General features: G+C 66.0%; 155 protein-coding genes, 1 pseudogene and 1 riboswitch. Of the genes and pseudogenes, 58 read left to right on the top strand and 98 right to left on the bottom strand.

Going from position 1 to position 168982, the window contains the following annotated elements; translation table 11 throughout:
• Positions 1–111 precede the first annotated feature (111 nt).
• A complete protein-coding gene (locus E6C48_RS19065; RefSeq protein WP_136359763.1) occupies positions 112–312 on the bottom strand; it encodes a hypothetical protein in 201 nt (66 codons plus the stop codon).
• A 105-nt stretch (positions 313–417) separates the two neighbouring features.
• Between E6C48_RS19065 and E6C48_RS19060 the strand changes: the two genes are divergently transcribed.
• Entirely contained in the window at positions 418–1089 is a 672-nt protein-coding gene (locus E6C48_RS19060) for a TetR/AcrR family transcriptional regulator (protein WP_168734582.1), read from the top strand.
• Positions 1089–2669 (top strand): gamma-glutamyltransferase family protein, encoded by a 1581-nt coding sequence (locus E6C48_RS19055; RefSeq protein ID WP_136359761.1) that lies wholly within the window; start codon positions 1089–1091, stop codon positions 2667–2669. The genes E6C48_RS19060 and E6C48_RS19055 overlap by 1 nt, the downstream gene beginning before the upstream one ends.
• Before the next feature lie 169 nt (positions 2670–2838).
• Here the strand turns inward: E6C48_RS19055 and E6C48_RS19050 are convergent, their stop codons facing one another.
• The 3 genes from E6C48_RS19050 to E6C48_RS19040 form a co-directional block, all read right to left on the bottom strand.
• Entirely contained in the window at positions 2839–3924 is a 1086-nt protein-coding gene (locus E6C48_RS19050; RefSeq protein ID WP_230978867.1) for an amino acid ABC transporter permease, read from the bottom strand.
• A 2-nt stretch (positions 3925–3926) separates the two neighbouring features.
• Positions 3927–5075 (bottom strand): amino acid ABC transporter permease, encoded by a 1149-nt coding sequence (locus E6C48_RS19045; RefSeq protein ID WP_136359760.1) that lies wholly within the window; start codon positions 5073–5075, stop codon positions 3927–3929.
• A 70-nt stretch (positions 5076–5145) separates the two neighbouring features.
• The gene (locus E6C48_RS19040; RefSeq protein ID WP_136359759.1) at positions 5146–6174 is read right to left on the bottom strand and encodes an amino acid ABC transporter substrate-binding protein; all 1029 of its coding nucleotides are present in this window, start codon (positions 6172–6174) and stop codon (positions 5146–5148) included.
• A gap of 197 nt (positions 6175–6371) precedes the next feature.
• On the opposite strand from E6C48_RS19040, the gene E6C48_RS19035 reads away from it, so the two are divergent.
• On the top strand, positions 6372–7082 hold the full coding sequence (locus E6C48_RS19035; RefSeq protein ID WP_230978866.1) for a GntR family transcriptional regulator: 711 nt from the start codon (positions 6372–6374) through the stop codon (positions 7080–7082).
• A gap of 24 nt (positions 7083–7106) precedes the next feature.
• On the opposite strand, the gene E6C48_RS19030 is transcribed toward E6C48_RS19035, so the two are convergent.
• Together E6C48_RS19030 and E6C48_RS19025 are read right to left on the bottom strand one after the other, a co-directional pair.
• Positions 7107–7847: an aspartate/glutamate racemase family protein gene (locus E6C48_RS19030; protein ID WP_136359757.1), complete on the bottom strand. Its 741-nt coding sequence runs from the start codon at positions 7845–7847 to the stop codon at positions 7107–7109.
• An 11-nt stretch (positions 7848–7858) separates the two neighbouring features.
• On the bottom strand, positions 7859–8497 hold the full coding sequence (locus E6C48_RS19025) for a flavin reductase family protein (RefSeq protein WP_136359756.1): 639 nt from the start codon (positions 8495–8497) through the stop codon (positions 7859–7861).
• A 139-nt stretch (positions 8498–8636) separates the two neighbouring features.
• Here E6C48_RS19025 and E6C48_RS19020 point away from each other — a divergent pair, with 139 nt between their 5' ends.
• Positions 8637–9323, top strand: a complete 687-nt coding sequence (locus E6C48_RS19020; RefSeq protein WP_136359755.1) for a GntR family transcriptional regulator — start codon at positions 8637–8639, stop codon at positions 9321–9323.
• A gap of 3 nt (positions 9324–9326) precedes the next feature.
• On the opposite strand, the gene E6C48_RS19015 is transcribed toward E6C48_RS19020, so the two are convergent.
• The 8 genes from E6C48_RS19015 to E6C48_RS18980 form a co-directional block, all read right to left on the bottom strand.
• A complete protein-coding gene (locus E6C48_RS19015; RefSeq protein ID WP_136359754.1) occupies positions 9327–10313 on the bottom strand; it encodes an ABC transporter ATP-binding protein in 987 nt (328 codons plus the stop codon).
• Complete coding sequence (locus tag E6C48_RS19010) at positions 10313–11299, bottom strand: ABC transporter ATP-binding protein (protein WP_136359753.1); 987 nt, start codon at positions 11297–11299, stop codon at positions 10313–10315. Before E6C48_RS19010 ends, E6C48_RS19015 begins: the two co-directional genes overlap by 1 nt.
• Positions 11292–12788, bottom strand: coding sequence for an amidohydrolase family protein (locus tag E6C48_RS19005; RefSeq protein ID WP_136359752.1), 1497 nt, complete (start codon positions 12786–12788; stop codon positions 11292–11294). The genes E6C48_RS19010 and E6C48_RS19005 overlap by 8 nt, the downstream gene beginning before the upstream one ends.
• Entirely contained in the window at positions 12785–13978 is a 1194-nt protein-coding gene (locus E6C48_RS19000) for an amidohydrolase family protein (RefSeq protein ID WP_136359751.1), read from the bottom strand. Before E6C48_RS19000 ends, E6C48_RS19005 begins: the two co-directional genes overlap by 4 nt.
• A gap of 7 nt (positions 13979–13985) precedes the next feature.
• Complete coding sequence (locus tag E6C48_RS18995; protein ID WP_136359750.1) at positions 13986–14945, bottom strand: ABC transporter permease; 960 nt, start codon at positions 14943–14945, stop codon at positions 13986–13988.
• Positions 14946–14960: 15 nt separating this feature from the next.
• Positions 14961–15926: an ABC transporter permease gene (locus E6C48_RS18990; protein ID WP_136359749.1), complete on the bottom strand. Its 966-nt coding sequence runs from the start codon at positions 15924–15926 to the stop codon at positions 14961–14963.
• A gap of 57 nt (positions 15927–15983) precedes the next feature.
• Complete coding sequence (locus E6C48_RS18985; RefSeq protein ID WP_136359748.1) at positions 15984–17543, bottom strand: ABC transporter substrate-binding protein; 1560 nt, start codon at positions 17541–17543, stop codon at positions 15984–15986.
• A 294-nt stretch (positions 17544–17837) separates the two neighbouring features.
• Positions 17838–19313, bottom strand: a complete 1476-nt coding sequence (locus E6C48_RS18980) for an amidohydrolase family protein (protein ID WP_136359747.1) — start codon at positions 19311–19313, stop codon at positions 17838–17840.
• 159 nt (positions 19314–19472) lie between these two features.
• Between E6C48_RS18980 and E6C48_RS18975 the strand changes: the two genes are divergently transcribed.
• Positions 19473–21050 carry an ABC transporter substrate-binding protein gene (locus E6C48_RS18975; protein ID WP_136359746.1) on the top strand — a complete coding sequence of 526 codons (1578 nt, stop codon included), beginning with the start codon at positions 19473–19475 and terminating at the stop codon, positions 21048–21050.
• A 130-nt stretch (positions 21051–21180) separates the two neighbouring features.
• Positions 21181–22665, top strand: a complete 1485-nt coding sequence (locus tag E6C48_RS18970; RefSeq protein WP_136359745.1) for an amidohydrolase family protein — start codon at positions 21181–21183, stop codon at positions 22663–22665.
• A 143-nt stretch (positions 22666–22808) separates the two neighbouring features.
• On the opposite strand, the gene E6C48_RS18965 is transcribed toward E6C48_RS18970, so the two are convergent.
• The 4 genes from E6C48_RS18965 to E6C48_RS18950 all read right to left on the bottom strand — a co-directional run bounded on the left by E6C48_RS18965 (position 22809) and on the right by E6C48_RS18950 (position 26158).
• The gene (locus E6C48_RS18965; protein WP_136359744.1) at positions 22809–23720 is read right to left on the bottom strand and encodes an energy transducer TonB family protein; all 912 of its coding nucleotides are present in this window, start codon (positions 23718–23720) and stop codon (positions 22809–22811) included.
• Complete coding sequence (exbD, locus tag E6C48_RS18960) at positions 23717–24160, bottom strand: TonB system transport protein ExbD (RefSeq protein ID WP_136359743.1); 444 nt, start codon at positions 24158–24160, stop codon at positions 23717–23719. Before exbD ends, E6C48_RS18965 begins: the two co-directional genes overlap by 4 nt.
• Before the next feature lie 11 nt (positions 24161–24171).
• The gene (exbB, locus tag E6C48_RS18955; RefSeq protein WP_136359742.1) at positions 24172–25074 is read right to left on the bottom strand and encodes a tonB-system energizer ExbB; all 903 of its coding nucleotides are present in this window, start codon (positions 25072–25074) and stop codon (positions 24172–24174) included.
• A 103-nt stretch (positions 25075–25177) separates the two neighbouring features.
• On the bottom strand, positions 25178–26158 hold the full coding sequence (locus tag E6C48_RS18950; RefSeq protein ID WP_136359741.1) for a helix-turn-helix transcriptional regulator: 981 nt from the start codon (positions 26156–26158) through the stop codon (positions 25178–25180).
• Between the two features lie 211 nt (positions 26159–26369).
• Between E6C48_RS18950 and E6C48_RS18945 the strand changes: the two genes are divergently transcribed.
• The 5 genes from E6C48_RS18945 (at position 26370) to E6C48_RS18930 (ending at position 32578) form a co-directional block, all read left to right on the top strand.
• Positions 26370–28520: a TonB-dependent siderophore receptor gene (locus E6C48_RS18945; RefSeq protein WP_230978865.1), complete on the top strand. Its 2151-nt coding sequence runs from the start codon at positions 26370–26372 to the stop codon at positions 28518–28520.
• A gap of 65 nt (positions 28521–28585) precedes the next feature.
• Entirely contained in the window at positions 28586–29671 is a 1086-nt protein-coding gene (locus tag E6C48_RS22730; protein ID WP_206086532.1) for an ABC transporter substrate-binding protein, read from the top strand.
• On the top strand, positions 29668–30738 hold the full coding sequence (locus E6C48_RS22725) for a FecCD family ABC transporter permease (RefSeq protein WP_230978864.1): 1071 nt from the start codon (positions 29668–29670) through the stop codon (positions 30736–30738). The genes E6C48_RS22730 and E6C48_RS22725 overlap by 4 nt, the downstream gene beginning before the upstream one ends.
• The gene (locus E6C48_RS18935) at positions 30735–31538 is read left to right on the top strand and encodes an ABC transporter ATP-binding protein (RefSeq protein ID WP_136359739.1); all 804 of its coding nucleotides are present in this window, start codon (positions 30735–30737) and stop codon (positions 31536–31538) included. Before E6C48_RS22725 ends, E6C48_RS18935 begins: the two co-directional genes overlap by 4 nt.
• Positions 31535–32578, top strand: a complete 1044-nt coding sequence (locus E6C48_RS18930; RefSeq protein WP_136359738.1) for a siderophore-interacting protein — start codon at positions 31535–31537, stop codon at positions 32576–32578. The genes E6C48_RS18935 and E6C48_RS18930 overlap by 4 nt, the downstream gene beginning before the upstream one ends.
• Before the next feature lie 16 nt (positions 32579–32594).
• Here the strand turns inward: E6C48_RS18930 and E6C48_RS18925 are convergent, their stop codons facing one another.
• Genes E6C48_RS18925 through E6C48_RS18910 form a run of 4 tightly spaced genes read right to left on the bottom strand, consistent with a single transcriptional unit; the run spans position 32595 to position 37163 of the window.
• On the bottom strand, positions 32595–33374 hold the full coding sequence (locus tag E6C48_RS18925; protein ID WP_136359737.1) for an ABC transporter ATP-binding protein: 780 nt from the start codon (positions 33372–33374) through the stop codon (positions 32595–32597).
• The gene (locus E6C48_RS18920; RefSeq protein WP_136359736.1) at positions 33371–34372 is read right to left on the bottom strand and encodes a FecCD family ABC transporter permease; all 1002 of its coding nucleotides are present in this window, start codon (positions 34370–34372) and stop codon (positions 33371–33373) included. Before E6C48_RS18920 ends, E6C48_RS18925 begins: the two co-directional genes overlap by 4 nt.
• Positions 34369–35235, bottom strand: coding sequence for an ABC transporter substrate-binding protein (locus E6C48_RS18915; protein WP_230978863.1), 867 nt, complete (start codon positions 35233–35235; stop codon positions 34369–34371). The genes E6C48_RS18920 and E6C48_RS18915 overlap by 4 nt, the downstream gene beginning before the upstream one ends.
• A gap of 50 nt (positions 35236–35285) precedes the next feature.
• Positions 35286–37163 (bottom strand): TonB-dependent receptor domain-containing protein, encoded by a 1878-nt coding sequence (locus tag E6C48_RS18910; protein ID WP_230978862.1) that lies wholly within the window; start codon positions 37161–37163, stop codon positions 35286–35288.
• Positions 37164–37333: 170 nt separating this feature from the next.
• Positions 37334–37540, bottom strand: a riboswitch (cobalamin riboswitch).
• A 155-nt stretch (positions 37541–37695) separates the two neighbouring features.
• Here E6C48_RS18910 and E6C48_RS18905 point away from each other — a divergent pair.
• Positions 37696–38367: an adenosylcobinamide amidohydrolase gene (locus tag E6C48_RS18905; protein WP_136359734.1), complete on the top strand. Its 672-nt coding sequence runs from the start codon at positions 37696–37698 to the stop codon at positions 38365–38367.
• Positions 38368–38390: 23 nt separating this feature from the next.
• On the opposite strand, the gene E6C48_RS18900 is transcribed toward E6C48_RS18905, so the two are convergent.
• The 3 genes from E6C48_RS18900 to E6C48_RS18890 form a co-directional block, all read right to left on the bottom strand.
• Positions 38391–38696, bottom strand: coding sequence for a methyltransferase family protein (locus E6C48_RS18900; RefSeq protein ID WP_269142580.1), 306 nt, complete (start codon positions 38694–38696; stop codon positions 38391–38393).
• 206 nt (positions 38697–38902) lie between these two features.
• On the bottom strand, positions 38903–40072 hold the full coding sequence (locus tag E6C48_RS18895) for a pyridoxal-phosphate-dependent aminotransferase family protein (RefSeq protein WP_136359732.1): 1170 nt from the start codon (positions 40070–40072) through the stop codon (positions 38903–38905).
• 501 nt (positions 40073–40573) lie between these two features.
• On the bottom strand, positions 40574–41524 hold the full coding sequence (locus tag E6C48_RS18890; protein ID WP_136359731.1) for an MBL fold metallo-hydrolase: 951 nt from the start codon (positions 41522–41524) through the stop codon (positions 40574–40576).
• A gap of 207 nt (positions 41525–41731) precedes the next feature.
• On the opposite strand from E6C48_RS18890, the gene E6C48_RS18885 reads away from it, so the two are divergent.
• From E6C48_RS18885 to E6C48_RS18870, 4 genes are all read left to right on the top strand, one after another.
• Positions 41732–42274 (top strand): TRAP transporter small permease subunit, encoded by a 543-nt coding sequence (locus tag E6C48_RS18885; protein WP_136359730.1) that lies wholly within the window; start codon positions 41732–41734, stop codon positions 42272–42274.
• Positions 42274–43746 (top strand): TRAP transporter large permease, encoded by a 1473-nt coding sequence (locus tag E6C48_RS18880; protein WP_136359729.1) that lies wholly within the window; start codon positions 42274–42276, stop codon positions 43744–43746. Before E6C48_RS18885 ends, E6C48_RS18880 begins: the two co-directional genes overlap by 1 nt.
• A gap of 25 nt (positions 43747–43771) precedes the next feature.
• A complete protein-coding gene (locus E6C48_RS18875; protein ID WP_136359728.1) occupies positions 43772–44518 on the top strand; it encodes an SDR family NAD(P)-dependent oxidoreductase in 747 nt (248 codons plus the stop codon).
• 109 nt (positions 44519–44627) lie between these two features.
• Complete coding sequence (locus tag E6C48_RS18870) at positions 44628–45494, top strand: IclR family transcriptional regulator (RefSeq protein ID WP_136359727.1); 867 nt, start codon at positions 44628–44630, stop codon at positions 45492–45494.
• Between the two features lie 198 nt (positions 45495–45692).
• Here the strand turns inward: E6C48_RS18870 and E6C48_RS18865 are convergent, their stop codons facing one another.
• The 5 genes from E6C48_RS18865 to E6C48_RS18845 all read right to left on the bottom strand — a co-directional run bounded on the left by E6C48_RS18865 (position 45693) and on the right by E6C48_RS18845 (position 50267).
• Complete coding sequence (locus tag E6C48_RS18865; protein ID WP_136359726.1) at positions 45693–46178, bottom strand: carboxymuconolactone decarboxylase family protein; 486 nt, start codon at positions 46176–46178, stop codon at positions 45693–45695.
• Positions 46179–46204: 26 nt separating this feature from the next.
• Positions 46205–46966, bottom strand: a complete 762-nt coding sequence (locus E6C48_RS18860) for an SDR family NAD(P)-dependent oxidoreductase (protein ID WP_136359725.1) — start codon at positions 46964–46966, stop codon at positions 46205–46207.
• A 24-nt stretch (positions 46967–46990) separates the two neighbouring features.
• Positions 46991–48691, bottom strand: coding sequence for an FAD-dependent oxidoreductase (locus E6C48_RS18855; protein WP_136359775.1), 1701 nt, complete (start codon positions 48689–48691; stop codon positions 46991–46993).
• Positions 48692–48818: 127 nt separating this feature from the next.
• Entirely contained in the window at positions 48819–49541 is a 723-nt protein-coding gene (locus tag E6C48_RS18850; RefSeq protein WP_136359724.1) for a glutathione S-transferase N-terminal domain-containing protein, read from the bottom strand.
• Between the two features lie 36 nt (positions 49542–49577).
• On the bottom strand, positions 49578–50267 hold the full coding sequence (locus tag E6C48_RS18845; protein ID WP_136359723.1) for an EthD domain-containing protein: 690 nt from the start codon (positions 50265–50267) through the stop codon (positions 49578–49580).
• Between the two features lie 113 nt (positions 50268–50380).
• Between E6C48_RS18845 and E6C48_RS18840 the strand changes: the two genes are divergently transcribed.
• Positions 50381–51172, top strand: a complete 792-nt coding sequence (locus E6C48_RS18840; protein ID WP_136359722.1) for a hypothetical protein — start codon at positions 50381–50383, stop codon at positions 51170–51172.
• A gap of 79 nt (positions 51173–51251) precedes the next feature.
• Here the strand turns inward: E6C48_RS18840 and E6C48_RS18835 are convergent, their stop codons facing one another.
• From E6C48_RS18835 to E6C48_RS18815, 5 genes are all read right to left on the bottom strand, one after another.
• Positions 51252–52304 (bottom strand): TRAP transporter substrate-binding protein, encoded by a 1053-nt coding sequence (locus E6C48_RS18835; RefSeq protein ID WP_136359721.1) that lies wholly within the window; start codon positions 52302–52304, stop codon positions 51252–51254.
• Between the two features lie 75 nt (positions 52305–52379).
• Positions 52380–53558 (bottom strand): NADH:flavin oxidoreductase/NADH oxidase, encoded by a 1179-nt coding sequence (locus tag E6C48_RS18830; protein ID WP_136359720.1) that lies wholly within the window; start codon positions 53556–53558, stop codon positions 52380–52382.
• A gap of 38 nt (positions 53559–53596) precedes the next feature.
• Positions 53597–54403 carry a sugar phosphate isomerase/epimerase family protein gene (locus E6C48_RS18825; protein WP_136359719.1) on the bottom strand — a complete coding sequence of 269 codons (807 nt, stop codon included), beginning with the start codon at positions 54401–54403 and terminating at the stop codon, positions 53597–53599.
• 158 nt (positions 54404–54561) lie between these two features.
• Positions 54562–55320, bottom strand: a complete 759-nt coding sequence (locus E6C48_RS18820; protein ID WP_136359718.1) for a sulfite exporter TauE/SafE family protein — start codon at positions 55318–55320, stop codon at positions 54562–54564.
• Between the two features lie 220 nt (positions 55321–55540).
• Positions 55541–56572 (bottom strand): LacI family DNA-binding transcriptional regulator, encoded by a 1032-nt coding sequence (locus tag E6C48_RS18815; protein ID WP_136359717.1) that lies wholly within the window; start codon positions 56570–56572, stop codon positions 55541–55543.
• A gap of 166 nt (positions 56573–56738) precedes the next feature.
• On the opposite strand from E6C48_RS18815, the gene E6C48_RS18810 reads away from it, so the two are divergent.
• From E6C48_RS18810 to E6C48_RS18800, 3 genes are all read left to right on the top strand, one after another.
• Complete coding sequence (locus tag E6C48_RS18810; protein WP_136359716.1) at positions 56739–57854, top strand: fatty acid desaturase family protein; 1116 nt, start codon at positions 56739–56741, stop codon at positions 57852–57854.
• A gap of 71 nt (positions 57855–57925) precedes the next feature.
• Complete coding sequence (locus E6C48_RS18805) at positions 57926–58240, top strand: MocE family 2Fe-2S type ferredoxin (RefSeq protein WP_136359715.1); 315 nt, start codon at positions 57926–57928, stop codon at positions 58238–58240.
• Between the two features lie 62 nt (positions 58241–58302).
• Positions 58303–59532, top strand: a complete 1230-nt coding sequence (locus E6C48_RS18800; RefSeq protein WP_136359714.1) for an NAD(P)/FAD-dependent oxidoreductase — start codon at positions 58303–58305, stop codon at positions 59530–59532.
• Between the two features lie 11 nt (positions 59533–59543).
• Here E6C48_RS18800 and E6C48_RS18795 read toward each other — a convergent pair whose 3' ends face one another.
• The 8 genes from E6C48_RS18795 to E6C48_RS18760 form a co-directional block, all read right to left on the bottom strand.
• Positions 59544–60533 (bottom strand): ABC transporter permease, encoded by a 990-nt coding sequence (locus E6C48_RS18795; RefSeq protein ID WP_230978861.1) that lies wholly within the window; start codon positions 60531–60533, stop codon positions 59544–59546.
• Complete coding sequence (locus E6C48_RS18790; protein ID WP_136359713.1) at positions 60530–61504, bottom strand: ABC transporter permease; 975 nt, start codon at positions 61502–61504, stop codon at positions 60530–60532. The genes E6C48_RS18795 and E6C48_RS18790 overlap by 4 nt, the downstream gene beginning before the upstream one ends.
• Positions 61501–63036 (bottom strand): sugar ABC transporter ATP-binding protein, encoded by a 1536-nt coding sequence (locus E6C48_RS18785; protein WP_136359773.1) that lies wholly within the window; start codon positions 63034–63036, stop codon positions 61501–61503. The genes E6C48_RS18790 and E6C48_RS18785 overlap by 4 nt, the downstream gene beginning before the upstream one ends.
• 81 nt (positions 63037–63117) lie before the next feature.
• The gene (locus E6C48_RS18780; RefSeq protein WP_136359712.1) at positions 63118–64158 is read right to left on the bottom strand and encodes an ABC transporter substrate-binding protein; all 1041 of its coding nucleotides are present in this window, start codon (positions 64156–64158) and stop codon (positions 63118–63120) included.
• 50 nt (positions 64159–64208) lie between these two features.
• Positions 64209–65123, bottom strand: a complete 915-nt coding sequence (locus E6C48_RS18775; protein WP_136359711.1) for a sugar phosphate isomerase/epimerase family protein — start codon at positions 65121–65123, stop codon at positions 64209–64211.
• A 16-nt stretch (positions 65124–65139) separates the two neighbouring features.
• On the bottom strand, positions 65140–66684 hold the full coding sequence (locus tag E6C48_RS18770) for a mannitol dehydrogenase family protein (RefSeq protein ID WP_136359710.1): 1545 nt from the start codon (positions 66682–66684) through the stop codon (positions 65140–65142).
• Entirely contained in the window at positions 66681–67463 is a 783-nt protein-coding gene (locus E6C48_RS18765) for an SDR family oxidoreductase (RefSeq protein WP_136359709.1), read from the bottom strand. Before E6C48_RS18765 ends, E6C48_RS18770 begins: the two co-directional genes overlap by 4 nt.
• Before the next feature lie 58 nt (positions 67464–67521).
• The gene (locus E6C48_RS18760; protein ID WP_136359708.1) at positions 67522–68439 is read right to left on the bottom strand and encodes a MurR/RpiR family transcriptional regulator; all 918 of its coding nucleotides are present in this window, start codon (positions 68437–68439) and stop codon (positions 67522–67524) included.
• Between the two features lie 203 nt (positions 68440–68642).
• On the opposite strand from E6C48_RS18760, the gene E6C48_RS18755 reads away from it, so the two are divergent.
• Complete coding sequence (locus tag E6C48_RS18755; protein ID WP_136359707.1) at positions 68643–69818, top strand: Gfo/Idh/MocA family protein; 1176 nt, start codon at positions 68643–68645, stop codon at positions 69816–69818.
• Positions 69819–69821: 3 nt separating this feature from the next.
• On the opposite strand, the gene E6C48_RS18750 is transcribed toward E6C48_RS18755, so the two are convergent.
• The 8 genes from E6C48_RS18750 to E6C48_RS18715 form a co-directional block, all read right to left on the bottom strand.
• Positions 69822–70619, bottom strand: coding sequence for a 3-methyl-2-oxobutanoate hydroxymethyltransferase (locus E6C48_RS18750; protein ID WP_136359706.1), 798 nt, complete (start codon positions 70617–70619; stop codon positions 69822–69824).
• Between the two features lie 31 nt (positions 70620–70650).
• On the bottom strand, positions 70651–71751 hold the full coding sequence (locus E6C48_RS18745; protein WP_136359705.1) for a fatty acid desaturase family protein: 1101 nt from the start codon (positions 71749–71751) through the stop codon (positions 70651–70653).
• The gene (locus E6C48_RS18740) at positions 71748–72926 is read right to left on the bottom strand and encodes an aldose 1-epimerase family protein (protein ID WP_136359704.1); all 1179 of its coding nucleotides are present in this window, start codon (positions 72924–72926) and stop codon (positions 71748–71750) included. Before E6C48_RS18740 ends, E6C48_RS18745 begins: the two co-directional genes overlap by 4 nt.
• Positions 72927–72971: 45 nt before the next feature.
• Positions 72972–73748, bottom strand: coding sequence for an ATP-binding cassette domain-containing protein (locus E6C48_RS18735; RefSeq protein ID WP_136359703.1), 777 nt, complete (start codon positions 73746–73748; stop codon positions 72972–72974).
• Between the two features lie 4 nt (positions 73749–73752).
• Positions 73753–74721, bottom strand: a complete 969-nt coding sequence (locus tag E6C48_RS18730; RefSeq protein ID WP_136359702.1) for an ABC transporter permease — start codon at positions 74719–74721, stop codon at positions 73753–73755.
• A gap of 103 nt (positions 74722–74824) precedes the next feature.
• Positions 74825–75757 (bottom strand): substrate-binding domain-containing protein, encoded by a 933-nt coding sequence (locus tag E6C48_RS18725; protein WP_136359701.1) that lies wholly within the window; start codon positions 75755–75757, stop codon positions 74825–74827.
• A gap of 59 nt (positions 75758–75816) precedes the next feature.
• Entirely contained in the window at positions 75817–76731 is a 915-nt protein-coding gene (locus E6C48_RS18720) for a sugar phosphate isomerase/epimerase family protein (RefSeq protein WP_136359700.1), read from the bottom strand.
• Positions 76732–76796: 65 nt separating this feature from the next.
• A complete protein-coding gene (locus tag E6C48_RS18715; RefSeq protein WP_136359772.1) occupies positions 76797–77888 on the bottom strand; it encodes a Gfo/Idh/MocA family protein in 1092 nt (363 codons plus the stop codon).
• Positions 77889–78291: 403 nt separating this feature from the next.
• Here E6C48_RS18715 and E6C48_RS18710 point away from each other — a divergent pair, with 403 nt between their 5' ends.
• Complete coding sequence (locus E6C48_RS18710) at positions 78292–79317, top strand: LacI family DNA-binding transcriptional regulator (RefSeq protein WP_136359699.1); 1026 nt, start codon at positions 78292–78294, stop codon at positions 79315–79317.
• A 12-nt stretch (positions 79318–79329) separates the two neighbouring features.
• Here E6C48_RS18710 and E6C48_RS18705 read toward each other — a convergent pair whose 3' ends face one another.
• The gene (locus E6C48_RS18705) at positions 79330–80373 is read right to left on the bottom strand and encodes a hydroxyacid dehydrogenase (RefSeq protein ID WP_136359698.1); all 1044 of its coding nucleotides are present in this window, start codon (positions 80371–80373) and stop codon (positions 79330–79332) included.
• A 192-nt stretch (positions 80374–80565) separates the two neighbouring features.
• On the opposite strand from E6C48_RS18705, the gene E6C48_RS18700 reads away from it, so the two are divergent.
• Together E6C48_RS18700 and E6C48_RS18695 are read left to right on the top strand one after the other, a co-directional pair.
• A complete protein-coding gene (locus tag E6C48_RS18700; protein ID WP_136359697.1) occupies positions 80566–80955 on the top strand; it encodes a hypothetical protein in 390 nt (129 codons plus the stop codon).
• A gap of 5 nt (positions 80956–80960) precedes the next feature.
• Positions 80961–81209, top strand: coding sequence for a hypothetical protein (locus E6C48_RS18695; protein ID WP_136359696.1), 249 nt, complete (start codon positions 80961–80963; stop codon positions 81207–81209).
• A gap of 96 nt (positions 81210–81305) precedes the next feature.
• Here the strand turns inward: E6C48_RS18695 and E6C48_RS18690 are convergent, their stop codons facing one another.
• The 5 genes from E6C48_RS18690 to E6C48_RS18670 are packed head-to-tail and all read right to left on the bottom strand — an operon-like array spanning position 81306 to position 86014.
• On the bottom strand, positions 81306–82592 hold the full coding sequence (locus E6C48_RS18690) for an NAD(P)/FAD-dependent oxidoreductase (RefSeq protein WP_136359695.1): 1287 nt from the start codon (positions 82590–82592) through the stop codon (positions 81306–81308).
• A complete protein-coding gene (locus tag E6C48_RS18685) occupies positions 82589–83551 on the bottom strand; it encodes a branched-chain amino acid ABC transporter permease (protein ID WP_168734581.1) in 963 nt (320 codons plus the stop codon). The genes E6C48_RS18690 and E6C48_RS18685 overlap by 4 nt, the downstream gene beginning before the upstream one ends.
• Entirely contained in the window at positions 83548–84456 is a 909-nt protein-coding gene (locus E6C48_RS18680) for a branched-chain amino acid ABC transporter permease (RefSeq protein WP_136359694.1), read from the bottom strand. Before E6C48_RS18680 ends, E6C48_RS18685 begins: the two co-directional genes overlap by 4 nt.
• Positions 84453–85199 (bottom strand): ABC transporter ATP-binding protein, encoded by a 747-nt coding sequence (locus E6C48_RS18675; protein ID WP_136359693.1) that lies wholly within the window; start codon positions 85197–85199, stop codon positions 84453–84455. Before E6C48_RS18675 ends, E6C48_RS18680 begins: the two co-directional genes overlap by 4 nt.
• Complete coding sequence (locus E6C48_RS18670) at positions 85196–86014, bottom strand: ABC transporter ATP-binding protein (protein WP_136359692.1); 819 nt, start codon at positions 86012–86014, stop codon at positions 85196–85198. Before E6C48_RS18670 ends, E6C48_RS18675 begins: the two co-directional genes overlap by 4 nt.
• A 110-nt stretch (positions 86015–86124) precedes the next feature.
• On the opposite strand from E6C48_RS18670, the gene E6C48_RS18665 reads away from it, so the two are divergent.
• From E6C48_RS18665 to E6C48_RS18635, 7 genes are all read left to right on the top strand, one after another.
• Complete coding sequence (locus E6C48_RS18665) at positions 86125–86862, top strand: GntR family transcriptional regulator (RefSeq protein ID WP_136359691.1); 738 nt, start codon at positions 86125–86127, stop codon at positions 86860–86862.
• Positions 86859–87347 (top strand): DUF3830 family protein, encoded by a 489-nt coding sequence (locus tag E6C48_RS18660; RefSeq protein WP_136359690.1) that lies wholly within the window; start codon positions 86859–86861, stop codon positions 87345–87347. Before E6C48_RS18665 ends, E6C48_RS18660 begins: the two co-directional genes overlap by 4 nt.
• Positions 87348–87349: 2 nt before the next feature.
• Entirely contained in the window at positions 87350–87706 is a 357-nt protein-coding gene (locus tag E6C48_RS18655) for a TIGR04076 family protein (protein ID WP_136359689.1), read from the top strand.
• 1 nt (position 87707) lies between these two features.
• Positions 87708–88760: an aldo/keto reductase gene (locus E6C48_RS18650; RefSeq protein ID WP_136359688.1), complete on the top strand. Its 1053-nt coding sequence runs from the start codon at positions 87708–87710 to the stop codon at positions 88758–88760.
• Positions 88757–89185 (top strand): DUF4440 domain-containing protein, encoded by a 429-nt coding sequence (locus E6C48_RS18645; RefSeq protein WP_136359687.1) that lies wholly within the window; start codon positions 88757–88759, stop codon positions 89183–89185. Before E6C48_RS18650 ends, E6C48_RS18645 begins: the two co-directional genes overlap by 4 nt.
• Positions 89186–89231: 46 nt before the next feature.
• Entirely contained in the window at positions 89232–90494 is a 1263-nt protein-coding gene (locus E6C48_RS18640; protein ID WP_136359686.1) for an ABC transporter substrate-binding protein, read from the top strand.
• An 80-nt stretch (positions 90495–90574) separates the two neighbouring features.
• Positions 90575–91744, top strand: coding sequence for a pyridoxal phosphate-dependent aminotransferase (locus E6C48_RS18635; protein WP_136359685.1), 1170 nt, complete (start codon positions 90575–90577; stop codon positions 91742–91744).
• A 74-nt stretch (positions 91745–91818) separates the two neighbouring features.
• Here the strand turns inward: E6C48_RS18635 and E6C48_RS18630 are convergent, their stop codons facing one another.
• The 7 genes from E6C48_RS18630 to E6C48_RS18600 form a co-directional block, all read right to left on the bottom strand.
• On the bottom strand, positions 91819–93321 hold the full coding sequence (locus E6C48_RS18630; protein WP_136359684.1) for a M81 family metallopeptidase: 1503 nt from the start codon (positions 93319–93321) through the stop codon (positions 91819–91821).
• A 21-nt stretch (positions 93322–93342) separates the two neighbouring features.
• Complete coding sequence (locus tag E6C48_RS18625) at positions 93343–94293, bottom strand: ABC transporter ATP-binding protein (RefSeq protein WP_136359683.1); 951 nt, start codon at positions 94291–94293, stop codon at positions 93343–93345.
• Positions 94290–95207, bottom strand: coding sequence for an ABC transporter ATP-binding protein (locus tag E6C48_RS18620; protein WP_136359682.1), 918 nt, complete (start codon positions 95205–95207; stop codon positions 94290–94292). The genes E6C48_RS18625 and E6C48_RS18620 overlap by 4 nt, the downstream gene beginning before the upstream one ends.
• Complete coding sequence (locus E6C48_RS18615) at positions 95204–96025, bottom strand: ABC transporter permease (RefSeq protein WP_136359681.1); 822 nt, start codon at positions 96023–96025, stop codon at positions 95204–95206. The genes E6C48_RS18620 and E6C48_RS18615 overlap by 4 nt, the downstream gene beginning before the upstream one ends.
• Positions 96026–96028: 3 nt before the next feature.
• Positions 96029–96964, bottom strand: coding sequence for an ABC transporter permease (locus tag E6C48_RS18610; protein ID WP_136359680.1), 936 nt, complete (start codon positions 96962–96964; stop codon positions 96029–96031).
• 78 nt (positions 96965–97042) lie between these two features.
• Positions 97043–98635 carry an ABC transporter substrate-binding protein gene (locus tag E6C48_RS18605; RefSeq protein WP_136359679.1) on the bottom strand — a complete coding sequence of 531 codons (1593 nt, stop codon included), beginning with the start codon at positions 98633–98635 and terminating at the stop codon, positions 97043–97045.
• Positions 98636–98698: 63 nt separating this feature from the next.
• The gene (locus tag E6C48_RS18600; protein WP_136359678.1) at positions 98699–100324 is read right to left on the bottom strand and encodes an amidohydrolase; all 1626 of its coding nucleotides are present in this window, start codon (positions 100322–100324) and stop codon (positions 98699–98701) included.
• 307 nt (positions 100325–100631) lie between these two features.
• Here E6C48_RS18600 and E6C48_RS18595 point away from each other — a divergent pair, with 307 nt between their 5' ends.
• Positions 100632–101588 carry a LysR family transcriptional regulator gene (locus E6C48_RS18595; protein WP_136359677.1) on the top strand — a complete coding sequence of 319 codons (957 nt, stop codon included), beginning with the start codon at positions 100632–100634 and terminating at the stop codon, positions 101586–101588.
• A 50-nt stretch (positions 101589–101638) separates the two neighbouring features.
• Here E6C48_RS18595 and E6C48_RS18590 read toward each other — a convergent pair whose 3' ends face one another.
• Positions 101639–103036 (bottom strand): MFS transporter, encoded by a 1398-nt coding sequence (locus E6C48_RS18590; protein WP_136359676.1) that lies wholly within the window; start codon positions 103034–103036, stop codon positions 101639–101641.
• A 91-nt stretch (positions 103037–103127) separates the two neighbouring features.
• Here E6C48_RS18590 and E6C48_RS18585 point away from each other — a divergent pair, with 91 nt between their 5' ends.
• Positions 103128–104024: a LysR family transcriptional regulator gene (locus tag E6C48_RS18585; protein WP_136359675.1), complete on the top strand. Its 897-nt coding sequence runs from the start codon at positions 103128–103130 to the stop codon at positions 104022–104024.
• 132 nt (positions 104025–104156) lie between these two features.
• On the opposite strand, the gene E6C48_RS18580 is transcribed toward E6C48_RS18585, so the two are convergent.
• From E6C48_RS18580 to E6C48_RS18545, 8 genes are all read right to left on the bottom strand, one after another.
• Positions 104157–105602, bottom strand: coding sequence for a serine hydrolase domain-containing protein (locus E6C48_RS18580; RefSeq protein WP_168734580.1), 1446 nt, complete (start codon positions 105600–105602; stop codon positions 104157–104159).
• A gap of 221 nt (positions 105603–105823) precedes the next feature.
• Complete coding sequence (locus E6C48_RS18575; protein ID WP_407941022.1) at positions 105824–106822, bottom strand: ABC transporter ATP-binding protein; 999 nt, start codon at positions 106820–106822, stop codon at positions 105824–105826.
• Positions 106819–107778 carry an ABC transporter ATP-binding protein gene (locus E6C48_RS18570; protein WP_136359673.1) on the bottom strand — a complete coding sequence of 320 codons (960 nt, stop codon included), beginning with the start codon at positions 107776–107778 and terminating at the stop codon, positions 106819–106821. Before E6C48_RS18570 ends, E6C48_RS18575 begins: the two co-directional genes overlap by 4 nt.
• Positions 107775–108746, bottom strand: coding sequence for an ABC transporter permease (locus E6C48_RS18565; RefSeq protein WP_136359672.1), 972 nt, complete (start codon positions 108744–108746; stop codon positions 107775–107777). Before E6C48_RS18565 ends, E6C48_RS18570 begins: the two co-directional genes overlap by 4 nt.
• Positions 108746–109762 carry an ABC transporter permease gene (locus tag E6C48_RS18560; RefSeq protein WP_136359671.1) on the bottom strand — a complete coding sequence of 339 codons (1017 nt, stop codon included), beginning with the start codon at positions 109760–109762 and terminating at the stop codon, positions 108746–108748. Before E6C48_RS18560 ends, E6C48_RS18565 begins: the two co-directional genes overlap by 1 nt.
• Positions 109763–109784: 22 nt before the next feature.
• Positions 109785–111446: an ABC transporter substrate-binding protein gene (locus tag E6C48_RS18555; RefSeq protein WP_136359670.1), complete on the bottom strand. Its 1662-nt coding sequence runs from the start codon at positions 111444–111446 to the stop codon at positions 109785–109787.
• A gap of 13 nt (positions 111447–111459) precedes the next feature.
• Positions 111460–112362 (bottom strand): proline iminopeptidase-family hydrolase, encoded by a 903-nt coding sequence (locus E6C48_RS18550; protein ID WP_136359669.1) that lies wholly within the window; start codon positions 112360–112362, stop codon positions 111460–111462.
• Between the two features lie 64 nt (positions 112363–112426).
• A complete protein-coding gene (locus E6C48_RS18545) occupies positions 112427–113944 on the bottom strand; it encodes a leucyl aminopeptidase (RefSeq protein ID WP_136359668.1) in 1518 nt (505 codons plus the stop codon).
• Between the two features lie 94 nt (positions 113945–114038).
• Here E6C48_RS18545 and E6C48_RS18540 point away from each other — a divergent pair, with 94 nt between their 5' ends.
• Together E6C48_RS18540 and E6C48_RS18530 are read left to right on the top strand one after the other, a co-directional pair.
• Positions 114039–115010 carry a LysR substrate-binding domain-containing protein gene (locus tag E6C48_RS18540; RefSeq protein ID WP_230978858.1) on the top strand — a complete coding sequence of 324 codons (972 nt, stop codon included), beginning with the start codon at positions 114039–114041 and terminating at the stop codon, positions 115008–115010.
• 111 nt (positions 115011–115121) lie between these two features.
• Complete coding sequence (locus E6C48_RS18530) at positions 115122–116294, top strand: MFS transporter (protein ID WP_136359667.1); 1173 nt, start codon at positions 115122–115124, stop codon at positions 116292–116294.
• Positions 116295–116439: 145 nt separating this feature from the next.
• Here E6C48_RS18530 and E6C48_RS18525 read toward each other — a convergent pair whose 3' ends face one another.
• On the bottom strand, positions 116440–117657 hold the full coding sequence (locus E6C48_RS18525; protein WP_136359666.1) for an NAD(P)/FAD-dependent oxidoreductase: 1218 nt from the start codon (positions 117655–117657) through the stop codon (positions 116440–116442).
• A 29-nt stretch (positions 117658–117686) separates the two neighbouring features.
• The gene (locus E6C48_RS18520; RefSeq protein ID WP_136359665.1) at positions 117687–118451 is read right to left on the bottom strand and encodes an HpcH/HpaI aldolase family protein; all 765 of its coding nucleotides are present in this window, start codon (positions 118449–118451) and stop codon (positions 117687–117689) included.
• A gap of 169 nt (positions 118452–118620) precedes the next feature.
• On the opposite strand from E6C48_RS18520, the gene E6C48_RS18515 reads away from it, so the two are divergent.
• The 16 genes from E6C48_RS18515 to E6C48_RS18440 all read left to right on the top strand — a co-directional run bounded on the left by E6C48_RS18515 (position 118621) and on the right by E6C48_RS18440 (position 137377).
• Positions 118621–119433, top strand: coding sequence for a shikimate dehydrogenase family protein (locus tag E6C48_RS18515; protein ID WP_136359664.1), 813 nt, complete (start codon positions 118621–118623; stop codon positions 119431–119433).
• Positions 119426–120241: an SDR family NAD(P)-dependent oxidoreductase gene (locus E6C48_RS18510; RefSeq protein WP_136359663.1), complete on the top strand. Its 816-nt coding sequence runs from the start codon at positions 119426–119428 to the stop codon at positions 120239–120241. Before E6C48_RS18515 ends, E6C48_RS18510 begins: the two co-directional genes overlap by 8 nt.
• A 67-nt stretch (positions 120242–120308) precedes the next feature.
• A complete protein-coding gene (locus E6C48_RS18505; protein ID WP_136359662.1) occupies positions 120309–121100 on the top strand; it encodes a FadR/GntR family transcriptional regulator in 792 nt (263 codons plus the stop codon).
• Between the two features lie 274 nt (positions 121101–121374).
• Positions 121375–122088, top strand: a complete 714-nt coding sequence (locus E6C48_RS18500) for an SDR family oxidoreductase (RefSeq protein WP_136359661.1) — start codon at positions 121375–121377, stop codon at positions 122086–122088.
• Between the two features lie 12 nt (positions 122089–122100).
• Complete coding sequence (locus tag E6C48_RS18495; protein WP_136359660.1) at positions 122101–122850, top strand: SDR family NAD(P)-dependent oxidoreductase; 750 nt, start codon at positions 122101–122103, stop codon at positions 122848–122850.
• 63 nt (positions 122851–122913) lie between these two features.
• On the top strand, positions 122914–123864 hold the full coding sequence (locus tag E6C48_RS18490) for a LysR substrate-binding domain-containing protein (RefSeq protein ID WP_136359659.1): 951 nt from the start codon (positions 122914–122916) through the stop codon (positions 123862–123864).
• A 75-nt stretch (positions 123865–123939) separates the two neighbouring features.
• Positions 123940–124992 carry an amino acid ABC transporter substrate-binding protein gene (locus E6C48_RS18485; protein ID WP_230978857.1) on the top strand — a complete coding sequence of 351 codons (1053 nt, stop codon included), beginning with the start codon at positions 123940–123942 and terminating at the stop codon, positions 124990–124992.
• Between the two features lie 61 nt (positions 124993–125053).
• Positions 125054–126217 (top strand): ABC transporter permease subunit, encoded by a 1164-nt coding sequence (locus tag E6C48_RS18480; RefSeq protein ID WP_136359658.1) that lies wholly within the window; start codon positions 125054–125056, stop codon positions 126215–126217.
• 4 nt (positions 126218–126221) lie between these two features.
• Positions 126222–127310: an amino acid ABC transporter permease gene (locus E6C48_RS18475; RefSeq protein WP_230978856.1), complete on the top strand. Its 1089-nt coding sequence runs from the start codon at positions 126222–126224 to the stop codon at positions 127308–127310.
• A gap of 23 nt (positions 127311–127333) precedes the next feature.
• Complete coding sequence (locus E6C48_RS18470) at positions 127334–128758, top strand: FAD-binding oxidoreductase (protein ID WP_136359657.1); 1425 nt, start codon at positions 127334–127336, stop codon at positions 128756–128758.
• A gap of 123 nt (positions 128759–128881) precedes the next feature.
• Positions 128882–130978, top strand: coding sequence for a hydantoinase/oxoprolinase family protein (locus E6C48_RS18465; RefSeq protein ID WP_136359656.1), 2097 nt, complete (start codon positions 128882–128884; stop codon positions 130976–130978).
• On the top strand, positions 130975–132624 hold the full coding sequence (locus tag E6C48_RS18460) for a hydantoinase B/oxoprolinase family protein (RefSeq protein WP_230978855.1): 1650 nt from the start codon (positions 130975–130977) through the stop codon (positions 132622–132624). The genes E6C48_RS18465 and E6C48_RS18460 overlap by 4 nt, the downstream gene beginning before the upstream one ends.
• On the top strand, positions 132621–133841 hold the full coding sequence (locus E6C48_RS18455) for a pyridoxal phosphate-dependent aminotransferase (protein WP_136359655.1): 1221 nt from the start codon (positions 132621–132623) through the stop codon (positions 133839–133841). Before E6C48_RS18460 ends, E6C48_RS18455 begins: the two co-directional genes overlap by 4 nt.
• Positions 133838–134656 (top strand): NAD-dependent epimerase/dehydratase family protein, encoded by an 819-nt coding sequence (locus E6C48_RS18450; RefSeq protein ID WP_136359654.1) that lies wholly within the window; start codon positions 133838–133840, stop codon positions 134654–134656. Before E6C48_RS18455 ends, E6C48_RS18450 begins: the two co-directional genes overlap by 4 nt.
• A gap of 142 nt (positions 134657–134798) precedes the next feature.
• A complete protein-coding gene (locus E6C48_RS18445) occupies positions 134799–136205 on the top strand; it encodes an FAD-binding oxidoreductase (RefSeq protein WP_136359653.1) in 1407 nt (468 codons plus the stop codon).
• Positions 136202–137377: an alpha-hydroxy acid oxidase gene (locus tag E6C48_RS18440; protein WP_136359652.1), complete on the top strand. Its 1176-nt coding sequence runs from the start codon at positions 136202–136204 to the stop codon at positions 137375–137377. The genes E6C48_RS18445 and E6C48_RS18440 overlap by 4 nt, the downstream gene beginning before the upstream one ends.
• A 14-nt stretch (positions 137378–137391) precedes the next feature.
• Here the strand turns inward: E6C48_RS18440 and E6C48_RS18435 are convergent, their stop codons facing one another.
• The 9 genes from E6C48_RS18435 to E6C48_RS18395 form a co-directional block, all read right to left on the bottom strand.
• Positions 137392–138126, bottom strand: coding sequence for an ABC transporter ATP-binding protein (locus E6C48_RS18435; protein ID WP_136359651.1), 735 nt, complete (start codon positions 138124–138126; stop codon positions 137392–137394).
• Positions 138123–138857 (bottom strand): ABC transporter ATP-binding protein, encoded by a 735-nt coding sequence (locus tag E6C48_RS18430; protein ID WP_136359650.1) that lies wholly within the window; start codon positions 138855–138857, stop codon positions 138123–138125. The genes E6C48_RS18435 and E6C48_RS18430 overlap by 4 nt, the downstream gene beginning before the upstream one ends.
• Positions 138854–139801 (bottom strand): branched-chain amino acid ABC transporter permease, encoded by a 948-nt coding sequence (locus E6C48_RS18425; RefSeq protein ID WP_136359649.1) that lies wholly within the window; start codon positions 139799–139801, stop codon positions 138854–138856. Before E6C48_RS18425 ends, E6C48_RS18430 begins: the two co-directional genes overlap by 4 nt.
• Positions 139798–140661 (bottom strand): branched-chain amino acid ABC transporter permease, encoded by an 864-nt coding sequence (locus E6C48_RS18420; RefSeq protein ID WP_136359648.1) that lies wholly within the window; start codon positions 140659–140661, stop codon positions 139798–139800. Before E6C48_RS18420 ends, E6C48_RS18425 begins: the two co-directional genes overlap by 4 nt.
• A 122-nt stretch (positions 140662–140783) precedes the next feature.
• Entirely contained in the window at positions 140784–141974 is a 1191-nt protein-coding gene (locus tag E6C48_RS18415; RefSeq protein ID WP_407941023.1) for an amino acid ABC transporter substrate-binding protein, read from the bottom strand.
• Positions 141975–142196: 222 nt separating this feature from the next.
• Positions 142197–143006 (bottom strand): galactosyl transferase, encoded by an 810-nt coding sequence (locus E6C48_RS18410; protein ID WP_136359646.1) that lies wholly within the window; start codon positions 143004–143006, stop codon positions 142197–142199.
• 17 nt (positions 143007–143023) lie between these two features.
• Entirely contained in the window at positions 143024–144037 is a 1014-nt protein-coding gene (locus tag E6C48_RS18405) for a polysaccharide pyruvyl transferase family protein (RefSeq protein WP_136359645.1), read from the bottom strand.
• Positions 144038–144062: 25 nt separating this feature from the next.
• Positions 144063–145559: a lipopolysaccharide biosynthesis protein gene (locus E6C48_RS18400; protein WP_136359644.1), complete on the bottom strand. Its 1497-nt coding sequence runs from the start codon at positions 145557–145559 to the stop codon at positions 144063–144065.
• Positions 145560–145562: 3 nt separating this feature from the next.
• On the bottom strand, positions 145563–146747 hold the full coding sequence (locus E6C48_RS18395; RefSeq protein WP_136359643.1) for an acyltransferase family protein: 1185 nt from the start codon (positions 146745–146747) through the stop codon (positions 145563–145565).
• A gap of 59 nt (positions 146748–146806) precedes the next feature.
• Between E6C48_RS18395 and E6C48_RS18390 the strand changes: the two genes are divergently transcribed.
• The gene (locus tag E6C48_RS18390; RefSeq protein WP_230978854.1) at positions 146807–147583 is read left to right on the top strand and encodes a metallophosphoesterase; all 777 of its coding nucleotides are present in this window, start codon (positions 146807–146809) and stop codon (positions 147581–147583) included.
• A 23-nt stretch (positions 147584–147606) separates the two neighbouring features.
• On the opposite strand, the gene E6C48_RS18385 is transcribed toward E6C48_RS18390, so the two are convergent.
• The 8 genes from E6C48_RS18385 to E6C48_RS18350 all read right to left on the bottom strand — a co-directional run bounded on the left by E6C48_RS18385 (position 147607) and on the right by E6C48_RS18350 (position 156526).
• A complete protein-coding gene (locus tag E6C48_RS18385; RefSeq protein WP_230978853.1) occupies positions 147607–149928 on the bottom strand; it encodes a polysaccharide biosynthesis tyrosine autokinase in 2322 nt (773 codons plus the stop codon).
• A 136-nt stretch (positions 149929–150064) separates the two neighbouring features.
• A complete protein-coding gene (locus E6C48_RS18380; protein WP_136359641.1) occupies positions 150065–150961 on the bottom strand; it encodes a UTP--glucose-1-phosphate uridylyltransferase in 897 nt (298 codons plus the stop codon).
• Positions 150962–151005: 44 nt separating this feature from the next.
• The gene (locus tag E6C48_RS18375) at positions 151006–151965 is read right to left on the bottom strand and encodes a glycosyltransferase family 2 protein (protein ID WP_136359640.1); all 960 of its coding nucleotides are present in this window, start codon (positions 151963–151965) and stop codon (positions 151006–151008) included.
• Positions 151955–152935: a glycosyltransferase gene (locus tag E6C48_RS18370; RefSeq protein WP_136359639.1), complete on the bottom strand. Its 981-nt coding sequence runs from the start codon at positions 152933–152935 to the stop codon at positions 151955–151957. The genes E6C48_RS18375 and E6C48_RS18370 overlap by 11 nt, the downstream gene beginning before the upstream one ends.
• Positions 152932–153900, bottom strand: a complete 969-nt coding sequence (locus E6C48_RS18365) for a glycosyltransferase family 2 protein (protein WP_168734583.1) — start codon at positions 153898–153900, stop codon at positions 152932–152934. The genes E6C48_RS18370 and E6C48_RS18365 overlap by 4 nt, the downstream gene beginning before the upstream one ends.
• Before the next feature lie 71 nt (positions 153901–153971).
• Positions 153972–155147: a glycosyltransferase family 4 protein gene (locus E6C48_RS18360; RefSeq protein WP_136359637.1), complete on the bottom strand. Its 1176-nt coding sequence runs from the start codon at positions 155145–155147 to the stop codon at positions 153972–153974.
• 11 nt (positions 155148–155158) lie between these two features.
• Positions 155159–155980, bottom strand: coding sequence for an endo-1,3-1,4-beta-glycanase ExoK (gene exoK, locus E6C48_RS18355; protein ID WP_136359636.1), 822 nt, complete (start codon positions 155978–155980; stop codon positions 155159–155161).
• Between the two features lie 144 nt (positions 155981–156124).
• Entirely contained in the window at positions 156125–156526 is a 402-nt protein-coding gene (locus E6C48_RS18350) for a hypothetical protein (protein ID WP_136359635.1), read from the bottom strand.
• Positions 156527–156744: 218 nt separating this feature from the next.
• Here E6C48_RS18350 and E6C48_RS18345 point away from each other — a divergent pair, with 218 nt between their 5' ends.
• Complete coding sequence (locus E6C48_RS18345; RefSeq protein WP_136359634.1) at positions 156745–157701, top strand: glycosyltransferase family 2 protein; 957 nt, start codon at positions 156745–156747, stop codon at positions 157699–157701.
• Between the two features lie 9 nt (positions 157702–157710).
• The gene (locus E6C48_RS18340) at positions 157711–158664 is read left to right on the top strand and encodes a polysaccharide pyruvyl transferase family protein (protein ID WP_136359633.1); all 954 of its coding nucleotides are present in this window, start codon (positions 157711–157713) and stop codon (positions 158662–158664) included.
• On the opposite strand, the gene E6C48_RS18335 is transcribed toward E6C48_RS18340, so the two are convergent.
• Both E6C48_RS18335 and E6C48_RS18330 read right to left on the bottom strand, forming a co-directional pair.
• Positions 158655–159659, bottom strand: a complete 1005-nt coding sequence (locus tag E6C48_RS18335) for a glycosyltransferase family 2 protein (RefSeq protein WP_136359632.1) — start codon at positions 159657–159659, stop codon at positions 158655–158657. The two genes, E6C48_RS18340 and E6C48_RS18335, sit on opposite strands and share 10 nt — an antisense overlap.
• Positions 159660–159760: 101 nt before the next feature.
• Positions 159761–160015 carry an exopolysaccharide production repressor protein gene (locus E6C48_RS18330; protein WP_136359631.1) on the bottom strand — a complete coding sequence of 85 codons (255 nt, stop codon included), beginning with the start codon at positions 160013–160015 and terminating at the stop codon, positions 159761–159763.
• 602 nt (positions 160016–160617) lie between these two features.
• Here E6C48_RS18330 and E6C48_RS18325 point away from each other — a divergent pair.
• The 4 genes from E6C48_RS18325 (at position 160618) to E6C48_RS18310 (ending at position 164938) form a co-directional block, all read left to right on the top strand.
• Positions 160618–161295: a sugar transferase gene (locus E6C48_RS18325; protein WP_136359630.1), complete on the top strand. Its 678-nt coding sequence runs from the start codon at positions 160618–160620 to the stop codon at positions 161293–161295.
• A gap of 70 nt (positions 161296–161365) precedes the next feature.
• Positions 161366–162625, top strand: coding sequence for a polysaccharide biosynthesis/export family protein (locus tag E6C48_RS18320; protein ID WP_230978852.1), 1260 nt, complete (start codon positions 161366–161368; stop codon positions 162623–162625).
• A 49-nt stretch (positions 162626–162674) separates the two neighbouring features.
• Entirely contained in the window at positions 162675–163937 is a 1263-nt protein-coding gene (locus E6C48_RS18315) for an O-antigen ligase family protein (RefSeq protein ID WP_136359629.1), read from the top strand.
• Positions 163934–164938, top strand: coding sequence for an acyltransferase family protein (locus E6C48_RS18310; RefSeq protein ID WP_136359628.1), 1005 nt, complete (start codon positions 163934–163936; stop codon positions 164936–164938). Before E6C48_RS18315 ends, E6C48_RS18310 begins: the two co-directional genes overlap by 4 nt.
• A 7-nt stretch (positions 164939–164945) precedes the next feature.
• On the opposite strand, the gene E6C48_RS18305 is transcribed toward E6C48_RS18310, so the two are convergent.
• The 4 genes and pseudogenes from E6C48_RS18305 to E6C48_RS18290 form a co-directional block, all read right to left on the bottom strand.
• A complete protein-coding gene (locus E6C48_RS18305) occupies positions 164946–167006 on the bottom strand; it encodes a TRAP transporter permease (RefSeq protein WP_136359627.1) in 2061 nt (686 codons plus the stop codon).
• A gap of 86 nt (positions 167007–167092) precedes the next feature.
• A complete protein-coding gene (locus E6C48_RS18300) occupies positions 167093–168082 on the bottom strand; it encodes a TAXI family TRAP transporter solute-binding subunit (protein ID WP_136359626.1) in 990 nt (329 codons plus the stop codon).
• An 80-nt stretch (positions 168083–168162) separates the two neighbouring features.
• Positions 168163–168711: an NADPH-dependent FMN reductase gene (locus E6C48_RS18295; RefSeq protein ID WP_136359625.1), complete on the bottom strand. Its 549-nt coding sequence runs from the start codon at positions 168709–168711 to the stop codon at positions 168163–168165.
• 166 nt (positions 168712–168877) lie between these two features.
• A pseudogene (locus E6C48_RS18290) lies at positions 168878–168982 on the bottom strand (IS5/IS1182 family transposase); the annotation flags it as partial.

Here is a 168982-nt window from a genome sequence, read left to right as displayed (position 1 = left end):
CAGCACAGGCCGCAACGAGCAAGAAGGAGAAAGCCGCCCCTTGACCAAAACCTAAGACCCAAACCATACATGAAGGCGGGTCACTTCTCGGCGAAAATCCCGGGTCAGCTCTCAGCGGAAATCAACACCCGCCAACACGAACAAGTATCCATCCGACCGGGACGGAACTGCGAGCTTCAGGGTCGCAGCCTCGCCGAGTTCAATGTGCTCGGCCGTAAATTCCTTGACGCTGTCGTCCGTAATCGGCCTCAGCACCGCCTCGTCGGGCCGGCCCTGCCCGGAGTTGGAGGTCAGCGTTACATATCGGCCCATGCAAATTCTCCCGTCGACGCCACTTGACCGTGGCAGGTTGGCCTGACATTACAGATTGTATCTTGTGTGTCAAACGTTCGTTTCAATCACATGTTTGGAAATGTGATGCACCCAAACGAAGCAGGGCCGGATGCCCAGGATCGCCTCCTCGATGCGGCGGAAAGATTGTTTGCCGAGCATGGATTTCACGGCGTATCGCTCCGGACCATCACGACCGAGGCGGGCGTCAACCTCGCGGCCGCGAACTATTACTTCAGGTCGAAGGAAGGGCTGTTCCGCGCCGTGTTCGAGCGGCGGGTTGGTCCGGTCAACGCGGACCGGGAAGCCTTGTTGCAAGAGTTGATGGCGCGCTCGGCCGGCCGGCCGGCCGTCGGCGAGGTCCTGCGGGCATTCCTGGAACCTGCCTTCCGCGCCAGCACCTCGCCCGGCGCGGAGATGTTCCGGAAGCTGTCCGGCAGGTCCTCCGTGGACCCGTCTCCGGAAGTTCGGCGCATCGTCTACGAACTGTACGATCCGGTTTCGAGCCGGTTCGTCGATGCCTTCAAACGTGCCTGTCCCGACCTGTCGCGTGAGGACTTGTTTTGGCGACTTGCCTGCGTTTTCGGAGCGATGATGTATGTCCGCGCCGACAGCGGTCGGCTCCAGCGGCTGCTGGGCGACGATCTCAACATGTCCGATCCGGAAGCCGCGATCGCGCACCTCATTCCGTTCCTGACGGCAGGCATGGAAGTACCGCCGATCACGACCAGAGACGAAAACGAGGGGGAGAGCACCTGATGGCGAGGGATTTTCTGAAAGGGCGGTCTGCCGCATACGGCACCAATGCGATGATCGCGACGTCGCACCCGGACGCTTCGCTGACCGGTATCGAGGTGCTGCGGCGGGGCGGCAACGCGATCGACGCGGCCATTGCCGCGAGCGCGATGCTGTGCGTTGTCGAGCCCGCGATGACGGGCATCGGCGGCGACTGTTTCGCGATCGTCGCACGGCCGGGCGAAGAACCGATCGCCATCAACGGATCGGGATATTCCGCTGCCGGCGCATCCCTGGAAGCCGCCGGCAGGCACTCGCTGACCGCGATCACCGACAACGACCCGCTGGCGGTTACCATCCCCGGTGCGGTCGACGCCTGGTGCCGATTGCATGAAAGGTTCGGCAAGCTCGGGCTTGACGCGCTTATGGAGCCGGCCGCGAACCGAGCGCAGGACGGCTATGCCGTCGCCCCTCGCGTCGCGCATGATTGGGCACAGCACGCCGGCAGGCTGGCGCGCAACGCGGCCACAAGCGCCCGGTTCCTTCCGGGCGGGAAACCGCCGCGCTGCGGGGATACCCATCGGCAGCCCGAACTGGCGGACACGCTTCGGGAGATCGGCCGCAGGGGTAGGGCCGGCTTCTACGACGGCGCCGTCGCGGACGACATCATCGCTACGCTCACGGCGCTGGGAGGCCCGCAGAACCAAGACGATCTGGCCGCCCAGGCTGCCGATTTCGTCACACCGTTGTCAGGTCGGTTTGCCGGCTACGATCTCCTGGAATGTCCTCCCAACGGCCAGGGCGCCACTGCGCTTCTCATCCTCGCGGCTCTCGAGGACTGGGCTCCGTGGAAAGACGCAAAAGATCCGAAGCTGCGCGCGCATCTGTATATCCAGGCGACGAAACAGGCTTACCATCTGCGCAACCTGGGCATTACCGACCCCGAGGCGATGCGTATCAACATCGGAGAATTTCTCTCCGAAGGGTCGATCAAGGCCGTGCGTGACTATTGCCAGGCGCCCGCTCCGCAGGCGCTCGCGCAGATCGCGCCCTGGGAGACAGACACAATCTGCCTGTCCGTCGTCGATAAGGACGGGCTTGCGGTCTCGTTCATCAACTCGCTTTTCGTCCCCTTCGGCTCGACGATTCTGGCCCCTAAGAGCGGCGTGATGCTTCAATGCCGAGGCACCAGCTTCAATCTTGACAGCACGCATGTGAACTGCCTGGCGCCCCGCAAAAGGCCGATGCATACGATCATCCCTGGCATGCTGATGCAAAACAAGAAAGTGGTGATGCCATTCGGCGTCATGGGCGGACAATATCAGTCTGCGGGGCATGCAGCCTTGCTGATCGGCCTCCTTGAAGAAGGGTTGGACCTTCAGGCGGCAATCGATGCACCGCGAATGTTTGGCTATGGCGATCTGGTTCAAGTGGAGGCGAATGTCCCTCCCGAAGTCGTCAGCTACTTGACCGAGGCCGGGCACAAGGTCGAGACGGTCGCGACCCCTCTGGGCGGCGCCCAGGCTGTCTGGATCGACCATCAACGCGGTGTCCTGATCGGTGGCTCCGACCAGAGAAAAGACGGGCTGGCGTTGGGTTACTGAAGATTGTTCCCCTATGCCAGAATGAGGCCCTTGGCGATCGGCTCTTCGCCAGAATGGCAAAGGATGTTGACCAAGCCGGCATGACCGTGCGGTTGCGGCCTCTGCCATGGACGAAATCCGTCTCGTCATAGGCAACCACGTCTCGACATTGCACAGAACCTTTATGGTGCTAGTCCTGCGTCGTCCTGAAATGGCGTTCGAGGAAGCGGCTGTAGGCGCCCATCAGCGCGCTGAAGACGAAATAGACGGCGGCCGCGAAGAGGTAGCCTTCGAGCACGGCGATGCCCTGCCAGGCGGGATCGCGCATGGCCGAGCGCACCGTGTCGAGGAAATCGACGAGGCCGATGATCGTCACCAGCGTCGTGTCCTGGAAGAAGCCGATGAACAACGCGACCAGCGGCGGGATGACCTTCTTGATCGCCTGCGGCAGCACGATCTTGCGCATCACCAGCCAGTAGCCGAGGCCGAGCGCCGAGCCGGCCTCGGCCTGGCCTTTCGGCACGTCCTGCAAGCCGCCGCGCACGATCTCGGCGATATAGGCGGCGGCGAAAATGATGATGGCGACCTGCGCGCGCAGCAGTTTGCCGATGGTGACGCCGTCCGGCATGAACAGCGGCAGCATGACCGTCGCCATGAACAGGATGCTGATGAGCGGCACGCCGCGCACGACCTCGATGAAACCGATCGCCAGCATGCGGATCGCCGGCATGGCGGAAATGCGCGACAACGCCAGCCCGATGCCGAGCGGCAGGGCGATGGCCAGCCCGATGAAGGCCAGCATGAAGGAAAGCGGCAGGCCGCCCCATTGCGTCGTCGGCACGTAGGCGAGGCCGAACACGCCGCCGGCCATCAGGACGGCGAGCGCCGGCACCAGCACGAACGCCCAGGCGGCGAGCAGCGCCCTGCCCCACAGGCTCGGCGCCATAGACGCCAGCGCGCCGCCGAAAAACAGGAGAAGCGCCGCCAGCGGCCGCCACTGTTCCTCATAGGGATAGAAGCCGAACAGCATGTAGCGCAGCTTCGCCGTCAGGAACGGCCAGCAGGCGCCGGACGCCGCCTTGCACGTCTCCGGCGTGCCCTCGAAGGTGGCATGCAAGAAAAGCCAGCCGATCGCCTCTTTGGCGAGAAACAGAAGCGTCGCCACACAGACCAGCGTTATCGCGCTGTTGAGCGGTGTGCCGAACCAGGTGCGGGTCCAGCCGGACCTGCGCAGCGGCGGCGATTGCCGATCCATCGAGAGGGGAAGATCGGTCACGCTCAACGCTCCTTCAGCGCGACGCGCTGGTTGTACCAATTCATGACGAGCGAAATGGCAACCGACAGGCCGAGATAGACGGCCATGAAAATGGCGATGGTTTCCATCGCCTGTCCGGTCTGGTTCATCACCGTATTGGACACCATCACGAGGTCCGGATAGCCGATGGCGATAGCGAGCGAACTGTTCTTGAAGACGGTGAGATAGGTGTTGGTCAAAGGCGGCACCATCAGCCGCATGGCCTGCGGCAGCACCACCAGTCGCATGGTACGGCGGCGCGGCAGGCCGAGCGCGCTGGCGGCTTCCCACTGGCCCTTGCCGACCGCCTGGATGCCGGCGCGCACAATCTCGGCAACGGTGGCCGAGACGCTGAGCGCCAGCCCGAACAGCAGCGCGACGAATTCCGGCCGCACCTGCGCGCCGCCGGTGATGCGGAAGCGGCCGGCCTCGGGAATGTCCCAGGTAACGGCGAGCCCCCCCGCCAGCCAGACGGCGGCGAGCGGCAGGACGGCGACGGCCAGCGCGATCCATCCGCCGGCATTGACCCGGCCGGTGGCGAGGCGCCGCCTGAGCGAGACGCGCCTCACCGCGAACGCCATGCCAAGCCCGGCGACGAGCGCCGCCAGCGGCATTACCCAGCCACCATCGAGCGAGAAAGCCGGCAGCGCCAGCCCGCTGTTGGAAAGATAGACATGCGGCCCGATGGTCAGCGCCGAGCGCACCGGCGGCAGCACGTTGATGATGAGCGCGTACCAGAACAGCAGGTAGAGCAGCAGCGGCACGTTACGCAGCAATTCGATGTAGGACAGCATCAACCGCTGGAGCAGCGGATTGCGCGACATGCGCCCGATGCCGACGGCGAAGCCGACGACTGTTCCGAACAGCGCCGCCAGCAGCGACACTTTGACGGTATTGGCGATGCCGACCAGCAGCGCGCGGCCGACGCTGTCGGTCGGCTTGTAGTCTATGGCCGCTTCGCTGATGACGAAGCCGGCCTGCCTGGACAGATAGCCGAAGCCGGTGGCGATATCCTGCTTGGCGAGATTGGCGCTGGCGGTCGCGAACATCGACCAGGTGAGCGCGGCAACCGCCGCGATCGCCAGCACCTGATAGAAAACCGCGCGATAGCGCGCGTCATTGATCCATGCCATCGCGACACCGCCGCCGGAAGGATTTGACGAAGGCGGCCTGCGCACGTCAGGCGGGCGCAGGCCGGCGTCTTCAGCGGAACGGCGGAGCGTAGAGCAGGCCGCCCTTGTTCCACTGCGTGTTGGGGCCGCGCGTCATGCCGAGCTTGGTCTTTTCGCCGAGGTTGCGCTCGAACACCTCGCCGTAGTTGCCGACGGCCTTGACGACGTTGTAGCCCCACGCCTTGTCGAGCTTGAGCATCGGGCCAAGGTCGTCGGTGACGCCCAGCATGCGCTGCACCTCGGCGTCGTCGCTCTTCAGCTTCTCGTCGACATTGGCCTGGGTGATGCCTTTTTCTTCGGCCGCCATCAGCATCCACGCCGTCCAGGAAACGATGTCGCGCCAGTTGGAATCGTTCTGCCGAACGGCCGGCGCCAGCGGTTCCTTCGAGATGGTCTCCGGCAGCACGACATAGTCGTCGGGATTGTTGGCGACGGCGCGGATCGAGGCTAAGTCGGAACGGTCGGATGAGATCGCCTGGCAGCGACCGCTGTAGAAGGCGGCGCGGTTCTCGTCGGGGCTCTCGAACACCACCATCTCGAACTTCGCGCCCTGCGCGCCGAAGAAATCGGTGAGGTTCTGCGCCGTCGTGGTGCCGGGCAGCGTGCAGATCGCCGCGTCCTTCAGTTCCTTGGCGCTGGAAACGCCGAGGTCCTTCGGCACCATCAGGCCCTGGCCGTCGTAGAAGACGGCGGGGCCGAAATCGAGGCCGAGCGAGGCGTCGCGCGAGAAGGTCTGCGTCGTCTGCCTGGACAGCACGTCGATCTCGCCCGATTGCAGGGCCTGGAAGCGGGTGTTGATGTTGGTGGGCACGAAATCCACCTTGTCGCCGTCACCGAAGACGGCGGCCGCGACGGCGCGGCAGATGTCGGCGTCGAAGCCGCCCATGCGACCCTTGTCGTCGGGCGCGGCGAAGCCCGGCGTGGCCAGCGAAACGCCGCAAATCAGCTTGCCGCGCTGCTTGACCGTGTCCAGCGTATCGGCGTGGGAAACGGCCGGCGCCAGCGCGCCGAGCAGACCTAGTGCGCACGCAGCGCTTGCCGACAATAGGCTCTTGTTCATGAAGTTCCTCCCGTTTGAACCGTTGCGTGCGCCCTTCGTTCGCATTCTTTGGCTGTCACGAATGCACACATCTATTGTGTACAATAATGGCGTGCAGCCGGCAACACCGCCTTTTGAAAATTGTCTGCTATTGTGATTTCGAATGGGTGGCCAAGCCGATTCTCCAGTCCCGTGGCCAAGCAGCCGGAGCCGATGCCGTGGAGCCGAAACAGAGCCGCGCCGATCTCGTCTACAGCGCCCTGCGCGAAGCGATTCTCGAACAGGCGCTCCGGCCCGGAACCAAGCTTTCGGAAGACGTGATCGCCGAACAATTCGCCGTCAGCCGCACCAGCGTGCGCGCAGCACTTCAGCAATTGCGCGGCGACGGCCTGATCGAATTGCAGGCCAACAAGGGCGCGTCCGTATCGGAGCCGACGGCGGAGGATGCGCGCGACATCTTCGCGCTCAGGCGCATGCTCGAAGCGGAGGTCGTGCACCGGCTGGCAGGCCAACTCAACGAGCGGGATTGCGGCCGGCTTCGCGCCCATGTGGAGCAGGAAAAGCAGGCGCAGTCCGTCGGCGGGCCGGCGTCGATCCGGCTGGCCGGCGAGTTCCACATCCTGCTTGCGGAACTGACCGGCTCGCCGTCACTGACGCGCTTCGTGCGCGAAATCGTCTCGCGCGGCTCGCTGATCCTCGCCCGCTTCGCCCGCGACCATTCCTCCGAATGCGCCGTGGACGAGCACGAGCGCATCATCGCGGCCTTGCAGGCCGGCGACACCAGCGCGGCGGAGGAACTGATGCTGCGACACCTGGAAGCCGTTGCCGTAAGGGCCGACCTGCAAGCGCCGCCGACGCGCGGCGACACCGCCGATATCCTCAAGCGGTATGCCGAGCGGCGCGGACTGCTGGCGAGTGCCGGGCGCTGACGCGGCAACTTTTCGGCATCGTGCTTAGGCCGATCCGCGCACCATGTCCTTGTGGATCGCGACCGGGCTTTTCACTGTGGGAAAATCGTAGCCGCCCACCTTGGAGGTCGCATAGCCGGCGCCGACCAACGCTTCGGCGAACTTTACCGCCGCCGTCACGCCGTCGATGACCAGAATGCCGGTCGCCAGCGTCAGGCGCTCGCACAGCGCCGACATGCCGGCACAGCCGAGCACGATGGCTTCGGCGCGGTCTTCCTTCTTCGCCTTGGCGATCTCGGCCACCAGCAGGCGTTCCGAGCGCTCGGGGTCTTCCTCCAGGCCGAGGACCGGCAGGTCGATGGCGCGCACATTGCGGCAATGGCGCTCGGCACCGTAGGCGCTCACCAGTTCCTCGATGATGGGAATGGAGCGCGGCAAGGTGGTGACGACCGAAAACCGCCGGCTAACGGTCATGGCGACCTGGATGCCGGCCTGGCAGATGCCGATCACCGGCCCGCGCGCGATTTCGCGCGCTGCGTGCAGGCCCGGATCGTCGAAGCAGGCGATCACATAGGCATCGACGCCGTCGCGCTCGCCCTTGCGGATTTCGGCCAGCATGCCGGGAACCGACAGCGCCTCGTCGGCGGCGCCTTCGATGCTGACGGGCGTTTCCTGCGGGTTGACCGCGCTGACGCGCGTCGTCGGCTGCACCACGCGCAGCGCGCTTTCATGCGCCAGCGAGGTCATGGATGCGGTGGAATTGGGATTGATGAGAAGAATATGCACGGGCAAATCTTTCAACGCCGCCGGCTGGCGGGGGGATTGGCGAAATCGCTGATCGGCGGAGCCTTCAGGACGAGCTGGCGGTCGGAGGTGATGTAGTTGTCGGCGTGCAGGCGGGCGATCGGCTGGTAGACGTCTGGATTGACGTAGCGGCCCTCCGCGTCGAGGCAGTCGCGCCTGACGTGCATATTGACCACTTCGCCGAGCACCAGCACGCGGCGCGGATAGTCGATCAACCGCTCCACCCGGCACTCCATCGAGCAGGGCGCGTCGGCGACATAGCTGACGCCGATCTTGCTGCACGCCCCGGCTCGCAGCCCGGCCATCTTCAACTCGTCGATCTCGCTGCCGAAACCGAGCCCGCAAATGAGCATCTGCTGCGACAGTGCCATGTCCACCATGTTGACGACGAATTCGCCAGTGCGTCGGATATTGGCGACGGTGTCCTTCTCGTCGCCGTTCAGGCGCGGCTGGATGCCCAGCACCACGATCGGCGGATCGTGCGAGAAAACGTTGAAGAAGCTCATCGGCGCCGCATTGTCGTGGCCGGCGGCCGAGCGCGTCGTCACCAGCGCGATCGGGCGCGGGCCGACGAAGTTCGTCAGCAGCCGATACCGGCCTTCCGGCTCCAGCGCCGTGAAATCGAACTCCATGTGGCGGCTCCCGATACGATTTGATTTTATGTACAATAAACCTATATTATTGTCTACAATAATGCCCTCAAAATTGCGAGCGCTGCCGATTGACATTTATTTTCCCATGACGCTTGTCTGCATCACGGCGGAGACGGAAATGACCGAGCGAATCGAAATATCGACACAGCAGATCGTTGAGCGCGTCTGGCTCTCCATCGCCGAGCGGCGCCTGCGCCCCGGCGTCCAGCTCAAGGAAGAGCAGCTTGCCTCCATCTTCGACGTCAGCCGCGCGCGCGTGCGCCAGGCGCTGGTCGCCCTCGAGCGCGACGGGCTGGTGACGATCATCCCCAACCGCGGCGCCTTCGTGTGCCAGCCGTCGGTCGACGATGCCAAGGACGTCTTCCACGTGCGCCGCTGCGTCGAGCGCCGCGTCGTCGAGCGGCTTTGCGAGGCCAACACCAAGGCCGACCTCACCCGGCTGCGCAGCCATGTTGCCAAGGAGAGGCTCGCCAACGAGAAGGACATGACGACCGATATCATCAAGCTGTCGGGCGGCTTCCACCTTCTGCTCGCCGAAATCGTCGGCTCCGACTTCCTGTTCGGCACCATGCGCGACCTGATCGCGCGCACCTCGCTCATCACCGCCGTCTACCGCAACAACAACCGCTTCAACTGCGGGCCGGACGAGCACGCCGAGATCGTCGAAGCGATCGCCAAAGGCGACTCCGAAAAGGCGATCCGGCTGATGGAGCATCATTTGGAGCATGTGGAGTCCGAACTCGACCTCAACGAGATTCGCCGCCCCTCCAACGACCTCAGGGCAGCCCTGGCCTTCTCCGCCTGAGGATCAGGCCGGCACCGGCACGTCTTCCACAAGGTGACAGGCGACACGCGTGTTGCTGGAAAGCGTGCGCACCGCCGGAACCTCGGCCGAGCAGCGCGCCGTCGCCAGCGGGCAGCGCGGATGGAAGGTGCAGCCGGACGGCGGCTTGAGCGGGCTCGGCACTTCGCCCGGCACGACGACGCGGTCGCGGTTCGGCTCCTCGATGTTGGGGATCGTCTGCAACAGCAGCTGCGTATAGGGATGGCGCGGATCGGCGAAGATCGTCTCGGTGTCGCCTTCCTCGACGATGCGGCCGAGATACATGACCGCGATGCGGTCGGACATGTGGCGCACCACGCTCATGTCGTGGCTGATGAACAGGTAGGTCAGGCCGAATTCGTCCTGCAAGCGGCGCATCAGGTTCAGCACCTGCGCCTGCACGGAGACGTCGAGCGCCGAGGTCGGCTCGTCGCAGACGAGGAATTCCGGCTCGCTGGCGAGCGCCCGCGCGATGGAAATGCGTTGGCGCTGGCCACCGGAAAACTCGTGCGGGAATTTTTCCCCGTCGGACGGCGACAGGCCGACCGTCAGGAGCAGTTCCTCCACCCGGTCGCCGATTTCGGCGGCGGTCTTGCGCAGCTTCAGTTCACGCAACGGCTCGGCGATGATGTTCTTCACCCGCCAGCGCGGATTGAGCGAGGCATAAGGGTCCTGGAAAATCATCTGGGCGGACAGCGGCGCGCCGCTCCGGCCCGGTGCGAAGCGGATCTCGCCGCTGTCGGATTTATGCAGCCCGGTCACCAGCCGTGCCACCGTCGACTTGCCGCAGCCGCTCTCGCCGACGAGGCTGAGGCAGCCGCCGGCTGGAACGGCGAAGCTGATGTCGTTGACCGCTTGCAGGAGCTGGCGCGGCTTGCCCTCCATCACGCGGTTGAGCCAGGGTGCCGAGACATCGAAGGTCTTGACGAGATGCTCGACGGTCAGCGCCGGTTTCGTTTTGGTCGTGGTCATCAGGCGATCCCTCCCGCGTTCAGCCAGCACGCACTCATGCCGTGGCCGACCGGCGCGAGTTCGGGCCGCTCGCGCGTGCAGCGCGGCCCGGCCGACGTGCAGCGCGGATTGAAGGCGCAGCCCGGCGGAATGGCGTCCAGCCGCGGCATCGAGCCGTCGATCTGGTTGAGGCGTTCGACACGCGCGCCGAGCGTCGGGATCGAGGCCATCAGCCCGCGCGTATAGGGATGGGCGGGTGCGCGCAGCACCTGCTCGACCGGGCCGATCTCGATCAGCCGGCCGGCATACATCACCGCCACGCGGTCGGCCGCCTCGGCGATGACGCCCATGTCGTGCGTCACCAGCATGACGGCGGTCTGCTTTTCCTTGCACAGCTTGCGCAGCAGCGAAATGATCTGTGCCTGGATCGATACGTCCAGCGCCGTCGTCGGCTCGTCGGCGATGATGAGCTTGGGCGACGCGGCCAGCGCCAGCGCGATCACCACGCGCTGCCGCATGCCGCCGGAGAACTGGTGCGGATACTGGTCGACGCGCTCGCGCGGCGAGGGAATGCCGACATCCTGCAACAAGGCGACCGCCCGCTCCCTCGCCTCCGCCTTGCCGAGTCCGAGATGCTGGCGGATCGTTTCCTCCAGCTGCGCGCCGACCGTGAACAGCGGATTGAGCGAGGTCAGCGGATCCTGGAAGATGGCGCCGATCTCGCGGCCGCGGATTTTTTCCAGCGCGCGGTCGTCGAGATTGTCGATGCGCCGCCCGCCGAGACGGATTTCGCCTTCGGCGATGCGACCCGGATATTCGAGCAAGCCCTGGATCGCCAGCCCGGTCATCGACTTGCCGGCGCCCGATTCGCCGACGACGCCGAGGATCTCGCCCGGCCGGATATCCAGCGCGACGTCCGACAGCGCCGTCACCACGCCGCGCCGTCCGGGAAACTCGACCTTGAGGTTGCGGACCTGAAGGATCGGCTCGCTGGCTGTCTCACCCATGTGCGTCGTCCTCTATCGGATAGCTCGGCGGGAAGATTTCGGCCACCGGGGGATTGTCCCAGCTTCGCTCGGGATACTTGGCGATCAGGCGGTCGTACTGCGCCTGCGCCTGCCTGCGCGCGGCGGCCATGTCGATGCCGGCGACCTTGCCGGACAGCATGGCGACGCGGCCATCGACGAAGGTGGCGCGCGTGACCTTGCCCGAACCGCCGACAACCAGCGTGGTGATCGGGTCGATGGAGGGCGCCATCGCCACGTCGTCCAGCCCGAACACGGCGATGTCGGCGCGGGCGCCGGGCGCAAGCCGGCCGAGGTCGTCGCGGCCGAGCGCCCTCGCCCCGCCGAGCGTCGCGGCGTCGAACAGGTCGGCGCAGCGTATCCTGTCAGGCGCCCGGTCGTTGACGCGGCAGGCGATCAGCCCGACCAGCAGGTTCATCAGCATGTCGGGCGGCGTGGTGTCGGTTCCCATGGCGATGTTGATGCCGCGCTTGCGGCAGGCGGAGAAGGAATTGAGCGTACTGCCTCCACGCGCCGAAACCAGCGGGCAATGGACGATGGAGACGCCGTGTTCGGCATAGAGCCCGAGGTCTTCTTCGGTGGCGTTGGTGGCGTGCGGTGCGATCAGCCGGTCGCTCAGCAGCCCGGCGCGCGCCAGCCATACGGGTGCCGTGGAGCCATGCAGCTTGCGCACCGTATCGACTTCCATGCCGCCCTGCGCCATGTGCAGGCGGATCTTGCAGCCGAGGTCGCGGGCGGCGGCGTCCGTGCGCTCAAGCAGGCCGAGCGTCGAGGTTTCCACCCGATCGGGAACGAGCATGCCCCGCACCAGCCCGCCATGGCGGCCGTCCTGCCGTTCGATGAAGGCGATGGCGTCTGCGAGCCCGGCAAGGCCGCGCGCCTCGTCGAACACCGGCTCCATGCGGCCGGGCTCCTCCAGCACCATGCCGCCGGAGCGGTAGGCGGGGCTGAGGTAGACTCGAAGGCCGAGTTCGCCGGCCGCGTCGGCGGCGGCGTCGAATTCGGCGACCGTCTCGCCCCACTCGCGGTAGAACAGCGAGGCGATGGGCACCGCCGTTGTGATGCCGTTGAGCAGAAGCTGGCCGAAGGCGAACCGCTTCTGGAACGCCAGTTCGTCGGGCGAATACATTTCATACGGCCCGCGCTCGACATAGGAGCGCGGCCACACGCGGCCCTTGGCCCAGCCGGGATGATGGTCGATGCCGAGGATGGTGGTGTCGAGGTCCGACAGCGCGTCGAGGTCGATCAGGCCGGGGCTGACGAGCGCCTCGCCGAAGTCGACGCGGCGCGCCACCTCGCCTGAAAAGCCGTGGCCGACGAACAGGATTTCGCCGTTCTCGAACACCACCTCGCCGTTGCGCAGCAGCCGATGGGCGCCGTCCTTGTGGCCGAGCACCCAGCTCGCCGTCAAAAGCGTGCGCCCTTCGGGCCGGCGGCCCAGCGGCAGGGTATCGGGGCCGGTCGCGCTCATGGCATGTCCACCACGGCCTTGCCCTGTCGGGCGACGACGCGGCCGCCCTTGACCACCAGCGGGCGCGGCGCCACGTCGACGACGGCATGGGCCAGCGTCTCGCCGGTCAGAAGGGTGAAGTCGGCGTTGCAGCCTTCGGCGATGCCGTAGCCTTCGATGCGCATGACGTCGGCGCCGCCCTGCGAGACGACCGACAGCAGATGCGCCAGGTCGTTGTCGCTGCGCAGGCCGTTCTTCATGCCGATCACCTTGGCGCGGTCGAGCATGTCGGGCTGGCCCCACGGCCCCCAGGTGTCGCGGATACCGTCGCAGCCGCCTCCGACGCGGATGCCGGCTTCCTTGAGCCGCATGATCGACGGCACCGTGGCCGATGGCGCGCCGGTGGTGAGGATGGCGACGTCGAGGGCGGCAAGCTCCTCGATCAGCCGGCCGACCCTGAGATAGTCGTTCATGCCGAGCGCGAAGGCGTGGCTGATGGCGACCTTGCCCTGCATGCCGTTGGCGCGGATGCGCTCGAACATCAGTTCCATGGTGAAGGCGCCGAGGTCGCCGACCTCGTGCAGATGGATATCGATCGGCCGGCCGTGCTTCACCGCCAGCGCAAAGAGTGCGTCGAGCTGGCCCTTCGGGTCCCGGTCGATGCCGCAAGGGTCGATGCCGCCCAGCACCTCGCAGCCCTGCCGCAGCGCTTCATCGAGCAGTTCGACGGTACCCGGCATGACCATGACGCCCGACTGCGGGAAGGCGACGATCTCGATGTCGATGATGCCGGCGAGCTTTTCGCGCGTCTTCCACACGCCTTCGACCATGGACAGGCCGTGCGTGGTGTCGATGTCGACATGGCTGCGGATATGGCTGGCGCCGTGCGCCGCCAGGCCGATGGCGTGGCGCATGGACTGACGGTGCGGATCGATACCGATCTCGGTGCGATGCTCGCGCTCGAAATCGATGCGCCCGCGCAGCACCGCCGCCCGGTTGTTGACGTGCCAGGGCATGCCCCATGTCGTCTTGTCGAGATGGGTGTGCGCGTCGATCAGGCCGGGGATGGCGATGGCGCCGCCGCCGTCCTCCACCGCCATGCCGGGCTCCGGCTCGAAACGGCCGAGGCCGGCGATCTTGCCGTTCTTGACGAGGATGTCGCAGTTCGCGCCGGCCATCGGCCGGACGTTGCGGAGCAAAAGGCTGGTCACGCTTATTCTACCTCAGTTTCGGATTCAGGGCGTCGCGCAGCCAGTCGCCGAGCATGTTGACCGCGACGACGAGCAGGCAGAGCTGGATGACCGGGAACAGCACGATCCACCATGAACCGGAGAACAGGAACTGGTTGCCGATGCGGATCAGCGTTCCGAGCGAAGGCTGGCTGGGCGGCATGCCGATGCCCAGGAAGGAGAGCGTCGCTTCCGTCAGGATGGCCATGCCGAAATTGAGCGTGGCGGCGACGAGGATCGGCGTCAGCGTATTGGGCAGGATATGCTTGCCCATGATGCGCCGCGCCGGCACATGGATCAGCCTTGCCGCCTGCACATAGTCCTTGCCGGCCTCGACGATGGTCTGGGCGCGCACGATGCGCGCATATTGCACCCAGGCCGACAGGGCGATGGCCAGCACCAGCACCGCCGAAGCGCCGACCTCGCGCAAGTCCGGCGGCAGCATCTGCCGCACCACGGTGGAAACGAGGATGGCGACGAGGATAGTCGGGATCGATAGGGTGACGTCGCCGATGCGCATCAAAAGATTGTCGATGAAGCCGCCGAAATAGCCCGACACCAGGCCGGCGCTCATGCCGATGACCAGCGACAGCGCGACGGACGCGATGCCGATGACAATGGAGATGCGCGTACCGTAGAGAATGGCCGACAGCATGTCGCGCCCTTGCGTGTCCGTGCCGAGCAGGAACGGCCATTCGCCGTCGGCCTGCCACAGCGGCGGCAGCTCGGCCTTCCACATGTCGAGCTGCGCCCCGTCATAGGGGTTCTGCGGGGCGATCAGCGGCGCCAGCGCCGCCGTCAGGATCAACAGCGCCAGCAGCAGAGTGCTGACCATCGCCGTTTTGCTGTGCGTGAACGACCACCACAGGTCGCTGGCGCGGATACGCCTGAACAGGGACGGACGCGCAGGGCGGATTTTCTGCGGGGTTTCGGAGACTTCGGCGGTCATGGGCCAACCATCCTGTTAAGCGGTGCGCAGCCTGGGATCGATCACCGCGTAGGCGATGTCGACCAGCATGTTCAGCACGACGAACATGAAGGAGATGATGCACAGATACGCCGCCATCACCGGGATATCGATGAAGGTGACGGCCTGGATGAACAGCATGCCCATGCCCGGCCACTGGAACACCGTCTCGGTGATGATGGCGAAGGCGATCAGCGCGCCGACGTTCATGGCCGTCATCGTCACCACCGGCATCAGGCAGTTGCGCAGTGCGTGGCGGAAGTAGATGCGTGCGCGGGTGATGCCCCTCGCCCGCGCGAACTTCACGTAGTCGGAGCGCAGCACTTCCAGCATCTCGGCCCGTACCAGCCGCATGATGAGCGTGATCTGGTAGAGCGACAGCGAGACGGCGGGCAGGATCAGCGCCTGTCGGCCGGACGGTGTCAAAAGGCCCGTCGACCACCAGCCGATCTTGACCACGTCGCCGCGCCCGAAGGCCGGCAGCCAGCCGAAGATGACCGAAAACACCAGGATGAGCAGGATGCCGACGACGAAACTCGGCAACGAGACGCCGACGATGGACACGAACTGCAACCCCTCGGCATACCATCGCCCGCGCTGGATCGCCGTCAGCACGCCGAGCGGAATACCCACGACAAGCGAAATCAGCGTCGCCACCATGACCAGTTCGAACGTGGCCGGGAAACGCTGCCCGATCAGATGCAGCACGTCCTGGCCGTTGCGGTAGGAGATGCCGAAATCACCCTTGGCGGCGTTGACGACGAAACGCACATATTGTGTCGGCAGACTGTCATTGAGGCCGAGACGCTCGCGCATGGCGGCACGATCGGCCTGCGACGTCTGCTCGTTCGCCATCATCTCGACGGGGTCGCCCGCCATCTGAAAGATCAGGAAGGCCAGCATCGCGACGGCGAGCATCACGAAGACCGAGTTGATCAGGCGCCTGACGATGAAGACCAGCATGGGATGCTCCCAATTTCCGGCTGGTCCGGGCACCATGGCCCGGACCAGCCGTCGTTGCTACTCGGAAATATGCGTCAGCCAGCTACGAACTTTATTGTCCGGCAGTTGCGCGATCTTGTCGATCTTGTCCGACATCACCCAGGCCATCGGCTGCTGGTGCAGCGGCAGCATGATGATCTGGTCCTTGACCATGCCGAGCGCCTTGGTTTCGAGCGCCAGCCGCTTCGTCCGGTCCATCTCGGTCGAAGCCGCGACGATCAACTTGTCGATGTCGGGATAGCTCCAGCCGCCCCAGTTGAAGACGCCGGCATTGGCCGACCGCGTCTCGATCATCTGCACCAGGATGGAATAGGCATCGAGCATCGGCTCGGTCGCCCAGCCGATCAGGTAGACGTCGGCCTTGCCGCCGGTGCGCTTGGGCGCCTGCAGGGCGACCGGCGCGATGTCGAGCTGTGGCTTGAAACCGGCGCGGGTCAGCATGTTGACGATGCCCTGGCACAATTCCTCTTCGTTCACGTAGGCGTCGGTCGTGCACACCATGGTGAACGGCATGTCGGTGGCGCCGGCTTCCGCCAGAAGCTTCTTCGACAGGTCCGGATCGTAGGGGAGCGGCGTGTCGAGATCGGCCGAATATCCGGGAATCTCGGGCGCCACGATCTCGCCGGCGGTGCGCGACTTGCCACGCATGATGCGTTGCTGGATCAGCTTGTGGTCGAGTGCATGGGCGAAGGCCTGGCGCACGCGCAGGTCGTTGAACTTGTTGTCGTCGCCGTTGTTGAGCTTCGGCTTGCGGTTGAAGCCGATCATGATGGTGCGCAGGTCGGTGCGCTCCATCACCTTGAGGCCGGGCTGCGCCGCCAGCCGCGGCAGATCCTGCGAGGGCGCGTTGTCGGTGAAGTTGACCTCGCCCGACAGCAGCGCCGAGACGCGGGTTGCAGCCGAAACGATAGGCGTGAACTCGATGCGGTCGATGTTGGACTGCGACTTGTCCCACCAGTTCGGGTTCTTCACCAGCACGGTCTTGGAGTCGGGAACGCGGCTTTCGAGCATGAACGGACCAGTGCCGTTGGTGTGGTATGTCGCATAGCCCTCGATCTTGGCGCCGACGTCGGTCGGCTTTTCGCTGTCGTTGTCCTTCAGCCAGGTCGCGTCGAAGATGTGAATGTTGGTGAGGTCGTTGAGCAGCAGCGGATAGGGACCGGTCAGCTCGATATCGACCGTATAGTCGTCGACCTTGGTGGAGGATTTGTAGGCCGGCAGGTTGCCGCGCAGCGGCGAAACCGGGTCGCTCACCCGCTTCAGCGAGGCGAGCACGTCGTCGGCGTTGAAGTCGGCGCCGTTGTGGAACTTGACGTCCTTGCGCAGATGGAAACGCCACACCGTGTCCGACACCGTCTCCCACGACGTCGCCAGCGCCGGCTCGATCTGCAATTTGTCGTCGTAGCGGACCAGCCCTTCATAGACATGGTTCAGGAAAGCGAGCGTGAAACTGTCCCCGTACGAATAGGGGTCGAGCGAGAAAATGTCGTGCGAGGCGCCCCATTTGAGGGTCGCCGCATGGCCGGGAAGAACCAGGCTCAATGCCAGTGTGGCCGCCAGGCCGAGTTGTTTCAGCATTCGGTTAGCTCCGCTTCTGGAAGGTTCGCCTCCTTGCATGGAGGTCTCTTTCGGTTTGCCTGTATGGAATAGACGACCGGCGACAGCTTTCCGCTGCCGCGATCGGAACTCTCCTCGGGCCGAGGCGCAATCATCTGCCTGGTTCAAAGCGCCCTCGGTTTTCCTCCGGGAAAGCGCCGTTCGTGGACCAATGCCTCCGTCCAACTGTACCGATGATAGGCGCGGTCAAAATCAATGTCAACTAAATCGTAGACAATTTTTCCGGTATTTTGGCGGCAAAATCGGACTGCCGTGTCAAACAGCGGGCTGGACGGGTGGCACTACTTTCTCGCTGAAGGTCCGGTACAGCTGCCCCCAGCCCGGATCGTGCATGTGCGCCTGCAAGCCGGCCCGTTCGGCCAGCGCCAGGGCCTCGGCCTGCCCGAGTTCCAGCGCCTCGCCCATGTCGGCGGTCAGCACCGTGCCCGCCTCCATGAGGATGCGTCCGTCGACGATGACAGTGTCCACGTCGCTGCCCAGAACCTGATGGACAAGCCGGTGCACCGGCATCCAGTTCGGCATGAGGTGCGGCTTGCGCATGTCGACGATGGCGATGTCGGCCTTCTTGCCGACCTCCAGCGAGCCGATCTCGTGGTCCATGCCGATGGCGCGGGCGGCGTCGATGGTGATCATCTCGAACACCTTGCCGGGCGGCAGGTGGTAGCGGTCGTGGTTGTGCAGCAGGTGCTGCGTCGCCTGCGCGGTCCTGGCGATCTGGAACATGTCGAAATGGCGGCTGGGTGCGGCGCCGTCCGAGGTGATGGCGACCGGCACGCCCCTCGCCATCATCTGCAGGATCGGCGTCGAGCGGCCGGGCGGCGCGTGAGTGACGTAGGTGCCCGTCTCGGCCAGTATGTCGATCTCCTCATGCGAGATGCCCCAGCAATGCTGGAGGTGCACGTCCGGGCCGAGCAGCGCGTTTTCCTTGTCCTGGAAAGCCATGCGGATCTGGCCGGCAAAGGCGTCGGAGTGGATGCGAACGCCCCATTTGCGCGCCGTTTCGCGCACGCGGCGGGCCTGCATGCGGTCGTCCGCCGTCAGGTTGACGGCACAGTCCGGCGTCGAGGCGTTGGACGGCTCGACCGACGGCACGATGGTAAACGGCGTCAGAAACACCTTGATGCGCCCGTCCGCATTGCCGTTCACCGTCTCGATCACCGCCTCGGCGCCCTCGATCATCTCTTCGAAGGAAACCGAATGCCGCTCGGGACGGCCGCTGTCCCAACGCGTCACCGATTGCGGCCAGGGAAGGCCGGCCGGACCGACGCAGACGATTTCGCGCAAGCCGAGTTCCGCGTAGGCGCGAGCGTGGTTGATGGCGAAGACCGGATCGTCGCTGCGCGGCATGGAAGTGATGATGGAGGCCGCCGTCGTCACCCCGGCGCGCAGCCGCTCCAGGCCGGAGACGAGGCCGTCCGCATACCAGAATTCACGCGTCACATAGTGGCAGTACATCGGCGTGACGATGCGCATCCACAGCGCGTTGGTGTCGGCGGCGATACTGCGGATCAGCGAATGGCCGGCATGGCCGTGCGCGTCGATCAGACCCGGAATGATGAGCTTGCCACGGCAATCGACCACCTTCTTGCCGGCGTGACGGGGTGCCAGTTCAGCCGCCGTGCCGATGTCGACGATCCGGTCGCCGGCCGTCGCCAGCGCACCGTCCTCGATGATGCGGCGCGTCCCGTCGACGGTGACGATCGTTCCGTGAAGCAGGAGAAGTCCATCCATGGCTGATACCCTCGGTTGTGCAGCGGCAGGCGAATTCAATGTCGATGTTCGGCACCTTAAATGTCGACAATGTCGTTGACAATAGAAATGGCGGCTACCATAATCCCGCCGGAAAATGCACATCGGTCGCGCAGCGACATACGACATGAGGGAGAGAGCATGTCCCGCCTGAAGAAATTCATCACCTCGGCGCTGCTGGCTGCGGCCATCACGGTCCCCGCTTTCGGCTGGGCCAACGCGGCCACTTTGAAGTGGGGCAGCCGCGCCGACATCTATTCGCTCGACCCGGATTCGGTGGCGTCGACGTCGAACCTCGCCTTCCTCAATCACATCTACGAAGCGCTCGTGCGCTACGACAAGGATTTCAAGATCGAGCCCGCTTTGGCGACCAAGTGGGAGCTGATCGACGGCAAGCGCTGGCGCTTCACGCTGCGCAAGGGCGTCAAGTTCCATGACGGCAGCGACTTCACCGCCGACGACGTGGTCGCTTCGATGAAGCGCGTCACCGACCCGACCTCGCCGCTGCGCGGCAACATCCCCCTCTTCGTCGATTGCCAGAAGGTCGATGACTACACGGTCGATATCGGCGTTTCGGCGCCGACCGCGCTGTTCCTCAACGACATGACCAACATCTTCATGTTCAGCGGCAAGTGGCTGAAGGACCACGACAGCGAGAAGCCGACCGACGTCGCCACCAAGGTCGAAGGCTATGCCACCCTCCACACCAACGGCACCGGCCCGTTCAAGCTGGAAAGCCGCGTGCCGGACAGCAAGACCGTGCTGGTCGTCAACGACCAGTGGTGGGACACCAAGAAGCACAATCTCGACCGCATCGAATTCCTGCCGATCACCTCGGCTGCGACGCGCGTCGCAGCCCTTTTGTCGGGTGAAATCGACCTGATCGATTCCGCGCCGATCCAGGATCTTCCGCGCCTGCAATCTTCGCCCGGTATCGTCGTCAAGAACCGCACCGAGCTGCGCACTGTCTTCATCGGCTTCAACCGCCGCGACAAGCTGGAGGACGGCCGTCCCAGCCCGTTCAATGACATCCGCGTACGCCAGGCCTTCCGGGACACGATCGACCGCGACCTCATCAACAAGAAGGTGATGCGCGGGCTGGCGCGGCCCTCCGGCTCGCTGATCGCACCTGAAATCTCGGGCTACGCCAAGGACCTCGACACCTACGACAAGCCCAATCCGGAAGAGGCCAAGAAGCTGCTCGCCGAGGCCGGCCAGGAAAACCTCGCCTTCACCTACCTGTGCATGAACGACGAGAGCATCAACGAGGAAGACATCTGCTCGGGCATCGCCAACATGCTCAAGCGCGGCGGCTTCCAGCCGACCATCGACATCGGCCCGCGCGCCGTGCAGCAGCCGAAGCGCACCACCGGCAAGGCCGACGTCTTCAATCTCAGCTGGGCCAACGAGCCGACGCTCGACGCCTATTCTCTGCTGTCGCAGGTGCTGTCGACCCGCAACGGCGCCATGGGCGTCTCCAACTACGGCGGCTGGTCGGAGCCTGAACTCGACAAGCTGGTCCAGCAGGCGGCGCAGGAACCCGACACCGAAAAGCGCCTGGCGCTGGAAGCGGCGGCCCTGAAGATAGCGAAGGACAAGGTCATGCTCGTGCCGCTGCACCAGCAGCCGATCGCTTGGGCGATGCTCGACAAGATCAAGAGCGTCGACTTCCGCGCCGACAACAAGCCGCGTCACTGGCTGACGCAGATGGCCGAATAGCTTCGACGTTCCTCCCGAGCCTGGCGAAAGAGCGTTTCAGCGACCCTTGAAACGCTCTTTTGTCATTCGCCGGCCGATGCCGATACCCATGGCGGCGTCGGCCGGCTCTCTTTTCCCGTTCGGATGCGCCATGACCTCTGATCCTTCCCGCCACCTCGTCCTGGGAGAACGGCCGAAAGGGCCGACCCTGCTCAGCGCCGCATGGCTGCTCGCCCACCGCGACGGCACGCACCATCTGGTGCCGAACGGCGAACTGGTCATCGATGGTGGCGCGGTCGTCTACGCCGGCCCGCGCTTCGAAGGCGAGGTGGCGCGGTGCATCGACTTCGGCACGGCGCTCATCAGCCCCGGTCTGATCGACCTCGACGCGCTGTCCGATCTCGACACCTATCTTCTGGTGACGGACAACCAGCCGGGCTGGGCCAAGGGCCGCATCTGGCCGCGTTCCTATGTCGAGCGCGGGCCGTACGAAATGTACTCGCCGGACGAACTGGCCTTCCAGAAGCGTTTCGCCTTCGGCCTGCTGCTGCTCAACGGCATCACCACGGCAGCCCCCATCGCCTCGCTTTACTACCGCCAATGGGCCGAGACGGTCGCCGAATTCGACGCCGCCGCCGACGCAGCCGGCGATCTCGGCCTACGCGTTTTCTTAAGCCCCGCCTACCGCTCCGGCGGCATGGTGCTGGAGGAGCCCGGCCGCATGGAGCCGGTGTTCGACGAGGAGAAGGGCCTCCGCGGCCTCGCCGACGCCATCGCCTTCATCCAGCGCCGGCACGGAAGCCATGGCAGCCTCGTCAACGGCATGCTGGCGCCCGACCGCGTCGAGACCTGCACGCTGACACTGCTCCAGAGGACCATGGCCGCCGCCCGCGACCTCGACTGCCGGGCACGGCTGCACATGGCGCAGGGTGCGATGGAGCTGGACGTCATGCGCAAGCTGCATGGTGCGACCGGTCCGCGCTGGATGGCCGATCACGGCCTGCTGGGCGAAAGGCTGATTGCGCCGCACGGCACCTATGCGACGGCCGAGGACTTGCGGCTCTACGCCGACAACGGCGTGTCGCTGGCGCATTCGCCGCTCGTCTCGGCACGCATGGGCAGCGTGCTCAACTCCTTCGCCTCCTATCGTAAACTCGGCATCAATATCGGCATGGCGACCGACACCGCCCCACCCGACATGCTGATGAACCTGCTGGCGGGGCTGATCGCCTGCCGCATAGCGGAGAAGAAGTCGGACGCGGTGCGCTCGGCCGAGCTTTTCGATGCCGCCACGCTCGGCGGTGCCAAGGCGCTTGGCCGGACCGACCTCGGCCGGCTCGCCGCCGGCGCCCGCGCCGACATCGCCGTCTTCCGCCTCGACGATCCCTATCTCACGCCGAGCGTCGATCCCGTCACGACGCTGGTGGTGGGCGGCTCGGGCAAGGTCACGCAGGCGACCTTCGTCGACGGGCGACTCTCCATGCTGGACGGCAAGCTCGCCGGCCTCGATATCGTCAAGGCGCGCGAACAGGCGCAGGCCCAGTTCGAAGGTCTTGTGGCGAAATATCCGGACCGCAGCTGGCAACATCCACCGGTCGCCGAGCTTTTTTCGCCGAGCTACCCGCTCTGGAAATAGGCGGCCGATCTTCGGCGCGCGGGATCGCGGAAGTGACCCGATGATCCGTCAAGCGTGCTCGGCGGAAGGCCGGGCCGTAGCGGATGAGTCTGGCTTCTCCGGCGCCAGGCACCCCCCAAGAGCGAGGTTCGAACGGCAGCGGTTCAGCGGAAGCTCAACGGGATCGCGAAAGCGTGGCGCGAGCCGCCAAGGCCGGCGGGCGGGGCCGGGACGCGCGCCGAGCGGACCATGCGCAATGCCGCCTGATCCAGCCGCGCATCGCCGGACGAGCCGCTGACGCTGGCCGAGACGATCGCGCCTGACGAATTGACCACGAAGCTCACCCGGACGGTTCCGCGCATGCCGCGTACGGCACCCGCCCGTCGCGCGATGGCGGCACGCACCGCGCTGTTCCAGCGGGACGGATCGATGGTCGGTGCCCGCGATGCCGCGGAAGCCTGTGATGCGGGCGGCGTCGCCTTCCGCTTCGGCAGCTCGGCCTCCTTCGCCTTTTTGTCTGCGGTCTCGGCCTTCCTGCGCACGGGCTTCTTCTTCGACGGTTCGGCCTTCTCCTCGACCGGTCGTTCGGGGCGCGGTTGCGGCAAGGGTATGGCGACTTCCGGAGTCACCGCAGCAACGGTTTCCTCTTCCGCCAACTCCGGCTCCTCAGGTTCGGCGTTGGTGGTTTCCACAGGCTCGGGCTCGGCTTCATCGGTAACCGGCTGCACGGTTTCCGGCTGGGCCTGCTGCGCCGTTTCCGCCGGCGTCTCCACCGCCTGTTCCGGCTCCGGCTGGACGGCCTCGGCCGCTTCCATCGGCTCGATCGTTTCCGGCGGCTGTTCCTGCGCAAGCGCCTCGGACTGGACGGCCTCAGGCACCGAGACGGGAAGCGGCGCCAGGTCGATCTCCATCGCCTGCTCGAGCGCAGCGTGCTCCGGCACGGGGTCGAAGTCGCGCAGCAGGTAGGCGGAGGCCGCATGCGCGAAGAGAACGACCGCGCCCGCGCCCAGCCACAGGCCGGCGTCCTTGAAAAGGGAGCGCTTCGCCAGCGCGATCTCGGCGGGGTCAGCCGTCATGGGTTTACGGCATCCTCCGGCGGCCGGCTCTCGACGCCGACCAGCGCGACTTTGAGATAGCCGGCCCCGCGCAGCAGGTTCATGACCTCCATCAATTCCCCATACTGGACGGCCTTGTCGGCGCGCAGGAAGATGCGCGTTTCCTTGTCGGTGCCGGTGATCCTGTCGAGCGCCTGGGCAAAGCCCTGCCGCGGCAGGGTCTCGTTGCCGAGCGAAAGCGTGAGGTCGCTCTTCAAGGTCAGGAAGGCCGGCTTGTCGGGGCGCGGCGTGGCGGCCGCGGTCGAGGCCGGCAGGTCGACGTTGACATCGACGGTCGCCAGCGGCGCCGCCACCATGAAGATGATAAGAAGTACGAGCATGACGTCGATGAAGGGCGTCACGTTGATTTCGTGCGTCTCCTCCAGGTCGTCGCCGACGCTTTCGCGAATCCGTGCGGCCATTCCGGCTCTCCCTATTCGGCGGCCATGGAACGGGCCGGTACGGCGCGATAATCGAGATCGCGGCTGACCAGCCGCTCGACGCCGGCGGCAGCGTCGGCCAGCACCTGGCGGTAGCCGGCGATGGCGCGGGCGAAGGCGTTATAGATGACAACGGCCGGGATCGCCGCCACCAGCCCCAGCGCCGTCGCCAGCAGCGCCTCGGCGATGCCGGGCGCAACCACCGCCAGGTTCGTCGTCTGGGCTTCGGAAATGCCGATGAAGGCGTTCATGATACCCCAGACGGTGCCGAACAGGCCGACGAACGGCGCCGTTGATCCGATCGTCGCCAGAAGGCCGGTGCCACGCGTCATACGCCGCGTCGCCTGCGCCTCGATGCGCGAAAGCCGCGAGGCGACGCGCTCCTTCAGGCCGTCTCCGCCGGCGTGGTCGAGCACCGGCGCGGTCAGGTCGACTTCCTGCCGCGCGGCCTGGACGAACAGGCTTGCCGCACCGCCTCCCGTCGCCAGCGTCGCGCCCGCATCCTGCAGCGTCCGGGCGTGGACGATGCGGCTCACGGCGCGCTGCGTTCGCAACCGGGCGAAGAACAGTTCCAGCGTCTTGGCCAGCCACACCGTCCAGGTGACCAGGGAGGCGAAGGCGAGGCCGATCATCACCGCCTTGACGACGATGTCGGCGTTCATGAACATACCCCAGGGTGAAAGGTTGTGCGGCAGGAGCGCCGTGGGAACACTGCCCGCGCCGTTCCTGCCTGCCTGCCGCACGGTTTCGCTCTGGGTCGTTGTGGCTTGAGCCTGCGACACGGATGGGACCGCCGGCTCGACGACGGCGGGCGGATTCGGCGAAACCTCCTGTGCCGTCGCGATCACGGTCGTCAGAGCCAGAAAGGCCCATGCAAGGATGGCGGTAGATCTCATCGGCAACGTCCGTTCGCAAAATTTGTGGACAGATACACTCAACTAATACGCCCGTTCAATGGCGTATTTTTCAAGAAACGGCGCCCGACCGTGGCAAGCGGGTTCATGGTCTCGCCTTGCCGAGCACCTGCTTCGGCGTCGCCCCGAACTGCCGGCGAAACGCCGTGGCGAAGTTGGCCGCACTGGAATAGCCGGAGAGCGAGGCGGCTTCCTGGATGGTGCATTGACCAGCGCCGAGCATGTCCCTGGCGCGTTCCAACCGTGCGAGACGCATGTATTCGAAGACGCTCAGGCCGTGCGCCGAACGGAACAGGCGCTGCAGGCCGCTGGCGCTGACGCCGGCTTGCCGGGCCACGGCTTCGACGCTCGGCCATTCGCCTTCATGCGTCGCGATGAAGTCGCACGCCCGTGACAGGCGGACACGCTCGCGCGGCGCCAGCGTAGCACTTTTCCTCGGGAGGCCCTCGCCGCTCGAGGCCGCAAGGACTTCGGCGACGATCTCCACGGCCGCGCTTTCGGCATAAAGCTCGCCGATGCGTGATGAACGCGGACCCGGCAGAAAAAGCCTGTTGACGAGTTCAGCCGCGCGCGACGTTACCCGCCACGCATGGCTGGCAAGGTGATCGCTGGCGAAACTGACGGCAAGGCGCGGATCGTCGGCTCCCTCGAGACCGTCGCTTTCCAGCCATTCGGGCGTCACCGACACGACGAGATGCTTGATCCTCTGCCGACCGGGGGAACGGCGGCGAAAGCTCTCCGCCCGGACACTGGGTATGACGAGCGCGTCATGCAGCGTTCCGCTGCCGCGAAAGCGAAGATCGCGATCGCCGATGCGCACTTCGACGTCGCCTTCCAGGAAGAAGACACAGGATAAGCCCGCCTGCTGTGATGAAAGCGCGGTGAAGCCTTCGTCCTCGACGACATCGCTGCCATGGACGAAAAGACCATGACGCAGTTCCTTGTTCCAGAAGGTGCCGCGAAAAAGCGTTGCGTCCCCGTGCAGGGAAGGTCCGTCGACGCTCACGCCCGGCCGGCTCGCCAGATCTCCGACCCGCATGATCCGTTCCGGCTGTTGTTCCGTCATCACATCTTTCCCTTAACCGCCGGGGAAGCCAACGATCTGCTTCGCTCGCAAATCACTTTGACGCTTCTGCAAAGGCGAAGCCGTTGCCCGGCGGTCTATCGTCCGTTACGACCCCACTTAACATGACTTTAAATATCATGTTTAGTGGGGTGATATGAATTTTTCCCGTCTGAATGCCTGTCTCGCAGCGTCCGCCGCCAGTGCCGTTCTGTTGACCGCAGGCAGCCTGCACGCGCAGCAGCCATCGGAAACCGAGCTGCAACAGGTCGTCGTCGAATCGGCGAACGGAACCGATGCGGGCAAAGGCACCGGTACAGTCAAGGGCATCGTCGCCAAGAGGAGCAAATCCGCCTCGAAGACGGCGACGCCGCTGATCGAGACGCCGCAGGCGATGAATGTGGTGACGCGCGACCAGATGGACGCGCAGGGAGCGAACTCCGTCGCCGAGGCGCTGCGCTATACGCCGGGCTTGCAGGCGGATCCCAACGGCGCCGACATCCGCTATGACTGGCTCTACGTTCGCGGCTTCAATCTGTATTCGACGAACTGGCTGGACGGCCTCATCCTGCCGGGCGATCCCAGCAACTATGCGACGCCGTCGGTCAACAGCTATGCGCTCGATCGTGTCGAAGTCATCAAGGGGCCTGCTTCGGTTCTTTACGGGCGCTCGCTGCCCGGCGGTCTCGTCAACCTCGTCAGCAAGCGTCCGCAGGAAGAAACCCACCGCGAAGTTTCCCTGCAGACAAGCGCCTTCGGCGGCATCCAGGGTGCGATCGACATGACCGGCAAGCTGACCGAGGATGGGCAATTCCTCTACCGCTTCATCGGACTGGGCAAGAACCTCGACACGCAGATCGATCATGAGGTCGACCGGCAGATCATGCTGGCGCCGTCGATAAGCTGGGTGCCGACGGACGACACCACCTTCACTGTCTACGGCTACTATCAGCACGACAATCCGGTCTTCAGCCCGCGCTTCTATCCGGCGCGCGGCACGCTTTTGCCCAATCCCTACGGCCAGATCCCGCGCGACGTCTTCTTGGGCGATCCGGACTGGGGCGGGACCCGGCGCGATTTCTATGCGGTCGGCTACGAATTCGAGCATCGGTTCGACGAAACCTGGACCGTACGCCAGAACCTGCGCTACGCGGCGGCCGACCAGCACATGGACCTTGTTCTCGTCAATCCGGCCTTCGCCTATCCATTCCCTGGAACGCCAACCGGATCGCGTCTCGATCGCGTCACGGCCATCTCCGACGACGAGTTGACGGCCTTTACGGTCGACACCCAGGCCGAAGCCCATTTCGACACAGGAGATCTCAGCCACACGCTGCTGATGGGCATCGACTATGTGCGCGCGACTTCGGGCACCGAGTTCGGCAATACCGGACCGGGAACCTATGTCCCGCCCATCGACTACCTGAACCCCAGCTACGGGTTCGACTATCCGACGGCGCCAGTCACGCGCTCCGGCCTGCAACACCAGCAACAGGTCGGCGTCTATGCGCAGGACCAGATCCGCTACGGCAACTGGATCGGCACCTTCGGCCTGCGCTACGACCGGTCCGAAATCGACAGCCTGAACCGGTTGACCGATACGACGGTCAATACGGACGACGGCAAGCTGACCGGCCGCGCCGGCATCACCTATCTGTTCGATAACGGGCTGGCGCCCTATGTCAGCTATTCCACCGCATTCCTGCCGCTGCTCGGCTCGGATCGCCTGGGCAACCCGTTCGTGGCGCAGACCGCCGAGCAGTTCGAGGTCGGCGTCAAATACGAGCCTGTGCAAGGGCGCGGTATGATCGGCGTATCGCTGTTTTCCATGGATATCGCCAATGCGCTCACACCTGACCCCGCCGACAGCAAGTTCTCCGTCCAGACCGGCAAGCAGCGAGTGCAGGGCTTGGAGATCGAAGGCAAATACGAACTGACCCCTTCGATCGATATTCTGGCCTCCTATGCGTATACGCATTCCGAGGTTCTGGAGTCGAACAACAAGGCCGAGCTCGGCCGCGAGATGCTGCGCCTGCCGGAGCATCAGGGTTCGCTGTGGATTACCTATCGGCCCGATTTCGTGCCCGGTCTGTCGCTGGGCGCCGGCGTCAGGGCGCAGTCGTCCTACCAGACCGACAGTGCCTACAAGCCAGAACTGCGCATCCCTGCCCGCGCGCTCGTCGACATCGGCGCCGAATACGATTTCGGGGCGCTCGACAAGGACATGGAAGGAACCAAGCTGCGCGTCAACGTGACCAACCTGTTCGACGAGAAATACGTCTCGCACTGCCTCAACCTGACCGGCGGAAGCTGCAATTACGGCGCCGGCCGCGCGATCACGGCCAACCTGAAATACACATGGTGACTTGCGTTCGCAGTATAACGTCTCGGAGGCCCGGCGGTTTTCCGCCAGGCCTGCGGCTTTGCAGCATGACCATGCTTGTCGTGCTGGCCTTGCTTTCTCTCACGCTGACAACGCAGGCGACACCGGTGGAAATCACCGACGTCATGGGCCGCAAGGTGACGCTCGAAGCGCCGGCCCGGCGCATCGTCATGGGCGCGGGCCGACAGTTGCCGGTGCTGGGGCTTCTTCACCCGAAACCCGCCTCGCTGCTCGTCGCATGGCGCGGCGATTTCAAGCTCGATCCAGCCCAATACGGCGACTGGGCAAAGGCATTTCCGGAGATCGATGCTGTTCCCGTCATCGGTGGCAACGCGGCCGACGGCCTGCCCGTCGAAACCATCGTGACGCTGAAGCCGGATCTCGTGGTGCTCAGCCTCTACGACGCCGAGGCCGCGCCGACCAGGCGCTCGATGACCCTGCTGGAAGAACTCCATATCCCGGTGATCGTGGTGGATTTCTTTTCCCATCCGCTCGAAAATTCGCTGCCAAGCCTGAAGATACTCGGCCGGGCGATCGGCGCCGAGGCGCGTGCCGACGCCTTCGCCGCCTTTTACCAGAGTCATCTCGATCTGGTCCGCGACCGTCTGGCGAAGGCCAAGCCGAAGCCGCCGCGCGTTTTCATGCACGTCCATGCCGGCGGCATGCCCTGCTGCCCGACGCCGGGCCACGGCGTCTTCAACGACATGATCGAGCTGGCGGGAGCCAGGAACGTCGCGCTCGCGCATGTGCCCGGCCTCTATGGCGACGTCAGCCTGGAACGGCTGATCGCCGACGACCCGGATGTTTACGTCGCCACCGGCGGCGCGCACCTTGCCGCGCGCGGCGGGCTGGTGCTCGGTCCCGATGTTTCGCGGCACGACGCCGAGGCCTCGTTCGACAAGCTGCTTGCCAATCCGGGCCTGTCGCAGTTGACGGCGGTCCGGCAGGGGCGCGCCTTCGCCCTGTGGCATATGTTCAACGACACCCCCGCCCACATCGCCATGATCGAATTCCTGGCCAAGGCGTTCCACCCGGATCTTTTCGCCGACCTCGACCCGCAGGCGACGATCGACGCCATCAACCGCGACTTCCTGCCGGTGCCGATGACGGGCACCTATTGGGTCGAGCGGTGAGCGCGACCGTGCAATCCCTCGATCCCTCGGCGGCGGCTCTCCAGGCCTATGCGCGTCTGAAACGGCGCCGGCTGCTGTGGATCGCGCTCCTGGCACTGGCCACGGCCGCCTGCTTTCTCGTCGATCTCGGTTCCGGCCCGGCCGCCATACCGCCTCTCGATGCGCTGGGGTCCATGCTCGGTCTCAAGCAACTGACCGCCGCGCAGGAAGTGATCCTGTGGCAGCTGCGCCTGCCCGTCGCCCTTATCGCCGTTCTGGTCGGCGCGGCCCTCTCGCTGGCCGGCGCGGAGATGCAGACGGTGCTCGCCAACCCGCTCGCCGAGCCCTTCACGCTCGGTGTGTCGACGTCAGCCGCGCTCGGCGCTGCGCTGGCGATCGCCACAGGCCTCGGCTCCTCCTGGCTGCCGGGGTCGTGGCTCGTCGCCGGCAACGCCTTCGTCTTCGCCATGGGTTCGCTGCTGCTGGTGCAGCTTCTGGCGCGCCTCAGCGACGCAGGCGCCGAGACGATGGTGCTGCTCGGCATCGCGCTGGGCTTCACCGCCAGCGCACTTCTATGGCTGGTGCAGTTCGTCGCCTCCGCAGACGCGCTCCAGCAGATCGTCTTCTGGACCATGGGCTCGCTTGCCCGCGCCGACTGGACGGTGGTGCCGATCATGGCGGTCGTCCTGGTCGTCGTGGCGCCGTTTTCCCTGGCGTCCTCCTGGCGCTTGACCGCGCTGCGACTGGGCGAGGAGCGGGCCGTCAGCCTCGGCCTCGACCTGCGCCGCCTGCGTCTCCTGGCGCTGCTTCGCGCCAGCCTGCTGGCGGCCGCCAGCGTCGCCTTCGTCGGCGTGATCGGCTTCGTCGGGCTGGTGGCGCCGCACGTCGCCCGCATGATCGTCGGCGAGGATCATCGCTTCTTCCTGCCCGCCAGCCTGCTGACGGGCGCCCTGATGGTTTCGGCAGCCTCCATCGCCTCGAAGCTTGCGATACCCGGCATCACGCTGCCGATCGGCATCGTCACGGCATTGATCGGACTACCGGGCTTCGTCTGGCTCGTCCTTCGCCGCCACAGGCGAACGCCATGAGCGGGGGCATGGCTCTTCATGTCGACGGCCTGACCGTCGCCTACGGCACACGGCCGGTGGTGCGCGCCCTTACCCTGCCGCCGATATCGGCCGGAACCGTGACCGTGCTCGTCGGCCCCAACGGCGCCGGCAAGTCCACGGTTCTGAAGGCCCTCGCCCAGATCGTGCCGTCATCGGGAACGCTGAAATTCGGCGACGACGACTTGCGGCTGTTGTCGTCGAGAGACCGCGCGCGCGCCATCGGCTTCATGCCGCAGACGGTCCCGCCGGCCGCCGAGCTGGCCGTGATCGAAAGCGTCATCGTCTCCCTGCAGGCGGGATATGACAGCGCTGACGCGGAAAAGCGCGCCATCGCGGTCCTGCGTCGGGTCGGTATAGCCGAACTTGCGTTGCGACCGCTCGACCGCCTGTCCGGCGGTGAGCGGCAGCTCGTCAGCCTTGCCCAGACAATCGCACTGTCGCCGCCCCTGCTCTTTCTCGACGAACCCACCAGCGCGCTGGATCTGGCACGGCAATACGACGTGATGCGGCTCGTCCGGTCCTTCGCCGCGGAAGGCGCGGCCGTGGTTCTGGTCATGCACGACCTGACGCTTGCCGCGCACTGGGCCGACAGCGTCATCGTCCTCAATAACGGCAGGCTCCACAGCGCCGGCGTGCCGTCCGAGGCGATCACGGCCTCCATGCTGCAAGAGGTCTACGGCGCCTCGGCTTCCGTCGAGACGATCAGAGGCCGTCTCTTCGTCGTGCCGTCCGACCCAGGCGCTTCAGCCAATACAGATGAAAGAAAGAAGCAGTCATGATATCGGCGCAGGCAAAGATCAGGCTTGGCAATCCTTCGGCCGTCCTGACGGCTCTCCGCGATCATATGGTCGAGCACGACATCGATATTCATGATGTCGAAGACGTGGTCGTCGCACATATCCGCGCCGGCGAAGCAAGGCTGCACGCGGGCGACATCGAACTGTCCCTCGAAGCAAGGGCGCCGAGCCAGTCGCAGCTCGAGAACCTCGCCAGCTTCCTCGCCTCGCATGTCCTCGAATTCGCTCATCCGGAAAAGCCCGGTGTCGAATGGTCGGGCCTCCAGGCCGGCGCGCGGTTCTCCGACTTTCGTGAAATGGTGGTGACCCGCGTTGAAGACCTGACGCCGCATATGCGCAGGATATCGATGAAGGGCGAGGATCTCGACTGCTTCGACACGGACGAAGACCTGCATGTACGGCTGTTCTTCCCGCCGCCGGGCCAGGAACCGCTATGGCCGGTGCGCGGCGCCGACGGTCTGGTGCAGCCGGCGCCGGAGGAGCGCAAGCCGGCCGTGCGCAAATACACCATCCGCCGCATCGACACCGACGCCGGAACCCTCGACATAGACTTCGTGATTCACGAGGCGGCCGGGCCGGGCAGCGATTGGGCGAAGGGAGCCGCGCCCGGCATGCGCATCGGCATGGCTGGCCCCGGCGGCCGCAGCGCCAGGCAAGCCGACTGGATGCTGCTGGCAGGCGACGAAACCGCGCTGCCGGCGATAGCCCGTATCCTGGAAGGCCTGCCGGTGACGGCTGCAGGCATCGTCATTCTGGTCGCCGACAAGACCGCCGACGCGATCGCGCTGCGCCATCCGCCCGGCTTCCGGGTCGAGCGGCTGGACCGCCGGTCCGGCTCGGCCGATTTTACCTCCACCGTCCTGGCAATCGACATTCCCCGTGACCGCACGCGGTTCTGCTGGGCAGGCGCCGAATTCGATGAAATCCAGGCCATCCGCCGCCATTGGCGTGACACGGTCGGTCTTTCGTCCGGCGAGCAGCTGGCCGTTGCTTATTGGCGTGAAGGAAAGGCAGCCAGCTGAAGCGTGTCGCGATCTTTCAGGTTCGCTCTGAAAGATCGAGGGGGAGCACGATCATGCGGCCCTCGACTTCGCCGAAATAGGCCCTCACGCGATAGACCGACTGGAGGTTGTCGGCGGTCACGACAGCCTCCGGCGTCCCGTCTGCCACCACGCGCCCGCGGTCGAGGAGGATCAAGCGCGTGCAGCTTCGCGCCGCGAGGGCGAGGTCGTGCGTCGAGACGACGACGCTGCGCCCCTGCTCCGCAAGTGAGCGGAATGTCCGCATGAGGCTGATCTGGTGCGCCGGATCGAGGCCTGCGGCAGGCTCGTCGGCCAGCAGAAGCGGCGTTTCCTGCGCCAGCGCACGGGCGGCCAGCACGCGCGCCAGTTCGCCGCCCGAAAGCGCCGTCGCCTGGCGCTCACGATAGGCCTCGATGTCCATCATGCGCATGGCGGCATCGACGGCGGCGCGGTCGGCCGCCCGCAACGGCGACAGACGCGGCAGGTGCGGCAGCCGCCCCAGCGCCACCAGCGCCTCAACCGACATCGCCCAGGCGACGTCGCGGTTCTGCGCCACGAAGGCTACTTTCAAGGCACGCCGGGCTGCCGTCAGCACGCGCCCGTCCTCGCCGTCGAGAACGATGCCGCCGGTGGCCGGCGTCAGCCCCATGACGGCGCGCAGCAGCGTCGACTTACCCGCCCCGTTGGGCCCGATGAGGCCGACCAGTTCGCCCGGCCCGACGGCGAACGAGATGTCGTGCAGGACGGGCCTGCCGCCGAGCGCGGCCGAAAGATGCGCAACGGAGAGCAGCGTCATGCCACCTTCCTCCGCTCGCGCCAGACCAGCCAGAGGAAGAACGGCGCGCCGACGATGGCCGTCAGCACGCCGAGCTTCAGGTCGCGCTCCGGCGCGACGACGCGCACCAATATATCGGCGGCCAGAACCACCGAGGCGCCGCCCAGCGCGCTGGCTGGCAAAAGGCGCGACGGTCGCCCGCCTGTCAGCGGCCGCAAAAGATGCGGCACGACCAGCCCGACGAAGCCGATGGCGCCGGTGACCGCCGTCGCCGCTCCGACCGATGCGGCGGTGCCGAACACGGCGAGGAACTGCACACGGCGCATGTCGATGCCGAGGCTGGCGGCGGTATCGCCGCCCAGCGTCAGCGCGTCCAGCGCGCGACCGAGCGTCAGCAGCGCCGCCCAGCCAGCCAGCATGAAGGGCAGCGCCAGCCACACATGCGTCATCGACCGGTCGGTCAGCGAGCCGAGCATCCAGAACATGATCTCCAGCGCGGCGAAGGGATTGGGCGACAGGTTGAGCGCCAGCGAGGTCATGGCGCCGGCGAAGCTGGAGACGGCGACGCCGGCGAGGATCAGGGTCAGCACGCTGCCGCGCCGGCCGGCCATCGCCTGCACGACGACGACGGCGACCACGGACGCGGCCAGTGCCGCCAGCGGCAGCGCCAGCGGAAAAACCGTGCTCAGCCCCGTATAGATGGCAAGCACGGCGCCCAGCGATGCCGAAGCGCTGACGCCGATCAGCGCGGGTTCGGCCAACGGGTTGCGCAGATAGCCTTGCAGCACGGCGCCCGACAGGCCGAGCGTGCCGCCCACCATCAGGCCGAGCAGCGCGCGCGGCAGGCGGATTTCCCGCATGATGAGCGCGATGGCGTCGCGCCGCTCCGAAAACAGCGCCGACAGGCTGTCGAAAAAGCCGATGCCGGCCGGCCCGACCAGAAGCGACAGGCAAAACAGGATGAGCGTCGCCGCGCACAGAAGGCCCAGCGCCATATGGTAGCGGCGGGCATCCCTCATTTCGGAGCCGCCTTGCGGGCATCAGCGCCCTGCCACAACAGCCGCACCGCCTCGACGGTGAACGGCGCCCCGCAGATCGTGTAGCGCGAGGCGAGATCGACCGCGCCGCTCAGCGCCGCCTGCGCCCGGAAGGCCGGATGCTCGAACCCCTGCTGCGCCAGCGCCGGCGCCGAATAGTCCCGGTCGGCGGTGACGAGAAGGTCCGGATCGGACAGCACCAACAGTTCCAGCGGCAGGCGTTCCAGGCCGGCAAAACCGAACTTCGTCGCGATGTTGACCAACCCCGCCTTCGTCATCACGTCGTCGATCAGCGTGCCGCTGCCGGACGTATAATTGTTGGCGTAGTAGATCGCGGCGGTCATGTCGGCGTGGTCGCCGACCTTCACCGCCGCCAGCCGCCCATCGAGGTCGGCGATCAATTGCTCGGCGCGCTGCGGCTGGCCGAGCACGTCACCCATGCGCCTGAGGCTGGCCCGGATATCGTCAAAGGAATTTTCCGGGGCGAACTGCTCGACCCGGATTCCCAGCCGGCGCAGCAGGTCGACGGTCGCGCCGGTCGTATAGGTCCCGGCCAGCACCAGATCGGGTTGCATGAGGAAGATCTCCTCCGCCTGTCCGTGGTTGACCGCGTAGCGGCCGGCCTGCGGCGCCATCACCGAGGAGACGGGATCAGCGGCCAGGAAGGACACGGAATGCAACTGGCCGGGCGCCGCGACCAGCATCGCCATCTGGTCGGTGCACAGGTTCATCGAAACGACGCGCCGCGGCGCAGGTGCCGCCGTGGCCGGAAGCACAGGATGGGCGAATGCCGGCACCGCCGCCATCAGGGCGAACAGCGAGCGACCTTTCCTTGCTACCGGCATCGTCATCCTTTCAAGGCCGCGCCTGACGGCACGGCCCCGTTCATGGAGCGTCAGAACGTCCGCGTAAAGCTCAGGTCGAAAGATCGTCCCGGCGCGCGATAGCCGAGACTGGTCTGGTACTGCTCGTTGAAGATGTTCTCGACGGCGATTTTCAGCCGGGAATTGGCATCGATGGCGTAGAGCGCGGTGAAGTCGGCGGTGACGTAGTCCGGCAGCCTTTCATGCGTGAAATCGTAGATATAGCGGCTGGCGCCGTAGAGCACCCTGGCCGTCAGATCCAACTGCTCTGTCGGGCTGTAGGTGACTTCGGCCGTTGCCTTGAAGCGATCGGTGTTGACCAGATATTTGCCCGTATCGCGATCGATCGGCCGGCGCAGGTCGAGCGAGACCTTGCCGCTCCATTCGTCGGAGAAACGGTGCGAGAGCTCGGCCTCGAAGCCGGTGATCTTGGCGCGGCCCACATTGACGGGCGTGAAGTTCTGGTCGAGCGTGATCGCGTCGGTCAGCATCGTCTGGTAGAAGGCGACGTCCACCGTCGTGTCCACGCCCATCCGCCAGTTGAGGCCGGCTTCCCACGAGCGCGACTTCTCCGGCTTCAGGTTGGGATTCGACGCCGGCGGAAAGCCTGGGAACGACGGATAATAGAGGTCGTTGAAGGTCGGCGCCCTGTAGCCCGTCGCATAGGAGGATCGCAGGGTCAGGTCGGGCGTGATTTCATAGCTGGCGCCGATATTGTAGGTGGTCACGCCGCCGAACTGGCTGTTGTCGTCGTAGCGGATGCCGCTGTCGATGCGAAGCGCCTCGTATTCGGCCGAATACTGGCCGAATACCGACGAGACGGTGCGGGCGTTGACGTCGTAGTCGACGGTGGAATCTACCTTTTCTCGATAGGATTCGACGCCGCCGGTGACGACGTTCTTCACGCCGCCGGTGTCGAAACTCTTTTCGGTCGAGGCGAAGACGCCGTAGCGGCTCGTATCGAAGCGGCTGTCGCCCGGCTGATCCTTGCGGAAGTTCCTCTGATTGTCGATGCCGGAATAGAGCTCGACCATCGAGGACCAGTCCTCGGAATGGTCGATGCGGGTGCCGATCTTGCCGGTGAAGGTGGTGGTATACTGCTGGTTGTCGAGGGGAAAGGCGTTGTCGTAGCGGGTTCTGCCGCGCGCCACCAGGGCATCGCTATAGATGCGGCCCCAGTCGAAATCCCTGGCGATCGACATGTTCGCCGAACCTTGCAGAAAGCCGTTGTCGCCCGGCTCATGGATGCCCCACGGCGCGTCCGGCGTGGTGAAATCGTAGCCTTGCGTGCCGATGATGCTGGCGCCGGCCGAATAGGTCAGGCCGTCGGCCTTGCCCCGCACGTTGCCGGAAGCATAGCCGCCCCACGGATTCATGACACCGATCGTGGCGCTGCCGCAGACCTTGCGGTCGTCGCCGCAACCGCCACCCTGCTTGGTGATGATGTTGATGACGCCGCCGATGGCGTCGGAGCCGTATTGCGCCGAGTGCGCGCCCTTGGCGATCTCGATGCGCTCCACCGAATCCAGCGGGATGTTGAAGATGGAAGCGCCGCCCGACGTGGCGGACGCGATGCGTACGCCGTTGACCAGGATCAGCGTCTGGCTCGTCTTGGTTCCCCGCACCGAAACGCTGGCAATCGAACCCATGCCGCCGTTGGTGCTCACCGAAACGCCCGGATATGACCGGAGCAGGCTCGGCAAGTCCGGTGCGGCCGACTTCTTGATCTCGGCTTCATCGATGACCGTCACCGACGAAGTCGAACGCACCAGCGGACTCTCGCGCCGGAGCGGCGTGCTGATGTAGATGGGCTCGAGCAGCGTCGGCTCAGAGGTCGGGGCGTCCTGCGCCAGCGATTGCGTGGAAATGGCCGAAGACAGCGCCCCAGCCGCAATAAGAAATCTTCTCAAATCTGCCCCCAAACGGCTCAAAGGCACGACGGCATCGTGCCGGTTTCAAAAACCGCAAGTGGACCGGGATCAGGGACGTTACAGGACAACGCTCCGCCCGCCCGCATGCGGCAACACCAGACTGTGTCACCGCAACGGACGGCCGCGCCTGACCACCCCTCGTGGTCAAGCATGGGTGACTGGAACAGGCAGGTCTCCTGACTTCCGTGTCGTCGCCTCCCGCCGCCTTCCCGATTCGCCGAAGCGGACCAGTGGCATGTGGGTTGGAGGCTCTACGGTTACAGTTGCGGGGGCAGTCGCGGATTTGGCTGGTCGCCAGCCTCACCGCGTTCCCTTTTCATCCGTCTCGCGACGGAACCAGCTCCAGGGAAACCCTTACCGATCGAGGGAAGGCGCTGTCAACGGCGAACTCCCCGTCAGCTTCCGAACGCACCGATTCCCCTCTTCTCCTGTTCCGGCAAGGTTCAGAAAGGACAGACGCGATCGGTCTCAAGACTTGCCGGCGGAATCTCATCATGTGAGACATCGTCGGATGAAAGCCTTCTCGATCCGGTGCGACAGCCCAATCCTTGTAGCCGAATTCACGCGGCCTCACGCAATGCTGAGCTGGTCGCTCACCCGGCCGGGCTTCACCTCAGCCAACAGCGTCGCGTGGCTGCACGTCAGAGACGACGACCTGCCGCTCGGCCTCGACCCGGTCCAGTTCCTGAGGGACCGGATGTCGGCTGCGGGATTGGATGACGCGGTGCATCTCATGACCTCGCGCGATATCCGCAAACATCATGTCGCGGAAGCATCGGTCGGGCTCGCCGCCGCCACCTGCCTTGCCACGGTGGGGCTTGGCAATGCGGCGCGCGTCGGCTCGGCACCGGCGCTCCACGATCGCGCGGGAACGATTAACCTGCTCGTCCATGTCGACCGGCCGTTGTCGCAGGCGGCGTTCGTGGAAACGGTTTCGATCGCGGCGCAGGCTCGCACAGTCGCACTCGTTGAGCTGGAATGGAAACCACATGGCGAAGTCGTGACCGGCACCGGCACCGACTGCATCGTTGTCGCCGCACCTGCCGGGAATCCGGAAGAACAATTCGCAGGTTTGCACACCGACATTGGATCTGCTGTCGGGCGCGCCACTTACGATGCTATCACGTTCGGCGCAAAGGCGTGGATTGCCGAGCAGCCTCCTCTTGGTCTTGCCGAGAGATAAATCGTTGCATCCCTGACACCGGATCACCAGACGAACGGGATCAGCATTTTGGTGCGTGCCGCATAAACCGTGTATTGCTTGCCGTAGTGGTCAGCGAGGTGTCGATCGAGCGCCGGCGCATTGAAAAAGCCAAAGAAACAAAGCGTGTAGATCGGAATGAGGGCGGCCCAGACGGTGTGAGCGACAATTGCGTAAGCGCTGACCCAAAGGATATCGCCGAAAAAGTTGACGTGGCGCGACAGCGAGAAGAGCCCATTCACGTAGAGTTTTCCCTTGTTTTCGGGGTCCTTCTCGAATCTGTCGCGCGAATCCCGATCCGGTGTTGAGATAGCAGCCCGCGGCAGGCGACGAATGGCGTCCTCAGATGATCGACAATGGCGTCGCCATCGCGATTGCCATCGGGTCGAGAACTAGGCCAGAGAGCCAAAAGCGCATTCACGACAGCGATAGCTCCCCGACAGGATCGACACGAGGCCAGCGCCCCGACGACGGTCACGGAACCCGCCGGTGAACCATGCACCGAAACTGTTGCCGGTTATGACGGGACCGTATTGGCCAACACCGTCGATGCAGCGTCCAGGCCGCCCTTGCGATGCGGCACCTGGCAAAGCGAAAGCCCCATCTCGACACCGGCCAGCGCGGCCATCAACGTCAGGTCGTTGGCCTCTCCGAGATGCCCGATGCGGAAAACCCGGCCCGCGACCTTCCCAAGGCCTGCACCCAGAGACATGTTGCAACTGTCGAGAACCGCCTTCCGGAACCGGTCCGCATCGTGCCCCTCGGGCATGACGACGGCGGTCAGGACAGGCGAATGCTCCCGCTCGTCCTGGCATTGTATGTCGAGCCCCCAGCTGTGCACGGCCGCGCGGGCGGCCGCCGCCAGGCGCTTGTGGCGCGCGAAGACGGCTTGCAGTCCCTCCTCCTGCAGCATGGCCAAGGCTTCGCGCAAGCCATAGAGCATGTTGGTGGCGGGCGTATAGGGAAAGAAACCGGTGCTGTTGGGCCCGAGCATATCGTTCCAATCCCAATAGGAACGAGGCATGCGGCTTTCCCGCGATGCGGCGATCGCTTTCTGTGACACCGCGTTGAAGCCGAGCCCCGGCGGCAGCATGAGCCCCTTCTGCGAACAGCTCACGGTGACGTCGATCCCCCATTCCTCATGGCGCAGGTCCGCTGATCCGAGACCGGATATGGAATCGACCAGCAAGAGAGCCGGATGGCTGGCCGCATCCATGGCCTTGCGAATATCCGCTATCCGGCTGGTGGCGCCCGTCGAGGTCTCGTTGTGCACGACCATGACGGCCCTGATCGCGTGCGCCCGGTCCTCCGCCAGCACGGCCTCGATGCGTTCCGGCTCCGCGCCGCGGCGCCAGTCCCCGGGCAGGAATTCGACCTCTATTCCCCAGCGGCGCGCCATTTTGCACCATAGCGATGCGAAATGCCCCGTCTCGGCCATCAGCACCCGGTCGCCGGGAGAAAGCGTGTTGACGATCGCGGCTTCCCAGGCTCCGGTTCCGGAGCCTGGATAGATGATGACAGGCCCGGATGTCTGGAACACGGCTTTGCATCCCTCCAGAACCTCGTGGCCCAGTTTGCCGAAGTCCGGCCCGCGATGGTCCAGAACGGGCATGCCGATAGCCCGCAAGATGCGATCCGGAACCGGACTGGGTCCTGGAATCTGGAGGAAATGCCGTCCCTGGGCCATACGCTAACCTCCTGTCATCGATTGTCAGAAATACGTCCGAAACCGTGCCGGCACAGATCATGGAAGTGCTCCGGAGAGCCTGACACGATGTCGTCCAGCAACTCGTTGGCAGATGCTATGTCCTCGCCGTACAGGGCCGAGAACACGGCAACGCCGGCCTCGTGGAGCGGCAGCCGAACGCCGGCGAGACGCCCGAGGTGGCGTAGCACCAGCCGTCGTTGGGGTAGAGGATGACTGGACGCTAGCCATAAGCTTCGGGATCGATATCCGGCTCAAGCCGCCGCAACTCCTGCGCCGGCAGCATCTCGGTCGGATAGCCCAGGCCTGGAGTTGCCGGAACTTCTTCTCGGAACTGGTGCGGTCGGTTCCGCCGGCCTCAGCTTCCGCATCCTGCCACTGGACGATGCCAGGTCGCGGATAACCGCGCCTTCAATTCTCTCTGCAGGCAGCCTTTCAAATCGGCGAGCGGCGGTTTTCAGATCCAGGCCGCCGACGGTTGTTCTAACTGTTCAACTGCTCCCAGACCCGAAGGTCGCGCTCGGCGGTCCAGATGCGCGGCGTGTCGATCCCCAGCGCCTCGTCGTATGCGCGGGCGACGTTGAAGGGAAGGCAATGCTCGTAAATCGCATAGGTCGAGAACTTGGGATCGCACTCGGCCCGGCACGCATCCCAGGCTTGCTTGAGCGAACCGCCGCCTCGCGCTACCCGAGCGATCGGCTCGAAAGTCGAGCGAATGAAATCCTTGGTGTTATCGAGCGCCTCGCCGACCATGCGCGAACCCACCAGCGCATCGCCGCGACCGGGTACGATTGCATCCGGATTGAAGGCGCCGATGGCATCGATGGTCCCGGCCCAGTCGGAGAAATAGCCGTCGCCGCAATAGCAGGCGGAATGGTATTCGACGATGTCTCCGGTGAACATGACGTTCTGGTCGGGCACATGGGCGACGATATCGCCCGCCGTATGGGCGCGGCCGAGGTGCATCAGGTCGACGCGCCTCTTGCCGAGATAGATGCTCATCCGGCCCCCGAACGTCATCGTCGGCCATGTCAGGCCGGGAATGCTCTCATGGCCCCGGAAAAGACGGGGGAAGCGCTGGAATTCCGAATCCCAGTCCTCCTGGCCACGTTCCACGACCATCGACCGCGCGGTATCGGACATCACCACATGATCGGCCCGGTAAGCGGAAGCGCCCAAAACGCGCACGGCATGATAATGCGACAGCACCACGTAGCGGATGGGCTTGTCGGTAACGCCGCGGATCTTCTCGATAACCTTGCCGGCCAGCTGCGGCGTCGCCTGCGCATCGACGATCATCACCGCGTCGTCGCCGATGATGACGCCGGTATTGGGATCGCCCTCGGCGGTGAATGCCCAAAGGCCCTTCCCGACCTCGCTGAAGGAAATCGCCTTGTCCGTGGAATCGTTTTGCGAGGCAAATGCCTTTGACATTTCGTCCTGTTCTCCGTTCAACGCGTCTGGTGCCGCTTCGGTTGCCACTGCATCGCTTCTGCGAGTGGGGATGCAGTCAGAAGTGTTTCACCAATCGGCGACTATTGCAAAATAGCAAAATCATCTGTTATTAACGAATCCTGTGCCGATCGACAAGAGTGCATTCGCTTGTGGTTCCGGTCGCTTGTGGTCCTGGGGAGGAGAACCATGTCAACGCTAATGGCGCTCAGCCGTGCCATCGATACTTTGCTCGAGCGGCTTGGCCGCATCGGATCGCTCGCGCTTCTCGGGCTGATTGGCGTGGTCATCTTCGACGTGGTGACGCGGCGCTTCATGAACATCGGGTCGACCCAGTTGCAGGAGGGCGAGTGGCACCTGCACACCGTCCTCATCATGCTCTATCTCGGCCTCGCCTACGTGAAGAACGTCCACGTCCGCATCGACCTGGTGCGCGAGCGGCTGTCCGAACGCAAGCAGGCCTGGATCGAGCTTCTCGGCTGCCTGTTGCTCTTGATGCCGTTCTGCATCGTAGTCGGCTATCACGCCACCCACTTCGCCTGGACGTCCTATATCCGCCACGAAGTCTCGCAGTCCGTCGACGGCCTGCCCTACCGCTTCGCCATCAAGGCGATGCTGCCTCTCGGCATCTACCTGCTCGCCCTCGCAGGCATCAGCAGGATCATCGTGAGCTTGAACACCATCCTGTCTTCTGCCGGCAGCGATACCACCGCGAACGCAGGAGCGCGCTGATGGCCTTGTCCCTGGAATACCTGCCGCTGTTCATGTTCCTGGCGATGGCGATCCTGCTGTTTTCAGGCTTCCCGGTCGCCTTCGTTCTTGGCGGCGTCGGCATCGCCTTCGCCTTCACCGGTATCCTCACCGGAGTGCTGATCCCCATCCAGCTCTACACAATCACCACGCGCATGTGGGCGGGCGCGGCGGAAAACCTCGTCCTGACGACGATACCGCTGTTCGTTTTCATGGGCATCATGCTGGAGCGCAGCGGCGTCGCCAAAGACATGCTGAACAGCCTGCAACTGGTGCTGGGTCGCGTGCCCGGCGGCCTGGCGCTGGCGGTGACGCTGCTCGGCATCATCCTTGCGGCGGCCACCGGCATCGTTGGCGCCTCGGTCGTCATGATGAGTATGCTGGCATTGCCCGTCATGCTCGACCAACGCTATTCGGTCCGCCTGGCGACAGGCACCATCGCCTCGTCGGGAACGCTCGGCATCCTCATCCCGCCCTCCATCATGCTCATTGTCATTGCCGACCTCTTGTCGCGGTCGGTCGGGGTCATGTTCATGACCGCCTTCGTGCCCGGCCTGCTGCTCGGCGGCCTCTATCTCGCCTATATCCTGCTCATCTGCTTGTTCCGGCCGGACATGGCGCCACCTCCCAAACGTCTGCCGGGCACGGTCTCATGGAGCGGGCTTGCCGTCACGCTCGCGGTCGGGCTCGTTCCCGCCTTCGTGCTCATCTTCCTGGTGCTCGGCTCGATCATCTTCGGCTGGGCCACGCCCACCGAATCCGCCGGCGTCGGCGCCGCCGGCGCGATGTTACTGGCCTTCGTCATCAGGCCGCTGATCTACGCCGGCCTAAGCTTCACCCGCTTTGCCATTCCGAACTCCGCCGCGACAGAGACACGGGGCGGCTTGATGGCGCGGCTGGTAGCCGAAACGCGCGGCTGGTGGCCGACGCTGAAGGACGTGCTGCATCAGTCGGCCCTGACCACCGGCATGATCTTCATGATCATCCTGTGCGCCACCGTCTTCGCGCTGACATTCCGTCTGCTCGGCGGCGAGCACCTGGTCACCGACTACATCAAGCATCTCGGCCTTTCGCCCTGGCACCTTCTGATCATCGTCATGGGGCTGGTTTTCTTCCTCGGCTTCTTCTTCGAGTGGATCGAGATCACCCTGATCGTGCTGCCTGTCTTTGCACCGATCCTGCTTTCGCTCGATTTCGGCGATCACGTCGCCAAGGCCGACGTCGCCTACTGGTTCGCCATCCTGCTGGCGGTCAACCTGCAAACGTCCTTCCTGACGCCGCCCATGGGACCGTCCCTCTTTTACATGAAGGCGGTTTCTCCGCCGGGCGTGCGCATGCAGGACATCTACTGGGGCATCATTCCCTTCGTCCTGCTGCAGATCATCGGCCTCGGCCTGGTCATGGCCTTCCCGCAGATCGCGCTGTGGATGCCGCACATGCTTCTCGACAAATAAGCGCAAGACGCAGGGAGGATCGACAATGCTGGCCGACAGAATAGCCGTCGTGACGGGCGCCGGACAGGGAAACGGCGCGGCCATCGCCAAGGGGCTGGCCGCGGCAGGCGCCGGCGTGGTGGCGGTGGACGTCAACGCCGAGCCGGCATCGGCGACGGCCGAAGCGATCAGGCAGGCCGGGGGCCAGGCGTGGTGGTTCCAGCTCGACGTCACCGACGAGGCCGGCTGCCATGCCGTCGCCGGCGAAGTGGCGCGCGAGATCGGCGACGCCTCCATCGTCGTCAACAATGCCGGCATCTGTCCCCGTCACACGATCGACGACCCCGGGTTGCGGGCGATGTGGAACGCGGCCCTCGACGTGAACCTGACCGGCACGCTCAACGTCTCGCTGGCTTTCCTGCCCCAGTTGCGCAAGACGCGTGGCGCGATCGTCAACATCGCCTCGATAGCCTCCTTCCTGTCCACCTCGACCTCGGTCGGCTACACGGCGTCGAAGGCGGGCGTGCGGATGCTCACCCTCAACCTGGCGCAGGAACTCGCCAAGGACGGCATCCGCGTCAACGCCATCGCCCCCGGGGCCATGGCGACACCGATGACGGAGGCGACCCGCAACGATCCGGCGCGCTTGAAATCGTTTCTCGGACGCATCCCGCTCGGCCGCATGGGCGAGCCGGAGGAACTCGTGGGACCGGCGGTCTTCCTCGCTTCACCGATGTCGAGCTACGTGACCGGCACGGTATTGGTGGTCGACGGCGGCTACATGGCGCTGTGAGAGCCTGACGCCGAGCTTGAGGCAGGACGCCGCGTCGTCTATAGCGGGGCGGGAAAGTGGGCGGTGCGGCCGTATACGGCGCGTGCTCTATCAGCGGGTGCGGCACGCAATGACAATCAAGGGACGTGGCGTTCAATCAATCGAGGTCGGCGGCCGCATCCTGACCGCGCTGGCCGCCGAAGGCCATCCGATGATGCTGCGCGACCTCGCCCAGAAATCGGACCTGACGCCGGCCCAGGCGCACGCCTACCTGCTGTCGTTCCGCCGCCTCGGCCTGGTGGAACAGGACGATGCGGGCCGCTATCGGATCGGCCCCTTCGCGCTCAACCTCGGCATCGTGCGCATGTACAGTTTCGATCCGCTGAAGATCGCCACGCAGCACCTGTCGCAACTCTCCGAAGAAACCGGCATGATGGCGATGATCGTCGTTCTTGGCACGCGCGGCCCGACGGTGATCTATGTGGAGGAAGGCGCGAGCCAGCTGCATGTCAACGTCCGCGCCGGCACGCACTATTCGATGATGGGAACGGCAAGCGGTCGGGTCTTCGCTGCCTATCTGCCGCAGAAGATGGTACGCGACTATGTCGATTCCGAACTGAAGGAAGGCCCGTCCCAGTTCATGGTTGGAGCTCCGACGTCGATCCGACAGATCGAGGCGTCGAACGAAAATGTACGGGCAACGGGCTTCGCGACGACCGAAGGCGTTCCGGTTCCCGGCATTCACGCGGTGTCGGCGCCGGTATTCGACCACACCGGCCAGATCCAGCTCGTCATCACCCTCATCGGCCCGGCCGGGCGGCTTACCACGGCGACCGACGGCCCCTACGTCACCGCCACCCTCGCCTTCTGCGCCCGGATTTCGAGCAGCCTCGGCTACGACCCGAATGCCGAGCGGCCCGGCACGCCAGGCGCCTCGACCGGTCCCGGCCGGCAGCGCAGACAAGCCAGAACCGCGCAGCGTCCGACGACTGCCTAAAGCATTTTGCAGCCAGACGGAATCGCTGGCGCCGCACAAATGCGGCTAAACAAAGAGACAGATCGTTTCACCGTTTCCGGGAAACCGTGAAACGATCTAGAACCGGTCTGCCGCCCGTGACGGCAGGAACCAGACCTGAAGGTCCGGCCCCTGCCGACAGGCCTGAGAGGATTCTGGCGGCCGTTTTGGCCGGACGTTTCAGGACGCGGCGCGGGCAGCCTTTTCGATGCCGTTGCGGATCCAGTTGGTATACATGGTCTTCAGTTCCGGGGTGGCTGGCTCCAGCTTCATCACCGCGCCGATCATTTCGCTGGCAAACATGAAGGCGATCCACGCAGTCAGTTCGACGATCTCCTCGTCGCTGAAATGCGCCTGGAGCGCCTGCCAGTCATCTTCGCTCACCGCCGTCGGATCGGTCGCCACGGCCTTGCCGAACGCCACGGCTGCTGCCCAGCGCGGATCGTCGTAGCTGTCCTGCGGCGCGCCGAACGAAGCGCAGAACAGGCAACCGGAATGACGCGCCACCATGCGGCGCACCTCTTCCTTGAGCCCGGCATCGAGAACGCCGGTGAAGCGCATGGCTTCATCGAGGGCGTTCCACGGCTTGGCGATCTCGGGGCGCAGCGCGATGATCTGCCGGAAGGCGCTGCCGGGTACATTTGGCTTTCCCTGTATGCGGGGCATTGCTGTCACTCCTTTGATGGCGTTGGTCACATTGCGAGGAAGCCGCCGTCGACGGGGATCATGATCCCGTTGACATAGCTGGCCAGAGTATCGGAAGCGAGGAAGAGCGCCGCGCCGACGAGCTCGTCGGGCGCGCCCACGCGCCCCATCGGTATACGCTTGACCAGCATGTCCATCTTGGCCTGGTCCTTGCCGATCCACGGGTTCATCGGCGTGGTCATGGTGCCGGGGGCGATACCGTTGACGCGAATGCCGAAGGGCGCGAACTCTACGGCCATCTCCTTGGTCAGCAGAAGCACGCCGCCCTTGCTCGAAGCATAGGCCGCTCCTTTGGTGGCCAGGCCTACGAAAGATTGCAGCGAGCCGATGTTGATGACGGCGCCGCGCGTTCGCTTCAATTGCTCGAGGAAGACGACCGTCGCGTAGTAGGTGCCGGAAAGATTGATTTCGAGGATCCTGGGCCAAGCCTTGAGCGCCGCTTCGCCGTCGCTGTCGCCGCGAAAGATGACGCCGGCATTGTTGATCAGGATCGCCGCATCGCCCATTGCCGCCGCGCTTTCGGCGGCCACGCGCCGGCCTTGATCGAGGTCCGAGACATCCCAGGCGACGGCATGCGCACGCCGTCCCTCGGCGCGCACCAGTTCCGCCGTCTCCTCGGCATTGGCGCGGTCTATGTCCGCTGCGACCACGTCGGCCCCCCATTTCGCCAGGCCCACGGCCAGCGACCGGCCGTTGCCCTGCCCTGCTCCGGTTATGACGCAGAGCTTACCTTCCAGAAGCGGATACATGACGATCTCCGATGCGATGCGTGGTCAGGCTGCGGTATCGACGCCAGCGAGGCGGCGGCCGACGACGTAGCCGAAGGTGAGTGCGGGGCCGAGCGTGATGCCGCCGCCCGGATAGTTGCCACCCATGATGCTGGCGGCGTCGTTTCCAGCAGCGAACAGACCTGGAATGGGCCGGCCGCCGGCGTCGATGACCTGGTTGTCGGCATTGGTGCGGAGTCCGGCGAAGGTGCCGAGATCGCCTGGAACGACCTTGATGGCATAGAACGGTCCGGTCGCGATCGGACCGACGCACGGATTGGGCTTGTGGTCGGGATCGCCGAGATAGCGGTTGTAGGCATTGCCGCCACGGTTGAACTGCGGATCGTTTCCAGCGGCGGCATGGCTGTTGTATTCGCGCACCGTCGCTTCGAAGCTGGCGATGTCGATGCCCGCCTTCTGCGCCAATTCCCCTAGCGTGCGGCCTCTCAGCAGGTAGCCCGAGCGCAGGTTCGGTCCGATCGGCACCGGAAACGGCTTGACGAAGCCGAGGCCATAGCGCCGCAGCGTCGGATGATCGACGATCAGGAACGCGCAGCGCTCCGCCTCGCCCGCGGTCGCGCGCAGCATCGCTTGGACAAAGTCGTGATAGGAATTGGCCTCGTTGGTGAAGCGGGTGCCCTTGCGCGTCACGGCAATAACCCCGGGCTTGCCGCGATCGATGAAATGCGGGAACGGGCCCTTGCTGCCGTCACGGCGCGGTACCAGTGAAACCGGCACCCAGGCGGCCGGGTTCGGATAACCCTCGATCAGGCTGCCGCCGGCGCTTTCGCCGAGCCGCAGCCCGTCGCCGGTGTTGGTTTCGGGGGCCGGCGACCAGTGTTCCTTGCCGGTCGGCGCGTGACCGAAAAGCGCCTTGCGGCGGGCGACGTCCTGCGGAAAGCCGCCGCTTGCCAGCACCACGCCGCGCCGCGCCTCGACGCGGACCGGTTCGCCGTCCCTGACCACCACGGCACCCACGACCCCGCCGTCACTCTCCACCAGTTCCCGCGCCGGCGCCGAAGTCCAGATCGGAACGCCGAGATCGAAGGCAGACTTGGCCAGCCGGCCGATCAGCGCGTTGCCGTTGGTCAGGCGCATCGCGCGGCCATGCAGCGCAAGGTCGCGCAGGTATTTCGTGAACAGCACGCCGACATAGGCGGCCGACTTCACCGACCGCGTGACGTTGAAGAAATGCAGGAGTTCCTTACCCGAGCCGATCATCATCCCGAGGAAGGTTATCTCCTGCAGCGGCGGCCGCAGGCGGGCGATGTCCTTGCCTAGTTGCCTTCCGTCGAACGGTTCGGCGACGATAGGCCGACCGCCCGGCATCCCGCCCGGTGCATCGGGGTGATAGTCGGAGAAGGCAGGGCCGAGGACGAACTTCAACGCGGTGTTGCGCTCGAAGAAATCGACCATCCTGGGACCGTTCTCCAGGAAGGCGTCGATGCGCGCGGCGTCGAAATGGTTGCCGGTCTCATGCTGGAGATAGGTGCGCGCCTTGTCGAGGCTGTCGCTCACGCCTTCGCGCATGGCAAGCGGATTGCAAGGGATCCACGACCAGCCGCCCGAGCGCGCCGTGGTGCCGCCGAATACGTCCGCCTTCTCCACCACCAGGACGTCGAGCCCGTGATAACGAGCCGTCACCGCGGTCGCCAGCCCGCCGGCGCCCGAACCGATAACCAGCACATCGCAGACATGGGTACGCATCGTGCTCACCAGTCTCTCCCCCGTCTTCGATCGTTCACTGTGCATAATTCGTTATCTGCGAATTAGTTCGTTATTTGATAGAGACTAAACACACGAAGCGCAACCTGAATCTTGCCGCCAGCCGCCGTCAGCTTCGGCGGGCGTATTGTCCGCGGCCGAACACACGGTCGACCTCGTCGGTCGTGGCAGTTGCCAGCGTCGAGGGATGCCGGTCGATCACCTCCAGCGCCTTCTCTACCGCCGGTCGGGCCGCGATCTCATCGAACCAGCGCCAGAGGTTAGGGTGTTCGGCACTGCCGACGCCCATGAACGGATGCGTCTGGCCGAACAGGCGCGCCTCGGTCCGGAACCACGGAAAAGTCGCCATGTCGGCGATGGAATAGGCCTCGCCGCCAAGATAGCGCGACCGACCCAACCGATCGTCGACGAGCCTGTAGAGGCGGGCAGCCTCGGTCGTGTAGCGCGAGACGGCATAGGCATTGTCGGAGGCGAAACGGCAGAAGTGGTTGAACTGGCCGAGCATCGGCCCGAGCCCGGTGAGCTGGACCATCAGCCATTGCAGCGTGTCGTGGCGGGCGATCCCCTCGCGGGGCAGGAACCGGCCGGTCTTTTCGGCGAGGTAAATGAGGATCGCCCCGGATTCGAAGACCGTGTAGGGCCGCCCCTCAGGACCCTCGCCATCGACGATGACCGGTACCTTGGCGTTGGGGTTCAGGGCCAGGAATTCCGGCCTGAACTGTTCCCCTTTCCAGATATTGACCTGATGCGGGGTATAGGCCAGCCCCGTCTCCTCGAGCATCAGGTAGATCTTCTGCACGTTGGGGCTGACCATGGCGTAGAGGTCGATCATGATGTCCTCTCGGGCGCGGTCGTGGAGGCTCCACGCTCAGGCGATCTGCACGGTTTCGACGAAATAGGTAGTGATCTCGGCGATGAAGGAGTGGGCGTGTTCCTGCGTCCTGGCCACCAGGTCCGACTTGAACAGCGCCGCCACATCGTCCTTCGAGCGGAACCAGAACTCGACGATGCCGTCGACCGGCACGGCTTCATACGCGGCCGTCTCGGCCATCGCCGAATAGCGGTCGACCACGAGGTTCTGGGTATAGCCAAGCACGTTGGGCCAATGCCTGACGAACTCGGCGTGTCGTTCCTGCCACTCGCGCCGGAAGTCGGCGGAGGAGACATGCGGATGCCGCCTCAGGATCGACATGCGCTTGACGAAGGGACCGTCGCCGAGCGCCAGCGGGACGACGACGTTCTTCTCGCACACGACGAGGCGGATTTCGCCGAGGAACTTCGCGACGTCCTCGACGGTGGGGGCGAACTCCGGCGAGGCGATAGCCGCCTTCATCGCCCCGACGCTGTCGAACTGGAGCTCGGAGAACCCGTCGAGGTCCCAGCCGCCGCGCGGGTGATCGACGCCGAACTGGCGCGCGTCCTCGATACGATGCTGGTAATAGCTGCGCAGGCCCGGAAGTCTGGCCGCCAGCGGCCCGTGCGTGCCGCGCCAATGCGACAGGAATGCCTCGTCGTCGAGACCCGTCTTGCGCTTCACCAATCCGAAACGGCTGATCATTCCATCCTCCTCCCTATCGCCAATCCGCCTCGTCCGGCGAGGCTTACCAAAGGTGCACGTTAGACAGACAAAAACTTGGAATCAACGAATCGTTTCGTTTATAACATAAAATATTGCAAACCGGCGGCCATACGGGACATGCTGTCCTCCAACACCGCCGCCGCTTCGGAGGCTTCGGCATGACCATGCAGGCAAGAGGGTTTGTCGCCTTGTGGCACAACGTGCCGCCCGGCATCGACGAGGAATACAATCTCGTCCATACGCGCGAGCATGTGCCCGATTATGTGGCCAATGCCGCCGGGCGCGGCGGGATCGACTTCGGCCGCCGCTACGGCGAGGGAAAGGGCCAATTACCGGCTTACTTCATGTTCTATCCGGCGCGCGACATGACCGCATTCGCGAGGCTGGCGCAAAAACCCTGGCCGGAACATCCCGGCGGCTCGTCCGTATGGTTCAACGCCATCATCGACCAGTATCGCGATTCCTGGCGCAACAACTGCCGCTTGCTTGCGCAACGCGGCGGCGGAACCGGCGGCGCGGCGTGCAGCCTGATCATGCCGCTGAGCGAGGAAGTCGTAGCCGGCGCTCCGATTGTCGATGACGTCCTTGCCTGGCTGATCGGCCTGCCGCCCGTCGTCGCCGTGCATCTCGGCGTCACCGATCCCGACATCGCGCCGAACCGGCCCCCGCTAACCCGGCACGACACAGCCGTCGGGGTGATGGTCATCGAAGGCTTCAGCCGCCTCTTGCTCGCGCAACTGCTGCCCGAGATCCTGTCGCGGCTCGAGCAGTCAGGCATCGCGACGGAGAAGCCGCGCTACGGACTCTATCAACTTGCCTATGAATTGAGGGCAGAAGAACTGGACCAGGTGGAGCCGTTTCCCGGCAGCCCCAGGCGCTGGTGAAAAGACGGCGGCAGCGAATAGACAGGCCGCGAAGGCATGAGCCCGGCAGATACCTGCCGGGCTCAGGGCTGCTTGCGGATTACTTGACGTAGCCCAGTTCGCCCCAGAGCTTGTAGTCCTCGCGAAACTTGTTCAGCGAATCCATCGTCTCCTTGAACACCGGATTGGCGGCGCCCTCCTCCTCGGCTACCACTTTCCACTGTTCGCGCAGGGCATCCAGCACTGCCGGCGGCCAGGTCTTGAACTCGGTTCCCGCCTCCTTCATGCGCTTCAGCGCCGGCCCCTGCGCTGCCGATCCTTCGGCCAGCGTCTTGACCGTGGCTTCGCCGCATGTCGTCTCGATGGCGAACTGCTGTTCTGCCGTCATCTTCTTCCACGTATCAAGATTGATGTAGACGGCATTGATCGACGTCTGCTGATGCCAGCCCGGGAAGTAGGCGATCTTGGCGACCTGATAGAAGCCCATGGTTTCGTCTGCGGACGGGTTGGAGAATTCCGCGCCGTCGACGACTCCGCGTTCCAGCGCCGAATAGACGTCGCCGCCCGGAATGAGCTGTACGGAGGCGCCGAGTTTCGACAGAACCTTGCCGCCGAGGCCGAAATAGCGAAGCTTCATGCCGTTCAGATCGGCGACGCTGTTGATCTCCTTGCGGAACCAGCCCGCTGTTTCAGGCGGGTTCAGTGTGCACACGAAGCCCTTCATGTTGATACCGGCCAGGATGCGGTCGAAGATTTCGTAGCCGCCGCCATAACGCATCCAGGTGAGCATCTCCGTCTCGCCCGGCCCGAAGGGCACCGAGGTGAAGGCGCTGAGCGCCGGTTCGAGACCGGCGCCATAGCCCGGCGTACCATAGGCCATGTCGATCGCGCCCTGCGAAACGGCGTCGAAGAATTCCGTTCCCGGCACCAGCGCGCCCGGCTCGAAGACCTCGATGTCGAGAGTGCCGTTGGAGAGCTTCTCGATGCGCTCGGCGATCCACGGCACGATCGTTCCGATGACCGGGGTCTGCGTGGCGTGCGCGGCATGCATGCGCAGCTTCATGACCTCCTGGGCCGCGGCCGAGCCAACGAAGGCGAGTGTCGCGACAACCGCCGAGAGCGCGGTGGATTTCAGCAATCTGTCCAGTTTCATGTCTTCTCCTCCAGATATGTGTGCGTGGCGGATGGACCTCCGCCGGTTCCTCCTCCCGTCGAGCCTGCCGTCGGCTCAGCGGGCAGCCTTGAATTGTTCCAGTTGTCCTTCGTCCCGGATCTTGCGCATGATCGGCTCGCGCTTGGCCAGCCAGGCGGCATGGCGGAAGGACCAGGTGGAATGGTCTTCGGCATGGCCGAGCGCCAGCGCCGCCTCGTTCGCCCAATAGGGATTGCGCAACGCCTCGCGGCCGATGGCGATCAGATCCGCCTTTCCCTCGGCCAGAATCTGTTCGGCCTGGCGCGGATCGACGATCAGGCCGACGGCCTGGGTGGGAATACCGGCCTCGCGGCGCACCCGTTCGGCGAACGGCACCTGGAAGCCGAGCCCGCGCGGAATGGTCAGCGAGCGGGTTTCCTCCGTCAGCCCACCTGACGAACAGTCGATCACGTCGACGCCGACCTGCTTGAGGACCGAAGCCAGCACCACGGTGTCCCCAAGTCCCCAGCTTCCTTCCGCCCCGTCCAGGCACGAAAGCCGGATGAATAGCGGCTTGTCCTGTGGCCATGCCTGCCGAACCGCCTCGGCCGCCTCTATGACGAAGCGCATCCGGTTTTCGCGGCTGCCGCCGTAGGCGTCGGTGCGGCGGTTGGCGAGCGGCGACAGGAAACTCGCCGCCAGGTAGCCATGGCCGAAATGCAGTTCCACGACGTCGAAACCGGCCGTCGCGGCGCGGCGCGTCGCCGCCGCGAAGGCTTCGATCTCGGTGGCGATGTCCGCGAGCGTCATCTCCTCGGGAACCGACCATTGCTCGCCCGCCGCCAGCGCGCTCGGCCCCATGCGACGCCATGCGATGCCGGATTTGTCGAGTGTGTCGGCGGTGAGCGCCCGCCCGCCTTCCCATAGCGGTTCGGAAAACGCCTTCCGGCCAGGATGCGCCAGCTGGACGCCCATCATCGCGCCATTGGCATGGACGAAATCGACGATCGCTTTCAGGCCGGCGATGTGGTCGTCGTGCCAGAGGCCGAGGTCGGCGAACCCCACGCGGGCGTTGGACGAGACGGCCGTGCTTTCCGTAAACACCAGCCCCGCCCCGCCGAGGGCGAACTTGCCGTAATGCACCATATGCCAGGGCTGGGCGAAGCCATCCCTGGCGGCGTGCTGACACATCGGCGAAATGACGACGCGGTTCTTCAGCGTGACGGAGCGCAAGGTGAGCGGCTGGAATAGTTTGGGGGCGGACGAGATGGTCATGTCGGGCAGACGGGTCCTTGCGATTGGGAATGCCGGGCCTACGAACGGAAGCCGGCCTGTTTCAGTTTGGCGAGATCGCCGCGAAGGCGCGGCGTCGGGTCTTCGCCGTCCATCACTTCGTAGACGAGATCGCCGTCGTAACCGATCGCGTCGAGCGCCGCCGCGAAAGCAGGGAAATCGATGTCGCCGCGGCCGATCGAGGTATGCGCCCAGCGATCGCGCCAGCTATCGCTGATATGGACGAGCAGAAGCCTGTCCCTGACCGCCGCCACGCCGGCGGCCGGGTCCTCGAAGCCCAGCGTGTTGGTGCAATCGTAGCAGATGCCGAGATTGGGATGACCGATACGTTCGACGATGTCGAGCACGGCCTTGCCGGTGCTGAGCAGGTCGAACGGCAGCGTTTCGAGCGCCACCTTGATGCCGCCGCGCTGGCCATGATCGGCGAGCGCGGAAACTTCCGCGCATAGATAGTCGAGGGTCGTGTCGGCCGGCGCCGGCATCAGCGAATGGCGGCGGCCGAACGGCAGGACTAAGCAAGGGGCGCCGAGATCGGCTCCGATTTCCATGGCGCGCTTGAACTCGGCCATGGCGAGCCGGTGCAGCCCGGCATGAAGCGCCATCAGGTTCAGCTCCATGGTGAAGTTGACCGACGCGCAGCGCAGGCCGAGATCGCGCATCATTCGTTTGACGCGGCTGCGCTCATAGCTGCCGAACGACGCGGGATCGAGGTGCGGCGGATAAGGGAAAAACTCCACCGCCTCGATGCCGCAAGCAGCCAGTTGGGCGAGTGCCTCGTCGAGCGAGGCGATATGCCAATAGCCTGCGGTCGAAACGGCGATGGCCATGTCCGTGCGTCCTCCCCGGCCTGTCCTTCAAGTCAGGGGTGATAGCCACTCTGACAAGGATTCTTAATTAACGAACAAGTTCATCATGAACAAAAAACTGCAGCATGGCAAGCGAGGTTTTCCTCACCATGGATTTTGCGAGGGAAAGGCTTCCAAGGTCAGGCGAAAAAGAGGCCTTTAAGCCCGTCCCAACCGAGGCTCAGCCCTACCAGTCCGAGCAGGACATAGGCGATGAGATAGAAGCGCTCGGTATCCGTGCGCCGCACCAGCCGGATGCCCAGCCACGTCGAGAACAGCGCCAACGGCGCCAACAGAAACGACAGCTTCAGCGTCTCGGCGGAGAACTGGCCGAGCAGGGTGTAAGGCAGGACCTTCATCCAGTTGACGACGGCGAAGAACACCACGCTGGTGCCCACGAAAAGATCGCGCTCCAGCCTCTGCGGCATGACGTAGATCTGGAATGGCGGCGTTCCCGCGTGGGCGATCATGCTGGTGAAGCCCGACAGCGCGCCCCAGAACATTCCGGGCGCGACTTTGGCGGGTCGCTTCGAGCGGGCGACTGTCCGGCCGCGCAGGCCGAGCAGGGAGAAGCCGACGGAAATGACGCCGATGGCAAGCGCCACGGCGGCTTGCGGCAAATACGAGGCGAGGCTGTAGCCTAGCGCGATGCCCAGCACCGCACCGGGCAACAGGATGGCAAGATTGCGCCGGTCGACGGTGCGCCGATAGGAGACGACGCTGTAGGCATCCTGGATCAGCAGGATCGGCAGCATCACGGAAGCAGCCTGTACAGGTGGCATGACCAGCGCAAGGATCGGTGTCGAAACCATACCCACACCGGCGAAGCCGCCCTTCGAGAGCCCGGCAAAGAGCGTGGCCGCGATGACGGCGAAAAAGAAGAAAAAACTGTCCGTCATCCTGGCATCAATCGAGATTGGGCGATCGAAGGACGCATTCCCCCGCGACACCGCATCCCGGCAGCCATAGGGAGTCGTATCGGCACCGTCAACGCCACGTCCTCCCGGCTGGCTGTTCAGGCCGCGAACAGCCGGGAACCTGACAGCGCCTCGACACGCGGGATGAAGCCGTCGGCGCAGATGCCTATCGGCGGAGCCGGCTCTATCCGACGGCACCCCATCAGACACTCTCGGGCAGATAGACGCCGAACGGCACGAAGGTCTGTCCCTGCGCGCCCGTCGCGCCGTTTTCCAGCGCGTGCGCCATCAGGTCCACCAGTTCCGCGCAGAGCGGCCGAAGCGGCGTGTCGATCACCATGGTCAAAAGCCCTTCGGCAAGGGCGACGCGCCGGTCGGCGGTGATTTCGTTGCAGACCATCACCGGCTTGCGCGGCGGCCGCACCTCGCGCAGCGCCGAGATCCCGCCCTCCGCGCCGCCGCCGGCGATGTAGCAGCCGGCGAGGTCGCCATCCTGGCGCAAAAGCTGGACCAGCGCGTCGTGGGTGAGCTGGTACGATTCCTGATTGACCAGCGTCTCCATGACGGTGAAGTCCGGCGCATGCTCGCGGAAGAAGGCGCGGAAGCCGATCTCGCGCAATTCGTGGCCATGGAAGCGGTGGCTGCCGACGAACAGCGCCACCTTGCCCGGCCGCTTCGCGCCCGTGGCGATCATCCACGCGGCGGTGCGCCCGACCTTGAGGTTGTCGACGCCGACATAGCCTTCCCGCACGCCCGCGGCGAAGTCCGACAACAGGGCGAAGACGGGGACGCCCCGCCGCTTCAGTTCCTCCACCGCTCTCGACAGGATCGGATGGTCGGGGCTGACGACGGCGACCGCGCGCGACTTTGCCGCCAGTCGGCGCAGCCGCTCGACGATCTCGTCCAGCGAAAGCGTTTCCGTGAAGTCGATCGCCGCCGTGCCGCGAAAGCGCTGCGAGCGCGAAACGGCCTCCTCCAGTTCGGTAGCGAAGGCCCGGTAGAACGGATCGTCCGGCCTGAGCAGCAGAAAGCCCAGCCGCAGTTCCGGCAGGTCCCGGTGCAGGCGCCGGCCGATCAGGTCGGCGGCGTGGAAGCCGATTTCCGTCGCCGCCTCGTAGACGCGCCGGGTGGTGTCTTCGCGCACCGGCAGCCGACCGTTGAGGACGCGATCGACAGTGGCGACGCTGACGCCGGCAGCGCGGGCAAGATCGGCAATGGTCGGACGCTTCACCATAGGAACGGGTCTGCCGGTTTGTCGTGATTATGATAGATAATGATAGAATTCATTGCAATATGAATGATGGATATTGAGCAATTTGACGCCGCTTGCTACCTTAAGGGAAGCAATTTCATGCGGCCCGGCCATATGGCTCCAGCAGGGCACTGCAAGGGAGATGAAGATGGGCATAGCCGTCACCGATGCCTCCGTGCGACCAACCAGGCGCGACTACAGCCTGATCGGCCGCGACTCCCGGCTTGCCGTCGAGAACGGCTTGGCGGCGGCCGAGTGGTATCACACCGACGTGCCGCGCAAGCAGATGAAGGAGCTGATGAAGCGCTCCGACGGCCCGGCCATTCGCGACACCGTCATCTGGATCGCCGCCTTCATCGTGAGCGCCGCCGGCGGCATCTGGTTCTGGGGCACGTGGTGGTGCGTACCGTTCTTCTTCGTCTACGGCGTGCTCTATGGTTCCTCGTCGGACTCGCGCTGGCATGAATGCGGCCACGGCACCGCCTTCCGCACGCAGTGGATGAACGACGCCGTCTACCAGGTCGCCTGCTTCATGATCATGCGCAACCCGGTGACCTGGCGCTGGAGCCACACCCGCCACCACACCGACACCATCATCGTCGGCCGCGACCCCGAGATCGCCGTCATGCGCCCGCCCGACCTCGTGCGGCTGGTGCTGAATTTCGTCGGCGTCCTCGACGCCTGGCAGGCGACGGTCGACATGGTGCGCAACGCCGCCGGCGTCATCGGCGCCGAGGAAGCCACCTTCATCCCCGAATCCGAGCGGCCGAAGGCGATCCGCGTCGCCCGCGTCTGGATGGCCATCTACATCGCGACCGCAACCCTCGCGCTCGCCCTGCACTCATGGCTGCCGCTGATGCTGATCGGGCTGCCACGCCTCTACGGTGCCTGGCACATGGTGATGACCGGCCTGCTGCAACACGGCGGGCTGGCCGACAACGTCACCGATCACCGGCTGAACTGCCGCACGGTCTACATGAACCCGGTCAGCCGCTTCATCTACCTCAACATGAACTACCATGTGGAGCACCATATGTTCCCGATGGTGCCCTATCACGCGCTGCCGAAGCTGCACGACCTTATCAAGCACGACTTGCCGGCCCCCTGCCCTTCCATATGGGCCGGCTACAGGGAGATGATCCCGGCCTTCCTGCGCCAGCTTCGCTACGAGGACTACTACCTGCGGCGCGAGCTGCCGCCGACCGCGAAGCCCTATCGCGAGGAGCTTCACCAGGACGACCGCATGCCTGCGGCGGCGGAATAGGTTCTTCAGGACCGATAATAAAGGCGGCGCCTCCGTTACAACCCAGAGACACCACCCAGGGAGACGAGCAAGTGAGTGAATGGATCGAGGCCTGCGGCGCGGACGACGTCGACGAGGAGGACGTCATCCGCTTCGACCACGCGGGACATACCTTCGCCATCTACCGGTCGCCGGACGACGAATATTTCGCCACCGACGGCCTGTGCACGCATGAACAGGTCCATCTCTCCGGCGGGCTGGTGATAGACGACATCATCGAATGCCCGAAGCACAACGGCCGCTTCAACTACAAGACCGGCGAGGCCAAGGGCGCACCCGTCTGCGTCAACCTGAAGACCTATCCGGTGAAGGTCGAGGGCGGCAAGGTGCTGATCCAGGTCGGATAGGAGCAATTCCAGGAAAAGTGGGAACCGGTTTTCCGTCCGGAATTGCGAGACAGGATAGATCCATGAACGGGGGGATGGTCATCATCGGCGCCGGAGAGTGCGGCGGGCGCGCGGCGCTGGCGCTGCGCGACCTCGGCTATGCCGGGCCGGTGACGCTGATCGGCGACGAGCCTCACCTGCCCTACGAACGCCCGCCGCTGTCGAAGGACGCGATGGTGGCGGATGCCCCGGCGGTCAAGGCGATCGCCGGCGAGGCCGACCTCGCGGATAAAGCCATCACCCATCTGCGCCCGGTTACGGTCGCGTCGGTGGACAGGGCAGCCAAGCTGGTGAAACTGGCCGATGGCAGCGAGCTTGCCTACGAGAAACTTCTGTTCGCGACCGGCTCCACGCCGCGCAAGCTGCCGATGCCGGGGCTCGGCAGGCGCTGCGTCTATCTCAGGACGTTCGACGACGCGCTGGCGATCCGCCGACACCTCAGGCCGCAAAGCCGCATCGCCGTTGTCGGCGGCGGCTTCATCGGGCTGGAATTGGCCGCCTCGGCACGGCGACTGGGCGCCGACGTCGCCGTTATCGAGGCGCAGCCGCGTATCCTCATGCGCGGCGTGCCGGCCGAGATCGCGGCTGTCGTCCATGCGGCGCATGAGGCGCACGGCGCGAAGATTCTATGCGGCGCCGGTATCGCGGCGATCGACGACGACGGCCAAAAGGTGCAGCTGACCTTGGCTGACGGCCGCGTGATCGACGCCGATCTCGCCGTGATCGGCATCGGCGCGGAGCCCAACACCAGGCTGGCCGAGGCGGCGGGGCTGAGGATCGAGAACGGCATCGCTGTCGACGCCATGCTGCACACCGCCGATCCGGCGATCTTCGCCGCCGGCGATTGCTGCTCCTTTCCTCTCGCCGTCTATGGTGGGCGGCGTGTGCGACTGGAGGCCTGGCGCAACGCACAGGAGCAAGGCGCGCTTGCCGCCAGGAACATGCTCGGCCACGAGGAGCCGGTTTCCGCCGTGCCATGGTTCTGGTCGGATCAGTACGAGCTGACCATGCAGATCGCAGGGCTTTCCGACGAGGCGAACAGCAGTATCCGGCGCGACATTGGCGAAAACGCCTTCATCCTGTTCCATCTCGCCGGCGACGGACGCCTCGTCGCGGCGAGCGGCATCGGCCCCGACACCGCCGTGGCGCGCGATATCCGGCTGGCCGAAATGCTGATCGCCAAGGGCGCGCGGCTCGCCCCCGCCGCCCTCGCCTCGCCCGAGGTCAAGCTGAAGAGGCTGCTCGCCGGTTGAGCGTGCAGGCGTCAGCGATCCTCGGTGATGCGCAGGTAGACGGCGGTGACGAGCAGGATGATGGCGCCGAACAGGACGCGGCGCGCGCCCTCCGGCATTTGCAAAATCGTCAGCAGGGTGGTGAGCACCGTCAGGATCAGCGCGCCGACGATGGTGCCGGTATAGCCGCCGCGCCCGCCGAAGATCGACGTGCCGCCGACGACGGCGGCCGCCACCGAAGGCAGAAGCAGCGGCTCGGCCAGCGACAGCGACGAGGGCGCCCGAATCAGGCCGACATAGAGCAGGCCGGCGACGCCCGCCAGCAGCGACGAGAAGACGTAGAGCGCCAGGATGACCTGCCAGTAATGCGCGCCGGACAGCCGGGCAGCCTTCTCGTTGTCGCCGAGAGCATAGAGCAGCCTGCCGAAGCCGGTGCGCTTCTGGATGAACAGGATCAACGCCGCGACCGGGATGAACAGCGCCAGCGCATTGGGAATGCCCCATGTCACACCCGTTCCCAGCCAGGTGAACAGGTCGGGGATGCGCGTGCCGGTGGCGATGACGGTGCGCTGGTAGACCTGCAGGCAGCCGGCGCCGATCAGGCTGGTGCCGAGCGTCATGATCAGGGGATGGACGCGGAAGACGCCGGCGCCGATGCCGTTGGCGATGCCGATCAGCAAGGCCGGCAGCAGCGCCAGCAGAACCGCCACGGGCGCGCCGTGCGCCGCCGCCTGCGAGGCCATGATGAAGGCGGCCATCGTGGCCACGGTGCTGACCGACAGGTCGATGCCGCCCGTCAGCATCGTCATGGTCTGCGAGCCGGCAAGCAGTGCCAGGGGAATGGAGAACTTGACCGTATTGGCCAGCCAGCGCTCGTTGACGATGCCGGGCCGCAGGATCTGCAGCACGATCACCAGCGCGATCAGGAGGATGATGAGGGGCACCAGCGGCTGGTCGCTCATGAAGCGCTTGACGCGGCGCCCGAGCGACACCTGCGGCGTGGGTGAAGTGACGCTGCTCATGGCCGGCGCTCCCGCATGGCGAGGAAGGCGCCGAGCATGACGACGGCCACCATGACGGTTCCTTCCACGATCGATGTCACGTTGGGGTCGATGGCGAGCAGGGTGAGATCCGTGCGCATGAGCCTGAGGATGAACACCGCCACGATCGGCCCGACGAGCCCGCCCTTGCCGCCCCCAAGGGTAACGCCGCCCAGCACCACCGCCGCCACACTGGCCAGCAGGTAGGGGCCGGGGATGGGGGCGCCGATGCCGGTACTCATGGTCAGCGACAGCCCGCCCATGGCGCCGAAAAGGCCGCCGATGGCATAGGCGGCGATACGGGTGCGCGCCACCGACACGCCGCTTCGGAAGGCAGCCAGTTCGCTCGAGCCGATGGCGTAGATCGACAGGCCGAGCGCCGAGCGCTTCAACGGAATCCAGACGAGACCGAGGCACACGAGCAACACGACCAGCGCCTTCGGTATCCAGGCGGTGACGCTTTCGGGAATGCCGGGGATAGCGACGGTGCCGACGATGGACGCTTTCAGCCATTCGGCCGCCGCACCGCCCGGCGCCTCGAGCACCATCAGCGCCGCCCCTTGCAGGATGAACAGCGTCGCCAGCGTCACCACGATGTCGGGCACGCGCGTCACCACGATCAGTAGCCCGTTCAGCGCGCCGACCAGGAAGCCGACCGCCAGTACGAAGGGCACCACGAACAGCGCATATTCCTCGCTGGCGCTGTTCATCATCGACGCGGCGATGACGCTGGTCAGCGCCATCAGCGAGGCGACCGACAGGTCGATGCCGCCGGCTATGACGACGACGGTCTGCGCCGCGACGGCGAAGGCGTAGGGCAGCGCCGCACGGGCGAGAGAGCCGAAGTCACCCGAGCCGTAGCCGGGCTGGATGATCCTGGTCAGGATAAAAAGGACGACGAGCAGGGCGAAGAGACCGCTGACCCAGCTTTGACGGCGGATAAAGGAAGTCACGGCGCACCCGCCCCTTTCTGCGCGGCGTCGGCGAGAATGCCGACATCCGCCGCCGCCCCGCGCGGCAGACCGTAGGATGCCCGCGTCAACGCCGCTTCGTCGGCGATCTCCACGGGCAATATATCGACCACCCGGCCGCTGAAGATGACGATCGCCCGGTCGCAGACACGCCGCACCTCCTCCAGTTCCGACGTGTAGAAGAGGATCGACTTGCCCTGCCCGGCGAGTTCCCTCAGCAGCTTGTAGATTTCCTGCTTGGTGCCGACGTCGATGCCCCGCGTCGGATCGAAGCACAGGATGGTGCGGGCGTCCGCCGCGACCCAGCGCGCGATCGTCACCTTCTGCTGGTTGCCGCCGGATAGCCGCTGCACCTCGCCCTGGGCGCGCGTATCGATCTGCAACCGTTCGATGGCTTTGGAGACGGCGCCACGCTCGCGTTGCGAGCCGATCGGCCCCCAGTTGCGCAGCCGCGCGCTGAACGGCAGGGCGATGTTCTCACGCACCGAACGCTGCATCAGGAGCGCCTCGGCGCGGTCGCCGGGCACGTAGGCGATGCCGGCTTGAATCGCGTCGGCCGGATGGCCGAACCGGACCGCCCGGCCATCCACTTCGATGGTTCCGCCGGCGGGCCGGATCGACCCGGCAAGGGCGCCGAACAATTCGTCCTGCCCCTGCCCTTCCAGCGCCACGACACCCGCGACCTCGCCGTTGGAGAGGTCGAAGGAAACGTCGTTGAGCTTGGTGCCGATGCTGAGGTTGCGCACGCTGAGGCGCGGCTTTTCTCCCGGCTGACGGGCTGCGACTTGCGACGCCGAGACCGGGCGGCTCCTGTCGACGCGAGCGCCCAGCATCAGCTCGACGATCTTCTCCTCGACGCCCGGTTCGATGTCGACGACGCCGACCGTCTCGCCGTCGCGCAGCACGGTGGCGCGGTCGCACAGGGCGGAAATCTCGACGAAACGGTGCGAGATGAAGATGACCGAACGGCCGGCTGCGGCCTGGCGGCGCACCACGTCGAGCACCCTTTCGGCGAGGTTGGCCGGCAGCGCCGCCGTCATTTCGTCGAGCAAAAGCACATCGGGTTGCACCGCCAGCGCCCGGGCAAGGTCCAGCACGCGCAGGATCGCCAGCGGAACGTCGCGCGCCAAGTCATCAAGGTCCAGGTCGGGCACACCGAGTTCGCGCACCCAGTTGCGGAACGGCTCGACGGGCGTGCGCGTCAGCCTGAGATTGGAGACGATATCGAGATCGGGGATGAGTGCCGGTTCCTGGTAGACCGGCACCAGACCGGCGCGCCGCGCCTGCGCGGGAGAGCGCACGTCGAGCGGCTTGCCGCGTATGAGGATATCGCCCGCGCTCGGACGAACCGCGCCGGTGAGGATCTTCACCAGCGTCGATTTTCCCGCGCCGTTGGCCCCCATAAGCGCATGGACTTCGCCCGGCAAGACGGAGAGGGAAGCGTTGCGCAAGGCGGCAACGGCTCCATAATTCTTGGCGACACCGGTGGCATCGAGGACGGGCTGGGTGGTCACGATCTGCTCAGCCATTGTTATGATGGATGCGGGGTGACGGGAAACCCGTCACCCCGCCCGCTTCCCGGATGGATAAGACGATCAGTCGGCAGGCCCCTTGCAGGCCACGATCTGTTCCTTGGTGTAGGTGGTCCAGTCCGGGATCGAGATCGAGACCGGCCATTCCGGATTGAGCGACGGATCGGCGGCGGCCTTCAGCTTGGCCTTGCCTTCGTCGGTGGTGTTGTCCCAGATCTGCGGCTCGACGAGCACGGTCTGGTCGGCCGGCTTCTTGCCGTCGAGGATCTGCAGCGCCAGCGTCACGCCGGCGCCGCCGATCGAACCCGGATTGGTGACGGCCGCGCCCTGCAGGCCTTCGACCGAACTGAGCTGGCCGACGAAGCCGGCATTGTCGGCGCCGACGACCGGAACCAGCGGCGTCTGCGATTCCTGCAAGGCGTCGACGATGACGTTGTCGATGCCCGACGTCCAGATGCCGTTGAACGGCGTGCCGGTAGCGATGAAGTCGAGGATCTGCTGCTTGGCCTGGTCCTGCTGCCAGCCGGTGTAGACCTCGTGCACGACCTTCACGTCCGGGAACTCGGCCAGCGCCTTCTTGAAGCCCTTGTCGCGGTCGCTGTCGGCGGAAGCGCCGGCGGCGCCGCGCATGTAGACCACGTCGCCCTTGCCGCCCATCTGCGTGAACAGCCACTTGGCGCCGAGATAGCCGTATTCCTCCTGGTTGTTGGAGATGACGTAGGCCGACGGCTCCGTCACGCCCTGGTCGACGGCGACGACGACGATGCCCTTGTCGGTGGCTTCCTTCAGCGCGGCATTGACGCCGGACGGATCGGACGGGTTGACGACGATGGCGTCGACGCCGGCGCTGATGAGATTGCGGATGTCTTCCAGTTGCCCGGCCGCGTCGGTGTTGCGGTGGGCGATGTTGAGCTTGGTGACCTTGCCGGAAGCGAGCGCCTCGGCCTTCATCGCGCACACCATCTCCTCGCGCCAGCCGTTGCCCTGCACGGTGTTGGAGATGCCGATCGTGTAGCTGTCCTTCGCCATGGATCCGACAGCCGACGCCATCAGCGCCGTGCCGGCCAGCAGCGACAGCCAGCCCAAGGATTTCACAATACGCATTTTATGTCCTTTCCTCCGCTTGGATATCTGTTGGATTGTTGTTGTTACCGTCACTTGACGAAGGGCCGCAGCACGTCGCGGGCGAGAAGGAACCCGCGCTTGACCGCCTCGTCGCTTCCCTCGAACCGCCTGTCCTCATGCTCGATGACGACGGGGCCGTCATAGCCTGCGCGATACAGGCCCGAGAAGATCGTGTTCCAGTTCACGTCGCCCAGGCCCGGCATGCGCGGCACCTGCCAGCCCATGCCTGCCGACATGATGCCGCGTTCATAGAGGCCGTCGCGGTCGATCATCAGGTCCTTCGCGTGGACGTGCAGCATATGCGCGCCGAACTCGGCGATGAAGCGCGCCTGGTCGATCATCTGCCAGACCAGGTGCGAAGGATCGAAATTCATGCCGACGGCACCGTCCCATGTCTCGATGATGCGGCGCCAGATGTAGGGCGAATAGGCGATGTTGTGGCCGCCCGGCCATTCGTCGTGGCTGAAGATCATCGGGCAGTTCTCGAAGGCGAGCCGCACGCCATGGTCGCCCGCATGGGCGATGATGGCGGGCCAAACCTTCAGCGCTTCCTGCCAGTTGTCGTCGACGGTCTTTTGCGCATCGCCGCCGCAGAAGGTGTTGACGACGCCGACGCCCATCAGGCCGGCCGCCTCGATCACCTTCTTCAGATGCGCGATCACCGTGGCGCGATGGTCGGCGTCCGGATGCAGCGGATTCGGATAGTAGCCGAGCGCCGACACCGCCTGCCCCTTTTCGCCGAGCGCAGCGACGATCTCGCCCGCCTCGGCCTTCGACAGCGCTGCCACGTCGATGTGGCTGGTGCCGGCATAGCGGCGGCTCGGACCGGCCGACTTCGGCCAGCAGGCGATCTCCAGCGCCTCGAAGCCGACCGAACCCGCCCACGCCGCGACCTCGGTCAGCGGCGTATCCGGAAACGGCGCGGTCAGTATCCCAAGCTTCATGTCCTTCTCCCGGTTCCTACGATAGTGGCTTTCGCGACGATTTTGAAAGGCTTGAATCGTCTTCGGCCAGCCGCCGCAGGCAGCCGAGCGGGTCTGTCCCCAGAAACCCTTGCAGGAGGGCCGCTACTTTCGCCCGGAAAGCATGGTCAGCCGCCAGCGCGGGATCGAAAATCGTGTCGATGGACAGGATTTCGCCGGCAAGGGCTGCGGCATCGTCGCCGATGCCGTCGGCGATCGCCGCGATGCGGCCGGCATAGGGATCCGCCACCGGCCACTGGCGGCCGAATCGCGCCGACGCCCGCGCCAGATAGGCCATCCAGGCGGCGACGGGAGCGGCGAGCAAGGTGACGTCCTGCCCGCGGCCGAGCCGCTCGCGGATGGGATTGAGCACACGCTGGACGATCTTCTGCGAACCGTCGGTGGCGATCTGGTGGTTGCGGTGACGGATCGCGGTGTTGCGCAGCCGCGCCAGGCTCTGCTCGACATAGGCCGCCGCGTCGATGCCCGGCACCGGCCGCAGGGTCGGCAAGGTTTCCTCCATCAGCATGCGCCGTACGAAGCCGACCAGCAGCGGATCGGCCATGTCGTCGCATGTATGCTCGTAGCCGGTGAGCACCCCGAGATAGGAAAGCGTCGACTGGGCACCGTTGAGCACCCGCATCTTCAGATGCTCGAACGGCTCGACATCGCTGACGAGTGTCGCGCCGGCAAGGTCCCATTGCGGCATCGGCCCGGCAAAGCGGTTTTCGATGACCCATTGGCGGAACGGCTCGCCGACGGCGACGGCTTCGTCGCGATAGCCGAACTCGCGCTCGACCTGGTCGCGGTCGGCGTCGGTGACGGCTGGCGCGATGCGGTCGACCATGGCGGAGGGAAAAGCGGCGTTGGCGTCGATCCATTTGAGCAGCGCATGGCCGCGGCGCTCGGCCAGCGTGCGCACCACCGTGCCGAGAAGGACGCCGTTGGCGGGAATGTTGTCGCAGGAGAGCAGCGTCAGCGACCGCCCGTGCGAGGCCATGCGTAGCTCCAGCGCCCGCACCAGCAGGCCCGGCAGGCTGCGCGGGCTTTGCGGATGCGCGAGATCGTGCGCGATATCGGGATGGCCGAGGTCGAGCGCGCCGGTGGACGGGCGGTGGCAATAGCCTTTTTCCGTCACCGTCATCGTGACGGCATGGATGTCGGGACGCGCCAGCACGGCGAGCGCCGGCGCGCTGTCCTGAACGCTGTCGACCACAGCACAGATACTGCCGACGACGCGCGCCTCCATCCGGTCGCCCTCGCGGATCAGGCGCGTGTAGAGGCCGCCCTGACGGCCGAGCGTTTCGGCAAGCGCCGGCGGTCGGACGTTGACGCCGATCGAGCCCCACGGCCCGAACCGCGCCTCCAGCAGGTCCTCGGTATATTCGGCCTGATGGCCGCGGTGAAACGCGCCGACGCCGATATGCGCCATGCCGGGCTTCAGCTTCGAGCGGTCGTAGGCGGGACGGCGGACCACCGGCGGCAGCCGGTCGAGCAGAGATGGACCAAGCCTGCCGGCCTGTTCGGGGGGCATGGCGCTCATCGGCCCGACCCCGCCACCCATTGCTCCTGATCGACGATCGAGCCGGTCATCGGCCCACCGGCATCGCTGGCGAGGAAGACGGCGAGGTTAGCGACGTCCTGCACCGACAGCAGCCGCCCGAAGGGCTGCGCCGCATTGGCTTTCTCCAGCCAGCCCTCGCCCTGCCCCAGCGTCTCGGCCTGCATGGCCCGTTCGCCCGGCGTGTCTGTCCAGCCGACATTGATGCCGTTGACGCGGATGCGGTCGAAGCGGTGAGCATTGGCGGCGTTGCGCGTGAGCAGGGCTAGTGCTGCCTTGGTGGCGGAATAGACGGCGAGGTCCGGCGCCCCGCAATGGGTGTTGACCGACAGGATGTTGACGATCGCGCCGCCCTGCCCTCGCTCGCGCATCGCCCGGATGGCGCCCTGCATCAGGAAGAACGGAGCCCGCGCGTTGACGCTGAACAGCCGGTCCCACAAGGCGGGGTCCGCGTCGAGGAAGGACGCCCGGTCGGTGAGCGCGGCGACATTGACCAGCACATCGATGCGGTCGAAGCTCTCCAGACACTTTTCGACGAGCAGCGGCGGCAAAGCGGGATCGGCGAGATCGCCGGCGACGAAACGGGCCGGCGTGCCGAGGGAGCCTATTTCGGCGGCCACGGCTTCGCCGCGCGCAGCGTCGCGTCCTGTCAGAAGCAGGCCGGAAGAGCCCGAGCGCGCCAGCGTTTCGGCGATGGCACGGCCGATGCCCTGCGTCGCGCCGGTAACCAGCGCCACCTTGCCGTCAACCCGCGCTTTCACCGCCCCTCTCGGAACTGGGTTTCTATTTTTCTCAATATGGAACGACATTTCCCGACCGTCAATCGACGGCTTCGGATTCGCTGTGCCTGTAGGCGGCAACGCCATGGACCAGCGCCATGCCGACGGCGAGCGTCGCCGCCAGCGAGCGGAAGCCGGCGAAATCGGATTCGACGACCTCGATCCACACGTCCGAGAGGGTCACCAGCGGACTGAAGGTGCTGTCGGTGATGGAGGCGATACGGGCGTCGCGCTCGCGTGCCGATGCGACGAGGTCGGGCGTGATCGAATTGTACGGGCTGAAGCTGACGGCGAGCACCCCATCCGTCGGCTGCGCGCAATTGATCTGGTCGAAGGCGGTCGATCCGACATTGTCGACCAGCACGTTGCGTATGCCCTGCTGTGACAAAGCGAGCGAGACATAGGCGGTGACGGGGAAGGCGCGCTTGCTGCCGACGACATAGATGAGGTCCGCCCCGGCGAGGAGTTCGATCATCCGCCGGAATCCGGCGGCGTCGAAACCTTCGCCGACGCGACCGAGCGAGGCCTGCGAGGCCGCGACCAATCCGTTGATGAAATGCAGGTTTTCGTCGCCGTCCGCCGATCCCTCGCCGTGCAGTCGGTCCCTCGGCCACGAGCCCTTCATGTGCTGCTTGAACAGGTCCTGGAAATCGGAAAAGCCCGCATAGCCGAAGATCTGGGCGAAGCGCACGAGCGTCGAGGGCTGAACGCCGGCCTGTTCCGCCACCTGGCTGATCGTGCCCAGCGCGACGTTGCCCGGATGCTGCCACAGGAAGATCGCCACCTGACGCAGTCGCTTGGGAAAATGGATGGTACCGGAGGATAGCACCGCGCGCAGGTCCTCATAGGTTTTCGGCTTGGTGTAGCCGAGTGCGGTGCGGTTCGGCTTGCCGCCGCTCTTGCCACCAGCCGTTCGCGCCGGCCGGATGTCGGAAGTCGCGGGCTTGCGCGGCGGCATCGGCGTCAGCCCTCTATGTGCCGTGCGGTGTCGAAGGCGAATGCCGGCATGATCTTCCTCCCCGTAGGCCGCGCCTGCAGGCCTCCGTCTGCGACCGATGTCGGTGCCGATGATAGGACCATTTCATAATTTGAAAAATAGAAATTCACTTCGAAAACCGCCACCGCCCGTGTATTCCTTCCTGAAACGCAGGGAGAGACGCGATGGTCTACGCGACGGCTGACGGAACGGGCAATGAGCGGCTGAGGGTCGGCATGGTCGGCGGCGGCCAGGGTGCCTTCATCGGCGCCGTTCACCGCTACGCCATGCGGCTTGACGATCGCATCGCGCTGGTGGCCGGCGCGCTCTCCTCCGACCCGGCCAATGCGGCGGCCTCGGCCGCCGAACTCGGCATCGCGCCGAACCGCGCCTATGCCGACTACCGTGAGATGGCGCGCGTCGAGGCGGCACGGCCCGACGGCATCGAGGCCGTCGTCATCGTCACGCCCAACCACCTGCATGCGCCGGTCGCCACCGCCTTCCTCGAAGCCGGCATCGACGTTATCTGCGACAAGCCGCTTTCGACCACTGTAGCGGACGCCGAGGCGTTGGTGGCGTTGACGGCGCGGCTGAAACGCAAGTTCGTCGTCACGCTCAACAACACCGGCTATGCAATGGTACGGCAGGCGCGCGAGATGGTCGCCGCCGGCGCGCTCGGGCGGCTGGTGTCGATCCATGGCTCCTACATCCAGGACTGGCTGACGAAACCGATCGACGCGGAGGGCCAGAAGCAGGCCGAATGGCGCACCGATCCGGCGCGCGCCGGCCAGTCCGCCGTTCTGGCCGATATCGGCGTGCATGCCTTCAACCTCGCCTGCTTCATCTCCGGCCGCGACGCCGAGGCGGTGGCGGCCGATCTCTTCACCGCCGTTCCCGGCCGCCGACTCGACGACAACGCCCATGTGCTGGTGCGCTGGAGCGGCGGCGCGCGTGGCACGATCCTCGCCAGCCAGACCTCGCCCGGCCACGACAACGACCTGTCGGTGCGCGTCTACGGCGACAAGGCCGGGCTGGAATGGCGCGGCACGAGGCCGGAGGAATTGCGCTTCACGCCCTATGGCGAGGAGCCGCGCACCATCACGCGCGGCGGCGCCGGTTCCTTCGGCGAAAGCCGGCGCGTCTCGCGCATGCCGGCGGCGCACCCGGAAGGCTACATCGAGGCCTTCGCCAACCTTTACCGCGACGCCGCTGCCCTCATCGGCGCCCATCGCCGTGGACAGGAAATCGACGACGCCCATCCCGCACTGGTGCCGAACGTCGAGGACGGCGCGCGCGGCGTCAGGTTCGTGGCCGCTGCCGTCGGCTCGCAAGCGAAAGACGGGGCCTGGACAAATCTATAAGGGTCAGGAACCGAGCCGGTCGAGGAAGGCTTTCAGCTCGTCCGGCGGCATGCGCACGATGTGCTTTTCTTCCGGATAGGCCCAGCTCTCGACGTCGGCGACATATTCCCTGAAAGCAGCGATGCGCTCCTGCTGCAGCCGGTCGTATTCTGCGGCGAAGTTGCGGTAGACCTTGGAATGGCGCGGCATGTGGCCGCGATTGGCGCCGAGGATATCCTCGGCGAACAGGTATTGCGCGTCGCAGCCGGTCCCCGCCCCCATGGAAAGAAGGAACAGCGACGTGCGCTTGGAGATCGCCTCGGCGACCTCGACGGGAACCACCTCGATTTCCGCCCCGAAGGCGCCTGCGGCTTCGAGCTGCCTGACCGCCTCGACAATTTCCATGGCGCTGTCGGCGGTCTTGCCGACCGCCCTGAAGCCGCCGGTCCAGGTCCGCCGCGACGGGATCAGCCCGACATGGCCGATCACCGGGATCGCCTCGTCGGCCATGCGCTTGATGGTGGCGTAGCTGGCGCTGCAATAGACGGCGTCGGCGCCGGCCTTCACCATTTTGAACGACCAGCGCACGAAATCGTCGGCCGTGCCGATCTCGTAAAAATTCTCGCCGGGCATGGAAAACAGGCTGGGCGCGACCTCGCGATAAGCGGGATTGAGGATGAGTTCAGGCGTGATCGACACGATGTCGATGCCGGCCTTCTCGGCCGCCTCGGCTTCCTCCATCGTGGTGACGCGCAGCATGGTGAGCTGCCGCTTGCCCTTGATGGCACGCAAATCGGCGATGGTCGGTCTCTTCCGGCTCATGGATATCCTCTTTTTCGCGCGGCAAGCCGGCCTATTCGGCGGCGGCCGGGATCGTCATGTTGTGGAACTCGTCCCGATAGGGCTTGGCCGTCGGCGGCAGCTCGCGCTTGAGGTAATAGTCCTCGTATTTCAGCTGTCGCAAAAGCACCGGCCACACTTCCCGATAGGCATGCCACATGGACGGGTTGGGCTGCGGCAGGTCGTGCTTGATCAATTCATGCAGCTTCGGCAGCGCGTAATAAGGCACCATCGGGAACATGTGGTGCTCGACGTGGTAGTTCATATTCCAGTAGATCCAGCGGCTGACCGGGTTCATGTAGACGGTGCGCGTGTTCAGCCGATGGTCGGTGACGTTGTCGGCCAGCCCGACATGCTGCAACAGGCCCGTCAGGATCATGTGCCAGGAGCCGTAGAGGCGCGGGCCGCCGATCAGCATCAGCGGCAGGACCGAGCGCAGGGCGAGCGCCGCCGCGACGGTTGCGATGTAGATCGCCACATGCCAGCGGGCCGCGACGATAGCCTTGCGGAACTCCATCTCCGGCACGTAGCTCTTTTCCTCGGCGTTCAGCCCGACGAAGGCCTGGCGGAAAAGCGTCGGCAGCGAATAGCGCAGATCGAGCAGGCCGGTGAACATCAACGCCGCCTTCAGAAGGTCCGGCGGGCGCATCACGGCGATCTCGGCATCGCGGCCGACGATGGTGGTGTCGGTGTGGTGGCGGGCATGGCTCCAGCGCCATTGCACCGGGTTGCGCATCAGCATGAAGGAGGCGATCTGGTAGACGACGTCGTTCATCCAACGCGTGCGGAAGGCGGTGCCGTGGCCGCATTCGTGCCAGCGCGAATCGCTGGAGGAGCCGTAGAGCACGCCGTAGACGAGGAAGAACGGCACGCACCACCAGGTGCCCCAGAAGAAGACCGCCCCGGCGGCCGAGCCGAGGATCAGCGCGATCCACAGGACCGTGTCGCGGATCGCCGGTCCGTCGGAGCGCTGCATCAGTTCCTTCATCACCTTGCGGGGCACGTCGGTGTGATACCATTCGGCCGAGGCCAGCCCCGTCTCTATGGCGCGTCTGGTGCTTTCGCCGACGAGGCTGTAGTCGCGTTTCGTCTTCTGGAACGTCGCCGTCGTCATCGCTGGCCTCCAAGGGTCGTGAACCTGCCGGACGGGGCCGGGTAGTCTTCGTCGGGCTGTTCGGTGATCGCGCGGATGCGGCGCTCCGCCGCCGCGATTTCCTCCGCGCCGTCGAGCACGCGGAAAGTCGTGTCGTAGGCGCGGCTGTCGCCGTGCTCCAGCCAGATCATTTCGCCGCGTTCGCGCGCGGCGGCGTCTCCCAGGACATGGTGCGTCGAAGGCTCGATGCCAAGCGCGTAGGAGCCAGCCTGGAAATTCTGCCACTCGTAGAGGCAAGGAAACTGGTCCTTGCGCGTCTCGACCTCGAAGCCGAGGCCGATGCGATCGTTGACCAGCGCCACCGGCACGAGGCCAGCCCCGTCCGCCGCCGTCTCGTGCTCCCACACCTGCTCGCGGAAATCATGGCGCGGCGCCGGCAAGGTGCGGTAGCCGACGCCTTGCCGACGATAGCTATCGGCATGCGCGGCCCACACCGCCTCGCGGATCGGCGCCAGATAGCGCGAGCCCTCGTCCAGCACCGGATGGCCGATGTTGACGTGGTAGAAGAACATGTGCGGCGTTTTCAGGAAGCCGTGGTTGACCACCCTGTCCGACAGGCGGATCTCGTTGGAGCCGACATCGGCCTCGATGCGCCGCATCAGGTGCAGGTCTTCGCCGAAGACGGCCGCCTGCTGCACGATACCTTCCGCCCAAAGCACGCAGCGATCCCCTTCCCAGCGCTCGCCATGGCCGGTCAGCCGCGCGGGAATGGCGCTGACGCGGCCATGCAGGCCGTGTCGCACCGTCGCCTTGCCGGGATAGTTGTAAGTCTCGGCCGACACTTCGGCAGGACCAAGTGTGTGGTCGAGGCCGCAGGTCAGGAGCAGGCCGGAAAAGGAGCGCGCCCAGCCAAGCCCCTGCTCGCCCTCGACGTCGTGCAGGCCGGGATGGCGGAAGCCGCTCGGCGAATGCCAGCCGATCGCCCGGCCCTTGTAGTCGCAGTCGGCGATGTCGAGCGCGCGGTCGACCAGCGCGGTGAAGCGCAGGCCGGTGCCGGTGCGGAACTCCAGCATGCGGATGCCGCGCTCCACCCCGTCGCCGAGCGTCATCAACCGCACGCCGGCGAACTGCGAGAGCGAGCCGGTGCGCTCGGCGAGTTGCCGGCGCGAGAACGTCTGTCCGTAGAGGTCCACCATGATCGCTGGCTTGCTTCGATTGCCTTCGCGGCTGTTCCCGGAGGCCTAATGCGCCACCGCGCTCCTGAGTTCGCTTTCCGACATGCCGGTGATCACCTCCTCGACATGCCGAACGGTGGTCTTCTTCGGATCGATGTCGTCGGCCACCACCTTGCCCTGCCGCATGACCACGATGCGGTCGACCACCTCGAAGACGTGATGAATGTTGTGGGCGATGAAGATGCAGGAATGGCCGGTGTCGCGCGCGTTGCGCACGAAGCGCAGCACGCCTTGCGTCTCCGCCACGCCCAGATTGTTCGTCGGTTCGTCGAGGATGATAAGGTCGCTGTGGAAGTGCATGGCGCGTGCAATGGCGACGGCCTGCCGCTCGCCGCCCGACAGCGAGCCGATCGGCGTCGTCACCGGGATGTTCTTGGAGATGCCGACGCGTTTCAGCAGCGCGGTCGCCACTTCCTCCATCTTGGCCTGGTCCATCCTGTTGAAGAAGCCCGGCCCCTTGATCGGCTCGCGGCCGAGGAACAGGTTGCGGGCAATGGAAAGCTGCGTGACCAGCGCCGAATCCTGATAGATCGTCTCGATGCCGTTGGCGATGGCGTCGGCCGTGCTGCGCATGTCGACCTTCTTGCCCTTTATCGAGATGGTGCCGCCGGTGGAGCGCACGGCCCCCGACAACACCTTGATGAGCGTCGATTTGCCGGCGCCGTTGTCGCCGAGCAGGCCGACGATCTCGTTCTTGAAGACACGGAAGGTGACGCCGTCGAGGGCGCGGACGCGGCCGTAATACTTGCTGACATTGTCCATCAGGACGAGTTCTTCGGCCATTGTCCTAATTCCCTGACTGGTGCCGGCGCTCGAGGCCCGAATGCAGCGCCATCATGCCGAGGATGATCGCGCCGATGAAGATGTTGTAGGCTAGGCCCGGCACGCCGACCATGACGATGCCGTTGCGCATGATGCGCAGGATGAAGATGCCGATCACCGTGCCGATGATGGTGCCGCGCCCGCCGGTCAGCGCCGTGCCGCCGATCACCACCATAGCGATGACTTCGAGCTCGTAGCCGGTGCCGCTGTTGGGGTTGGCGGCCGACGTGCGGATCGAGCTGATGATGCCGGCGAAGGCCGAGAGCACCGCCGACAGCACGAACAGGATGATCTTGGTGCGGCCGACATTGACGCCGCGCGCCTGCGCAGCGCCGGGATTGCCGCCGGAGGCCTGGACCCAGTTGCCGAACTTCGTCTGCGTCAGCACGTAGCCGAGAATGACGGCGGCGAGGATGAACCAGAACAGCGACATGTAGATGCGGAACGGCCCGACATAGAAGTCGCCGACGAGGACTTCCGCCAGCCATTGCCCGCTGGCGTCCCAGGTGCGCTGCGGGAAGCCGTCGGTGATGAACAGCGCCGTGCCACGCGCGATCAGAAGCATGCCGAGCGTCACCAGGAAGGACGGGATTTTCAGGCGGATGACGAACCAGCCGTTGACGAAGCCGATCAGCGCCGCGATCAGCAGGCCGGCGACGAAGGCGGCCTCCAGCGGCAACGCACCGCTGTTGAACAGCGACCACATGATCACCGGCGACAGGCCGAAGACCGAGCCGACCGACAGGTCGAATTCGCCCGACGTCATCAAGAGCGTCATGCCCAGTGCGACAAGGCCGAGCTCGACCGAGAAGGCCAGCGTGTTGGAGATGTTGAGCACCGACAGGAACTGCGAATTGATCGACTGGAAGACGACCAGTTCGACGATGAGCAGGACGAGCGGCCCGAATTCGGGTCTGGAGAACAAACGTTGCATGTCCGACTTTCAGGGCTGCGTTGCGGGTGCGGCGGGGCGGCCGGTTGCCTGGGGGTTGTCTCCGCGACGCGCATTGCGCCGCGGAGACAAGGGTGCGCGGGCCTTATTTGGCCGACATGACCTTGGCGTAGACGTCCGCCGTGTCCTTCTCGTAGAGCGCGCCGGTGGTGATGTTGAAGGCTGGCGGCACGCCGTCGGTGGCCATCATGGCAAGCGTGAGCGCCAGATAGCTGGTCGCCTGCGGATCCTGCCACTGGGCGGCGTTGACGTAGCCCTCGGTGACCTCGCTGGTGGTGTCGAGCGAATTGCCCCAGCCGACGACCGGGATTTCGCCCGCCTTGACGCCGACCTGGTCGAACACGCGCTTGATCGAGCCGGTGGCCAGATCGCCGAGGCCGATGATGGCCTTGATCTTGGCCTTGTTGGCGTTGAGGTAGTCGCTCATGCGGGTGATGATCTCGGCCTGGTCGAGCGTCGTCTCGGTGACCTCATAGGTTATGCCGAGCGGATCGAAGACCTCCTTGATGCCCTTCGTTTCCTCGACGCCGTAGCTGGCGCCGGGGACCTCGACGGGCATCCAGACGAAATCGCCCTTCTTCACGAAGTTATGGTCGACGAGATACTGCGCCCAGCCCTTGCCGACGACGACCAGATCGGTGCCGACATAGGCCTGGAAGTGCGCCGACGGGTCGGGCGTGTTGAAGTTGATGAGCGGGATGCCTGCCTGCTTCGCTTCCTTGACGATGTCGACCAGGCTACCCGGATCGGGGCTGGTGGTGACGATACCGTCGGCCTTGGCGGCGATGGCCGCGCGCAGCGCTTCCTGCTGGGCCGGGACGTCGCCGTTGTGGAACGAGGTCTTGACCGTCTGGCCGGTCGATTTCGCCCACATCTCGGCGCCTTGCAGGAAGTAGGTCCAGACCGGGTCGGCCGGGCTGCCGTGCGAAATCCAGTAGAACGTCTTGGCCTGCGCCGCGAGCGGCAGGACCATCGCAAGGACCATGCCGTAGATGAGCAGTCTCAGTTTACTCAACATCGATTACCTCCCATTTTGAAAACAAACTTCTTCATCCTCCCGCCCGGTAATCCGGCCGCTCAAAGGCCGTTGGCGCGGAACTTGCCGTCCAGGAATTTCTTGGCGCGCGGAATGTCATCCTCCGCCAGATGCTCGATGATGACCGGGATGTTGGAGTGCTTGCGCGCCAGCAATTGCAGATAGAGGTCGTAGTCCAGCTCGCCGAGGCCGGGCGCCGGCAGCTCGATCTCGCCGACGCCACGGAAGGTGTGGCTCTCCATCGCGTCGGCGTCGCCGATGTCGGCGTGCTTCTCAGACTTGTCGGTGCCCGAGCGCTTCACGTCCTTGGCGTGGGCGATCTTGATCTTGTCCTGCAAGGTGTCGAACACCTGATGCAGGATCGTGCCCATGCGGTCGATGTTGTGGCTCTCGAAATAGTTCGTCGGGTCCATCAAGAGGCCGAGGCCGGGATGGTCGACCTGGGCGAACATCTTCACCGTCTCCTCGACCGAACCGACGACGTTGTTGACGTAGGTTTCCAGGCAGAACACCGCGCCGTGGTCGTAGGCGAGCTGGGCCAGCTCGGCGATCACCTTGCGGCATTCCTCGAAACCTTCCTCGGTCTTGTTCTTGGGATGATGCACCCAGTCGGACTCGGTGTTGAAGGTGCCGGTCTCCGAGATCACATAGGCCGAGCCGAAGTCGCGCGCGTGGCGGATGATCTCCTTGAGGTAGCCGACGCGCTTCGCCCGCTCGTCCTTGTCCGGGTGGATGATGTTGGTGTAGCCGGAAACGCAGCAGATCGGCAGGTTGTGGTCGCGAAAGACGTCGCGCACCTTCTTCGCCTTGTCCCTGGTGATCTGGCCGGCGGACAGGTCGATGTCCTTGAAATGCAGGTCGAGCTGCACGGTGTTGAAGTCGAGCGCGCGAATCTTCTTCGCGGTCTCCTCGAGGCCATACGGGAAGTAGCCCGTGAAAATGCCAGCTTGCATCATGATAGAAAACTTCTCCCTATACGGACTCCAGTAGGCTTGACGACCGGCCGGCCGCGAATGGCGGTTCAGCCGGAGAAAACCTCCGACAGCCTGACGGTTCGTCTCTCCTCGATCGAGCGGTAGCCGGCCTCGACCAGCGCCATGGTGCGCACGTTGTCGACAATCGACAGCGCCGGCGGCGTTCCGGTCTTCACGGCATGCTGAAGCTGTTCCATGACGCCGATGAAGGCATGCGGGAACCACATCGTTTTCCAGGTCGGCGTCACCCATTCGCCGCCGGTCGTTTTCGTCGAGGCGTAGGTCAGCGTGGAGGCAACTCCCGTCGGCCAGCCGATCGTGCCCTTGGCGACGCCCTCGGTGCCGTCGACGCGCCAGGCGATATGCTGGTCGTCCTTGTATCCCTCCGCGCGCGGTCCGGACCACACGTCCTCCAGCGACACCGCCAGCACGCCGGACGGAAAGCGCAATGTCGAGACGGTGATGCCGTCCGAATGCGGGAAGGTGGTGCGCGGGTCCTTGCGGGTCAGCGTGGTGATCTCGTCTGGGTCGCCGAACAAGAAGCGCAGCACGTCGAGATGATGCACGGCCATGTTGGACAGCGTCAGCCGGTCGTAGTCGCGCAGAAAACCCTGCCAGTGCGGAATGGCGTGCATGTCGATTTCCGCGAAGACGATGTCGCCCAGCGCGCCCGAATCCATGATCTGCTTGAGCACGCGCATCGACTGGTCGTAGCGCATGTTCTGGTTGACCGACAGGATCTTGCCGGAGGCCGCCGCCTCGTCGCGCAGCCGGATCGCCTCCTCCAGCGACAGCGCCAGCGGCTTCTGGGCGAGGATCGCCTTGACGTGCTTCTGCTTCAGCGCGTGGCGGATCAGTTGCGGCTGCTGGTCCGGCGGAAAGGCGAGATCGACGATCTCGACCTCAGGGTCCTCGATCAGCGCCAGCGGCGTGTCGTGCACCTTTGGAATGCCCCAGCGGGCGGCAATCTTTTCGGCATTTGCCTTCGTGCGTGAGGCGATAGCCGCCACCGGAAAGCCGGCTTCATGGTAGGCGGCCAGATGGCACTCGGCCATGATCATGCCGGCGCCGATGCAGCCGATCCGGTAGTCCCTGGCGCGGATTTTGGCGTCCGGCTCGAATCCCCTGGCGTCTGCCACGCTCGTCAAGTCCCCTCGCTCGACACGGCAGCGCACATCGCGCACCGGCCGGACCGAAATTTCGATGCTCGGGGCTCCTCCCCCTTCGGACGCTGTCAGCAATCCGCAAGAGGGATATTGACGAGGCAAACCATCATAGTCAACATCAATACTTATCAAAAACCATCATTTCGGCGTGCGGAAAATGGAGTTCGACGCCGGGGGGGTCAACCAATGCTGTACAGGCTCGTTTCCGGGGCAAAATCGGCAGGACCTGCGCTCACCGGCATGTGCCGGCGAGTGCACCGCGACTTGTGCCGGGCCGGCGCCCGCATCATTATCGCCGGCCGGAATCAATTCGGGTTCCGGCTTTCCGTCCCATGCCGCGCCGCGGTTGCAACCGTTATTGAGAGGCAGGCCAGCCGTGCGCTTCACGCTCACTGACGTCGCCCGCGAAGCCGGGGTTTCGCCGGCGACGGCCGACCGCGTGCTGAACAACCGTTCGGGCGTGCGCCCGCGCACCCGCGAGATCGTGATGGAGGCCGCCCGGCGTCTCGGCTACATCGCCGATGCGGGCGGGCGCCTTGCCGCCGCGCACGAGACGGAGGTCGTGCGCCTCGATTTCATCCTGCCGGAAGGCACGAACACCTTCATCAAGATGCTGCATCGGCAAATCGAGGCGCAGGCGCAGGCGCGTCCCGACCTCGACGTTCACATCACGGCGATAGAAGGCTTCAGCCCCGACCGGCTGGCCAAAAGCCTGTCCGAACTGCCGCCCGCCGCGCGCGGCGTCGGCGTCATCGCGCTCGACCATCCGACGGTACGTGAGGCGCTGCGCTCGCTGGCGGCGAGCGACGTCAAGGTGGTGACGATCGCCTCCGACATCCTGCATGTGCCGCGCGTCGCCTATATCGGCATCGACAACCGGGCAGCTGGGCGGCTCGCCGGCTATGTCATGAGCCGCTTCATGGGCACCGGCCGGGCCGGCAAGGTGGCGCTGTTTGCCGGCTCGCTGTCCTATCGTGGCCATGAAGAGCGCGAGATGGGCTTTCGCCACCTGCTGGCCGAGGAGCATTCGCATATCGAGATCGTCGAACTGCGCGAGATGCTCGACGATCGCGAGCGCGCCTATTCGGAGGCGGCGGCCCTGCTCGACCGTCATCCCGACCTCGCCGGCATCTACAACATCGGTGCGGGCAATCCGGGCATCGCGCGCGCACTGAAGGAACGCGGCCGTGAGCGCTCGGTGGTGTTCGTCGGCCATGAGGTGACGGAGGGCACCAAGTCGCTGCTGCTCGACGGCACGATGGACGCCGTCATCGACCAGAACCCGCGCGTCGAGGCGCGCGAGGCGCTGAACGTGCTGTCGAACGCCGTACGCGGACAGGCCGGCGACTACCACCCGCCGAGGTTGCAGATCGTCTTCAAGGAAAACATTCCCGAAATCTGACCGGCCGGTCTGTCAGGATTTCGCCACCGGACGGCTGCGCATCATCGCCACCGTCTCGCGTTCGGCGCGTCGACAGACCTGCGGCGGCAGGCCGCGCAGGATCAGGTCGCTGTCAGCGACGACCAGGCGGCCGATCTCCAGGAAGGCATCGCGCGTGCCGCCGCTGCGGTGGCTGGAGAGGATGACGCCGTCGAGGCTCCGCAGCGCAGAATCCGCAGGCAACGGCTCGACCGGGAAGACGTCGATGCCAGCACGCACATGGCCGCTGCGCACGGCCTCCTCCAGCGCCGCGAAATCGACGATGCCGGCGCGGCTCATGAGCAGCAGCACCGAGCCGCGCCGCATCAACTGCAATTCGCGCCGGCCGATGAACCCCTGGTTCTCGCTGGTCGAACTGGCGAACAGGAAGACGACGCGCGCCTGCTGGAAGACGGCGTCGAGGCTGGCGGGAACGCAGCCCTGCTCGCGGATGCGCCGCTCCGACAGCCACGGATCGAACGCCAGAACCTCGCAATGGAACGGCGTGAGCATCTTGCGCAAGGTGCTGCCGAGGTCGCCGAGGCCGACAATGCCTATTGTCGCGCCGCTGAGCAGGAAGCTTTCGGCATTGCTTTCGAGGCCCCACGCCTCCGATTTCGACCGGAAGTTCTCATGCGTCGCGGTGATGCCGCGGCACAGGTCCAGCGCCATGCCGAGTGCCGTCTCGGCGACCGAGGTGGCGAAGACCGGGCTGATGTTGAGAACGTGAATGCCGTACCGGAAGCACCAGTCATAGTCGACATTGGGCAGGAAATTGCCCTCTATGTTGAAGATCGCCCTGAGCCTGCCCATGCGCGAAAGCCGCTCGGTCGGCAGGTCGATCTGGCCGATGACGATTACCGCCTGCGCCAGCGCGGCGTCCAGATCATGATCGGAAAGGCGTTGTCCGTCGGCATGGACGCGCAAGGTGCCGAGCGCCCTCAGTCGGGCCATCGCCTCCGGCTCGAAGATCAGGTCCAGCGTCCGCGGCTCAGGATCGGCAATGAGGATCAGGGGTTTATCCGGCGCGGTCGACATCGATCTTCAATCCCCCATTTTGCCGCCGCACCGAAACGGCGGCGACCGCCACGAAACCGACGCGGCCGGTCCAGTATAGGCATCGCCTCAGGTATCGGTAGAGGCATCGGTAGGGTCACGGACCGGAACCGCTGCATTGCGTCACCGATTTTGCTGTGAATTCAATCGGAAACCTATTGCTGATTGCAATGAATGGCGCAACCTCCCGATATGGTGGCAGAACAGGTCGAGTTGGCGTTGCTGGAGGACACGTTCGTCCCCACCGACGGTTTGCAGCCGCCGTTTTCCAGCCGGATGTCGAGCATAGCGCAAAGAACGGGCGGCACGCTTCTGTTCGATGTCAGGGTTTTCGACGATGCAGACGTGGAGCGGCTGGCCGCCATCGGCTACGACGGAATCGGAACCGCCATTGTCACCCTGGCGAAGTCCGGCGCGGTCGACTGCGCGACTTCCATCGGTTCCTCGATGACTGAACACGTCGGTGCACTCACGGACTGGGCTCGATTGCCGTTGCCGCAGCAAGCCGCCACGGACCATACGCACACCGCGACGCTGCTGATGGCGGCGCTGCGGAATGGGTGAGACCGTTGAATCGGGAACTCCAACGCCACCTGAGCCCCGACGCACGAACGCGCGTGCTGTTTTATCAGCGGCCTGACGGCGCTTTCGGGTATTCGGTGGAGCAGTTTCAAATCGACGACTGGCCGGAAGACAACTACCACGACGAATACTGGGAAACCCGGACGGACAGAAACGCGATCTTCCACAGCCTGGAAGCGGCGATCAAGGAGGCCGCCGTCGAGTTTCCGTGGTTGCGGAATCGTACGCGATCCTGAAATCCATGCCCCGTCTCGCAAGGCCGCGATCAGGTCAGACGTTCGGCCGACCTTCCGCAAACGCGAGCGAGTGAATGGAGCGTGGCGTGGCCGCCCCTATCCGGCTCCGGTCTCGTCCAGCCGGTCGCACAGCATGCTCCACGGCAAAAGCGCGTTGGGCGCGTGCCTGAGAAGGCCGTGCAGGGGAATCGCGCGCGGGGCGGCATAGGGGATCGGCAGCGCTTCGGGATCGGCGCCGGCGGCCCAGTCGGCGACTGCCGCGCCCATCGCCGTGGTCATCGCGATGCCGCGACCGTTGCAGGCGAAGCCGGCGATCATGCCGGGGCCAAGGTCGACGAGATGCGGCAGGAAATCCGGCGCGACCGCGGCCAAGCCCGACCACGCATGTTCGATCGGCGGAATATCCGGCAGGTCGAGCTTTTCCGCCAACCGCCTATGGATGGCCCTCGGCACGCGCTCGGCGGCGCCGGGGCTGAAGATGTGCATGCCGCCGCTGATCAGGCGGTTGTCGGCATCGAAGCGGAAGGTGAAGAGATTGCGCCGCGTATCCGAAACGCACTGGTTGCCGGGCAGAAGCCGCAGCCGCGCCGCCATAGGTAAGGGCCGCGTCGCGATCTGGAAGACGCGCAGCGGGAAATAGCTGCGCGCAAGCTGCGGAAAAAGCGGCCCGCCATAGGCGTTGGTCGCCACGAACACTTTTGCGGCGCGCACCTCGCCTTTCGCCGTCGCCAGCCGGTAGCCGCCGGCGTCACGGCGGATCGCGGTCACGCGGGTCCGCTCGAAAATGCGGGCGCCGGCCGCTTCGACGGCGTCGGCTAGCCCCAGCGCATAGACGACGGGATCGAGCACGCCGCCGGAGCGGTCGATCCAGCCGCCGGCATAGCCCCCGGCGCCAGTCAACGCCTCCACCTGCTGTGCGTCCAGCACCTCGACCGGACGTCCCCGCTTCGCCCATTGCGCGGCGCGCGCCTTCACTTTGGCGAAAGCGGCCTCGGTGTGCGCCGGCTGGATCCAGCCACTGCGGTCGGCGGCGCAGGCGATGGCGTGGCGCCGGATCAGCTCGAAGACAAGATCGCCGCTGGCGGCGGCGAAATCCACCAGCCGCTCGCCACGCTCGCGGCCGAGTTCGGCCACGATGTCGTCGGGGTCGCGCTTGGCGAAGTTGGGCACGACGAAACCGGCATTGCGGCCGCTCGCACCCCAGGCGACGGCCTCGGCCTCCAGCACGACGACCGACAGGCCTTTCGCCACCGCATGCAGCGCGCTCGACAGGCCGGAAAAGCCGCCGCCGACGATCGCCAGGTCGGCGTTAGCCGATCCATCCAGCGCGGGCCGGTCGCGGCGGCCCTGCGCCACCGCCTGCCAGAGCGAAATCCCGCTCATGAAGGCTTGCGTGCCTTCAGGCCGAAACGGCGGCGGTAAGTCAAATTGCCGAACAGGCCGTTCGGCCGGAACAGCAGGATGACGCACAGCATCACGCCGATGGCGACGATTTGCAGCGAGGCTGCGCGCGCCTGCTGCTCGGGCGGGAACAGCGTGGCCGTCAGCGCGCCGGAGCCGGCCCAGATCGCCCAAACAAGCACCGAGCCGACGACGGCGCCCAGATTGCTGCCCGACCCGCCGACGATCAGCATCACCCAGACCTGGAACGTCAGCATCGGCGCATAGTTGTCGGGCGCGATGAAGCCGGTGAAATGCGCTTGCACAGCGCCGGCCAGCCCCATGAGTGCGCCACCGACGGCGAAGGCCTGTACCCGGTAGAAGCGCGCGCTCTTGCCGAGTGAGATCGCCGCGCGCTCGTCCTCGCGCAGCGCCTTCAGCACCCGGCCCCAAGGGCTGCGGGACAGATGTTCGAGCGCCAGGTAGGCGAGCAGCGTCACCACCGCCACGATGGCGAGGTTGGAGAGATTGAACAGCAGCGGCGTTTCGGCAAGGCCGGCAAAGGGGCGCGGAATGAAGCCGACGCCGAAGGCGCCGCCGGTCAGCTTCTGCGCGTTCAGCGCGACGAGCTGGACGACGACCGAAACGCCGAAAGTGGTGATGGCGAGATAATCCGACCTGAGCCTGAGCGTGGCGAAGCCGGTGATGGCCGCAGCGATGCCGGAAACCGCCATGGCGCCGGCCCAGCCGATCAGGATCGGCAGGCCGAAGCCACCGAGGCGCGTCGGATCGTCCGGCGTCGTCATTAGCGCCGACGTGTAGGCGCCGATCGCCACGAAGCCGGCGACGCCGACGTTGAACAGGCCGGTCAGCCCCCATTGCAGGTTGAGCCCGAGGCTGATGATGGCGAAGATCAGCGCCGTGGTGAGGAAGAAGGCGCCGTAGCCGATCAGGTCCATCATCGTTCCTTCACCCCGAAAAGGCCGATGGGCCGCACGAACAGCACCGCCATGAGAATGACGAAGGAGACGGCGGCGCGCCATTCGGCGCCGACGAACTGCACGGCGGCGGCCTCCGCCAGCCCGATGATGAGCCCGCCCAGCACCGCGCCCGGCACGGAGCCGATGCCGCCGAGGATCGCCGCCGCGAACATCGGCAACAGCATGTCGAAACCCATCAGCGGCCTGATCTGGACGAGGATGCCGACCATGGTGCCGGCCACGCAAGCGAGCGCCGCGCCGAGCAGCCAGGTAGCGCGCACCACCCTGGCGACGTCGATGCCGACGACGCGCGCCAGCGCCGGGTTCTGGCTGACCGCCTGCATGGAGCGGCCGGTCTGGGTGCGCGTCATTAACAGATGCGTCGCCGCCACCAGCACCGCCGTCAACACCAGAAGCGCGACCTGGTCCGGCGTGATGCGAATGCCGAAACCGACCGGCATGGCGATCTGGATCGCCCGCGAGAAATAGGTCGGGCGCGAGGTGAAGACAAACTCCAGCAGGCTGCGCAGCGCCATCGAGGCGCCGAAGGATGCCATGACGACGATGATCGACTGCCCCCTGGCCCTCAGCCGCGAAAACAGCACGGCGTCGAGCGCCAGCGCCAGCAGCCCGGTCAGCGCACAGCCGACAACGAGGGCGACCAGCAGCGGCCAGCCGAAGGAAAACGGGCCGATCGGCGCCACCTTGCCGACCATGGCGCCGATGGCGCCGACAACGGCCAGCGTCGCGTAGGTGCCCCAGGCCATGAAGTCGCCATGGGCGAAATTGGAGAAGCGCAGGATCGCATAGGTCAGTGTCACGCCGATGGCGCCGAGCCCGATCATCGAACCCGTCAGCAGGCCGTCGACAACGAATTGCAGGTTCATGCCTCGCCTCCCCTCGACGGCTGCGCGCGCTGGCCGAGATAGAGCTCGGCGACGACCGGATCGTTCCACAGTTCGGACGCCACACCTTCGTGCGCCTCCCTGCCCTCGACCAGCACATAGGCGCGGTCGCCGATGGCGAGCGCCGCCTTGGCGTTCTGCTCGACCAACAAAATGGTGACGCCGGCCTTGCGGATGTCGGCCAGCATGGAAAACACCATGGCGACGAGCTTCGGCGAAAGCCCCGCAGAAGGTTCATCCAGCACCAGCAGCTTCGGCTCGACGATCAGCGCCCGCGCCACCGCCAGCATCTGCCGCTGGCCGCCCGACAGGTTGCCGGCGGCGGTGCGGCGGAACGTCCTCAGGTCGGGAAAGGTGTCGTACATCCGCGCGATGCGCTCCACCGCCTCTTTTGCCTTGAGGATGCCGCCGGCGGTCTTCAAATTGTCGTCCACGCTCATCAGCGGAAAGATGTTTTCCGTCTGCGGCACGAAGGCCAGGCCCATGCGCACCATGCGGTGTGCCGGCACGGCGGTGATGTCGGTCCCGTCGAGCAGCACCTTGCCCGCCGACACCGGCACCAACCCGGCGATGGCCTTGATGAAGCTCGACTTGCCGGCGCCGTTCGGGCCGAGCACGACGACGATCTCGCCGCGCTCGACGCGGATCGAGGCGCCGCGCACGATCGGCACGCCCGGCTCGTAGCCGGCGACGAGGCCGTCGACCTGGAGCACCGGGCCGCTCATGCCGCCTCTCCGGGTTGGGCCGCGCCGCCGAGATAAGCTTCGATGACGCGCGGGTCGCGCGCCACTTCCGCCGCGGTGCCCTCGCAGATGAGCTGCCCGGCGGCCATGACCAGCACGCGATGGCAAAGCCGGCTCACCATGTCGATGTTGTGCTCGATGAGCAGGAAGGTGACGCCGCGCTGGTTGATCTCGCGGATGCGATCGATGATGACCTCCAGCAGCGTGGCGTTGACGCCGGCTGCCGGCTCGTCGAGCAGGATGATCGCCGGATCGGCCATCATCACCCGTGCCAGTTCGAGCAGCTTGCGCTGGCCGCCCGAAAGCACCCGCGCCGGCTCGTGCGCCAGCCGCGACAGGGAAACAAGGTCGAGCAGATCCATCGCCTTTTGCTCGGCGGCACGCTCCTGCGCGGCGACGCGGAACGGTTGCAGGAAATTGGTGAGCAGCCGCTCGCCCGCCTGCCCCTGCTCGGCCAGCATGACGTTCTCTACCAGGCTGAGATTGGCCAGCGGCCGCGGGATCTGGAAGGTGCGGCCGAGGCCACGGCCGATGCGGCGATGCGCCGGCTCGCCCGAAACGGTGACACCGTTCAGCAAGATCTCGCCGCTGCTCGGCGCGACGCTGCCGGCCAGCAGGTCGAACATGGTGGTCTTGCCGGCGCCGTTCGGCCCGATCAACCCGAGGATTTCGCCCTCGCGCACATCGAACGATACGTCGTTGACGGCATAGAGGCCGCCGAAATGCCGAACGACATTGCGCGCGCCGAGTACGGTACTTCCCTGTGCCAGCCTGTCGGTCGAAGCCACGTTCGCCATTCCTCCCAAGAAGGCGCCCCTCTCGTTTCGCAATTTTGATCTGTGATCACACTTGCTATGATCAAAATATTAGGCTTAAAATATTTCGCAAGCGGAAAATGGGATGGAGCATGCTGAAGAGCGCCGCTGAGAGGAACGACATCTTCGCCGCCCAGCTTGCGCCGGTGGGGCGCGAGACGGTGCAGGATCGCGTCTACGCGGAACTGCGCCGTGCGCTGATCGGCGGCCTGTTCGCGCCCAGCCAGGTGCTGACCATCCGCAGCCTCGCCAGCGCGCTGTCCACCAGCACCATGCCGGTGCGCGAATCGATCAGTCGGCTCATTACCGAAAAGGCGCTGGAGGCACTGCCCAACCGCTCCGTGCGCGTGCCGCCGGTCACCATCGAGCGCATGGACGACCTGTTGCGCACCCGCATCCTGATCGAGGGCGAGGCCATCGCGCTCGCCGCGCCGCGCATGACGCCGCACGCCATCGCCTCCGTCGAGGCGCTGCTGGCCGAGTGGGACGACATGCGCGCGCCGGCGCAGGAAAAGGACGTCGACAAGGAAGTCACGCTGAACCAGCGCTTCCATTTCGAGATTTACCGCGCCTGCGGCTCGGCCGTGCTGATGCCGATGATCGAGAGCCTGTGGCTGCAATCCGGCCCCTGCATCCGCGTGGCGATCTACGCCTTCTCCGAGGCCGGCGAGGTCGATACGGCGCGCTACCACCGCGCCATCGTCGCAGCGCTCGCCGCACAGGACGCCGAGGCGGCGCGCGAGGCACTGGTGGCCGACATCAGCCGGCCCTTCGCCTATCTGCGCAACAAACTGGAATCCGACGCCGAGAACCGGGAAGGCTCACAATGACGAACCGCGCCATCGCCATCACCGAGCCGAAATCCGGCCTCTCCGTCTTAGCCCCGCTGCTGGCCGACAAGGCGCCGGCCAACGCCGCCTTCCTGTGGGAATACCTCAGCGAACCACGTGTGGTCGGCGGCATCCATGCCATGTGGACCGGGCCGGAAATCTCCTGCCCGATCCCGGCCTCCCATCTTGAGGGCGTGTCCTATGCCGCCGCCCTGCCGGCGGAAAACGCGACGCTCACCCCCCAGCCGGGCGATATCGTGCTCTCCTACGTGCCGCCGCGCATGTGGGGCGGCAGCCCCAGCGCGATCTTCGACATCGGCCTGTTCTACGGGCCGGGTGCCCGCCTTTTGTTCCCGATCGGCTGGCTGCCCGGCAGCGTCGTCGCCCAGGTCCGGCCGCAGGAGCGGGAGGCGCTGGCGGCCGGCTGCGCGGCCATCCGCAGGACCGGCGCCTGCGAGGTGACGTTTAGCCGAGCGGAGGCCTGACCATGTCTGGGGAACGAGACGACGGCTTCGAGCTTTACGACCTGCGCGTCGAGGCGGTCATCCCGGAAGGCAAGCCGGTCTATTGCGGCGCCAAGGCGGGCGACCATTTCGAGCTGCGCGGCGAGATGCTCTCCCTGCCGCCCGGTCAGGGCTTTTCCATCTATTCCATCGCCGCCGTGCTGCCGCTGCTCGCCGCCAAGCAGCGCCAGACGCATCCGAACGACTGGATGACCTCGGACGCCGAGATCGCCTGTCCCGATCCGAACTGCGGCAGCCGGCTGAGGATCGTCCGCCTCGGCAAGCGCCGCTTCAGCCATGCCGAGACGACGGCGGTGCCGCTGCCGCAGGAGAACGACTGACATGACCACGACCTTCGAACTCGCCCCCGGCTATGTCATCCCGCGTGTCATCCGCGGCGGCTGGCAGCTTGCCGGCGGCCACGGCGCTATCGACCGCGAGCAGGCGGTGAACGACCTCGTCGCCGCCTTCGACGCCGGCATCACCACCTACGACTGCGCCGACATCTATACCGGCGTGGAGGAACTCATCGGCGCCGCACGGCTGAAGCTCGCATCCGAGCGTGGGTTGGACGTCGCCGCGCGCATGAAGGTGCACACCAAGCTGGTGCCGGACCTCGAAGCGCTGTCACGCATCAGCCGTCCCTACATTCGCGGTATCGTCGACACCTCGCTGAAGCGCCTGAAGACCGAGCGGCTGGACCTCGTGCAGTTCCACTGGTGGGACTATGCGCTGCCCGGCTATGTCGAGGCGATGGGCTGGCTGGACGAGATGCGGGCCGAAGGCAAGATCCGCAACCTCGGCACCACCAATTTCGACGTACCGCACCTTGCCGAGATCGTCGACAGCGGCATTCGTCTGGTCAGCCAGCAGTTGCAGTACTCCGTGCTCGACCAGCGGCCGCTCAACGGTTTTGCCGACTTCGCCCGCGAAAACGGCATCAAGTTCCTGTGCTACGGCACGGTGGCCGGCGGCTTCCTCAGCGAGAAATGGCTGGGCGCGCCGGAACCGGATATGCAGTTGGAGAACCGCTCGCTGGTGAAATACAAGCTCATCATCGACGATTTCGGCGGCTGGGCGCTGTTCCAAGACCTGCTGCGCGCTCTGAAGGCGGTGGGCGACCGCCACGGCGTCGACATCGCCACCGTCGCCGGCGCCTGGGTGCTGCGCCAGCCGCTCGTCGCCGCCGTCATCGTCGGCGCCCGCAACCGGGACCATGCGCTCGCCAATGCCGGCATCATGGACGTCGTCCTGAGCGACGCCGATCTCGCCGCCATCCAGGCCGTCATCGACAGGAGCAGCGGCCCCGAGGGCGACGTCTACACGCTGGAGCGCGACCGCACCGGCCGGCACGGCTCGATCATGCACTACAACCTGAACGCGGGGAAGAAATGAGCCTCCCCGCCACCCTGTTCGACCGCGCCTCCGCCGAGGTCATCGCGCTGCACCGATTCTTCGTCCAATGGTACAACCGCGCCACGGCGGATGCGGCCGACTTTTCCCTGTTCGAGCGCGCCATGGGACCGGGCATGCACATGATCCCGCCCTCCGGCGCCGCCCTCGACCGCGATCAGGTCATCGGCCATGTCCGTGCCAATCGCGGCGCCTTCGACAACGATTTCGCCATCGAGATCGCCGACATCCGCCTGTCCTGGCAGGCCGGTAATGCGATCGTCGTCACCTATGTCGAGAAACAGCGTCGCGCCGGCGAGGCGACGGCGCGACGGGCTTCCGCCCTTTTCACCGAGAATCCGTCGGCGCCGAACGGCGTCGAATGGCGCCACCTGCATGAAACCTGGATGCAGGCGGCAAACGACTGACAGGCCAAGACAACCGCAACGACCAACCACGAACTGGGGAACTGCAATGAAGAAAACAATGCTTCAACTCACCGCCGCCCTGCTGCTTTGCGGCACCGCCGGCAGCGCCTTTGCCGCCGACTGCAAGGTCACGGTCGGCGTCGTCATGGAACTGACCGGCCCGGCCGGCGAATACGGCCAGGCCGGCGCCAAGTCGGTCGAGATGGCTTTCAGGGACATCAACGAAGCCGGCGGCGTCAACGGCTGCGACCTCGTCACCGACACGCGCGACAGCCAGAGCACCGGCAACGTCGCAGTCGATGCCGCGACCCAGCTCGTGCAGGTCAAGAAGGTGCCGGCCATCATCGGCGGCATCATCTCCTCGGTGACGATCCCGATCCTGACCTCGGTCACCGCGCCGGCCAAGATCGTTCAGGTCTCGCCCGCCGCCTCCTCGCCGACACTGACCCAGCTCGGCCGCGACGGCAAGACCAACGGCATCTTCTTCCGCACCATCACCTCGGACGCACTGCAGGGCGTGGCCGCCGCCAAATACGCCATCGACAGCGGCTACAAGAAGCTCGCCGTCATCAACGTCAACAACGACTTCGGCGTCAACATGGAGGCCGAGTTCGCCAAGGCCTACAAGGCGCTCGGCGGCACCATCGTCTCGCAGACGCCCTACAACGAAAAGCAGTCCAGCTATGCCTCGGAAGTCACCGCCGCAATGGCCGGCGAGCCGGACGCGCTCTATCTCATCAGCACGCCCGTCGACGGCGCCACCATCGCCCGCACCTGGATCTCGCAGGGCGGCGTGCAGAAGTTCCTGCTCAATGACGGCATGAATAGCCCGGACTTCATCGATTCCGTCGGCGCCGAATATCTGAACGAGGCGCGCGGCACCTCGTCGGGCACCAGCCCGACCAAATCGACAGACTATTTCACGAAGAATTACAAGGCCTTCTCCGGCGGCATCGAGCCGACCAACCCGGCTGCCGACCGCGCCTACGACGCCGGCGCCATCGTCGGGCTGGCGATCGCCGAGGCGGGCGGACCGGACCCGGCCAAGATCCGCGACGCCATCTACAAGGTGGTCGATCCCAAGGGCGAACCGATCTTCGCCGGCAAGGACGAATTCGCCAAGGCGCTCAAGCTGATCAAGGAAGGTAAGCCGATCCGCTACGAAGGCGTCATCGGCCCGGTCAACTTCGACCAGTACGGCGACATCACCGGCCCCTTCCGCCTGTGGCAGATCAAGGACGGCAAGGTTGAGACGACAGGCGAACTGAGCGCCGACGACGTCGCCGCACTCAAGGACAAGATCAAGTAGCACCGCAACAGGGGATCGCGGCGGGCACGTCCCGCCGCGATCCACGACCAAGACCGCAGCCTTCCAGACCGGACGTTTCCATGACCTATCTCGCGCAGCGCATCACCAAGGGCAGCAAGAAGTCCTACGGCATGTACGCAAAGGCGGCTGCGCTGGCAGCCTCGGGCCGCGACCTCATCCACATGGAACTGGGCAGCCCGCACGCCGACACACCCCTGCCGGTGAAGCAGGCGGCCGCCAACGCACTGATGGCCGGCAACGTCCATTATTCGCATTTCCAGGGCCTGCCGAAGCTGCGCGCCGCGCTGGCCGAAAAGCTACGCACGAGAAACGACCTTGCTGTCGATGCTTCGGACGTCGTCGTCACCAACGGCCTCACCCACGCTTCCTTCGCCGCCATCATGGCGCTGGTCGATCCCGGCGACGAGGTCATCCTGCTCGAACCCTACTATCCGCAGCATCTCGGCAAGATCGAGCTGGCCGGCGGCAAGCCGGTCTTCGCCGAACTCGACGCGGCCAACCGCTTCGCCATCGACGCGGAACGCATCGAAGCGAAGATCACCCCCGCCACCAAGATGATCTGCCTGGTCAATCCGTGCAATCCGACCGGCCGCGTCTACAGCCGCGCCGAGCTGGAGGCGCTGGCCGATATCGCCATCCGCCACGATCTCGTCGTCATCTCCGACGAAGTCTATGAGGAAATCCTCTTCGACGGCGCTGAGCACATCTCCATCGCCTCGCTGCCCGGCATGGCCGAGCGCACCGTCTCCATGTTCGCCTTCACCAAGAGCTTCGCCATGGACGGCTGGCGCATCGGCTATCTTGCCGCGCCCGCCGCTATGATCGAGGGGATTCTCAAGATCACCACAAGCGACGTCACCCACGTCAACACCTTCATCCAGGAAGGCGCCTATGCGGCGGTGACCGGTCCGGCCGAAATCCTCGCCGGACTGGTGCAGGAAGACCGGGAAAAGCGCGACATCGTCGTCTCGCGGCTCAACCAGATGCCGGGCGTGATCTGCGACTGGCCCGAGGGCACCATCTACGCCTTCCCCGATATTTCGCAGATCGGGCTTCCCGCCCAGCAACTGGCCGAACTGATCCTCGAAAAAGCCGATGTCGTGGTCGAGGCCGGCTCGTTCTACGGCCCCGCCGGCGAAGGCCATCTGAGGGTCTGCTTCGGCTCGCAGTCGACCGAGCGTGTCACCGAGGCGATGGACCGCCTGCAACGGTTCTTCGGCTCGCTCTGACCGGGCAAGGAAACTTCAGTCGTCGGCTCGGACCGGCTCCACAGACGATCGCACTTCGGCTCCCAAGGCAAAAATCAATCCCGCTCGAAATCCTTGTCGAGCGGCCAGAGCGGGCGCGGCGCGCGGACATAGGGGCGCCGCTCCGCCCGCGGCGTCGCCAGCGCGCCGGCGTCGCAGACGATGACCTTGCCGGCGATCGGCTCGAAGGCGGCGCGGAAGTGCTGCATCGACTTCAGCGCCAGCACCCGGCGGGCGGTCGGCTCGATACCGAAGGCGCGCAACTGTTGCAGGTCGACCATCTGCTGCGCCTCTGAAACGACCAGCACCTCGATGCCGTCGACATCAATCACGGCGGTCAGCCCGAAACTGTGGGCAAGCCCGCCCTGGATCGGCCCGTCGCCGACATAGGCGCCGTCCGAGAGCCTGGTGATCACGCCCGTCACCGTCAGCGGCCCGCCGCCGAAGTCCGGTGCGCCCTTGCCGCCGATCGTCACCGTGACGGTTTCGCCTTCCTTGCGGCGATGCAGTTCCGCAGCCGCCTCGGCATCGACCATCGGCGAAAGCACAGCGCCCTTCACACCCGCGTCGAGCAGACCCTTCAGCAGCGCCGTCGAATCGCCGTATGATCCTGCGCCGGGATTGTCGGCATAGTCGGCAATGACCAGCGGCTTGTCGCCCGTCCACGCGAGTGCCTCGGCGGCTGCCTCCTCGACCTCGATGAAGACGTTGCGCTTTCTCGTGCGCCCATGCCAGATCGCGTCGGCAAGGTCCTCGGTGATACGCCGAGCGGCGGCTTCAGCCTGAGGATCGCGGCTGTCATAGGTGGCGAGCACCGTCGGCCCGACGCAGGAAACGTCCGCACCGGTAAAGCCGGCATTGACGGAGACGGCGAGCAGGCCATCGGCCTCCGCCTCGCGGGCGCGGTCGTAGAGCGCCAGCGTCTCGGGGATGTCGGTGCGGCCGGCATTCGCCTCGTCCAGCATCGGCACATGCGCTCGGACAGTGCGCGGCGCGATCTCGCCCCTCATCGCACGATCGAGGATGCGGGCGGCATGAGCGCCGATCTCGCGCATGTCGACATGCGGATAGGTCTTGTAGGACACGAAGATCTGTGCGTGCCGGACCATAGCCTCCGAAACCATCGCATGCAGGTCGAGCGTCACAGCGATGGGGATTTCTTCGCCCAGTTCAGCCCGCAAGAGGCCGAGCAGGTAGCCTTCCCCGTCGTCGCAGAAATCGGGCACCATCGAGCCGTGCAGGCCGAGCAGAACGCCGTCGAGCCGGCCCTTGTTCGCCCGCGCCGCATCTAGGATCACGCCGGCGATATGGTCGTAGGCAGCCTTTGTTACCCGCCCGCCCGGCACGGCGTGCGCCGAAACCGCGTGGACGACGGTCCAGCCGGCGGGTTCGGCCACGTCCATGAAGCCAGCCAGTTCGGTGTTGGCGTCGCGCCGGACGCGGATCGCCTGGTCGCCGTAGAACAGCTGGTCGATCGCGAATTGCGGCAGGTCGGTGCGGTAGCGCGAGAAGGTGTTGGACTCGTGCATGAACTCTGCGGTGAGGACGGTGAAGGGCATCGGCGGTCTCTGTGGTGAAGGCTATTGCGCCAGGCGCACGCTGTGACTCTCGCCGATCGACACGAGCGCGCTCGGCTCCGGTTCCTCGTCGGGGTTCGGACGGCGCGAAATGTCGGGCGAGAAGCGCGCCGCGTCGGGGACGGGGGCGGCGTCCGGTACGCCGCGGGCGCCGGCGAGGATCGCATCGGGATCGGGAACCGAACCGATCAGGCGACGCGTATAGGGATGCGTCGGACGGCTGAAGATCGAATGCCAGTCGCCCTCCTCGACGACCCGGCCGAAATACATCACCGCAACCCGGTCGCTGACATGCTCGACGACGCTGAGATCGTGCGAGATCATGATGTAGCTGAGGCCCAGCGTCTCCTGCAAATCCATCAACAGGTTGATGATCTGTGCCTGGATCGAGACGTCCAGCGCCGACACCGGCTCGTCCAATACGAGGATCTTCGGGTCGAGCATCAGGGCCCGCGCGATGCCGATGCGCTGGCGCTGCCCGCCAGAGAACTCGTGCGGGTAGCGGTCGGCGTGGTCCGGCATCAGGCCGACGCGCTTCAGCATGGCGGCGACGCGATCGCGGGCTTCACTTCCCCTGGCGATGCCGTGCAGCGCGAGTTGCGCCGAAAGCATGCGGCCGATGGTCTGGCGCGGATTGAGCGAGGCGTAAGGGTCCTGGAACACCATCTGGGCGATGCGCGCGCGCTCCTTGCGAGAAGGCGCGCCGGCCCCAGTCAGCGGCTTGCCCTGAAACAGGATTTCGCCCGAGGTCGGTTCCTGCAGGCCCATGACCGTGAGCGCCGTGGTGGACTTGCCGCAACCGGATTCGCCGACGATGGACAGGCATTCCCCCTCGTTCAAAGTGAGGTTCACGCCCTGCACGGCGCGCAGCGTCCGCTTTCGGCCGAGCGGCGATTGCCGCGGCAGCGGGAAATGGACGGTGAGGTCGCGGATTTCGAGCAGCGGCCGGCTCATGCGGTCGCCTCCAGCCGGGAGCCGCGCGGCGTGGTCAGCGTCGGCGCGTCGCGGCCGCGTTCCTCGTCGGCGACGACCTCGTCGAGTTCGGTCAGGCGGCCGCGCCCGGCAACCGGCCGCGAACCCAGACGCGGACGCGCAGCCAGAAGGCCCCGCGTATAGGGATGCAGCGGGTTCTCGAACAGCGCCTTCGTGTCCTGCTCCTCGACCAGCCGGCCGCGATCCATGACGCCGACGCGCCGGCACATATTGGCGATGACACCGAGGTCGTGGCTGACCAGAAGCACCGCCGTTCCCTCGGCCTTGCAAAGCTCGGCGATCAGCTCCAACACGCCCGCCTGCACAGTGACGTCGAGTGCCGTGGTCGGCTCGTCCGCGATCAAGAGGTCGGGCCGGCAGGCCAGCGCGATGGCGATCATGACGCGCTGGCGCATGCCGCCGGAGAGTTGGTGCGGATAGGAACGCGCACGCTCCTCGGGCGACGGCACGCGAACGCTTTCCAGCGCTTCGACGGCCTTCCTGCGCGCCTCGGGCCAGCCCATGCCGCGATGCACGACGAACATCTCGGCGATCTGCCGGCCGATCGTCGCCAAGGGATTCAGCGCCGTCATCGGCTCCTGGAAGATCATCGCCATGCGGTCGCCGCGCAGCTTGCGACGGGCGCGGCGGCCGAGCTTCAGCACATCCTCGCCCTGAAAGAGAATCGAACCGCCGGTCACGCCCAGCGGCCGCTTGAGCAGTCCCATCACCGACAGGCCGGTGATGCTCTTGCCCGAACCGGATTCGCCGACTAGGCCGTAGGTTTCGCCAGGCAGAATGTCGAAGGAGACGCCGTGCAGGAGTTCGGCACTACGGCCGACGCCGATGGTGAGGTCGCGAACGGACAGGACAGGATCGGAAGACGCGCCGTTCATGTCCTGCGCGTCCTCATATGCGGGTCGAGCATGTCGCGCAGCCCGTCGCCCAGAAGGTTGAAGCCCAGCACCGTGGCGAAGATGGCGAGGCCGGGGAAGACAGACGCCCAGGGCGCGGTGCGGATCAGTTCGCGCGCGTCGGTCAGCATGTTGCCCCAGCTCGGCTGCGGCGGACGGATGCCGACGCCGAGGAAGGACAGCGCCGCCTCCGCCAGCACGGCTCCGCCGATGCCGAGGGTAGCGATGACGAGGACAGGGCCGAGGATATTCGGCAAGATCTGCGTGCGCATGATGTTGGTGTCGCCGAAGCCCGCCGTCTTGGCGGCCTGCACGAAGCCCTGGCTCTTGAGCGAAAGGGTGGAACTGCGTGCGATACGGCAGGTCCACGACCAGTTGGTCAGGCCGAGCGCGATAAGCAGGCTGGGCAGGCCCGGTCCCAGCACCGCCATGATGGCGAGCGCGAACACCAGCGACGGGATCGCCAGCATGACGTTGGTCAGCCCGTTCACCAGATCGTCCCACCAGCCGCCGAAATAGCCGGCCGAAACGCCGAGCGCCGTGCCGATGCAGGAATTTATCAGCTGCGAGACGAGGCCGACCGTGAGCGACACCCGCGCGCCGAAGAGGACGCGCGAGAAGACATCGCGGCCCTGCCCGTCCGTACCCAGCCAGTGCTCCCAGCTCGGCGGCATCTCGGAGTTCATCAGGTCGGCATCCATGACCGGATCGTAGGGCGCCAGCCAGCCGGCGCTGATCGCGGCGACGATGACGAGCAGCGCCAGCAGCAGGCCAAGGGTGAAATTGAAGCGCAGCCGCATCGCTCAGGTCACCTTGATGCGCGGGTCGATGGCCGCATAGGCGACGTCGACCAGCATGTTGATGACGAGGAACCACAGCACGATCACGATGACGGTTCCCTGCACCACCGGAATGTCGCGCGTCGCCACGCTGTCGACCAGCAGCGAGCCGATGCCCGGCCACGAAAACAGCTTCTCGATGACGATCGCCTGCCCCATCAGCGAGCCGATCTGGAGGCCGAGCGTGGTCAGCACCAGCACCAGCACGTTGCGGGTGACATGGGCGCGCACCAGACGCGGTTCCGACAGCCCCTTGGCACGCGCCGTGCGGACGAAATCGGCGTTCATCACGTCCAGCACGCCGGCGCGGGTGGTCCGCGCCAGCAACGCCATTGGCGACACGCCGAGCGCGATGGCGGGCAGGATGATGTGGCGGATGCTGCCAGGCTGATAGCCGAAGCTGGGCAGCAGGCCGAGCTGCAAGGCGAAGACGTACATCAGAAGCAGGCCGAGCCAGAATTCGGGAACCGACAGGCCCGAAACCGCCAGCATCATGGTGCCGGTGTCGAACACGCTGCCGGGCTTGAGCGCGGCAAGGAAGCCGAGGGGGATGCCAACCGCCGCGGCGAAGGCCATCGCCGTCAGCGCCAGCTTGATCGACGGCCATAGCCGCGGCTCGATGACGTTCCACACCGGTTCGCGCGTGCGGTAGGAGATTCCAAGGTCGAAATGCGCCAGGCCCCACAGATAGTCCCACAGGCGCACCGGCAGCGGCTTGTCCAGCCCGAACTGCTCGTTCAGATGCGCCAGCACCTCCGCGTTCATGACATTGCGTCCTTCCGCCATCAGGCTCGATATGAAGGAGCCGGGAACGACGCTGAAGATCACGAAGATGATGAGGACGACCGCCAGAAGGGTCGGGATCATCTGGAGCGAACGGCGAATGATGAAGCGCAGCATGAACGGTTTTGCCTCGCAAGGGGTGGGCGCCGCGCGGCGGGCGGGAGTGCGCCCGTCCGCCGCCGGCATGTCACCGCGCTACTTGCGCGAGGCGGGCGCGCTGTCGTCGATCCAGATATCCTCGTAGTCCTGGATCGCCAGTTCCATGGCGTTCGGCTTCAGCCCGTGCACCCAGGGCTGGTAGGCCATCACAGCCTTGTTGTAGTTGAAGAACCAGACCGGCGCCTCTTCTTCCAGCAGATTGTTGGCCTGCCGCAGGATGTCGTTCTGCTTGGCCGGATCCGTCTCGTTGCCCGCCTGGTCGATCAGCTTGTCGAAGTCGGCGTTGTTGAACTTGACGTAGTTGCAGGCGTTCTGCGGCGTCTTGGAATAGAAACAGGTCAGGTATTTCAGCGGGTCGGGACCCGACGAGTTGGACCAGATGAAGCTCTCGAAATTGTCGGACAGGATCTTGTCGGACAGGACCGAGTTCTCCACCGGGTCGGTCGTCACCGTGACGCCGACCTTGGCGAGCATCGGGATGATCGCCTCGACGATCGGCAGGCCCCAGCTTTCGTTCGAGGTCGCGGTGACCGAGAACTTCAGGCCGGTCTCGAAGCCGGCTTCCTTGAGCAGTTCCTTGGCCTTCTCGGGGTCGTAGGCGTAGGGCTTGGCATTCTTGTCGAAGGCCGGCGAGGAGATCGGCAGCCAGGAGACCGCCGGATAGGCCTTGTTCTTCAGGAGCTTCTCGACGATCAGGTCCTTGTTGATGGCGTAGTTGATCGCCTGGCGGACGCGCTTGTCCTTGAACGCCTCGATCTTCGGATTGAAGCCGATGTTGCGCGTATAGACCTCGGCCACTTCGAGGATGTGATCCTTCAGCGCCGCGTCCTGGGTATAGGCTTCGTACTGCACCGGGCCCAGCACGTTGGCGTCGATCTCGCCATTGCGGAAGGCGACGTCGCGGGCCGGTGCCTCGCCCATCAGCATGATGTCGAGCTTGTCGAGATGCGGCTTGCCCTTCTCGAAAAAGTTGTCGAACTTCACCAGCTCGACCTTCGAGCCGGGAACGTAGTTGGCCAGTTTGAACGGCCCGAGGCCGTTCGGCTTGGAGGCGAGCTGGTCTTCCGGATAATCCTTGGAGTAGATCGGCGCATAGTTCGACATCAGGTTCCAGCCGGGATTGGCCAGGTTGATGACGGTGATCTCGACGGTTCGATCGTCGATCTTCTTCAGGCCTGAAATGTGGTCGGCCTTGCCTGCCTGGTATTCGGCGACGCCGGCGATCTGCAGCATCTGCTCGGCGCCCGGCAGCGCCTTCTTGGGGTCGGCCAGCCGGTTGTAGGACCAGATCACGTCATCGGCATCGAGCTTGTCGCCGTTGTGGAAGGTCGCGTCCTTGAGCTTGTAGGTATAGGTCTTGCCGTCGTCCGACACGGTGACGGATTCCGCCAGGTCGAGCTCCGGCTTGCCGCTTTCGGGGTTCCATTTGTAGAGCGAGCGGTTGATCGCCTTGCCGACGATCTCGTCCTGCGTATGCGGCGTCGCGGTAATATCGAGCGAGGTGATGGCGTTGCCGTAGGGCGCCACGAAGACGAATTTCCCGCCGTCCTTCGGGGTGGCGTCCTGCGCCCATGCGGCGGTTGCCGTTCCGAGCGCCAGCGCCGCTATCAGGCCAAGTCTGGTCAACATCTGAAGTCCTCCCTTGTGGTTGTCGCTTGTTTCCGTCGGAGCCGGGCGCGCCCGGCCTCCCCCTCATCCTCTGTCATGGACAATGCGCCCATCCAGAATTGTCATATCGCAGCGCGTACCGTGCAGAATGGCCTCGGGCGCTGCGGTCAGCAAGTCGCCGGAGAACACGGCGATGTCGGCCAGCATGCCCGGCTCCAGCCGGCCCTTCACCGCCTCCGCGCCCTGTGAATAGGCGCCGTGCTCGGTATAGGCGCGCAGAGCCTGTTCGGGCGTCAGGATCTCGGAAGCCTCCATCACCGTGCCCTTGTGCGTCTTGCGCGTCATCATGGCGTAGAGGTCGGGGAAGGGATTGGGCGAGCAGACCGGCGAATCGCTGCCGGTCGACGGCTTCATCCCCAACCGGTCCCAGGTGGCGATGGGGTAGGAATGCAAGCCGCGCTCCGGCCCGAGAACGGTGACGTATGCGTCGCCGAAATCGTAGATGAAGGCCTGCTGCGGCGCCGGCAGGATGCCTGCCTTCAGCATGCGCTGGTTGAGCGCGTCGTCGACATAGCCGCAATGCTCGATGCGGTGGCGGTGCTTGTGGCCGGGATCGGCGGCGCGCACGCGCTCATAGGCGCGTATGAGCTGGTCGATCGCGGCATCGCCGATGCCGTGGCAGACCATGGTGTAGCCCATCGCCGTAAAGCGGTCGACCAGTTCGAAGAGCTGCGCGTCGGGCAGCATCTGGACGCCGAAATTGTCGGGCTGGCCGACATAGGGCCGGCGCATCCAGGCCGTGCGGCCGCCGGCAGAGCCGTCGGTGAAGACCTTGACGCCGCCGATGCGAAACATGTCGCTGCCCGTACCGGTGACGAGGCCCTCTGCATGGCAGGGCTCGACGATGGAGGAACCCGGATCGCCCAGCAGCGTCGCCCAGACACGGACCGGCAGCCGGCCGCTCTGTTCGGCCTGCCGGTAGGCCTCGATCTCGGTCATGCCGTCGATCTGGCCGACAGCGGCGTCCATGCAGGAGGTGATGCCGAACTGCAAGAGGTGTCGGCCGCCCGCCTCGATGGCGTCGACGATCTGGGCCAGCGAGGGCGTCGGCTGGATATCGTAGACGAGGTTCTGGGCGTTCTCGGCCAGCATGCCGGTGAGCGCGCCGTTCTCGCGCCCGATCAGGCCACCGTCCGGATCTGGCGTATCGATATCGATGCCAGCAAGCGCCAGCGCGCGCGAATTGACGACGGTAACGTGGCCGCAGGCGCGCGTCACCGAAACCGGATGGTCCGGCAGAGCCGCGTCCAGTTCCTGCGCGGTGGGCATCAGCCCGTCGGGATAGCGGGTCTGGTCGAAGCCGCGCGCCATAACCCATGCGCCTTTCGGCGTCTCGGCGGCGCGCGCCTGCAAGGCGGCGATCAGCGCGGCGCGGGTCGGTGCGGCATCGGCCGTGGCGTCGACCTTGCCGCGCAGCAGTCCCGTCGAGATCAGATGCAGATGCGCGTCGTTGAGGCCCGGCATGGCGAAGCGCCCTGCAAGGTCCACGACCTTCGTGTCCGGCCCGGTCAGCGCTTCGATATCGGCGTTCGAGCCGCTGGCCAATATCTTGTTGCCGGCGACGGCGACCGCCTCGGCAATTGGATTGCCATAACCGGTCCAGACCTTGCCGCCATGCAGGACGAGATCGGCCTTGCTTACGGAATTCATATTGCTTTCATTCTCCCTTGGCGTCGCCGAGGCGCGCGGCGATAACGGTAAATCCGCTCCGCCGCCTCGCCGGGCCGCGCCATTTCGCTGCGATGGCATGAAACGCCGCCGGACCGACGGCGAAATCCCGATTGTCCCCTTCCTGGACGCCGGCTCGAACCGCCGGCTTGTTCGTTGCACCTAGGTTGTGGCGTTTGCGACCACATGGCCAATTCGGTTTTCGCAACCAATCATGTAAAATTTGCATAAGTCCGCCATTATGCCGGAATGACGGCCGGATCGGCGGCCAGTCGCATGGAAGCATCGCATGGAAATCAAATGGCTGGAGGATTTCGTGACGCTGGCGGAAACGTCGAGTTTCTCGCGCGCGGCCGAAATCCGCAACGTCACCCAGCCCGCCTTCAGCCGGCGCATCAAGCAGCTCGAAACGTGGGTGGGAGCGCCGCTCATCAGCCGCGCCACCATGCCGGCGGAGCTGACGCCGGCCGGACGGAATTTTCTCCTGACGGCGCGAGACGCCATCAGGATGTTTTATGCAGTGCGCGAATCGCTGCGCCCACCGACAGAGCAGGGGCTTGTCCGCTTCGCCGCCCTCCACACCTTGACCATCACCTTCTTCCCGACCTGGCTGCAGGAACTGCAATGCGAGACCCCCAGGTTCGGTACCTCCTTCATCGCCGACAGAGGCGGCATCGAGGCCAACCTCGCTGCGCTGACGGACGGTGAGGCCGACTTCTTCCTGACCTACGCGCACAAGGAAGTGCCCTTTCATCTCGAGCGCGACAAATTCGCCTTTCTGACGATCGGATCGGATCGGCTCATCCCCGTCGCGGCGCCGCGATTGCGCCTCGATGCGTCGACCAGACCGGTAGCCGGCATTCTGGACGAAGCCGGGACAGCGACGCGTGCCCTGCCCTATCTGGATTACGGCTTCAGTTCCTTCTTCGGCGTCGCCCTCGGGCGGCTGTTTTCGAAGCGCGTTCCGTTCCGCCGCCAGACGGTGCATGAAAACAGCATCAGCGCCGGTCTCAAGGAACTGGCGCTGACGGGCGCCGGCATCTGCTGGCTGCCGGAAAGTCTCGTCGCGGAGGAAATTGCCAGCGGCGCCCTCGTCGCCTGTTCAAGCGATCCCGCCTGGACCCTCGATCTCGAGATCCGGCTGTATCGCAGCCTGGAAAAGACAAGCGACACTATGGTGGAAGCGATCTGGAAATCCTCCCGGGCGTTACGGTCGAGGCCTGTCGATCCGGTCGAAAAGGCGTGAAACCAGCCGACCGGTCGTTAGGGTGCACGCGCCGTGCAACGCGCGGATGGCTAGGACGCGTTCCCCACTGCCTGGCTCCAGCTTGCCGCCTCGTGGCGCACGCGCCCAAGGCTGACGACGGCGGCGAGGGCGGCGGCAGCCGCGGCCAGGACAAGCGCCACCTCCGGGGCCGAAGCCAGCGGGACGACGCCGAAGACGACCGCCATGGCGATGGCGCCGAGGGTCTGGCCGGTCAGCCGCGCGGTGCCCTGCATGGCGCCGGCGCCGCCGCTGCGCGCCTTGGGCGCCGACAGAAGCAGGATGCGGTTGTTCGGTGTCTGGAACAGGCCGAAGCCGAGGCCGGCGATCACCGTGCCGACGATGAAGATCGTTCTGTCTGCACCGGCTGGCGACAGGCCGACGCTTGCAAGTCCGACCGCCAGCAGGGCACCGCCCGCGGCGCAGAGCCAGGCCGTCTTCACCCGGTTGGCCAACCGCCCCGAAATCGGCGCGGTCACCGCCACCGCCGCCGGCCACGGCATCATATAGAGGCCTGCCTCGGTCGCCGTCATGCCGAGCCTGTGCTGGAGATAGAAGGGCAAGGCGATCAGCCCGAGCATCTGGCCGGTGAAGCAGCAGACCGAGGCAATGACGGCAACCCGGAACGCCGGCGTGGCCAAAAGGTCGATCGGCACGAGCGGCGCAGCACTCAGGCGCTCGATCCGCAGCAGCGTAAACAGGCAGACGGCCGCCCCGGCGATCATCAGGCCGCCCAAGACCGGGTTCTGCGCGATGCGGTCGGCGCCGAGGAAGAACAGGACGAACATCAACGTGTTGGCCACCAAAGCCCTGCCGTCGAGCCGGCGCGGCACGCCCTCAGTACGGGCAAGAGCTGCGCCCGACGCCAGCACGACGATGCCGAGCGGGACGTTGACGGCGAAGAGCCAGGGCCAGGGCGCCACAGCGAGGATCGCACCGGCAATGCCCGGTCCGGCGGCCGAAGAGATGGCGATCGTCATCGCGTTGATGCCGATGATCGTGCCGAGCAGGCGCTGCGGCACCGAGAAGCGCAGGTTCATGATGCCCAGCGCCATGATCGCGCCGCCGCCGAGGCCCTGCACGAACCGCGCGGCCACCAGCATGGAGAGCGTGCCGGAGAAGGCACAGGCCGCCGAGGCCAGCGTGAAGAGTGCGACGCCGGCGAGGAAGACCCGCCTGGCACCCATCATCTCGCCGATGACGCCGCAGGGCAGCAACGCCACCAGGACCGCAAGCTGGTAGCTCGAAACCACCCAGACCGTATCGCCCGGACTGGCGTGCAGCGAGGCGGCGATGGAGGGCAGGGCGATGTTGGCGATGGCGATGTCGAGGACGACCAGCACCAGCGTCAGGAGGAGGACGGCCACGGCGATATAGCGGCGCGGCGCCGGCAGGCCGTCGGCATGGGGTTCAAGAGCAGGCTGGGACATGGGAGCTTTCCTTTGTGGCCCCGTCCTGATATGGCACTGCCGTAAATTGCACCAGGCGCAACGAACTCAATTGACCTTTGCATGAAACGCCATGCGTGACGTCGACCTGAATCTTCTCACCGCCCTCGACGTCCTGTTGCAGGAGCGCAGCGTGACACGGGCCGCGGGAAAGCTCGGGCTCAGCACCTCGGCGATGAGCCGCACCCTGTCGCGGCTCAGGGAGGCGCTCGACGATCCGGTGTTGGTGCCGGCCGGCCGCGCGATGGTGCTCACGCCCCACGCCGAGGCCATCGCGGAGGAGGTCCACGCATTGTCGGCGAGCGCGCAAGTGGTGTTGCGGCCGCCGCAACCCGTCGATCCCAGGCACATGGAGCGCGAGTTCACCATCCGCGCCAACGAGGCCTTTACCCAGCTCTATGCTGCGAAGCTGAGCGCAGCGGTGTCCGCCGTCGCCCCGGGCGTGCGGCTGCGCTTCGTGCCGAAGCCCGACAAGGACATCGGGCCACTGCGCGATGGGACGGTCGATCTCGAGATCGGGGTGATCTCCGAGGATGCCGGCGAGCTTCGCGCCCAGACCCTCTATCGCGACAGCTATGTCGGTGTCGCTCGGACGGGCCATCCCCTGCTCGACGGGCTCGTGACGCCGGAGCGCCTGTGCGCATGGGGCCATGTGGTTTTCGCGCGGCGGCGTGGCCGGTCGAGCCCGGCGGACGAAGCGCTAACCGCCCTCGGGCTCGCGCGACGGGTAACGGTGGTCGTTCCGGGCTTTCCCGCGGTGATCGCCGTGGTCTCGGCTTCAGATCTCCTAGGGCTCGTCCCGCGTTCGGCCTGCCTGACGCTGCCCGGCTACGACATCGCGCTGTTCGAACCGCCCATCGCGATGCCCGAACTCGTCATATCGCAGATATGGCATCCGCGCATGGACGCCGACGCCGGCCACCGCTGGCTGCGCGCGATGGTGTTCGAGGCCTTCCGCAAGGGTCCTTGACCGCGCAACGCCGATCCTCAATTCGAAGAATGTGACCACGTAAGAAAATTGCCGGCAGTATCGCGGCATGGAACCTTCACCTGTCGGGCCGGAACGTCAGACCCCACCGGCCATAATAAGCCGCGCCCGCGTCTATTCGACCCGCCAGGTCACCGTCTCGACCCGGATCGGTTCGGCAGGCCCGCACCGCACAGCCGCGACGACCTCTCCCGCGCTGCAGGGCACGCGCAGCTCGAAGCGGCCGTAGCCACCGTCGACGGCACCGCTGTCCGTGGCGACGACGCGCACCCCGGCCGCCTCCAGCGCTCCCGCCTTTTCCCGCAGCGAATCGAGCTCCCGCGCGCGCTCCGCATAGGGGACGTCGAGAGCGACGTTCTCCTGGAAGATCGCGTCCGCCGTCCGTTCGTCCCAGCCTTGTGAGAGCAGCCGCAGCAGCCCGTCGGCCAGCCGCTTGACGGCGGCGGGCGCCGCAGGCGCCGGCGCGGTCACGGTTGCCGCGGCGTTGAGGATCAGGCCAAGCGCCTCGGACGCGGGATCCCAGGCGCCGGAATAGGTGGCGTTCTCCATCGCCACCACGCCGAGCCCGGTGGCTGGGTTCCATCGCATGTGCGAACTGAAACCGGGATAGCCGCCCGAATGGCTGACGACGAGGCCGAAGCGCGCATGATGTTCGACGAGCAGGCCATAACCGTAGCCCTCGAGGCGCAGGTCGTCCGCCTGCTCCGGTACAATGGCGCACTGGATGCGCTGCATCTCGCGCCGGCTGGCGGCGCTGAGAGGTCCGGCCTCTCCCGAAGCCGGAGAAAAGGCCGAGCACAGCCAGCCAGCCCAGCGCGCCAGATCGGACGCGGTGGTGACGATGCCGCCAATGGAAGAGAAGGCGCCGGGGCCGCTGAACGGCAGCGCCACCCAGCTTTCGCCGGCCTTGCGGTATCCGGTCGCCAGAGAACCTTCCGGCACGGCGGCAAAGTCGAAGCCGGTCTCGTCGAGGCCGAGCGGCTTCAACAGGGTCTCGGTCACGTAGACGGGATAAGGCCTGCCGCCGACCGCCTCGATCACCTGCCCGAGCAGGGCATAGCCCAGGTTGGAATATTCGTAGCGGGTTCCCGGCGCGGTGGCGAAGCGGACGCCGGCGCGCAGCACGGAGCGAAAGGCTTCGTTGGAAAGCGATTCCTGCCGATCGGCCCAGGGGTCGTCGGTCGGAAAGCCGCCGGCCATCGACAGGAGCAGCCGCAATGTCGGCGCCTCCGGCTGGCCGGCCGGCAGCGTCGGCTTAAGTTCGGGCACGTAGTCCGTCACCGGTGCGTCGAGCGACAGCAGTCCGCCGTCGCGCAGGCACAGGATCGCGGCGGCGGTGAAACTCTTGGTGCAGGAAGCCACGCGGAAGCGGCCATGCGATGCCGGCGGCGTCCCTGCCGCCCCAGCGGTGCCGAAACTGCCGTCGAACGCCGGACCCGAGGCGTCGAAAACCATGAACCGCGCACCCGGCGCCGCCTGACTGGCGATCCGCCGCGAAAAGACCTCCGTCACGGCAGCAACGAGCGTCCGGCGCTCCGGCAGGTCGTTCAGAAGAAGCATGGGGGATTTTCCTTTCAGGGCAGATCCGGGGCGACGGCCGCCAGCAGGGGACGGTGTGTCATGCTGCAGCGTCCCGAAGATGGCGTCGGTCGCCGCCATCTCGACCCTGCCGCGCGGCAGCGTCCCGAAGCACGCGACCGGACGCATCTATTTCCACGGACGGTATCGGCGCAACCGGGTTCTTCTTCGGCGGGCATCGTTATCCGTTGGCTGACGGCCCGTCATATCGTCGGGAAGTGGCAGGCGACTTTCCGGCCGGCTTTGTGCTCCACAAGGGCCGGGCGTTCGCGGGCGCAGCGTTCCTGTGCGACGGGGCAGCGCGGGTGGAACCGGCAGCCGGTGGGCGGGTTGAGCGGGCTCGGCACGTCGCCCGACAGAATGATGCGCCTGCGGCGCCCGCCGGGCGTCGTCTCCACCACCGGAACGGCCGAGATCAGCGCCTGGCTGTAGGGATGCGCCGGCGCGGAAAAAACCGCCTCGGACGGCCCCTCCTCGACGATCGAGCCGAGATACATCACCGCGATGCGGTTCGAGACCTGGCGCACCACCGACAGGTCGTGGGCGATGAAGACGTAGGTCAGCTTCAGTTTTTCCTGAAGATCGGCAAGCAGGTTGACGATCTGCGCCTGCACCGACACGTCGAGCGCCGAGACGGGCTCGTCCAGCACGACGAGATCGGGATTGAGCGCGATGGCGCGCGCAATGCCGACGCGCTGGCGCTGGCCGCCGGAAAACTCGTGCGGATAGCGCACCACATGATCCGGCAGCAGCCCGACCAGATCGAACAATTCGACGACGCGCTCGCGGATGGCCTTGGCGCCGAGCTTGCCATGCACCCTGAGCGGCTCGGCCACCAGGTCGCCGACGCGGCGGCGCGGGTTGAGCGATGCGGACGGGTCCTGGAAAACCATCTGCAGGCGGCGGCGGAACGGCCTCAGCCCGGCCAGCGATTTTCCGGTGATGTCCTCGCCTTCGAACAGGAGCTGGCCTTCGGTGATGTCGTAGAGCCTGACCAGGCAGCGCGCCAGGGTCGACTTGCCGCAGCCCGATTCCCCCACCAGCCCGAGCGTCTCTCCGCGTTGCACGGTGAGCGACACATTGTCGACGGCATGCACCAGCCGGCGGCCCTCGGAGGAAAAGCGGGTGCCGATGGAAAAGCGCTTGCCGAGCGCGCGCGTCTCGAGGATGGGCTGGTCCGTACCTTGCATGCGCGCGCTCATGGTTGCGCCGTCCGGAAACAGGCGGCCGCGTGGTTGCCGTCGCCGAGGGCCGGCTTGCCGAGATCGCAGGGCTCGTAGCGCACCGGACAGCGCGGCGCGAAGGCGCATCCCTTCGGCAGCCTCAGCAGCGACGGCGGCGAGCCGGGAATGGCCGGCAGGCGGTGGGGCTTGTCGCCGGTCAGCGGTGGGATGGAGCCGAGCAGCGCCCGCGTATAGGGATGCAGGGAATCGGCGAAAAGATCCTGGCGGCTGCCGCGCTCGACGATGCGTCCGGCATACATGACCATCACCCTGTCGGCGAGCTCGGACACCACGCCCATGTCGTGGGTGATGAAGACGACCGCCGAATTGTGGGTTGCCCTGAGCTTGCGCACCAGGTCCAGGATGCCGGCCTGCACGGTCACGTCGAGGGCGGTGGTGGGCTCGTCGGCCACCAGCAGCGCCGGGCTGCAGGACAGCGCCATGGCGATCACCGCGCGCTGGCGCATGCCGCCCGAGAGCTGGTGCGGATAGCGCGACATCGCCTCGTGCGGATTGGGGAAATTGACTTCCGCCAGCAACTCCTCGACGCGCTTCATGGCCGCGGCCTTGCTGATGCGCTGATGCGCGCGGATCTGCTCGGCGATCTGCCAGCCGATCGTGTAGACCGGCGTCAGCGCCGTCATCGGGTCCTGGAAGATCATGGCGATCTCGTTGCCGCGCAGCAGGCGAAGCTCGCTGGCCGGCAGGCCGACCAGCTCGCGGCCCTTGTAGCGGATCGAGCCCTCGATCACCGCGTTGGGATCGGTGATGAGCCCCATCACCGCCAGCAGCGAAACGGTCTTGCCCGAGCCGGATTCGCCGACCACGCCGAGGATCTCGCCCTCGGCGAGATCGAAGGAGACGCCGTCGATGGCGCGCACGATACCGTCGTCGGTGCGGAAGGAGACTTTGAGGTCGCGCACGGAGAGGATCATGAAGTCTTCACGCGCGGATCGAGGAGGATATAGACGAAATCGACCACCGCGTTGGCGATGACGACGAACATCGAGGCGTACATGACGGTCGCCATGATCATCGGCAGGTCAAGGCTCTGCAGCGCGTCATAAGTCAGCTTGCCGATGCCCTGCAGGCCGAAGACGACCTCGGTCAAAAGGGCGGAGCCGCCCACCAGCGCGCCGAAATCCAGCCCGAACAGGGTGACGAAGGCGATCAGCGACGTGCGCAATGCATGGCGCAGCAGGATGCGGGTTTCCGACAGGCCCTTGGCGCGGGCGGTGCGGATATAGTCCTCCTGCATGGACTCGATGATCGCCGCCCTGAGCACGCGCCCGTATATGCCGATATAGAGGATGGACAGCGTGATCCAGGGAATGACCAGGGCGAGGAACCAGCCTTTGGGATCGTCGGAGAAGTTGACGTAGCCGAGCGGCGGCACCCAGGAGAACAGCCATGTGTCGTGATAGCGGCTCTGGCTGACGAGGTTCATCACCTCGCCCACCCAGTAGACCGGCATGGAGATGCCGAGCAGGCCGAGCGCCATCAGGAGCTTGTCCAGCCAGCTGTCGCGCGTGGCGGCCGCGACGACGCCGATGAGGATGGAAAACACCACCCACAGCACGGCCGCGCCGAACACCAGCGACAGCGTGACGGGAATGGAGTCCAGCACCGCCGGAACCACCTTCCAGCCGCGATTGACGAAGGAGGTCAGGTCGCCGGTGACGAAGATCTTCTGCATCATCAGCGCATACTGCACGTAGAGCGGCCGGTCGAAGCCGAAGGAATGGCGTACCGCCTCCAGCACCTCGGGCGAGGCGTTGCGGCCGGCGATGCGCGCGGCCGGGTCGGCACCGGGCGTGGCGAAGAAGATCAGGAAGACGATCACCGAAATGCCGAACATCACGAACAGCATCTGGGCGAGGCGGCGCAGGATCGGATAGATCATCAGTCCCGCCCCAGCTCGATCTTGGAGCGCGGGTCGAGCGCGTCGCGCAGGCCGTCGCCGAAGACGTTGAGCGCCATGACCGAGACGGCGATGGCGATGCCGGGCGCCAGCGCCACCAGCGGACGCGTGTAGAGCAGCGCCTGGCCGTCCTGGATGATGGTGCCCCAGCTCGCATCGGGCGGCTGCACGCCGATCGACAGGAACGAAAGCGCCGACTCTGTCAGCATGTTGAGCGCCATCATCAGCGGCACGAACACGATGAGCGTGGTCGTCACGTTCGGCAGGATGTCGCGCCACAGGATGCGCGGCCCCGGCACGCCCAGATTGATGGCCGCAAGCACGAATTCGCTGTTGCGCAGCGACAGCACCTGCCCGCGTATGGGTCTCGCCACATAGGGAACGTAGACGATGCCGATGATGATGATGGGCAGCCACAGGCTGCCGGACTCGATCGTTATCGGCCCGATGGAAATGCCCTGCGCGATGGTGACGATGGAAAGCGAGATCGCCAGGAGGTAGATCGGGAAGGCCCACAATATGTCGAGCAGCCGCGACAGCACCGTATCGGTGAGGCCGCCGAAGTAGCCGGCGACCAGGCCGGTCGCCGTGCCGAGGAGAAGCGTCAGCACCGTGGCAACGGCGGAGATGAGGAGCGAGTTGAGCCCGCCGTAAAGCAGGCGGGCCATGACGTCGCGGCCCTGGTTGTCGGCGCCGAGGAAGTAATTGCCGAGCCGCCATGTCGGACCGAGCGGCGTATAGCCCAGCCCCAGCCCCTCGGTGGACTGCTCCATGACGGGTACGTCCTGCCCGTCGATGGTGATGATCCTGTCGAGCGTCGACACGAACGGATCGACGCCGGCCCAGCGCGCATAGAGCGGCGCGCTGAGGCAGGCGATGACGATCAGGACGAAGACGGCCAGGGCCGCCATGGCGGCCCTGTTTCCCGTCAGCTTCGCAAAAGCGAGGGCCCAGGGCCCCCGCGTCTTGCGCGGCACGGCTACGACGTCGCTCGACACTCGGTCCCCCGTCAACGCAACGTCACTGCACCCAGGCCTGGGTGAATATCCAGTAGAACTGGGCGTTGAACTTGAAGTTGCCGAGCCGCTTGCTGACGAAGTCGACATGCTTGGGCGTGAACAGGGCCACGGCCGCCGCCTTGTCGGTGACTTCCTTGTCGACTTCCGCCCACAGCTTGTTGGCCGCCTCCTGGTCCGTCACGCCGAGATCCATTGCCTGCTTCATCTTGGCGTCGATAGCCTTGTCGCAGAAGCCGGAAATGTTGACCGAAGCGTCCGAACCCTCGCGGAAGCTATCGCAGCCGAACAGGATGTTGAGGAAGTTCGAGGCGGCCGGATAGTCCTGATACCACTGGCTGACCGACATCTGCACCTTGTTGTTGGTGTTCTGGATGTACGTGAACTGGATATTTGGGGAAATCGGCTTCACGTCGGCCTGGTAGCCGATGCTGCTGAGCACGCTCTGCAGGTAGACGCCGATCGAACGCGACACGGCGTTGTCCTCGACGATGACAGTGACCTTCTGGCCCTTGGTGCCGGACTCCTCGACCAGTTGCTTGGCCTTGTCGAGGTCGGGCGCGGACCACTTGGCGCCGGGGTCCTTGGTGAACGGGCAATAGTCCACATGGCCGGGGAAATCCGGCGGCAGCACCTGGCAGACCGGCGAGGCAAGCACCTTGCCGCCGAACAGGTTGACCAGCGTGTTGCGGTCGACTGCATAGGCGACGGCCTGCCGCGCCTTCTCGTTGTCGAACGGCGCCAGCCGCGTGTTCAGCGGCGCATACCACCACGCCGTCAGCGGCGAGATATGGACCTGGTCCATATATTTGGTACCCAGTTCCACCAGCCGGTCGGTCGGCGGCTGGTCGTACATCCAGTCGGCCTCGCCCTTCTGGATCGCCGTCACCGCAGCCTCCTCGGTCAGGCCGAAGTCATACTGCACCACGTCGGGATAGCCGTCGGGCTGGGCTTCCTCGCTCCATTCGTGGAAGTGCGGGTTGCGCACCATGGTCATGCCCTTGTTCGGGTCGTAGGCCGAGATCGTGTAGGCGCCGGTGCCCGGAATGGGGTTGGAGCCGACGTCCTCCGTCGGCGTGTCGGCCGGCAGGATCACGGCATGCGGCATGGCCAGCTTGTCGATGAACTCGGCATCCGGCTTGACGATGTTGATGGTAATCGTGCCGGCGGCCTCGTCGCCGACCACACCGCCTTCCAGGGTGCAGCTCTTGGTGTCGGCAAGGCATTTGTCGGCTCCGACGATGCCGGCGTAGAAGGTTCCGGAGGTCGGGCCGGAGACCTTGAAGATGCGCTGGAACGACGCCACCACGTCCTTGACCGTCACGTCCTGGCCGTTGGAGAACTTGATGCCCTTGCGCAGCTTGAAGGTGAAGGACTTGCCGTCGTCGCTCACCGCCGGCATGTCCTCGGCAAGGTCGGCGACGATCTTGAAGCCGTCCTTGCCGTCCGCCTTGCGGAAGGCGACCAGGCCGTCATAGAGCGGCTGGAAGATCTGCCAATATTGCAGCGTGTAGTTGATGTGCGGGTCGAGCGTGCCGGCCGCCGAACGCGCCAGCAATCGCATGGTGCCGCCCCGGTGTTCCTTCAGATATTCCGCGCTCGCGGGCGCCTGCCATGTGCACGTCAACAAGGCCGCGGCTGCGGCCGCCAAAAGAAGTTTCTTCATCTCGTTCCCCTTTTCAACGATCGTTCCGGTCGAGGAAGGCACCCACGACCTGCATGCACTTTTCCTTTTCCTCCACATGCGGCATGTGGCTGGAGCTCTCGAAGATTTCCCATTGCGCCCCCTTGATGCCGTCCTTGTAGGGCTGCACCGTCGCCGGCGTCGCCTCGTCATGACGGCCGGAGATGATGAGGGTCGGCACATCGACCGCCGGCAGGCGGTCGATGATGCTCCAGCTCTTCAACGTGCCGATGACGAAGAACTCGTTCGGCCCGTTCATGGTGTTGTAGACGGTGGGGTTGCGTGCGACCTGGGCGAAGCTTTCCTCCACCTCGGGTGGGAACGGCACGACGCGGCAGACATGCCGCTCGTAGAAGGCCATCGTCGCCTGCTGGTATTCGGGACTGTCGGTCGTGCCGGTCTGCTCGTGCCGGGTAAGCCTTTCCTGGACATCCGCAGGCAGGCCGGCGCGCAGCCTGTTGGCCTCCTCCACCCACAGCTTCATCGAGGCCGGCGAATTGGCGATGGTCAACGATCGCAGGCCCTTCGGGCGCGTCACCGCATATTCGGCGCCCAGCATGCCGCCCCAGCTCTGCCCGAGCACATGGAACGCCGGCCGGATGCCGAGATGGTCGACGAGGTTCTCCAGTTCGTCGATGAAGAGCTGCGGCGTCCAGAAATCAGCGCCTTTGTTGGGCAGCAGCGTGGAGTTGCCGCAGCCGAGCTGATCATAATGGATGACGGCGCGGCCCTGCTTTGCCAGCAGCTTGTAGGAATCGACATAGTTGTGGGCGACGCCGGGGCCGCCGTGCAGGATGACGATCGGCATCTTGTCCGTGCCGAGGTCGCCGGATACCCGGTACCACGTCTCGTAGGCGCCGAACCGGGCACGCCCCTCCCTACTCGCGATCGAAGTCACCGTTTCCCCTCCCGAACCTGCACGCTATACACCGCCGCCCCAGGCGGCAATCGCCAGCCGGCAATCACCTGTCTGCCCGGCCGCCCGCGCGAACCCACTGTTCCAGCATCTGCACCCCGAAGCCGACGCCGCCCTGCCGCGCCAGCGGGCCGTCGGTGGCCGCCAGTTCCTTGCCGGCTATGTCGAGATGCACCCAGGGCCGGTTGTCCGTGAAATGCCGGAGGAATGCCGCCGCATAGGGCGCGTCGCCGTCCTCGAGGTCGCGCGCGTGCTGGCGCAGGTCCGCCAGCGGCGACTGCAATCCCTCGTCATAGGCATGGTCGAGCGGCATGCGCCAGAAGCGCTCGCCGACGGCCTCGCCCGCGGCGATCATGCCGGATGCCACGGCGTCGTCGGTGGTAAACAGGCCGGCGAAAACGCTGCCCAGCCCGCGCATGACCGAATAGGTCAGCGTCGCCAGGTCGACCATGGCGGAAGGCTTGAAGCGCGTGGCCGTGTAGTAAAGCGTATCGGCGAGCAGCATGCGACCTTCGCAGTCGGTGTCAAACACTTCCACGGTCTGGCCCGACAGGGTGGTGATGACGTCTCCGGGCCTGTAGGCCTTGCCGGAAGGCAGGTTCTCGGCGATGCCGAGCACGCCCACGACATCGACCTCGCTGCCCTGCCGCGCCAGCGCCAGCAGCAGCCCGGCGACGGCGGCGGCACCCGCCATGTCGGCCTTCATCTCGAACATCTGCGGCCCGGTCTTGGTGCAAAGGCCGCCGGAATCGAAACAGACGCCCTTGCCGACGAAGGCCAGCGGCGCGTCCGCGCCTTTCTTGCCGTTGTAGCGCAGGACGACGATGCGCGGCGGATGCTGGGAAGCGGACCCGACCGCCAGAAGGGCGTTCATGCCGAGCCGTTTCAGCTCCGCCGCGTCGAGCGCCTCGATCTCGATCCCCGCCTCCCGCAGCGGCTCCAGATGATCGACGAAGCTGTCGGGATGCAGGATGTTGGAAGGCAGGTTGACCAGCGTGCGGGCGAATTCGACACCATCGGCGACCGCGCTCATCCGCGCCAGATGGGCGTCGGCGTCCCTGTCCTGCGGGCCGACTAGATGAATGGTCCAGCCGGCTTCGGCCGCCGCGCCGGGCCGCTTGTTGCGCAGGTCGAAACGGTATCGCCTCAGGCGCATTCCGAACGCCAGGCGCCCGGCAAGCTCCGCCCCCGCAACGGCAGCCCCCTCGATGGCATCGAGGACGATTGCGGCGGCGTCCTCGCCCTTCCCTTCCAGGAAGGCGGCCAGCCCCGCGCCGGCACGGGTCAGCGACAACGGCGTCATCGCCTCGGCATCGCCGAGCCCGAGGACGACGACGCGCCGCGCGGCAAGGCTGCCGGGAGACAGGATATCCAGGCATTCGCCGCTCTTGCCGGAGAAGCCCGGCGCCTCGCAGGCGCGCGCCAGCGTTCCGCCGGCCCTGGAATCCAGCGCCTGCGCTTGTCGGCCGAAACCCCGGCGGCCCGCCTTCAGGATCACGACGACAGGCGCGCCGTCAGGAACCTCGGCCACGGTCTGGAAGGCAATCTCCGGAGATTGGGGCATGAAAGGCTTCACCCTGTTCGCTGCTTGAGAATCCGGACCGGATGGCTTGCCGAGGCCATCCAGTCGGCTTTCGATATTCAGAAAAGCGAGACGGGTGTTCAAACGTCAATTTCACGTCTTTCGGTTGACAAAAAATCAATCGAAAGATCATGATCCATCCATGGTTCTGCCTTCACTCAACGGGATGCGGGCCTTTGAAGCTGCCGCCCGCCTCGGCAGCGTCAAGGACGCCGCTGAAGAGCTGCGGCTGACGCCGTCGGCGGTCAGCCGGCACATCAGGTTCCTCGAACGCAGCCTCGGGCAGGACCTGTTCGAACGCAGCTTCCGGCAGATCACCCTGACGGCCACCGGCTCCTATTACGCACACACCCTCTCGGAAGCCTTCGAGGCGATCAGGCGCGCCACCGAAGACGTCAGTCTGGTGAACGGCGCCCGTAAAAGGCACAAGCGCATCCGCTTCATGTGCGAGCCGACATTCCTGAACCTGTGGCTTGCCGACCGCCTGCCGACCTTCCGGCGCCTGCATCCGTCGATCGACCTGGAGATTTCTACCTCGGGCAAGCGATCCGATTTCGATCTGGCGGTGGTCGACGAATTCAACGAGAAGACCAGTCCGGCTCTGAAGCTGATCCTTCCCCTCATGCTGACGCCGGTCTGTTCGCCGGCCCTGCTGAACGGGCCGGAGCCGCTGCGCACGCCGCAGGACCTGCTGCACCATTGCCTGATCCACGAGCGCGAAAGCAGGCGGTGGGAGCGGTGGCTGGCACAGGAAGGGGTCGTCGGCGAAGCCAGCGGGGCCACCACCGTATTGCACGACTGCACGCTGATCATGCGCGAGGTGGCGAACGGCACGGGCATCGCGCTCGCCGACACGATCATGGCGCAGGACCTTTTGCAGGAGGGCAAGCTGGTCGCGCCGTTCAATGTCTACCACGACTATCCGGCAGGCTATTATCTTCACCAGAGGCCGGGTGTCGGCAGCAAACCGGAGATAACCCGGTTCCTGGACTGGCTTTTCGCGGAAGTCGAGCAGCACAAGAAGTCCGTCGCGCCCGCGTTCGGTTGACGATGGCGAACGTTCTCCAGCGGATCGGCTGAAAGAACCGGTCGCCGCCATGGTCATTCCGGTGCGCGATCTGTTACGGGAAAAGGACACACCGTTCGCCGAACCCGACCCATGAACCGTCGCATCGTTATCACCGCGCTGGGCATAGCGCAGATCCTTTCCTGGGGATGTTCGTATTACCTGCCCGCCGTTCTGGCCAGGCCGATCGCCACCGATACCGGCTGGCCGTTCACCTGGGTCGTGGCGGGGCTCTCGGCAGGGCTGTTGTGCTCGGGACTGGCCTCGGCGTTCACCGGCAGCCTCATCCAGCGCAACGGCGGCCGGCCGGTGCTGATCGCGGGTGCGATCCTGCTCGCGTCCGGCCTCGTCGTCATGGGCCTTGCCCCGAACCTGCCCGTCTACTTCCTCGCCTGGATGCTGATGGGGGTGGGCATGTCGGCCAGCCTGTACGACGCCGGCTTCGGAACGCTTGGCCGCCTGTACGGCAAGGACGCCCGTGGCGCGATCACTTCGCTCACGCTGTTCGGCGGCTTCGCCAGCACCGTGTGCTGGCCGCTGAGCGCCTTTCTGGTCGAGCATTTCGGCTGGCGCGCTACCTGCTTCACCTATGCCGGCATCCAGCTCGTGGTCAGCCTGCCCGCCTTCCTGATGCTCGTGCCGGCCGCTCCGGGCATCGCCGGTTCAGGAATTGCCGGGCCGCCGCCAAGCGCCGGGTCGTCCGTGCATCGGCCGACCTTCGTGCTGCTCGCCTGCATAACCGCGCTGGCGGCGATGATCGCCTCGATGCTGTCGGTGCACCTGCTCACCGTCCTGCAGCTTCGCGGCATCGACCTTGCGGTCGCGGTCGGCCTCGGCACGCTGATCGGCCCCTCGCAAGTCGGCGCGCGGGTCGTCGAGATGGTGATCGGCAAGTATCACCATCCGCTGTGGACCATGCTCGCATCGGTGCTGCTGTTGGCGGCCGGAACCGGGCTCCTGCTCACCGGCTGGCCGGTCACCGCGCTCGCCCTGATCCTCTATGGCGCGGGAAACGGCGTCCATACGATCGCTCGCGGCGCGCTGCCGCTGGTCCTGTTCGACCCTTACCGTTACGCCTCGATCATGGGGCGGCTCGCCGTGCCGAGCCTCATCATGCAGGCCCTCGCGCCGTCGGTCGGCGCGCTCCTGCTCGACCATGGCGGCAGTTCGACAATGCTCGGCGTGCTGTTCGCCGCCGCCCTGACGGCTCTCTTGCTGGTGCTCTGTCTCGCACAGGTCCGCTCGCGCGTCGGCACCAGCCGATAGACTCAGGGTCGGCCCGGTTCCCGAAAGCCGCAGGACGGAAGCCCTGGTCCTTCACCACCAGCTACGGGTTGCGAATCCTGCCGCTCGCCTTCTCCGGCGCCACTTCGATGCAAAGCTCGATCGGCTCGGCGGGTGAAGAGACGGGTCAGATCACCGCTTCCTCCAGGAACGGCTCGTTGCGCCGGATGCGCTCGTAGCTGAAGGGCGACAGGTCCAGCGTCTGGAAGGCACCGTGGACGATCAGTTCCGACACGGCGCGCCCGACGGCCGGCGACTGCTGCAGGCCATGCCCCGAAAAGCCGTTGGCGAACATGAAGTTGGTCACCTGCGGGTGGAAGCCGACGATGCCGTTGTGGTCGAGCATGTTGTATTCATAGTGGCCCGTCCAGCAGGTCTGCACCTTCAGCGCGTCGAAGGCCGGAATGCGATGCCACAGCGCCGGCCAGATGTAATCGTCGAACTCCTCATGGTGCATCTCGAAGTCGTCGTAGTCCGCCGGTCCGTCGCCCTGCGGCGTGTTGCCGGTAAGGAAAAGCTCGCCCTCCGGCCGCACGAAGGTGCCGGAAAGGTCGATGACGTTCGGCATGCGGCCGGGAATGGGCGTGGCGCTGGAAAAGACGAAGCTGTAGCGCTTGTAGGGCGCGACCGGGATCGACAGGCCGGCCATCGCCGCGACGAGTTGCGCCCGCGGCCCGGCGGCGTTCACCAGCGTGCCGCACCAGATCGTCTCGCCGGTCGCCAGCCGCGCCGCCGCGACCCGCCCGTCGGCCATGTCGAGGCCGACCACGGCGTTGTCGATATACTCGACGCCCGAGCCGCGCGCGGCGCGGCGGAAGCCGTTGAGCATGCCCATGGAATCGAACCAGCCCTCTTCGCGCGATCCCCACGAGCCGCCGCCGAGATCGTCCACGTTGAGCCAGGGGAAGCGCTCCTTCAGCGCGCCCGGCTCGAGAAAGACCGTGTGCGCGCCGAGGCTGCGCTGCAACTCGACGCGCGCCTTCGCCGCCTCCACGCCCTCGGGCGAGCAGCAGTAGAGATAACCGTGCTCGCGGAAGCCGAGATCGGGCGCCGGCTCGTTGGGGAAGAACGGCGCCATCAGCTCGGGAAAGCGGCGGATCGTCTCGATGCCGAACTGGCTGATCTTGACGTTGATCGGGTTGGAATACTGCTGGCGGATGGCGCTGGTCGACAGCGCGGTGGAGGAGAACTCGTAGCTCGAATCGCGCTCCACCACGAGGATCGAGGCGCTGCCGCCCAGTGCCTGGCTGAGCCAGTAGGCGCTCGAGGAGCCTACGACGGCGCCGCCGACGATGACGATGTCGTAGGCCGTGCGGGTCGGTGCCTTGTAGGGAGGGATGGCCATCAGGATATTCCCGAGTGAGCGATGACGAGTCAGGACTTGAAGGAAGCGACCAGCGCGTCGGAGCCGCGCGCCAGAAGGCCGAGGTCCGAGCCAACCGCGACCATGGTGAAGCCGTCGGCCAGATAACGGTCGGCATCCGCCTTCGCCGGTGCAAGGATGCCGCTCGCCTTGCCGGCGGCGGCGGCCGCGACGCGCACCGAGCGGATGGCTTCCTGCACAGGCGCGGCATTGGGATTGCCCATGGCGTTCATATTGGTCGACAGGTCGCCGGGTCCGACGAACAGCACGTCGACGCCCTCCACCGCCGCGATGTCGGCCGCATTGCCGACACCGGTCTCGTCCTCGATCTGCACGGCGAGAAGCTGCTGGGCACGCGCATTGGCATGATAGCCGGCGATGCGGCCGAAGGCGTTGGCGCGGTGCCCGACCGAAAAGCCCCGGAATCCGCCCGGCGCATAGGTCATCGCCGCGACGATCGCGCGCGCCTGGTCGGCGGTGCGGACATTGGGGATCATCAGGCTGCGCGCGCCGATGTCCATCGCCTGCTTGATCAGGTTGGGATCGTCGGACGGCAGGCGCACCACCGCTTCGCAGGGAAAGGCCGCCGCCACCTGCAATTGCGCCATGATGCTGCGCAGGTCGTTGGGGCTGTGCTCGCCGTCGATCAGCAGCCAGCCGGCGCCGGACCCGGCGACGATCTCGGTCGTCAGCGCCGAGGCCAGCGAGCACCACACACCGATATGCGGGCGCCCGGCCGTTACCGCGGCCTTCAGCGGATTGGCGCGTTCCTGCATCGGTCGACCTCCGAAAGAAGATGGATTGAAATTTGTATGATGTCCTATATCATATGAGATTGCGCGACCGCAACGGGATATCGTCGGCGGTACGGCGATATCGGCACCCGACACCGGGCCGCCTCATGGTGCGGCCGGCGATGAAGGTTCAAGGGAAGGATTTGAAGCGATGCGCGGAAGCGGCAAGGCGGATGTGTTCGTGATGCTGGCCCACCCTGTCGGCCACGCCAAGAGCCCCGGCATGTTCAACGAGCTGTTCGAGCAGAAGGGACTGGACAGCCTGATGGTGCCGATGAGCTGCAAGCCGGAGGATTTCGACACCTTCTGGGCTGGGTTGACGGCTGCCGAGAACGTCCGCGGCGTCATCATCTCGGTGCCCTACAAGGTCGCGGTCTACCACAAATGCGCGGGCGGACATGACCGCGCGGTTCGCGTGCAGAGCGCCAACTCCGTCCGCCGGCTGCCGGACGGCGGGTGGTACGCCGACAATTTCGACGGCGTCGGCTTCATCGACGCGCTCAGGGCCGCCGGCTACAGCTTCGAAGGCCGCAAGGCGCTGCAGGTCGGCGCGGGCGGCGCCGGCGCCTCCATCGCCTATTGCCTGGCGGAGGCGGGCGTGGCCGAGATCCGGCTGAACGACGTGGATCGCTCGCGCGCCGAGAACCTTGCCGCGCTTGTCGGCAAGGCGTTTCCGGCCTGCCGCATCGCGGCCGGCGAAGCCGATCCCTCCGGCATGGACATGGCGGTCAACGCCACGCCGGTCGGCATGCATGCGGGCGACCCCTATCCCCTCGACGTAAGCAAGCTGACGCCGGACATGATGGTCGTCGACATCATCATGGAGCCGGCCGAGACGGCGCTGCTCAAGAAAGCGAAGGAGATCGGCTGCCGCGTCCAGCCCGGCCGGCCGATGATGGATTTCCAGATGCGCGGCATGGCGGAGTTCTTCGACGTCGAGCGCAAGGATCGCGCCAATGGCTGAGCCCCGCACGGTCGTGGTCATCGGCGGCACGTCCGGCATCGGCCGGGCGATCGCCCTGCGCTTTGCCGCCGACGGCGCCACCGTCGTCGTCGCCGGGCGCGATGGCAGGCGCGGCGAAGAAACCGCGCAGGCCTGCCTGAAGGGCGGCGCGCCGGCGGCCCGCTTCATAGAGACGGACGTCGGCGATGCCGGCTCCGTCGAGGCGCTGGGCAAGGCGGTGGAGCAGGATTTCGGCGCGCCGCATGTGGCGGTCAACTCAGCCGGCATCCTGCAAAGCGGCACGCGCGTCCTCGACCAGGCGCTCGACGAGGACGAACGCCTGTGGCGCGTGAATTATCGAGGCACCCTGCTCGGCTGCCAGGTGTTCGGCCGGCTGATGGCGGCGGCCGGACGCGGCGCCATCCTCAATGTCGGCTCGCTCGCTTCCTTCGCGCCGCTGTCGCTGCCCGCCTATACGCCGGGCAAGCACGCGGTTCTGGCGCTGACGCAGATGCTTGCCGCCGAACTCGGCCCGCAGGGCGTGCGGGTCAACGCCGTGGCACCCGGCTACACGCTGTCGGACGGTTTGAAGGCGCGCATCGCCAGGGGCGAGCGCAATCCCGAAGCGATCAAGGCGACGACGGCGCTGCGCCGTTTCGTCGATCCCGACGACGTCGCCGAGGCGGCCCTGTTCCTATGTTCGGACAAAGCCGGCGCGATCACCGGCGTGACCCTGCCGGTCGACGCCGGCTGGCTCGTGCAGGCGCCCTACGCCCACTACCTGCAGGGCAATCCGATCCGCCCGGTGGCCCTGGCTGAGCATCGATAGTGGTTTGAAAGTCCGCTCCGGCCGGGGCATTGTCCGCGCTCCGGCCGAACCGGGTGAAGGGAGACCGATGACGAAGCGAAAACCGCTGTCCACCGTCGTGGCGGAAGGCTTGTCGCAGAAGATCCGCTCGGGCGCGCTTCAGCCCGGCGCCCAGCTGCCGACCGAGGCCGAGCTTTGCGTCGAATACGACGTCAGCCGCACCGTCGTCCGCGAGGCCGTGGCCCGACTGCGCTCGGAAGGGCTGGTGGTGCCGCAGCAGGGGCGCGGCATGTTCGTCAGCGAGACGCCCGCCGCGCGCAACTTCTCGATACCGGACGAGGCGCTCAAGACTCTGCCGGAAACCATCGCCCTGCTCGAACTCAGACTGAGCGTCGAGGTCGAGGCAGCCGGCCTTTGCGCTGAGCGCCGGACCGACGCGGAAGCCGCAGATATCCGCGCCCTGATGGAGCAGTTCGACGCCAGGCACGAGGACCCGGCCGCGATCGAGATCCACTACGACTACGATTTTCACCTGGCGATCGCCAGGGCGACCCGCAACGAATTCATCCACGGCTTCCTCGCCTATCTGCGGCCGATGATCGTGCCGCGCTACCAGCTCGGCTACGTCGTCGCGCCGTCCGGCAAGGAGGCCTACTACGCGCGCATCCACAAGGAGCACCGGGCCATCGTCGATGCCATCGAGAAGCGCGACGGCGATGCCGCGCGCCGCGCCATGCACCGGCACCTCCACAACAGCCTGGAACGCGTGCGTTCGCTGGCGGCGGCGTCGGGAATCGCAGCGACGGACGCCGAACAGAAAGCGGCGGCGGCCGCGCTCTTCACGGAGCTGAAGCACGCTCCGCCGGCCGGCCGGCCCTGAACCACACCCGCCGAAAGCCAAGCCGAGCGACACGAATGCGAAAGCCGTAGTTTTGACGCCCCTGGTCACCGCTTGAGAACAGGCGGCGCCGACAGCACACCGAATTCAGCCTCAAGTCCATGGTTTCCATGGCCTCGAGGCCTACGCGGCTCACAGAGATTTTCCCGCGTCATGTCGGATTGGAAAGTTTATCTTTCCTTTTTGCGGGTTTTCTTGGTTTCGCGCAACCGGTGGAGGCCGCACATTGCCTTCCCGCAGCATCGGGGGAACGACCGTGACGACAGCCCTCATAACAGGCGCCACCAGCGGCATCGGCCGCGCCATGGCGGTCGCGTTGAGCGAGGCGGGCTACGACGTCTACGCCATGGGACGCAACGAAGCCGCGCTGAAACGGCTGCAAGGCGAACATCCGCGCATCGTCCCCGTCGCCATGGACGTCACCGACCGCGACGGGCTGGAGGCCCTCCTGGCCGATCTCGTCGTCGACGTCCTCATCAACAATGCCGGCATGATGCCGCCGCTCGGCAATTTCGCCGACATGAAGGTGGCCGATATCGACACCACGCTGGAAGTCAATCTCAGCGCCGCCATCCTGCTCACCCGGCTGGTCGTTCCGCAGATGCGCGAGCGCCGCTCCGGCCACATCGTCTTCACCGGCTCCTCGGCCGCCCACGCCGCGTTCCCGAACGTCGCGGTCTATTCCGCGACCAAGGCGGCCATCGCCGGCTTCGCCGCCGCGCTGCGCGCCGACCTGTCACCATACGGCATCCGCGTCACCGAACTCGTCCCGGGCCGCGTCGAGACGCAGCTCTACAGCGCCATTCTCGATACCGAGGCGCGGGCCGCCATGTACGCCGGCAACGTCGCCGTGCAACCCGAGGACGTCGCCAAAATGGTGATCGCCCTTCTTGCCCTGCCGGCCTCGGCCGACGTCACCCGTCTCGACATCATGCCAACGCGCCCGACCACGCAGAGCGGCAGCAAATAGGAGAACAGCGAAGTGAAGGACCTTTGCGTATTGATCGTCGGCGGCGGTTCCGGTCTTGGAGCGCTGCTCGCCCGCATGGCCGTGGACGAGGGCGCGGCCGCGATCGGCATCATCGACATCAACCAGGAAGCCGCCGAGGCGGCGCTGGCGCCCGCCAGGGCCAAGGGCCTGCCGACTGCATCGGCCACCGCCGACATACAATTCGGTCCGCAGTGCCACGCCGCATTCGAGAAGATCGCAGCAAAGATCGGCCGCATCGATACGCTGATCAACTGCGCCGCGATCTATCCGCGCAAGCCGACGCTGGAAATCAGCGATGCGGATTGGGATGCGTCCAACGGCATCAACATCAAGGGTACCTATCACATGATGGTGGCCGCCATTAAGCACATGCAGGCGCAGGAACCCAAGGGCGCTGTGCGCGGCCGCATCGTCAACCTCAGTTCCGTCGACGCCTTCAAGGCGCACCCGCAGAACATGCACTACGCGGCGACCAAGGCGGCCGTCGTGAGCCTCACGCGTTCGCTCGCCCACTATGTCGCGAAGGACGGTATCCTGATCAACTCGGTCGCCCCAGCGGGCATGGCGACGGACAAGGCAAAGGCGCTCGGCTTCCTGGAGGAACTGGCCAAGGCGAGCCCGCTCGGCCGCGGCGCCGAGCCGGCCGAGATCGCCCAGTGGGTGCTGATGACCGGCGGACCGAAGAACACCTACATGACCGGCGAACAGGTCATCGTGTCCGGCGGTTACATCTACGCCTGACGCAACCGACCGGCACTGTCCGGGAGTGAGGATCAACCAGGCGGGAAAGGAGCGGACCTGACGATGACCGGCAAGCTGCGCCTTCCGCCGCTGAACGCGCTCAGGGTCTTCCACGCCGTCGCGCAGCACAAGAGCTTCCGCCAGGCGGCGGACGAGCTTCTCGTTACGCCGCAGGCGGTCGGCCAGCAGATCAAGCTCCTGGAAGACACGCTCCAGGTGACGCTGTTCGAGCGCAAGGGACGCTCCATCGAGCTGACCGAGCAGGCGATCCTTCTGTCCCACTACGTCAAGGCCGGGTTCGACGAATTCGCCGAAGGCGTGCGCCGCGTCACCAAGTCGGCCTACAGGGACCGCATCAACCTCAACGCCAGCCCCTATTTCGCCACCCACTATCTGTTGCCGCGCCTGTCGCTGTTCCGCGAGATCATGCCCGCCGTCGACCTCAGGCTGACGACGATGGTCGACCTGCCCGACTTTGGCCGCGACGACATCGATATGACCGTGCAATGGGGCTACGGCGTCTGGCAGGATTACGAAGCGACGTTGCTGGTCGTGGATCCGAAGATCATCTGCTGCACACCCTCGATCGGCGAGAAGATCCGGTCGGCGCAGGACCTGACGCAATTCACGCTGCTCGACACAGTCAAGTCGAAGCGGCTGTGGCCGGACATCCTTCGCCACCTGGCCGTCGAAAAAACCGACAGCGACCGCAGCATCGGCTTCGATGACGCCGCCACCATGCGCCGCGCCACGTTGCAGGGCATCGGCGTCGGCCTCGTCTCCGTCATCGACGCGGAAGAAGACCTGCGCTCCGGCGCGCTGGTGGCGCCGCTCGGACGCGACGCCATAGCGAACATGAAGCCGGAGGAAGTCCCCGGCTTCTATCTCGTCGTGCCCAAGGGCTATCTGCGGGTGAAGGCCGTTTCGACCCTGCACCGATGGCTGACGCAGCAGGATTGGCAGGGCGACCTGGAAGCCTCGCCGCTGCCGAAGCCGATCCCTCTCGGCGACTGAAACCGGTTTTGCGATCCGGGCCGCAAAGGCCCCAACAAGAAGAAGACTGAACAACCTCAACAGCGGAGAAAGACAATGAACATGACGAAATGGGAGAACATGACGAAATGGGGTGCCGCAGCGCTGGCGCTGGGCCTCATGCAGCTCTCGGCCCCGGCCGAAGCCGCCGGCGGAAAGACGCTCGAAACGGTCAAGCAGCGCGGCGTGCTCAACTGCACCGGCCACGACGGCTCCTATCTCGGCTTCGCCGAGGTGAACGACAAGGGCGAATGGAAGGGCATGGACATCGACCTGTGCAGGGCGGTGGCGACGGCCGTGCTCGGCGATCCGGCGAAGCTGAAGATCGTTCCCATCAGCTGGGCGCAGCGCTGGCCGTCGCTGCAGTCGGGCGACGTCGACATCGTCATCAAGGCCTCCGGCGGCACGCTGTCGCGCGATACCGAGCTCGGCCTGCAATTCTCCATGTCCTATTATCTCGGCACCACCAAGGTGATGGCCCACAAGGAGCTCAACCTGACCTCGCTGAAGGATGCCGACGGCGGCTCCATCTGCATTCCGGCCGGTACCACGCAGGAACAGCAGGTCGCCGCCTACGCGCAGAAGCTCGGAATCAAGCTGGAACCGGTGGTCATCGAGAAGACCGAGGAACTGGAGCAGGCCTATTTCTCCGGCCGCTGCGACCTCTACGCGCAATGGGGACCTGTGCTGGCCATCGCCCGCATCGCCAAGGGCAAGGTCGAGGACCATGTCATCCTGCCCGACGTCCTGGCGGTCGAGCCTGAAGTGATGATCGTGCGCCAGGGCGACGACAACTGGGTCGACGTCGCCAACTGGACGCTTTCGGCGCTGCTGTTCGCCGAGCAGGAGGGCATCACCTCCAAGAATGTCGACGAGATGAAGGCCAAGCCGACCTCGCCGCAGGTGGCCAAGTTCCTCGGCGCGACGCCCGGCATGGGCAAGGGCCTCGGGCTCTCCGACGACTGGGCCTACAATGTCATCAAGAAGGTCGGCAACTACGCCGAGATCTTCGACCGCGATCTCGGCAAGGATTCGCCCTACAAGATGGACCGCGAGCTGACGAACCTGTGGAACAACGGCGGCGTGCTGTTCCCGCTGGTGGTCGACTGAAAACCATGGGCGCCGCCGGACGACAGGCGGCGCCCGTGCCCTCCCTGCGAAAGGCCGAACGATGGGCAGCCTGCTGAGAAATCAGAAGGTCCGCAACGCGTTGCTGCAGATTTTCTACGTCGGCGCGCTCGGCGCCATGGTGCTGGCCGGCATCCTGATCGCCCGCCGCAACCTCGCGGCCCAGGGCATCACCTCCGGCTTCGACTTCCTGTTCAAGTCGACCGGCTGGGACATGAACTTCTCGCTGCTGCCGGCGACGGCGATGGACCCCTATTGGTGGTTCTTCCTCAACGGCATCATCAACACCCTGTTTCTCGGAACCTTCGGCCTCGTGCTGGCGACCGTCGTGGGCACCATCGTCGGCCTTGCGCGCACCTCGTCCAATGACCTCGCCCGGCTCCTCGGCCGCACCTATGTCGACATCTTCCGCAACATCCCGCTGATCCTGCAGGTGTTCTTCTGGTACGCCGTCATCACCCACCTGCCCTCGCCGCGTGCCGCTGAGGAAAGCTGGGGCACCTTCCTGACGAGCCGCGGGCTCTACGTTCCGGTCCCGAATGTCGGCGCCTGGACGCTTGCCGCAGCAGGCGCCGCCGTGCTCGCCGCCGCCGTCCTGCCGCTGTGGCTCGGCCGCACACACCGGATCGACCGGCCGCTGGGACAGCGGCTCCCCCTCCAGCTGGCGGCCGCCGCCGCGGCGCTCGCCTGCGCGGTGCTGATCCTGCTCGCCGGCCGCCTGCCCGACGTGCCTTTCCTCGACGTTCCCGCACTCAAGGGGCTCAACCTGCGCGGCGGGCTGCGCATCCCGCCGGAGTTCGCCACGCTCGTCGTCGCCATCGCCATCTACGGCGGCTCCTACATCGCCGAGATCGTGCGCGGCGGCTTCAAGGCCGTCGGCAAGGGCCAGATGGAGGCGGCCAATTCGCTCGGCCTCACCGCCTGGCAGGTCTTCATGCTGGTGCGCCTGCCGCTCGCCCTGCGCGCCATGCTGCCGATCCTCGCCAACCAGTATGTGTGGCTGATGAAGGCCACCACCATGGGCATCGCCGTCGGCTTCACCGACTTCTTCATGATCGTGGCGCTGACGATCAACCACTCCGGCCAGACGCTGGAAGCGATCGGCATCCTGATGGGCGGCTTCCTCGTCATCAACCTCACCTTGGCGGCTATCTTCAACCGCATCAACAAGGCGATTGCCCTCAAGGGCAATCAGTTGAGGGGCTAGCGCCATGGACGGACTGGAGATGACCGTCGCTGCCCCTCCGCCCCCGACGATCGCCGAGGACCTGAAGCGGCGCTATTTCGCCTCGCCGTTGCAGGCGCTCGTGTCGCTGTTCTCGCTCGCCGTGATCGCCTTCGTCGTCTGGAAGGTGCTCAACTGGGCGTTTCTTTCGGCCGTCTTCACGGCAAGCGGCGGCCCCGAGGCCTGCCACGCTGCGGCCGGCGCCTGCTGGTCGGTCATCGCCGAGCGCTGGCGCATCATCCTGTTCGGCCTCTACCCCTTCGAGGAGCAGTGGCGCTCGGCGCTCGCCTGCGTGGCCGTGGTGGCCATGACCGTGCTGAGCTGCATTCCGGCCTTCTGGACCGGCAGGCGTCTCGCGGTCGTCTGGGTGGCCGGCACGGCGCTTTTCTATGTCCTGATGAAAGGCGGCATCCTCGGCCTTCCCTATGTCGGGGAGGAATCGTGGGGCGGGCTGGCGCTCACCCTGTTCATCTTCGTCACCACCTGCCTGATCGGCTTCCCGCTGTCGATCTGCCTTGCCCTGATGCGCCGCTCGGACCTGCCGTGGATATCCCGCACGACGGGCCTCATCATCGATTCCGTCCGCTCGCTGCCGCTGATCACGATCCTGTTCACCTTCGCCATCGTGCTGCCCTTCGCCCTGCCGCAATGGCTGCAGGGCGACAAGCTCTACCGGGTCATCCTCGGCTCGGCACTATTCTTCTCCGCCTATCAGGCCGAGATCGTCCGCGGCGGTATGCAGGGCGTCCCCAAGGGTCAGGAAGAAGCGGCGCGGGCGCTCGGCCTCGGCTACTGGCGCAGCGTCAGCCTCGTGCTTTTGCCGCAGGCGATGCGCAACGCCCTGCCGGCGACGATCAACCAGTTCGTCATCTCGTTCAAGGAAACGTCGCTGGTGGTCATCATCGGCTTCTTCGAGATCCTGGCGTCCGGCAACGCCGCCTACGGCACCGGCGAATGGCGTTTCGCCTATGTCGAGGTCTACGTCTTCATCGCGCTGATCTACTTCGTCTTCGTCTTCAGCCTGTCCCGCTACGGCGCCTATCTGGAACGGCGCATGGCCGTGGGCGAGCGATAGCACACGGACTGGAGAGCTTTGCGATGACCGATACCGCTGCGGCGCTGTCCGCCGTTCTCGGCGCCAAAGGGTGGCTTTCGCCCCCCGACACGACCCCCTACGCCCGCGACTGGCTGGACCGCTACGGCATCGAGCCGCTCGGCGTCGCAAGGCCGGCAGGAACGCAAGAGGTCGCCGAGGTCGTGCGCATCTGCCAGCGGGCGGGCGTCGCCATCGTCCCGCAAGGCGGCAATACGGGCTTATGCGGCGGTGCCGTCGCCGTGATGCCGGACACAGTCATCCTGTCTCTGTCGCGCATGGCGGCGATCGGCGAGCCTGACCCCGACAGCGGCTCGATCCTCGTCGAGGCAGGCGCGGTGCTGGCCTCGCTGCACGAGGCGCTGGAGCCTCACGGGCTCATCTTTCCCCTGCATCTCGGCGCCGAAGGCAGCGCCCGCATCGGCGGCCTGATCGGCACCAACGCCGGCGGTAGCCACGCCTTCCGCTACGGCATGATGCAGGACCTCGTGCTCGGCCTGGAAGTCGTGCTGCCCGACGGCACGGTCTGGAACGGCCTGCGCGCCGTGCAGAAGGACAATGCCGGCTACCAGTTGCGGAAACTGTTCTGCGGCGCCGAAGGCACCTTGGGCATCGTGACGCGCGCGGTGCTGAAACTCCATCCGGCGCCGAGGCAACGGGCGACCGCGCTTCTGGCATTGCCGGATTTCGCCGCCGCCGTCGCCTTCGGCACCGAACTGCGCCGCGAGGCGGGCGAATTCCTGTCCGGCCTCGAATTCTTCTGCGATGCGGGACTGGAGCTGGCCCTGAAACACCTGCCCGACCTTGCCTTTCCGCTCGGCGCGCGCGGCCCCGTCTACCTGCTGGTCGAACTGGCATCAGGCTCGCCGCGCATACCGCTGGACGACATCCTCTCGTCCGCCCTCGAACACGGCATGGAACAGGAACTGGTCACCGACGGCGCACTGGCGATGTCGGATGCGCAGCGCGCCCATTTCTGGCGGCTGCGTGAGGAGCAGCCGGAAGGGCAGCGGCTGGAAGGCGAACAGCTCAAGCACGACATTTCCGTCCCGCCGGGCAAGCTTGCCGCGTTCATCACGGCGGGCCAGGAAATCTGCCACGGCATCCTTCCCGGCGTGCGCATCAACCCGTTCGGCCATCTCGGCGACGGCAACATCCACTACAACCTGTCGCCGCCCGAGGGGCGACCCGGCTTCGACGGCAAGGCGGGCGAGATCGGCCGGGCGCTGGCGGCGCTGGCGACCGGGATGGGCGGCAGCTTCGCCGCGGAGCACGGCCTGGGGCGCAGCAAGATCGCGCTCGCCGACGACCTTCGCAGCGCGGTCGAAAGGGATTTGATGGCTCGACTGAAAGACGCGCTCGACCCATCGGGGCTGATGAACCCCGGCGTTCTTCTGAAGGCAAAAGAAGAAAGAAAAACTTTCGAATAGCCGGTATTTCTTCGTTTCGTCGCGGCCCGGCACAGTGCACGGTCGCGACGGGCGACAAAACCGGCAAGGCTGGGATTCGTGTTCGGCCCGAGGCCGGATTCAGGTGCGAAGACAGGTTCGACCATGAGCTACAGGAAAGAGGACGTTCGCCTCGGCGCAGACATCGGCGGGACGTTCACCGACATCGCGCTAGACCTCGGCGGCCGGATCTTCTCGACCAAGGTGCTGACCAACTATGCGGCGCCCGAGCAGGCGATCCTCGACGGCATCGCGGTCGTCACGCGCGAGGCCGGCCTCCCGGCCTCCGACATCGGCATCGTCATCCACGGCACGACGCTCGCCACCAACGCGCTGATCGAGCGGCGCGGCGCCAAAACGGCGCTCATCACGACCGAAGGCTTTCGCGACGTGATCGAGATGCGGACGGAAAACCGCTTCGAGCAATACGACCTGAATCTCAAACTGCCGACGCCGCTGATCCCGCGCGAACACCGCTTCACCGTCAGGGGCCGTATCGGCGCCGAGGGACAGGAATTGCAGCCGCTGGACGAGGCGCGGCTGGAGGAACTCGCCGACGAGATCGCCGCCGGCGGCTTCGGCGCCGTCGCCATCGGCTTCATCCATGCCTACGCCAACCCGGCGCATGAGCGCCGCGCCCGCGAAATCCTCGCGGCGAAGATCGACGTTCCGATCTCGATCAGCGCGGAAGTCTCGCCGCAGATGCGCGAGTTCGAGCGCTTCAACACCGTCTGCGCCAACGCCTACGTCCGCCCGCAGATGGCAACCTATCTCGCGCGCCTGCAGGTGCGGCTGAAGGAGATGGGCGCCGACTGCCCTGTCTTCATGATCCATTCCGGCGGCGGCCTGATCTCGGTCGAGACGGCCTCTGAATTTCCCGTTCGGCTGGTGGAATCCGGCCCCGCCGGCGGCGCCATCTTCGCCGCCGACATCGCCCGGCGCTTCGGGCTGGAGAAAGTCGTCTCCTACGACATGGGCGGCACGACCGCGAAAATCTGCCTGATCGAGGATTTCGCGCCGCGCACCGCCCGCACCTTCGAGGTGGCGCGCACCTACCGCTTCTCCAAGGGGTCAGGCATGCCGATCTCGATCCCGGTCATCGAGATGATCGAGATCGGCGCCGGCGGCGGCTCCATCGCCTGGGTCGACGCCATGGGCCGCATCCAGACCGGCCCGGAAAGCGCCGGCTCCGAGCCCGGCCCCGCCTGCTACGGCCGCGGCGGCGAGCGTCCGGCGATCACCGACGCCGACCTCGTGCTCGGCAAGCTCGATCCCGACAACTTCGCCGGCGGCGCCATCAGGCTCGACACCGACGCCTCGCAACGCGCGATCCTGCGCGACGTCGGCGAACGGCTCTCCCTCGACGCGCCTTCCGCCGCCTTCGGCATCTGCGAGGTGGTCGACGAGAACATGGCCAACGCCGCGCGCGTCCATGCCGTCGAGAACGGCAAGAACATCTCCGACAACCTGATGATCGCCTTCGGCGGTGCTGCCCCGCTGCACGCGGCGCGGCTGTGCGAGAAGCTCGGTATCGACCGATGCCTGGTGCCGCAGGGTGCCGGCGTCGGCTCGGCCATCGGCTTTTTGAAGGCGCCCTTCGGCTACGAGGCGCTGGCCTCGCGGCTGACCCGCCTGTCGCAATTCGACGCCACTGAGGCGAACGCCCTGCTCGCCGACCTCAAGGCCTCGGCCGAAAGCTTCGTGCGCGCCGGCACCGACGGCCGCATCGGCTGCGAGATCACCGCCTTCATGCGCTATGCCGGACAAGGCTGGGAGATCCCCGTCCCTCTCCCCGACAGGCCGTTCAGCGCGGACGCCGCCGGCGAGATCGAGGCTCTGTTCCGCGCCAACTACGAGCGCTTCTTCGGCCGTGCCATCGACGGGCTCGACGGACTTGAGATCGAGATCGTCACCTGGTCGGTCAAGGCGACTGATGAGAGGCCGGCTGTCGAACGCCACCAACTGGCCACCGGAGAACGCACCATGAAGCCGGCCGTCACGCGCGCCGTGTTCGATCCGGCGGCGGGTTCGGTCCAGACCTATTCGATCGTCGAGCGCGACACGCTTGAGAGCGGCGACCGCATCGCCGGCCCGGCGGTCATCGTCGAGCGCGAGACCTCCACCGTCGTCACCACGCCGTTCGACGCCGTCGTCCAGAGCGACGGTTCCATCCTTCTGACGCGCAAAGGCAACCCGTCATGAACGACCAGGGCATGGGCAAGTCCGGCAACGGCAGCATCGCCGAAATCCGCATGCAGGTGATGTGGAACCGGCTGATCTCGGTGGTGGAGGAACAGGCGCTGACCCTGCTGCGCACGGCCTTCTCCACCTCGGTGCGCGAATCCGGCGACCTGTCCGCCGGCGTCTTCGATCCGCGCGGCCAGATGCTGGCACAGGCCGTCACCGGCACGCCCGGCCACGTCAACACCATGGCCGAGGCCGTGCTGCACTTCATGAACGAGATCCCGCGCGAAGAGATGTTCGAAGGCGACACCTACGTCACCAACGACCCGTGGAAGGGCACCGGCCACCTGCACGACATCACCATGGTGTCGCCCTCCTTCCTGAACGGCGAACTGGTCGCCTTCTTCGCCTGCACGGCGCACGTGGTGGATGTCGGCGGCCGCGGCTTCGGGGCGGACGCCAAGTCGGTCTACGAGGAAGGCATCCAGATCCCGATCATGAAATTCGCGGAAAAGGGCAGGGTCAACATGGACGTCGTCCGCCTCCTCCGCGCCAATGTGCGCGAGCCGAACCAGGTCGTCGGCGACTTCTATTCGCTGGCCGCCTGCAACGAGGTCGGCCATCGCCGGCTGGTCGACATGATGAGGGAGGTCGGCCTTGCCTCGCTCGACGATCTCGGCGCCTTCATCTTCTCGCGCACCCGCGAGGCCATGCTGGAGCGCATCGCGGCACTGCCGAAGGGAAGCTGGTCGAACGACCTCACCACCGACGGCTACGACGATCCGGTCAGGCTCGCGGCGACGGTGTCGATCCGCGACGATCATGTCGAGGTCGATTTCACCGGCACCGACCCGATGAGCCGTTGGGGCATCAACTGCCCCATCATCTATTCGAAGGCCTATGCCTGCTACGCGCTGAAATGCGTGGTGGCGCCGGACATCCCGAACAATTCCGCTTCGCTCGCCTTCTTCACCGTGTCGTCGCCCGTCAACATCCTGAACGCGGTCCGGCCGGCGCCGGTGGCGCTGCGCCACATCTTCGGCCACATGGTTCCCGACCTCGTGCTCGGCGCGCTGGCCAAGGCGCTGCCCGGAAAGATCCAGGCCGAGGGCGCCGGCGCGCTGTGGAACATCCACATCTCGGTCCGGCCGACCATGCTCGGCGAAGGCCGGCGCGCCGAGGTGCTGATGTTCAATTCCGGTGGCATGGGTGCGCGCCCCGGCCTCGACGGGCTCTCGGCGACCGCCTTCCCCTCCGGCGTCCACACGATGCCGATCGAGGCGACCGAGCATACCGGGCCGATCGTCATCTGGCGCAAGGAATTGCGGCCCGGCTCCGGCGGCGACGGCGAGTTCCGCGGCGGGCTTGGCCAGATTATCGAGATCGCCCCGCTGGAAGGCCACGAATTCGACTTCTCGGCCATGTTCGACCGCGTCAACCATGCCGCCAGGGGTCGCAACGGCGGCGAGGACGGCGGCGCCGGCGTCGTCAGGCTTGACGACGGCACCAGGATGCGCCCCAAGGGCTGGCAGCATGTGCCGGCCGGGCGCCGGCTGATCATGGAGCTGCCCGGCGGCGGCGGCTATGGCGATCCGGCGCGGCGCAGCGCCGACAGCCGGGCTGAGGACGAGACCCGCGGATACCTGATGGAGAACGACCGATGAGCTATGTCGCCTCACGCCTGTCGGCGGTAAAACCGTCCGCCTCGATGGCGGCTTCGATGGCCGCCAAGGCCTTGCGCGCCACCGGGGTGGAGGTGATCGACCTCGGCCTCGGCGAGCCCGATTTCCCGACGCCCGCCCATGTCGTCGAGGCGACCTACAAGGCGGCCCTTGCCGGCGAGACGCTTTACACCGCCGCGGCGGGCACGCCCGCGCTGCGCAAGGCCGTGGCCGAAAAATTCGCCCGCGAGAACGGCCTCTCCTACGGGCCGGACGACATAGTGGTGGCCAACGGCGCCAAGCAGGTCATCTTCAACGCGCTGATGGCGACGCTGGACGCGGGCGACGAGGCGATCCTGCCGGCGCCCTATTTCGTCTCCTATCCGGAAATGGTGAAGCTGCTCGGCGGCGTGCCGGTGATTGCTGAATGTCCCGCCGATACCGGTTTCCGCCTGACGCCGCAGGCGCTGGAGGCGGCGATCACGCCCCGGACCAAATGGCTGTTCCTTAACATGCCCGGCAACCCGTCCGGCGCCGTCTATTCCGAGGCGGAGCTGAAAGCGCTCGGCGCCGTGCTGGCCAAGCATCCGGACGTGCTCGTGCTCTCCGACGAGATCTACGAGCACATCATCTTCGACAACCGCAAGTTCGTCTCCTTCGGCAAGGCCTGCCCTGAATTGAAGGATCGGACCCTGATCGTCAACGGCGTCGCCAAGGCCTATGCCATGACCGGCTGGCGCGTCGGCTATGCCGCCGGCCCCGCCCCGCTGATCAAGGCGATGAACACGGTGCAGAGCCAGTCCTGCACCTCGGTCGCGGCCCCCATGCAGGCGGCCGCCCTTGCCGCGCTGACCGGGGCGCAGGACTGCGTCGGCGAATTCCGCGCCGCCTTCGAGCGCCGCCGCGATCTCGTCGTCGCCGGCATTTCCAGGATCGAAGGCCTGACCCTGCCGCCGCCGGAGGGCGCATTCTACGCCTATATCGGCTGCGCCGCCCTCATCGGCCGCCGGACGCCGAAGGGCGCCATGCTTGCCGACGACGTGGCGGTGGCGGACTACCTGCTCGCCGAGGGCCATGTCAGCTCCGTTCCCGGAACGGCCTACGGCCTGTCGCCCTTCTTCCGCATCTCGACGGCGACGTCCGACGCGATCCTGACCGAGGCCATCGCCCGCATCGGGCGCGCGGTGGCCGCTCTCCAGCCTGCCGAGGCCGCCGCATGAGCCCGCGTTTCGACACCATCCTTCTGACCGGCGCGGCCGGGCGGCTGGGAACCCATCTGCGCCGTGGCCTTGCGCCGCTGGCGCGGCGGCTGCGCGTCTCCGACCGCACGGAAATCGCCGATCTGCAGCCGAACGAGGAAGCCGTCCTCTGCGATCTCGCCGACGCCGATGCGGTGCTTGAGATGACGCGCGGCGTCGACGCCATCGTGCATTTCGGCGGCGCGCCGCTGGAGACAAGCTGGCAGACGATTCTCGACGCCAACATCCGCGGCAGCTACAATATCTACGAAGGCGCGCGGAAAAACGGCGTCAGGCGCGTCGTCTACGCCTCCTCGGTCCACGCCATCGGCTACCACAAGGTCGAGGACCATATCGATACCAACGCTTCGCACCGGCCGGACAGCCTCTACGGCGTGTCGAAATGCTTCGTCGAGGACCTGAGCCGTCTCTACTGGGACAAGTTCGGCATCGAAACTGTCTGCTGTCGCATCTTTTCGTCCTTCGACCAGTACACCGACCGGCGCATGCTTTGGTCGATGCTCACCTTCGACGACTGCGTGCGACTGGTCGAAGCCAGCCTGACGGCGCCGCGCGTGGCGCATTCGATCATCTACGGCACCTCCAACAATCGGCACAAGATGGTGGACAACAGCCTCGCCGGTCATATCGGCTTCGAGCCGCAGGACAGCACCGAGCCGCACCGCGCCGAAGTCGAGGCCCGCCTGCCCCCGGCCGATCCGGATGCGCCGGCGGCGCGCCATCTCGGCGGCTGGTTCGTCAATCTCGGCCATCCCGACGACGAACAGAAGACCTGACATTCCCGGCCTGAAGGCCTCGCGAAGAGGTCGCGGACCGGTCGCACGCCATGGTCTTCATTCTCGCGACATTTGGTCCATGGCATTCGCCGAAAGCGCCTGTAAGGCTGTCCTCCAACGGACGGCCTTGCAGGGAACGATAATGAGCCAGGAATTTCTCGACGCGCTGACGGCGGCGCTACCGGACGCCGTCTTTCTGGGAGATGACATCCCCGCGCGCTTCCGCGCCGACTGGAGCGGCCTTTCACCCGTCATGCCGCTGGCGCTGGTGCGGCCGCGCGACACGGCAGGCGTGTCGCGCGCCTTGAGCCTGTGCAACGAGCATCGGGTTTCGGTCGTCCCGCAGGGCGGGCTGACCGGCCTTGCCGGCGGGGCGCGGCCGATCGCCGGCGGCGTGGCGCTGTCGCTCGACCGCATGACCGGTATCGAGGAAATCGACCCGGTGATGGCGACGATGACCGTCCAGGCCGGCACCCCGTTAGCCGTGGTGCAGGTCGCCGCTGCCGAGGCGGGCCTGTTCTTCGGCGTCGATCTCGGCGCGCGCGATTCCTGCTCGATCGGCGGTAACATCGCCACCAACGCCGGCGGCAACCGGGTCATCCGCTACGGCATGACGCGCGAAAGCGTGCTCGGCCTCGAGGCGGTGCTGGCCGACGGGACGGTTGTGAGTTCCCTCAACAAGATGCTCAAGAACAACGCCGGCTACGACCTCAAGCAACTGTTCATCGGCTCCGAAGGCACGCTCGGCGTCATCACGCGGGCTGTGCTGAGACTGCAGGCCCGGCCCGCCGCCATCGACAGCGCCTTTTGCGCCTGCCCGGACTTCGAGGCGGTGCTGAAGCTTCTGCAACAGGCGCGCCGGCGTCTCGGCGCCTCGCTCACCTCCTTCGAGGTGATGTGGCCGAGCTTCTACGACTTCATGACCGGAAAGCTCCCGCAGTTGCGCCGTCCCTTCGACAGGAACCATGGCGGCTATGTCCTGATCGAGGCGAGCGGCGCCGACGCCACGCAGAACGGCGCGCTGCTCAGCGAGCTTCTGGCCGCCGGCATCGAGGAAGGATGGGTGGCCGACGCCGTCCTGCCGGCCTCGGAGCGCGACGCGCGCGATCTTTGGGCGGTACGCGAAAGCGTTTCGGAATACGGCCGCGTGATGGGGCCGCTGACCGCCTTCGACGTCGGCCTGCCGACCGTCGGCACCGACGGCGTCGTCGCCGAGGTCGAAGGCGAATGCCGCCGGCGCTGGCCCGATGCCATCGTGCTCGCCTACGGCCATATCGGCGACAGCAACCTGCATCTGGTCATCAACGTCCCGGCAAGCGGCGACGACCAGCCGCACGACGAAATCGCCGCCCTCGTCTACGGCCTGGTGGGACAGGCCGGCGGCACCATCTCGGCCGAGCACGGCATCGGGGTGATGAAGAAGCCATATCTGGCGCTGTCGCGCTCGCCGCAGGAGCTCGCCCTCATGGCGCGCGTCAAGAAGGCGCTCGACCCCAACGATATCCTCAACACCGGCAAGGTGGCTGCCTTCGCGGAGCTTTGCCCGTGAGCCGGCGGTTTCATGGCGGAGCGGATATCCGCCGCGCCCTTTCCATCGCCGAACTGCGCCACATGGCGGAGCGCCGGCTGCCGGGCTTCGTCTTCGAATATCTCGAAGGCGGCGCGGAGGAGGAGGTGACGCTGCGACGCAACCGCGCCGTATTCGACCGGCTGGAATTCGTGCCACGCACGCTGGTCGCGGGCAAAACCGTCAATACGGCGACGACGTTCTTCGGCACTCGTGCGGCCCTGCCGCTTGCGGTCGCGCCGACCGGTTTCTGCGGCCTGTTCGCGCGCGACGGCGATCTGGCGCTGGCGCGCGCGGCGGCCGCCACAGGCATCCCCTTCATCCAGAGCACGGTGTCCAACGCACCGCTGGAAAAGGTCGCGGCGACCGCCGGCCTCAGCCACTGGATGCAGATCTACGTGTTCCGTTCGCAGTCGTTCATGGAAAGCCTGATCGCCCGGGCGCGCGCGGCGAACTGCGACGCCCTCGTCGTCACCGCCGACGCCACGGTGTTCGGCAACCGCGAATGGGATCGCCGCAACTACCGCGCCGGCACCGACCCGACCTTGATGAACAAGCTCGAGACGCTTTGCCATCCGCGCTGGCTGCTCGACGTGCTGTCGCGCGGAATCCCGACTTTCGGCAATCTCGTCGAGGCCCTGCCGCCGGACCGCCGCGACCTCGCCGCGGCCGCCACCTGGTCGCGCGACGAGATCGATGCCGACCTCGACTGGGAAAAGCTCGCCCGCATCCGCGCGCTGTGGCCGGGCAAGCTGCTGTTGAAGGGCGTGCTCTCGGCCGACGACGCCGAACGCGCCCAGGCGGAAGGCGTGGACGGCATCGTCGTTTCCAATCATGGCGGCCGCCAGCTCGACGGCTCGGTGTCGCCGATGAGCGTGCTGCCCGAGATCGTGAGCCGGCTCGGCGGCAAGACAACGATCCTGATCGACAGCGGCTTCCGCCGCGGCACCGATATCGTCAAGGCGCTGGCGCTGGGCGCCGACGGCGTGCTGGTCGGCCGCGCCACGCTCTACGGTCTGGCCGCGGGCGGCGAAGCGGGCGCTGCCCGCGCGCTCGCCATCCTGGCCGAAGAGATCCGCCGCACGCTGTCGCTGCTCGGCCGTCCGCGCCTCGACGCGCTCGACCCGTCCTGCCTGCGCGAAGGATCGCTCTGAACGCTTTTCCGGCCTCAGAGGCCGAGATAGGCCTTGCGCACGGCGGGGTCGTCGATCAGCGCCTTGGCGTCGCCGCTGTGAACGATCGAGCCCGTCTCCATGACATAGCCGCGGTCGGCTCCCGACAGCGCGAGGTGGATGTCCTGCTCGACGAGCAGAACGGTGACGCCCTCGCCGCGGATCGTCGCCAGCACTTCCATCAGTTGCTCGACCACCACCGGCGCCAGGCCGAGGCTCATCTCGTCGATCATCAGCAGTTGCGGTCGCGCCATCAGGCCGCGCGCCATGGCGCACATCTGCTGCTCGCCGCCCGACATCGAGCCGGCAAGCTGCCGCCGCCGCTCGCCGAGGCGCGGGAACAGGCCGTACATGCGCTCGAGGTCACCGACGATCGCCGCCTTGTCGGCACGCCGGTAGGCGCCCATCAGGAGATTGTCCTCCACCGTCATGCGGTCGAAAAGCTGGCGGCCTTCCGGCACCTGCACCAGCCCGGCGCCGAACGCCTCGTCCGGCGTCAACGGCACGAGGTCACGGCCGAGAAAAGAGGCCTTGCCGGTGCAGGCGATGACACGCGACAGCGCGCGCAGCAGCGTCGTCTTGCCGGCGCCGTTGGAGCCGACCAGCGCCACGATCTCGGCACGGCGGATTTCCAGCGACACGCCTTTCAGCACCGGCATCTCGCCATAGCCGGCGCCGAGCCCGTCGATGACCAGCAGCGCCTCCGCCACAGGATTTTCCGCCGCGCTCATGCCCGCCTCCGTCCGAGATAGGCTTCCACCACCCGCGCGTCGGACAGCACCGTATCGGGGTCGCCGTCGGCGATCTTCTCGCCGTGATGCAGCACCAGAAGGCGGTCGGACAGGCTCTTGATCGCCTTGATGACGTGCTCGATGACGAGGATGGAAATGCCGCGCTCGCGCACCCGTTTCAGCACCTCGATCACCTCGTCGATCTCGACGAGGTTGAGACCCGCCATCACCTCGTCGCAGAGCAGAACCTTGGGCTGCATGGCGAGCGCCTTGGCGAGTTCGAGGCGCTTGCGGCTGGGGCCGCCGAGCTCGTCGGCGCGCTGGTCGGCGAATTTGGCGAGGCCGACGAAATCGAGCTGCGCCCGCGCCAGTTCGCGCGCCTTGTCGAGATCGGACTCGCCGCCGCCATGGCCGAACAGGGCGCCCACCGCGACATTGTCGAGCACCGACAGGCCGGGGAACGGCCGCATGATCTGGAAGGTGCGACCGATGCCGAGCCTCGCGCGCTGGTAGGCGGGAAGCTTCGTGATCGGTCGGCCCTCGAAGGCGATGTCGCCGGCGGTCGGGGCAAGTGTGCCCGAAATCAGGCTGACCAGCGTGGTCTTGCCCGCGCCGTTCGGGCCGATGACGCCGAGGATCTCGCCCTGGTTCAGCGTGAAGGAGACGTCGTTGACGGCGATCAGGCCGGCGAAACGGCGCGTCACATTTGTGATTCCGAGAACGGCGCTCATATGCGGTGCGCCTTCAGGTTCTTGACGAAGTAGCGCCAGCCCGTCGCGCGGAAGCGGCGCATCAGGTCGGCGACGCCGCGCGGCATGAAGATCACCGCCACCACGACGACGAGGCCGAAGAACAGCCCGGCAACGCTGGTGATCTCGCTGGAGAGCAGTTCCGACACGGTGGACAGCACGAAGGCGCCGAGCACAGGGCCAAGTACCGTGCCCGGCCCGCCGAACACCGCCATGATGATCATCTTGACGTTGAGGCTGATGTCGAAGGCGCTGGCGGGGTCCAAAAAGGTGATCCAGTAGGCGTGGATGCCGCCGGCGAGCGCCGAGAAGACGCCGGAAAGGGCGAAGGCCAGCACCTTGTAGAGCGTGGTGTTGACGCCCATCACCGCAGCGCCCTCCTCGTTCTCGCGGATGGCGATCAGGCCGAAGCCGAAGCGGCTGCGCGTCAGCCAAAACACCGTCGCGGTCGCCGCGATCAGCAGGATCAGCGACAGTTCGTAGAACAGCCGATCGTCGTTGAGCGGCGGCAGCACCAGGCCGATGTTCTGCCCGGCGATGGAGAGGTTGGAGACGATGGCGATCATCACCTGCGCCAACGCCAGCGTGGCGATGGCGAAATAGTGGCCCCTGAGGCGCAACACCGGCAGACCGAGCAGGAAGGCGAAGGCGACAGCGAGCACCACGCCGAACACCATGCCGATGGCGAAGGGCAGCTCCCACTGCACCATGGCAATCGCCACGCCGTAGCTGCCCAGCCCGTAGAAGACCGAATTGCCGAAGGAGGCGTAGCCGGTATAGCCGCCGATGATGTTCCAGCCCTGCGCCAGCACGGCCAGAAGCAATGCGTTGATGCCGAACTGCACCAGCACATCCGAGCCGAACCACGGCACGGCCGCGAGCACGACGAGTGCGGCGACGAGCAGAATCCAGCGCAGCCCCTTCATGCCGTTTTCCCCAGAAGGCCGCTCGGCCGGAAGATGAGCACCAGCACCAGCACCCCGAAGCTCGCCACGTCGCCGAAGGTGGCGCCGACATAAAGCACCGTCAGCGACTCGATGATGCCTAGCACCAGCCCGCCGACCAGCACGCCGAGCGGATTGTCGAGGCCGCCGATGATGGCGATGGCAAAGGACTTCGCCGTCAGCGTCGCGCCGATATAGGGATCGATCTGCGAGACGGTGCCGTAGAGCCCGCCTGCCGCACCGGCGAGCCCGATGCCGATGCCGAAGGTCATGGCGTAGAGGTGGCGCGGCTCGACGCCGTAGAGGCGCGCGGCGACGAGGTTCTGCGCCGTGGCGCGGATGGCACGGCCGAGCCGGCTGTGCAGCAGGAACAGCCACATGCCGACCGTCAGCGCGACGGCGACGCCGAAGGCCATCAGGCGGGCCACCGGCACCACCACCGGGCCGAGCGCGATGCTGGAGCCGGCATAGGAAGGATTGATGGTGCGGAAGTCGGCGGAAAAGGCGAGCTGCGCCAGATAGGTCAGCACGACTTCAAGCCCGAAGGTGATGAGCAGCGTGTTGAACATCGGCGCCCTGACGACGAGGTTGAGCACACCGCGTTGCAAGGCGTAGCCGAGGCAGAACATCACCACGGCGGTGATCGGCAGGCCGAGGAAGGGGTCGATGCCGAGATAGGTGTAGAGGTGCCAGGAGAGATACCCGCCCAGCATGATGAAGGCGCCATGCGCCAGGTTGACGATGTTGAGCACGCCCCACACGAGCGCCAGCCCCAATGCCATGACGGCATAGAGCCCGCCCAAGAGCACGCCGTTGATCAGGATTTGCGCCAGCAGATCCACGCGTCGATCCCCTCTCCAATCAAGTCATAGGCGAAGCGTCGGCAAACGAAAACCCGCAGGCGCCGCCTCGATCGCTTCGGCGCCGTCCGTCCCACCGGGCGGCGCCGTCGTCGTTTCCCCGGTCAGCGCGCGTTCCAGGCTGGCATCGGATATTTCGGCTTTTCGAGGAATCCCTTGGCGCCGTAGACGGCGGCAACCTTGCCGTCCTGCACCTGGATCACCGTCTGCGCGAGGTCGATCTGGCCGTTCTCGGCGAAGGCGATCTTGCCGTAGAGGCTGTCGAAGTTGAGCTTGGCGATGGCGTCGCGCACCGCCTTGGGATCGAGCGTGCCGGCCGCCTCGACCGCCTGCACCAGCGCCTCGACGTCGGCCGCGCCGGAAGCGGCGTGATAGTCGGGCTCATAGCCGAACTTCGCCTTGTAGGCTTCCGCGAAGGCGGCGGCATCGCCGAAATACTTGTCCTTGAGGTCCGCCGAAGGAAGCCAGGCGCTCATGCCGAAAGCATAATCGGCGTCCTTGCCCAGCGCCTTGCGGAAGTCCTCGCTCGGCACGCCGACGGTGAAGGAATAGAGTTTTGGGGCCACTGCCAGGCTTTTCGCCTGCCGCACGAAATTGAGGATTTCCGTCTCGTGGCCGGCGACCAGCACAGCGTCGACATTGGCGCTCTTGATCTGCGACAGCAGCGAGTTGAAGTCGCTCGCGTTCGAGGTGTAGCGCTCGTCGAGTGCTACCGTGATGCCGGCGTCCTTGAGCAGCGGCCGCGTGCCGTCAGCAACGGAGACGTCGAAGGCATCGTCGGCATAGAGCAGCGCAACAGACTTCGGCGCCGGGTCGAGTTCCTTCATCATGGCGATGGTCGAACCGAAATAGTTGCTCGCCGGCGCCAGCGTGCCGAAGATGTATTTGAACTTGCGCGAGAAGATCTGGTCGGAAGCACCGCCGCCCTGCACCATCGGCACCTGGTATTTTTCCGATACGGCCGAATCGGCGAGCGCGAAATTGGAGGCGAACGGCCCGAGCAGCAGGTTCACCTTGTCCTGCGAGATGAGCTGCGTGTACTGGCGCACCGACAGGTTCACGTCCGACTGGTTGTCGTAGAGCTTGAGCGCCAGTTTGTACTGCTTGTCGCCGACCTTGACGCCGCCCGCCTCGTTGATCTTGTCGATGGTGAACTCGTAGGCGTCCTTGTAGTAGCGGCCGGTGTTGGCGACCGGGCCGGTCAACTGCACCGACGCGCCCAGGACGAGATCCTCGGCCATGGCGGGCATGGCGGAAAGGGCGACGGCTCCGAAAAGCGCGCCGGCGAGCCGCATGGTGATGTTCGACATCCTATTCTCCCTGATTACCCAGATTTCGACCCTATGCAGCTGAAAGCGCCCGAGGCCGGAGTCGGATAACGGAGCCGTGACCCGACGGCAGAGAATAGGGGCCGCGCGAGCGGTTTGTCGATATTTATATCGCCTCCCGAGATGATCGCGACCGCGCGCGATCGCGGAAATTCTTTCCGCCGGCAAACACGCGGCGAACGAGGCGGTTCAATTCCTCGCCGGCATGCCGAAGAATTCACGCCGGGCGCCGTCGTCGACCAGCCGCAGGCGGGCGAGGTGGCTGAGCAGGCGCCTCGGCCTTCTCATCGCTTCGCGGCTGAGGAAGTACTTCTTCACGAGGCTGGGCGCCTTGCTGTGCGAGCCGCCATGCGCGACGCGGTAGACGGCGCCGCGAAACGGCAGCGGGTTGAGCGGCGTGCCGCGCTCGGCCAGGATGTCGGCGATCCGCACATGGCTGCCCAGCATCGTCTTGATCCAGTCGAGCGAGGCGTCCTCGAAGCGTTCCGGCAAGCCGTAGAGGTCGGCGCGCACGATCAGCGAGGTGCCGCACAGATGGTTGAATTCATCGTAGCCGAGCAGCAATCGGCCGCCGTCGTCCCAGATATAGCCGCGCTCGACGGTCCAGCCGTTGGCGTCGGGGTTTTCGGCCGCATGGCCGGCGATGCGGGCGCTGACGAAATCGTCGTCGTCGACGATCATGAAGAAGCGGCTGTCGCGGGCGGCCAGCATGCCGGCCAGAACGCGCCGGCCCTTGTCGGCGCGGAAGGCGTCGTAGACGGCCTCCAGGTCCGCCTCACCCATCTCGTGCAGGTTGTTGGGCGGGAAGGTGACGCGCACGACGTCGAAGCCGACGGGCAATGCCGGCAGGTCGGCGCCCTCGTTGGCGACCACCAGCGCGCGCCAGCCCGGATGCACCTGGCTGGCGATGGAGGCGGCGGTCTGCGCAAGGTTCGCCTTGAGCAGGCTCCAGTCGCGGGCATTGTCCTGATGGCGGACGGGAATGATGAAGGTCAGCATGGGTTAGTCCCCTGTCGTCAGGCCGCGGCTTTTCCGGCGGCGCCCTCGGCAGCCTGCTGTGCCCAGGCGATGCCGTCGTCCAGCGATGCCGCCCGGTAGGAAAGATCGGTCCCGCCGGAGAAGGCGGCCATGAAGCGGCGCACTTTGCCGTAACTGTTGTCGAGCACGGCATGCGGGCGGCCGATCAGCAGCGAGCAGATGTGGACATGTAGCCGGTCGGTGACGATGGCCCGGCCGCGCGATATCTGCCGGATGCCGCGCCGGAAGCGGTTGTGGGCGGCGGCGTCGAGCTTGGCGAGCCTGAGTTCCGCCGGCTTCAGCGACAGCAGCGCCGAGGCGGCGCCGAACGCCTTGGAGGCCTGCACGCTGCGCGGCGATTCCGAGATCCAGTCCTCGACCGGCAGGCCGGGCCAGGCCGCGGGTTCGGCGTTTCCTGCCTTTTCCCGGTCCGCCCGCAGCATGGCCAGCACCGGGAAGATGGCCGGCGCCGACTCCACCGGGCCAATGGCGAAAGCCATGTCGGGGCACAGCGTGACCGCGCAGTCGAAATGCTTTTCGGCGAAAGCCCGCGATTCCTCGTCGCGCACCAGAAGCGTGAAGTTCCGGTGCCGGCCGATCGCCCGCGCGCTCTGTTCGATGCGCTCGGGCGACTGGTAGTGGATTGACTGCGGGAACTGGATGACCGGCCGATCCGGGAACAGCTCCAGCACGCGCTCGCGGAAATCCTGATGCGCACCCCAGATGTCGCCGAAATTGCCGCCGCCATGGATGAAGATCGGCCCGTCCGGTGCGGCGCGCCGGAGCTGTTCGGCCGAGAAATCGTCCATGCGCGAGACATAGGCCGGCCGCTTGCCGTGACGGTTCGCGAGATAGGCCATCTCGCCCAGCCAGATCGCGGAATCGCCGCAGTTGCGGATATCCGGGAAGTCGAGGATGGCGACCGGTTCGTCCTCGCGGACATGCGCCTTGAGGCAAGCATGGATTGCGGCTTCGAGCTCGGCGATCAGCGCCAGCCGGGGTTCCGTCACCATCGTCTTTTCTCCGTTCGATTGCGGCTCAAGCCTGCCTCCTCGCCGGACGCAGCTTTGCCAGCAGCTTGCCCAAAATGGTTTGCACTTCCCGCTCCGGTCCCTGCGGGCGGCCCATCGCCTCCCACAGCAGGAAGGTCGCGGCGCAGTAGAGGAAGCCGCCCAGCGCCACCAGCGTCGCCAGGTGCAGCGCCAGCATCGGCCTGTCGCCCGTATGGGGAAGCTGGCCGGCGGCAAACGCGACGCCCGCCGCCATCACCGCGACGCTGACCAGCGCACGCAAATTCGCCTGCAATTGCCGCATCACCGGCAGGTCGATCAGGCGTCGCACCAGCACCATGTTGACGACGGCGCTGCAAAGGCCGGTAAATACCCGGCCGACGACGACGCCGGGAAGGCCGGCGAGCAGAAGCCCGGCGACCATGATCGGCACGCGCACGAGAAGCATCTGCGTATCGCGCACGAACAGCATCCGCGTCTCGCCCTTCGCCATGCCGAGCGGCTGCACCAGCGAGCCCAGCGTCTGAAGGGCGAACACCGAGGCAAGCGCCTGGATGATGAAGATGACCGGCGCCCATTTCTCGCCGAGCGCCAGCCGCACAAGCGGGTCGGCGATGACGGCGACGCCGATGCCGGCCGGCAGCGCCACCGCCGTCAGCAGCGCCTGCGCCCGCTGGTAGGCAGCGGCCAGCCGCGCCGGATCGTTCTGGATGCTGGCGAAGCCCGGATAGATGGTCTGCGTCAGCGGCATCGTCGCCTCGCGCGTCGGCATCATGGCGAGGTTCGAGCCGACCGAGTAATAGCCCAGCGCCGTGTTGCCGAGCATCTTGCCGACCAGCAGGTAATCGAAGCGCCAGTTCAGCGTGTTGACGATCTGGCCGGCGCTCAGCCATGCCGAGAAGGAGAAGAACTCCCGCATGTGGCGGAAGGTGATGCGCGGCCTGAACGGCAGCACGAGATAGGAAACCGCGACGTTGGTCGCCTGGGTGACGAGCGTGCCGATCACCAGCGCCCAGTAGCTGTGATAGATGATGGCGATCGCCACCGCGGCGATGAAGCCGGTGAGCTTCTGCGATACGGCAAGCACGAATTCCTGCCAGAAGATCAGGTCGCGCTGATACATGATGCGGCGCGGGTTGGTGAGGCCGCTCAGGAAAACGCTGAGGCCCAGCGCCAGCATGACTCCGGTCAGACGCGGCTCCTCGAACAGCAGCGCGGCGGGTTTCGCGGCGGCGGCGAAGAACAGCGCCAGCACCAGCCCGCGCAGGGCGTTCAGGGTCCATGCGGCGCTGAAATGCGACTCGCCGGGCGCCTCGTGGCGGATCAGCGCCTCGGCCAGCGAAAGCTCCGTCACCGTCGAGACGATCATCAGGATCGTCATGCCGAGCGCGACGACGCCGAAGTCGGACGGCGCCAGGTTCCAGGCCAGGATGAACGTGCTGAGCGCCGCCAGCCCGTTGACGATGGCGCGCGCCAGCGAAAGCCAGAGGCTCCCCTTGATCAGGCGTGTGGTGACGTTTGCCATGCGCTACCCCGCTCGCGACCGGGCGGCCCGGGCGTCGTGCCCTGCGACCTTGCGCAGGGACGCCACGCCATGGCCGGCATTGAACAGGACAAGCAGTGGCCGCGACCCATTGATGACCTGCAGGCCGATCACCGCGCCGATCACCGCCAGGCAGGGCAGCGCGAAGAAGGTGATCGCGAACAGGTCGCTGCCGTAGTTGCCGAAGACGCGCCGCAACGGGATGGCGGCGAAATGGAACAGGATCGCGTGGCTGCAGAACAAGAAGAAGGCGTAGGGCTCGAACCAGAGGAAGCCGCCGGCGAAGCGCGAGCGGCGGATCGCGTCGGTCAGCAGCCAGAAGCCCGCCGCCATGGTGATGCGTAGCGCCGTGTCCAGCGTCAGCCTGAGTTCGTCCGCCATGTCGCCGAACAGCACGTTCTCGATCCTGAGGATCATGTAGAACACAACCATGACGACGAGGCCCGGAAGCAGCCAGCGCGCCATGCGGTCGATAACGGGCTCGGCCGTCTTCGACAGGCGCAGCCACATGCCAAGGGCGAAGAACAGCATCAGTTGCGGCCGTTGCAGCAGGTAAAGGTCCTCGCCGAACAGCGTATAAGCGATCAGCAGCAGGATCGTGGCGACGGGAACGCGCTTGAGCGCAACATAGAGAAGCGGCGAAAACAGGCAGCAGACGAAAAGGTCGCGAAGAAACCACAAAGGCACGTCAAGCGGCCATCCGGTAAGGGCGACCAGCGCATCGGCCATGCCGGGCGCGGTGAAGTCCGGCATGTCCTGCCACTTGCCGCGCATCAGCCCGTAGAGCGCGAGAAGCGCCAACATGAGGAGGTTCCAGGCCACCAGCGGCACGACCAGCGTCTTCACTTTCGACACGAACAGGCGATGCGTCCCGGCCTTGGCCAGACTGGAGACGATGAAATAGCCGGAGACGACGCTGAGCAGCGAAACCGAACTCAGACCCACCATGCGCGAGAGGGCGAAATAGACGAGATCGAAGACCCCGGCGTCGCGGGCGTAGACGTTACCCCCGATGCCCGGCGGCACGTGAACGAAGGTCATGAAGACGATGCAAAGGCCGCGCGCGATCCTGATACGATCCGACATGGACCTGCGGACCGGGTCCAGCGATCCGGCCGGCACCTCGAAAACGTTGCGGAAGGTCACGATCGTCTCCTCGATCGGTTTCATTCCGAACCGCCGCGCAGGGCGGGCCGCTCGACCATGGCGATGAAGAAAAGGGCCTCCCGTTGAAGGCTTGGAGCAATCTGCTGGGCGCCGCCCGGCGCGGCGCGGCGGAAAAGCGCCCCCGCCTGCGCCTCAACCTGAAGGACACCGCCGTCTACGCGATCGGCGACGTGCATGGCTGTCTCGACGAGCTTCTGGCGCTGGAAAGCGTCATCCAGCGCGACGCCGCCGAACTGCCCGGCGAAAAACTCATCGTCATGATCGGCGACTATGTCGACCGCGGCCCGGCCTCGGCCCAGGTGCTCGATCACCTGGCGGCGGCGCCGCCGCCCGGTTTCCGGCGCATCTGCCTGACCGGCAACCACGAGATGGTCATGCTCGACTATCTGGAGGGACGCATCGGCCTGATGGGCTGGCTGACGATGGGCGCCGAGCAGACCCTGCTCTCCTACGGCATCGACCACGAGCGCCTGCGCACCGTCTATCGCACCGAGCGCCAGATCGACGATGTTATCCGCGAAGCGATCCCCGCCCAGCACGTCGCCTTCCTGCGCTCGCTGCCGATCATGGTGGAAACGCCGGGCTTCCTGTTCGTTCATGCCGGCATCCGTCCCGACCTGCCGTTGGACCGTCAGTCCGATCGCGACCTGGTCTTCATCCGCGAGGATTTTTTCAAGGCCGCGCACCGCCTGACCCGCTATGTCGTCCACGGCCACACGCCGGTCGCCGAAGCCCGGCGCGACGGCATGCGTGTCGACATCGACACCGGCGCCTTCTTCACCGGCCGTCTGACGGCGCTGCGCATCTGGCAGAACAAGGGCCGGTATTTCACCACCTGACCGCTGGGCAAGCGGGGGCGCCATCAAGCCGGCTCCATCCGGTTGGCCGGCTTGTCGGCCGCCGGCGTCTGCTCGACATAGTAGGAGGAATAGCGGTCGAGATACTGTTCGGCGCTGCCGAACAGGCCGTAGCGCGACAGTTGCTTGATGTCGGTCTTGTTGAGGACGAGGCCGAGCACCTTGGCGGCGATCTGCGGCTCGGCCTGCAAGGCCGAGCGCACCAGCGCGCGCGGTGTGGCGCCCCATTCCGCCACCAGCACGAAGCCGTCGGCCATCGGCGCGAACGCCTTGGCGTCGACCACCGGCCCGAAGGGCGGCAGGTCGACGACGATGTAGTCGAAGGATTGCCGTGCCGATTCGATCAGTTCGCGCATGCCCGGTCCAGAGATCAGCTCGCCGGTGTGCGGAAGCCGGCCGCGGATCACCGTCGGCAGGATGGCGAGCCGCGTCTTGCGGTCGACCAGGAGCGTGTTCTGCCAACGCTGCTCGCCGCCGACGACGGCCTCGACCAGCCCTTTCTCCGGAATGATCGGCAGGCTGCGGCTGAGGCCGGGATTTCTCAGATCGCCGTCGATCAGCAGCGTCTTGGCGCCGTTGGCCGCCAACAGGCCGGCGAAATTGGCGGCCACGGTCGTCTTGCCCTCGTGCGGCAGCACCGAGACGAAGCCGATGACCTTGCAGGGATTGCGCTGCAGGACGACGTCGCTGGCCAACTTCACGTTGCGCAGCGTCTCCGCGAAGGAGGAGGCCGGCGCGTTGATGGCGACGCGCAGGATGCGCGGGATGGTGGTTTCGCGAGGCGTCTGCGCCTGTTCCGCCCCGTTGCCGCCGTTCGTCGCCGCCTTGCTGCGGAAGGCGGACCCGACGATCGGCAGATAGCCGAGGAACTTGACGTCGAGCGAATTCTGCACGTCCTCGGCTGTGCGGAAGAAGCGCTCGCGGAATTCGCGCAGGGCGCCCATTCCCGCCCCGGCGAACAGGCCGAGCACCAGCGAAAGGGCGAGCGTCATCGTCTTGCGCGGGCTGGACGCCGCCACCGGATTGCCGGCCTGCGAGATGACGCGCGCCTGGGCGATCGGGAATGAGCGCTGCTGCGAGGCTTCCGCATAGCGCCCCAGGAAGGACTGGTAGAGCGTCGCCAGCGCCTGCGCCTTCTGTTCCAGGGCGCGCAGTTCCACGCCCGACTGGCCGGACTTGGAACTCTGGTCCGACAGTTCGCCGACATTGCTGCGCAGCGACGCCTCGCGCGACTTCGCCACCTCGTATTCGTTGCGATAGCTTTCGGTGAGCCGGGTGAGTTCGCCGAACATCTGCTTCGCCACGTCGGCCTCTTCGCGCCGCAGCGCCACCGCCTGCGGATGGTCCTCGCCGAAACGGGCGGAAATATCCTGCTCGCGCTTGGCCATGGCGAGGTAGCGGGTCCTGAGGTCCGTCAGCAGCGCCGTGTTGGTGCCGCTGCTGCCCTTCTCGATCGGCACGGTGGCGTTCTTGACGGCGTTTTCCGGTCCGCTGTCGACGATCGACTTGAACTGGTTGTAGCGCGCCAGCGCGTTGGCGGTGTCAGCCTGCGCCAGGATCAGCTGCTTGGTGAGGTCGGACAGCTGCTGGTCCGACACCAGTTCGCCGCTCGCGGCCGTCAGGCCATGGGCCGCGCGATACGTCTCGACCTCCCGCGACGCCTCCTGCGAACGCTGGCGCAGGTCGTCCAGCCGCCCTTGCAGCCACACGGTAGCCCGCTGGGTGGCGTCGAAATTGGCGTTGAGATGATCCGCCAGGTAGGCATCGGCATAGGCCCGCGTGATGGCGCCGGCCAGCTTCGGGTCGTTGGCCGAGTAGGATAGCGAGATGACGTAGCTGCGGCCGACCCGTTCGGCATCGAGGTTCTGCTGCAGGATCGCCATCGCCTTGCCGACCTTGGCGTCCTCCACCGAACCCGTGGAAGGCGGCCGGCTGGAAAAGACCTTGAGCACGCTTTTGACCGTCGACTTCGCCCAGGCGATGGGAGAAACGGGCGGGTTGAGGAAAGCCTCGTTGTCCTGGAGATGCTGCGCCTCGACCACGGCGCGCGCGAGCTGTGCCGATTTCAGGATCTCGACTTCGCTCAGCACCATCGATTCGGCCTGCGCCGCCGGCTGCGGCGTCGGCTTGTCCTCGGCGAATTTCGTCAGGCTGTCGTCGAGCAGGATGTTGGTCGAGGCGGTGTAGACCGAGGGCGTGAACAACAGATAGACGACGCCCAGCGCCAGCCCCGCCACGCCGGACAGCGCCACCACCCTGATCTGCCGCTTTGCCGCGGCCAGAAGCCGGTCGAGGTCGATGAAGCCGTCCGTCTCCTCCGAAGGCATGGGAACTGGCTTGCTTAAGAAAAAACGTCCATGGTTCATGACTTGCCGATCTGCTTGCTCGTCGGTCGAAAATGACGGCCACGGCCACCGTCGGGGATTGCCCCGAGGGCCGTGGCCATAGCTATATCCAGCGCGATCAGGCCGCTTCGCTGCGCCGTGTCTGCTGGGCGATGATCGTCTCGATCGGCTCCAGCACAAGGTCCCGGATATCGGCGCGGGCCAGCGCGAAGGCGACGTTGGCCTGGATGAAGCCGTCCTTCGAGCCGCAGTCGAACATCCGGCCCTCGAACGGGCTGGCGAAGAAATCCTGCGCGGCGGACAGCCGCAGCATCGCGTCCGTGAGCTGGATTTCGCCGCCGGCGCCGCGCTCCTGGTTGTCGAGCAGCCCGAAGATTTCCGGCTGCAGCACGTAGCGGCCGTTGATGTAGAAATTGGAGGGCGCTGCCGACGGTTCCGGCTTCTCGACCATGCCGGTGATGGCGAAGCCCTTCTCCACGCCCGGCCCCTTGCCGACGATGCCGTAGCTGCCGGTGTCGAGCGGATCGCACTGCTCCACCGCCACGACGTTGCCGCCGGTGCGCTCGTAGAGCTCCATGACGCCGGACAGGCAGCCGCGCTCGCCGAACGAGACCATGTCGGGCAGAAGCAGCGCGAACGGCTCGTCGCCGATGACGTCGCGCGCGCACCAGACGGCGTGGCCGAGGCCGTGCGGCGCCTGCTGGCGGGTGAACGAGATGGCGCCCGGCTGCGGCTGCATGCGGTTGAGCGTCGAAAGCTGGTCCGTCTTGCCCGAGCGGGTGAGCGTGTCGAGCAATTCCGGCTGGATGTCGAAATAGTCTTCGATGATGTGCTTGTTGCGGCCGGTGACGAAGACGATGTGCTCGATGCCCGCCTCCAGCGCCTCGTCGACGGCATATTGCACGACGGGACGGTCGACGATCGTCAGCATCTCCTTCGGCATCGCCTTTGTGGCGGGCAGGAAGCGCGTTCCGAGGCCGGCGACAGGTATCACTGCTTTTCTGACTTTTTTCATCACATCCCTGTTTCGGTTGGCACCCCCGCCAAACTCGAAAATCTTCAGCCGGCTTCCGCCGCCCTCGATGATGCCGGCAAAGCCGACAGCCGCCGCAGCCGCGCCGCGATCGGCATGCCGAGATGGCGCAGCGCCGCCGGATCGCGCAGCGCGACGCCCGCCGCCTTCAGCGGCGCCCGCCGCTTGAGGTGATCGACGAGCGAGAGGAAGGACGCGCCCCGGCGCAGGCTCCTGGTGCGGCGCGCCTGCGCCGCCAGGGCCGGCGCATCGAGGTCATGGTCGCGCAGGAACGCCGCGTCGGCGGCGAGCATCGCCTCGACATGGTGCGGTTCCAGCACGCGCGAGATCGAGCCGGCACGGACGTGGTAGCGGTAGCCGGCGCCCGGCTCGACCACGCAGCGCCCGCCACGCGCCAGCGCCGAGGCAAGGAAGATATAGTCCTCGCCGATGCGCAGCGTCTCGTCATAGCGCAGACCGGCCTGTTCGAGAAAACGGCGCTCGAACACCGGCTTCATGTAGCCGTAGGAGAAGGTGCTTTCGAACAGCAGGCTGGTGCCGATCAACTCGGCCAGCGACAGATGCGGCAAGTCCTGAAGCTGCTCCGATGGGAACATCGGCTCACTGCCGCCGGCGTCCTCGCGCACCACTTCGAGATTGTCGACGGCGATCTGGGCGCCGTCCGCCTCGGCGCGGCGGACCATGCGGGCCAGCCGCTCGGGATGGATCGTGTCGTCGGCATCGAGCACCGCCACCCAACGGCCTGAAGCCATGGCGAGCCCCGCATTGCGGGCGCCGCCCGGTCCACGGTTTTTCTCCAGTTCGACGACGCGCACCAGATGTTCCGAAAAACCGCGCGCGATCTCCACGCTGCGGTCGGTCGAGCAATCGTCGGCGACGACGACCTCCACCGAGACACCGCGCTGCGCCAGCGCGCTGTCTATGGCGCGGCCGATCGTGTCCCCGTCGTTGAAGGCGGCGATGAGGACGGTGACGTCAGGCTGCATGGCGCTTGCCCTCCATTCGGCCTCCGATCGGATCTTCGATTGCAGCTTCCGGCAAAACGTCCTCGCCATATTGCTGGATTTCATCGACACCCAGCAGGCCGACGACCACGCCGGCATGCAGAACGCCGCGCAGGGCATGATGGTTGCGCCGCGCGGTGGAAAAAGCGCTGAGGCCCGCCGCGCCGAGGCAGTAGCCGGCCTTGGCCGTGGCAGTCAGGCACTCGCGCGCGATTGCCATGCGCGACAGGCCTTCGCCGGCCAGCCGCCCATGCGTCTGGCCGCTGCGGAAGCGGCGCTTCGCCAGCCAGGTGAAGCTGGCGCGAGCAGCCGGCACCGGCTCGCGTGCTGCGGCATCGGGCGCATAGGCGATGCGCCCGCCCGCCCGGTGAAGCCGGGTGAAGTAATCGGTGTCCTCGCCGCCGCTGCGGCCGAGCGGCAGGCTGAAGCGCCGCCCCGCGACCACGGCCGAAGACAGGCGCAGCAGCGTGTTGCCCGAATAGCCGGTGCGGATCTTGCCGTCGACACGTACGGGGCGGGTCGAATGGAAGTCGCCCTCGCGCATCCAGCGCGGCGCGTCCTCACCATAGATGGCAAGCACCGGCCCGAGCACCACGTCGGCGCGCGTGGCGTTGGCGACCGACAGGAACTCCGTCAGCCAGTCGCCAGACACGATCTCCTGGTCGTCGTCCATGAAGATGAGGAAATCGCCGCTGGCCGCCTCCAGGCAGGCATTGCGGGCCAGCGAGATGTTGGAGGCCGGGCAATGGACGTAGACGATCTCGAAAGGCAGGCCGGCGGCCAGCGCATAGACCAGCGCGCGCGCACTCGGCGCCGAATCGTTGTCGGCGACGATGACGCGCAGCGCCACCCCGGCCGGAACGTGCAGGCCGGCCAGCGAGCGCAGCGTCTGTTCCAATTGCGGGCGGCGGAACGTGCAGATGCCGACGTCGATGCGGATGGGATCGGTCATCGCGCCGCCACCCTCCGTGTCCAGGAAAGGGCCAGTTGCAACCAGAAGCCGGCCGACCATGCGAGATGCATGACCATCGCCGAGACGCCGGCGAGCGGGCCGTAGGGATTGCGCTCGGCCAGCGCCAACCAGACACCGTAGCCGAGGCATGCCGCAACCCACAGACCCATCGGGATCAGCGCCGAAAGGTTGATGACGGCGAGCAGCGCGCCGGCCACCACCGGCAGCACCATCAACGGCACCATCTGCCTGAGCTTCGGCATGGCACGGTGCTTGAGGATGTTTTTCGCCCGGCCGCGCCCGTAACCGAGATATTGCCGGAACAGGCCGGCGACCGAAGCGCGCGGATAGTAGGTCATGACGGTCTTGTCGGTCATCCAGATGCGATAGCCGGTTGCACGGAGCCGGAAGTCGAGCTCGGCGTCCTCGTTGTGGCTGAAGCTCTCGTCGTAGCCGCCCACGTCACGGAACGCCGCCACGCTCATCAGCGCATGATGGCCGTGGTCGGTCCAATGACCCTTGGCGCCCTCGCGATGCGGCGAGCCACCATTGCCGAGCTTCGAGTTCTGCGCCGTGGCGGTCGCCCGCTGGAAGGGGCAGAACCCCTGCGTGAGCATGGAGACGACCACCGAATCGGCGCCTGTGGCGTCCGCCTCCTCGATCAGCTTTTCGCAATAGTCGTCGGGATAGCCGCCATGCGCGTCGATGCGGATGAAGCGCGCGAACGCCTCGCCGTATCTGATGACGGCGAGATTGACGGCGGCCGCCTGCACCTTACGGGGATTGTCGAGCAGGACGACACGCGGTTCGAGCGCGGCGATTTCCTCCACGATGCGCCGGGTGCCGTCCGTGCTGCCGCCGTCGGCGACGACGATCAGCATGTCCAGCCGATCCGCCGGGCCGATCAGCTGCGCGAGGAGGTCGCCGATATGGGCGGCCTCGTTCAGGCACGGGATGACCACCATGCAGCGTTCGGCTGGCGCGGCGCGCGAGGTTTCAGCGTGCAAAGGTTCGGCGTCTGTCTGTGCCTGGCTGGTCATGCGGCGGCCTCCAGCAGGATGTCGCCGCCGGCCCGCGAGCCGGCCAACGCTTGCAGGCGCTCGACCAGCGCGCGGCAGTCGCCGATGCCGGCGGCCCATTCGGCTTTGTCGTGCCCGACGACCCGCCGTCGCACGGCCTCGTAGTTGTCCCGGTTCATCGCGGACAACGCCGTTTGCAGCGCGTCCACGGAAGCGTCCTCGAGCAGCACGCCGATCCCCCGTTCGGAAAGGAAGCGCGCCGTTTCCGTGCCTTGCATCGCGATCGGAACGACGCCATGGCGGCAGCCTTCGTAAAGGCGGTTGGGCAGCAGCCAGGCGGAGTTCAGCCCTTCCTCGAAGAAGTCGATCGCCCAGCAGAAATGCACCGCGCCGTAGATGGCGGCGAGGTCGTCCGGATTGCGGTAGGGGCCGGCGAAGCGGATATGCGGCTCGGCCGCGACGAAGCCGTCGAAATCGGCGAATTCGCGATAGGCGGGACGGCCGCGCAGCACGACCTCGAAACGCCCGCCTGCCTGCCGCGTGAAGGCAGCGAGCAGGTCCAGCGACTTGGCGCAGCGCAGCGCACCGAACCAGCCGATCCGCCACGGTTCGCCGGCTTCCGGCAATGCTGCCTGTGGGCCGGGAGCCGGCAAAGCATCCAGTTCGAGCACCTTGTTCGGCAGCAGCGCGACCGGCGCGGCCGACTGCCCGAAGCGGACGAAGTAGTCGCGCACAAAGGCCGGCGAGCTGGTGATCAACAGCGCCGCATCGCGGCCGAACAGCCGCTCGGCGCCGCGCATCGCCTTGCCCACCGGGCCGGCGTCGAGCAGCAGGCGATGGATGTCGAGGCATTCGTAGACGAGCGGAGTGTCGCCGCCGAACGCCGCCCGCGCCCGCCTTGCCAGCGCCAGCATTTCCAGGTTACGGCCGATGATGACGTCGGGCCGCGGAACATGCCTGAGCTTGCCCGCCAGCGAGACGGCGGCCGACGCCACCGAAGCCAACCGCTGCGTGAACCGGCCGTCCTCGGTGCGGCCGAGCTCGACAGGTGCCGTACCCTCGTGGTGCTCCGGCACGGCACCCCGGCGGAAACCGGCCAGTGCCACCGTGGCACCGCCCGCTTCCAGCATCCTCACGCGGCGCTGCACGGCGGGATCGGCCAGGTTATGCACGAGATAGAGGATGTGCAGCATCGGCCGTCCTCTCACTGCGACTGCGTCTTGCAGACGATGGAGTCGGGGAACTGGCACTTGTCGCCCTCGGCGGTGAAGGAGACGCGCTCCACTTCCGCCGCGATCGGCTGGCCAGGATCGGCGAAGGCGCCCATCCACGACGTCAGCGTGTCGCTGCCCCAGATGCTCAGATAGATCTTGGCCGGATGGCTGGGCAGCTTGTCGGGATCGGTGACCTCGCCGACGAGCTTGCCGTCGACGTACCAGGCGATGCGGTCCTTCTGCCAGACGAAGGCGTAGTCGTGGAAATCCTTGTCGGCGTCGCCCGGCACATCCACCAGCTTGGCCGGGCCGAGGCTCTTGCCGTCGACGAAGCGGTTGATCTGGACCTTCGACGGCTCCTTGCCGAGCACCTCGAAATCGATCTCGTCATGCGGCTGCTTGTGGACCGGGCCGATGAACGAGAAGAAACCGGTGTTGAGGCCGGAGCCCGCGACCGCCTTCATGCGCGCCTCGAAAGTGCCGTAGCCGAATCGCTTGAAGGTCTGGACCTCGCCGCAGGCGTAGTCGCGGTCCTTGGTCTTCTCCTTGACGAAGCCGAGCTTCAGCCGCCCGTCCTCGACGCTGGCCTGCTTCTTCGACCATGTGCAGTTCTGATGGTCGCCGTTCGCCCAGCCGTCGGAAATGTACCATCGGCTCGGATCGAGCCTGTCGAAATCGTCCACGAAGGATTTGCCGGCGGACGCCGCCTGAGCGGCCAAGGGAGCGCCGATCGCCGCTACCGCGAGTCCCGCTGCCAGTCCTTTGGCGAACCACGCGAGACCACGATTCGGATGCCTCGTATATACAGTCATTCCACCGCCTTTCGGTGCGGCGCCGCCCTCCCCCGGCGCTCCGTTCGAACCAACGTTGCGCTGCACATAAGGCTGTCGAGGGATGAGAATGTGACGCGCCACCGCTTTCGCGGGGCGTGGCGCGGTAACTTTTTATGATCGGCGTTAAGCGCCCGGCCGGACCTGATCGGCGGCGCCGGCGCCTACCTCTTCCGTTTGCTGGGGAAACAGCGCGGCCCGCTCGCGCAACTCGTTCACGAAAACGACCTGCGCCTCGAGCGCGGCGAGCCGCCTCGTATAATCAATCATGGTCTGGGTGAGCTGGTCGATGGACGAAGCCGTTTTGGGGCCGGCCTCGTCCTGCTCCAGCGCCTGCTGCGAGAAGGCGGCGCGTGCCGTCACGCTCTCGTAGCGCCCGCGCAGGCCGTCGCGCTCATGTTCGATCTCGCCGTGCAATTCGTCCAGGAAAGCGCGCAAACGCCCGGCGCGCGCGGCATCCGTGTCGCGGTCGCGTTGCGGATTCCGGGTCCGGAAAAAGGTCGCGGCGCGCGTACCGAACAGAGCCATCTGGACGACCTCCTTGCTCTTAGCCGGTGAGTTCATATGCGGTAAAGATGGCAGAAAGGCCAGCGGCAGGAAACCCGTCCGCGCGACGCGCGCGGAAGCGGCGGGGCCGGCGGGCGACAAATTTCAGCCCGAAACGGCTGGTCTTGAAAGACGCGCCGGGGCCCGGCCGACTGGGGCGGGGCCGCGATCCCGGCATCGCGAAGACCGAAAGGACGACGATGAAGTGCAGCGTGATCATCCCGTACTACCAGCGCGAACCGGGCGTCCTGCAACGCGCGCTGGCCTCCGTCTTCAGCCAGTCGCACCAGGATTTCGACGTCATCGTCGTCGATGATTCCTCCCCGCTGCCGGTCGAGGCCGAGGTCGGCATCCTGCCGCCCGCCGAGCGCGCGCGCATCGCCGTCATCAAGCAAGCCAATGCCGGTCCCGGCGGCGCGCGCAACACCGGCCTCGACCATGTGCCGGCCGACAGCGCCTGCGTCGCCTTCCTCGATTCCGACGACGAATGGGCGCCCGATCATCTGAAGACGGCGACGGAAGCGCTCGCCCGCTTCGACGCCGACTGCTACTTCGCCTCCATCCAGGGCGGCGAGGAATTCTATTATCACTACGGCGTCGCCGAGCTTGCCGGCAGCACCGCCGTCACCCGGCTGTCCGACGATCCGCCGCTGGTCGAGGTCCCCGACCTCGCCGGCGTCATGCTGAAGGACTGGAGCTTCCTGCATCTCTCCTGCATGGTCATCGGCGAAAGTCTGTTCCGCACCGCCCGTTTCGAGGCGGCGCTCAGGCTGGCGGCGGAAGACGTGCTGTTCTTCTATGACTGCATCCGGGGCGCGCGCCGCACCGTGCTTGCCGAAAGCGTCGGCGCCATGCGCGGCGAGGGCCTCAACATCTTCCACGGCGTCGCCAGCGATTCGCCGCAGTTCCTGCAACAACAGTTCAACACCTGGGTTGCGCTCGACCGGCTGGAAAGCCGCTCCGCCCATCGTCCGGAAGACCGCGCCTCGATCCGCTCCTACAAGCAGACCGCCCGGCAGCAGGCGCTGTGGGGCCAGGCAAGGCTGGTGCGCGGCCGCAAGGCGCCGCAATTCGGCCTTCTGGCGCAATGGGCCTGGCGCGACCCGCAGATCCTGCGCAGCGCCGTCGAGCTCGCCGTCGCCAAGATCGCCAGATAGGGCCACGCCATGCAGCCTTTCCATTGGGAGTCGAAACACGGCAATTTCGGCGACGACCTGAACCTGTGGCTATGGGACTTCCTGTTGCCCGGCTTCAGGGACGTCCATCCCGACATGCTGCTGGTCGGCGTCGGCACCGTGTTGAACAAGGACCTGCTGCCGCTAGGCCGCAAGAAGCTCGTCGTCGGCAGCGGCTTCGGCTACGGCGCGGCACCCGGCCTTTCCGACCGGGCGGAATGGGACGTCCGCAGCGTGCGCGGGCCGCTGACGGCCGGCAAGCTCGGGCTGGACGCCGCGCTCGGCATCGTCGACCCGGCGGTGATGGTGGCCGACATGCCCGAATTCCAGGCGGTGTCGAAACGTCACGACGCGATCTTCGTGCCGCATTGGGAATCAACCGTCGGCGGCATTTGGCCAACCGTCTGCGAGGCCGCGGGCCTGACCTATGTCGACCCGTGCGGCGAGGCGAAAGCGGTGATCGGGGAGATTGCCGGCGCGCGGCTGGTGGTGGCCGAATCCATGCACGCCGCCATCCTCGCCGACGCGCTGCGCGTGCCGTGGGTCGCCGTCACCACGTCGCGCAACGTCAACAGCTTCAAATGGCAGGACTGGGCCGCCTCGCTCGGCCTGACCTACCGCCCGCGCCGCGTCCCGCTTTCCTCGCGCGCAGAAGCCATTACCAAGGGCGCCCGCTTCTGGGGCATGGATTTCGAGCGCAGGGCGGCGGGCGGCGACGAACGGCCGGAACAGCAGGAGCCGGGCGAAACGCCGGTGCTGACGCGCGCCGAACCGCCCCGCTCGGCCCTGCGCGACGTGGTCAAGAACGCGCTTGCCGCGCCTGCCGTGCTCGCACTGCGGCAGGCCCGCAAGGCGGAACCTAAGCTCAGCGCCGATGCCGCGCTGGCGGAACGCAAGGATCGGTTCCATAGCGTGCTCGCCGGCATCCGGCGCGACTATTTCTGAACGGCGCGGGCAGCGAGAAGATAACGCGGCAGCATGGGCTGCGCGCTGGCCGGGCTGAGTCCCGCCCTCAATGCGTCGAGCTTGTCGGCCGCGACACCGCCGACGATGGCCGGCAGCGCGGCGGGACGGGCAAGCGCGCCGAGCCCCGCCCGCGCCAATCCTTGTTCAGCCTTGACATCGAGGAAGCGGCGCAGTTCGTAGCGGGCGCGCATGTGCCGCTCGTGGCGCCGCAGCGCCGCCTCGGCCCGGTCGCCGGCTCCCGGCAGTGCCAGGATGGCGCGGTCGGCTTCATAGAGCCGCTTGAGGTCGGCGGTGCGATGCCGGCCGCTCAGCGAATCCGCCCGCACAACGGCTCCATAGCCGCAGCCGTGCACCACCTTGTAGCGGGCGCCGTTCAGCAGGGCCCGCGCGTAGAGGTCGTAATCCTCGCCGAGCCTGAGCTTCTCGTCATAGGCAAGTCCGTGCGCCTTCAGAAAAGAACGCCGCATCACCGGCTTGAGGAAGCCGATCTCGCCCCGCGCCGCGCCGCGCCTTGAAATATTGCCCTCGACGAAGCTTGTCAGGTCGAGAAAGCGCGGTTCGGCCGCGAAGTCCGGCACGACGGGCTCCGCACGGCCCGCGCTCCGTGCATCGACGAAGACGATGTTGTCGGCGACGAAGTCCCAGTCGTCGCCGTCAAGCAGCCTGTCGAACCGGCCTTCGAGGAAGAAGTCGTCGGCGTCGAGGATGGCGATCAGCGGCGCGCTCGAATGCGCGATCGCATGGTTGCGGGCGAAGGACGGCCCGCGATTGGGGTCGAGCCGCAGGATCAAAAGCCGCCCGCTGCCGTCGTCCGCCGCGAGCGCCGCCTCGGTCGTCCGGTCGGCCGATCCGTCGTCGACCACCACGACCTCCGCGACATGCTTCTCGCGCAGGGCGGAACCGACGGCCCGGCCGATGGTCGGCGCCGCATCCTTGGCCGCGATGATGACGCAGACTGTGGCGGTTGATGGCATTCGCACCTCTCGATTTCCCTTGGCCCGCCCGCATGGCGGAGCGGTCGCAGAAGCGAAAGGCGATTTGATGACGGCCACAATTGGCTGCCGTGCAGCGCCGCCTAGCGAACGACCTGCCGGTCCTTCTTGGCGGCGGCGGGCGCAGGTTCCTTGCGCGCCGGCTCGGAGGCCTTGCCACGCGCGGGCGCCCACCAGATCATCGCCAGCACCGCCAGGAAATAACCGGCCTGGATGATGACCGCGCAGATGATCGTGTCGATCAGCGTGGTCCACAACGACTGCGTGACGACATAGGTGACGATGGCGAACGCCACCAGGGCGCCGATGAAGCCGCGCAGGAACAGGACGAACGGCATCTCAGCCGGACCGGCCGCGACGGCGTCGTATGCGACGAAATTTCACCCGCAAGATTACCTCCCGCCGAAGCAGCAACCGTTGCTGCGCATCCGGTGTATTAGGCGTCGGTGATTTGCTGAACCGGAGGCGCGAATTCAATCGCGGCTGTATAGCGAAGCATATAAAACGTCTGGACGACAGGCAACACACATCCGAAGGCTTGTCCCGGCCCATCGGCGATCCTCACTCCGATTCTCCATCGCCGTTGCAGGATGGCGACATCTTTGCCAAGGGTCCTATTCCCAAGAAAAATATGGATCATATACTGATAACACGAGATTTATTCGTGATATATAAATTAGAAAAATACACTATCTTTAATATGATTAATATTTTTTAGAGAAATATGTAATATTAATTTTACATATCAAATTGTGTTTCACAATGCGTCGGAGATTTTACGATCATCGTCAGGGTTTGTGACTGCATGTCACAAATTATGATCTGAGATGGATTTGCCCGACCTATTTTTATCGCACCCACGTCATATCTCCCGCCCTATCAACAAGCATGTTGCAACGCAGCATTTGCATCTGACGATCAACATCGCGGAGCGGCAAGGATGTCACAGACTGAACTGGCGGAAAGATCTTCCGACTCATATTCCGACAGGGAGGGCACGCCGCCGATAGGCGGCGCCTTCAAGCGCGCTTTCGACGTATCGGCCGCCGTTGCCGGTCTCGTCGTCTTCAGCCCGCTTTTCCTCATGCTGGTCGCCCTGGTGAAGTTTTCCGACGGCGGCAGGGTGTTTTACGGACACCCACGAATCGGCCGCAACGGCAAGGTTTTCCGCTGCCTCAAGTTCCGCACCATGGTCGAGGACGGAGACGCCGTGCTGGCCGCGCATTTCGCCACCAATCCGCAGGACCGCGAGGAATGGAACGCCACGCGCAAACTGCAGGACGATCCCCGTGTCACGCGGATCGGTGCGGTGCTGCGCAAGCTCAGCCTCGACGAACTGCCGCAGATCTTCAACATCCTGCGCGGCGAGATGAGCTTCGTCGGCCCGCGCCCTGTCGTCGACGACGAGCTTGCGCTTTATGGCACGTCCGCCAGCTTCTACCTGCAATCGCGGCCCGGCCTGACCGGGCTCTGGCAGGTGAGCGGCCGCAACGACGTCTCCTATGGCACCCGCGTCGCCTTCGACAGGCACTATGTCGAGAACTGGTCGTTCGTCTTCGACCTGAAGATCCTGATCTGGACCGTGCCGGCGGTGTTCTCCTCGCGCGGCAGCTACTGAGCCTGGCCGCGCCGCTGCCCCACGGCCCTATCTGCGGTGAAAAGCATCCGCAGTGAAGAAAGCAAAGGATTTGACCCTGATACCGCAAAGAGCCCGCATCCTTTTCGCCGTCGCCGTCCTGCTGGCGGCGGCACCGCTGCAAGCGCTGTCCGCCACGACGGACGAATACCGGCTGGGCACGATGGACAAGCTGCGCGTCAGGGTCGCCGAATGGCAGAGTGCCGAAGGTGCCTTCCGCGACTGGTCGGCCGTCAGCGGCGACTACAGCGTCGGGCCGGCCGGCACCATATCGGTCCCCTTCGTCGGCGAACTGCCGGTGACGGGCAAGACCACGGCCGAGGTCGCGACCGCCATCGGCGACGGCCTGCAGCAGAAGCTGGGCCTTCCCGACCGGCCGGAGGCCTCCGTGGAACTGGCGGAATTCCGCCCGATCTTCGTGTCGGGCGACGTGCAGACACCCGGCCGCTATCCCTACGATCCGCAACTGACCGTGCTGAAGGCGCTCAGCATCGCCGGCGGCCTTCGCCGATCGGAGAACGGCCAGGGCGGCGCGCGCGATTTCATCACCGCGCAAGGCAATTACGACGTGATGGCGGCCCAGCGCGACGGCCTTCTGGCGAGGAAGGCAAGGCTGGAAGCCGAGGCCGCCAACAAGCCGCAGATCGACTTCCCGCCGGAACTCGGCAAGACGGCGGCCGGAAAGAAGCTGATGGCCGACGAAACCAGCCTGATGCAGGCGCGGCAGAAGCGGCTGCGCCTGCAACTCGAAAGCCTCGACAACCTCAAGGCCCTGCTGCAGAGCGAGATCGAATCGCTTGAGAAGAAAATAACCACGCAGACCCGCCAGACCGATCTGGCGCGCGAGGAACTGAAGGGCATCGACAACCTTGCCGGCAAGGGGCTGGTGGTCAACCAGCGCGTGCTGACCCTCGAACAGACCATCGCGGAGCTCGAAAGCAAGCTGCTCGACATGGACACCGCCATATTGCGGGCCAAGCAGGACATCGCCAAGGCGACGCAGGACGCGATCAGCCTGCAGAACGACCGCGACACCGAGATCGCCCAGGACCGCCAGCAGACGGAAGCCGACCTCGACACCATGAACCTGAAGATTGGCATGTATTCCGGCCTGATGGTGGAAGCCCTGGAGCGGGCGCCGGACGCCGCGCGCAACGCCGGCGGCCGCAACCCGCCGCAGATGAGCTTTTCCATCGTGCGCACCGCCGGCGACGGCAAGGCGGGCGTGATCGCGGCGGACGAGAACACGCCGGTCCTGCCGGGAGACGTCGTCAAGGTGGAGATCGCCCAGCCGGCCGCGAATTCCAATTGAGCGAGGTCAGAACGACGTCCCGGAACAGCCGCAACTGCGGACAGAGCCAATGAAGATCGCCAAGGCACGCCTTGTGAATCCCGACCATAATTTCTGGTACGGGCTGGTCGCGGTCGCGATCTCGATCTTCGTGTTCGCCTACTCCATCCGCTTCGGCCAGGTCTCGATCCTCGCCTACTACGCCCTTTGGCTGCCGCTGGTGCTGGTCGACTACCGCAAGGCGCTCGGCACCTCGACCGATCTCGCATGGATCGCGCCTTTCGCCGCGCTCGCCTGCCTGTCGACGTTCTGGTCGGCGGCGCCTGGCGTCACCGCGCGCGCCTCCGTGCAGTTCGCCTCCCACGTCGTCTGCGCGCTGATCGCCGCCCGCACCGTCAGCGTCAGGACCCTGACCCTCGGCGCGATCCTCGGCACCCTGCTTGTCCTGTTCTTTTCGCTGGTTCACGGCCAGTACCACCTCGACCCGCTCGACGGCAGCTACAGCTTCGTCGGCGCCTTCCCCTCGAAGAACCAGCTCGGCCTGTTTTCTTCGCTCGGCGTTTACTTCGCCTTCGCCGCGCTCGTCGTGCTCGGCGAACGCGGCCTCTGGCGGATCGTCGCCCTTGCCTGCGGCGGCCTCTCCGCCGTGCTGCTGGCGAGATCGCAGTCGGCGACCTCGGTCATCACGCTCGCTCTGGTGCTGGCCATCCAGATCTGGCTGAGGCTGGCGCTGCTGTTTTCGCCGCGCGTCAGGAAAGTAAGCATGGCGGCAGGCATCGTGCTCGCCATTTGCGTCGTCTTTACCGGGCTGAACTTCGGCGGTCTCGACCTGCTGCTCGCCGCCTTCGGCAAGGATTCCACGCTGACAGGCCGCACCTATCTGTGGTCGCAGGGCTGGGCCGCGGCCGCGCAGGCGCCTTTCTTCGGCGTCGGCTACCAGGCCTATTGGGTGCAGGGCTTCTCCGAGGCCGAGCGGCTGTGGGAGGAATTCTACATCGGCTCGCGCAGCGGCTTCCATTTCCACAACACCTTCATCGAAGTGGGGGTGGAATTGGGCCTCGCCGGCGTCGCGCTCATCGCCACGGTGTTGCTGCGCACCTTCGCCGGGCACCTCGGCCGGGTCCTCGGCGACGCCCGCAACGAGGCGTCCTTCGTCCTGTTCGGCCTCGTCGCCATGTTCCTGGTGCGCGCTTTCGTCGAGGTCGACGTCATCAATCCCTATGTCGTCGGCTCTTTCCTGCTTTTTTACGCCGCCGGCCGGCTGGCGGTGCCCCGCACCTTGCCCCGCTACGCCCCCCTCCGCAGGTCGTCGCGCCCCGGTCACGCGGCATGAAACGGCTCCACGGAATCCAGTACCTGCGCGCCGTGGCGGCGCTCGGCGTCGTCGTCTTCCACGCGGCTGAACGCTCGGGCACGCACTTCGCCATCGGCGCCGCTGGCGTCGACGTCTTCTTCGTCATCAGCGGCTTCATCATGTGGGTCATCGCCAGCGAGCGATCGCCCTCGCCCGCCGCCTTCCTGCGCGACCGCATCGAGCGCATCGCGCCGCTCTACTGGATCGCGACCGGCGTCATGGTGGTGGGGGCGCTTGCCGGCCTGTTCCCCAACCTGCGCCTGAGCGCATGGTACGTTCTGTCCTCGCTTGCCTTCCTCGCCAGCCGCTCGCCGAGCACCGGCGATATCTGGCCGGTTCTCGTGCAGGGCTGGACGCTTAACTACGAGATGTTCTTCTACGCGCTATTCGCGGCCGCCCTGTTCCTGCAGGCACGGCGGCGGCTCGCCGCGCTGGCGGGCCTGTTTCTCGCGCTCGTGGCAGCGGGATGGCTGTTCGCCCCTGAAACCCCGATCCTCAAGACCTGGACCGACACGCTGCTGCTGGAATTCCTCGTCGGCATCGCCATCGGCGAGGCCTGGCTGAGGGGCGCGATCCCCTCGCCGGCAACGGGCGTCGCGCTGATCGCCGTCGCCCTGGTCGGCTTCGCCTTCGTCGGCGTCACCTATGCCGGCTTCACGCCCTTCGTGCTCGGCCCGCTGGCGGCAGCGCTCGTGCTGGGTGTCCTTGCCTTCGAAAGGCACGCGGCGGTGCCCCGCCTGCCGCTCGCCACCTATCTCGGCGACAGCTCTTATTCCACCTACCTGTGGCACACTATGGCGATCTCGGTGGTGGCCAAGGCCGGTTCCCTGCTTTCCCTGCCGGGGCCGGTCGTCTTGATCGCCGCGATTGTCGCCGGCGTCGCCATCGGCGCGGCCGTCCACGAAATCCTCGAAAAACCGATCGCCGCGTTCCTGAAAAACCGGCGGCGCCGGCGAAGCGGCGCGCATTCCATGGCGTGAGCGCGCTTCAGGCGGGTTGCGCCTCGTCGGTGTGACGCGCGCTCCAGTGCCGCAGCAGGACCGGAATGACCAGCACCACGCCGAGCAGCGACGAATAGAGCTCGGGCGCCACCAGAAGGAAGGCGGCGAGCACGAGGAGCACGTTCTCCCATGGTCGTGTGCGCACCAGAAGGTAGCGCGACAGGGCCGCGCCCAGGCAGGTGATGCCGAGCACGCAGCCGACAAAGGCGAGGAAGAAGTTCGGCCAGGTGAAGTCCTTCGTCACCAGCAGAAGCGACGGCGAGAAGACGAAGACGAACGGCACCAGCGCCTTGCCGAGGCCGAGCCGGAAGGCGGTGTTGCCGGTCTTGAACGGATCCGACCCCGCCATGCCGGCGGCGGCATAGGCAGCCAGCGCCACCGGTGGCGTGATGTCGGCCAGCAACCCGTAATAGAAGACGAAGAAGTGCGCGACGATCGGCTCGGTGCCGAGCATGACCAGCGCCGGTGCGGCGATCGTCACCATGATGATGTAGTTGGCCGTCGTCGGGATGCCGCAGCCCATCAGGATGCAGACGACGCCGGTCATGATCAGCGTGAACAGCAAGGTCAGCCCCTGCGTCGAGAAGATCGCCTCGGGAATGAAGGTGCCGAACAGCAGCGACAGGTTGCCCGCCGTCGAGGTGACGATGTAGGAGAGCTTGAAGCCGACGCCGGTCAGCGTCACGACGCCGACGACGATGCCGACCGTGGCGGCCGCGGCACCCACGGCCAGCGCGTATTTGGCGCCGTCGCGCAGGCACACCACGATGTCGGCGACCGACATGCGCCGGCGCGGGTTGAGCAGGCCGACGGCGATGCACAGCGTGATGCCCCAGAAGGCCGCCATGTAGGGCGTGTAGCCGGAAAGCAGCACGCCGATGAGGACGACGAGCGGGATGATCGTCGGCCAGTCGCGTTTCAGCGCCTCCACGACATCGGGCATCTCGTCCGGCCGCAAGCCTCTGAGGCCGGTGCGCTTGGCCTCGAAATGCACCTGCATGAAGACGCCGAAGAAGTGCATGAAAGCCGGCACGATCGCCGCCAGGATGATCGTCGTATAGGGCAGTTCGAGGAATTCGATCATCAGGAAGGCGGCCGCCCCCATGATCGGCGGCGTCACCTGCCCGCCGGTCGAGGACGCCGCCTCCACTGCGGCGGCGAAGTGCTTCTTGTAGCCGAGGCGGATCATCGCCGGGATGGTCAGCGAGCCGACGGTGACGGTGTTGGCGACCGACGAGCCAGAGATCATGCCGAACAGCGCCGAGCCGAAGATCGACACCTTGGCGGGGCCGCCGGCGTAGCGGCCGGCGACCCAGGCGGCACAGTCGAGGAAGAGCTGGCCGAGCCCGATGCGGGTGGCGAAGACGCCGAACAGCACGAAGTGGAAGACATAGGTAGCGACGACGCCGAGCGCGATGCCGTAGATGCCCTGCGTCGTCAGGTAGAGGTGGTCGACGAGCTGCGAGACCGACGCGCCCGGATGCACCAGGATGCTCGGCATATATTGCCCGAACAGCGCATAGGCCATGAAGACGACCGCGATGATCGGCAGCGGAATGCCGACCGAGCGCCGCGTCGCTTCCAGCAGCAGTAGGATGAGCGTGACGCCGAGTACGACGTCCGTCGTCGTCGGATTGCCGACGCGGAAGGCGAGGTCGTCGAGCGGGATCATCGGCACATGCAGGACCGCCACCACGGCGGCGATCGCCAGCAGCCAGTCGAAGACCGGTATGCCGAGCGGCCTGAGCAGGCTCGATTGCGCCGGCTGGTCGTAGCCCGTCTTCACCAGCGGGAAGACGAGGAAGACCAGCGCCAGCACCATCGACAGGTGGATGCCCCGGTGCAGCATCTCCTGCAGCAGGCCGAAGCCGGCGGTGTAGTAGTGGAACAGCGACAGCGCCACCAGCAGGAAGCCGACCAGCCAGCCGGCGGCCGGCATCAGCGACCGGAAGCGGATTTCGGAATCGAACTTCTCCTCCAGTTCGCGAGCCTTGCCCTCGTCGAACTCCATGGCGGAAAGCCTGATCTTGTCGTCGTCGTCGCTCATTGCCGGTTCCGTATCGGGGATTTTCGGACAAAAGAGGCGGAAAGCACGCCTTCCGCCTCGTCGTTGTCAGCCGGTTCGAGTGGCTCCTATTTCAGGGCGCCGACTTCCTTGTAGAACTTCTCCGCGCCGGGATGGAACGGAATGCCGGCGCTGGTCACCGCGTTGGCGAGTGTGATCAGCTTGCCCTTGGCGTGGCCGGCCTGCAGCGCCTTCTGCGTCTCGTCGCTGTAGAGCGACTTGACGATCTTGTAGATCAGGTCGTCGGTCTGCTTGGCGCTGGTCACCCACTGGGCGGCGACCGAGATGGTCTTGGTCTCGCCGACGTTCTTGTAGGTGCCTTCCGGCACGGTGTCGGTGGAGAAGAACTTCTGCTCGGAAAGCAGCTTGTCCGCTTCCGGCCCGGTGATCGGCACCAGCGTGATGTTGTTGGTGCTGGCGAGCTCGACGATGGCGCCGGTCGGGTAGCCGCCGACGAAGAAATAGGCGTCCATGGCGCCGTCCTTCAACCGCTCGCCGGCGGGGCCGGGCTTCAGGTATTCGGCCTTCACGTCCTTCTCCGTCAGGCCGTAGGCCCCGAGCACGAGGCGCGCGTCGACGATGGTGCCGGAGCCCGGCTCGTCGAGGGAGACGCGCTTGCCCTTCAGGTCCGCCACCGTCTTGATGCCGGCGTCGGCACGCGCGACCAGATGGATCGTCTCGGGATAGAGCGTCGCGATGAGGCGCAGGTCCTCGACCTTGGGCTTGCCGTCATAGAGGCCGGTGCCCGAATGCGCCCAGTAGGCGACGTCGGACTGCGTGAAGCCCGATTCGGAAGCGCCCGACGAAATGGCGCTGATGTTGGCGACCGAGCCGTTGGAAGAGGTGGCGGTGGCGACGAGGCCCTCGACCCCGGCCGGTCCCGTCGCCGAGATCGCGTTGGCGATCAGGCCGCCCACCGGATAGTAGGTGCCGGACGTACCGCCGGTGCCGATGCGGAAAAAGGCCTGCTGCGCGCGTGCCGGCGAAAGTCCCACGGCGGCCAGCGCCAAAGCGCCTGCGCCGATGGAAAAGCTGCGTCGGTTGATCGAAATGGTCATACTACCTCCCAGTCAAAGATTCGCACCATGTTCAGCAGCCCAGGCATTGTCAACCTTCGGGCGGCAATCCACAGCGGCGACTACGCCGGCGCGGCGGCCGCCAGAGCGCCCAACGCCCGCCTCAACAGCGGCCCGATGTCCGGGTCGGCGGCGATGCCGGCGGCATCCAGGCTGCGGCCGAGCAGCGGCAAGGTGATCGAGGCCTCTTCGACGAGCTTGGCGGACATGGTTTCCAGCGTCAGCCGCAGCGCCGCGTCCGCATGGGTCGCGCGCTGCGAGGCGTTGATGACCGCGACGGGTTTGCCCGGAAATTCCAGGCTGCCGACGAGCCAGTCGAGGGCGTTCTTCGTCACCCCGGCGACGCCGCGCGCATATTCGGGGCTGCAGATGAGCAACGCGTCCGCCTGCCCGACCGCGTTGCGGAACGAACGGACCGGCGCCGGCGGATCGTCGCCGTCGAGATCGGGATTGAAATAGGGAAGCGCCGGCAGGCCGTCGAAAATTGTGATCCGCATCCGCTCCGGGGCCAGCAGCGAGGCCGCCTGCAGCGCCGCCAGATTGGACGACTGCCGGCGCAGGCTGCCGCAGATGGCGAGCACGACCGTCGGCCTGCCTGAAAGCATGTTCATGTCGGATACTCGCTGTCGTTGGTTTCTTGTCAACCGAAACGCGGCCGAACCGAAAAGATAGAACGATTCAACCTACGCCGTGAAACCGGACCCCGTCGAAGGACCGGCAAGCGTTCTTTCGACGGGTTGGCACTATCAGCGGCTGTCTAGGCTCAGGACTCATTAATCATAGCCAGAAGATGACGGCGGCAGCGATGCAGATTGCCGAGAAGAAGGTGTGGGCGCAGCGGTCGTAGCGGGTTGCGATGCGCCGCCAGTCTTTGAGCTTGGC

This window comes from Ollibium composti, assembly GCF_004801285.1.
Taxonomy (GTDB): domain Bacteria; phylum Pseudomonadota; class Alphaproteobacteria; order Rhizobiales; family Rhizobiaceae; genus Mesorhizobium; species Mesorhizobium composti.
This window is presented reverse-complemented; position numbering and strand designations above follow the sequence as displayed.

Bases quoted from the DNA above. Each gene is read 5' to 3' on its own strand.
- E6C48_RS19065 (WP_136359763.1), bottom strand. From the start codon at position 312: ATGGGCCGATATGTAACGCTGACCTCCAACTCCGGGCAGGGCCGGCCC.
- E6C48_RS19060 (WP_168734582.1), top strand. From the start codon at position 418: ATGCACCCAAACGAAGCAGGGCCGGATGCCCAGGATCGCCTCCTCGAT.
- E6C48_RS19055 (WP_136359761.1), top strand. From the start codon at position 1,089: ATGGCGAGGGATTTTCTGAAAGGGCGGTCTGCCGCATACGGCACCAAT.
- E6C48_RS19045 (WP_136359760.1), bottom strand. From the start codon at position 5,075: ATGGCATGGATCAATGACGCGCGCTATCGCGCGGTTTTCTATCAGGTG.
- E6C48_RS19040 (WP_136359759.1), bottom strand. From the start codon at position 6,174: ATGAACAAGAGCCTATTGTCGGCAAGCGCTGCGTGCGCACTAGGTCTG.
- E6C48_RS19025 (WP_136359756.1), bottom strand. From the start codon at position 8,497: ATGGAGTTCGATTTCACGGCGCTGGAGCCGGAAGGCCGGTATCGGCTG.
- E6C48_RS19020 (WP_136359755.1), top strand. From the start codon at position 8,637: ATGACCGAGCGAATCGAAATATCGACACAGCAGATCGTTGAGCGCGTC.
- E6C48_RS19015 (WP_136359754.1), bottom strand. From the start codon at position 10,313: ATGACCACGACCAAAACGAAACCGGCGCTGACCGTCGAGCATCTCGTC.
- E6C48_RS19010 (WP_136359753.1), bottom strand. From the start codon at position 11,299: ATGGGTGAGACAGCCAGCGAGCCGATCCTTCAGGTCCGCAACCTCAAG.
- E6C48_RS19005 (WP_136359752.1), bottom strand. From the start codon at position 12,788: ATGAGCGCGACCGGCCCCGATACCCTGCCGCTGGGCCGCCGGCCCGAA.
- E6C48_RS18995 (WP_136359750.1), bottom strand. From the start codon at position 14,945: ATGACCGCCGAAGTCTCCGAAACCCCGCAGAAAATCCGCCCTGCGCGT.
- E6C48_RS18990 (WP_136359749.1), bottom strand. From the start codon at position 15,926: ATGCTGGTCTTCATCGTCAGGCGCCTGATCAACTCGGTCTTCGTGATG.
- E6C48_RS18985 (WP_136359748.1), bottom strand. From the start codon at position 17,543: ATGCTGAAACAACTCGGCCTGGCGGCCACACTGGCATTGAGCCTGGTT.
- E6C48_RS18980 (WP_136359747.1), bottom strand. From the start codon at position 19,313: ATGGATGGACTTCTCCTGCTTCACGGAACGATCGTCACCGTCGACGGG.
- E6C48_RS18975 (WP_136359746.1), top strand. From the start codon at position 19,473: ATGTCCCGCCTGAAGAAATTCATCACCTCGGCGCTGCTGGCTGCGGCC.
- E6C48_RS18970 (WP_136359745.1), top strand. From the start codon at position 21,181: ATGACCTCTGATCCTTCCCGCCACCTCGTCCTGGGAGAACGGCCGAAA.
- E6C48_RS18965 (WP_136359744.1), bottom strand. From the start codon at position 23,720: ATGACGGCTGACCCCGCCGAGATCGCGCTGGCGAAGCGCTCCCTTTTC.
- exbD (WP_136359743.1), bottom strand. From the start codon at position 24,160: ATGGCCGCACGGATTCGCGAAAGCGTCGGCGACGACCTGGAGGAGACG.
- exbB (WP_136359742.1), bottom strand. From the start codon at position 25,074: ATGAGATCTACCGCCATCCTTGCATGGGCCTTTCTGGCTCTGACGACC.
- E6C48_RS18950 (WP_136359741.1), bottom strand. From the start codon at position 26,158: ATGACGGAACAACAGCCGGAACGGATCATGCGGGTCGGAGATCTGGCG.
- E6C48_RS22730 (WP_206086532.1), top strand. From the start codon at position 28,586: ATGACCATGCTTGTCGTGCTGGCCTTGCTTTCTCTCACGCTGACAACG.
- E6C48_RS18935 (WP_136359739.1), top strand. From the start codon at position 30,735: ATGAGCGGGGGCATGGCTCTTCATGTCGACGGCCTGACCGTCGCCTAC.
- E6C48_RS18930 (WP_136359738.1), top strand. From the start codon at position 31,535: ATGATATCGGCGCAGGCAAAGATCAGGCTTGGCAATCCTTCGGCCGTC.
- E6C48_RS18925 (WP_136359737.1), bottom strand. From the start codon at position 33,374: ATGACGCTGCTCTCCGTTGCGCATCTTTCGGCCGCGCTCGGCGGCAGG.
- E6C48_RS18920 (WP_136359736.1), bottom strand. From the start codon at position 34,372: ATGAGGGATGCCCGCCGCTACCATATGGCGCTGGGCCTTCTGTGCGCG.
- E6C48_RS18915 (WP_230978863.1), bottom strand. From the start codon at position 35,235: ATGCCGGTAGCAAGGAAAGGTCGCTCGCTGTTCGCCCTGATGGCGGCG.
- E6C48_RS18905 (WP_136359734.1), top strand. From the start codon at position 37,696: ATGAAAGCCTTCTCGATCCGGTGCGACAGCCCAATCCTTGTAGCCGAA.
- E6C48_RS18895 (WP_136359732.1), bottom strand. From the start codon at position 40,072: ATGGCCCAGGGACGGCATTTCCTCCAGATTCCAGGACCCAGTCCGGTT.
- E6C48_RS18890 (WP_136359731.1), bottom strand. From the start codon at position 41,524: ATGTCAAAGGCATTTGCCTCGCAAAACGATTCCACGGACAAGGCGATT.
- E6C48_RS18885 (WP_136359730.1), top strand. From the start codon at position 41,732: ATGTCAACGCTAATGGCGCTCAGCCGTGCCATCGATACTTTGCTCGAG.
- E6C48_RS18880 (WP_136359729.1), top strand. From the start codon at position 42,274: ATGGCCTTGTCCCTGGAATACCTGCCGCTGTTCATGTTCCTGGCGATG.
- E6C48_RS18875 (WP_136359728.1), top strand. From the start codon at position 43,772: ATGCTGGCCGACAGAATAGCCGTCGTGACGGGCGCCGGACAGGGAAAC.
- E6C48_RS18870 (WP_136359727.1), top strand. From the start codon at position 44,628: ATGACAATCAAGGGACGTGGCGTTCAATCAATCGAGGTCGGCGGCCGC.
- E6C48_RS18865 (WP_136359726.1), bottom strand. From the start codon at position 46,178: ATGCCCCGCATACAGGGAAAGCCAAATGTACCCGGCAGCGCCTTCCGG.
- E6C48_RS18860 (WP_136359725.1), bottom strand. From the start codon at position 46,966: ATGTATCCGCTTCTGGAAGGTAAGCTCTGCGTCATAACCGGAGCAGGG.
- E6C48_RS18855 (WP_136359775.1), bottom strand. From the start codon at position 48,691: ATGCGTACCCATGTCTGCGATGTGCTGGTTATCGGTTCGGGCGCCGGC.
- E6C48_RS18850 (WP_136359724.1), bottom strand. From the start codon at position 49,541: ATGATCGACCTCTACGCCATGGTCAGCCCCAACGTGCAGAAGATCTAC.
- E6C48_RS18845 (WP_136359723.1), bottom strand. From the start codon at position 50,267: ATGATCAGCCGTTTCGGATTGGTGAAGCGCAAGACGGGTCTCGACGAC.
- E6C48_RS18835 (WP_136359721.1), bottom strand. From the start codon at position 52,304: ATGAAACTGGACAGATTGCTGAAATCCACCGCGCTCTCGGCGGTTGTC.
- E6C48_RS18830 (WP_136359720.1), bottom strand. From the start codon at position 53,558: ATGACCATCTCGTCCGCCCCCAAACTATTCCAGCCGCTCACCTTGCGC.
- E6C48_RS18825 (WP_136359719.1), bottom strand. From the start codon at position 54,403: ATGGCCATCGCCGTTTCGACCGCAGGCTATTGGCATATCGCCTCGCTC.
- E6C48_RS18820 (WP_136359718.1), bottom strand. From the start codon at position 55,320: ATGACGGACAGTTTTTTCTTCTTTTTCGCCGTCATCGCGGCCACGCTC.
- E6C48_RS18815 (WP_136359717.1), bottom strand. From the start codon at position 56,572: ATGGTGAAGCGTCCGACCATTGCCGATCTTGCCCGCGCTGCCGGCGTC.
- E6C48_RS18810 (WP_136359716.1), top strand. From the start codon at position 56,739: ATGGGCATAGCCGTCACCGATGCCTCCGTGCGACCAACCAGGCGCGAC.
- E6C48_RS18800 (WP_136359714.1), top strand. From the start codon at position 58,303: ATGAACGGGGGGATGGTCATCATCGGCGCCGGAGAGTGCGGCGGGCGC.
- E6C48_RS18795 (WP_230978861.1), bottom strand. From the start codon at position 60,533: ATGAGCAGCGTCACTTCACCCACGCCGCAGGTGTCGCTCGGGCGCCGC.
- E6C48_RS18780 (WP_136359712.1), bottom strand. From the start codon at position 64,158: ATGCGTATTGTGAAATCCTTGGGCTGGCTGTCGCTGCTGGCCGGCACG.
- E6C48_RS18775 (WP_136359711.1), bottom strand. From the start codon at position 65,123: ATGAAGCTTGGGATACTGACCGCGCCGTTTCCGGATACGCCGCTGACC.
- E6C48_RS18770 (WP_136359710.1), bottom strand. From the start codon at position 66,684: ATGAGCGCCATGCCCCCCGAACAGGCCGGCAGGCTTGGTCCATCTCTG.
- E6C48_RS18760 (WP_136359708.1), bottom strand. From the start codon at position 68,439: ATGCCGCCGCGCAAGCCCGCGACTTCCGACATCCGGCCGGCGCGAACG.
- E6C48_RS18755 (WP_136359707.1), top strand. From the start codon at position 68,643: ATGGTCTACGCGACGGCTGACGGAACGGGCAATGAGCGGCTGAGGGTC.
- E6C48_RS18750 (WP_136359706.1), bottom strand. From the start codon at position 70,619: ATGAGCCGGAAGAGACCGACCATCGCCGATTTGCGTGCCATCAAGGGC.
- E6C48_RS18745 (WP_136359705.1), bottom strand. From the start codon at position 71,751: ATGACGACGGCGACGTTCCAGAAGACGAAACGCGACTACAGCCTCGTC.
- E6C48_RS18740 (WP_136359704.1), bottom strand. From the start codon at position 72,926: ATGGTGGACCTCTACGGACAGACGTTCTCGCGCCGGCAACTCGCCGAG.
- E6C48_RS18735 (WP_136359703.1), bottom strand. From the start codon at position 73,748: ATGGCCGAAGAACTCGTCCTGATGGACAATGTCAGCAAGTATTACGGC.
- E6C48_RS18730 (WP_136359702.1), bottom strand. From the start codon at position 74,721: ATGCAACGTTTGTTCTCCAGACCCGAATTCGGGCCGCTCGTCCTGCTC.
- E6C48_RS18725 (WP_136359701.1), bottom strand. From the start codon at position 75,757: ATGTTGAGTAAACTGAGACTGCTCATCTACGGCATGGTCCTTGCGATG.
- E6C48_RS18720 (WP_136359700.1), bottom strand. From the start codon at position 76,731: ATGATGCAAGCTGGCATTTTCACGGGCTACTTCCCGTATGGCCTCGAG.
- E6C48_RS18705 (WP_136359698.1), bottom strand. From the start codon at position 80,373: ATGTCGACCGCGCCGGATAAACCCCTGATCCTCATTGCCGATCCTGAG.
- E6C48_RS18700 (WP_136359697.1), top strand. From the start codon at position 80,566: ATGGCGCAACCTCCCGATATGGTGGCAGAACAGGTCGAGTTGGCGTTG.
- E6C48_RS18690 (WP_136359695.1), bottom strand. From the start codon at position 82,592: ATGAGCGGGATTTCGCTCTGGCAGGCGGTGGCGCAGGGCCGCCGCGAC.
- E6C48_RS18685 (WP_168734581.1), bottom strand. From the start codon at position 83,551: ATGATGGACCTGATCGGCTACGGCGCCTTCTTCCTCACCACGGCGCTG.
- E6C48_RS18680 (WP_136359694.1), bottom strand. From the start codon at position 84,456: ATGAACCTGCAATTCGTTGTCGACGGCCTGCTGACGGGTTCGATGATC.
- E6C48_RS18675 (WP_136359693.1), bottom strand. From the start codon at position 85,199: ATGAGCGGCCCGGTGCTCCAGGTCGACGGCCTCGTCGCCGGCTACGAG.
- E6C48_RS18670 (WP_136359692.1), bottom strand. From the start codon at position 86,014: ATGGCGAACGTGGCTTCGACCGACAGGCTGGCACAGGGAAGTACCGTA.
- E6C48_RS18665 (WP_136359691.1), top strand. From the start codon at position 86,125: ATGCTGAAGAGCGCCGCTGAGAGGAACGACATCTTCGCCGCCCAGCTT.
- E6C48_RS18660 (WP_136359690.1), top strand. From the start codon at position 86,859: ATGACGAACCGCGCCATCGCCATCACCGAGCCGAAATCCGGCCTCTCC.
- E6C48_RS18655 (WP_136359689.1), top strand. From the start codon at position 87,350: ATGTCTGGGGAACGAGACGACGGCTTCGAGCTTTACGACCTGCGCGTC.
- E6C48_RS18650 (WP_136359688.1), top strand. From the start codon at position 87,708: ATGACCACGACCTTCGAACTCGCCCCCGGCTATGTCATCCCGCGTGTC.
- E6C48_RS18645 (WP_136359687.1), top strand. From the start codon at position 88,757: ATGAGCCTCCCCGCCACCCTGTTCGACCGCGCCTCCGCCGAGGTCATC.
- E6C48_RS18640 (WP_136359686.1), top strand. From the start codon at position 89,232: ATGAAGAAAACAATGCTTCAACTCACCGCCGCCCTGCTGCTTTGCGGC.
- E6C48_RS18635 (WP_136359685.1), top strand. From the start codon at position 90,575: ATGACCTATCTCGCGCAGCGCATCACCAAGGGCAGCAAGAAGTCCTAC.
- E6C48_RS18630 (WP_136359684.1), bottom strand. From the start codon at position 93,321: ATGCCCTTCACCGTCCTCACCGCAGAGTTCATGCACGAGTCCAACACC.
- E6C48_RS18625 (WP_136359683.1), bottom strand. From the start codon at position 94,293: ATGAGCCGGCCGCTGCTCGAAATCCGCGACCTCACCGTCCATTTCCCG.
- E6C48_RS18620 (WP_136359682.1), bottom strand. From the start codon at position 95,207: ATGAACGGCGCGTCTTCCGATCCTGTCCTGTCCGTTCGCGACCTCACC.
- E6C48_RS18615 (WP_136359681.1), bottom strand. From the start codon at position 96,025: ATGCGGCTGCGCTTCAATTTCACCCTTGGCCTGCTGCTGGCGCTGCTC.
- E6C48_RS18610 (WP_136359680.1), bottom strand. From the start codon at position 96,964: ATGCTGCGCTTCATCATTCGCCGTTCGCTCCAGATGATCCCGACCCTT.
- E6C48_RS18605 (WP_136359679.1), bottom strand. From the start codon at position 98,635: ATGTTGACCAGACTTGGCCTGATAGCGGCGCTGGCGCTCGGAACGGCA.
- E6C48_RS18600 (WP_136359678.1), bottom strand. From the start codon at position 100,324: ATGAATTCCGTAAGCAAGGCCGATCTCGTCCTGCATGGCGGCAAGGTC.
- E6C48_RS18595 (WP_136359677.1), top strand. From the start codon at position 100,632: ATGGAAATCAAATGGCTGGAGGATTTCGTGACGCTGGCGGAAACGTCG.
- E6C48_RS18590 (WP_136359676.1), bottom strand. From the start codon at position 103,036: ATGTCCCAGCCTGCTCTTGAACCCCATGCCGACGGCCTGCCGGCGCCG.
- E6C48_RS18585 (WP_136359675.1), top strand. From the start codon at position 103,128: ATGCGTGACGTCGACCTGAATCTTCTCACCGCCCTCGACGTCCTGTTG.
- E6C48_RS18580 (WP_168734580.1), bottom strand. From the start codon at position 105,602: ATGCTTCTTCTGAACGACCTGCCGGAGCGCCGGACGCTCGTTGCTGCC.
- E6C48_RS18575 (WP_407941022.1), bottom strand. From the start codon at position 106,822: ATGAGCGCGCGCATGCAAGGTACGGACCAGCCCATCCTCGAGACGCGC.
- E6C48_RS18570 (WP_136359673.1), bottom strand. From the start codon at position 107,778: ATGATCCTCTCCGTGCGCGACCTCAAAGTCTCCTTCCGCACCGACGAC.
- E6C48_RS18565 (WP_136359672.1), bottom strand. From the start codon at position 108,746: ATGATCTATCCGATCCTGCGCCGCCTCGCCCAGATGCTGTTCGTGATG.
- E6C48_RS18555 (WP_136359670.1), bottom strand. From the start codon at position 111,446: ATGAAGAAACTTCTTTTGGCGGCCGCAGCCGCGGCCTTGTTGACGTGC.
- E6C48_RS18545 (WP_136359668.1), bottom strand. From the start codon at position 113,944: ATGCCCCAATCTCCGGAGATTGCCTTCCAGACCGTGGCCGAGGTTCCT.
- E6C48_RS18530 (WP_136359667.1), top strand. From the start codon at position 115,122: ATGAACCGTCGCATCGTTATCACCGCGCTGGGCATAGCGCAGATCCTT.
- E6C48_RS18525 (WP_136359666.1), bottom strand. From the start codon at position 117,657: ATGGCCATCCCTCCCTACAAGGCACCGACCCGCACGGCCTACGACATC.
- E6C48_RS18520 (WP_136359665.1), bottom strand. From the start codon at position 118,451: ATGCAGGAACGCGCCAATCCGCTGAAGGCCGCGGTAACGGCCGGGCGC.
- E6C48_RS18515 (WP_136359664.1), top strand. From the start codon at position 118,621: ATGCGCGGAAGCGGCAAGGCGGATGTGTTCGTGATGCTGGCCCACCCT.
- E6C48_RS18510 (WP_136359663.1), top strand. From the start codon at position 119,426: ATGGCTGAGCCCCGCACGGTCGTGGTCATCGGCGGCACGTCCGGCATC.
- E6C48_RS18505 (WP_136359662.1), top strand. From the start codon at position 120,309: ATGACGAAGCGAAAACCGCTGTCCACCGTCGTGGCGGAAGGCTTGTCG.
- E6C48_RS18490 (WP_136359659.1), top strand. From the start codon at position 122,914: ATGACCGGCAAGCTGCGCCTTCCGCCGCTGAACGCGCTCAGGGTCTTC.
- E6C48_RS18485 (WP_230978857.1), top strand. From the start codon at position 123,940: ATGAACATGACGAAATGGGAGAACATGACGAAATGGGGTGCCGCAGCG.
- E6C48_RS18480 (WP_136359658.1), top strand. From the start codon at position 125,054: ATGGGCAGCCTGCTGAGAAATCAGAAGGTCCGCAACGCGTTGCTGCAG.
- E6C48_RS18475 (WP_230978856.1), top strand. From the start codon at position 126,222: ATGGACGGACTGGAGATGACCGTCGCTGCCCCTCCGCCCCCGACGATC.
- E6C48_RS18470 (WP_136359657.1), top strand. From the start codon at position 127,334: ATGACCGATACCGCTGCGGCGCTGTCCGCCGTTCTCGGCGCCAAAGGG.
- E6C48_RS18465 (WP_136359656.1), top strand. From the start codon at position 128,882: ATGAGCTACAGGAAAGAGGACGTTCGCCTCGGCGCAGACATCGGCGGG.
- E6C48_RS18460 (WP_230978855.1), top strand. From the start codon at position 130,975: ATGAACGACCAGGGCATGGGCAAGTCCGGCAACGGCAGCATCGCCGAA.
- E6C48_RS18455 (WP_136359655.1), top strand. From the start codon at position 132,621: ATGAGCTATGTCGCCTCACGCCTGTCGGCGGTAAAACCGTCCGCCTCG.
- E6C48_RS18450 (WP_136359654.1), top strand. From the start codon at position 133,838: ATGAGCCCGCGTTTCGACACCATCCTTCTGACCGGCGCGGCCGGGCGG.
- E6C48_RS18445 (WP_136359653.1), top strand. From the start codon at position 134,799: ATGAGCCAGGAATTTCTCGACGCGCTGACGGCGGCGCTACCGGACGCC.
- E6C48_RS18435 (WP_136359651.1), bottom strand. From the start codon at position 138,126: ATGAGCGCGGCGGAAAATCCTGTGGCGGAGGCGCTGCTGGTCATCGAC.
- E6C48_RS18430 (WP_136359650.1), bottom strand. From the start codon at position 138,857: ATGAGCGCCGTTCTCGGAATCACAAATGTGACGCGCCGTTTCGCCGGC.
- E6C48_RS18425 (WP_136359649.1), bottom strand. From the start codon at position 139,801: ATGAAGGGGCTGCGCTGGATTCTGCTCGTCGCCGCACTCGTCGTGCTC.
- E6C48_RS18415 (WP_407941023.1), bottom strand. From the start codon at position 141,974: ATGCGGCTCGCCGGCGCGCTTTTCGGAGCCGTCGCCCTTTCCGCCATG.
- E6C48_RS18410 (WP_136359646.1), bottom strand. From the start codon at position 143,006: ATGCTGACCTTCATCATTCCCGTCCGCCATCAGGACAATGCCCGCGAC.
- E6C48_RS18405 (WP_136359645.1), bottom strand. From the start codon at position 144,037: ATGGTGACGGAACCCCGGCTGGCGCTGATCGCCGAGCTCGAAGCCGCA.
- E6C48_RS18400 (WP_136359644.1), bottom strand. From the start codon at position 145,559: ATGGCAAACGTCACCACACGCCTGATCAAGGGGAGCCTCTGGCTTTCG.
- E6C48_RS18395 (WP_136359643.1), bottom strand. From the start codon at position 146,747: ATGAAACCGATCGAGGAGACGATCGTGACCTTCCGCAACGTTTTCGAG.
- E6C48_RS18385 (WP_230978853.1), bottom strand. From the start codon at position 149,928: ATGCCTTCGGAGGAGACGGACGGCTTCATCGACCTCGACCGGCTTCTG.
- E6C48_RS18380 (WP_136359641.1), bottom strand. From the start codon at position 150,961: ATGAAAAAAGTCAGAAAAGCAGTGATACCTGTCGCCGGCCTCGGAACG.
- E6C48_RS18375 (WP_136359640.1), bottom strand. From the start codon at position 151,965: ATGCAGCCTGACGTCACCGTCCTCATCGCCGCCTTCAACGACGGGGAC.
- E6C48_RS18370 (WP_136359639.1), bottom strand. From the start codon at position 152,935: ATGACCGATCCCATCCGCATCGACGTCGGCATCTGCACGTTCCGCCGC.
- E6C48_RS18365 (WP_168734583.1), bottom strand. From the start codon at position 153,900: ATGGTGGTCATCCCGTGCCTGAACGAGGCCGCCCATATCGGCGACCTC.
- E6C48_RS18360 (WP_136359637.1), bottom strand. From the start codon at position 155,147: ATGCTGCACATCCTCTATCTCGTGCATAACCTGGCCGATCCCGCCGTG.
- exoK (WP_136359636.1), bottom strand. From the start codon at position 155,980: ATGACTGTATATACGAGGCATCCGAATCGTGGTCTCGCGTGGTTCGCC.
- E6C48_RS18350 (WP_136359635.1), bottom strand. From the start codon at position 156,526: ATGGCTCTGTTCGGTACGCGCGCCGCGACCTTTTTCCGGACCCGGAAT.
- E6C48_RS18345 (WP_136359634.1), top strand. From the start codon at position 156,745: ATGAAGTGCAGCGTGATCATCCCGTACTACCAGCGCGAACCGGGCGTC.
- E6C48_RS18340 (WP_136359633.1), top strand. From the start codon at position 157,711: ATGCAGCCTTTCCATTGGGAGTCGAAACACGGCAATTTCGGCGACGAC.
- E6C48_RS18335 (WP_136359632.1), bottom strand. From the start codon at position 159,659: ATGCCATCAACCGCCACAGTCTGCGTCATCATCGCGGCCAAGGATGCG.
- E6C48_RS18330 (WP_136359631.1), bottom strand. From the start codon at position 160,015: ATGCCGTTCGTCCTGTTCCTGCGCGGCTTCATCGGCGCCCTGGTGGCG.
- E6C48_RS18325 (WP_136359630.1), top strand. From the start codon at position 160,618: ATGTCACAGACTGAACTGGCGGAAAGATCTTCCGACTCATATTCCGAC.
- E6C48_RS18315 (WP_136359629.1), top strand. From the start codon at position 162,675: ATGAAGATCGCCAAGGCACGCCTTGTGAATCCCGACCATAATTTCTGG.
- E6C48_RS18310 (WP_136359628.1), top strand. From the start codon at position 163,934: ATGAAACGGCTCCACGGAATCCAGTACCTGCGCGCCGTGGCGGCGCTC.
- E6C48_RS18305 (WP_136359627.1), bottom strand. From the start codon at position 167,006: ATGAGCGACGACGACGACAAGATCAGGCTTTCCGCCATGGAGTTCGAC.
- E6C48_RS18300 (WP_136359626.1), bottom strand. From the start codon at position 168,082: ATGACCATTTCGATCAACCGACGCAGCTTTTCCATCGGCGCAGGCGCT.
- E6C48_RS18295 (WP_136359625.1), bottom strand. From the start codon at position 168,711: ATGAACATGCTTTCAGGCAGGCCGACGGTCGTGCTCGCCATCTGCGGC.